This is a genomic window from Halomonas sp. McH1-25, assembly GCF_022348165.1.
Lineage (GTDB): Bacteria > Pseudomonadota > Gammaproteobacteria > Pseudomonadales > Halomonadaceae > Modicisalibacter.
Genome location: NZ_JAKRFI010000003.1, coordinates 1 through 228,241 on the forward strand (window position 1 = coordinate 1; position 228,241 = coordinate 228,241).

Here is a 228,241-nt window from a genome sequence, read left to right on the forward strand (position 1 = left end):
CCGAGGCGCTCAAGGAGAGCAACCCGCTGGGCCTCAAGCGGCTTTACGACGGCAAGCGCGAGGGCTGAGTCGCGTCACTGGCATTGCAATGATCGAGCCGGCATGGGGCGACCCATGCCGGTTTTTTCGTAAGGAGACAGCATGGAAAGACACAATCGCTTTCTCGATGAATTGTCCGTCCTGCTCGGCCCCGAAGGGGTGCTGCACGACCCGGCCGATCATGAGCGCTACGTTCAGGACTGGGCCGGCGACCGGCTGGGCATGCCGCTGGCCGTGGCCCGTCCCGAGTCCACCGAACAGGTCGCAGAAACCGTCAAGCTGTGCCGTGCGCACGGCGTGCGCATGGTGCCCCAGGGCGGCCACACCGGACTGGTGCGCGGCGCCATGCCCGACCCCGAACATGCCGAGCTGGTCATTAGCCTGGAGCGAATGAACCGAATCCGCCGCATCGACCCGCTCAACTTCAGCATCGCCGTCGATAGCGGCTGCATTCTCGAAAACGTCAAGCGTGCCGCCGAGGCCGAGGACTGTTACTTCCCGCTCTCGTTAGGCGCGCAGGGCAGTTGCCAGATCGGCGGCAATATCGCCACCAACGCAGGCGGTCTCAACGTGCTGCGCTACGGTATGATGCGCCAGCTGGTGATGGGCCTGGAAGTGGTACTGCCCGACGGACGAATCTGGAATGGCATGCGTGCCCTGCACAAGGACAATCGCGGCTATAGCCTGGCGCAGTTGTTCATTGGCAGCGAGGGCACGCTGGGCATCGTTACCGGCGCCGTACTCAAGCTGTCGCCGCGCCCCGAAAAGACGCAAACCGCCCTGCTCGCCGTTCCCTCGATCAAGGCCGCAATGCAACTCTACTCGCTGGCCCGGCGCCAATGCAGCGACCTGCTCTCGGCCTTCGAGCTGATTCCCCGCGAATGCATCGAGCTGGCCCTGGAAGCTGCGCCCCAGCTCAGAGATCCGCTGGATGCCGCCTACCCTCACTACGTGCTGCTCGACCTGGCCGCCACCGGGCCAGTGGACCTCGGCGAGATGATCGAGGCGTTGCTCACTCGCGGCATGGAGAACGAACTCGTCCTCGATGGTGCACTGGCATCCAGCGAGAGTCAGTCCCAGCGACTCTGGCAATTCCGCGAAAGCATGCTGGAAGGCCAGCAGCGGCGCGGCGAACACCTGCGCACCGATATCTCGGTACCGATCTCGGCGCTGGCCGACTTTGCCGAGGCGGCCACTCAGGCAGTCAGCATGCATGCGCCCGAAGCGACGATCATTGCCTACGGCCATGTCGGCGACGGCAACCTGCACTTCAACGTCCTGCCCCCGGCGACACTGGCCGACGAGGAAAAAACGGCATTGCTGCATGACATCGAGACGCTGTTGTTCGCGGTGGTCGACCGCTTCGACGGCAGCATCAGTGCCGAGCACGGCATCGGCCGCGTCAAGCAGGCAGCCTACCTGGAACGCATCAGCGACATGGAACGGGAACTGCTGTCAGGGCTCAAGCGGCTCTTCGATCCCGACCAGTTGATGGGCATGGGCCGCATTCTCCCCGACCCGCCCTCTTCCTAGCCCATGGTTCTTAGCCAATAGTGGTAATGGCGGCGTCCGGCCTCGCAACTACACTGGAAGCTAGCATCCTGTCATACAATCGACCATCAATAACAACGGTGAGCTTGTCTCACCCGACCCATTCAGAAGGAATTCGGTGTCATGAAACTGCTGCGCGTCGGCCCACCGGGCCAGGAAAAACCCGCTCTGCTGGACCAGGAAGGCAAGCTTCGCGACCTATCGGGCCATATCGACGACCTGACAGGTGCCAACCTGAACGCGAGCCAGTTGCAGTCCCTGACAGCTATAGCGACCGACGAGCTACCCGTCATCGATGCCGCCTCCCGCATCGGCCCTTGTGTCGGGCATGTCGGCAAGTTCATCTGCATCGGCCTCAATTACTCCGATCATGCGGCGGAAACCGGCGCCGAGGTGCCTAGCGAGCCGGTGATCTTCAACAAGTGGACCAGCGCCATCTGTGGTCCAAACGATGACGTGAAGATCCCCCGTGGCTCACAAAAGACCGATTGGGAAGTCGAGCTCGGCGTAGTCATCGGCAAGGCTGGTCGTTACATCGACGAAGCCGATGCGATGGCCCACGTTGCCGGTTTTTGCGTGGTCAACGATGTCTCGGAGCGTGAGTATCAGCTCGAGCGTTGCGGCAGTTGGGACAAGGGCAAGGGCTGTGACACCTTCGGCCCGCTGGGTCCGTGGCTGGTGACGCCCGACGAGATTGCCGATCCGCATGATCTGGGCATGTGGCTCGAGGTGGACGGCAAGCGCTATCAGAACGGCACCACGCGCACCATGGTCTATCAGGTGCCTTTTCTGATCAGCTACCTGAGCCGTTTCATGAGCCTGCAGCCCGGCGACGTGATCTCCACCGGTACGCCTCCGGGGGTGGGCATGGGCCAGCAGCCGCCCGTCTATCTCAAGCCGGGACAGCAAATGCGCCTGGGCATCGACGGCCTCGGCGAGCAGTGCCAGCGTGTCGTTGCCGACGACTGAACCACGGTGCCGGCCGGCCCGCCATATCGGGCCGGCCGGCAGGGAGCCTGCATGAGCCAGACCATCGCCAGCGACACTTTTCAGCGCCCCAGCCTGCGCGTGCACACCGCCGACAACGTTCACGTCGCCCTCAAGGACCTTCCCGCCGGGACCCAGATCGAGGATAACGGTTGCACCGTGCACCTGGCCGAGGCCATTCGCCACAAGCACAAGTTCGCCCTGCAGCCCTTGGCAAAGGGCGACCCGGTGATAATGTACGGTGTCACCGTCGGCCGGGTCACCCGCCCCATCGCCGAGGGTGGAGCCATCACTACCGGCAATGTCGAGCATTCCACCGACAGCGATCAGCTCCAGACCCGTCGCGAACATTGGGACGCGCCGGACGTCAGTCGCTTCCAGGGCCTCACCTTCGAGGGCTTTCATCGTCCTGACGGCCGGGTCGGCACGGCCAACGTCTGGGTCGTGGTGCCATTGGTCTTCTGCGAGAACCGCAATATCGAGGTGCTGCGCCAGTGTGTCGCCGACGCGCTCGGCGAGGATCCCTATCGCAATTACAAGCGCATGGCACGCGAGATGCTGCATGGTCGGGCAGGCGGATCACCCGCCGAGCAGGCTCCCGACGAGCGCCTGTTTCCCAACGTCGACGGCGTGCGCTTTTTGACCCACACGCTGGGCTGTGGCGGCACCGACGACGATGCCCTGGCATTGTGCCGGCTGCTGGCCGGCTACATTTGCCACCCTAACGTGGCGGGAGCGACCGTGCTCAGCCTGGGCTGCCAGAAAGCGCAGATCGACATGCTCAAGCAGGCCATGGCCGAGCGCGATCCCGAAGGCCTGCGCCCGGTACATTACTTCGAGCAGCAGACCGCAAGCAGCGAGGACTCTCTGATCCGTGAGGCGCTGACCACCATTTTCGATGGCCTGAAGGAAGCCAACCGGATCACGCGTCAGCCGGCGCCGCTGTCGGAACTCTCCATCGGGGTGGAGTGCGGGGGCTCCGACGGCTTCTCGGGGCTGTCCGCCAACCCGACGGTCGGCGCTGCCATCGACCGCCTGGTGGCCCTGGGTGGCAGTGGCATCCTCAGCGAATTCCCCGAGCTGTGCGGCGTCGAGCACGAGTTGATGGCACGCTGTGTCGACGACCAGGTCGCTGAACGTTTCCGCTCGCTGATGGATGCCTACCAGACGCATGCCGCCGCCGTCGGCGCCCATTTCTCCATGAATCCTTCGCCGGGCAACATTCGCGACGGCTTGATCACCGACGCGATGAAATCCGCCGGTGCCGCCAAGAAAGGCGGCGACAGCCCGGTCGTCGATGTACTCGACTACACCGAACCCGTCGTGCGCAAGGGTCTGAACCTGTTATGCACGCCGGGCAACGACGTGGAGTCCACCACCGCTCTGGTCGGCTCCGGCGCCAATCTTGTGATCTTCACTACCGGCCTCGGCACGCCCACCGGCAACCCCGTCGCGCCGGTGCTCAAGGTGTCCAGCAACAGCGAAATGGCCCGGCGCCTGACGGACATCATCGATTTCGATGCCGGCCCGATCATCCGCGGCGAGGCGCAGATTGCCGAGCTGGCCGATGAGCTGCTGCAGCTGTGCATCGACACCGCCTCGGGGCGCTACCGGCCCAAGGCGGTACAACTGGCCCAGTACGACTTCATTCCCTGGAAACGCGGCGTGTCGCTGTAGCTCGTATCGGACAGATGCAAAGAGAGGGAAATTACCTTTAGCTCGGCGAGTCGTCGGACAATCTCTCCTTGAGCTGGCGATACGTCCCGTAGTGGCGATCGAGATGGCGCCGCATCGCCGCCTCTGCGGCATCCGGGTCGCCAGAGGCAATGGCTTCGACGATCTCGGTATGGGCCTGCAAGGCGGCATGATCTTCGCCGTCACGCTGCAACACCTGGGCGCGCCGGTCGTCTAGCCACTCCGACAACGCCTCGTGCACGGCGTTGAAGATCGGGTTACGGGCAATGGAAGCCAGCACGCCATGAAAGTCGTTGTCGCTGCGCTTGAAGCGTGCTTCGTCGCCCAGCGCCGCGCGGTTCTCGTCGACTGCCTGGCGCAGGCTATCCACATCTTCGGGAGAAGCATGCACTGCAGCGTAGCGGGCCAGTGAAATCTCGAACATGGCGCGAGCTTCCTGAAAGTACTGCTGCCCTTCCGACTTGGAAAGCAATTGTCGGGTGACACCCGACAGGCGAGCCATTACCGCCTCGGCCGTGGGTCGAATGACGCGTGCCCGCGTACCGCTATTGATGGCGATGAGTCCCAGACGCTGCAGGTAGAACAGTGCCTCACGAACCGCCGGGCGCCCCACACCGAACTGCTCCATCAGCTCACGTTCGGCGGGCAACTGGTCGTCTTCCTTGAGACGTCCGTCGAGAATATCTCTCTCGAGTTGCTCGGCCACTTGCTCGGAAAGCGTCTTGCGCTCCACCTTGTATCTCGTCATTCGCTGCGACTCCTCGCCAAGCCCAAATGCCGACTATGGTACTGCATGCGGCCTATACCAGCATCGGCGGTGCCAATTCGAGCGTTTCCGCCAATTGGTGGTACGCGGTCAGGTTGGCCGAATCCAGGGGAATGCCTTCGGCATCGCGCTGGGCCTGGCAACGCCATTCACGGTCGCCTGGCGCCATGACCTGCTTGCCTTCCAATGCGGGCTGGGCGCGCAGATCCTCCAGATAGGCCAGCATGGCACGCTCGTACGTTGTCCGGTCGCTGAATGCGCCCGGGTGCATGACCAGGAAGAAATGCCCCACTCCACGCGGCGTCGACATGTCCTCGCCGCTCATCGGCAGCATACGAAACCCGTGGACCATTCCCGTCAAGGTAGCGCTGAGCACTTCCACCATCCCGGCCAGACCGGCACCCTTGAAGCCGAAGTCGGCACCGCCCAGCGGCAGCAGGCACGCCGCTCTGTGGGGATCGGTAGTCAGCTCACCCTGGTCATCGACCACCACGTTGGGAGGCAGTGTCCGATCGATGGCCCGGTACTGCTTGACCCGGTTCCAGGGAATCGAACTGGTCGCCATATCGAGCAGGTAAGGCTGGCTATCCGGCACCGGCGCCGCGAAGGCAATGGGATTGGTGCCATAGAACGGCGTCTGCCCCTGATGCAGGCTGACCAGCGCATCGGCGTTGCACACTGACAGGCCGATATAACCTCGTCGTGCCGCAGCCAGCGCATAACAGCCGGCAGCCCCGAAGTGCGAGGAGTTACCGACGGCCACCGCGCCGATGCCGGCCGTCTCGGCCAGTTCGATGGCGTGATCGATGGCCTTGTAGCCTGCCAGGTGGCCGAAGCCATCATCGGCATCCAGATAACCCGTGGCCGCCAGGCGCTGGGTGAAGGTGGGGTTCGGCCGTCCTTTGATTCTGCCCCCCTGCACCGCCTGCACGTAATGCGGCAGCAGTCGCAGCCCATGGCTGTCGGTTCCCATTCGCGAGGCCGTCACCAAGGCCTGAGTGACGGCCTTGGCCGAGGCTTCGTCGGTATCGCAGCGCAGCAACACGCGCTGCATGAAATCTTCGAGCTCGCTAACGGCAATACGTGCCGCAATGTCGTTCGGCATGAAAGTCCCTGTCTCCTCAACGATAGATCAGTTCGGGCAGCCACATGGACAGTGACGGAATGAAGGTCACCATCAACAAGGCGATGAAAAGTGGAATGAGAAACGGCAGTGTCCCGCGCATGCAGCGCTCGAACGGAATGTTCGAGACCCGAGACAGCACGTAGATCACCATGCCCACCGGCGGCGTCAACAGGCCGATCATCAGGTTGAGGACCATGATCACGCCGAAGTGGACCGGATCGACCCCGGCATTCACCGCCACCGGCAGCAGCACCGGTACCAGAATGGTGATCGCAGCGATGGTCTCCATGAAGCAGCCCACCACGATCAGCACCAGGTTGATCAGCAGCAGCACCATCAAGGGGTTGTCGGCGAATGGCCCGAACAGCGCCATGACGTGCTGCGTGACCTGGTTGCTGGTCAGGATCCAGGCGAAGATCGAGGCCCCGGCGACGATCAGCAGGATGATCGCGGTGGTCTCGATGGTCTCCATGCTGACCTGCAGCAGGCGACGCCAGGTCAGGGTGCGATAGACCACGGTGCCCAGGAACAGCGCATAGACCACGGCGGCGATGGCCGCTTCCGTCGGGGTGAACATGCCGGTGATGATGCCGCCCACGATGATGATGGGCGTCATCAGCGACAGGAACGCCCGCGCGAAAGTGATGCGCAGTACCTTCATAGAGAACTCGGCATCGCGCTTATAGCCACGACGGCGTGCCAGAATGGCGATCATGATCATCAGGATGACGCCCATCAACAGTCCTGGTACCAGCCCGGCAACGAACAGCTGGCCGACCGAAGCCCCGGCCATGACGCCATAGATGACCATGGGCAGACTCGGTGGAATGATCGGACCGATGGTCGACGAGGCAGCGGTAATGCCCACGGCGAACTCCTGATCGTACCCGGCATCGCGCATGGCCTTGATCTCGATGGTGCCCAACCCGCCGGCATCGGCCACCGCTGCGCCGGACATGCCGGAGAAGACGATGCTCGCGCCGACGTTGACGTGGCCGAGGCCACCGCGCATCCAACCCATCAGCGCCAGCGCGAAGTCGAAGATACGCGTGGTGATGCCGCCGTTGTTCATCAGGTTGCCGGCCAGGATGAAGAATGGAATGGCCAGCAACGGAAAGCTGTCGACGCCGTTGATCATGCGGTGCGCGACCACGATATCCGGTACCTGGCCGCTCAGATAGACATAGATCAGACAGGACCCCGCCAGGCAGATGGCGATGGGCACGCCCATCACCAGCATGGTGAACAGCGAGGCGAACAGAAACGACATGTAGTGTTCCTGAATGGCCAGGAACACGCAGAACAGAACGGCCAGGGCAGCGACGACCGGCGGAACGATCATGCGTCCGAGACTGAGGGTCATGGTGTTGGGCATGGCACACTCTCGCTAGTATTGTTATCGATCGTCATCGGTGGCCAACAGCTCGCTGGTGCCCTCTCGCCAATGCCGAATCGCCACCTGGATGGCGCGCAACAGCATCAGCAGGAACCCCGCCATGACCGCGTAATAGAGATAGCTCTTGGGAACGTCCACCGACACCATCATCGAATGGGTACGCCCGGCGAGGCCGTAGGTGATCCAGGATGCGGCAGCGAAGAACGCTATTCGGGCGATATCGACCAGTGTCGACAGCAGGCGCCCCATGATCGGCGGCATGTAGCGATAGAAGAACTCGACCATGATGTGCGAGTTCTTGCGTACCGCCATCGAACCGCCAATGAAACACACCAGGATCAGCAGGTAACGCGCCATTTCTTCCGTCCAGGCAATCGAGTCGCCCAGCACGTAACGGCTGAAGAACTGCAGGAACACATCGATGGCCAGCAGCCAGAAGATGACCAGCGCGAGGTAGTCCTCGACACCATAATCGCGTGGATCGAACTCCTTGCTGCCGATGTCGGCCAGCGCCTCGAGCGCCTCACTGTCATGAGCCAGGCGTTCTTTCGTCATGATCGTCTCTCCTCGCTACCCACCCGGAACGACGGATGGGCAGCGGAGTGGTTGGCGTGGAATCGATGGACTGACGATTACTGGCCGATCGCCTGCAAGCGGTCGTAGGTTTCCTGGTCCCAGGTCGCGGCTTCGCCGTTGTGATAGGGAACGACTGCCTCGCGGAACGGTTCGGTGTCGACCTCGTTGACGGTCACGCCCTGATCCCTGAACCAGGCCACCAGGTCCTTCTCGGACTGGACGATATCCTCGGTGATCTTCTGACCGGCCTCGGTGTAGACGTTGCGGAAGACTTGCTTGTCCTCGTCGGACAGGCGATTCCACAGCGGGCCGCCGGCGATGGTGATCAGCGAGTCGGTAATGTGCCCGGTCAGGGTGATGTAGTCCTGCACCTCGTAGAATTTCTTGGCCTGGATGGTCGGCAGCGGGTTCTCCTGGGCATCCACGACGCCCTGCTGCAGCGCCAGATAGACCTCCGAGAAGGCGATGGGCGTCGGATTGGCGCCGACCGCTTCGGGGAACATCATGTACATGGGGGCGTTGGGCACGCGGATCTTCAGCCCCTGCATGTCCTCGGGCGTCGTGATCTCCTGATTGGATGTCGTGTGCCGCTTGCCGTAATAGTTCATGGCCAGCGGAACGTTACCGGTAGCATCCTCATAACCTTGGGCGATTTCCTTGAACAGATCGCTCTCGGTATAGGCTTTCCAGTGTTCGAAGTCGCGGAACATGTAAGGCGCCCCGGCAATGCCGACCGGACCGTAGGAACGGCCGGCAAACTGGTTACCGGTGTAGATCAGATCGACGGTTCCCAATGACAGACCTTCGTTGATGTCCGCCTCCTTGCCCAGCGACGAGGCAGGATGCACCTCGACGGAATAACGGCCGTCGGTGCGTTTCTCGATTTCGTCGGCGGCCCACAGCGCCCACTTGTGGTAGGGCTCGGATGTCTCGTAGACATGCGCGAAGCGAAGCGTTTCGGCACTGGCCAGACCGGCGACGCTGACGCCGGCCAATAACAGGGTGGTCGATATCCAGCGATTGATCTTGGTGGAGCTGGCGCGCTTGTGACCCATTTGTTGTTCTCCTTCCGGATTCGGGGACAGGTATCACTCCTGTCTTGGTGGGTGTCGGATGGCCAAATGTATACGTGTCATACCATCATAAGGAAACCTAGCCACTGCCGGGCCGGCATGCAATGCCGCGCGTATTATCCTCTGGTCGTAGATGCCTGCCCAAGACGCATGAGAAGCGCATCGTCGCCGAAACCGCCTGCCTTGGTCATGACCGGGCGCTGGCGATCCCCGTCCAGCCAGCCCCAGGCTACGCCGGGCGACCACTCGCCTTCCAGTTCGACCTGCCGCACGCCCAAGGACTCCATGACGGCCATGGCCGTGTCGCCACCAGTCAGGAGCAGCAATGGCGCCCGCCCCGGCAGCTTCAGCAATTCTTCCACGCAGCGCGCCATACCCTGGGCGACCTGCTCAGCCGTGAAGCGCGAAGAGGGTCGTCGCTCGGGAATGATCAGCCGATGGCGTGACACCGCGGATAGGGCCGAATCGTTTTCCATTGCATGGACGATCGGCAAGTCGGGATAGGCCTCGCATAGACAGGCTATCTGACGACGTGCCTGATCGCAGCGCGACCCGACAACGATCAACAACTTGTCCAGCGGTGGCGCAGCAGACACAGCCGCTGATACGGCCGGGAAACACTCGCCAGCCAGTGCCTCGGTCAGCCCCGCCGCACCGACGACCAGCCAGCGCCGTGGGTGTTCGAGTAGCCTCCGGGCCAGTATCCGGAGGTCGGACTCGCTCACGGCATCCACGATGGCATCGGCCGCATCCGGCGTTTCCCCCGCGGGGATGACTGGAATATCCAGCCCTTTGCACGCGAATAGCATCGGCAATGACTCGACGGGCGGTGCCGAGCGGGCATCCAGTCCGTAATCCGATGCCGCCAATGGCTCGCCATGCACGTAAACCTGGCCGTCGCGCAGCGTACGCCCCTGAACCGGTACGGCCGGACATACCACTAATCCACGTTCGCTACAGCGCCGCGCAGCCAGGCACTCCGCGACGACGTTGCCGCGCAGGGTCGAATCGACCTTCTTGAAAAGGACACGGGGCGTGAGCGGAAGTAGCTGGCCGAAAGCTGTGGCCACCCGCCTCGCGGCCTGATCGGCAGGCAGATGGCGCGACTCGGTGTTGATCGCCAGCACGTCGGGCAGGCTGCCCTGATCGATGACCTCAGCGAGATGCTCCAGCGCGATGACGACGCTGGTCCGCGCGCCGCGACGGGCGAACGGCGCCGCGGCATCCATCGCTCCGGTCAGGTCATCGGCGACGATCGCCACGACCAGTTCACTCAAGGCGCAGCCCTCTCGCCAATTGCCGGGCATAGGCGATGGCCGCGTTCATGTTGACGGCATCCGCCTTGCCCTGCCAGGCAATGTCGAAGGCCGTACCGTGATCGACCGAAGTACGCATGATCGGCAGGCCCAGGCTGACGTTGACGGTGGTCTCGAAGGCGATCAGCTTGACCGGGATGTGGCCCTGGTCGTGGTACTGCGCCACCACCAGGTCGAACTCGCCACGGCTGGCGCGGTAGAACACCGTGTCGGCGGAGATCGGCCCCTGCACCTCGTAGCCTGCCTCGCGCAGCGTCTTCACTGCCGGGCGAATGATGCGTTCGTCCTCGTCACCGAAGATGCCACCCTCGCCGCAATGCGGATTGAGCCCCGCCACGGCGATGCGCGGCGCGTCCATGCCCAGTCGGCGAAGATGCTCGTGCCCCGCCTCGACGGTCGCCTGGATACGCTCGACCGTGACCCGCTGGATCGCTTCCTTCAACGAGACGTGAGTGGATACGTGGATCGTCGACAGCGACTCCGAGGCCAACAGCATGAACGACGCCGGTGCTCCGGTCAGCGATGCGAGCATGCCGGTGTGTCCGTCGTAATAGCGCTCGGCGGCATGCAGGGCCGCCTTGTTGAGCGGCGCAGTGACGATCACGCCGGCCTGCCCGGCCTGGACCAGCTCCACGGCACGCTCGACACAGCGAAACGCCATTTCCCCGGCGGCGGCGCTGATCTCGCCGTCGGGTATCGGGGTGCCGGGCGCATTGTCGACCTGGGAAACGACAATGGCGTCGGGCGATGCCGTTTCCGGCGCACCGAGTGGGCGGAAGGCCAGCTTGGCATCGATCATGGCCGCCGCCCTGGCAAAGGTATCGATATCCCCTACCAGCAGCGTGCCGGCGCGCTCCTCGCCAGACATGCCGACCAAGGCGCGGCAGATGATCTCCGGCCCAATCCCGGCCGGATCGCCCATGGTGATGGCAATCGCGAAGGGAGGTTGTGTGGTCATGGCATCAACTGCCCGCCGTTGACTTCGATGACCTGGCCGGTCACGTAGGCACTGAGCTCATCGCTGATCAGGAACAGGTAGGCGCCCACACAGTCTTCGGCGGTGCCCAGGCGCCCCTGGGGAATCGTGCCGCGCGCGGCCTCGAGTTGGGCATCGCTGGAATGGCGCTGGTGAAAGTCCGTGGCGATGGTGCCCGGCGCCACGGCATTGACGCGAATATTGTCCGCCGCGAGCTCCTTGGCCATGGAGCGGGTCAGCGTGCTGACGAAGCCCTTGGCCGAGGCGTACAGCCCGGCCCCGGCTCCGCCGCCGTTGCGGGCGGCAATCGAACTGGTATGAATGATGTTGCCTGCGCCCTGCTCACGAAAGTGCGGCAGCGCGGCCCGGCTGGCCATGACGACCGAGCGCACGTTGAGATTCATGACCTTGTCGTACTGATCGTCATCCATGGCGTCGAGGTTAACGCGCCCGAGCATGTCGCCGGCGTTGTTGATGAGCACATCCAGCCCACCCATGGCGGCAGCGGCCTCGCCGACGACTTCGGCCGCCTTGGCCGACTGACTGACATCGCCCTGAACCAGGAAGGCCTGACCGCCGGCATCGCGTATCGCCTCGGCCACCTCGCGTGCCGGCGACTCGCTGGAATAATAATGCACGCCGACATGCGCCCCGCATGCACCCAGCCTACGGGCCACTGCAGCACCGATACCCCGGCTCGCCCCGGTAATCAGGATCCGCTTGCCCCGGAACTCCTCGAACATGTTGTTCTCCTTTTTTTCCTGAGTGGCTGACAGGTAACCTTGGCATACCTATCATACATCACGACAATAGTAGGCCTTTGTCAGTGCGTCATTGCGACGATCGTTCCAGACGCTCAATATTGCCCTGCCTGCTTCAATCAGACCGGAGAACGTCATGTCACTGCAGTCCGCTTCCCGCTACCTGCCCGAAGATCTCGACCGCGCCTTGCTGGTCGGCCGGGTATGGCGCGCCGCTCCCCACGAGGGTCCGGCCATCGTCGCCATTCGCCAGGGCGAGGTCGTCGACTTGTCCCGTCATGTGGAAACCATCGCCGATCTGCTCGAGCATCCGGAGGCTGCCGGCCTGGTCGCCTCCGCCGAGGGCGAGTCGCTGGGCCGGGTAGAAACCTTGATCGAGAACTCCCTGGCCGAGCCGCCCAAGATGCCTTATCTGCTCGCGCCCTGCGACGTGCAGGCGATCAAGGCATGCGGTGTGACGTTTGCCGTATCGATGCTCGAACGTGTCATCGAAGAGCAGGCCGGCGGCGATGCCGCCCGAGCGGGTGAGCTGCGTCAGGAGCTGCAGGGGCTGATCGGCACCGATCTGTCATTGATCAAGCCCGGCTCCGACGAGGCCATGACGCTGAAGGCCGAGCTGCAGACACGTGGCGGCTGGTCGCAGTATATGGAGGTGGGTATCGGAATCGATGCCGAGGTATTCACTAAGTCGCAGCCCTTGTCGGCGGTTGGCTTTGGTCAGCGCGTCGGGCTGCATCCGGCCTCGAAGTGGAACAACCCCGAGCCGGAAATCGTCCTCGCCGTCGATGGCAGCGGTCAGGTGCGTGGCGCCACCCTGGGCAACGATGTCAATCTACGCGACATTGAGGGCCGCAGTGCCCTGCTGCTGGGCAAGGCAAAGGACAACAATGCCTCGTGTTCGGTGGGCCCGTTCATCCGCCTGTTCGATGAACACTTCACCATCGACACGGTGCGTCAAGCACACGTCACGCTACGCATCGATGGCGAAGACGACGGCTTTCTACTCGAGGATGGCAGCGACATGCGCCAGATCAGCCGCGATCCACTGGATCTGGTGGCCCAGACCCACGGTGCCCATCACCAGTATCCGGATGGCTTCATGCTGTTCCTGGGGACCATGTTCTCGCCGATTCTCGATCGCGACGGCGAAGGCCAGGGATTCACACATCACATCGGCGATACCGTGACCATTGCCACTCCGGCGCTTGGCGCCCTGGTCAATCGAGTCGACCGCAGCGACAAGCTCCCACCGTGGACCTTCGGCATCCGCCAGCTCTATCGCCACCTGGCGCAGCGCAAGGCCGCCGAATAAGCCCATTGGCGGGCCGTTTTGTACACGGCCCGCCTCGGCATGTCAGTGGTCGTCCTTAGCAACGCTATCGGCGGCATAGGCGCCGCGTTCGCCCATGGGCCGCTCGTCACCCGTGGTGGTGTCATGTTGCGTCTGGCGTTCCATTTCGCTATTCAACTCCGCCCCCATGAGCACGATGAAAGCTGACAGCCAGAACCACATGAGCAGGATCACCACCGCGCCCAGCGATCCGTAGGTTTCGTTGTAGCTGGCGAAGTTGCGCACATAGATGGAAAACGCGATCGACCCCACGACCCATAGCAGGACGGCAAGCGCGGAACCTACACTGACCCATTGCCAGCGCGGCTGTTCGCGATCCGGCCCATAACGATAGAGGATGGCAATCGCCAGCATGACCACGATCATCAACAGCGGCCAGCGCGCCAGGTTGATGAGCGTGCCGATGAGACTGGGCAGTCCCAGTATGTTGACGATGGCGGGAATCGCGGTAATCACGCCCAGCGTCACGATGGTCATGAGAATGGCGCCTATCGTCAGCACCAGCTTGATCGCCGTTCGCTTGAGCATCCCCCGGCTTTCTTCCTCGTCGTAAATGATGTTCAACCCTTCCATGAAGCCGTCGACCCCACGTGACGAACTGTAGATCGCGAGCAGCAGGCCGCCGATCGCGGCCAGACTCATGCCCGCCCCAGCCCCTTGGCTGGCCTGCTGCGCCTGTTGACGAATGATGTTGGCCGCCTCTTCAGGCAGCAGGTGGCTGATACTGGAAATTTGCTGGGTGATCTGCTGGGGATCGAACAAAAGGGCCCAGAGAGAGATAGTCGCCACAATAGCCGGTACGATGGCCAGCAACCCATAGAAGGCGATACCTGCCGCGACCATCGACACATGGTCACGGGACATCTCCTCCTTGCTGCGCTTGAGAACGGCCTTCCAGCCAGGCTTGGGGATCTGGGTAGGCTTATGGGCATGACGGCCGTGAGAAGCCGCCGACTTTCGATTTGCCATAGCGATCTGCTTCCATGCTAAAAGAAATTTCCCTGCTTCAAGGGTAGGTCGCCTGACCGGCCATACTGTTCTTAAATGTAAACCGGCTTTCACGCGACAGACCCAGGCTATAACAGTTAGTCTCCTAGGCAAGCCAGCCGCCTCTCTGCGTAACTGGCAGATGACATCCACGGAACGGATACAGGGAGTCAATGATGAAACACGCTACACCCACTCTACAGCAGGGAATCTCTGCGGCTGCCCGTTGGGGATATCTGGCCAAGGGCGTCGTATATGTGCTGATCGGAGGCTTGGCGCTAATGGCCGCCGCCGGATTGGGGGGGCAGCGTGCAGGGTCGAAGGAAGCCATACTGCAGCTGGCTGCGCAGCCCTTCGGCAGCATCATGCTTGCCCTGCTGGGGGTAGGGCTTTTCGCCTATATGCTTTGGCGTTTGGTGCAAGCTTGGTTCGATACCGAGGATGTCGGCAGCGGCATCAAGGGCATCGCCACACGCCTGGCTTTCGTGATCAGTGGCCTTATCTATGCCGGTCTGGGGATCTACTGCTTCGATCTGTTGCGCCATGCTGCCTCGTCAGGCAGCTCCACCCAAAGTCGCACCGCTGAGTTGATGAGTCAGCCCGGTGGCATCTATCTGGTATTCGCGGTGGGCGTAGTCTTTTTCGGGGTCGGCGTGCGCCAGATCGTTCGCGCAGTCAAATGCTCATTCCTGAAGAATTGGCACATGCGGAAAATGAACGAGAGTCAGCGCAAGCTTGCCAAGTGGGCCACACGCATGGGCCTTACCGCTCGGGGCATCGTGTTTCTGATCATCGGTCTGTTCCTGTGCATTGCCGCCTGGCAGTCCGACCCCAGCGAGGCACAGGGCTTGGGCGGTGCACTCACCAAGTTGGCAAGCCAGCCGTTCGGGCCATGGCTACTGGGTATCGTGGCGCTGGGCCTGATGGCTTATGGGATTTACTGCTTCATCAACGCCCGCTTTCGTGACGTCAGCGCCTGACAAGCAAAAACGGCGCCCGGGTATCCCTTTCCGTGCGCCGATAGTTCCGAGAGCGATCAGCTCAGCGCAAACGCACCGCCCACCGCGGCAATGGCCGCCCCAAGCGCACGCACCCAGCGTGTTTCGCAGCGCTGCAACAGTGCCCCGACACCCTTGCCGGCAAAGGCGATGGCCAGCGTGGCCAGCGAGAAGCCGATCAAATACGTAACCAGCGATGCCTCTGCCGGCAGCTCGCTACCGTGGGCATGGCCATGAAAGAGCATGAATGCGGCAACCAGGCCGCCGCCCAAGACGCTTGGCAGTCGTGCCAGTGTCGCGACCAGTACACCGGCCAGCAGCACCGAGAGTGCAATGCCGGTTTCCACGCCTGGCAGGGCCAGACCACCCCAGGCCAACGCCGCCCCACCCCACATGCCGGCCAACATCAACAACGGCATGAAGCGGCGCAGACTGCCTTGCTGACGCACGCTCCACAGGCCGATGGCCAGCATGGCCAGCAAATGGTCAATACCCAGCATCGGATGCAGCAGCCCGGCCACGAAACCGCCGTGCCCGGCACCGTCATGGCCTGGGTGAGCGAAGGTGCTCATGGCGGCCAGTGCAGCGACCGGCGCAACAGCCAGCGCCCAGATGCGTGAATAGCGGCGCGAGTAGAAACGTGAAGATAAACGATGAAACATAACATCCTCCAAGATAACGGTATAAAAAAGTAATCAGCTGGCGGCAAGCGCGTCCGGACGGCGCTCCGGCAACATGCCGCGGTCGAGAATGAAACGGATGATGGTCTCGAGCCCCACCCCGTCGTGCAGGTTGGTGAACACGAACGGCCGCTCGCCGCGCATCTTGCGCGCGTCGCGGTCCATGACGTCCAGCGAGGCATGAACGTACTCGGCGATATCGATCTTATTGATGATCAGCAGGTCGGACTTGGTGATGCCCGGCCCGCCCTTGCGCGGAATCTTGTCGCCGGCGGACACGTCGATGACGTACAGGGTCAGGTCGGAGAGTTCAGGACTGAAGGTCGCCGATAAATTGTCACCACCGGATTCCACCAGCACCAGTTCCAGGTTGGGATGGCGGCTGTGCAGATCGTCGATGGCGGCGAGGTTCATCGAGGCATCCTCACGAATCGCGGTATGCGGACAGCCGCCGGTCTCGACGCCCAGGATGCGATCCGCCGGCAACGCATCGTGCTTGAGCAGGAAGTCGGCATCCTCGCGGGTATAGATGTCATTGGTGACCACGGCGATGTCGTAATGGTCGCGCAAGGCCAGGCAAAGCTGCTTGAGCAACGCGGTCTTGCCGGATCCGACCGGGCCGCCGACACCAACACGCAAGCAATGATTCATGGCGTTTACTCCTTTTAAATAACCGTTCAACTACGAAACAGGCGGGAATACTGGGTTTCATGATGAGCACTGGCCAAGGCCAGGCCCGGCAATGCCGGGCCGAGCTCGTCGTCGCCCAGCGCCAGGGCCGTGTCGACCGCTGTCACCAATTGCGGCCGCAAGCGCTCGATCAATCGCTGTGCCGCTGTCTGTCCTAGAGGTAAAGCCTTGCAGGCCACAGCCAGCTGATTTTCCAGCCAAGCCCAGGCAAAGCCGAGCAGGCTGTCACGGACCGGGATACCGTGCTGCCAGCTGGCGAGTGCGAACATCGCAGCGTAAGTCGGCCGGGACGGTAGCACCGACGAGGTAGGCAGCCGATCCAGCGAGCGCAGCAGGCGTACCATGGCCTCGCCGAGCCGGAAATCCTCGGCAGCCAGCTCGGCGGTTTCGCGATTGGCCTGCAGCCAGTCGTTCCATTCCAGGAAAGCCGCACCGTTATCGGCCTGCCAGGCGTCGTACATGCGCGCCAGTACCGGCAGGTCACAGCGGGTCAGGCCATCCTCGAGCACGCCTTCCAGCCACTCGCCAAGGGTGGCTTCGTCGCTCACCCAGCCCAGCTCGAAGGCGCTTTCCAGCCCCTGGGACCAGGCGAACGCGCCGATCGGCAGCGCCGGGCTGACCAGTTGCAGCAGGCCCAGCAGGGCCAGGTCGTCGCTACCGGCCTGGCTGGACTCAGTGGGCATGGCCATGCTCGTGGTCATGGCGGTGGCCGTGTGAATGGTCGAGGCCATGCGAGTGCCCGTGGGCATGTCCATGAGAATGGCCTTCGCCCTGCGCGTAAGCGCCCGGCTCGGGGTCGAACGGTGCCTGGTGATGCTCGAGTGTCGCCCCCAGTCGTTCGGCCAGTTCCTCGAGTACATGGTCCGGCGGGAATCGCACCCAGCCCTGGCCCGATGAAGAGCGCTCGTCGCCGCCGATGGCCAGCGAGACATGCCGGTTGCCGAGGTGATAGCACAGCCGCGCCAGTGCCAGCGCACCTTCGATCCGCGCCGTCACCACCGGCTCGTCGGCCGCCTTGACGCGAACCACCTCGCCGCTCTCGGCACGCAGCCCTTCGCCATCGCGCAGTACTGGACCGCGATCGAGGAACAGTCCCAGTTCACGACCGGCATCGCTCAGCGCCTTGAGGCGGCCACGCATACGCAGCTCGAATGGCAGCGTTAGGCTATCGCTGGCCTGTTCCGCCGTGACCGGCCCCAGGCGTTCAATCAGCTTCAACATGTTTCACCTTTAAGAAACTTTGTCCTACGCATTTGACGAACCTAGACATGAAGCAATCGGCGAGCGCGATGTAGCGCACGAAGCACGGAGCGCAAAAACCGGAGCATAGTGAGCTATGTGAGGATTTTGAGCACCGCGCGACAAAGCGATACGCGCGCGCAGCCATTGCTTTCAGAACAGATGGTAACGTTGGGCAAGTGGCAACTCCGTCGCCGGCTCGCAGGTCAGCAGTTCGCCGTCACAGCGCACTTCGTAGGTCTGCGGGTCGACCTCCAACTGCGGACAGGCGTCGTTCAGTTTCATGTCGCGCTTGCGCACGCCGCGTACGTTCCTGCAGGCCACTAGCGGGCTGGCCAACCCAAGCCGTTCGCCAATGCCGGCATCGATGGCTGCCTGGCTGACGAAGCTCAGCCGTGTAGCACTGGCCGCCTTGCCGAAGGCGCCGAACATCGGTCGGTAGTGCACCGGCTGCGGCGTGGGAATCGAGGCGTTGGGATCGCCCATCGGCGCGGCGGCGATCATGCCGCCCTTGAGTATCAGCGCTGGCTTGACGCCGAAGAAGGCCGGGCTCCACAACGTCAGGTCGGCGAGCTTGCCGACCTCCACCGAACCGACCTCGTGAGCGATGCCGTGGGTGATCGCCGGATTGATGGTGTACTTGGCGATGTAGCGCCGGGCGCGGAGATTGTCGGCGCCGCGCTCGGTGTCTTCCGGCAACAGGCCACGCTGCACCTTCATCTTGTGGGCAGTCTGCCAGGTCCGGCAGATCACCTCGCCGACGCGCCCCATCGCCTGGGAGTCGGAGGCAATCATCGAGATCACCCCAAGGTCGTGAAGAATGTCTTCGGCGGCGATGGTCTCGCGGCGGATGCGCGAGTCGGCGAAGGCCACGTCCTCGGGGATATTGGGGTCGAGGTGGTGACAGACCATCAGCATATCGAGGTGCTCGTCGATAGTGTTCACCGTGTAGGGCCGCGTAGGGTTGGTCGAGGACGGCAGCACGTAGTCCTTGGAACAGGCGGTGATGATGTCCGGCGCATGGCCGCCGCCCGCTCCTTCGGTGTGGTAGGTGTGGATACCGCGTTCCTTGAACGCCGCCAGGGTGTCCTCGACGAACCCCGACTCGTTGAGCGTGTCGGTATGGATGGCGATCTGTACGTCGTACTTTTCGGCCACGCTCAGGCAGTTGTCGATGGAGGCCGGCGTGGTGCCCCAATCCTCGTGCAGTTTGAGCCCCATGGCGCCGGCCTCGATCTGGGCCGCCAGCGCCTCGGGCAGGCTGGCGTTGCCCTTGCCGAGCAGGCCGATGTTCATGGGTAGCTCGTCCACCGCCTGGAGCATCTTGCCGATGTGCCACGCGCCCGGGGTGCAAGTGGTGGCGTTGGAACCGGTGGCCGGGCCGGTGCCACCGCCAAGCATGGTGGTCACACCGCTCATCAGCGCCTCTTCCACCTGCTGCGGGCAGATGAAATGAATATGCGCATCGATACCGCCGGCGGTGAGGATCTTGCCTTCGCCGGCAATGACTTCAGTGCCGGGGCCGATGACGATGTCGACGTCCGGCTGGGTGTCGGGGTTACCGGCCTTGCCGATGGCGGCGATGCGCCCACGCTGAATGCCCACATCGGCCTTGACGATGCCCCACCAGTCGAGGATCAGCGCATTGGTGATCACGGTATCCATCACCGTATCGTCGTGGCGTTGACTCTGGCCCATGCCGTCGCGGATGACCTTGCCGCCGCCGAACTTCACCTCATCACCGTAATGGGTGTGATCCTTCTCGACCTCGATCCACAGTTCGGTGTCGCCCAGCCGCACGCGGTCACCTACCGTGGGACCGTACATGTCGGCATAGGCTTGGCGAGTGATCTTCATGATTTGTCTCCCTGATCCAGATGGCCCATGACCTCGCCGCGGAACCCATAGATGTGCCGCTTGCCGACGAAGGGAATCAGGGTCACCTCGCGGCTCTGGCCGGGCTCGAAGCGAATCGCCGTGCCTGCCGCCACATCGAGGCGATAGCCGCGCGCCTTGTCGCGGTCGAAGACCAGCGCCGGGTTGGCCTCGGCAAAGTGGTAGTGCGAGCCGATCTGGATCGGCCGGTCGCCGGTATTGGCAACCTCGACGGTGATGCGCTCGCGCCCCGCGCAGAGCTCGATCTCGCCGTCCTTCAATTGGTATTCACCGGGAATCATTTGCTACATCCCTCTTCGTTACCGGCTGCCATAAAACAGCTAAAACTGAGCGAACGAAGGCCAGGCAAGGCGGCAAGCGACAAAAAAGCGGAGTTTACTTTTGTAAATGAGCAGTTTCTGTCGCGATGCCAACACGGCATGGCCGAGTGCAGCCAGTTTTAGACGATTGGGCTATGAACCGTGACCAGCTTGGTACCGTCTGGAAACGTCGCCTCGACCTGAACCTCATCGACCATTTCCGGCACGCCCTCCATCACGTCGTCACGGGTCAGGATTTCGCGCCCGTAGCTCATCAGCTCGGCAACGCTTCTGCCGTCGCGGGCGCCTTCCATGATCTCGGCGCTGATCAGCGCCACGGCCTCGGGGTAATTGAGCTTGAGGCCACGCGCCTTGCGGCGTTCGGCAAGCAATGCGGCGGTGAACAGCAGCAGCTTGTCCTTGTCTCTGGGGGTCAATTCCATGGCGGTTGTCCCTTCTTCTGTGTTCCGTTGAAAACTGGCGTTGTCGGTAGTCTCAAAACCCCAAGGGCTCAGGTAAGCCAGATACGCGGCACGCATGCCTCACGCCCGCACAGCGAGGGACGCAGCGCGCTCCAGGCACGCTGACAGAGATCCCAGGCTTCGTTGCGGGAGTCGCCGAGGTAGCGCAGCAATAGCACGTCGTGGCGCAGCGTCACCGCCCAACGCGGCGAGGCCGGCAGGGCGTCTCTCAGCATTTCGACGCACGCAGAAGGCGACTCGAGCCCCACACCCCACAACGTGGCCTGTACCGTCGCCCCGCCCTGCCCCCAGCGTCCGCGAAAGCGCGGATGCTGGGGATCCAGCGGTTGACGTTCCAGCCATAGCGGCCGGTCCTCGCGGATCAGGCGGAAGCGCTGCTCGATCCGTCCGCTTTCGAACGGCAAGCGGCTGGCGGGTCGACCCAGCGCCAGGACTTCCCAGCCCAGACAACGGGCGTCGCTATCCAACGCGATCTCGGTGGTCTGCACGCCACGCGAGCCGTCGAAGCACAGGGTTTCCTGGGGCAGCCATTCGAGACAGCCGCCGCTGGCGACGTTGAGACGCACGTGCTGCCCCCAGCCCACGCCCTGGCTGTCGGCGCGGTAGAGCTTGGCCGCTGCCGGAGTGGTGAGCAGGGCATGCGCCCCGGCCTCTACCGCAGCGTCAATGCGCAACTCATCGCCACTGACCAGTCCACCGGGCGGATGCAGCAGATAAACGTGACACACCCCGCCCTCGGGATAGAACGGGCGCTGCACCCGCAGTGGCCCGCTATGCCGGGCACGCACCAGCCGGGTGCATTCGCTGTCGCCGCTCATGTCTTTGCGAAAGCCCAGATCGATCGAGGCGGCCCAGCGCCGCCCGGCGTCGAAGCGATGCCCCGAGTCGCCGGGCAGGGCTTTGCCACATAGCGAAGTCAGAGCCGTCATACCGTCAGGTGCTGTTTGATCAGGTCGTCGGAAAGTTCGTCGACACCGCCCTTGGCGACTGTACGCCCGCGGTCGAGTATCACGAAACGGTCGGCGAACTTGCGCACGAAAGGCAACTTTTGCTCGGCTAGCAGCACGGTCATGCCATCCTCGCGGTTGAGCTTGCGGATCACTTCGCCGATCTCGGCAACGATATTGGGCTGGATACCCTCGCCCGGCTCGTCGAGGATCAACAGGCGTGGCTCGAGCACCAGGGCGCGGCCGATCGCCAGTTGCTGCTGCTGGCCACCGGACAGATCGCCGCCTCGCCGATGGCGCATCTCCTTGAGCACCGGGAACAGCTCATAGATACGCTCGGGAATCGTGCGTTGCTTGTCGCGCCGCGCCGCCAGGCCGGTACACAGGTTCTCCTCCACCGTAAGCAGCGAGAAGATCTGGCGCCCTTGGGGCACGTAGCCGATGCCCAACCTTGAGCGGTCCTCGATGCGTTTCTGGGTCAGTTCTGTGTCGCCGTCGTAGCGCAGCGAGCCGCTCTTTACCGGAACTTCACCCATCACGCACTTGAGCAGCGTGGTCTTGCCTACGCCGTTACGCCCCATCACGCAGGTGCATTCACCCTGGGGCACGTCCAGCGTGAGGTCCCACAGCGTGTGGCTCTCGCCATAGAACTGGTTGAGCTTGTCGACTTGCAGCATCAGATTCCCTCCCCCAGATAGACTTCGACCACGCGGGGATCGCTGGAAACCTGATCCATGCTGCCCTCGGCGAGTACGCTGCCCTGATGCAGCACCGTGACCTTGCGGGCGATCGAACGCACGAAGCCCATATCGTGCTCGACCACCACCACCGACTGCTTGCCGGCCAGGCTGGTCAATAATTCGCCGGTACGTTCCATTTCCTGTTCGGTCATGCCGGCCACCGGCTCGTCGACCAGCAGCAGGCGCGGGCGCTGCATCAGTAGCATGCCGATCTCCAGCCATTGCTTCTGACCGTGGGAGAGGATGCCTGCGGCACGATCCCGCTCGGCTTGCAGGCCGGTCATCGCCAACACCTCGTCGATGCGATCGCGGGCCTCGCCGGACAACCTGGCGACCAGGGTGGGCATGACGCGCTTGTCGGCGCTCATCGCCAGCTCCAGGTTCTCGAACACGCTCAGTGCCTCGAACACCGTGGGTTTCTGGAACTTGCGACCGATACCCAGAGTGGCGATTTCCGGCTCGTTCATGGTCAACAGGTTGTGGCGGCTGCCGAACCACACCTGACCACGATCGGGTTTGGTCTTGCCGGTGATGATATCCATCATGGTGGTCTTGCCGGCGCCGTTAGGGCCGATGATGCAGCGTAGTTCACCATCGTCGATGGTCAGGTTGAGATCGTCGATCGCCTTGAAGCCGTCGAAACTGACGCTGACATCCTCGAGATAGAGAATCGGACCGTGACGTACGTCGACGGGCGACTCGTCGGGAACCAGGAACTCGAACACCCGATCCCGGTTCGCCAGCGATTGCAGAATGCTCATGCGGTAGCCTCCTTGGCACCCTTGGCCGATGCGGCGGGCGTGCTGCGCTTGCGCTTGGCAAACAAGCCTGCCAGTCCTTGCGGTAACATCACCGTGGCGACCACGAACAGCCCGCCAAGTGCGAACAGCCACGCGTCGGGCATCACCCCGGTGAATACGGTCTTGGCATAGTTGACCAGGATGGCGCCGATGACGGCGCCGTAGAGCGTCGCCCGGCCGCCCAGCGCGACCCACACCACGATCTCGATGGAGAACAGCGGCGAGAACACACTGGGATTGATGATGCCGACCTGAGGTACATACAGTGCGCCGGCGATCCCGGCGAGCATCGCCGAGACCACGAACACGAACAGCTGCACGCGCTCGACCCGGTAGCCCAGGAAGCGGGTACGCGCCTCGGCGTCCCGCGAGGCCACGCAGACCCGGCCCAGCTTGCTGGAGACGATGGCACGACACAGCCAATAGCCCAGCCCCAGGGCGATGCCGGAGGCCACGAACAGGCCCAGGCGAGTGCTGTCGGCGCTGAGGTCGAAGGTCAGCAGCTCCTTGAAATCGGTCAGGCCGTTGTTGCCGCCGAAGCCCATCTCGTTGCGGAAGAAGGCCAGCATCAGGGCAAAAGTCAGCGCCTGGGTGATGATCGACAGGTACACGCCGGTGACCCGCGAGCGGAAGGCCAGGAAGCCGAACACCAGCGCCAGCAGACCGGGGGCCAGAAGTACCATCAGGAAGGCAAACCACGCCATGTCGAAGCCATGCCAGTACCAGGGCAGCGACTCCCAATTGAGGAACACCATGAAGTCCGGCAGTACCGGATCGCCGTAGACGCCGCGATCGCCGATCTGACGCATCAGGTACATGCCCATGGCATAACCGCCCAGAGCGAAGAAGGCGCCATGGCCCAGGCTGAGGATGCCCAGATAGCCCCACACCAGATCCACCGCCACGGCAAGCAGGGCATAACACAGATACTTGCCGAGCAGCGTTACGGTGTAGGTGGAGACATGCAGCGGATGCCCGGCGGGCAACAGCAGGTTGAGCAGGCAGACGGCGACCAGTGCCGCGGTCAGCACGCCGATGAAGACTTGCGTATTACGTTCGGTAGCCGGTTTGGCGAGCCAGTGCATGGATCAGCCCTCCGCCGCACGGCCCTTCTGCGGAAAGAGTCCGCGAGGGCGTTTCTGAATGAACAGGATGATGAACACCAGCACGATGATCTTGGCGAGAATGGCGCCGGCCCAAGGCTCGAGGACCTGATTGATGACGCCCAGCGACATGCCGGCGACCAGCGTGCCCCACAGATTGCCGACCCCGCCGAACACCACCACCATGAACGAGTCGATAATGTAGCTCTGGCCGAGGTTGGGTCCGACATTGGTGAGCTGCGACAGCGCCACGCCGGCAAGCCCGGCCACGCCGGAGCCCAGCGCGAAGGTCATGATGTCGACGCGCGTGGCGCGGATACCCATGGCACGCGCCATGGCGCGGTTCTGCGTCACTGCACGCACTTCCAGCCCCAGACGGGTCTTGCGCATCACCAGCATGAGACCGGCGAACACCACCAGCGCAAAGCCCAGCACGTAGAGACGGTTGAGGGTCAGCGACAGTGCCTCGTTGATGACCAGCGAACCGCTCATCCACTCCGGCGTCACCACGGTACGGTTGAGCGGCGAAATCAGCGTACGCACCAGTTGCTGCAGGATCAGACTGACGCCGAAGGTGGCCAGCAGAGTCTCCAGCGGGCGGCCCTTGAGGAAGCGGATCACGCTGCGCTCGATGATGATGCCGGCGATCGCCGCGACCAGAAAGCCGGCGGGAATCGACAGGATCAGTGCCAGCCCGGGCTGGCCCGGCAGCAGTTGCTGCATCATCCAAGTGGTATAGGCGCCGAGCATGATCAGCTCGCCATGCGCCATGTTGATCACGCCCATGACGCCGAAGGTGATGGCCAGGCCGATGGCGGCCAGTACAAGCACCGAACCCAGGCTAAGCCCGAAATAGAGCGTCTGGGCGGCACGGTTGAGTTTGAGCTTTTGTTCGATGCTCGCCAGGGCCCGCTGGGCGGCTTCGGCGGCCTCACCCTCGCCGGCGGCAACGCCATTGAGCGCGGCGCGTACGGCAGGATTCAGACTTCCCGATAGCGTGTCGATGGCAGCGTTGACGGCTGCGCTATCGCCGCTTTGCAGCCGATAAATGGCCAGGGCCTGGGCAAGCTTCTCCCGCACGGCCGGGCTCTCCTCGGCGTCGAGACGTGCTGTCAGGGGCTCGGCCAGATTCGCATCGACTTTGCCGAGCAGCCGATCGGCGCTGGCCAGGCGCTCCTGCACTGTGGGGGCATCGAGATCGAGAACGGCCATGGCACTGCGCAACTGGTTGCGCAGTGCGTTGTTGATGGTGATGCGATCGATATTGCGTCGCGAAACCTCGCCCAGGGGCGCGTCGTCTACGGCGTCGATGACCGTCCAGTCACGGCCGCTATTATCGGTGACGATGACGAAACGACCGCTGTCCTCGAGACGCTGCAGCTTGCCGTCGAGCAGTGCGGTCAACCAGGTGCGCGTACGAGAATGGCCGCTGGCGATCAGGGCCTGGATGGCCTCGCCCTTGGCGGCATAGGAATCCGAGGCCAGGGCGACCAGTTCGGGGGGAGCATCCTGGTCTGCGGCGTCGATCTGCTGTGCGAGGACGGGAAAGGTCAACGCAACACAACACCAGAACAGGAGCGAGACTTGAATTGTCCGCAGGAGGTTCATGCGGGTGTCCTTTGAGTGGCGTGTGGTTGTGGCTGTTGGGTGCGATCCGGCCGCTTGCGGCCGGATCGTGATGCGTATTACTGGCTGGCTGCTTGTGCTTCGCCGCCGCCACAGCTCTTCTCGACCACGTTGTAATTGCCGCACTCCAGCGGCTTGCGCCAGTCGCTGATCAGATCGCGCGAGCCGGGCAGGTAGTCGGACCAGGCATCGCCGGCCACGGTGGATGGGGTCTGCCAGACGATCGAGAACTGGCCGTTGTCCTGGATTTCGCCGATCAGCACCGGCTTGGTGATGTGATGGTTGGGCATCATCGCCGCGTAGCCGCCGGACAGGTTGGGCACGCTCACGCCGATGATCGCGTCCTTGACCGCATCGACGTCAGTGGTGCCGGCTTTCCTGACCGCTTCCTTCCACATATTGAAGCCGATGTAGTGGGCTTCCATGGGATCGTTGGTCACGGCGCTCTCGTCGCCGGTGTATTCGATCCAGTTGTCGATGAAATCGTAGTTGGCATCGGTGTCGACGCTCATGAAGTAGTTCCAGGCGGCCAGGTGACCGACCAACGGCGCCGTGTCGATGCCCGAGAGTTCCTGTTCGCCCACCGAGAAGGCAATGACCGGGATGTCGGCGGCATCGATGCCCTGGTTGCCCAGCTCGCGATAGAACGGCACGTTGGCGTCGCCGTTGATGGTCGAGACCACGGCAGTCTTCTTGCCGGCGCTGCCGAAACGCTTGATCTCGGAGACGATGTTCTGCCAATCGGAGTGCCCGAACGGCGTGTAGTTGATCATGATGTCTTCCTGCGCCACGCCGTGATCCTTGAGATAGGCCTCGAGAATCTTGTTGGTGGTACGCGGGTAGACGTAATCGGTCCCGGCCAGCACCCAGCGCTCGACGCCGACGTTGTTCATCAGATAGTCGACGGCGGGAATCGCCTGCTGGTTGGGGGCGGCGCCGGTATAGAAGACGTTCTCGGAGGACTCCTCGCCTTCATACTGCACCGGATAGAACAACAAGCCGTTGAGTTCCTCGACGACCGGCAATACCGACTTGCGCGATACGGAGGTCCAGTTGCCGAAAATCACGTCGACCTGGTCCTGCTCCAGTAGCTGACGCGCCTTCTCGGCGAACAGCGGCCAGTCGGAGGCCGGATCGACGACTACCGGCTCGAGCTGGCGGCCCAGCAAGCCACCCTGCGCGTTCTGCTGTTCGATCAGCATCAGCATGGTGTCCTTCAGCGTCGATTCGCTGATCGCCATGGTGCCGGACAACGAATGCAGGATGCCCACCTTGATGGGGTCGTCTTCCTGAGCGAATGCCGGGAAGGACATGCCCATGGCCACCAGAGAGGTCGCCAGCCAGCGAGAGGAAACTTGCCACTTCTTCACGATGGAACTCCTTGCGCTTGTGTTGTTATCGATGCATGAGCGGCCTAACGCCGCGCCATTGTCGATCTCTATCGCAAGGGATGTGCCAACTACCCAAAAGTCCAGGAAAAACGTTTAATGACAATAGGTTGAAAGAACCACGCCATGACCGACTCAGGACAATGCGCACCTGGGCGGTGCAGCAATTGCACCATCATGGCTCAACCGTCCGGCTGTGAAAAAGGGCGTGCACACAATCGGTGCATCTGTATACGAAATGCCATTGAAAAGAAAACAATCCAACTATCAGGACAAGTAGAAAAGGTCGGTCTGTTGCGTAACGGACAATGCAATCCGGCTCGACAGGCAGCCTGCCGAGCCGGATCCGCCCGGGTCTCGGGCCGGAAGGCGGGATCGTTAGCGCTGACGGCAGCTAGCCCTGCGGCATGAAGTCCTCTTCGTCCAGCGCCATCAGCGGTTCGGCGCCGGCGCGAATCTGGCGTTCCAGGGCTTCAGTACGTGGCAACATGCGACTGATGAAGTGCCGTCCGACCACCAGTTTGCTGCGATAGAACGCCTCCCCGGCTGCCCCCTGCCCCTCGAGCCCCGCCTGTGCGGCAACCGCCATCTTCCACCACAGCCAGGCATAAACGACGTGCCCCATCAGATCGAGATAATCCACCGCGGCGGCGCCCAGCTCCTCGGGACGACCCCTGGCGCTTTCAAGAAGCTCGCTCGTTACACGCTCCAGGCGCTCGGCTTCCTGCTGGACGGCTTGCTTGAAATCGCTGACTTCTCGTTGATCCGATGTCGCCAGGTCCGTACGTATCTGGGCCAACAGGCGCGTCACATAGGCGCCACTGTTCCTGAACAGCTTGCGCCCCACCAGATCCATGGCCTGGATGCCGTTGGTGCCCTCGTAAATCATGGCGATGCGCGCATCACGCACGTACTGCTCTGCGCCCCACTCCACACAGTAGCCGTTGCCACCGTAGATCTGCTGGGCCTCGATCGTGGCGTCGAAACCGCGGTCGGTCAGAAACGCCTTGGCTACAGGAGTCAGCAACGCAACCATTTCCTGGGCCTCGTCACGCACTGCGGCCTCGGGGTGGAACTTGGCACGATCGAGCTGCTGCGCCACGCAGGCCGCAAAGGCGCGCCCACCTTCGTTCCAGGCACGCACGTTCAAGGCCATGCGACGCACGTCGGGATGCACCAGAATGGGATCTGCCGGTTTGTCGGGAGCCGCCGGCCCATTGGGCGCGCGGCTCTGCAGGCGTTCGCGGGCAAAATCCATGGCGCTCTGGTAGGCCACCTCGCCGAGCCCCAGGCCCTGAATGCCGATCGACAGGCGCTCGTAGTTCATCATCGTGAACATGGCGGCGAGTCCCTGGTGGGGCTCGCCGATCAGCACGCCCTGGGCCGCCTCGAAGTGCATGACGCAGGTGGCGCTGCCCTTGATGCCCATCTTGTGCTCCAGACCGCCGCAGACCACCCCGTTGGGCTCGCCCGCCTCACCATCGGCCCCGACCTTGCGCTTGGGCACCAGAAACAGCGAGATGCCCCGCGTGCCCTCGGGAGCATCGGGCAACTTGGCGAGCACCAGATGAACGATATTGTCGACCATGTCGTGTTCGCCACCGGTGATCCAGATCTTGCTGCCGGTGATGGCATAGGTCTCGCCATCCGGGCTGGGCACGGCACGCGTCTTTATCAGCCCCAGGTCGGTACCGCAGTGCGGCTCGGTCAGGCACATGCTGCCCAGCCATTCGCCGGCATACATGCGCGGCAGAAAGGTGCGCTTGACGGGCTCCGGCGCGTGATGATCGAGCAGCAAAGCCGCCCCGGTGTTGAGCGCGGGATAGAGCGCAAAGCTGGTATTGGTAGCGTAAAGCATCTCCTCGAAGGCCACGGTCAACAGCTTGGGCATGCCCTGTCCGCCATGCTCGGGATTGCCGCCCAGGCCGAACCAACCGCCCTCCGCCAGGGTCCGCTGGGCGTCCTTGAACCCCTTGGGCGTGGAGACCCGGCCGGCATCGAAGCGGCAGCCTTCGGCATCGCCACTCTGGTTGAGGGGAAACAGCTCGGCCCGGGTGATACGCGCGCCCTCCTCGAGGACGGCGTCGGCCAGATCGGGCGTGACTTCCGCGGTCTCGGGCATGGCAGCCCACTCCTCGCCGGCACGGAAAACGTCGTTGAGGACGAAACGCATGTCGCGTAGCGGTGCCTGATAGCTGGCCATGAGGGCTCTCCTGAACAAGATTCAAACGATCGCTTGAATATTAGGCCAGCCCTGGTATGGCTGTCACCTCGCCATTAGACCAACAGCCACTCCTATACGAAAACGCCTCCCAGAGGAGGCGCAGCGATAAATGGATCGACATCAAGGAGTGTCGGCTTTGTTTCAAGGAACCGAATACTTTCCCGTATCCCAGCCTTGGCTGGAGGCCTGGTGACTCTCGAACCAGGCCAGGCGTTCATGCAGCGATACCACGCTGCCCACGATGATCAGGGTCGGCGGCTGTATCAAGCCATGCGCCAGACTGGCCGGCAGCTCGGCTAGCGTGCCGGTATGTACCCGTTGGCGCGCAGTCGTTCCCTGCTCGATCAGTGCGAGTGGCGTGTCGCCCGGCAGCCCGTGGTTCTGCAGCTCCCGACGGATCGCTTCGAGACTGCTCAGGCCCATGTAGAACACCAGGGTCTGCTGGCTGCGCGCCAGCGTCGGCCAATCCAGATCGCTACTGCCATTCTTGAGATGCCCGGTCACGAATCGTACGGACTGGGCATGATCGCGGTGAGTCAACGGAATGCCGGCATAGGCCCCGCATCCTGCCGCCGCGGTAACGCCCGGGATCACCTCGAACGACACGCCGGCCCGCGCCAGGGCTTCGAGCTCCTCCCCGCCGCGCCCGAAGATGAAGGGATCGCCGCCCTTGAGGCGTACCACGCGTTTGCCCTGGCGGGCCCAGTCGACGAGCGCCTGGTTGATGTCTTCCTGCGGCAGGCTGTGACGCGAGCGTGCCTTGCCCACGTAGAGGGTCTGTGCGGCGGGATTGGCCAAGGCCAGGATCTCGCCACTGACCAACCGATCGTGAAGGATCACCTCGGCGGCCTGGAGGCGCTTCAACGCCTTGAGCGTCACAAGCTCGGGATCGCCCGGCCCGGCACCGACGAGACATACCTGCCCTTGCGGAAAGTCACGCATGGCGCTCAGCCGGGCGCTGTCCGAAGATGCGGCATGAGAAGACGCGTCGAGGGGCATCGCGTGGCCTATATAGCTAAAAGAATTAAAAAACCAGATTTTATGCAAAACATAAAGATATCCTGGCCTGATTGCCAGTAACGTCTGGTTGATTGCTTATAACGCTTCGACTGGAGACGAAACGCCGCTGCACGGCAGGACGTTTCGCAAGCGCGGCAACCAGGCACGTCAGCCGTCCGACAACTGGCGCTTCAGGCGTGGACTGAGCAGCTCGCCAATGACGACGAGTAGAGCTAGTACACCCAGCAGCCAGGGCCACTGGGAGCCCATATCGAGCTTCACGATGCCCAGCGCATCGATGAACACCACCACGATGGCCATTGGGCTGACGTAGCGAATCATGAATAGCCACAAGGCATGCTGGGCGTTACTCAAGCCGAGTTCGGCCTTGAAGACCTCGTTACGTAGCAGGAAACCGGCCAGCAGCGCCATGCCCAGACCACCCAGCGGCATCATCCAGCGCGACGTCAGGTAGTCGAGCCAGTCGAAGAAAGTCTTGCCGGCCAGGGTCCAGTCGGCACCGACGTTGAACGACAGCATGGCCAAGGTACTGACGATCCACAGTACGATGCCTGTGCCCCATGAGGCCTTGGTGCGTGAAAAGCCCTTGCTTTCGTTGAGCCAAGCCACGGTTGCCTCGATCATGGAAATCGCCGATGTCAGCGCCGCCATGGTCAGCATCACGAAGAAGACGATCTCGAGCAACGTGCCGAAGGGCATTTGCTGGAAGGCCAGCGGCAGACTCATGAAGATCAGCCCCGGTCCGCTGGCCGGATCCATGCCATTGGCAAAGATCACCGGGAAGATGGCCAGCCCGGCCATCAGCGCAACCAATGTGTCGCAGACCGCCACGGTGAAGGCGGTACGTGCGATCGAACTGCCATCGGGCAGATAGGAGCCATAGGTCAGAATGGCGCCGGAAGCCAGCGATAGCGTGAAGAAGGCATGCCCCATTGCCGCCAGCAGGCCGGCACCGGACAGCTTGCCCAGTTCGAAGCCGAACAGGAAGTTCAGCGCCTGACCGAAGCCGCCGGAGAACATCGCATACACGATCATGATCGCCAGCATGATCACCATGCCCGGCATCATCCAGCGCACGTTGCGCTCGATGCCATCCTGTACGCCCTTGCCGACGATCAGCATGGTCGTCACGGTCACCAGCGTGCTCCAGAAGCCGAGATTGAGCGGGCTGGCGTTGTTGGCGCCGAAGATCGCCGCCATGCCGTCGACACTGTCGGCGTTCAGCCCGCCACTGATGGCCTTCCATAGATAAGAGACCGACCAGCCGGCTACCACCACGTAGAAGGACAGGATCATGAAGCCGCACAGCATGGCCATCCAGCCGAGCAGCGACCAGCCGGAACTGCGTCCCGACTCCCTGGCTACCCGCCGAATGGCATCGATCGGGCTGCCGCGCCCGCGACGGCCATAGCCGATCTCGAGCATCATCACCGGTATACCGATGGCCAGGATGCACACCAGATAGACCAGCACGAAGGCCCCGCCTCCATACTCACCGGTCATGTAGGGAAATTTCCAGATATTGCCCAACCCAACCGCCGAGCCGGTGGCTGCCAGGATGAAACCCCAGCGGCTCGCCCACAGGTTGTTGGGTTTCTTTCTTGTCGTCATCAAAAAAAACACCTTGGTTTGTTGTTGGCCGACGCGCTACCGGCCATCGCAACGTGCAACGCGCTATTGTAGCGTTTTCTGACGCCGTTTCATCGCTGAACCTTAGCGTTTCGCTATGACTTGAAGAGACTGCGGAAAACTCCTGCTATCGTTATGCTCATTCGTCGACGAGCAGGACCGCCGCCCGACACCGACTGAGACCAGGAGATTTCGATGTCTCGACAGTTCGCCATTCTGGGACTGGGCTATTTCGGAGTAACGATCGCCCAGGAACTGCGCCGCCGAAATAACGAGGTGCTGGGTGTCGATCATGACGAGGAGCATGTCAATGCGCTCGCCGATCAGTTCAGCCAGGTTCTGGTGGCCGATATCACCGACGAGAAGGCGCTGTCGGAACTCTCGCTCGAGGAGTACGACGCCGTGGTCATCGATGTCGACGATCATATCGAAGCCAGCATGATCTGTACGTTGCTGGCCCGGGAACAGGGCGCCCGCGAAACCTGGGTCAAGGCCCACTCGGATACGCATTACCGGCTGCTCGAACGCCTGGGCGCCGACCACATCGTCTACCCCGAGCGCGATACCGGCATCCGTGTCGCGGAGAGCCTGCATTACCATGCCCTCGTGGACTTCATCGATCTCGGCGACCGGCTTTTCGTCGTCGACCTGCAAGTCACCGAGCGAATGTGCCGGGAGTGCGCCACGGTCGCCGGCCTAGAACTCGAGAAGAGCGATCTGATGCTGATCGCCATCAAGCGCGAGCATGAAGTATTCAAGGCGCCCAACGACGACACCGAACTGCAAGAGAAGGACGACCTGGTGCTGATGGGCGATCTGGACAACTTGCGGACCTTGGGCAAGAAGCTGTAATGGCACGCCGGGAGAAAAACAGCCGCTTTCGTCAGCGTCTTGCCCGGCCGGTGCGTCATGCGCCCCATGGCTGGATGCCTCGCCTGTCGCCACCGGAACTGCTGCTGCTCGGTTTCGCTCTGCTCAGTGCCCTCGGCACGCTGCTTCTACTGTTACCCATCGCCGCCCACGAGCCGCTACGCTGGCACCAGGCGCTATTCACGGCCACCTCTGCCGTTACCGTCACCGGCCTGACCGTCACCGACACCTCGACTCTCACGCTGTTCGGGCAGGCCGTGGTACTGGTTTTGATCCAGCTCGGCGGGCTCGGCTTCATGACCTTCGCCGCGCTGGTGCTGTTGCTGCTGGGCATGCGCATGCCCCTTCAACAGCAGAAGCTCATTCGCGAAAGCCTCGACTACAGCTCGTTCAAGGATCTACGGCGCCTGGTGCTTGTCGTCATTAGCGTTGCGCTGATCGCCGAGGCTGGCGGCACGCTGGTACTGGCCACGACCTGGGTGCCGGAGTTCGGCCTGCAGGCCGGACTCTGGTTCAGCCTGTTCCATGCCGTTTCGGCGTTCAATAACGCCGGCTTCGCAATGTTGCCCGGCGGCCTGTTCAATGAAGTCGCCAATCCGCAGGTCAACAGCGTAATGAGCCTGCTGTTCATCATTGGCGGGCTGGGGTTCGCCGTCATTGCCGAACTCACCCAGTGGCGTGGACGCCGGCGGCTTTCGCTGCATACGAAAGTCATGCTATCGGCCACCCTGGGCTTGACCCTCTCGACCATGGCGGCCTTGCTGCTGCTCGAGTGGAACAACCCGGCGACCCTGGGCGGTCTGGATAGCATCTCTGCGCGCCTGTGGGCGGCGTGGTTCCAGGCCGTCACGCCCCGTTCCGCCGGGTTCAGCACCGTGGATATCAGTGCGCTGACAGCCCCCTCGACACTGCTGACCATGCTGCTGATGTTCATCGGCGCCGGTCCGGGCTCGACGGCCAGCGGTATCAAGGTCACTACGTTCGTGGTGCTGTTGCTGGTTGCGCGTGCCTTTGTGCGCAGCACCGCACAGCCGGCCATCTTCGGCCGGGCGATATCCGAACAGATCGTACTCAAAGCTGTGGCCGTGGCACTCGCCGGCATGCTGCTGGTCTTTACCAGCCTGTTGGCGCTGACCATCACCGAGCCCGGCAAAGCGTTTCTCGACCTTGCCTTCGAGATCGTTTCCGCCTTTGGCACCGTGGGACTCTCGCGCGGAATTACCGACGATCTTTCCGTTCCCGGTCAGCTCGTGGTGATCGTTACCATGCTGCTGGGGCGTGCCGGCCCGATCTCGTTGGGCTATTTCATCGCCACCCGCAAGGCTGGAGGCATCAGGTATGCGGAAGGGCAAGTGCACATCGGCTAGGCCGATTGGCGTTGCGTCATGGCTATAGGTGCGGGTAGAGCGGAGCCAGCAGGCCACAGGCCACGCCGACCAGGACCAGCGCAATACCGCCATCGATGCCCCGCCACACCCAGGGACTGGCCAGGCGCGGCGCCAGCCAGCCGGCGGCGGCCACCAACCCGAAGAACCAGGCAAACGAAGCGATCGATGCACCCAGATAGAATCCCAGCGGGCTGGCCTGGGCGGCACCTATCGCACCGAGCATGATCAACGTGTCGAGATAGACCTGAGGATTGAGCAGCGTCACGGTCAGGGTTGCGACGATCACGCCCCGTCGGGACCCCGATGTTGCGGTGTCGGCATGAAGCGCCTCGCCTGTCATGGCCCGTCGTGCCGCCAGCCACGCCTGCCAGAGCAGGAAGGCCGCCCCGCCCACGCGGGCCAAGAGCATGAGCGTGTCCTGACTGGCGATCAGTTGTCCCAGTCCCAGCACTCCCAGACCGATCAACAGCCAATCGCAGACAGCACACAGGGCCGCTACCAACCAGGGGTGTTCGCGACGCAGCCCCTTGCCCAGCACGAACGCGTTCTGTGCCCCGATCGCCACGATCAGCCCCGCCCCGGTCCCCAACCCCTGCAACAAGGAAACGAACACTCTTCCACTCCTCATGAGTTCATCGAATAAGTTGCAAAGCGCAGGCAGAGTAGGCTTGACTGTAAAATAAGTGAAATTAATTAAAGAAATACGTGATTACATAAGCTGATGCTCGATTACAAACTTCTTCAGGCCTTGTCGGCAGTGGTCGACCAATCGGGATTCGAACGCGGCGCCAAGCACTTGGGGCTGACGCAGTCGGCCGTCTCTCAGCGCATCAAGCTGCTCGAAGCCCGCCTGGGCCAGCCTGTATTGGTGCGCGCCCCCAAGCTCGCTCCAACGCCGCTCGGTAGACGCCTGCTCAACCATGTACAACAGGTTCGATTGCTCGAGCACGACCTGCTCGATCAGATACCGGCACTCGGTGAACGCGAGCAGCGCCTGCGTCTGGCGATCAACGCCGACAGCCTGGCGACATGGTGGTCGCCGGCCACCGGCGAGTTCTGTCGCCGGCAGGACCTGTTGCTGGACTTGGTAGTGGAAGACCAGGACGTGGCATTGAAGCGCATGCGTGACGGCGAAGTGGCCGGTTGCATCTGTGCCACACCAAGGCCAGTTCAAGGCGCCCGCTCGCATCCGCTAGGGAGCATGCGTTATCGGGCACTGGCCAGTCCGGGCTACGTCGAGCGATATTTCGCCCGTGGCTTGACCCACGAGGCGCTGCGTCGTGCCCCAGCCATCGTTTTCGGACCCGATGACCGGCTTCAGCATCGTTACCTGGAAATGCGCGGCTATCTCGAACCCTTCCCGCATCATCTGTGCCCGTCGTCGGAGGGCTTCATTCACTTGGCCCAGTCCGGCATGGGCTATGGCTTGATTCCCGAGGGCCAGGTCAAGCGTGAACTGGAGGAAGGCACTCTGGTGGATCTGGACACCACCAGCTACATCGACGTGCCGTTGTACTGGCATTACTGGCGTCATGGCGGCAGCACGCTGGAAGCGCTAACCGATCACCTGCTATCGACCTGCCATGAATGGCTGGCGCCACTAAATGAATCGCTATCGACCCTATCTGGCGCAACGACACCATCCACTGACTAGCTGCGACAGCCAATACGCCATGGTATGACGATGCGTGCCGAATCGCTGCTCGACAATCGCGCATCCACGGACAACGCTGAGATGAAAAGAGAAGTGACGGTGTCCCATGAAAGCAATCAGCGCAGCTTTGTTCGTCACCCTTGCGGCAACCTTGGGGGGTTGTAATAACGCTCCGACACCCCCAACACCGACAGCGCATGTCGTTGTCGCCCATGGGGACACGATGCAAAAGGCGTATCAGCGTGCCGTCCGGAAGGCCCAGGCCCGTTGCGCAGGAGCCCAGCCACTCGTGATCGAGCGACAGCCTCGCCCCGAAGCGTCCACCTTCGACGCTCAGCCGGCCTTGGACGCACCGCCTCCCGATGAAGTAGCCGACATGGCCGCCACGACGCATGAAGGCGAAAGCCCAGCCATACGGCTGGGCTTTCAATGCACTCTCGAAACGTGAAACGTTACTCCTTCAGCAAGCCTTCGACCTTGCTGATCCGATCGGCCATCGTCTGTTCGCGATCGGTGCGGGTGCCCAGTTTCAACGATGTATTGACCCGCGGCGCCCCCATCTCGTGTAGCACTTCATGGCAGCGCTTGACCACGCTCATGACAGCGTCCCACTCGCCCTCGATATTGGTACCATAGGCATGCAACTGATGATTGAGACCCGCTTCGCGGATGACTCGCCCGCAAGCGACTACGTAGGAAGACACCGAAGCGCCTACCCCCAAGGGAATCACGTTTAGATCGGCAATGACGTGCATCGAGTCCTCTCCCGGCAGCCTGCAAAGGCTGTCCCAGCCGAAGCATGAGTTTATATACTAGTCTAAGCTATCGAACATATAGCTTGAAACTGTTGAGCTTGGCTTAGAGGTAGCAGCATGCTTATTGGCATGTAATCAAATGGCAAGGCTTGCCTTGCACGAGACCCGTATCGCCACCAGACGCAAATGGATACCGGAGTTCGGCATGACGAGTGACCAGCGCATAGGCCCAATTTCCCTGCCCGATACCCGGGCCCGACGTATCGTTGAGGACTTGCTCGAGGGTTCCGGTGTCACCCTCAACGGCAATCAGCCCTGGGACATTCAGGTCCTCCACCCCGACTTCTTCTCCCGCGTGCTGCATCAGGGAACGCTAGGTCTTGGCGAAGCCTACATGGACGGCTGGTGGGAATGCGATCGCATCGATCAATTGGCGCACAAGCTGCTGCTTCATGGCTTGGGCGAGCGCGCCCATACGACGTCCGAACGCTTGATGTATCGGCTCCAGGCCGGCTTCTTCAACCTGCAGAGCAAGACTCGCGCGTACATCGTAGGTGAGGCGCATTACGATCTCGGCAACGACCTCTTCGAGCGCATGCTCGACCCGACCATGTGCTATTCCTGCGGCTACTGGAAGGAGGCCAGCAACCTGCATGAAGCCCAGGTCGCCAAGCTGGATCTCGCCGCCCGCAAGCTGCAGATAGAGCCCGGCATGAAAGTGCTGGATATCGGCTGTGGATGGGGCAGTTTCGCCGAGCATGCGGCCCGCCACTACGGCGCCGAAGTCACCGGCATCACCATTTCCAAGGAGCAGGCCGCCCTGGCCCGGGAGCGTTGCAAGGATTTGCCCGTAACGATCCAGCTCGAGGACTATCGCGATCTGCAGGGACGTTTCGATCGTATCGTGTCGATCGGCATGTTCGAACACGTGGGCCATCGCAACTACCGGACCTATTTCGATACGGTCACGCGGCTGCTCGATGACGATGGCCTGTTCGTGCTGCATACCATCGGTTCCAACAGCTCCGAGATCAGCGCCGATCCCTGGATCAACAAATACATCTTTCCCAACGGCATCCTGCCGTCAGTCAAGCACATCGCCCAGGCCAGCGAGGGGCGCCTGCTGATGGAAGACTGGCAGAACTTCGGCGCCGACTACGACCGCACACTGATGGCCTGGCTGAAAAACTTCGATGCCCACTGGCATGAAATCGCTGCCAACTACAATGAAAGAACCCGTCGCATGTTCCGCTATTATCTGAGCGTATGTGCCGGCGCCTTTCGGGCACGTGACATTCAGCTATGGCAGGTGGCCTATTCCAAGCGACGCCCCGGTCGCTACGATGCGCCGCGCTGAGTAATACGCTACCCAACCACTGCGCTCGTCTTTCACGACAGAGCGCAATGGCGAAAACACCTACGACTCCTGACCGATAACAACCCTATCCGTCTCCCGGTATAGTAGCCGACTTGCCATGAGCCGCCGGTCTCCGTCATGCATGCAAGGCGACTCGACATGCGTCCTTGACTGCAGGGAGTCCACGGATGCTCGACCCCACTTTCGTCCTGAGCCAGGCCTCCTCTCGGCTGGGCTTTTTGATTTGGACAGCCACTTCTTCGGGTGCCGACCGGCGATTCATCGTAGGGAACCCAACCCAGTTGCTGGGCGTGCCCGACGAAACGCCCGATACCCTGGCCTTCGATGACGACTGGCCCGTCCAGATCGCTCCTCCTCAGCATCTGCGTAAACTACTGCTGCAGAAAGCGCGAGCCCAGGGCGAAGCCCGCTGCCGATATGCGATAACGGTGGACGACGACACCACCTGCTGGCTGGAAGAGCGGGTGTGTTTTCAGGAAGGTGCCTGGAACGGCATTATTCATCGCCTGACACCGGCGGAAAGCGCATTGCCGCTGCCACCGGCACTGACGCGCATGGTTCGCCAGCTCTTCGATCCCCTGCCGGACTACGTCTTTCTGGCCCGTAGGGCTTCACCGGGTGCCGCCTTCAATTTCGTCTACGCCAATCCCGCGCTGCTCAAGACGCTCCGTCGGGAAACGGACGCCTGGCTGGGACACTCCCCCGAGACAATTTTTGCTCCGGCCGACGGCCGGCGTCTGCAACAACGCCTGGCCGAATGCGAGTCCCTGGGCCTGACGCAGACCGTCGATGACATTTTGCATGACGGCGAGCGTGAACATCATTGGCATCTGACTCTGACACTGCTCGAGAGCGACAATACCGCCACTCCGTTCGTGGTCGGACGGGCGCGTGACCATAACGAACTGGACACCGCCCGACGCAGTGCCGCCAATGCGCATCGGCGCCTACGCCACCTGTTGGATACCAGCCCGGCAGTGCTGTACGCCTGCGATTCCCAGCCGCCCTGGGAACTCAATCATATCAGCCGCAACCTGTCGCGACTGTTGGGCCTGGATACCGATGCCGACAGAATCGGCCTGCTCGACCGCGTTCACCCCGACGATGTCGAGCGGCTGCATGCCTGGCTGAAGGGGTTCTCCACGCAGCACCGCGAAAGACGTACTCTACGTTACCGGTTACGTCACAGTCGCGGTCATTATCTTACCGTCCAGAACGAGGCCCGTATCTCCCGGCCCATCCGCGAGGGTGCCACGCCGGAGCTGGTCGGCACCCTACTCGACGTCAGCCGCGAAGCCGAACTGCTGGCTCGCCTGGAAATCATGACCGAGCGTATCCCGGGACTCATTTTCCAGTTCAAGCGCGACATCAACGGTCGTTACAGTTTTCCCTACCTAGCCGGCAACGACCGTCGCCTACACACCATCGATCCGAGTCTACTGGCCGCTGACGCACGCCTTGGCCTGGAGCGTATATGTCGGGATGATCTGCCTACGGTCATGACAGCCATCGAGCGTTCGGCCCGCCACAGAGGGCCGTTGTCGATCCGGTTTCGGCTGCATGGCCTCGGTGGTGAATTACGCTGGGTGACGGCGCGCGCCCAGCCCGAACCGAACGACCATACCGGCGCGACGCTGTGGCACGGCATCCTGCTGGATATCAACGACCAGATCGCCCAGGAAACGCATTTGCGCGAACTGACCGGCACCGACGACTTGACTGGGCTGGCCAACCGACGCCGTCTGAACGAACGGCTCAAGGAAGAAATGTCACGGGCCCGGCGACATCGCCACACCCTGACGCTGATCCTGGTGGATCTCGATCACTTCAAGCGTATCAACGATACCTGGGGTCACCTGGCAGGCGACCAGGTGTTGCAGGGCATTGGCCGTCTGTGTCTCGACACATTGCGGCAGGAAGATGTGGTTGCCCGGCTGGGTGGCGAGGAATTCGCCATCCTGTTGCCATTGACGCGGCTCGACGATGGCCGGAGGCTCGCCGAACGGCTACGTCAATGTATCGAGACGCACGATTTCGGCCTGGGCGAGGCAACCATCACCGCCAGCCTCGGCGTTGCCGAATGCCGTGCCGACGATGACATCGAGACACTGCTCGACCGTGCCGACCGCAGCCTCTATACCGCCAAGCGCACGGGGCGCAACCGCGTCATCAGCGAATGAGCGCCTCGTCGAACGCCGTTAGTCTTCACTCAAGCCTCGGCCCGGGTCGGCGCCCAGGCGTTCAGGCAGCGGTGCAGCAGCGCCATGACTACCAGCGTGGCAGCCAGCGCCACGCACATCGACGAGAAGCGGTACAGCGCGCTGTAGATCAGGTCCTGATTGGGCGACAGCGACTGGCCGAACAGGATGCCCAGCGTCGTCAGTCCGCCGAAACCGATGCCAGACCCCCCGCCCTCCTTCACATGGGCGTGGGCGAACAACATCAACCCCAACCAGTAGAGCAATGCCACCAGCGTGAAATGCTGGGTTTGCGTATAGAGCAGCAATTGCATCGAAAGCGCCAGGTTGCAGCCCAGCAGGGTCCCCACCGCGCGCTTGCCCGCCGATATCCGGGCGCCGGGATAGCCCAGTGCGAACAGGATCAGGATGGTGGCCATCTGCGCCGATAGCGAATCGCGCAGATCCAGTGTCTGGAACACCAAGAACGACAATGTTGCGGTGACGGCACCGATCAACGTCTCGTGATTGACGCGCGACGCCGACTTCTCGACCCGCGGCGGCGGCTTGCGCGGCGCCACATCCGGAAACACCACATACATGAGCGCGGCAATGCCCACCGCCAATACGCTCGCCACCAGATTGCTCGCCAGCAGGTCGGCGAGATCCAGTGATGGATAGCTGGCGAAGTGAAACAGGATGCTCAGCGTCAGTACGCCATTGGCCCCGAACAGAAACATCGGGCCACGCGCCATCAGCCGGAAGCGCGTATAGAACAGCGCGAAGACCAGCCCCGTCATTATCAGCGGCATGTGCTGGGTCAGCCCGACGACCAGACTGACCTCGACGCAGTTGATCAAGGCATTGCCGAGGAACTGGCGTATCACGTGCCCATTGAGCACCGGCAACAGCCCCACCAGGAACATCGGAAAGACGGTGAAGAAGACCCCGTAGTTCCAGCCCATCAACTGGCTGATCACGAACCCCAACCAGCCGCCGAAGGCGATGCGCAGGCACTGACGCAGCCCATTGGCATCGATGCCTTTCCCCTGGCGGGCATCAGTAGACATGATGCAACCAGCTCATCAGGACGATCTGCGCCCGGGCGAACCAGGCCGCCAGCCCATGATCGGCGGGCGCCAATTGCACCGTGGCCCGCGCCCCAGTGGGCAGTAGCCCCTCAGGCACGTCATCGAAGGCCAGGTGAATCCGCATGCGCTGGGCATCGCGTACCCAGCGATCGGTGGTGGGGATATCGGCCAGATTACCGTCGGCAATCACTTGGCCACTCAGGACTCCGGCATCCTCGGAAACGACATGCGCTGCGAACACCTCGCCGGGCAGGGCATCCAGCGCCACCCAGGCCGGCTCATCGCCAGCGACATGGCGCAGACTCTTCTCGCGGAAATCGGCGACGATATCCACGGCGTCGCCGACCCGGGCCAGGACCGGCGATCCTGCGGTGACATAGTCACCTTCGGCAAGCTGCAGGTTGCTGATCCAGCCAGGCTGTTCCGCGCGCACGGTGGTGCGCTCCAGATCCAGGCGGGCGGCATCGAGGGCGTTACGCGCCTGGCGCAGGCGCAAGTTATTCTCTCCGCTTTCGCCGCGCTGCACCTCGAGCGAATGCACCTGGGCTTCGGCAGCTTCCACGGCGGCCTCGGCGGCACGCGCCTCGGCCACGACCTCATCGTAGCGCTGACGGGAAATGCTGCCGCCCTGAATCAGTCGCTCGACACGCTGACGCTCGCGGTGGAGCTCCTCGGCATCGGCCCGTGCGGAAGCCAGCCTGGCCCGAGCTTCGGCCAGGGAAGCATCCAACTCGGCATTGTCGCGGCGCGCCTGCTCCAGGGCCAGCTCGGTCTTTTCCACGGCAATGCGAAACGGTTCAGGATCGATACGAAACAGAACATCGCCCGTTTCGACATGCTGGTTGTTGCTCACGGCCACGTCGACCACTTGGCCGCTCACTTCGGGCGCGACGCGCGTCACGTCGCGCAGCACTCTGGCCTGAGGGGTGACCGGCATGTAGGCATCGGCGACCACGAAATAGGCGAACAGCACGACGAACATCACGATCGCCACGCGCACCCAGCGGGCGAAGCGTTGCTCCGGTGTCATAGCAAACTCTCTATGGTTAGCGGGAAGACAGCCAGTGACAGGCGTTGCGCTCTATCCTGTGCAGGGCGCGGTGCAGAGACTCGCGTTCCGCGTCGGGAATCCCGTCGAGAAGCAATGTCCTGGCCTCGCTGGCCCGGGCATCCAGCGCCTCGAGTACACGGTGCCCTTCGGGAGTGAACACGACCTCGCGAACCCGACGATCGACGGCGGGAATACGCCGCAGAACCAACCCTTGCTGCTCCAGCTGCGCCAGCGTACGTGTCAGCGATGGCAGCTCGATCCCCAGCGCCTCGGCAAGCTGTTTCTGGGTCGCTCCCTCTCCCAGATGGCGCAGGGTCACCAACAGCGTCCAGCGTGGCTGAGTCAGCCCCAGTGGCGCCACGGTATGATCGACCACCATGCGCCACAGACGGTGGGCATGCCCCAGACGCAAGCCCAGTTCAGAATCTTCACATGGCTGTTTATTTAGCATGCGAATAATTCTGCCACAAAATTAGCTAGCTAACAAAGTTCTTGGTACTAGGCACTGTCTGAAAAGTCGACGAGCGAAGGTTAGACAAGGCAAAAATCAGCGAAAAAGCGGAGTTTACGGGTTGTAAATGAGTATTTTGAGCTGATTTTTAACGCAGTATGGCCGAGCGCAGGCAGTTTTCAGACAGAGCCTAGCGGGTTCGGCACATCTCGGCGGGATGTCTCAACTGGGCAAGCAGGTAGGCCTTGAGTTCGGCATCGACGCCCATTTCCTCGAGTGCGGTACGCATGCACAGCAGCCAGGCGTCGCGCTCCTCGGCCCCGATAGGCAGGTGGCGGTGCGCAGCGGGAATGGCGATGGGCCCGAAGCGCTCGCGGTAACGGCTCGGCCCGCCCATCCAGCCGATCAGGAACGTCGCCAACTTGTCTCGCGACAGGACCAGATCGGCGGGATGCAATGCCAGGATACCCTGGGCCTCGGGCAGGCGCTGCATGGCAGCATAGAAGCGCTCGGCCAGCTCACGCACGGCGGCTTCGCCGCCCAGCGCCCGCAGGGTTGTATCGCCTACACCATAGACCGGCATCAGCCATCGACCTCGTTGATATTGGCCAGGTGGGCCAGCCAGGACCCGGCCAGCGACTCGTCGAGCGCCTCCCTGCCCCGCTCGATCAACGCGGCATCGTCGAGCGCCTCCTGGTCGAGGCCACGCGACCATTGGTCGGCCTGACGCTGGCCGGCCTTGCCAGTCAGACCATGCAACGGATGGCCGCCTTCCGCCTCCAGACGCTCCATCATCGGTGCATAGAGTGCCGACAGCTGGATTCCCGCTACGGCCTGGCGCAGACGCTGGAAGATACGTAGCCCTTCGGGATCGAGATCGCCCCAGAATGTGACCTGAGGCAGACAGAGCAGTTCGGACAACGTGCGTGACGAGGCACGCTCGCCGATCAGCCGGACCTGCTCGGGCGACTTCAGCGCCTCGCTCAGCGACAGCCCATAGCCGAAACTGCAAACCAGCGCCAAGTGCTCGTCGAGCCCGACCCGGCAGGCCTGCTCGAAGCTCTGCGGGTTCTCGATCAGCATTAACCCCTGGGGCTCGGTGGGCACCGACGCCAGCACCCAGGCCACCGTTCCGCGAAAGGCCGTCGTATCGATGCCGAAGGTGCGCACCAGCTCGCGGGGCAGGGCCGATAACAGTTTGCTGCTGCCCAGCAGGTACCGGGCACTGGCTTCGAAGGCACTGGCGGCATAGGCCCCGGGCAAGTCGGCAGCCAGCGCACGCAGGCCTTTGGCAAGGCGCTGCTGATCGGCCAGGGACCAATCCTGCAGCACACCATCCAGCGCATGCCGCCAGACCGCCGCCTGAGTGGCTTCCAACCCCAGCGAGTCGTCGAGTTCGGCGAATTCCGACTCGAGGCGATGACGCAACGCTTCCGACAGGGTGACCTGCACGTTGAGTGTCTGCCGGGCGGACACCGGGGAGGCGGTCTCGATCACCCCCGCTCCGGCCAGCTCGCGTAGCGCCTCCCAGCCATCGAGTTCAGTCGCGCAAGCGCGGTCGCGCTTGAGACGCCGCACCAGGCTGGCACTGCGCCAGCCCTTGTTGCCCTGCTTGCGGTAGGAGAGCGTCCAGTCGCCTTCCAGCCAGACCTGGACCGCCTCGGCACGTTCGCTCAAGTGACTCATGGCGTCGGCTCCGTGACGTGGATTCCGAACAGACTGGCTTCCCCGACGCTACGTGCCAAGTCCTGCGGATCGATGGCACGCCCATCACGCACGATGACGTGACCGCCCTGCCCCTGGGCCCCACCGATCACGCTGCCGACCAGGTAGGTGGGGAAGATGGTCGCGTCGTTCTCGTAGTTGGGGTTATGGATCAGTCCGATCATCTGGAAGCGGCCCCGGGTGTTGCGCAGCGACTCCAGCGAGTCCTGGATCAAGCGGCGATGCGAGAGTTTCGAAAACAGGCCATCGAGCAGGATCACGCTTTCGCGGCCGGCCCGGGCACGGCGTTTCTGGTGACCCGGCAGTTCGCGCAGCTCACGCTCGATGGCGAATTCGGAAAGCTTGACCAGCCACATCAGCGAGACCGCCTCGCGCTGGCCTTCCGACATGTCCTCGTTGAGCGAGAACAGTCGACCATGAGGACGAATGGCCTCGTGCTTGAGGCGAATCGACACGTCACGGAACAGGCCACGGTAGATACGCCGCCGGATCTGCCGGCCGAGTTCCTCGTCGCGACGGCGCTGATCGTTGGCCGCCATGCCGCCCTCCTGCTGCTGGCGACGCCGCAGGGCCGCCTGATGCTCGTCGATGTCGGCAAGCAGCTGCTGGATCAGTTCGCGCACGGCCTCGTCGCCGATCAGCGACGCCTTGACTTCGAAGTAGGCGCCACCCTCGCCGCTGCGACGTGCCACCCGGCGCAGGATGTCCAGATTGCCGGCCGCATCGGTGATGATCGAGCCCAGGCGTTCGACCAGTGTGCCCTCGATATGCTCACGCGAGGCATGCAGCCGGGCGACCCGTTCTCGGTGCTCGTCGAGCTGGCCGTTGAGCTGGGCATACAGCGCCTGAAGGTCGTCGAGTGCCGCGGGTTCGACGCCCTCCAGCGTGGCCAGCCGGGCCCGTTCGGTGTCGTTGAACAAACGACTGTCGCGTGCGTCGAGCAGGGCAGCGTCCAGCGCCTGGACGCGCTGCTCGATCTCGCGCGCCTGACGGTCACGATTGCGTGACCGCTCGCCCAGATTGAGATCCTCCAGCGCATCGACCAGGGTCTGCTGGCAGCTCTCCAGCGCCGCGAGGTCGACCTCGTCGCTCTCATTGTCCGTATCGCCACCCGCCAGGCGACGCCAGTCGTCGAGGGCACCGTCCAGCACCTCGGCCTGGGGATGATCGACGGGCCAGCGGCTGGCTCCCGCCGGGTCGTCGAGCGCCATGACCCGACGCGGCCAGTCCGCGGGCAGCTCGCGTACCACCGCCAGCCAGGCAATGCCCAGTTGATCGGTCAGGATCATCGCCTGCTGGTTGGCCTCGAGACGCCCTTCCACGGCCTGCTGTTCTTGGGCCTTGCGCTTGCGCGCGTCGCGGGTCTCGCCGAGTTCACGCTTGAGCCGGGCGATCTCGCGCTCGAGCTTCTGGCTGCCGCCCTTCTCGTCGCGCACTTCGAGATAGGCACGAATGCGCGCGAAATCGAAGTCTGCACGTCGGCTGGCCGTGGCCAGGGTCTGCTCCAGCTCGGCCCGCACCGTCTCGGCGGAGGCCATGAAGGCCTCGCCGCCCTCGTCCTCGAAGGCTGCGAGTCGCTTGAGCCGGTCGCGCTCGCCGTCGGCGAACAGCTCACGCAGCCGGACCGCCAAATCGTCGCGACGCAAGCGCAGCGATGCGACACGCTCGGCGGCATCGCCCTCGCGCTCGGCAACGATCTCCGCCTGCTCGCGCAACTCGTCCAGACGTGACTCCAGCGCCGCCAGGCGCTCGACGCCGCCGGCATCGGCGAACTTCTCTGCGGCCAGCCAGGTCGCGCCATGGGCTTCCAGCGCCTGCTCGGCCTCATGCACCTTGGGTGCCAGCTCGGCCATCCGGGCTTCGGCCTCGAGCAGGTCTTCCGCCGCCGTTTCCAGCGCCCGATCGCCTCCCTCGAGCAGGTAACGCTGGTAATCGTCGATCGCCGCCAGCGCCGCATCGGTCAGGCGCGGCGCCAGTCGTTCGCGCTGCTCGGCAAGGCGTGCCTGTTCGGTCCTCAGCGCCTCCAAGGCGTCATCGACCTTCTCGTCAGCGGCCGCCTGGGCCTGAAGCGCCAGGGCAAAGCGTTCGCCATGCGGATCGAGGCGTTCGATTTCCTCGCCAAGCGCGACACGCCGCTGGCGTTCGATGTCCAGCCGCTGCTGGGTCTCCTCGCGCAGTGCCGTCAGAAACTGCGGATCGAGCGCGGCCTTGACCGCCAGGGTCTCCTTGCCCTGCACCGCACCCAGTGGCGGCTGCCCTTGCGCCAGACAGTCAGCGAGCCGGCCGGCTTCGAGCACCGGCACGCCCAGGCCCCGCTCGATCAGCAAGTCAGCCGCGTCACTGGCCGCCACCTCGCCGTCGATGACCGGTGCGAAAAGTTGCCCGGCGGCCTGCGCCAGCCAGTCGCGCCGCGAGGCTTCGTCGGCCTCGAACGCCGTCAGCGCTTCATGCAAGGCCACGAAGGCGATGCCGGCCTCGTCGAGCAGACGATGCGCCTCGCTTTCGGCGACCTGGCGGGCCAGTGGATCGCCAGCCAGGCTTTCCAGGTAACGCTCGCGGGCCTGGATCTGCTCGTCCAGCCCCTCCCCTTCCCGCAACAGCCGCGGATAGCGGGACTTGGCATCCTTGAGCCACTGCGCCGGCGACAGCTCGCTGAGCTCGCCGAAGCGCAGCCAGGCCTGATGCAATTCGCGCAGGCGCTGCTCCTCCCGGGCCAGGCGATGGCTTTCATCGTCCAGCGTGCGGGATTCGCGATAGAGACGATCACGCAGGTGGACCGGCTCGTCGTCGCCGTGAATGTCCGCGTAGTGTCGGGCCGCCTCGGCCAACGGCGTCAATCGGGCGCGCAGCGCCCTGGCGTCGTCCTGGCGCTGGCGCTGCTCGCGCAGGGCCTGCTGCCATTCGGAAAGCTCGGTCTTGCGGCGCGACCAGAATTCATGGACGTCGGCTTCCGGCCAGCCCTCGGTGAAGGCCTGCCAGGCGTCACGCCCCTGACGCAGTGGCCCCTGCTCGCCTTCCAGGCGCTGGCGCTCGCCGTTCAGGCGATGGCGCTCGTCGCGTGATGCCGCCTGCCGGGACTCGGCGTCGCCAAGTTCACTCTCGATCCGCTCGCGTTCCTCGTTGAGGGTCTCCTGCTGCTCGGTCTTGAGCGCCAGCAGCTCCCCCGGCGAGGTTTGGGGGTGGGCGGCCTTGAACTCGGCATGCCACTGCGCGGGCTGGCGCAGTTCGCCGATCCGGCCAAGATGTTCGTTCAGTGCACGACGCGTCTCGTCGGCCTGGGCCACGGCCGCTTCGCGGGTCGCTTCGGGGGATTCCAGCTCGTCTTCGCTGAACAACCCCTGCCCCAGTGCCTGGGTATAAAAGCTCTGATTGTCGGTGAAGTCGCGCTGGCGCGACTCGAGTTGCTCGCGCTCGCCGTCGAGACGTTCCCACTGCTCATCCAGTCTGTCGATATCGGCCTTGAGCTCCTTGCCGTATTCGCGGTCGGCGATGACTTCCTCGCGGAAGCGGTTGCCATCGAGACCTTCGAACGCCTCCGCGGCGTCATCCAGGCGTGACAGGGCCCGGTAGCGTGCCGAATCGTCGGCAAAGACGTGGCTGTCCTCGAGCCAGTCGCGGGCTGCGGCAAACGTCACATGGTGGACATCGCGCGCCTGAGGCCATGTCGCCTCGGGCAGATGCACCAGGCGACGGTGCGTGTCGACGCGCGCGCCGCGCTCGGACAGCGCCTGGCGCACGGCGCGCTCGGTCTGGCCGGTCAGCCGGGCAAGCAGCCAGGTGGACACCCGGGGCCGCTCGGTATCGCCGACTGCCCAGGCAAAGCCGGCGACCAGCTCGGCCTCGTCCCCGTCATCGGGTCGCCGCGACAGCCCCGGCAGGGCCAGCAGCGCCTGGCCGCCCAACAACCGTTCGCTGGCCGCCAGTCCCTCGTCGAGGTCGGCGAGCTGGCGTCGCGCCTCGAGCAATGCCTCGCCCTGGGTATTCAGGTCGGCCAGCCGCGTCACCTTGCCCTCGGCGCGGCGCTGGTCATGCTCGGCCTCGCTCAGGCGCTGGCGCAGTTCGGTGACCTTGGTTCCCGAGTTGAGGATCACGTCCTCGATCAGATCCTCGCCTTCGTCGGTCTCGCCACGGGTCGCCCCGGAGAGGATCTGCGGCGCCAACACCTCGAAGAAGAACGCCTGGTCGGCCTTCTCGCCGGCACGCGGCTTGATGGCGTTGAATATCTGGCTCTTGTCGGCACCGCCCTCCTTCTGGAAGGCGGCCAGTTGGGCCAGCTCGCGCCGCGAGATGTGCGCGCCGACGGCATCCAGCCACTCCTCGCGATTGGCGCTGCGGGTCACGCCATGACGGCGCATGGCCGTCTGGACGTCGCTGTTGGCATACAGCGCCAGCTTGGCATCGCGGGTAACGTGATACACCGGTACGTCCTCGAGCCGTCCGGCATAGTGATAGAAGGACAGCCCGCTGCCGTCGCTATAGCCGTACATGCCGAACACGAACGTCTCGCCGGCCACTTCCTCGCCGGCCGCGGCGAGCATGTCGCTCTGGCTGCCGCTCTCGCCGGCGCGAAACTCGACGCGCAAATGCGACCAGCTGCGTCCATGGCCCGCCACGCTGGACGGCGAACACTTGCGCCGGGTACGTGCCAGCAGGGTGCGATCGCGCGACAGCAGGCCGATCAGCGCCTCGGCGAGGGTGGTCTTGCCGAAGCCGTTCTCCATGCTGATGGCGCTGGACTGGCCGCGCAGGTCGAGCAGCAGGTGACGCATCTTGGCGTCCCAGGGCGAGGCGATGTCGCCGTGCTTGTTGAGCAGATTGGCGACTTCGATGCGATTGATGACACTCATGCCCGCTCCTCCGCTGCACGCTCATTGACCGACCGCGTCTCGGCTTCCTCGTCCATGCCGGGCAACTCGTTTTGAGTCTCGTCCGCCTCGGGCGCGAAGTCGGCCTCCCGGCTTTCCTCATCGGCGGGCGTCGCCTCATCGTCGTCTTCCCGCGCCGCCGGCCGAGGCTCGCCCGACAGCAGGTCGACCAGATGCGACAGGTGGTGGGCACCTACCTGCTCGGCCTCCAGTGCGCCCAGCAGCGTCTGCTGCCAGATGTCGCTCTCGGCACCGTCACGCGCATCGCGCACCGTCTCGAGCTGCCCGGCACGTACCTGAAGGTCGATGAACGCCTTGACCCGCCGGGCGACGTCCTCGCCACGCTCCTCGAGCAGCACGCGGCTGGTCTCGGGCACGCCCTCGCCCTGGGCGCGCAGGGTCTCGAGCTGTTCGCGCAGCAGGCCGACCAGCTCGGACGTGGCAAACGTGGCTTCCTGATAGCGACTGACGTCGGACAAGGCGCGGTTGAGACGGGTATAAAGCAACGTCTGCATCAGCAGCCATAGCTGCAGATACCACTGGGCAAGCTCGGCGCGGCTCTCCTGGCGCAGGCGCAGGGCATCGAACACCGGTTCGCGGGTATACAGCGGCGGCTGTTCCAGTTCCGGGTCGGGCAGCAGCGCATAGAGCCGCGAGCCGGGAGCGATGCCGGGATAGTCGCCGGACTCGAACACCTTGAGGCGCAGCCCCTGCCCGGCCAGGAAGTCCCGCAGTGCCTCGCGTTCGGTGTCCAGCGCATCGTCGATCAGTGCGCAGACGTCGCGTTCGGCCAATTGGCCCTCGCGTGCCGCACGGCGCTTGCGACCGTTGCCGGGCTGGCGCTCGGCGGTGCGATAGCGCAACAGGTAGGCGACGACCTCGCCCATCTCGGTCATGTTCATAGGGTTTCGTCCTGCTCGGCGACGCGTTGCGTGGCCGTTGATGATTCGGTGCGTGAGGATGGCTCGGCGTCGGCTGTGTGGAAAAACCCCAGCGACGGGGTGACTGGCCCGTCGATACGCCGACCGTCCGCCAACGTGATTGAGAAGGGCGAGGCCTCGATACCCACCGACAGGCGGCTATCCAGCAGTTGGGTATCCACGAAGGTATTGAGCAGCTGGGCCAGGCAGTCCTGCGCCTCGAAGTGATGCCAGCCCTCTTCCAGCGCCTCGGGCAGCGACAGAGGCGCCTTGTCCAGGCGCTGACGCAGTGCCGGGCCACGCGCTTCGAGATAGCGCGCCAGCAATGGGTCCTCCGGCCGGGCATCGGCCTGCTCGTCGAAGACCAGCGCGGCATCGCTTTTCTCGGCACGCCGCGTCTCGAGCAGCGGCATCAGGGTCGAATTGCGCGGCATGGCGACCTTGAGTCCGAACGGCATCATGCGGGCAACCAGCGTATCGCGCAGTGCCTCCGGCAACGGCGCGTGCAGCACCCGCCGCGCCAGGTCGGCAAAATCGACCACCCCCATCGACTGGATGCGTCCCTCGGCAATGTCCGAGAGCAGTTCCGAGAGCCGGCGCGACAGGTTCTCGATGGCGTTGAGCACTCGCCCTATCGCTCCGGAGAGCATGCGCAGGTCCCATTCCTCATCCTGGGCCTCGCACCAGGCCTCGAAACGCTGCATGGCATCCGGTGTGGCCAGTTGCGAGCGGGCGCTGAGCAGCGTGTTCTGGATCGTCGACAAGGCATTGTGATAATGCCGCTCGTTGTCGAGAAACGCGGCCAGCTTGCCCTCGCGCGTCGGGTTCTCGCGTACCCGGCGCAACTCCTGGGTCAGCGCACGGATCGCCATCAATATCTGGTTGGTGATATCGGGAATGCGCGCGAAGTCGCCACGCGCCAGCGCGGCCAGCACCTTGGCGGCGTCATACTCGGAATACAGCAGGTCCTCGACCTGGCTGGCCAGGGTCACCGCCTGTCGGCCACTGGGCGTCAGGCGGACCTGGCCGGTCTGGCCCTGCTTCTCGATCAGCGCGGTACGCTTGGTACTGGCCATGCTTCGCGGCTCGACGGGCACCAGTGAAGCCGGCGCGCTGCGAAAGTGAATCTCGCTGGGCGTGGCCAGCAAATTGACGACGAAACTCAGGTCGTCGGCGGGCAGCTCGGGATAGTGTTCGCGCAGGTGTGCCAGGCAGCGCGTCTGCGAGACGAAGGCGCTGTTGGTGGCGAAGTCGATGTCGAGCAGGAAATCGAGCAGTAGACAACCGAGATCCAGCCAGTAGCCGTCGCGCAGGCCGCGACGCTGTTCCTGGCTGACCTGCACGAACGCCGAGCCCGGCTCATGGGCGCTGTCGTGCAGATCGATCAGCCGCGTGGTGGCGACGAGAAGCTTGCTCCAGGCGGTCATGCGTCATCCCTAGAAGGAGAAGGGCAAAAACCGCCATTATGCCAAGGGACTCGGCGAGGGTCATGAGCGATGTCAGTCAACGCTCAGGTAATGCACGAACCAGCGACTCGCCAGGGACTGGACTTCCTCGAGCGTTCCCGGTTCCTCGAACAGGTGAGTCGCGCCGGGGACGAGGGTCAGCTCGCAATGCGCCTGCATGCGCTCACGCGCCTGCGCGTTGAGGCCGATGACCGGCGCGTCATTACTGCCAACCAGCAACAGTGTCGGCGCCTCGACCTCGGGCAGGGCATCATCGGCCAGATCCGGCCTGCCGCCACGCGAGACTACGGCCCGCACCTGCGCCGGCCGGTTCGCCGCAGCGATCAAGGCCGCGGCCGCACCGGTGCTTGCGCCGAACAGACCGATGGCCAGCCCGCGGGTCGCCTCGGCCCGGGCGACCCAGTCGACGGCACCGGTCATGCGCCGCCCGATCAGGCCTATGTCGAAGCGCAGCTCCCGGGTACGCTCGTCGATGACGTTCTCTTCCGGCGTCAACAGGTCGAACAGCAACGTCGCCAGCCCCTGCTCGCTGAGAAAGCGTGCCACCTGCCGGTTGCGCGAACTGAAGCGACTGCTGCCACTGCCATGCGCAAAGACGACGATGCCCGACGCTCCTTCGGGCACGATCAGGTCGCCCTCCAGCGCGACGTCATCGACCTCGAGTGTCACGTTCTGCCGATCCATGGGGCACCCTCCTCTGCTCGACATGCTCACCGGAGTGTAGTCAGGGCCTCCCCTGCGCTCCAATGCTCATGTCCGGCCCCGGCTTTGCCCCGCGCCCATCCCGCCGGCAATCAGGTGCGCCGCACGCAGCGGCTCGGGAATCGTGCCGTTGACGGCGGTCCTGCGCAGTACTGCTTCGGCTTCGCGCAGGCTGATCCCCATGCGCTGCACGTGGACGCCAGCCAGGGGTTCCATCGGCCCGAGCCGTTCGACATGTGCCCACTTGGCGCCACCGCCGGGAATGCGTTCGAGCAAGGCACGCCGCATTGCCTCCGGGCGCGGCGCGTGGCGTGCCACCACCAGCACCGGCACGCCCAGCGCGGCATGCAACCGCGTCACGTCGACGACATTGAAGCCCGCCATTGCCACGCCCTGGAGCATGACCAGCTGCAGGTGCGCGCCGAACTTGCTGTCGCGCACCAGTTCGATGAGCACGCGGGTGGCGTTCACCCCATCGCGCTGCACCTTGCCCGAAACGACGCCTTCCAGGCGCAGCCCCGAGTAGATCGTGCCGACGATGGGCACGTCGCCGCAGTGCCCGCGCGGAAAGGGAAAATCGTCGAAACCGACGATGTGCGAGAAGGCACGACAGTGAGCGTAGGCATCCATGGCATCGATCCGCATCGCACAAACACAGCAGTGAAATGTCTTTCTTTCGACCTCATCAGGATCGAGTGTGGGCGAGACGGGCAATTCGAGCGAACGGCGAGTGGCGGCACGGCCATGCTCCGTTGAGCTCGAGCGGACCGCCAACGCTTGAACAACGGCTACACTATCCCTGACAGGAGACATTGCGATGAGCCGACTTTCCGAACAAGCCTGCGAAGCCTGCAGATGGGATGCGCCGCACGTAACGACCGAAGAGATGGAAACCTATCGCGCCGACATCCCCGATTGGCAGATCGTCGAGCGCGATGGCATCATGCAACTGGAGCGTGTCTTCATGTTCCGCAACTTCAAGCAGGCCCTCGCTTTCACCAATCGCGTGGGTGACATCGCCGAGGAAGCCGGCCACCATCCGGCGCTGCTCACCGAATGGGGCAAGGTCACCGTGACCTGGTGGTCCCATGAGATGAAGGGCCTGCACAAGAACGATTTCATTCTGGCCGCCAGAACCGACGAGGTAGCACAGTAAAATGTTCGAGCAGATAGAGCGTGTGCCCGGGGATGCCATTCTCGGGCTGATCGAGGCCTTCAACAAGGATACCAATCCGCAGAAGGTCGACCTCGGCGTCGGTGTCTACCGCGATGCCCACGGCAACACGCCGGTGATGCGCGCCGTCAAGGAGGCCGAATCGCTGCTGCTGAAGAACGAGACCACCAAGAGCTACATCGGCTCGCACGGCGATCCGCGCTACGGCCAGGCCATCCTGTCCATGGTGCTGGGCGACGAATCGCCGGTCCTGGCTGCCAAGCGCGCCAGTGCGACCCAATCACCAGGCGGCACCGGCGCCCTGCGCCTGGCGGCGGACTTCATCAAGACCCACCTGCCCGGCAAGGGCATCTGGCTATCCGACCCGACCTGGCCCAACCATCTGGGCATTTTCCATGCCGCCGGCGTCGAGATGCACAAGTACCCCTACGTCGATGCCGAGAACCGCCTCGACTTCGACGGCATGCTTGCCACCCTCGAGCAGATCCCGCAGGGCGATGTCGTGTTGCTGCACGCCTGCTGCCACAATCCCTCCGGCTTCGACCTGTCCAAGGAGCAGTGGCAGCGAGTCCTTGAGGTGGTTCGCGAGCGTGGCCTGCTTCCCCTGGTCGACTTCGCCTATCAGGGCTTCGGCGACGGTCTGGAAGAGGACGCCTACGGCGTACGCCTGATGGCCGAGAATCTCGATGAGGTGCTGATCACCAGCTCCTGCTCGAAGAATTTCGGCCTCTATCGCGAGCGCACCGGTTGCCTGATCGCCATCGCCAAGGACCAGCAGCAAATGGAGAACGTGCGCTCGCAGTTCGCCATCGTCGCCCGCGAGAACTACTCCAACCCGCCGGCCCACGGCAGCGCCATCGTCGTCGAGATTCTCGACTCCGCCGACCTGGCTGCCAACTGGCGCGAGGAGCTCACCGAGATGCGCGATCGCATCAACGGCCTGCGCCGCGATTTCGTCGACGCGCTCAAGCCTTATGGCCTCGACCAGCAGTTCGCACATATCGCCGAGCAGCGCGGCATGTTCTCCTACACCGGCCTGACGCCGGAACAGGTCGACCGCCTGCGCGATGAGTACGCCATCTATATGGTGCGTTCCGGACGCGCCAACGTGGCGGGCCTGGCGAGCGAAAACCTGCCCTACGTGGCCAAGGCCATTGCCGCCGTGGTCAAGTAAACCAAGTCAGGCATAGCGTCGCCAAGCAGGAAGATTAACGCCCGGGGCTGAACCAACCCCGGGCGTTTTGCATGGATACGTTAATGTCCCAGAGAATCACCGTCGCCGGTGCGGGCATCGCCGGGCTGACCACGGCCACACCCGACGGCAGGCCGCGCCTGGGCCCCACTGGAGTCGAGGGGCTGTGGGTCAATGCCGGCCATGGTGCGCTGGGTTGGACGCTGTCGATGGGCTCGGCACGCGCCATCCAGCAGGCGTTCGAGGGTAACGATGAGGCATTGGCGCCCTTCCGCCTGAACTCACGCTAGGCCTGATTCCAGGCTTCCTGCCGCGCCTGCCAGAACAAGGCAAAGAGTTCCGATTGCGAATTGATGCCCAGCTTGGCGTAGAGATGTTTCTTGTGGGCGCGTACCGTCTCGACGGAAATCGCCAGTCGCCGGGCAATTTCCTTGGTCGAGCATCCACCCAGCATTAACTGGCTCACCTCTCGCTCGCGATCGGTCAGGCTGCTCACTGCGGGCGGAGGCGAGTGGGTACCCTGCGGATGCCAGGGGTGTGGCCCGGCTATCTGCTCGTCCGCCGACTCGAAGTGCATACGCTGACGCATCAGCGGCAGCAGCCAAGGCTGAATCAACAGCAACGTGCCCATTGCTCTAGTGTCGAAACGCTGCGAAGAACCCAGCGACAGGCATAGCACCCGTTCATGGTCCAGGGCGACATTGAACTGGATCTCGTCGGCGACGATATTGCGTTGAAAATAACGCTGGAAATACTCGGTATTGGTGAAGCACTCGGGAGCCACATCGTCGAGACGCAGCAGGCCAGTGCGTGGGCGGGCGCACGCCTCGATATAGAAGGGATCGAGCAAGTAGAGCCCCCGCTGATAATCGCGGAACAGCTGCTCGTCGCTGCCGTCGTCCTCGTCGCTTTCGGCGAAGATCGTCGGCGGGCGGTGCGGCGAAAACAACAGCGCCACCCACGTGTCGAAGTCTACTTGATCGCCCAGCAGGCGCGTCACGCTGAGCCAGAAATTCGGCGCATCGAGCTTGTCGACCAACAAGCCGAAGCCCCGGTGCCAGACGAGTTCTTCATGCCGCATCGAGGCGTTATCCCCCACTTGCGTTACCCCTCACATGGAATAGGCAGCCGTGTCGCAGTAGGCATACTGAAAGCATGCCCAGCACCCAAGAATAACCCAACAGGAGTGGTCGAATGCAGATCGAACTCGCCCAGTTGTCAGGACGAGAGGGCGACATCGCCTATAACCTCGACCGAGCCCTGACTCAGATCGAACGCAGTCACGACGACACGCAGTTGATCGTCTTTCCCGAAACCCACCTCACCGGGTTCGCCGAACCGGGTCATGCCGAGGATCGCGCCCTGGACCTCGACGGACCGGAACTGGCGGCGCTCAAGGAGGCCAGCCGGCGACGCGACCTGGCCATCGCCATCGGTTTTCTCGAAAGCGACGTCCAACGGGTATTCAACACCACGGTACTGATCACGCCCGAGGACGGTATCGCCCTGCGCTATCGCAAGACCCACCTGTGGCCCGACGAGCGTGAACTGGTCACGCCGGGCGATCGCATGGTGTGCGGTATGTGGCGAGGACGGCGCATCGGGCTGATGGTCTGCTACGACATCGAGTTCCCCGAAACAGCCCGGGCCCTGGCAGCGATGGGCACCGAACTGATCGTGATCACCAATGGCAACATGGACCCTTACGGTCCCGTGCATCGCAGTACCGCCATTGCTCGCGCCCTCGAGAACCAGGCCTTCGTGGCCATGACCAATCGCGCTGGTCGCGGCGTAGACATGACCTTTGCCGGCGAGAGCGCCGTCATCGATCCTCTCGGCCAACTGGTGACCGCCCTGGGGCGCGACGAAGACACGGTACGCGCGACGCTCGATTTCTCGCGCCTCGCCGTGGCGCGACGCGATTATCACTACCTCGACGACCGGCGCATTCCGCTATTCGGTCGTCTTAGCGAATTGCCCGACGGCCAGCGCCATTGGCTGCTGAACTGACCTGACGGCGCCTCTCCCCTCCTTCACAACAACGACAGCAAGGAGCCGACCATGTCGGAACTCAAGAAAACCCTAACTCTCGGTCAGGTGGTCCTGTTCGGCCTGGCCTACATGACGCCCATCATCGTGCTGGGCACCTTCGGCGTGCTCGCCGTGGTTTCCGAAGGCGCCGTGTCCGGGACCTACCTCATTGCGCTACTGGCCATGCTGTTCACGGCGCACAGCTATGGGCGCATGGCTAGTGCCTATCCGGTTGCCGGTTCAGCCTACGCCTACGTGCGTCACGCCATTGACGATCGGCTGGGGTTCCTGGCCGGATGGGCGATCCTGCTGGATTACCTGTTCCTGCCCATGGTGATCTGGCTGATCGGTGCCGCCTATCTGGCCTCGGCCTTCCCGGCTGTTCCCCAGGCGGTCTGGCTGTTGGCCTTTATCGCCGTGACCACGGTCATCAACATCCTTGGCCTCAAGCTGGCCAGTGCAGTCAACAGCGTGATGATGCTGGTTCAGATGCTGGTACTGATCGCCTTCGTGGGCTTGAGCATGCACTATATTCTCGGCGACCCGACACAGCCGTTCTGGAGTCTGGCCCCCTTCCTCGGCGCCGAGTCCTCGGCTACGCTATCGACGCTGATGGCCGGCGCGGCAGTGGCCTGCTACTCCTTCCTGGGCTTCGATGCAGTGACCACCCTGACCGAGGAAACCAAGGACCCGAAGCGCACCCTGCCCCGCGCGATTCTGCTGATCACCCTGATCGGCGGCCTGATCTTCATCGTCGTGTCCTACTTCGTGCAACTCGCCGCTCCCAGTACCGACTTCGCCAACCCGGATGCCGCCGCCTATGACATCGCACGCAACATCGGTGGTGACATTTTCGTCTCGATCTTCCTGATCGGCCTGATCGTCGGCCAGTTCGCCTCGGGCATCGCCGCACAGGCCAGTGGCGCACGCCTGCTCTACGCCATGGGTCGCGACGACGTGTTGCCCAGGCGCCTGCTGGGCCGGTTGAGCAAGTTCGGCACGCCGGTCGGCGGGCTGTGTCTTAGCGCCATCGTGGCACTGCTGGCCCTGACCATGGACGTACTCTCCGCCGCCTCGTTTATCAATTTCGGCGCGTTCCTGGCCTTTGCCCTGGTCAATGCGGCAGTCATCGGTCACTACTACCTCAAGGAACGCCGTCGTGGCGGCCTCGATACGCTGTGGTTTTTGGTCTGTCCACTGATCGGCATAGGCGCAATCCTGTGGCTGATGGCCAGTCTCGACCATCTGGCCATCACGCTCGGCAGTCTTTGGCTGGCCTGTGGTCTTGCCTGGCTGATCTGGCTGACCCGTGGCTTCCGTCAACCGCCGCCTGCCCTGCACTTCGACGAAGGCTGAACGACCTGCCGCACTAAAGAACACCCACCACGAGCCGTGGTGGGTGTTTTCGTTTACCGCCGGTCGATGCTTCGTGTGACTAGTAACCACGCTCTTTGAGCCGGTTCTTCTGACGCTCGGTGCGCGGGCGTCGGCGGCCGTGACTGCCACGAGTGATCTTCCCACGCTTGCTACGATGATCGCCTTTGGCCATATGAAACCTCCTTGCGAAGGATGAACGGATAGCGAAGATTCGAGGGCTGAATGTGTCAGCGCATTTCCAGTGTTGAAGGTAAGGGGCGCTACGGTCAAGGCGCCAACGAAAAAGGCCGGAGCATATGCTCCGGACTCAGACTGCCGACATACCCCGCATTTTTGCGAGGTTTTCTGTTTCTACATTCGCTCTCGTTGCTCGCTACGGAATGGGGTGCTAAGACACGATTCATATCGAGGTGGGGAGAATTGAGGCTCTCAAGCGGAAATGGGCCTTCCTGAAGGCCTCTCCGGGCGTGAAAGATCGAGGCGCGGCCCTTCTCGGGCCGCCAAAGCCATCTTCTTGAGGTTCTGTGCTGCGGCACAGAGCAACGCCTGCTCTCGCATTCCCGCGATTCCCCGCATTCGCGCATACCGGTAGCCGTGGAGCCGCTTGGCATCCGCGAAGCTGCGCTCCACCGTCTCCTTGCGCCGCACGTAGCGTTTGCCTACCGGCTCCAGCCGGCGACTGTCCACCCGCTCCTTGGCGTCCTCCCAGACATGGCGAGTCACCGTCTTGCGATGGTGTTGATTGCGGGTGCAGGTCAATGGGTAATCCTCCGATAGTGGCTCGTAAGATAGACCATTACTCTTCGGGACCATACACCTAGCCTATGAGGCTTTAGGTCTATTCTCTACGAAGCCCAAGCGAGGTAATAGATACTGCAATATCTTTGGCATCGTATATATCGGTAACTGTGACAATGCAAACACAAAAGTAATTGTCGGCGAAATCGAAAGCCCTAGCATTGACCATAATAGCCCTACATTACGATTTCCTGCTGTAAGACCGATGGTTGCTCTTGCATTCCGATCACCTATATATAGGGCTCCACAGGTAATCATCATAAAGAAATTAACCCCATAAACGAACGCAATGACACCAATGGCAAGCAAAGGGTTTTCTACTATCATATTCTGCATCCCGCTCATTGTACCGCATGCGAAAACGAAAAGTGCGATGACAACGACTCCATCAATGGCGAGGCCGTGATCATGAACCAAATGAGGGTATATTTTGCGTATTAGAATGACTGTTAACTCTGAAGCAACAAGTAAAACTGTTAACCTTATAGCTAGCTCATACGGATCGATAGATACGCCAAGATCGTTGGCAAAAATATGCAAAATAAGAGGTCCTGTAATCGGGACCATCGCCATGGAACACAATGTTGCCACTAGTGCGGTGGTGGGATCGAGTCCAAGCATACGTGCCACAGCTGAGTTACCACTGGATGGGGGGCAAGCAGTCGCCAAGGCAATAGCGAGCGCCAACTCTCTATTTTCAGTCACAAAATTAGTAAAGATACCTATGATGTATGGGCAGGCAACTATAAAAATTAGTGGGAAAATAACTGAAACCTGAAGATTTTTAACTGATCTAAAAATGGCAGAATTATCAACTCTTAATAACGTGCCTACAACAAATATAAAGACCATTACCGGCATGGCAGGGCGAAGAAAGTCCGCCAAGCTAGGTACCATCAGGCCACTTATACAACCAAAGGCTAATACAGTAGGCCCTTTTTTTGTTATCCACATTAAAAAATCGCGCATTGTAAATTCCTTATAACTGCGCTAAAACTTCAGAGTATAGCTCGCCGCTCAACTATAGAGGGGGGAGTCTCTGGGGGAGGTGTATTTTGAGATTGGCGAATCACCAACCTACCATCAATTAATACCGATGTGACGCTTGGAAGATCACCGATTTTCAGACTTCCTAAAACGGTCTTGTCAGCGCCTCCTAATGGTGCGCTGAAGATAGATATATCGGCTTCTTTTCCAACTTCAATCAAACCACAATTCAACTTTCTTACCTTAGCGGTATTGCCGGTCGCAAAGCATACAACGAGCTCAGGGGCGATGTCGCCAAAACTACTTAGCAATGCTATCGTTCTAAGTATTCCTAGAGCCGGTACTCCACAACCTGCAGGTGCGTCTGTGCCAATTACGATTCGGTCAAGCTGATCCATTTCTTTAGCATAATTCAAAGTCAACAATGCAGCAAATTCGTTACCATTATGAACGATCTCAAGCGCTCCTAGGCATGTTTCACAAAGACACTGAATCTGGTCGCGGGGGAGAGCTGTATAACCACCATTGATATGCCCAACTATATCTGGCGCAATCTCAAGTATATCTTCAGCACTCATCCTCTTCGAAGCAGGTATTGACGGGCCGCCAGTATGTGAAATTGATATCATGCCATGTTTGCGAGCCATGGCGACTAACTCAGCTGCTTTGCTCGTCGATTTAACAGGACCGATACCGACCTCACCTAAATGCTTGATACCCTCTGCAGCTAACTCTCCAAAGTCTTCATCAGTTAGCTCTTCATTCAGCAAAGGAGATCCAGCCAGCATTTTCATCCCAGAAGGCCTAGCATTCGCAAAAGAACGCTGTGCAGCGATTGCCATAGCTTTTATACCTGCACGATCCTCAGGCAAACCGGGCACATGTACTTCCCCGGCTGAGATCGCTGTTGTAACCCCTCCCTGAAGGCAGTGCCAGATCCAGTCATGATTACCGGAACGGGGGCTATACTCACCAAAGGTCGGGTGGGTATGGTTATCTATAAAACCAGGCATAACTGTAGCTTGGTTTGCATCAACCATAAGATCCGCTTCGCTTAAGTCAAGTTCCTGAGAAAAACCGATATGGGAAATAATCCCATCGCAGCAAATGATTGTATCTGCATCGAAAACTGGGCTGTTAATGTCGCCAGTCAATAGAGTTCCGATATTATAAATAACACTCTTATAAGACACCACCTCTTCCTGTTTCATCTCATAACCTCGACTTGGTATGCCGAGGGGGAGTGAGTGCTGGGGTCATATACTCGATCCCCATATCTCGTAAATGAACGGAAATTCCAAAGATTGTTAGTTACAAATACTCGCTGCACCCACCGATATGGCCTTCCATTCTCATCTTGAGTGGCGTTAAACTTTTCTCTCGAATGAAGAGTGAAGCGATTGTTTACATACACCAGCCGGCCTGGCTCGATATCAATGCCGATAGAGACATGTTTAATGGCTTCATGAAAATTGGTATAGGCCAGGTCCGCTTCAGGCCCTACTGGCTGCACCATGTCAGGATAAAAGGCCACAGTAACATGGGGATGGTCTACAGGTCCTTTTAGCACAGGGCGAAGAAAAACGTCCTTATTATCAGACCGATCGCCAAAATATTTACCGCGCCATCTGTAGGGATCTTTAATGAAGAAGCTTTTGCTATACAAAATTTCAATATCTTTATCGTCAAGCAGCTTTAAGGCTTTCCGTGCATCTGATAGAAGCGTTTTCGGACCCACCCCAACATTGTTGGGATCTCCGCGAACCCCAGAAAGCAACAACCCAACTGGAGAAATATCACCACATTCATCATATGCCTGGGCAGCATTTTCAGTATGAAAGTCCAAGTCAACTGCAGAGCCGATACCCGTAAAATCATTCCTTGCCACAGGATGTGGGACCAAGTTATTAACTATATTTTTCCCTTCAAAATAAATTGAATATGGTTCCGCTATTACAGAGCCGAATGCTACGACAATATTTTCCGAGAGACATCCATCTTTGTAATCTTGGCTATTCGCATCGTTTAAGGGGCTACCAAATACATTATCTACGGGAAGGTTTTCAAAAATACTAAAAGATACATCACTGTGCTTTTGCAGCTCAAGATGGCTAATTAACCCAGAAGGGAAGTTTTTATATGCTGCAGTTCGGACTTTAGATATGTAATCTAGCGAGCCCTTTGGGTCATATTCGATCCCTAAAAAAGCTTTACGGACCGCCTCTTTCTCTTCATCCGTCAGTACATAAGCATCTAATTCTGAAGCTGCGACACTCATACTAACCTCCTCAATAAGTTATTTAGCCTTATTCCTTTATCCCCGGCCACTGCCCTACTTTTGTTGCACCCATACCCATTCATTGACATGAAGAGCATTTTTGATCTTTTTACTTGAGTATCGTCACACTGGAAGCAGACGGCAACCTGCTATTTTTAGTAGGCCAGTAGTATATTAGAATGTACTGGATAAGAAGAATCTTAAATCTTTATCTATTTCAGCATGTTATATATTCCTCTCAGCTCATCTTTTGTAGACAATTACAGATCACTTCCCTTCCGGATTATTGGAATCTCCCTTAACCAGCGCCTTTCGGGTCATTTTTGCCTAATTATTACGCTGACGTTAAATTTTCAATAAAAGCACAGCACAGTTAATACAACAACGCTATTCTCTAAGTCAGCAATAAAGAAACTCACCCAACCTTTATAATTTCTATGCGCCTAAAATAATCACAAAAAATAAATATAGCGTTCATAAAAAATTTACAATACAATGTTATTTTTCCTTTGGCATGAATGCATTAATAAATACATTTAAAACACGTTGTTGCTACTAGCCCAGCATCCGCTAGCATAATAAAATCGAACCACATACGTAAGTTTAATACAGATCACACTTACTCTTTGTTATAATTAAGCTATATTTTTTAATGCATGCCATTCATCTTTTAATGGCTAAAGGGAAGCGAGCCTATCATGAAAAACAATAGTAGCTTTGTTGACTGGTGGGTTAAGATGAACGAAAAAATCTCTAACTGTTCTAACTACGGAGAAATACTTAAAATTATCGATGTAGAAGCATCCTCCCTTGGGTTTAATAATTTCGCGTATGCTGTGCGTACTACTGCTCCGTTCTCAAGGCCAAGGACTTGCATTTTAGGCAATTACCCACAGGATTGGGTAGAGCGATATCAAGCCAAAAACTATGGATCTCATGATCCTTCTATTGAGAGAGGCGTAAAACTAAAACAGCTTGTTGTGTGGGATAAAAGCCTACACGCAGAAAGCCCCCAGCTATTTAGTGAAGCAAATGAATGGGGGTTAAAATACGGGGCCACTTTCACCACTAGAGGTTTTGATAACACATACCAAATACTATCTTTTGCCAGAAGTTATGATGCTATTTCTAAAAATGAAGAGCCGATACTTAACCTAACGCTTAAATGCCTGCTTGATCTTTCCTACGATAGGATGTGTGAAGTTAATAGCCATCCTTTAGGTGGGGAAAAAATTTTACTCAGTCCAAGAGAGAAAGAAATACTCCAATGGACCGCCGACGGGAAGAGCGCTTCAGAAATATCTATTATATTAGGAATTACAGTACATACTATTAATTTCCATATGAAGAACATACAACATAAGCTTGGAGCTAATAACAAAACCGCTTCTGCGGCACGTGCGATTGCTTTGGGTCTTATCTAACTTTGAGCACCTACCATTTCTAGTAGTTGCCTCGAAATCAAGCGCAGCGTTATTATTTAAGGAGGTGCAGGTAAACAGGAAATCAAAGTGCAAAAAACAAAAATTTACACTGCTTCGTATGGCGAAATCCCAAGAGATTCTTTTTTAAAGCTCTCCAAATTTAGATATTGTGTTTTTATCGAGCGCTTAAAATGGAACATCCCTACTACCGATCATTTTAATAAGCTGGAAATCGATCAGTACGACACCAAGGACGCATACTATACAATCGCTGAAGAAGCTAATGGCAACATTATTGGCTGCTCTAGGCTAATACCTTCTAGTAAGCCTTATTTGCTTTCTGAGCATTTCGATTTTCTATGCATCGAAGAGCTGCCTTTCTCATATGAGACCTGGGAATATGAGACCTGGGAAGTATCTAGATTCGCTGTAGATTCCCCCTTCGATAAAACTCTTCCTATAAAAATATTTAAACAAGCATTAGCATATGCATGGAGCCGCGGTGCAAGGTCAGTTGTGGCAGTAACGACTATGGAAATGGAAAGGTACTTTAAGAGAAATAATATTTCTACCAGAAGGATGGGGGACCCTATAACTAAAGACGGTGATAATTTGATTGCGCTTATGTTTACTAATATTTACCGTTATCACATTGCTCATGTTGATTATCAACAAAGTCATTTACATAACCGTATGTTGTGCAATGATGCCCGTTACAAGGAAAAAACCAGGATATCTGTCTAGCTTTTCCTTTTATAAAAACTTGCTACTGGACATGCTTACCTCCATAGGGCCGCAACCCCCAGACAGTGAAAGCCCCTCATCGGCGCCAGCCAAGCATCGTCCTCATGGATCTGCTCGCTGATGGACAGTTCCACCAGCTTTTCTTAGGTGGCTACTGTCGGCATTGGAGCCGATTAATTATTCGAAGATCAAGAATTGGCCCGACGATCTTTTCCTATGAAGGTTGCTTGTGTTCGTCGCTAAAATCACAGTGTCGGGTTTATGTCCGTCCGCTGGCTCATGCTCCTTGCCGAATCCTGTCCGACCAGCCCGGAACTCAAAACAGGAAATATAAGCTGGTCAGTGCAACTAGCCCTGGCCCTGTATATTCAAGGTACGGCCCGTTGAACGGGTTCGATCCGACCACGCAGCGCAAGTTATAAAGAAGGGAGAATCCCACCATTGCGGAAAGTACGGCGTGGACTACTGAAGCCAACACAACCCAGCTAGCGCTCAAGAACCCCTCGGCGGCGTACCAGTGACCACTGGCATAGATCCATAGGGAAAGCAATATCCCCATGACAATGCCCATGCCAGGGTGAGTCCAGAGGTGCCAAGGCGAGCTGATATGGTTGCGTGATTCAAATTGGCGGCTGTGCTGTTCCCAGCGCGCCCGGCTATTCTCGACCTCCTCAGGCGTGGGCTGTTCATTGAGGCTCTCCTGTTCTTCCTGAAGAGCTGACAGATCAGTTGTTTCTTCAATGCGTTCCGCGGTTTCCCGTATGTACTGGCCCTTCGCTAAGCGTTCGTCGTAGTCATTCTCTGCCAGGCAGCGTATCCACAGATTCTCGTCCCGTGCCTGTTCAAACTCTGTCTATGCGTACTCGTACGGTCGTAACATTGCAATATACTCAACAGCCCAGACTTAATTGTTGGCAGCGCGAGCAAACAAAGCGGTGCCCTAACAGAATGTTGACTTCCAGCGCCCACCACCCCATAGATTTTAAGTGAATGGCAGCAAGCAATTGCCTTCATCTGCCTTCCCACTTCTTTTTATCGGCGCTGCTAGCGTAAACCTGAGAGAGGCAGAATCGCCTCGACTGTATCTGCTAACAGAATCGATAGCAGGGTTTTGACGAGTCCGGCATCCGGATGACTTTCTAACAGGTATAGGACCAAGATGTACTTTTGCCCCGGAACGGAACTTCCAGGTTTTTGCCAACTACCTGTTCCGGCTTCACCTGGTTGATGGGAGGATTGCCAATAACCTTCCCTGATACCTGACCCAATAGCTCTAGTGTTCCTTAGTTCACAATGTTGCGAGAAACCTGACCATGGACTACCGCCTTTCCGCCGGTTCGATGATCAAACCTCCCGCAAGCTGGCCATGGGCAACCAGAGTTCCGCCAGCTTTGACATAGGTTGTCCCGGTGACCTGTCCTGAGGTGTGTTGTTGATCAGTGATAATCAAATCACCTTTATGCTGCATACCTTTTTCTTTCCTCGATAGTTCGGCTACCAGATCGTTTTGACGTGCCGGTAGGCTGTAATCTTTTCGTCCGCCGTGATCAGCTCAGCGTTGTAGTGCCTGGCCAATGCCACGATCATCCGATCTGCCGGGTCTTTGTGGAACTCTCCGGGGAGCCGGGTTGACTCAACTGCCGTGGCAGCGTCGACAGCTACAATGCGGACCCCCTCGATCTCCTCTACGGTATCCAGCCAGTCGTCGGTGGCCATCGATAGCGTGAGGCGCTCCTTCTCGACCAGCAGCGCAATTTCCCACGCGGAGATTGCCGATATCAGGATTTCGCCATCATCCGCTAGAAGCTCATGCTCAATAGTCTCAAGGGCGCTCTGCGAGAGCTGGGAGTCACCGTTGACCCACCACAGCAGGGCGTGGGTGTCCAAGACGATCAACGCAGCGCCTCCCAGTCTTCCTCGCCCACTGGCTCGAAGGGATCAGCCAGCTCGATAACGCTGCCGCGCAGTCGCTCAAGAGGTGAGCGCTGATCTGCCTTATAGCGGCGTACTTCGATAGTGGGACGCCCCTTGTCAGTCACAATGACCGCCTCGCCAGACGCTTCAACCTGGCGAAAGAACTCCAGCGCCCGCGCCTTGAACTGAGATTTTGATACCTCTTCAGAATGCATGGTCATACCCCTAGTCATCATGCCTAGTCACCAAGATAAAGCAACCATGATGACCATGGCAAGTAGTCATCATCCTAAAGCGCCATCTCAAACGCCCGCCGAATTGTCACCTGATCGACAGTCAAGTATGGCTTGGTGTGATCCAGCTCCTGGTGGCCCAGTACGGCCTGCACCGTCTCTACATCACCAGTGGCTGCCAGCACCCTTGCTGCGGGTGTGCGGCGTCCGCTATGGCTAGATCCGAGCTTGATGCCTGCTTGCCGGTACAGCCGACTCATCGTCTGCTGAAGAGCGTCACAGGCCCGGTACTCCATAAGCCCCGAATCGAGCTTACGCCGTTTCACGGCCAGCTCGAAGCTTCTCCCTTTGTGCGTCAATACCAGCTTGGTGTGAGGTAGGAAGCCACGGTATGCACTGTCGCCGGAGAGCCCCCAGCCTCGGTACTGTCGCACATCAAGCCAGGCATTAATCGCAGCGATGCATTTCTCATGGGTCAGGTGGATATTGCGCGGCCGACAGCCCTTAGTGATCTCTGCCCGTAGGTAGACCTCCTCCCGGATCGCCCCACTGGGGTAGAGAACATCATCGACACGGAGCAACGCCAGCTCGGTAACGCAGCCTACCACCAGCATCCATGCCCTGTTCACGGAAAGTGGACGTGGGTAATCTGCATGGCTATGATGCATTTATGTAGCAATATCGCTGCAAATCTGCAGGGAGATTTGGCCATGAACGCTGAGGCTATCAAAGAGCCGTCCGAATACGACGCTCCCGACACCTTCGATCAGTTCCTCGCTGACTTGAAAGCACGAGCACGGCAAACCAAAAGCCCGATCATCAGCCCCAGGATGTTCTGTCTGGCTCTGGGTATGGATGTGCAGACGCTTGCCTCCCGGGCCCATGTCCACCGTGTTACCGTAAACCGTGCCCAAGGCGCCGAAAAGCTGCAGGCCTACCTACGGGATGCGGTACGAGTCATGGGCGCCGCGGCTGGCGTTAATGGCAGCTTCCAGGATGCTGCGTTCTGGTTCCGCAACGAACCGATTAGCGTATTCGAGTTCAAGACGCCTGAGCAGCTGGTCAGTGAGGGCCGCGCCGAGGATCTATTGCGCTACGTGCAATCGCTCAGTGCGGGCGCGGCGGGATGATCCTTACTAGCCTGGCTGATCAACCGGCTTATCGTGTCCATGTCCCCCGCTGGGCGATCGCGCCAACCAGTGGGGCTGGCGCCGCCCAGCATGGCGGGCGCCTCAATCGGATCGGAGTGTCAGCACTTTACCTGGCACTAGATGAGCTGACCGCCCTCGAGGAGTACCGGCAGCTCTCGACACTGATGCCTCCCGGACTGATTGTGAGCTACACAGTGGAGTTGGCCACCGTGGTCGACTTCAGCCATGGGTACTCAGCTGAGTGGGATGCGCTCTGGCAGGAAATGAGTTGTGACTGGCGAAGGCTCTGGTTCAACGAGCGCGTTGAGCCGCCTAGCTGGTTGCTCGGCGGCCTGGCCTTGGAGGCTGGCGCCAGCGGGATCCTGTTTCCATCGGCCGCCAACCCGGGCGGCGTCAACCTTGTGGTCTTCACCGACGCGCTGGCCGATCAGGATCGGCTTAACGCCTACGACCCTGACGGCCGGCTGCCTGTCGACCAAACATCCTGGCCGTAACCGCGGCAACTTTTCCTTCCCCCAGACCCAGGCGCTGCCCGCAGAGCCCTTCTCCCTCTGTCGCGAGGACTCGCCCATCTCGCACCACCTCCTATTGAGTGTAATAGTCAGGACCAGGACGCGTATTGCTGCCCGAAGGCCAGATGCTGCGCTACGCGACCACCAACCGGGACGGCTACCGCCACTACCACTCGGACCCGGCACGGTGCCGGACCTGTCCACGCCTATCGATCTGCACCCGCAATCAACACCATCGCAAGACGGTGACTCGCCATGTCTGGGAGGACGCCAAGGAGCGGGTGGACAGTCGCCGGCTGGAGCCGGTAGGCAAACGCCTTTACGTGCGGCGCAAGGAGACGGTGGAGCGCAGCTTCGCGGATGCCAAGCAGCTCCACGGCTACCGGTATGCGCGAATGCGGGGAATCGCGGGAATGCGAGAGCAGGCGTTGCTCTGTGCCGCAGCACAGAACCTCAAGAAGATCGCTTTGGCAGCCTGAGAGGGCTGCGCCTCGATCTTTCACGCCCGGAGAGGCCTTCAGGAAGGCCCATTTCCGCTTGAGAGCCTCAATTCTCACCACCTCGATATGAATCGTGTCTTAGCACCCCATTCCGTAGCGAGCAACGAGAGCGAATGTAGAAACAGGAAACCCCGCAAAAATGCGGGGTTCGTCAGCAGTCTGAGGCCGGAGCATATGCTCCGGCCTCGACGGTCAGTTACTCGATGTAGCGATCAGGCACGCGACGTGCGGCGGATCGGCGCATCACCGTCATTGCTGCGACGACGCGGGGCACGCTCGGGCGCACCACTGTCCTCGGCAATTTCCAGCGGCCGGCCAGCGACGCGGGCACGAGCCATCTTGGCCAGGATGCTGGTCGGCAGGCTGCTGGGCAGCTCGACGACCGAGAAGGCGTTACGGATATCGATACGTCCGATGCGTGAGCCTTCGATGCCACCCTCATTGGCCAAGGCACCGACCAGTTGGCCCGGCTTGACGCCGTCCTTGTGGCCGACGGAGACGCGATAACGCGTCATGCCCTCGGACGGACCGCTGTCGCGGCGGCGCGGCGGCTTGCCGTCACGCGGTGCCGACGTACGCTCGCGCTCGTTGCGCGCTCCCGGCTTGGGCAGACGACCGATCGGTGCCTCATCGGCACGCGCCATGGCGGCAAAGGCGCAGGCCAGCTCGACCGGATCGTGACCTTCGCCAATCAGGCGCTCGACCAATGCACGCTGCTCTTCGGCACCGGCAGTCAGCGCTCCGATTACACGCTCACGGAAACGTTCGTCACGATTGGCACGAATCGCCGCTTCGTCGGGCAGTTCCGTATCGGCCATGGTCTGACCGGTTGCCTGCTCCAGCCAGCGCACCTTGCGGGTCTCGCGGAAGCCGGCAAAGGTGATTGCCACCCCGGAGCGACCGGCACGACCGGTACGTCCGATACGGTGCGTATAGGCTTCGGAGTCCTGCGGCAGATCGTAGTTGATGACGTGAGTGATACGCGGTACGTCGAGGCCGCGAGCGGCCACGTCGGTAGCGATCAGAACGTCGATCTTGCCTTTCTTGAGGCGCGCCACGGTCCGCTCGCGCAGGCTCTGGTCCAGATCCCCGGACAGTGCAGCGGCGTTGACGCCACGCGCGGTCAGTTGCTCGACCAAGGTGGTACAGGCAGCACGTGTCCGCACGAAGACGATTGCCGCATCGACCGGCTCGACCTCGAGGATACGCGACAGCGCTTCCAGCTTGGCGGCACCGTCGACACGTACCAGACGCTGATCGATGCTGGCCGCGGTATCGGCCTTGGATTCGATGGCGACCTTGACCGGGTCGACCAGGTAACGGTTGACGATGCGCTCGATCTCGGCCGGCAATGTGGCGGAGAAGAATACGCGCTGGGCGTCGGTCGGCGTATCGGAAACCACGCGCTTGACGTCATCGATGAAGCCCATGCGCAGCATTTCGTCGGCTTCGTCGAGCACCAGTGCCGACAGGCCATCGAGCTTGAGGCTGCCGCGATCGAGGTGGTCGATCACACGGCCCGGCGTGCCGACGATAACCTGGGCACCACGACGCAGGGCGCCGAGCTGCTCACGATATTCCTGGCCACCGCACAAGCTGGCCACTTCCAGCCCTTGCAGGTTCTGACCATACTTGCTGAACGACACGGCGACCTGCTGTGCCAGTTCACGGGTCGGCGCCAGCACCAGCACTTGGGGCTCGCGACGGTTCAATTCGAGTTTGCTCAGCAACGGCAGCGCAAATGCAGCGGTCTTGCCGGTACCGGTCTGGGCCTGGCCCAGCATGTCACGCCCTTCCAGCAACGCCGGAATGGTCTGCGCCTGAATCGGCGAAGGCGTTTCGTAGCCCAGGGTATCCAGAGCAGAGAGTACAGCAGGCAGCAGTGCCAGATCGCCGAAGCTCGGCGAGGCAATAGAAGTCGAGGTCATATCACACCTTGAATCACCGGTGTCGTTTCACCGGCTGATGAATGTCGTGGCGCCTTGTCGCTTCCAATTGCCGTTCGCGTGAACGAAGCAACGAGACATGGCACCGGGTCGCACCTGCGTCCTGTCCGTTTCATGACCGTCACCGCAGGATGCAGTGAAAGACGAACAGTGTGGCGACCTTTACGCCGAACCAAACGGGTTCCTGTGGCGTTCCATCTATGCACCGAGCGCTCATTTGTCGGCTCGTATGGAGCCTCTTCAATGCGCCGTGAACAGATACGTCCTCTGCCGCAAGGCATCTTTGAGGGCGAATCGATTAGGATGGTGGGGGTCAACACATGCGAGGAGCTGGCATACTACACGCTTGTGAGACTTTTTTCTACATTTTATTCACCTGCGAATCATTTTGGAGCGTTGATCGATGCCCACCCTTTGGGTCGATGCCGATGCCTGCCCGCGCGCTGCACGAGACATCCTGATACGTGCAGCCGAACGCACCCAGGTTCCGACCTGGATGGTATCCAACCACGCCTTGCCATTGCCGCCGTCACGCTGGGTCAAACCATTGTCGGTATCGAGCGGCTTCGACGCCGCCGATAACGAGATCGTTCGACGCATCGCCCCGGGAGACCTGCTGGTCACCGCCGACTTGCCGCTGGCCATGGAGGCGCTCGACAAGGGCGCCCACGTGATGACCAATCGCGGCGAAGCGCTGACACCCGACAACATCCGTGCCCGAGTGCAAATGCGCGATTTCATGGAGACACTGCGCGCCAGCGGCGAACATACCGGCGGGCCCAAGGGCTATGGAGACATCGAACGGCGCGAGTTCGCCAATGCGCTGGATCGCTGGCTGGCGAAGCAAGAGCGGTGACCAGTTGGAGTTTGGCAAGGCGATGCGGCAAATGCAGTCAGCAAGGACGCTGTTACAAGTGAAGTGGCGCGCGCCAATCGCCAGGACGGCGATTGAGGATAGGCAAAAGGGATTTTGTTCCTATCCGAAGCGCGCAAGCCACGAACGCGGTGGCAGATGAACGTCCTTGCGTTGCATGCTGTCGCATTGCCTTACGCTACCCGGCGCATCCATTCAGCCTTTCTCGCGAATCCCCCGCCCCGGCAACCGTTCGCGATCGTGCGACCGCTCCAGTTGCAGTACCGGTCCCTTCGGCACGATACGCGTCGGATTGATGGTGTCGTGACTGTAATAGTAGTGGCGCTTGATATGCTCGAAATCGACCGTCTCCTTGATACCCGGCCATTGATACAGCTCACGCAGGTAGTTCGAGAGGTTGGGATAGTCCTCGATACGCCGCAGGTTGCACTTGAAGTGCCCATGATAGACGGCATCGAAGCGCACCAGAGTGGTGAACAGCCGGATATCCGCCTCGGTCAGCCACTCGCCAGCCAGATAACGCGTTTCTTCCAGGCGCGCCTCCACACGGTCCAGCGCCTCGAACAACGCCGTGACATGCTTCTCGTAGACAGCCTGCTCGGTGGCAAACCCCGACTTGTAGACGCCGTTGTTGATGTGATCGTAGACATCCTCATTGACCGCATCGATGGTGTCGCGCAGATCCGCCGGATAGAAGTCCAGACGATTGCCGGTGATGTCGTCGAAGGCATCGTTGAAGATACGCACAAGCTCGGCGGACTCATTGTTGACGATACGCTTGCCGAGCTTGTCCCATAGCGCCGGCACGGTAACTCGACCGGTATAGTCATGCTGCGTCATGGTGTAGAGCTGATGGTGATAGTCCACGCCATTGAGCGGGTCGCCACTTGAGCCTTCGCTGACATGGTAGCTCCAGCCCTGGTCGAGCATCAGCGGGCTGGTGTGCGATACACCGATCAAGCGCTCCAGTCCCTTCAGCTTGCGCATGACCAGGGTACGATGCGCCCACGGGCAAGCCAGCGAGACATACAGATGGTAACGATCCGCCTCGGCCGGCAGTGCGTCCTGCCCTTGCGGTCCCGGCTCGCCATTGGCGGTCACCCACTTGCGTAGCTTGGCCGACTCGCGTACGAATTCGCCCCCATGCTTCTTGGTGTCGTACCACTGGTCATGCCACTTGCCGTCGATCAATAAACCCATGCTCGCTCCCGGTTTTGCTGTTACCGATCATCGTCACTGTAGACAGAGTAAACCGTAGCGCGCTGGACTTGAGTGCAACTTTTTCGGGATTTCATTCGATCCGATCGAAACGTTCGTGCACCGGACAGCAGGCGCCGACTGCCTCGACCAGCGCCCGGGCCATGGCATGCGTGGCGGGCCCGGCCCGATCCCGGTCACTGAAGATCAAGTGCATCTGCACTTCGCGGATGCCACCGGCACTCAACGGCAGCGCTGCAAGCTGCCCGCTATCGAGCTCCTCGCGAATGCGTGTCTCGGGAAACCAGGCAAAACCCAGGCCCCGCATCAACATATCCTTTGAAGTGGCCAAGTGACTCACCGTCCAGCGCTGCTCGGCCTTGAGCCATCCGGCATCCATGGCCTGACGCAGCGCCGAGTCGCGTACCACCAGTTGGCGATGCTGGATCAGGTCGCGCAGATCGAGCGTACGTCCCAGCCGATGCAGGGGGTGGTCGGGATGCGCCACAGCGATGAAACGCAGCATGGCCAATGGCTCGCCTAGGAAGCCTTGCGCCGCCAGGCCCGACACCACGAGATCCGCCCGCCTGTCATAGAGCATTTCGATGCCGCCATTGAGCACCGTCTCGTGGAGCTGGATGCGTACATGGGGATAGTCTCGGGAGAAGGTTGCCAGGGCATGGGCCAAGGCATCGGCGGGAAATAGCTGGTCGACGGCCAACACAACCTCGGTTTCGAGCCCCTCGGCCAGGCTAGCAGCAACCTCCTCCAGCGCCGAGGCATTCTCGATCAGTTGTCGTGCGCGCCGCAGTAGCATCTCACCGGCTTCGGTCAGGCGCACCTGACGCCCCACCGGCTCGAGCAGTTGAACGCCAAGCTGGGATTCCAGCTTGTGGACCGCATGGTTGAGTGTGGAGGCACTCTTGTGGATGGCCTCGGACGCTCGAGCGAAGCCGCCATGATCGACGACGGCGGCTAGCATCTGCCATTGCGCCAGAGTGACTCGTGACAATTCGTCTTCTCCGAATTTCTATGCTGATTGTGCGTTTACTCTTCGCAAAGAGTGAATTTGCATGTCTGGCTCGCACCAGGCCTCCCTGGAGCGAACCTGAGTACATAGTCAGCGATTATCCGTGGCTCGTTGACCGGATAGTCCCCGCTCGATAGTCTATTTATTGTTGGTTTGGTTTACCGAAGCCAAACATGTAAAAATGGTGTGCATCACGTAACGTCTTGTAGCCGTTGGCTATGAGTTTAATAGCTGTAGCTATGTACAGCTAGGCATGGCGTGTCTTGATAGGTTAAGGTTCCTTTGCCTATTTCTATTCACTTGACACGTTACCAGGCCATCATGTTGCGAATCCTCCATTCGCTGCCCCGCACGCACAAGTTGCTTATTTTACCTGTAGCCACCATGGTTACGGTGCTGGGTACGCATAAGATCATTTCGGCTTTCGATACTCTTGGCGAAAGTGCCCCGACCGCCGTCGCGGTCAACCTACCCAGCAATCTCCTGCCCGAGGACGTTCAGGCGCATGCCAGCACGTCGCCGCAGGTAGCGACGCCGCCCCTTGCCGGCGACGCGCATGGGCCGGTCGAAGCATCGCCGATAGCGAGCGACGATGCCACGCAACATGCCGTACCTCTGGCCAGCCTTACGCCACATGAAGTCGTGGACGTCAGTTTCCTGGCCAAGCACGATGACAACGGTGGCCACGTCGGGACACCGCTCAAGGCGGCCTCGATCGCCACCGATACCGCAGCGCCTACCGTCAAGGAAGCCGCCAAACTCGATACCCAGGCCCTGCATCTCGCCATGCAGTTGCCCTGGAATGCCCCGGACGTCGAAGACTACGAGGATATCGGCGGCACGTCGTACGAGGACCTTTCCGCCGATCCGCTGATTCTCAGCGATGGCGACATCGATCTCGAGGAAGAGCTCGCCGCCAAAGAAGTCTTCGTCCCTAGCTGGGAAACCTACACCATCCAGCCAGGAGATACCTTTGCAGTGATGGCCGAGCGGACCCTGGGGCTAGGGTACAGCGAAGTCATGAAACTGCTTGGCGAAATACCGGAAAAGAAGGCGCTCACCCGCTGGCGTGTCGGCGACACCTTCGATTTCAAGCTCAACGAAACTGGCGACCTGTTGGCTCTGCGTGTCATGAAAAACGCTCGTACCGGCTATCTGATCGAGCGCAACATCGAAGAGAAGAGCTTTGAGGTCACCAGCTTCGAGAAAGCCGCCCAAGCCACCGAGCGTCTGTTTGCCGGCACCGTCAATGGTAGCTTCGCCCAGTCCGCCAGTGCCACCGGCCTTTCCTATGCAGAAGTTGCCGAGCTTTCTTCCCTGCTTTCCAAGAAACTCAACTTCCGCCGCGACACGCGTCGCGGTGACAAGTTCGAGGTGTTGGTCGAAACCGACATGATCGAGGGCAAGGCAACCGACTCGCGCATCCTCGCCGCTCGCTACGAAGGTGCCAAGATGGACCTGACGGTCGTTCGCAACTCTGCAGACGATCGTTTTTACACACCGGATGGTCATAGTCTCGACCCGGCTTTCGACCGCCATCCATTCAGTGGCAGCTACCGGATCAGCTCCTCCTTCAACCTGCGTCGCAAACATCCGATCACCGGTCGCATCAGCCCACACCGCGGCACCGATTTTGCCATGCGTTCCGGTACGCCAGTGACGTCTCCCGCCGATGGCCGCGTCGTCAAGGCTGCCTTCCAAGCCAACGGTGCCGGTAATTATCTCGTGATCCGTCACGATAATGGTTACAAGACACGCTATATGCATCTGTCGAAGCGCCTGGTCTCCGAAGGCGACCGGGTCAGCATGGGCGAGAAGATTGCCCTATCCGGCAACACCGGCCGCAGCACCGGGCCTCACCTGCACTATGAAGTGATGGTCAACAACAGTCAGGTCGACCCGATGCGCGTCAAGCTGCCCGAAAGCAAGAGCCTGACCGGACAAGGCCTGGCTGTGTTCAAGAAAGAATCCCAGAAGCTTCTCGCCAAACTGGAAAACGACAACGACGGCACCGTCGTCGCCAGTCGCTCGGCATCATCGAGTCGGCCCGACGGAAGCTGATGCGGTTTCGCTTCGATTGTCGCTCCACTGCCCACCATCATGGTGGGCAGTGTGCTTTTGGACCGAGTGATCGACGGGCGGCAGAAGGACTCGCTACAGAAGTGTAGTCACAGCACGAGTGAGCGACCGCGACCTGCGATGCAGCCCGCGATGGACGTCGCGGACACCGGGTAGCGGGTGTTCGTGGCAAAGAGCAGCCATAAGCAGCGACAAACAGCGAGGACAGCAACGATAAGTAGACAGGAGCTTCCCTGCTCCTGAGGCATATACGCGGATAGGGCTCAAGCGGTAGGCATGCTGTCCAGTCGCGGATAATCCGGACGCTGCCGCTGCAACAGGCCTGCCACGTCTTCCCAGACACCGACCGGAATGGCACGTGCGCCACTCAACCATTGCCGCACTTGCTGCGGGTCCTTCAGGCCAAGAGCGGCGCTGAGTTGTGTTTCCCAGCCATTGCCGAACAGGCACAGGCTGGCATCCACCAGATCGGCAGGCCATAACCACTGGGCCTTCTGCATTTCGGCGGACCACTGGTAATAGCCAAGCCAGAACATCCCCTGGTCGCTGGCCGAGACTCCCTCCAAGGGATCCGTCAGGTCGGGTGGAATGCGCAATACGAGGTACTCGATATCGTCGCAGACCTGACGCGCTTCGGAAGCCTCTTTCAGCCATGCCAAGCCGGTTGCCGGCTGGGCTATCACCAATTCGGTCACACTGGGATCCGCGCCATTGGGATAGACGCAGCGGGTCAGCTTGCCCAGGGTGTACATGGTGTCGGAAAGCGGGGAAGACGTCTTGGCAGGAGGCGAGTTGATGTCTTGCATGGTGAACCCTCTCACTCCGGCAGGCCGGGATGGCGCTGCCACCATGACGAATCACAGGCCAGCCGGCCGGTCTTGTCAATTGCCAAGGCGCAGAGACTTGACCCAGGTCGCGCTTTTATCTTTCCGCTTCTTCAAGGCGCGAAGCGACTTCCATCCAGGAAGCGATCCGGCCTCATCGGTATATCGCCACGATCCCCTTCCAATAGCCAGGCCTCCTCATGCGCTCCCTCGACCTTGCTATCAACAAGAGGCGCCGAAATTCCCAGATCGGCAGCTGCCTGACGATACAGGTCGGGGCGAACACAGCGTTCGATGGCGACCTTCAGGTCGACCTCTTCGGCCAGATGCCCCCAGCGCTGCATCTGTCGGGCATACCACAGCGTCTGCGAGCGCCACGGAAAGTTCGCCGCATGCCGATGAAACAAGGTTGCACCCGCCAATCTGCCCGTTTGCCGATCGCCAGCCACTTGCTGCGGATTGCACAACCCCGCTTCGACGACCGCGGGCGACACGTCCAGGTAGCCGCCCAGGCAAAGCAGCCTGGCGGCCTGCTCACGATTGCCGGGTTCATCGAGCCAGACACAGGCCCGCAATAACGCTCGCAATACGGCACGATGGGTATTGGGGTACTGCAGGGCCCAAGCTTCGCACACGCCAAACACCTTTTCCTGGCCACCTCCCCAGATATCGAAGCTGCCGCACAGCATATGCCCTTGGCCTCGGCTGGCTGCCAGTCGATTCCAGGGTTCTCCTACACAGTATCCGTCGAGCCTACCCGACTCCAGCTGCGAAGCCATTAGCGGTGGCGGCACGACCCGCAACTCCAGGTCGTTTTCAGGATCGATGCCGCCCGCTGCCAGCCAATAGCGCAACAGATAACGATGCGAAGAGAAGGGATACACATTGGCGAAGCGCAGTTTCGGTTCGCCGGCTTGCCGCCGCGCGTCGATCACCCGCGCCAGTGCACTGGCCTGGGTCGCTGGCGCCTGCATCGCACCGGGATCCTGCGCCAGCATGCGCTCATACAACGCTTGCGAAACTGTGATGGCATTGCCACCCAGGTTCAGCGTCATTGCCGAAAGCATCGGTGTGGCGCGCCCATCCAGGCCCAGCGTCGATGCCAGGGGCATCAACGCCAGCATCTGTGCCCCATCGAGCAGCCCAAGCTGCATACCGTCACGCAAGCCGGCCCACGACGTTTCGACGCTTAACGAAACGTCCAGGCCTTCACTGCCGAAGTAACCTTTTTCCAGGGCAACCACGAGCGGCGCAGCATCGTTGAGGGGCAGCATCCCCAACGTCAGGCGACGCAGTTCCGGCGCGGGAGCGTTCCCGTTGGCCAGGGTCGAGTTCATGCACTCCTCCTACTTTCCTTTATTGCCCGTGGCGGACAGCAGTTCCTGAGCCAGTTCATGGATCGTCATGCGCCGGTTCATTGCCGTCTTGCGCATATACTGATAGGCCGCATCTTCGCCGAGGCCTCGCAGCTCCATGATCATGGCCTTGGCGCGATCGATCGCCCGGCGTTGCGCGAGGGTCTCCTGCGTGCGACTCAATTCCCCCTTGAGTGCCCGGAAGGACTCGAAACTGGAAATTGACACGTTGAGCATCGATCGCACCAGCGCCGGACTGATGCTGTCGATCACATAGGCGCTGACCCCGGCCCGGGTAGCCTGCTGGGTCAGATCGGGCGTCTCTTCCTCGGCCAGCATGATCATCGGCTTGGGATAGCGCCGACCCAGCTGGCCCAGATGCTCCAGTGTGTCGCGACTGGGCAGCGCCGCGTCGACGATTACGGCGTCCGGCTGTAACGCCTCCATAGTGCTATAGAGGTCGTCCTGCTCATCGACGGTCGACACGACCTCGAAACCGGCTTCGGCGAGTGCCCGCTCAAGTGCCTGGGAGCGCTCGTCCTTGGTGTCCACGATCAGCACCCTGATAGCCATCCGAACTCCTCATGCTGATGGATGCTTTGTTTGGCCTGCTCCATCACGAATCGCGCCCTGCCGATTCGCGGCACGTCTACGTGAACAGGTCTTGTTCTATTCCTTTCCTAGCAGTTTCCATGCCATGACAAAGGCCTGCCCCTGGCTGGCCAGTACGGCCCAACTGCGCAGGACATGCACCAGCGGCAAGCGCAATCTCATCAGCGCGCACCAAAAGGATGCGCGTTTGTTTATGACCAAGCGGACAAACTAATTTTCGTCGGCGTATGCCTGCAACCCATGAGAATGCATTGGCATTGTGCAAACCGAGGAATTCATGCGCCAAAGCTGAGCCATATTCCCTGAGCCTCAGGGCACGCTTTGGCGCTGACTGGCAATCAAGTCATTGTAAAACATGCTTTCCGAATAGTTGGCACGCGAGTTGCTGAATGCAAAGTACAGGACGTGGACCAGGCTTGCGCGAGCAAGTACGAGTGCGTCGAACCCGGACCTTCAATGATGAAGGCCCTTATATCCGTGTTCGATAGCGACTCGACGAGGAACGTCCCATGGACATTCGCAACAAAGCCAACAGAATTCGACTGTTCAACTTCAGCATGCCCCAGATGCGGGCCTTTCACTTCTCCTGGTTCGCCTTCCATATCTGCTTCTTCGGCTGGTTCGGCATCGCGCCGCTGATGGCGGTGGTGCGTGACGACCTTGGCCTGACCAAGACCCAGATCGGCAACACCATCATTGCCTCGGTGGCGATCACTGTCATCGTGCGTCTGGCCATCGGCGTGCTGTGCGACAAGATCGGGCCGCGCAAGGCCTATACCTGGCTGCTGTGCCTGGGCTCCCTGCCGGTAATGATGATCGGCTTCGCCGACAGCTTCGAGAGCTTCTTCCTGGCGCGCCTGGCCATCGGCGCGATCGGCGCCTCCTTCGTCATTACGCAATATCACACCTCGGTGATGTTCGGCCCCAACGTGGTGGGCACTGCCAACGCCACCACCGCCGGCTGGGGCAATCTCGGTGGCGGTACGACACAGATCCTCATGCCGCTGATCTTCGCCGGCATTCTGATGCTGGGTGTCGAGGAAACCCTCGGCTGGCGTCTGGCCATGGTGGTGCCCGGCATCGTGCTGTTCCTGACCGGTCTCGCCTATTACTTCTTTACCCAGGACGCGCCCAACGGCAACTTCGACGAGCTGCGCGAGCGCGGCGAGCTGCCCAGGGCGGAAAAAGAGTACAGCATGGCCAGCACCTTCGGCGCCGCCGCCAAGGACATTCGCGTGTGGGCGCTGTTCGTGGTCTACGCCGCCTGCTTCGGCGTCGAACTGACCATCAACAACATCGCCGCCATCTACTTCTTCGACACCTTCGACCTCGACCTGGCCACCGCCGGGATGATCGCCGGCCTGTTCGGCCTGATGAACCTGTTCGCCCGCACCCTGGGCGGCGTATTCTCCGACCTGTTCGCCAAGACGGGGGGGCTCAAGGGCCGCGTACGCTGGCTGTTCATCGCCATGCTGTGCGAAGGCGCGGCGCTGATATTCTTCTCGCAGATGCACGTACTGACGCTGGCCATCGGCATCATGCTGGTGTTCAGTCTGTTCACCCAGATGGCCGAAGGCGCCACCTTCGGTGTGGTGCCCTTCGTCAACCGCAAGGCGCTTGGCGCCGTGGCCGGCATCGTCGGCGCAGGCGGCAATGCCGGTGCCGTGGCTGCCGGCTTCCTGTTCCGCTCCGAATCGCTGACTTACCAGCAGGGCCTGTTCTACCTCGGCGTTGCCGTATCGATTGCCGCCTTCGCCACCATGCTGGTGCGTTTCTCACCCCAGGTACTGGCCGAGGAAGACGCCGCCTACCGCGAAGCGGCCGGCAGCAATGCCGCCCCGGCCGAACTGTCGCTGCGCTGAGATTGCCCCAGCGTCGCCCCGCCGCCCGCTGCCGCCCTTCGGGGCGGCGGTTTTCGTTTGCGGGGTCATGCTAGGCTATGGTGTTGTCACCGAATCGGATGGTCGTGTGCCGCGTCTTTCACAGCCCCCAGAACACCCCCAACACTTGCTTCCCGGATTCATCAGTGTCTTTCGCTATAGCCGTCGTGCACTGGCGCTGGTCTGGAGCACGTCGCGCGGGCTGACCGTCGGCCTGGCCGTGTGCACGTTGGTTGCGGGAATTCTACCGGCCGTGGCGGCCTACCTCGGCCAGTTGATCGTCGATGCCGTGGTGGCAGCCATGGAGCGTCATGCCCAGCAACCCGGGCTCGACTGGCAGGTCCTGCTCTGGCCGCCCTTGCGCTACGTGCTGATGGAGTTGGGGATCATCGCGCTGATCGCCCTGGCCCAGCGCGGCCTGTCGGTACAGCAATCGCTATTGCGCGCACTGCTCGGCCAGCGCGTCAATGTGATGATTCTCGAAAAGGCCGGTGCACTGTCGCTGTCGCAGTTCGAGGATTCCGAACTCTACGACAAGCTGACCCGCGCCCGTCGCGAAGCCTCGTCGCGGCCGTTGGCACTGGTCAACAAGACCTTCAGCCTGATTCAGAACGCCATCTCGCTGGGCAGCTTCGCGGTCCTGCTGTGGCAATTCTCGCCCTGGGCCCTGCTGATCCTGGTCATCGGCGCGCTACCGGTGTTCGTTGCCGAAGCCAAGTTCTCGGGCGATGCTTTCCGCCTGTTCCGCTGGCGATCCCCGCAGACGCGCATGCAAACCTACCTGGAAACCGTATTGGCCCGTGAGGACAGCATCAAGGAGGTCAAGCTGTTCGGCCTCGAATCGCTGTTCCTCGGGCGTTATCGCGACATCTTCCGCACGCTGTACGCCGAGGATCGCCGCCTGACGATCCGCCGCGATGTCTGGGGTTTTCTGCTCGGCCTGCTGGGCACCCTGTCGTTCTACGCCGCCTATGCCTGGGTGGTCGTGGAGACCATCCTCGGTCGCCTGACGCTGGGCCAGATGACCATGTACCTGAGCGTGTTCAAGCAGGGCCAGTCCGCCCTGTCGGCCAGCTTGACCGCGATCAGCGGCATGTACGAGGACAACCTCTACCTGTCGAACCTCTACGAGTACCTGGAACATCCGGTCGCCAGCGATAGCGGCCACCTGACCGCAGGTGTCCGGCCCGGCGACGGCATCCGCTTCGAGGGCGTGAGTTTCATCTATCCCGGCGGCGAGCGCCCGGTGCTGCAGAACATCGACCTGCACCTGTATCCCGGCGAGAGCCTGGCACTGGTCGGCGAGAACGGCTCCGGCAAGACCACACTGATCAAGCTGCTGACCCGGCTCTACGAACCCACCTCCGGACGCATCCTGCTCGACGGCAGCGATCTGCGCGACTGGGACCTCGGCGTGCTACGCCGGCGTATCGGCGTGATCTTTCAGGACTTCGTGCGTTACCAGTTACCGGTGGGCGAGAACCTGGGCGTCGGCGATGTCGAGGCGTTTACCGACACGGCACGTTGGGAACGTGCGGCAAGACAAGGCATGGCCGACGATTTCATCGCACGTCTGGAGAACGGCTACCTCACCCAGCTCGGCCGTTGGTTCCAGCGCGGCCAGGAGCTTTCCGGCGGGCAATGGCAGAAAATCGCCCTGTCGCGGGCCTACATGCGCGAGGACGCGGACATTCTCGTGCTCGACGAGCCCACCGCCGCCATGGACGCCGCCGCCGAAGCCCAGGTCTTCGAGCAGTTTCGTCGTCATGCCCGGGGCCGCATGACCCTGCTGATCTCGCACCGTTTCTCCACCGTGCGTGCCGCCGATCAGATCGTCGTCATCGACGAGGGCCGTATCATCGAGCGTGGCAACCATGCCAGCCTGCTGGCCCGCAACGGGCGTTACGCCCAGCTGTTCCGGCTGCAGGCGGCAGGGTATCGTTAGCGCGACGACATCGCGGCCGGCCTCGGTACCGACAGGGTCAGACGACTGTCGGAACGAGAATCAAACGGTTACCACCACCTTGCCTACCTGCTGGTTGGACTCGAGGAAACGATGCGCTTCCTGGATCTGCTCCAGCGGAAAGGTCCGGGTAATGGTCGGCTTGAGCACGCCGGCTTCCAGCCCCTCCAGGATGAAGCGCTTGGCGCCGTCGAGGCGTGCGTCGTCGGAAACGATCTCGCTGTAGAGATAGCCCTTGAGTGTCAGCGTCTTGCCCAGCACCGTGAACAGCGGGAACGGACTCGCTTCCGGACTCAGAGCGCCATACACCAGCAGGATGCCACCGGTCGCCATGGCAGCGGTCAGCGGCTCCAGCGCCGGCCCGCCCACCGGGTCGAAGACCACACGGGCACCCTGCCCCTGAGTGATCTCCATGACGCGTTCAGGCAGATCCTCCTCCTCGGTGGCAATCACGTGGTCCGCCCCGGCCGCCCGCAAGGCATCGCGCTTGGCGGAGGTACGTGTCGTAGCGATGACGCTGGCCCCCACCTGCTTGGCCACCTGGAAGGCAGCGATGCCGACACTGCTCGAGGCGGCGGTGACGATCACGAAGTCGTCGCGGGTCAATCCGGCCTGGTCGATCAGGGCGCCGTAAGCGGTCACATACGGCATCCATACTGCGGCAGCCTGCTCGAAGGACAGCGTGTCGGGATGCTTGACCAGCAGCCGTGCCGGGACGTTGGCCACCTCACCGTAAGTGCCCCACTTGGCGATATCGAGTGGTGGCACGAGGCTGACGGCATCGCCCTGACTGAACCCTTCGACGTCGGCGCCCACCCTTTGCACGACGCCGGCGGCCTCGTAACCCAGCCGGCTGGGAAATGTCGCCTCCTGCAGATAGGCATGGTTGCGGAACATCACCTCGGCGCGATTGATACCGATCGCCTTGACCGCGATCTGCACCTCGTCGGCAGCGGGCTCGGACACCTCGAGTTCTTCGAGGCGCAGCACCTCGGGACCGCCATAGTCATGAATCCGTACGATGCGAGGCATGTCATTCTCCTTTTGACGTTACGCTCTGTCTGAAAATGTCTGCGCTTGCCCATCCGACGTTAAAGAATCGACGCCAAGTACGCAGCGCTTGGTGGTGCAAAGCCACTGATTCATTGTGCCGACGGAAGCGCCATGCAATGAACGGACAGCATAGCAGGCTAATGGTCGGCGTCTAACGTGCAACACGCCGTTGCTCATTCCGAACTCGTTAGCGACCCGCCCCTTGCCTTAAGATGAGAAGGCCTTTTATTTAAAAAACCTTCTCACATGCCCAGGATACATCTCATGAGACCCTTCGCACTCCTTGCCGCCACCCTGCTGTCATTGAGCGGTACGAGCATGGCAGCAACCTCCGCCGAGCGTGTCATTTCCTTCGATTATGGCAGTCTGGATACGCTCGATGCGCTGAATCTCGGCAATCAGGTCGTCGGCGTTCCCAAGCAAGGGCTGCCGGACTATCTGTCCGACTATGCTGGCGATGACTATGCCGATGTCGGCGGACTCAAGTCTCCCGACCTGGATGCCATCCGCCAGGCCTCCCCTTCACTGATCGTGATCACCGGCCGCCAGGGGGAGCAGCGTGAAGCGCTGGAAGCGATTGCTCCGGTCATGGAGATGGGCGTATCGGGCGAGGATTACCTACAGGCCTTCGACGCCAATGTCACGACGCTGGCCGAGCGCTTTGGCGCTGCCTCACAAGCGGCATCGGCCCTGGATTCATTGCACCGGAAGATCGATGACGCACGCCAGACCATCGACGCATCCAAGAACGTCCTTACCGTCACCCACAACGACGGCCACTACATGCTCAACAGGCACCCCATCGTCTATGGCGTGCTGGGGCTGAACGAGCCGCAGATCCCTGAAAACGTGACCAGCGAAACGCGTGGCAGCCGTACATTCACTCCCCTGACGGCCGAGGCAATCGGCGAAATCGATCCCGACGTCATTCTGATCGTCGACCGTAGCGCGGCCATCGGCAGTGAGGCTGTCGACGTCGAGGCGTTGCAGCAGGCCCTGTCAGATGGCGCGGCCGCCGACGCTGACGTCGAAGTGTTGACGCCCAAGCTGTGGTACCTGTCAGGCGGCGGGTTGCAGAGCCTGAGTCTGCAGATCGATGACGTGGTCAGCGCCCTTTAGTCCGGGACCGTTTCGGCCTGTCCCAATGACAGGCCGAATACTGAGCCCTACCTTTCACCATGTCGTCATGGCATGAAGACCGCTCGCAGGCATTCCCGATCCTTGTCCCGGAACATGGCATACCCTTCGGGCGAATCCTCCAGGCTCATGGGATGCGTAAGCAAGTACGCAGGATCGAGTTCTCCTTTCTGGATATGCTCGAAGATACATTCGATGTAACGCTGACCAGGCTGCTGTCCGGAACGTACGCTGAGCGCCTTGTTGACGATCGCCCCCATGGGAAACTTGTCCATCACACCCGCATAGACGCCCAGCACCGATACCGTGCCGCCCTTGCGACAGGCCCGAATCGCCTGGCGTAGCGCAGCACCCCGCTCGGTATGCAGGCGCAGTGTCTGCTTGGTGGTGTCATAGAGCTGTTCCACACCGGTGGTATGCGCCTCGAGCCCCACACAATCGATACAGCGGTCCGGTCCGCGCCCACCGGTGAGTTCGACGAGCGCCTCGTGTACGTTGACCCGCGTGTAGTCCAGCACTTCGGCCCCGGCCTTCTCCTTCGCCAGCGCCAAGCGATCGGGGAAGCGATCGATGCCGATCACACGTTCGGCGCCCATCAGGTAAGCGCTGCGCATCGCCATCTGCCCGACACCCCCACAACCCCACACGGCGACGGTGTCGCCGGGCTCGATATCGGCGATGTCAGCGCCGAAGTAGCCGGTCGGCACGGCATCGGAAACGAACAAGGCCTGTTCGTCGCTGATCCCCTCGGGCACCTTGAAGACATTGACATCGGCGAACGGCACCCGCACATAGGTGGCATGGCTGCCGGCATAGCCGCCGAAGGCATGGCTATAGCCGAAGATGCCTCCACAGGCATAGCCGTAGAGCGTTTCCGTCGTCGCCGGGTTGGGGTTGGAATTGTCGCAGCAGGAGAACTCCTGACGTCGACAGGGCTCACAGTGGCCGCAGCCGATGATCGACACGGTGATCACCCGGTCGCCCTTCGAGAGTCCGGTCACGCCACTCCCCACGTCGACGATCTCGCCGAGAAACTCGTGACCCAGCACATCTCCCGGTTTCATGGTCGGCACATAGCCATTCAGGAGGTGCAGATCCGAGCCACACACCGATGACATCGTGACGCGAACGATGACATCGCGGGCGTTGACGATTTCCGGGTCGGGAATCGTCTCGACGCTCAGCTTGTCGGTACCTTGCCATGTCAGGGCACGCATCAGCGACCTCCTCTTTCTGCCCCGGGGCGGGCAGCATTGGTGGTGATCTCTCCGATTTCCAGCAATTGCTTCAGGCGACGCAGATCATCGCCGGCCAGGCTGCTTGGATCCTTGCCCAATAGCCTGGCCACGGTGTGCCCAACACGGCCTGCCGGGGGCTCATAGGTGAATACAGCCTGGACCACGGTACCCCGACCCTGCGGGGCATCATGGAAACTGACCCAGCCAGCCTGATGAATATCGGCGTTCTCTTCGGCCTGCCAGGCGATGTACTCATTCTCTATTTCATCGGTGATTTCGGCATTCCATTCGAGGTGTTGCCCCGATGCAGGGCTGGCCACCCAGTGGGAACGACGGGCATCGATGACATCGATCCGCTCGATGTGTTTCATGAAACGGGCAAGGTTGCTGAAGTCCTTCCAGAAACGAAAGACTTCCTCACGCGGCTTGTTGATGGTCACGCTGCGCGAGGTGACCTTGGCACGTTTCCATTGGTGTGCCGCTGCCATGTCCTGCTCATAGGAATCCGGCGCCAAGGCCTTCTTGAGACCGCAATAGCCCATCGCACCACGTGAAATCAGCATGCTGCCAAGGGCGAGATACGCCAGCCGGCCAATCCCCTGCCGACGTAGCCCGAGTCCGACACTCAAGCCACCGCCCAGGATGGAAACGGTCCGCTCCGTGCTGGTGAGCTGACCGGCTTCCTCCGACTTGCTGCGCATGGCGACGAGAGAATCATCCTGCCAGGTATCGTTCATGCTCTACCTCCTTGAGACTTACAACCTTACATACCCATGGTCTTACGGAATTCCGCCATGAACGGCTCGTCAGCCGGCTCGGGACGATCGGTCCCGTTCATGGCACGATGCCAGTAAGGGTAGATCGGTACCGGACGAGTCGCTTCTTCGATGCGAGCGAACTCTTCCTCGCTGAGCTCGAGTTCCAGACAGGCCAGGTTGTCCTTCAACTGCTCTTCGTTGCGTGCCCCCAGAATCAGCGAGGTTACGCCGGGGCGATCCTTCAACCAGGCCAGCGCCACGCGTGCGGCGGAAACTCCATGACCGTCGCCGATCTCGACCAGCAAGTCGATGATGTCGAAAAGACGCTCGCGGTCATGGATGTAAGGCTCGGGCCAGTCGGTCCCCTGACGATGATCCGACGACAATGCTTTATCGCGGCGTAGCTGGCCGGTAAGCAGCCCTTCACCCAGCGGGCTCCAGATCAGCGTGCCAAGCCCTTGATCGCGTCCCACCGGCAGAATCTCATACTCGGCCTCGCGAGCCTCCGGCGTATAGTAGATCTGTTGGCTGACCGGGCGGATCAGGCCATGCTCCCGCGCGGCGGCCATGGTCTTCATCATCTGCCAGCCGTTGTAGTTCGAAGTGCCGACATAACGCACCTTGCCAGACTGCACCAGATGGTCGAGTGCTGCCAGGCTTTCCTCGATGGGAGTCACGCCGTCCCACTGATGGAGCTGGTAGAGATCGATATGGTCAGTACCCAACCGGCGCAGGCTCTTTTCGCACTGGCGAATGATGTGATAACGCGAAGCACCGCCGTCGTTCGGTCCCTCCCCCATCGGCGTGCGCACTTTCGACGTGATCAATACATCGTCGCGCTTTTTCTGCAACGCCTTGCCGAGAACTTCCTCGGACAATCCCATCGAATACATGTTGGCCGTATCGAAGGTGTTGATCCCGGCATCGCAAGCGATGTCGATCATGCGTCGTGCCTGCTCGGCATCGATATTGCCGACCTTCTCGAAGCCGGCCTCACCGCCGAAGGTGATCGTACCCAACATCAGTTGAGACACTTTCAGGCCCGAGTGGCCCAGTTGACGATATTCCATGTCGTAAACCTGTCCGTAGATGAACGAGTGGCTCGGTGAAAAGCCCAAAGGCGGCTAGGTATGGCTCAGGGCCCCCCGCTGCCGCCTGTGGCGCTATAGACTTGGCCGGTCGCGTAACTGGAATCCTGTGAAGCGAGCAGGACATAAATGGGTGCGAGTTCCACCGGCTGCCCCGGACGGCCCATCGGCGTGGAACTCCCGAAGTGTTCGACCACGCTCTGCGGCTGGCCTCCGCTGACCTGCAACGGGGTCCAGAACGGCCCCGGAGCGACGGCATTGACTCGAATGCCCTGTTTTATGACCTGCTGGGCCAGTGATTTGGTGAAGGCAACGATGGCAGCCTTGGTTTGCGAATAGTCCAGGAGGTTGGCAGCCGGATCGTAGGCGACGACGGACGTGGTGTTGACGATCGAAGCCCCCTCCGGCATGTGCGGTATAGCGGCCTTGGTGATCCAGAACATGGCGTAGAGATTGGTTTTCAGCGTTGCATCGAACTGCTCGGTGGTAATGTCGAGAATCGATGGCTGTGCCTGCTGTCTGGCCGCGTTGTTGACGAGAATGTCGAGTCCACCGAGTTCTTGTCGTGCCGTGTCGACGAGTTGCTGACAGAAAGCCTCGTCGCGGATGTCGCCGGGGATGGCCACGGCCTTGCGACCGGCATTCCGGATCAGCTCGATCACTTCCTGCGCGTCCGGTTCCTCCACATCCAGATAGTTGATTGCCACATCCGCCCCTTCGCGTGCATAGGCAATCGCCGCGGCACGACCGATGCCAGAGTCGCCGCCGGTAATCAACGCCTTGCGACCGGTCAGTCTGCCCGCGCCTTCATAGCTGGTTTCGCCATGATCCGGGCGTGGCGTCATCTCGCTGGCTAGCCCCGGCCACTCCTGGGGTTGGCGCGGAAACGGCGGCTGGGGGTACTGATTGGTGGGGTCTTGCATCGCCGCCACGATACCCGCGCGCTCTTGTCCGGCACCACCCTGCGCTGACGATTGCTGAGCGAATGCCGGTGCAGCAGCCGCTGCTGCAAATCCCGAAGCCAGCCCGCCGACTACCCGCCGACGAACAGGGTCGAACTTTGTGTCAGATTCAGATTCCATTCACTTCACCTCCGATTTTGTAGGGGGGCAGGTTAAAGGCGAGCAGTCCATGGTCTCGCTCCTGAGAAGACAACTAGATGAGGCTTCCTTCTAGAACCTAGTCGTAAACGATTAAGAGACAAACCAATCGCAGTAACGGAACGTTGCGTCATCGTAAGGGAAGAAGATTCGCCGCCATGGCCTGGGATGGCTAGAATCGCAAGGCAGAGGATCTGTTGTCTGCTTCTGTACGAGAGGGAGCCTGTCTTGGCCGAGAGCGATATCGATCTCCTGAAGTTCTACCGCAGCGAAATCCAGTTCCAAAGCTCGTTACTGGCGGGCCGGCTGAACGCCTTCATCTCGTCTCAGTCCTTTCTGGTCATTGCCTATGCCATGACGGCAAGCAGTCTGATCGGTCAGTGGCAGGCCCCGTTCACGCTCCTGTTTCCACCCTTTTTGGCACTACTTGGGCTAACGCTGGCATTACAAGCCTGGCCTGGCATCAAGGCGGCCTACGTCGTGCTTGGCGAATGGGAGCAACGCCAGGATGAGCTGCTTGCCGTCTCCCGGGAACTCAAGAAATATGACCTGCACGCGGCAGAGCGCAGCCCGGAAAGCCAACATTCTGGAATCGCCTGGAAGCATTTTCGTCAAGGCGCCCTGTTCCCCCGTTATGCGCCTTGGCTCTTTAGTACGGCCTGGTGTTTCTTCGCCAGTCTGCCGGTAGTATTGTTTTTCACTCATTGACGCTGCAGCATCTGGATAAAGGCAGCCCGACAGCCTTTTCACATTGCAACCAGGAAGCATGCCATGACCATTGCCACCGGCGACAAGATTCCCGACGTAACGATCAAGACCAACGGCGCCAACGGCCCCGAGGACATCTCGACCGGCGAGTTGTTCGCCGGCAAGCGCGTCGTGCTGTTCGGCGTACCCGGCGCCTTCACGCCCGGCTGTTCCAACACCCATATGCCCGGCTTCGTGATCAAAGCCGACGAGATCCTTGCCAAGGGCGTCGATACCATCGCTTGCATGGCGGTCAACGACGCCTTCGTGATGGGCGCTTGGCAGGAAAACCAGAATGCCCAGGCATTCACCATGCTCGCCGACGGCAACGCCGAATTCACCCAAGCGCTCGGCCTGGAGATGGATGCCAGTGGCGCCGGTATGGGCACGCGCTGCAAGCGCTTCGCGCTGATCGCCAACGACGGCGTGGTGGAATACATCGGCGTGGATCCCAAAGGCGTTCAGGAAAGCAGTGCCGATAGCGTTCTCGACAGGCTTTGAGAATACCCCACCTCACGGATGAAGCCGGCCCCCACCGGCTTCCCCTTTCTTGTGCAGGCGCTTCCGCCAGGCATCGGCAACGCGCCACTTGACAGCATAGTCGCATCTCCTAATTTAACTGTTCAGTTAAATAGCCTAAAGGATCAGAGGCTTTCCTCTGATCCTTTGGTTGGCATGTTCGCTGCATAAGGTTAGCTACCCTCATTGGCACAAGGAGAATGGCATGCGGTCGTTACTGCATCCCATCCGTGCGGTATTAGGAAGTGTAGCGCTCCTACTGCTCGGCAATGGACTGATCAATACACTGTTGACTCTGCGGGGTACTGAAGAGAACTTTTCGACGACAATGCTGGGCATCATCATGTCCGGCTACTTTGTGGGTTTCACTTGCGGCACATGGGTCAGTAGTCGCCTGATTCGTCGCATCGGCCATATACGCACCTTTGGATTCTGCGCAGCGATTTGCGCCTCCGGCGCGCTGCTCCACGTCATTTTCGTCAATCCGTGGGCCTGGTTGGCTCTACGCTTCATCTATGGGCTTTCCTTCGTGACACTGATGACGGTCATCGAAAGCTGGCTCAACAGCAAGGCGGCCAGTCACGAACGCGGTCGCATCTTCGCCATTTACATGCTGGTCAATCTGGGCGCCATCGCCGTGGCCCAGCAGATTCTGCGCCTGGACACCCCCGATGGTTTTCTGCTGTTCTCTTTGACCGCAATCCTGATTTGCTGGGCTCTGCTACCGATCACCATGACCCGGCGCGCACCGCCGACGATACCCGATCGCCCCAAGAGCAGCCTCAAGGCCCTGATTGGCTTCGCGCCGCTGGCGGTCACGGCCTCTGCCCTGTCGGGCCTGGCCATGGGCGCGTTCTGGGCGATGACACCGATCTATGCCAAGGCGCTGGGCTATGACGTCGGCGGCATCGGCCTGGTGATGAGCGTCACCATCCTGGGGGGCGCCTTGCTGCAGATTCCCATCGGCCGGTTCTCGGATCGTCACGATCGCGGACGTGTCATGACCATCGTGGTCATCCTGGCCGCCGCTTTCGCGGCGCTGATGCCCCTGGCGCCCAGCAGGCCGGTGCTAATGGGACTGTTCTTCGTGTGGGGCGGCCTGTCCTTCTCCATCTACCCTTTGGCCGTGGCGCAGCTCATCGACCAGTTACATCCTGAAGAAGTCGTCTCCGGCTCGGCCGACATGCTGGTCATGCAGGGGGCCGGCAGCGCCATCGCTCCGATCCTTGCCGGGGCGATCATGAACGTTCTCGGCGCTGAGGTGCTGCCACTCTACATCGCCGCCGTACTGGCGCTGCTCGGTGCCTACGCTCTCTATCGGCGCCATTATGTCTCCCCGGTGGTGTATGGCGACACCGCCCACTTCGAGCCATTGGTACAGACCAGCCCCCAGGCGCTGGAGATGCTCTTCGACGATACCCAGCCCGACCTGTTCGATGATCCGGACTTTTACGAAGAGCACGAACGCCAGCGGATCATCAAGGCGGTAACTCAAACGTGACCTTAACCCAGTGAGTCCAACTGCCGGGTTAGAAACTGGCGCTCCGGCTGTTGCACGCAAAAGGCCAGGGCCTGCCGATAGGCGGCCCTGGCCTCGTTCATTCGACCCACCTGACGGTACAAGTCAGCTTGAGCGGCATAGGCCAAGTGGTAGTCCTGTAGTTCCCCTCGCGCAAGAAGGGCGTCGATCAGCGCCAGACCTGCTTCTGGGCCTTCATACATGGCCACGGCAACTGCCCGGTTGAGTTCGGCTACGGGGGAAGGCTCGATACGTAGCAGCACGTCGTAAAGGCCAATGATCTGTAGCCAGTCAGTTTCGGCCGCGCTGGCGGCCTCGGCATGCACGGCGGCGATGGCCGCTTGCAATGTATACGGCCCGAAGCGCCGGGACTTCAAGGCCAGCTCAACTAACGCTCCCCCTTCGGCGATCCCCTCCTGACACCAGTGCAAGCGATCCTGGTCACTGAGGCGTACCAATTCTCCTGTCGGCGAGACCCGCGCCTCACGCCGCGACTCATGAAGCAGCATCAACGCCAGCAGCCCCACCGCCTCGGGTTCAGGCAATAGTCCGACGAGCAGCCTGCCAATACGGATTGCCTCATCAGACAAGTCGACACGTGTCAGCGCACTGCCGGACGACGCCGAATATCCCTCATTGAAAACCAGGTAAATCACACGAAGTACGCTCTCCATACGCTCGGGCAACTCGTCGCGCGACGGTACCTGATAGGGAATACCGGCATCGCGAATCTTCGCCTTGGCGCGCACAATGCGCTGCGCCACGGTTGTTGGCGTACAGAGAAATGCGTGTGCGATTTCTTCAGTAGTGAGCCCACAGATTTCACGCAAGGTAAGCGCTATCTGAGCTGGCGGCGGCAGCGCGGGATGGCAACACGTAAAGATCAGGCGAAGCCGGTCATCCTCGAGTGCCTCGCTATCGTCTTGCAGCCGGTCTTCGGCATTGACCTCGATCTGACGGGCAAGCTCGGCTTGGGATGCATCGAAGCGCGCCCGACGGCGCAGGTTATCGATCGCCTTGAAACGCCCGGCCGAAACCAGCCAGGCGCGAGGATTGTCCGGCACCCCGTCTCGCTGCCATTGCACTATCGCCGCGGTAAAGGCGTCATGAAGCGCCTCCTCGGCCAGATCGAAGTCCCCGAGCAAACGAATCAGCGTCGCCAGGACACGTCGTGAATCGTGCCGATAGATAGCAGAGATAACCTGACCGTAAGCCATGTCAGCCGGTACTTCTTTTCATGAATCGCTGCCCAAGCTTTACCGTAGCAGCAGCAACATGGAGACGAGCCATGCTGAATGCCACGTTCTCATGGACTACTGGCCTCCTGCATATCCAAGGGCTGAGTCGGCACGCCAAGTTCACGCACCGGCCGCACTTCGACGCTACCGACCCGTGCCGCCGGAATCTTCGCCGACAGCTGCAGCGCTTCATTCAAGTCACGCGCCTCTATCAGGTAGAAGCCCGCCAGCTGTTCCTTGGTTTCCGCGAAGGGGCCGTCGGTGATCGTCATCTTGCCGTTGCGCACTCGTACCGTCGTTGCCGTGGTTACCGATTGCAGCGCCTCGGCAACGACCATGCGCCCGCTGGCCTGGACGCTTTCGGCATACGCCAGGCATTCCTCGTCACGGGGACTGTCAGGCAAGCTATGCAGGGTGGACTCGCTGCAATAGACCAGGCAAAGGTATTTCATGACGGGCACTCCTTCATGGTGGGGACATGAAGTTGTCGAACGACAGCCGCCGGAATCGACAGCCTGATCTTTTTATAGCGTTAAAGCGCTGCTAATGCCGAGACCACCAAGCGCTCTTCATCTGTCGCTACACACTGCAGCCCTGCGCTGGCCATGCTAAAACAGAGCTTTAATCGTCAACGGACACACCATGACCCGAACCCGCCATATCACGCCTCGCTTTCAGTTGCGTCTCGTCGCGGACAAGGATGTCGTACTCGGCCCCGGCAAGGCCGACCTGCTGGAAGCGATCGAACGCACCGGCTCGATCGCCTCGGCAAGCCGCGAACTCGGCATGAGCTACAAGAAAGGATGGCAGCTCATCGACACCATGAACCGGCACCTGCCAACTCCCGTCATCGAGACCCGCTCGGGAGGCAATCAACGCGGCGGCGCCTGCCTGACCCCACTGGGTCAAGAGATATTGCGTCGCTACCGCGCCCTGCAGGAGCGTCTGTCTCCTCAGCATTGCCGCGAAGCTCAAGAATTGCTGGCCCTGGTGGAAGCGACACCAGAAGCCTCATCCTGACGCAACCCGCCTGTTTTCCTCGCTTGGCATAGCGTGTATCGAGGCGCTATAGTGATCCCGTTATTTCCAATCATACATAGCGAGAAAGCCATGCCACCTTGCAATGTACTGTGCCGCCGTCTCGCCCGACTTTCCCTGGTTACGCTCGCCATACTGGCTCTACCGGTACATGCCTCGCCATCAGTTCACGTCTACGCCGCCGCCTCGCTGACCGATGCGCTGGATGCCGCCGCCGCACGCTACGAGCAAACCCATGATGTCGATATCGTGCCGGTGTACGCCTCATCGTCCACTGCCGCCCGACAGGTGGTCAACGGCGCCCCGGCGGATCTCTACTTTTCCGCCAACGAGCGCTGGATGGACTGGCTCAGTGGCCAGGGCATCGCCCTTCAGGCGCGTACCGATCTGTTGCAGAATCGCCTGGTGCTGATCGCTTCGCCCCAAAACGATGCCGACCCTTTCACCCCCGGCGAGGGCGAGCCCCTGATCACCCACCTGGAAGACGACCAACGGCTCGCGGTAGGCGATCCGGCCCACGTCCCCGCCGGAATCTACACCAAGCAGGCCTTGGAATCGCTCGGTGAATGGAGCGCTCTCGAACCGCGGCTGGCCCGCGCCGACAACGTGCGTGCCGCATTGGCCCTGGTCGAGCGCGGCGAGACGCCGTTGGGCATCGTCTATCGCACCGATGCCATGGCCAGCGACAAGGTACGCCAACTTGGCCTGTTTCCGAGCGACGGCCATCCTCCGATCACCTACCCCGTCGCGTTGATCGGCGATTCACCTGACGACGCGGCCCGGGATTTTCGGGCCTGGCTGGAGAGCGACGAGGCCTTGTCGGTCTTTACCGATTTCGGCTTCCTGCCCGCCGATCCTCACGGCCATTGATTCGGATATTCCGATGCTTTCCGACGCCGAATGGCAAGCCATTTTCATCAGCCTGCGTGTGGCTGTGACTGCCGTGGGAGGCATCTTGATACCCGGCGTGGCGTTGGCCTGGCTAATGGCGCGTCATGAGTTCCGCGGCAAGGCGCTGCTCGATGGCATACTGCACCTGCCGCTGGTGCTGCCGCCGGTGGTGGTGGGCTATCTGCTGCTGATATCACTGGGGCGCCAGGGCTGGTTGGGCCAGTGGCTGGATAGCTGGTTCGGCGTGACCCTGCCCTTCACCTGGCAGGGCGCGGCGGTCGCCGCCGGCGTGATGGCCTTTCCGCTGTTGGTGCGCGCCGTGCGGCTGTCCCTTGAAGCCGTGGATGTCAATCTGGAAGCTGCGGCCAGTACGCTGGGTGCCAACCGCTGGCGGGTATTCTTCACCATCACCCTGCCACTGGCATTGCCGGGGCTGCTCACCGGGACGGTGCTGGCCTTCGCTCGGGCCCTGTCGGAATTCGGGGCGACCATTACGTTCGCTGCCAACATCCCCGGCGAGACGCGCACCTTGCCCCTGGCCCTCTATACCCTGATACAGACTCCAGGTGCGGAAGCTGCCGCCGCCCGCCTGTGCGTGATTTCGATCATTATCGCCATGCTGTCGTTGATAGCCTCGGAATGGCTGGCGCGCCTGGCACGCCGCCGGCTGAGCGAACGCGACAGTCAGCGCTGACTACGGCTGTTGCCCAATGCATGACGCAACCTCTATCCCTTCGTTGCCACCGCATTCCGCTTCCGGTCCGGTCTTGCACCTGGACGTGGAGCGCCGCCAGGGCGATTTCCAGTTGCAAGCCCAACTGGCGTTGCCCGCCAGCGGCGTCACGGCCCTGTTCGGTGCCTCGGGCAGCGGCAAGACCAGCCTGCTGCGCCTGATCGCCGGCCTCGATCGCCCCGACCAAGGCACTATCCGTCTCGGTGAAGAAGTACTCACCGACACCCGTCGCGGCATTCTGGTGCCGCCCCATCGCCGTCGTCTCGGCGTGGTCTTTCAGGAGGCCCGGTTATTTCCCCACTATCGGGTGCGCGGCAACCTGACCTACGGCATGCGCGCCGCGATGCGTTCGCGTTTCGAGGCCATCGTCGAACTTCTCGGCATCGCGCATCTGCTGCATCGCTTTCCGACCACGCTGTCCGGTGGCGAGGCACGCCGTGTCGCCATTGGCCGGGCACTGCTCACCGCACCGCGGCTGCTGCTGATGGACGAGCCATTGACGGGTCTCGATGGTGCCCGCAAGCAGGAGCTGCTGCGTTACATCGACCGCCTGGCCCGCGAGATCGACACCCCCATCGTTTACGTTAGCCACGACCCCCACGAACTGACCGCCATTGCCGATCATCTGGTGCTGCTCGAACATGGACGAATCATCGCCGAGGATCGCCTGGATGCCCTGCTCAACCGCTTCGATCTCACCGAGCATCTGGGCGGCTTCGATGCCGCATCGGTCATCGTCGTCAGCGTGATCGACCATGAACCGGCCTACGCCTTGACCCACCTGGCCCTGGACGACGGCCAGACCTTGAGCGTGCCCGCGTTGCACGCCGAGCGCGGCGAGCGCCTGCGTCTGCGCATCCCGGTGCGCGACGTGGCGCTCGCCCTGTCCGAGCCCGACGGCATCAGCTATCGCAACCGTTTGCACGCCATCATCGAACGCATCGGTCCTCGCGACGATACCCGCACCAGTATCGAATTGAGCCTGAATATCAGCGGCCAGGCTCTGCGTACCCGGCTGACACGCAAGGCCTTCGATGAAATGGGCCTCGAGGTCGACATGCCGATCGTAGCGTTGATACGCAGCGTGGCATTCGAAGCACGTTGATGTTTATTATGTTCAAACAAGTGTTTTGCAGGCTTGCGAATCCTACGATCCAGGATAGCGAGGGCTCGCCGGTCACATGGGGTGACGGCAACACGAGATAGGCCATGCCATGGAACTCACTACGCAGGAACAGCCGGATCAGGTCGAGATTACCGATGCCGCGCATATTGCCGAGGTCGTCGACAGTCTAGGCAACGAGACGCATTCGCTCAGCGTCACACTCGAGCACCTCCCCACCGCATTCCCCGTGCGGTTATCCGCCGTCGACCCCAAACAACGCTGCCTCACCCTGTCGCTGACCGACGCCCAGAGCCTCAGCGAGACGGAAGTCCGCGCGCAGGCCCTGACCCTGCGCGCGGAATCACTGTCGGATACGTTGCACTTCGAGGCACTGGCGCCTCTCGAGGTCTGTCGCGACGGCGACTGTCTGGAGCTCCGCTGCCGTCTTCCGCGTGCGCTCTATACGACCTCGAAGCGGCGCAGCGTGCGCATCCCTTTCATCCAGGGCATGCACGCCAAGGCTTACGCCGCCGTGCTACCCAACCAGCCTCCCGTGACTGGCCAACTGCGCAACCTGTCGGCCGGCGGCTGCCTGATGGAAGTGCCTTTCAACGATAGTCCCTTCTTCCAGGTCGGCAACATACTGCCCACGGTGGGTTTCGAATTTCCCAACGGTGAGAAATTCATTGCCTCGGGTATCGTCCGGCATATCGGACCGGCCGGTAGAAGGCACAACGCGGCGGTGGGCATTGCCTTCCAGAATCTGTCGCCGGAACGCCAGAACCGGTTGGTGCATTACGTCAACGAGGCCGAGCACGACGCAGCCTATCGCAGTGGTTATAGCGGACGAATGTCCCGCCCCTCGCCGCTCTTCCAGTCGCCGGTGTCCGAGCGTCTCCAGACTCAGCGGCAACGCGACCTGGCCGAGAGCACGCCGATGGTACGGGCCATACGTGACGTCGCCCGGCAATTGCATATCGCCTTGCTTGCCTTGAAAAACGACCAGCCGGTGTCGAGCGAGGCCATTTTCGGTTGTGCCGATACGTTGCTGCATCTGCTGGAACGAGACCGCCAGCAGTTCTTCTATGCCCTTGCCTGCCTGGGCAACGAGCCGCAATGGGTCCAGCATTCCATCAACGTGGCAGGCAAGCTGGCCGATCTGATGCTGGTCGAGCCGGAGCTGGCATCCCGTGCCAGGGCCGCTGTCGTTGCCGCCCTGTTGCACGACATGGGCAAGGCGCTGCTCTTGAGCGAATCGCTGCACACGCTGGAGGGGGAACTGGACGACGAGCAGCGCGAACGCCTGCGCGACCATGTGCAGATATTGCTGGACCGCCTGGCGCCGCTGGACTGGATCGACGACACCATGCGGCACGACATCATCGGTTGCATCAACGAACGCCTGGACGGATCGGGCTACCCGCACGGCTATCGAGCCGAGTCGTTGTCCGCCGTCGCCCGCATGGCCGCCGTCGTCGACGTCATCGATGCCATGATGCGCCCGCGTGGCGACCGCCCCGCCAAGACCGCCATCGAAGCCTATCGCTACCTTTACAACCGTCCCGAGCGGTTCGACAAGGGCTGGGTGACCCGTTATGTGCAACGTCACGGCTTCTATCCCATCGGCAGTCTGGTCAGATACTCCTATGGCTACCTGGCCTGGGTGATGGAGCTCGATGAAGGCGGCCAACCCAGTCGGGTCCGCGTGGTCAGGAATACCTCGCGCAGCGAGCTTGCGATGAATCACATCCTGACCCGGGTCGACTTTGGCCAGTTGGGACAACTGGATAGGCTGGTCCGGCCAGAGGTATATCAACTGCGCCCTTTTTGATCCTTGGCCTCTCATCGCCGGCCCGACTTGCTCCGTTGCCTGGCAATACGTCTGCAAATCGCCGACTATGATGGGATGATGGCTCGCAGGCAGAAGAGGAGAAGGAATGAGCGCTAATGTCCACTGACGAAGAGGCGAGGGGCATCCCGGCTTTTACGCGAGCGACAACCGGCAAACCGACACTCATTGGCATTGGCGCCTCGGCCGGTGGCGTAACGGCATTGAAGCGCTTTTTCAGTCGAGTTCCCGAAAACTCCGGGATGACTTTTGTCGTCGTAATGCACCTGTCGCCGGAGTACAAGAGCCACCTGGCCGAGGTGCTGCAAGCCTGTACCGCCATGCCTGTCATTCAGGTCAACGAGACCCAGCCCCTGATGACCGACCATGTTTATGTCATTCCACCGGGCTGTAATCTCAATACCATAGACACGCACCTGCGCCTTTCCGAACTGGAGGACAAGCGTCGCGAACGCTCTCCTATCGATCACTTCTTCCGCAAGCTCGCCGCCACTCACGACGGCGACTCGGTCGGTATCATTCTGACCGGTGCAGGGTCGGACGGCACGCTCGGACTCAAGGACATCAAGGCGGCCGGCGGACTGACGATCGTCCAGAATCCTGACGAAGCTGAATTCGACAGCATGCCAAGGAGTGCGATCGCCACGCGCCTCGTCGATCGCATCTTGCCACTCGAGAATATCTACGAAGAAATCAGGCAATATGCCCAGACCCGCCCACAGATCGTCATTCCCAAGGAAGGCGAGGAACTGGACGAGGCCCAGCGCTACACGCTGCACCAGATCTTTGCTCTGGTGCGGACCCGCAGCGGTCGCGATTTCAGCCGCTACAAGCGTTCCACCGTCATGCGGCGCATCCAGCGGCGCATGCAGTTGCACCACGTCGAAGACCTCGGTAGATACTTCGATTTCCTGTGCCAGGTACCTGACGAAGTCCACGCGCTGGCCGATGAATTCCTGATCACAGTCACCAATTTCTTTCGCGATCCCGAGGCTTTTCAACTTCTCGAGAGCGAGGTCATTCCCCGGTTGTTCGAGGGCAAGACGCAGGATGACCATATCCGACTTTGGTCGGTGGGCTGCGCCTCGGGCGAGGAAGCCTATTCACTGGCCATCCTGCTTCTCGAAGCCGCTGCAAGGATAACTTCGCCGCCTCAGATCCAAGTGTTTGCATCGGACCTTCACGAGGCGTCTCTCGACATGGCCCGTGAGGGCGTGTACCAGGGCGATATAGAAATCGATATTCCCGCTGAACGCTTGCGCCGCTACTTTACGAAGGAAAACAACACTTTCCGGATACGTAAGGAAGTGCGCGACGTGGTCGTCTTCGCCCCGCACAACCTGCTTGGCGATCCGCCCTTCTCCCGGCTCGACCTGATTGCCTGTCGCAACGTCATGATCTACCTGCAGCGTGATATCCAGCAGGACGTCATCGACGTCTTTCATTATGCGCTCAAGGCCGGCGGTTACCTGATGCTAGGCAACTCGGAAACGGTCGACCGCAGCGACCTATTCTGTGCTCACAGCAAGCCTCACTGCCTGTATCGCAAGCGCAACATCCCTACCCGTGCCGTGCATTTGCCTGTCTTTCCACGCACTCCCAACCGGCATTCCTCGGCAGGCCAGCTTGCCCAGACCTATCCGCATCACCTGCCGACCTATGGGGAGCTGCATCAGAAGATGGTCGAGCGTTACGCGCCGCCCAGCCTGCTGGTCAATCCCGACCACAAGATCGTTCATCTTTCCGAGCACGTCGGACGCTACCTGACCCACCCCGGCGGTGAACCCACCTCGAGTGTCTTCAGGCTCGTTCACGAGGAACTGCGTCTTGACCTGCATGCGGCCCTGGTCATGGCCGAAAGGGATTACCGCCCCGTTCGCTCCAAGCCGATCCCGACACGCATCGATGGTGAAATACGCCATGTAGTGATGCATATCCGTCCCGCCGAGGATCGCGAAGACCAGGGTCTGATACTGGTCATTTTCGAGGAGCGCTCCGATGCCGTTGCCCCGGAGCCTCACCTTTCGCTGTCGGATGCCGAATCGACATCCCGCGAACTCGAAGCCGAGCTGGACCTGAACAAGCGACGCCTGCAGACGGTCATCGAAGAGTACGAAACCGGCCAGGAGGAGATGAAGGCTTCCAACGAGGAGCTGCAATCCGCCAACGAAGAGTTGCGCTCCACCATGGAAGAGCTGGAGACTTCCAAGGAAGAGCTGCAATCGATGAACGAGGAACTGGCCACGGTCAACCAGCAGAACCAGCACAAGGTCGAGGAACTCAGCTGGCTTTCCAACGACCTGCAGAATCTGCTGGCTGCCACCGATATCGCCACGCTGTTCCTGGACCGTGAGCTGCGCATTTTGCGCTTTACGCCACAGGTCAGTGAACTGTTCAACGTTCGCCAGAGCGATTGCGGACGGCTGATTTCCGATCTCACCCACCGCCTGGGCTATGCCTCGCTGACCAGCGATGCCCAGCATGTGCTGGATGAACTGGCCCCGGTCAGTTGCGAGGTTCAGGACGAGCAGGGGCACTGGTTCTTGACTCGTATCCGGCCTTATCGCAGCGTCGATGATAGGATCAATGGCGTGGTCATTACCTTCATCGACATTTCCGACCGCAAGCGTTTCGAGGAAGAACTACGCACCAGCGAGGAACGGTTCAGAGTTCTGGTCGATACCTCCGCCCAGATCATCTGGACCACCGATGCCAACGGCTCGGTCAGCGAGGACTCCCCTTCCTGGCGGGCCTACACGGGCCAGACCTACGAACAATTCAAGGACTGGGGGTGGCTTGAAGCCGTCAAGGCCGATGATCGTCAGCAAGCACAAGCAGAATGGAAACAGGTAATAAAAACAGGCAAACCACTACATACCGAGTTCCGCATTTTTCATGCCTCCAGCGGGCAATATCGCTGGACCGAGGTTCGGGCTGGCGCACTGCGCAACTCGGATAGCACGATTCGCGGCTGGGTCGGCATGAATATCGATATTAGTGAGCAGAAGCTCGCCGAGCAGGCGCTCAAGGACATCAACGAGACGCTGGAAGCGCGTGTTCATGAGCGTACCCAGGAAGTCCGCGACCTGGCCTCGAAGCTGACCATGGCCGAGCAGGAGGAGCGGCGCCGAGTGTCCCAGGTGCTGCACGACGATCTGCAGCAATTGCTCTATGGGCTACAGATGAAGGTGCGCCTGGTCCAGGAGCAACTCGTTGATTCGAATGATCAACAAGTGCAGAAGCCTCTCACCTCGACACTGTCCTGGATCGCCCAGGCCATCGAGACGACCCGCCAGCTCACGGTGGACCTAAGCCCGCCCATCCTGAAACAGGAGGGATTGGCCGAATCGCTCGAATGGCTGCAACGCCAGATGAAGCAGTTGCATGACCTCGATGTCGACTTGCAAACCCGCAACACGCCCTATACGCCGGATGAAGATCTGCGCGTATTGCTCTTTCAGGTCGTTCGGGAATTGCTGTTCAACGCCAAGAAGCATGCCGGCGTGAATCGAGTCGAAGTCGAGCTGGACCACACGGATGAACAGATCTGCATTCGCGTGAGCGATTCCGGACACGGCTTCGACCCGGTCGCCATGGAAGCGAGGCAGCACGAACAACCCGGCTTTGGCATTATCAGCATACGCGAGAGGTTACGCCTGCTGGGAGGCAGCATGAAAATCACCAGCGCTCCCGGCGCAGGGACATCTATACTCGTAACAGTGCCGGCACGCAAAGCCTAGGAACGATCAATCTCATATAAGCATATGGATGCTATCAAGGAAGATATTGCATGAGCATGGACGCACCTGCGCGTATCTTCGTCGTTGAAGATCACGCCTACATGAAAGAAATGCTGAGCGAGTTTCTCTCGTTCGAAGCGGACATGGAAGTCTGCGACACCGCCGGTTCCGGAGAAGCCGCGCTGCGGCATCTGGATGGGATATCTCCGGATTTCATGCTGGTCGACCTTTCCCTACCGGGAGTCAGCGGGCTCGAGCTCATTGCCAGCGTAAAAGCGCGACGTCCCGAGTTGCCCTGCGCCATCCTATCCGGTCATGGCGAACGCCGCTATGCCGAACAGGCCATTGCTGTCGGCGCCCAAGGCTATGTGCTCAAGGGCGACCCCGACGAATTGCCTGACGCCATTCGCCGGATGCTGCGAGGCGAACAGTACATCAGCCAAGCGTTACAGTACTGAAGGGGCGCAGCATCACACCTTCTTCACGAAGTCGGACTTCAGCTTCATCGCACCGATCCCGTCGATCTTGCAGTCGATGTCATGATCGCCCTCGACGAGTCGAATGTTCTTTACCTTGGTGCCGACCTTGACCACCAGAGAGGACCCCTTGACCTTGAGATCCTTGATCACGCTGACGGAATCGCCATCCTGCAGCGGGTTGCCATTGGCGTCGGTGACGAGACGCTCGCCCGTAGCGCCCTCTTCCGCTGCCTGCGGCCATTCATGGGCACATTCGGGGCAGACGAACAGGCTCATGTCCTGGTAGGTATAGGCGGAGTCGCACTGCGGGCAGTTCGGCAACGAGCTCATCGGGCAAGACGTCCTGACGTAGAGAGAAGGCGCGGAGTTTACCGGCTGAGGCCTAGGAAACCCAGCCGCGGCAAGAACTGGGCCCACCCGTGGGCGCATTTCCGCGCTTTGCCGAGCGACGATAGGGCTATGCTGGGTCCTCGATAATCCTGGTCTTCATCGGAAGTATCGGCAGGTGTCGCCGCTTCTTTAGAGAAACCGCAGCCATTCGGAACCCCGCATGAACCCCTCCACACTCATCGGTATCGCTGCCAGTTGCCTCATGCTGGCCTGTGTCTTGCTACTCAGCGCAGAGTCGGCCCTGAGCTTCGTCAATCTGCCCGGCCTGGCCATCGTCGTCACCGGCACGCTCGCGGCCACCTTCATCAGCTACCCCCTGCGTGAAGTGCTGCGCGTGGTGCGCCTGGTGGGCATCGTCTTCCGCCGCGAAGACAGCTACGCCAAAGATGACATCAAGGAACTGGTCGACATGTCGCGGCTGTGGTTCAAGGGCAACGTCAGGGCAGTGGAAAAAGCGCTGAAGGATACCCGCAACCCCTTCCTGCGTACCGGCGTGCAGTTGGTGATCGATCACACCAAGGAAGAGGAAATCATTGACCTGCTGCGCTGGCGCATCGCCCGCCTCAAGGCCCGCGAACTGGCCGAGGCCCAGGTATTTCGCACCATGGCCAGCTATGCGCCGGCTTTCGGCATGCTGGGAACCCTGGTGGGACTGGTCAACATGCTCGAAATCATGAATACCAGCAATCTCGCCGAGATCGGGCCGCGCATGGGCGTGGCGCTGCTGACCACCTTCTACGGCATCCTGTTGGCCAACCTGATCTTCAAGCCGATTGCGGTGAAGCTGGAGCGGCGCACCGAAGAGCGCCTGATCGCCATGAACATGGTGCTCGAAGGCGTATCGCTGATGTCCAAGCGCCGCCTGCCCTCGTTCATCGAAGAGACGCTGAACTCGTTCATGGCCAACTATCACGACGAGATTCGTGAACCGTCGCCGGACAAGACGTCTGGCAGCAATGCCTCCGACAGCAGCGGGACCGTGAAACATGCTTGACCGTCACGCTCCGGGGCATCGCCATGACGTGCTGCTGGCCATTCATCCCCAGGATCGGGACAGCGACGGCTGGATGGTCAGTTACCTGGATATCATGACCCTGCTGGTGGCCTTGTTCGTTCTCTTGCTGACCGTCTCGGGTCAGGCGAGCGGGCTGGGCGAGCTGTTACGTCCGGCGGCGCCCGAGAGCAGTGTCGAACCGGTGACCCACGCGCCCCCCGCCCTGCTGACTGACGAGGCCGTCCAGGCAGCGCTCGATATGGTACGTGTTGCGACCAATCCACCCACCGTGGTCAGTGAAACGGCCATTGCTGCGGCAGCCCGCGTTATTGAAACACCGTCACTGTCGTCACAGGCCAGGGCCGCCGCTATCGCCGTGGCCACGAAGCCGACGATCAGCGAGACGGCCATCGACGCTGCCCTGGCGGTAGCCAAGCCGCTCATCGACCCGCAAGCCATAGCGGCGGCAATCGCCATCGACAAGGCGGTACAGGAAGCCAACGCCCTACCGACCATCGAAGGCGTCGAGGTGTCGCGCATCAAGCAAGGCATCACCCTGCGCATTCAGGATCATCTGCTGTTCGACTCGGCCGATGCGACGCTGACCGACGAAGGGCGCGAGGTGATTCAACGGCTGGTGGCGATGCTCAGTGAACTCGAGGGCACGATTTCGGTAGAGGGTCATTCCGACAGCCGCTCGATCAACACGCCGCGCTTCCCGTCGAACTGGGAGCTGTCGAGCATGCGTGCCACGTCGATCCTGCGCTACCTGAGCGAAGCCGGCATCGACGCTTCGAGAATGCGCGCCATCGGCTACGCCGACACCCAGCCAATTGCCAGCAACGATACCGTGGCAGGTCGCGCCGCCAATCGCCGGGTGGAAGTGATCATTCACGAAACGCGTTGAGGCCGCACTTAGTCACGTCCGTATGCCCTTAATAAGAGCATGCGGACGTGGTTGTCTTTTTAACGCGTCACCAGCACGATACCGCACAGAATGACCCCGCCGCCGATCACGAAATTGGCGGTAAGCGGCTCGTTAAGCAGCACGACGCCAAACAACACGCCGAACACCGGCGACAGGAACGAGAACACGCCGAGCTGCGAGGCCCAGTAGCGGCGCAATAACGCGAACCACAGCAGCAATGCACCGAACGAGATCACCAGCGTCTGGAAGCTCAGGCTGAGCATCGCCAGTGGCGTCAGCTGCATGTCTGCCACGTCGCCGAGCCACACCGCTGCCGGCAACAACAGCAGCCCAGCAACGCTCAACTGATAGCACAGCGTCTGTTCCGCCGGCGCCTCGGAGAGCGACGAACTGCGCAATACCAGGGTAGTGGCTGCCCAGGCCAGCCCCGCCAGCAGCCCTAACGCATCGCCCAGCACGATGGCCTCGACATTCTTCAGGCCAGCGGCCGGTGCCATGGCGATCGCCATGCCCACGAACGCTTGCGCGATTCCCCACCACTGCCGCCGGTTCAACTGTTCTCCCGGCACCAGGAAGTGCAGGCCGAGCGCGGCGAATACCGGCGCGGTATACAGAAAGACCGACATGTGCGAGGCCAGCGTATAGTCGAGCCCCAATGCCACGAAGGCGAACTCGGCAGTGAAGCCCAGCCCCACCAACAGCCCCGGCACGAGATGGGTACGCAAGTCAGCCAATCCCACGCCCCGCCAATAAACCAACAATCCTACCAACCCCGCCGCCATCAATGAGCGCAGCGCGATCTGGGCCAGCGGCGATACCTCCGTTTCCACCGCCTTGATCGCTACCTGTTGCAGCCCCAGCGCCAGGCAGAACAGAGTCATCAGTACGCTGGCGGGCATATCGATAGTGCGTCGCGCTTGAGTAAATGGCGCCCTATTCCCGGAATCGGCCGTAGAGGATCTGGCATCGTTCATGGTATGTCTCCCGGTATGTGATGGCAGCCATTGCAGCAGCTGGCACGACCGCATCCAACCGATTACTCTGCCACCCTAGGCTCAGGAAAACTCAACCCATGAAAATCGAACGACTGCCGCTCAATGCATTGCGGGCTTTCGCCGAAGCCGCACGGGCCGGCAGCTTCAAGGTGGCGGCAAGTCGTCTGGGCGTGACTCCGGGTGCCGTTAGTCGCCAGATCAAGCAACTCGAGGACCGCCTGGGTGTGGCACTGTTCGACCGCTATCCCAACGGCGTGCGCGTCAGCGAAGCCGGTCGATTGCTGGCCGAGGATATCGATGCGGGACTGGCGCGGATTGCCAGCGGTGTGCAAACGGCCAGTGAGCGGGCTCGAGCGGCCACGACGCTGACCTTGAGCGCGCCACCTTCGCTGGCCCAATTCTGGCTATTGCCGCGCCTGGCGAATTTCGAAGCCCAGGAAACCCAAATCGATATTTCCCTGGATGCGGACCAGAACCTGACGGCACCGACCTGGCACGCAGGTGGCGCGCGGCTTGCATTGCGCTATGGCCGTGGTCCTTGGCCCGGCGTGAGAAGCCTAAGACTCTTCGACGACCAATTGTTCCCGGTTTGCGCACCCGCCCTGCTGGAACGTACCCACATCGACACCCCTGCCGACCTGCTCGCGCTTCCCCTGCTCGAGGTGGTCTGGCAATCGCGGCAGAATATCGCTTTTCCTGGCTGGCGGGACTGGTTCGATGCCGTCGGCATGCACGATGCAAAGGTGCCAATCCAGCGGCGTTTCTCTCTCTATGGCATGGCGCTCGACCAGACAATCGCCGGACGCGGCGTGATGCTTGCCAACCCCGCCGTGGCCAGCGACCGCCTAGCCAGTGGCGTATTGGTGAGGCCCTTCGGCAACCGCTTCGTCCTCGACTCGCCGTTCACCTACGACCTGCTACTTCCCACTACCGGCAACGCCCCACCGAAGGCTCAACGGTTCATCGACTGGTTGATTGCGGAGGCAAAACGCTTTCGCGAAGACACCGGCATGAGCTCGTGAACGACCAATGCCAGTCGCTATAGCGGATCACTGTCGAGCCTCCACGACAGCACGGTAGCCTGTTTTGCAGGACGCAGTCCCCTCTGCTACGCCAAAGAGAGCGTGCATCGTGTATCCGTTCTGCGCAGGGAGGTGGCCCATGGCCGATTACGTGGAAACAGGCGACATCTATTTTTTCTATCGACCCAAGGTCAATGCGGAAAACGTCCAGAGTCTCGATGATGTGCAGCGCCTGCATGTCGTGCTGATACCCGACGACGCCCAGAATGCGCGGCTCTTCGTGGTGGGCAAGAAGCGCATGCCGGAAATCGTCAAGGGCAAGTCCAAGTCCACCCAGCGCGAATGGATGATGAACGACATGACGGGCAAGCCGAAGGACATCGGCGAAGCGCTGGCGCCTATGGAGTACGAGACCAAGACCCGAGGCGAGCAGGAACAGGGCGAGGCCATTCCTGCCGGCGAAGGTCGCTATGCGATTTTCGAGCGCGACAGCAGCTCTCGCCTGGCCTATCGGCTTTCCAGTCCGGAGAAGCCCGGCAAGGCCCAGAACGAACTGGGGATACTCAGCGAGGCGAGCTATGTGATTTCGGTACGCAATCCCGCTATCGATGTGCCCGGCTTCCCGCACTCCAAGCCGAACTACCCCAAGCGCCTGCAGGAAAAATTCGCCGACAAGCGTTGGATCGACATCGATGACGGCAAGCTGCTCGACTATGAGAACGCGCAGTTCCTGATGATTGGCGCGCATGATGATCTGAGCGAGGAAGGCGTCAGGATCAGCGGCAAGGCGAACCTGTTCAAGACCCTGGGCTTGAAGAAGCGGGAATGGCCAACCGACGCATTGGAGGCCGGCAAGCTCGCGGAACCGCAGATGCAGGCCGAGATCACCGAACCCAAGGGCGATCGCAGCAAGGGTGGCGAGCGCGGCGGCAAGGCGGCCAGCGGTACGGCCTCGGCAGCCGGTGTCACCAAGGCGCTCAAGGGAGTGGATTTCCCCTGTACCAAAACCGATCTGGTCAAGCAGGCCAAGGCCAACCAGGCCGCGGAGGAGGTCATCGAGGTAGTCAATGAGCTTCCTGGCCGACGCTACGCGACGATGGCCGACGTACAAAGAGCGCTCGGGGAGATACGCTGATGGCACAGTTCGTGTGTGAAATATGCGGTGCCGAGTTCGAACAGAAATCCCGCTACGAGCGGCACATGCAGACATCCCACCCTAAACGCGCGGTGTCGGCCGCCGATCTCGAAAAAGCACTGAAAGGCGTCGATTTTCCCAAATCGCGTGACGCGCTGGCCGATGCCGTCAGCGAGGATGAGCGGGACGTGCGCAATATCATCCAACAGCTACCGGAGCGGAACTATCGCGACGCCGCCGAAGTCGCTCGCGCTTTCGGCGAGCTACGTACCCACGAGAAAGCCCCCGATAACCAACCGAGCAAAGCCGGTGGACAACATGCCATGCAGGCACCTTCGGCGGCGCGCTTTGCCAGCCTGTTTTCCGGCATGACCTTTCCGGCCAGCGGTCAGGAACTCAAGGATTACGCCCGCCCTAAGGCCAACGAGCAGGAAATGCGCACGCTGGAGAAGTTCGGTGACCATACCTACCACAGCATGGCCGATGTCACCCGCGAGTTGGATAGGGTGAGCTGAGTCGATGCTGCCTTGCATGGGGTGCACCCGACATAGCCGGGCGCTTGGCTGTTTTTAGCCAGCGCCGGCTGTTAGCGGGATCGATCAATGGCTCTGGATACGCTTGTCGCGCCGGCGCGGATCGCCATCGGCTCGCCGGTAGCGCGACGTGGTATCATTCGGCCAAGGTCGCTAGTTTGTCAGGGTCATCTAGGCAGGCCGGGTTGCGATCACGATGCAAGTGACTGGAATCGGCAAACGTTTGAAACGATAAGGTTAACCCCATGTTGAGCTTTCTGGTATTTTGCATGATTTTCGTTGGTGTCACCATATCGTTATACCAAGTGTACGATGTTCATTATAACTTGAACTTCGATGATGAAGAGCAGCGCCCTCACGCCCTGAACAAGGAGTTAAAAGAACTCTCCGACAAGGCCAACGAATATTCCGAAACGGGTTCGCCACACAACTTCATGCAAGCGGTAAACCATATTTTCGGGCATGGTTTCGATCATCGGGTCGTACTTGCTGCATTGACTGGGGAAAGAAGGCATGCCTACGCAGAGCCATTGCTGCGCAGAAAGAACAACGTTGTTTTGAATGGGCGCTTGAAGATCCTTCACCTGCCTTTCTGGAAGACCAACCCGCCTACCAAGAGCGTGAGGGGCATTCTACTCACATTCATTCTCGTCAATAGCTTACTAGCACTCTTCTGGGGCGCCATGAGCGTTTATACTGTCGCTTATGAGGTTTCCATAAGCCAGCTTTCATGGCTTAACGATGAAGCCATCCTGATGGCTCTTGTTTATTTCTCCATCTTGCTGACTTATCTCGCCTCCAAACTCGATTCATACATGCACGACATCTATCAAGTTGGAAAGTTGAACAGCATTGTTTTCACAGACCCAGAAAATAGATAACTCTTTTCCGGGATTGCAATGACACACTAAGCTCTGTCTGAAAAACCGGTGAGCGATGGCCAGACAAGGCAAAAATCGGCGAAAACGCGGAGTTTACGCGGTGTAAATGAGCATTCTGAGCCGGTTTTTAACGCCATGTGGGCGAGTGCAGGCATTTTTCAGACAAAGCATAAAGCCTAGGGCACTAACCCACCTAGATGCCGCCAAGGCTATAAGGTGCAGGGCTCACGGTTGCCTATCGGCCCAAGACCATGCCCTTACGCCCATGCTGTAGCACTAGCCAGGAAAGGAGGGCCACCCAACTCACCAGCATCAATCCAAGCATACGCTCATAGGCGCCTTCCCATGCAGTGGACACAAAGAAGAAAGGCGGGGCGAGAATCGTCCAGGAGACCCCGAACCAGACACTGTACTTTCCCCATGAACGGGTGATCTCGATCTCCTGCAATCCAGAAACCAGCAGGAACGCCGTCAAGCTGACCAGTACACCTAGCGTGTAGACGGCATAAAGATGCACCTTCATTCCAGGATGCTGAGTTCCCGCATACTGGTTGTAGAGCGCAATTATGACGATGTCCATGCTCAAGAGTCCAAGCAAGACACTCGCCGTCTTCCATTTGGCACCATCCAGGCTCCAGCGGTAAAGGCCAGTCGCACAGGCTAACAGGCCTACTGCAAACAGGCACAGACTGGAGTCGAGTATCCAGGAGTATTTGCCCACTGCGAGTGCGCTAATGGTCTCGCTGATCGGATCATGCTTCTCATAGACCATGATGCCGACTAGATTCCCTATGATCACCCCCAGGCTTCCGATCAGCCCCGCTGCACCACAGGCTAGGAAAAGCTTCCGTTCTTCTGCTGCTCGCATTCTGACTCCAGTAGCCTTCCTGGCCGCTGCATCTTTAATTAAGTATGTACACTTTGGCTGTGACTATAATTGGTTCTCACCTAATTCGTAGCACTCCATTCGTAGCACTCCCAGCCAACTGGTGTCCAATGTTGAGCCTGTGAAACATTACAATCGTGACAAGCATATACAGCCTTACACAAATACATACCAAAATGCCTATTTCTTTTCCTGCCAAGGCCAACGGCCAGTAAGCTCAACCTCCAGCGTAAAGCTGAGGAAGGTACGTATCAGCACAATAATGGCTAATATACCGACTGTCTTGAATGTCAAGTCGACTGCAACGGTATGAATTATGTCTGCAGCAACAAGAAACTCCAAGCCGAGCAGAATGCCTCGCCCGAGACGCTGACGAATCTGATAAAATATCTCTTCTGCTTTGCCCTTTTTCAGTAGGACAGCCGGCTCAACGATTAGTGCATAGAATGCGAACCCGGTGATAATAAGGATGCCAATCACCTCTATAACCGTCACGCTCCATTCTGCAAAAGGCTTTACAATTTCTAACACATAACCTCCATGTACGGTAACGACGTTGAGAATTTTCGCTCGTCTCCTCTCGTCGGGCCCAAGTACATTGCCCTCCTCCGCAAGGTAGCACGCGCTGGGCAGGGGTCTAGTACTTGACAACGCTTGCCGTGGCCCCATTATTAGCAGTTCACACCTACCTTTAGAGGCTTTATGCTCCTCTTGGCATTGTTTGCCATCCTGTCGATAAGCGTCTCGTTCCTGTGCTCCATTCTGGAAGCGTCGCTTCTGTCATTGACGCCAAGCTATATTGCGCAGCAACGCGACGATCGGCCTGACCTTCATGCAAAACTCTTCAAGTTAAAAGGCAATATCGATCAGCCCCTCGCTGCCATACTCACCTTGAATACGGTGGCACACACCGTCGGAGCGACGGGGGTAGGTGCCCAGGTTACGGTGGTCTTCGGAGAAGCCTACCTCGGCATTGCCTCGGCAATCATGACGTTGCTGATACTTGTGGCGTCAGAGATCATTCCCAAGACGCTCGGCGCCACCTACTGGCGACAACTCTCGCCACTGTTGCCTCCGTTGCTGGGCAGCATGGTCTGGCTATTAAAGCCCTTCATCTGGCTGTCCGAACGGATCACGAACCGACTGGGGAGTAACGAGGCAAATGTCGATATGCGCGGTGAGATCAAGGCACTGGCGCAGATCGGCCTGGAAGAGAAGGCGCTAGACGCAGATGAGACAAGGTCGATCACCAACATCCTGAATCTGCATACCATGCAGATCCGGGATATCATGACGCCACGTACCGTGAGCGTCACGGTCAACCCCGTGATGACGGTCGCTGAGTTCGACAAGGAACTGGGCAAGTCGCCCTTCACTCGCTTCCCGGTGATGGACGGTGCCGAGCATGCGCTCGGTTATATCCACAAGGCGGACACGTACCATGCAGCGGACGATGCGACGCTGAAGTCCCTGATGCACCCCGTTAACTCGCTGAATGGCGATGACAATGTAGAGCAGGTGTTTAGCCTGATGCTCCGCGAACGGCACCACATGTGTGTGGTATACGATGAACTCGGCACGTGGCTGGGGGTTGTGACCCTCGAGGACATTATCGAAGCCATTCTAGGCCACGACATCGTCGATGAAACGGACAATGTGTCGAACCTGCGCAAGTATGCTAAGCAGCGCTGGGTAAAGCGAATAAAGAAAACGACTTAACGCTCCCGATCCCTGCACTTTCCTCGTTGAGAGCGGTATAAATCAGAGGATACCGCTCTTTACCCTAGGCACTGTCCGAAAAGTACTGCGCTCGGCAATACTGCGTTAAAAATCGGCTCAAGATGCTCATTTACACCGCTCTTTCGCCGATTTTCGCCTTGTCTTACCGTCGCTCGTCGACTTTTCAGACAGCACCTGGTACCAGCGTTACGGCATGGCGCCCGTCAGTTTCGAATCAGGCGTGACACAAGTCACTTCACTGTGCCGCCCCTTTTGCATATCTCACGCCCTCTGCCACCTTCGCTTGTCGCTGCGCTTCTTCAGCCATTCGCACCACGCTACCCACCACGATCAGACACGGCGAAGGCAGTGGATTGTCGACAAGTGCCTGCGGCATGTCTGCCAGGGTGCTGATCAGAGTCTGTTGTTCCGGCAGGCTGGCATTGGCGATGAGCATCATCGGCCAGTCGTCGGGCAGTCCGGCATCGCGCAGCCCACGGCTGATTGCTTCGACCTTGGACAACCCCATGTAGAACACCAGCGTCTCGTCCTTTCGCGCCAGTCCCTGCCAATCGGGCGTGCCGTCGACGCGACACTGCTGAGCGGTAATGAAACGCACTTGCTGGGCGTGGGCCCGGTCGGTCAGCGCCATACCCATCGCAGCGGCCGCACCGGACGCGGCGGTAATGCCGGGCACGATCTCGGCAGGGATATTGGCGCCATACAAGGCGCTGAGTTCTTCTCCCATACGCCCGAAGATACCGGGATCGCCGCCTTTCAGGCGTACCACCGACTTACCCTCCTGCGCCAGCTTGACCAGCATTGCGCCGATTTCGGCCTGCGGCACACTGTGGTGCCCCGCAGCCTTGCCGACATAGTAGCGCTCACGACCGGCAGGAATCATCGACAGAATGTCATCACCGACCAGGCGATCGTAGACGATGGCGTCGGCCTGAGTTAAAAGCCGCGCGGCACGCAGCGTGAGCAGATCGGCACTCCCCGGCCCGGCACCCACCAGGTAGACCGTTCCCTGCCGACACTCGCCTCGGGTGGCCAGAGGGGTGTGGCCAGTATTCTGCTGCAGGCCATTCATGACCGAAAGGACCCGTGAGCCGCCTGCCAGGCGGGGCAGGAAGCCCAGGAAGTCAGGCAGTTTCGGCTTCCACTGCTTGAGTTGCGAGATCATGGGCGGTTTCCTCTTCGATCAATGATTTCAATTCGGGAATGCAGGAGCCACACTGGGTCCCGCAGGCCAGCCGGGCGCCCAGCGCCTCGACATCGGTGTCGCCGTTGCGGATGGCCTCAACAATGGATTTACGACCAACCTGATGGCAGCTGCAGATGGTCGGCCCGGCATCGGCTTCGCCGGCATCGCAGCCGGCCAACAGACGGCGGCGTAAATCGCTGGACAACGGCGTGTCGATTGCCGCCTCGGCAAAACGTTCGTCCAACCAGTTAAGCGCGGGCAGTTCACTGGGTGAGCCGACCATCAGCCACCAGCGCAGGCGGCCATTCTCGAAACCCGCCGCACGCAGGCGGCCGCTACCGGCATCCTCGGCCCACAGCGCCGGCTCGCCGGGCAGGTGCGCCTTCGCCCAGGCCAGCCAGTCTCTCGGGGACTCGTCAGCTTCACCGCCAGCAAGTTGCCAGCGTCGGCTGCTTGCCAGCGGGATGTAGGCCCAATAGGTGCTATCGTCGCGCCAGACAGGCTCGCATTCGGCATCGGACGCTAGAATCAATGAGGCTTCCCAGCCCATCTGCAGCGGTGAAAGGCTGACAGCGCCCTGCTTCGATTCAGGTTGCCCTGAGATCGGATCGAGGTGGGCCGCCAACAGCCCACCCATACGTGCCCGCCCGCTGAAGCTATCGTTCCAGTGCATGGGTACGAAGACCTCGCCGCGGCGCATGGCATTCGAGACACGAGCCCGACCGATATAGTCGCCTCCGGCCCCTTCCAGGCGGGCCAGTTGCTGGTCGTTCAGACCCAGGCTCGCAGCATCGTCGGGATGCACCTCGATGAACGGCTCGGCACGGTGATTCATCAAGCGTGGCGCGCGTGCGGTACGCGTCATGGTGTGCCACTGATCGCGGACACGACCGGTATTGAGGCGCAGCGGACGCGACTCGCTCACTTGCTGCTGCGGCCCGCGAGGGCGTACCGGAATCAGCTTGGCGAGGCCATCCGGGGTAGCGAATCGGCCATCGGTAAACAAGCGCGCCGTACCTTGGGGAGCAGCGGCATTGACCGGCCACTGGGTCGGCGCGAGCGCATCATAGCCGGCCCGATCGAGCCCGGCCAGGCCGGAGATATCGAAAGGCCGAGCCCCCTCCCCTGCATTCTCGAAGCCGGAGAGCCGCGCATGCTCGTCGAATATTTCGCAGGGGTGCGTATAGTCGAAGGCCTCAGCGAAGCCCATGCGGCATGCTACCTGGGAAATTGCCCACCAGTCATGGCGTGCCTCGCCTGGCGGTGGCAGCATGCCGCGCTGACGCGAGATACGACGTTCAGAGTTGGTGACGGTACCGTCCTTCTCGGACCAGCTCGATGCCGGCAGCACGATATCGGCATATTGCAGAATATCGGCGTTGGCCATGCAGTCGGAGACAATCACCAGCGGGCAGGCCTCGAGAATGCGACGCACACGGTTGGCATCGGGCAGGCTGACGCCAGGATTGGTGGCCATGATCCATAGCGCCCGTATCTCACCGCGCTCGATGGCATCGAATAGCTCGACCGCCTTGTAGCCCGGCCCCGCCGGCAGGTTCGGGGTCAGTGATTCGGTGGACCAGAAACGCGTGACGCGGTCGATGGCGCCGGGCGTATGGTAGTCCATATGCGCGGCGAGCTGGTTGGCCAGCCCCCCTACTTCGCGCCCGCCCATGGCGTTGGGCTGGCCGGTGATCGAAAACGGTCCGGCGCCGGGCAGACCGATCTTGCCACCCGCAAGATGGCAATTGATGATCGCGTTGCACTTGTCGGTGCCGCTGCTCGACTGGTTGATGCCCTGCGAATACATCGTCACGACGTGCAGCTGTGTGGCAAACCAGTAGTAGAGCGTCTCCAGGCGCTCGGGGTCGACGTCGCAGTCGGCGGCAATCGCCTCGATACTGCAGTCGTCCTCGCGAGCCGCCGCCAACGCGTCATCAATGCCCTGCGTGTGCCGCTCCAGATAGACTTGATCGAGTCGGTTCTTGGCGTCCATCCAGGCCAGCAGGCCATTGAACAGCCGCGCATCGCTGCCGGGCCGGATGCCCAGGTAGAGATCGGCGATCTCGCAGGTGTCGGTGACGCGTGGGTCGATGACCACCACGCGCATCAGCGGGTTGCGCTGCTTGGCGGTGCGCAGACGCTGAAACAGCACCGGGTGGTTCCAGGCCAGGTTGGAGCCCACCAGCACCACCAGTTCGGCCTCTTCCAGGTCCTCGTAGTTGCACGGTACGGCATCGGCGCCCAGCGAACGCTTGTAGGCCGCCACGGCCGAGGCCATGCACAGCCGCGAGTTGGTATCCAGGTGCGGCGTACCCAGAAATCCCTTGAACAGTTTATTGGCAGCGTAATAGTCCTCGGTCAGCAACTGACCGGACAGATACGCCGCCACGGACTGGCGGCCATGCTCGCGCTGGGTAGCGTCCAGGCGCGCGGCGACCGCATTCAGGGCCGTGTCCCAATCCACTTCGACCCCATCCACTTGGGGTCGGGTCAGGCGGCCCTGGTTGCCCAGCGTTTCATGCAACGCCGAGCCCTTGACGCACAGCCGCCCGTAGTTGGCGGGGTGGTCGCGGTCGCCTTCGACTGCCGTCACGCTGCAGCCGTCATGGGTGGCAATCACGCCACAGCCTACGCCGCAATAGGGACACGTCGTGGAAGCCTGCTTCATGTCGCCTCCTATAAGAGAAAGGGGCTCGACCCGCTTTGTGCGGATCGAGCCCCTTTGCCCGGAATCGTTGGTTCGCCCTCTGCTCTCTCGTTCCTGCGGTGTGCCGCCGTTGGCCAGCCGCCGGAGAACATGGCGCTTAAAATCTGCCATATATCCAGCAACAACCAGGCCCATAAACAGTAAAACTTTAAAAAACATTAAGTTATCCGGACGCGGCATCTGGACCACCTCTATGCGTACCGAGACTCAGATATTAATTGCGCCACACTGGTGCGAAAACCCGCAGGCTTGCACAGCCAATGAACGTCACAGCGTCACGCCAAAGTCTCCAAACTCCAGGCATTATCAATAAACAATTGAAATTAAAACATTAAACAAAACAATGGCACGCTATTCGCTTATTACCCGTCATGGACATGGATCAAAGATGATCCCGATTCGCCACTCGCTTGGCATCGCCGTCCCGCTGACCTGGTCGTGATAAATAAAGTGGTCGGCACGACAACATGAGCAACACCGAATTAGGCAAAGGCGCCTGACGGAGCGAAGACGACGCAGTCTTCTCCCGTCAGGCGCCTTTTCGTTGATGGGAGTAGCGCAGTATGCGGACCCACGAGACACAACCAAGCAATGATGAGCATCTGGTTATCGTCGGTAACGGCATGGCCGGGCATCGCCTGCTCGAAGCCCTGCTCAAGCACGAGCAGCGACCCCAGCGAATCACCATGATTGGCGGCGAGCGCGCACCGGCCTATAACCGGATTCTGCTGTCGCCCTGGCTGGCCGGTGAAGCCGAGCGCGATGCCCTGACCCTGCGCGAAACCGACTGGTACGCCGAGCAGCAGGTCGACCTGATACTTGGCGAGCGCGTCACCGATATCGATAGGGCTCAGCGCCGGATCGTCACCGACAGCGGCCGAGAGTTCATTTATGATCGCCTGGTCCTGGCCACCGGGTCGCGTCCTGCCATACCCGACGTGCCGGGCGCAGACCTGGCGGGCGTGCATGGGTTCCGCGATCTGGACGATGCCGCCGCGCTGACTCACATCGCCCAGAACGCGTCTGACACGGCCAATCGCGCTGTCGTCGTCGGCGGCGGTCTCCTCGGCCTGGAAGCGGCCGAAGGTCTGCGCAAGCGTGGCATGCAGGTCACTGTATTGCAGCGCAGTCAGCAGTTGATGAACCGTCAACTCGACGCGACCGCTGCCACCCTGCTGCAAGACGAGCTCGAGCGTCGCGGCTTGAACATCATTACCGGCGCCAACCTGGCCAGCTTCGAGGACGATGCCCAAGGCCACATCAGCGCAGTGCGCCTCGCCGATGGCCGCCGCCTGGACGCCGACTGCGCGGTGATCGCGGCCGGCATCGTACCCAACGCCGAACTGGGCCGGCACACCGGGCTGACCACGGCACGAGGCATCGTGGTCGATGCCTGGCTGACCACCAGCGACGCGAACATCCATGCCCTCGGTGAATGCTGCGAGTTCGAAGGCCAGACCTATGGCCTGGTCGAACCCATCTGGCGTCAGGTAGAAGTACTGGCCGCCCGCCTATGCCGCGACAGCATCGACGGCTACGTCGAGGCGCCGACCGCCACCAAGCTCAAGGTCAGTGGCGTTTCACTGTATGCCTTCGGCCCCATCGAGCCCGATGAAGAGCATGAAGTCCTGACCTATCACGACCCGCAGCAAGGCGATTATCGCCGCCTGCTGCTGCGCAATAACCGAATCGAAGGTGCCGTGCTCTACGGCGATACCGCCTTCGGACCCTGGTATTTCGAACAATCCCTCGCCGGGCGTGACCTCGGCGCTTGCCGTCGGGCCCTGCTATTTGGCGCTGGCGATGCCAAACCGCTTCTTGAGGAGGCCGCATAACCATGAGCAAACAACGTCTGATCATCATCGGCAACGGCATGGTCGGCCACCATCTGGTCGAGCAGCTGGTCGAGAACAACGCTACCGAGCAGTTCGACATCGTCGTTTTCGGCGAGGAGCGCCATCGCGCCTACGACCGCGTGCACCTCTCCGAGTACTTTTCCGGCAAGGACGCACAAACGCTGGCCATGTGCGATGCCGACTACTATGCCGCCAACGGGATCGAGCTGCGCCTGAACGAGGCCGTGATCAAGATCGACCGCGATGCCAACAAGGTCGTCAGCGACCAGGGCGACTACACGTATGACCGTCTGGTGCTGGCCACTGGTTCCTACCCGTTCGTACCGCCCATTCCCGGCAAGGATCGCCCCAACTGCCTGGTCTACCGCACCCTGGACGATCTGGATGCGATCCGCGAGGCGGCCCAGAGCGCGACGACCGGCGTGGTGGTCGGCGGTGGTCTGTTGGGCCTGGAAGCGGCCAACGCCCTGCGCGGCCTGAATCTCGATACGGCAGTGGTGGAGTTCGCGCCGCGCTTGATGCCCATGCAGGTCGACGCCGAGGGTGGCGAACTGCTGCGCGAGAAGATCGAGGAGCTGGGCGTCCAGGTGCTCACCGGCCGTGCGACTCAGGAAATTGTCGATGGCGAGACCAGCTTCCATCGCATGGTGTTCCAGGACGACAAGGTACTGGAAACCGACGTGATCGTATTTTCTGCCGGTATCCGCCCACGTGACGAACTGGCCCGTGACTGCAAGCTGGAACTGGGCGAGCGCGGCGGTATCGTCATCGACGACAACTGCCTGACCAGCGACCCGGCCATCCTCGCCATTGGCGAGTGCGCGCTGTGGAACAACAGCATCTTCGGCCTTGTCGCTCCCGGCTACCAGATGGCCAAGACTGCCCTCGCCACGCTGACCGGCGGCAAGGAAAACTTCAGCGGCGCCGACATGAGCACCAAGCTCAAGCTGCTGGGCGTGGACGTCGGTTCCATCGGCGATGCCCATGGCGATCGCACCCCCGGGGCGCGCATGTATCGCTATCTGGACGAGATCAAGCAGCAGTACCGCAAGATGGTGGTCTCGAGTGACGGCAAGAAGCTGGTCGGCGCCATGCTGGTGGGTGACAACAGCTACTACGACACGCTGCTGCAGTATTACAGCAACGGCCTTGAACTGCCCGCCGACCCCGCCTCATTGATTCTGCCCAGCAGCGAAGGCGTACCCACACTGGGTGCCGATGCGCTGCCCGATACCGCATCGATCTGCTCATGCCATAACGTCACCAAAGGGTCGATCTGCGCAGCTATCGATGCAGGCGCCACCGACCTCGCCGCCGTCAAGGGTGCGACCAAGGCCAGCACTGGCTGCGGGGGCTGCGCGGCACTCCTCAAGAGCGTCGTCGACAACGAGCTCGAAGCGCGTGGCGTGGAAGTCGATCAGTCGATCTGCGAGCACTTCGCACACACGCGTCAGGAGCTTTATTCCATCGTGCGCGTCGAGGGCATCAAGACCTTCAATGAACTGATCGCCAAGCATGGCACTACGCAAGGCCACGGCCTGGGCTGCGACATCTGCAAGCCGGCGGTGGCATCGATTCTTGCCTCGTGCTTCAACGAGCCGATCACTGACGCCGCCCACGTACCGTTGCAGGACACCAACGATACGTTCATGGCCAATATGCAGAAGAACGGCACCTACTCCATCGTACCGCGCATCCCCGGTGGCGAGATCACACCCGAGAAGTTGCTGGTTCTGGGTGAAGTCGGCAAGAAGTACAACCTCTATACCAAGATCACCGGCGGCCAGCGCATCGACCTGTTCGGCGCACGCCTCGAACAGCTGCCGGATATCTGGCAGGAACTGATCGAGGCCGGCTTCGAGACAGGCCACGCCTATGGCAAATCGCTGCGTACGGTAAAGTCCTGCGTCGGCAGCACCTGGTGCCGCTATGGCGTGCAGGACAGCGTGGGCACGGCGATCAACCTGGAGAATCGCTACAAGGGTCTGCGCTCGCCGCACAAGATCAAGTTCGCCGTCTCCGGTTGTACCCGCGAGTGTGCCGAGGCGCAAAGCAAGGACGTCGGCGTGATCGCCACCGAAAACGGCTGGAACCTCTACGTCTGCGGTAACGGTGGCATGCGCCCACGCCATGCCGAACTGCTAGCCACCGACCTCGACGACGAGACGCTGGTCAAATACATCGACCGCTTCCTGATGTTCTACGTGCGTACGGCCGATCGCCTGCAGCGCACCTCGGTGTGGCGCGAGAACCTCGAAGGCGGCCTCGATTACATCAAGGACGTCGTCATCAATGACAGCCTGGGGCTGGCCGAGGAACTCGAGCAGCAGATGCAGACCGTGATCGACAACTACGAATGCGAGTGGGCCAACGCGATCAAGGACCCGGAGAAACTCAAGCGCTTCCGTAGCTTCGTCAACGATCGGCGTCCCGATCCGGACATCATCATGACGAGCGAGCGCGGCCAACTCCGCCCTGCATAACGCAATGGCTGCGCGAATGAAGCGCTGGGCAACTAGCGCTTCATTTCGCTTACCGATTTCTCTGAATCAGCAAGAGGTAACGCTCATGAGCACTGCAACTGCACTCAAGCCCGAGGCCGAGACCGACATGACCTGGCAGAACCTGTGCACCAAGGCGGATCTGGTCGAGTTTTCCGGTGTGGCGGCATGGCTGGAAACGAAGGAAGGCCCCGTCCAGGTGGCGCTGTTCTACATCCCCGGTTACGAGACTGAATTGTTTGCCGTGGACAATCACGACCCGCTGGGTAACGCCAACGTGATCGCCCGCGGCATCGTCGGCGACGTGAAAGGTGAGCCGGTGGTAGCGTCACCGCTCTACAAGCAGCATTACCGCCTCAAGGATGGTCAGTGCCTGGAAGACGAAAGCGTCAAGCTGCGCACCTGGCCGGTCAGCTTCAAGGGAGATGAAGTGTGGGTTGAGGCCTGAGAGATTTGCTGAGTTTGATGATCTAAAGCCGCCGGTACCTGGGAAAGTGCCGGCGGCTTAGGAGAGTTGAGTCAAAATAACTGCTACCGGCTAGAAGCGGGCGTTCAGGATTTGTTGCTATAACACTGGAAATGATTCCTCACTAACAGACAACGCCCGCCGACAGGGGCTGTGTCGATTGACTTGATAGACGTAGCTCGACTTCTGCGCTAGGAGACGAGTGCTACTCTTGAAGCCCAGTGCTGACTGGCAACGTTGGCCAATCCACTAGCGGCTTAGTCGCAGAGCCACATGCTGTAGCAACATAATGGTCTTCCGATCGACGATTACCCCTTCCTGAATCAACTGCAAAGCCTTTGATAAAGGCAGCTCCAAGACTTCTATGTCCTCCCCATCGTCTTTCAGGCCGCCTCCTTCGCCTACCCTTGATTCCGTATCGTAATCTGCAATAAAAAAGAAGAGCTTTTCAGTGACCAATCCAGGGCTCATAAAAGCTTCAAAAACCTTTTCGACATGCTGAATACGATAGCCGGTTTCCTCTTCCACCCCGGCACGTATACGTTCCTCGGGCGAAGCATCATCAAGCAGACCTGCTGCGGCCTCGATCAACATGCCATCATGACCATTGACGAATGCGGGGAAGCGGAACTGGCACGTCAGTACGACAGTGTGTCGCTCGCGATTGAATAGCAAAATGGTAGCACCATTGCCACGATCATAGGTTTCACGGCTCTGCCGCTGCCATAGGAAAGCGCATATAACCAAGAGCCATGGCCATGAGAAGAAAAATACATCGATCAGGCAGTTCGAATAACCGAGCAGACACGCACGTCATTAAACGGTTGGATTCAGCATGCCCGGCTCCGCAGGGAGACTAAGCCACGACTATCTGGCTTCGGAGAGATGCGGATCAACCCGATTGTCGTCCTGAACATTCTCTTCATGGGCATACTTTACCCATGTCTTGCCAAGATGATTACGCAACTCGCGACCGATCCGCTCTGCGTCTCTGGCCTCCATGGCAGCCATGATGGCTTCGTGCTCTTCCATAGCAACCGACCACTTGTCGTTTTTCTGATTGGAGAGATAACGCACACGGTATAACTGGCGGCTGAGGTTGGCATGAATCTCTACGAGCGAGGCATTACCCGAAAGAGACACAATCCGATTATGGATTTCCTGGTTAAGCCGAAAGTAGTTCTGCCGATCACGACGCAGGAAAGCTGCTTTCATCTCAAAGTGCAATGCCTGAAGCTCAGCGATGTCATCATCGCTAGCCTTGACGCAGGCTAGCTCGGCTGCAGCCTGTTCCAGAACGCTAAGGACATAGGCTTTTTCCTTCATATCAGCCGGGCTGACATCTGCAACCACTGCCCCACGATGGGGAGAGATCACCACCAACCCCTCAGTCGCCAGAATTTTAAGTGCCTCTCGCATAGGGGTACGCGACACCTTCAGCTTTTCAGCCAGTGTACGCTCGGGCAAGCGCTGGCCCGGTTGAAAGTGGTCCATGACGATATGCTCACGCAGGTAATCGGCCACCTTCTCTACCAATCCCGCGCGGCTCGTAGGCTCTATCTCTTCCATTCGGATAATCACATTGATTCTGATATATGCCAAGAGAATGGCATACCAAAAGAGCGCTTTCAATTATTAATCTGCGCTTCGCACAACAAATAACATCTTATTATTCAGATAGTTAGTCTTGTCATTCTCCGTATTGAGACCAAAGTCTCACCCTCTCTGCATTGACCGCAAAAATGGTATACCACTACATTGCCTAACAACGGTCTTGCCCCAGTTTGCATTTCCACCACGCACCGTAGCCCTGGCTTTGTCGAGGTCACACCGGAGACACCTTTCGCATATGAATTATCTACAGCACTTTGATTCAGAAAGAGTTATTGAGGCATGTGTTGCTGGTGCCGGGGATTTCGGACGCGGCATCCTGCGCCAGGCCCGGCAGATGAATAGCCTATCCGTGCGGGTTGCCGTGGATGTGGATGCAGAGACCGCCGCTCGGGCCCTACAGCTTTCAGGGATACCAGATAGCCAAATAATGGTATGCCATGACAGTTCGACGGCGACAGAAGCTTGGGAACGTGGGCTCTGTATCGCCTCAGGAAGTTTGGAGTTGGTCTGTCATTTGCCTTTCGAAATCGTCGTGGAGTCAACTGGCATACCTGATGTAGGGGCCCGCCATGCCGAGATTGCCATTCAAGCCGATAAACATGTCGGTATCGCAACCAAAGAGACAGAGTCCGTTGTCGGCCCTTACCTGACTCGTCTGGCCGAGCAACATGGTCGGTTATTCACCCCGCTGGACGGCGATCAGCCCAGTCTACTGATTGGACTTATCACTTGGGCGCAGACGCTAGGATTCGAAATCGTTGCTGCAGGCAAGAGCAGCGAGTATGACTTTATCTGGGATGAGCAAGGCGAGGCAGTTTGGTGTAATGGCACGTGCTACCCGGCTCGCGACCTCAAGCGTGCCTGGGCAATGGCCGATGGCCAGGAAGTTCCCACTATCGCGGCACGCAGCGAGATGCTTTCAGCCATACCGCAGATTTCGGTACCGGATCTCTGCGAAATGACCAATGTAGCCAATGCTACCAGCCTGGTCCCGGATAGGCCTGACTTTCATGCCCTGGTGCTGCGGACCCATGAAGTTCCAACTCTGTTGGACCATCAGAGGTTCGGGGGTGTACTAGAAGGCAGTGGCCGCCTGGAAGTGTTCAACTGCCTGCGTCGTCCCGATGAAGTCAGCTTCGCAGGTGGAGTCTTCGTGATCCTGCGCTGCGAAGATCACGACGCATGGGAGCTTTTGCGCGCGAAAGGTCATGTTCTCAGCCGCAGTGGTAACAGCGCAATGGTATACCTGCCGCGACATCTGCTGGGATTGGAAGCACCCATCTCTCTGCTGGATGCCGTCTTGAAGGGGTTGCCTTCCGGGGGAGGGCCTGCCGTCAGGCCACATGTCGACCTGACCGCGCGTGCCACGCAGGGTTTCGCCAGCGGGCAACGGCTAGAGATGAAAGGGCATCATCGGCACATTGAGGGACTCAGGCCCGAAGTGCATGGCAGTGTACCACTATCACCCTCCGCTCCAGTTCCATTCTACCTGCTTCCTGGGGCTGAAATTGTTCGCCCCGTCGCAGCAGGACAGCTAATCACTCTTGCTGATGTCTCTCTTCCTGAGTCGCACTTACTGCGTCTTCGCCGGGCGCAGGATGCCATGTTCTTTGGTAACGCCAGCCCATCCACGCAACCACCCTCAAAGGAGACACTTTCTACACCACGTTCTTGATCGAACGCTCCCTAAGCACTGAGTAACGCCCTAGATAACAACATTATTTCTGGAGAAGGCCATGTTCATGAAACACTCACTCGTAGCGGCAAGCTCTCTCGGCCTAGTACTGATGTGGAATGCCTCGGCCACCCTCGCAAGCGATGCTGACGCTGAGTATCCTACCAAGCCCCTACAGTTCCTGGTGGCTGCCGGTGCAGGTGGTGGCACAGACAATTTTGCGCGTACTGTAAAACCAATGCTGGAAGAGGCATTGGATACTAACGTGACCATAATCAATCTGCCCGCGGCATCTGGTGCTCTCGCCCACCAACGTACGGCCAGCAGTAGCCCCGACGGCCATACTTTGGACTTTGCATCCTCCACTTTTGTAACGTCCCTAGCAGCTGGCCAGAACCCCATCGGGCTTGACGAGTTGACGCCGGTCGCTCGCATGCAATCCGATGTCATGACGTTAATCGTCGACCCTGAAAAATATCCAGATTTCGAATCCTTCCTCAAACATGCCAAGGAGAACCCGGGCGAAGTCATCATCGGTGGAACTCATGCAGCCAGCCCGGACCGGATGGCGTTTCTAGCCTTTCGCGATGCAACGGGGCTGGACATGAACTTCATCCCTTACGACCAGGAAGGCAGCGTGTCGGCCAACGTAATGGGCGGAAACATCGATGGCATGTTCGGCGAGATCAGCTCGACTCTAGGCTATATGGAGTCAGGAGAAATGATGCCGATCCTAGTATTCGCCGAGGAACGCCTGGGCAACTTCCCCGATATTCCTACAACCGTGGAGCATGGCTGGGACCTCACCGATGGGAATGAGCGAGGTGTCTTCGTCAACGCAGATACTCCGCCTGAAATCGTTTCTAAAATTGAGTCTTCACTGAAAAACGTTTATGACTCCGATGCCTATCAAGAATATGAAGAGCGCGTCAATCTCCATTACCGCGAAGGCTGGCTGGGAAGCGAAGCCTATCGCCAAAAGCTGGAAGATAACTACGAACTATACAAGCGCCTTCTCGAAGAGAACTGAGGTAGAGGCTGCACCTTAGCGCGCGGATCGGGCTTGGCCCGCCAGGCCAAGCCCGATCCGCCCCACCCTCTTCGTGCCGCGCACCACGACTTGCCGGCATCCACTCTCATCGGGCCCGAACATGCACGCCAAGGTTATGACTTTTGCCGCTGCGATAGTATTGCTCGCTATTGTGGCACTCATACCCACGCTTAAATTCCCCAGTGCCGAGGAGGTCTCGACCTTCATAGGGCCACGCCTTTGGCCATTATGCTTGCTGGTTGCGCTGTTGGTGCTCGGCAGTTTCTTGTTGGCTACAACATGGCGAAGCTCACGTAGTGAGGCCGTCAACAATCGAGAAGAGAGCACGTCAGACCCGACCAATAGCGAAGCGAGTACGTCAACTCGCTCCCGAACCGCCACCCATCATTGGTGGCTCATGCTTGGAACCGTTGCCTACACCCTACTGATGCAGGCCACTGGCTTTCTCCTGGCTACCGTCGTCTTCACGCTGTTCTGCACCCTATTATTGGGCGCGCGTCACTGGGGCACGATTCTTGCGACGGTAGCCGTTGCTGCCGTGCTTATCCAAGGCGTGTTCTCGTACCTGCTGGGAATCCCTCTACCCTAATATAGGAGTTAACCATGCTGGAGAGTTTCCTGAACGGGTTGGCTGTGGTTTTCCAGCCCATGAACCTGCTGATTCTGTCCTCTGCAGTCCTGATCGGTTTCATCGGCGGGGCCTTGCCCGGCATTAGTGGCGTCATACTGGTAGTTATCCTGCTTCCCGTCACTTACAGCATGGACCCTACCGCTGCCTTTATGTTTCTTACGGCCATCTACGGCTCCACCGTTTTTTCAGGTCTAATCACCGCTATTCTCTACCGGGCACCGGGGACACCGGAGGCGGTCATGACGGCATTTGACGGTTATCCCATGACCCAGCAGGGGCAGGCCGGGAAAGCGCTGGGTATTGGCATATTGAGTTCCGTCGTTGGAGGTCTCGTCGGCACCATTGCCTTGATAATCTTCACGCCAATGCTCGCGTCAGTAGCGCTCAAGTTTTCCTCTCCCGAGTACTTTGCGCTGGCTATTCTCGGCCTGACCGTGGTGGCTTCCCTAGGAGGGCGATTGATCTATGGCCTCATCGGTGCCTGCCTAGGCCTCTTCATAGCCACTGTTGGCTTCGATCCGCTGACTGGCACACCCCGCTACACATTCGGCAACCTGAACCTTGCCGAGGGGGTAGGCTTGATTCCGGTGATCGTAGGTTTATTCGCTATCTCAGAGGTCATGAAGCGTACCTTAAGCGAGGAGAGCCATAAGCCACTTACGAAGGTGAGCGTCAAGATCTTTGATATGCCGGTCCTGCGCAAGATTGCCATGACCTTATCACGCTCCTCCCTGCTCGGTGTCGTCATCGGAATCCTTCCTGGCATTGGCGCCAGCACTGCAGCCATGGTCAGCTACAGCGAAGCGGTACGTTGGTCCAAAACCCCTGAGAGGTTCGGAAAAGGCGCACCGGAGGGCATAGCTGCGCCGGAGGCGGCTAACAATGCTGCCGCGATGGGTGCCTTGGTTCCCCTGTTCGCCCTTGGGATTCCCGGCAGCGGTACTACCGCTATCATTCTGGGCGCTTTCATCATGCACGGCTTGCAGCCTGGCCCCATGTTCATGACGACCAGCAGTGGCTTGATCTATGCAGTGTTTGCCGGTCTGTTCCTCGTCAACTTTATGATCCTGCTGTTTGCAAGACCGTTCATTACGATGTTCACAAAGTTGCTAAACATTCCGTACTCAGCCCTGGGCCCTATTATCGTCATGTGCTGCATCGTGGGCACTTACTCAGTGCGCAATTCAATGTTCGACGTGTGGCTAATGCTCGGCTTTGGCGTACTTGGCTTTCTTCTAGAGAAGCTCAAGTTCCCGCTGGTCTCGATCATTCTTGGCCTGGTACTTGGCCCCATCGCCGAGAGCGAGCTACGCCGAACCCTTTCCATGTCCCAGGGCGATCTATCTATCCTTTTCACTCGCCCCATCAGCGCCACCTTGATCATCATCTCTTTACTGCTGCTTGTCGTCGCCATCCTCGTGCCGTTACGCAAACGTGCACGGTTGAAAGCTGCTAATTCCTGATGCAAACGGAGACTTCCATGACACTCGTCCTGGGTGCTATCGCCGATGACTTTACCGGCGCGACGGACCTCGCTAACAACTTGGTGCGTGCAGGTATGCGCTGCGTACAGACCATTGGCGTGCCGACCACAGATCTCGCTCTCGATGATGTCGATGCGGTGGTAATAGCGCTAAAGTCACGCTCTGTTCCTGCCACTCAGGCAGTATCGGATGCTCTGGCCGCGCTAGCATGGCTCCAGGGGCACGACGTTCGGCAGGTTTTCTTCAAGTATTGCTCAACCTTCGATTCCACCGATGCTGGCAATATTGGCCCCGTTGCCGATGCCCTTCTTGGGCAACTGGGAGCAACGCAAACAGTGATGGTACCGGCCTTTCCGATTAATGGCCGCACCGTCTACCAGGGGCACCTGTTCGTGGGTGATCGATTGCTCAACGAGAGCGGTATGCAACATCATCCCCTTAACCCTATGATGGATGCCGACTTGGTTCGGGTTCTGGGCCGGCAGACACCGCACCAGGTCAGTTTGGCGGCTCACGCAACACTGGCACGCGGCGCAGCCCACACCCGTGAACATCTAAAGCAGCTGTCTGCCGATGGGGTCCGTCATGTGATTTGCGACACAGTAGAGGAAAGCAATTTAGCCGTATTGGCCGAAGCAGTCATCGACTATCCCCTGATCACCGGCGGTTCCGGCCTTGGCCAGGCTTTACCTGAGCAATATCGTCGTAAAGGCTGGCTGTCCGAGGTAAGCGATCCGGGCCGCCTCGCGCCAGCTTCCGGCAGTGCCTTGGTACTCTCGGGAAGCTGCTCTCGGGCCACGCTGGGCCAGGTGGCACATTTCCTTGAACAATATCCCGGCATAGCCCTGGATCCGCTGAAGCTCGCCGAAGGCCCCTCTCACTTTGAAACCGCCCTGACCTTCGCTCGGGAGCATCTTGCTCATGGTGGGCCGGTCCTGGTCTACGCTTCCGCCGATCCTGAGCGCGTCAAGGCTGCCCAAGCAACATTAGGGGGTGCACATGCCGGCGAACTGGTGGAGCAGGCCCTCGGACAACTAGCCCAGATACTGGTTGCCGAGGGGGTAGGACAACTGGTAGTAGCTGGCGGCGAGACGTCCGGAGCCGTGGTCTCGGCCTTGGCTATACACCAGCTACGCATTGGCGACCAGATCGACCCTGGCGTACCGTGGACCCAAGCGCCACTAGAAGGCCGCGATGCCCCGCTTTCACTGGCCCTGAAGTCGGGTAACTTCGGGGGGGAAGACTTCTTCTCGCGTGCCTTCGAAGTACTAAAGACATTGACCAAGGAGCAGCAAACGGCATGAGCACGCATGATGAGACACGCCTGCGCGAGCAGATTGCTACCTTGGGTAAGTCGCTGTTCGATCGCGGCCTGACCATGGGCTCCAGTGGCAACATTAGTGTACGCACTGATGACGGAGGATGGCTGATGACGCCTACTAACGCCTGTCTAGGGCGCCTCGACCCAGGGCGTATCTCGCGACTCGATCGTGACGGACAGCTACTCGGCGGTGACAAGCCCACTAAAGAGAGTTTTCTGCACATGGCAATGTATGCTGAACGTCCCCAATCAGGGGCGATTGTTCACTTGCATTCGACACATTCCGTGGCAGTGTCTTGCCTGCCTGGCATCGATCCCTGCGACTGTATTCCCCCGCTCACTGCCTACCACGTAATGCGGGTCGGGAAGCTCCCGTTGGTGCCCTACCACATACCTGGCGACCCGAGCCTGGGAGATGCCGTGAAGGGGCTGGCCGGCCAGCACAGTGCTGTACTGCTGGCCAACCATGGCCCAGTGGTAGCTGGCAAAAATTTAGAGGCGGCGGTTTACGCCACCGAGGAACTGGAGGAAACAGCAAAACTGTTCTTACTATTGCAGGGTAAGGATCCGCGTGCCCTGACGCCCGAACAGGTAGCGGAACTTGAGGAGCGTTTTCCCAGAGACTAACAGAAAGAGTGCTGACCGGGCTTATCCGTTTAGACGGCTACACCTACTGTCAGCGCTCAGGAACGGTTAACTGAATAGTTCCCCTGGGGCTAAACAGGGGACTAAAAGGAACTGCTGACTGTTTTTCACTACGAAGCCAAATAGAACAGGATCAGTTTCTAATAAGCGACTTTAAAAGCATCAGACAGACTATGCGTACCAGTTCGTATAGCAAAATCTAGAAACAGGGGGACGCTTTCCAGCCAGAAGCGGACGTTCAGCTAATCTGGTGATCGATCAGCGTCTGTTGTTCAGGGCAGCAGAGCGAGAGCCTTACCATGCTTCCATCCGCATCAAAATCCTAGTATTGATTAGAACCTTTTGAACTTATCCCCGATAGAACCTGGTTAATTGGGGTAGTCAACTATCACTCGGAAAACCATGATGTGAAAGTAATATCGCGGCTGATGCATGGGCAGAAGCGTCAGCCGCGCGGGCCTCAGCTCTGGATGAAGTCCGTCAAGTCCCGATTGATAACGTCAGCATGAGTCGTGCACATGCCGTGCGAGTAGCCGCTGTACACCTTCAGGGAGCTGTTCAACAGGAGCTTGTCTGAGAGTATCGCCGAGTCCTCTATGGGCACGATCTGATCGTCGTCGCCGTGCATGACCAGCGTCGATACGTCGATTGCTTTCAGGTCTTCCGTGAAGTCGGTTTCCGAGAACGCCTTGATGCCGTCATAGTGCGCTTTGGCGCCTCCCATCATGCCCTGCCGCCACCAGTTGTGTATGATCGCGGGTGAAGACTGGACGTTGTCTCTGTTGAAACCATAGAAAGGGCCGCTGGCCACGTTGAGGTAGAACTCCGCCCGATTGGCCGCTAGCTGTTGGCGGAAATCGTCGAACACCTCGATGGGAAGACCTCCAGGATTGTTTTCTGTCTTCACCATGATGGGTGGAACCGCTCCAATCATGACAAGTTTAGCGACTCGGCCCTGCGGTTGCCCATACTTGGCGACATAATGAGCGGCTTCCCCTCCCCCCGTTGAATGCCCGATATGAACAGCGTTGTTTAAATCGAGATGTTCGACGACGGCTGCGACGTCCGCAGCGTAATGATCCATGTCATGGCCTTCGCTTACTTGAGAAGAGCGGCCGTGTCCACGGCGATCGTGCGCAATGACACGATATCCCAATCCGACGAAGTGGAGCATTTGAGCATCCCAGTCATCGGAGGTCAGTGGCCAACCATGATGGAAAACAATGGGCTGTGCCGTTTTCGGGCCCCAATCCTTGAAGAATATTTCTGTGCCGTCTGTAGTAGTGATCTTACACATTGAAGCGCTCCTAATTTGAAGTTTTAAAACACCAGGTGGTAGAACGGGTCGGGGCAACCCGACCCGTTGTTTTGGCCTATGCCGGCATTGCGGAGTCTGGGTCCAGCGCGTGGTGTGCTATCGGCCAATCTATTAGCCCCTTCTCGGACGTCCCGTAGAACGTGGCGGGGTCCGCCGGCGAGAGCGGGATACCATGGCGTAGCCGTTCGACCAGATCCGGATTCGAAATGAAGGGTCGACCGAAGGCCACCAAGTCCACTTTCCCTTCGCCCACGCGCTGCTGCGCGAGCGGCAGGCTATAGCCGTTGTTGCCAATTAGGCAGCCTTTGAAGCGTCGACCCAACTGGTCGAGATCCACACCCTCCGGCGCGGTCCTTGCGCCGCCGGTGGACCCTTCCACCAGATGCACGTACGCAAGCCCAACGTCGTTTAGCTTGTCGATGAGGGTGCCGTAGGTCTGCATGATCTGACTGTCGAGCGGGGTGTCGCCAAGCTGCTCAGAGACTGGCGACAGGCGGATGCCCACGCGACCGGCGCTCCACTCTTGCGCCACGGCCTCGACAACCTCAAGCACCAACCGCGTACGGTTTTCAATCGATCCTCCGTAACGGTCCGTGCGGTGGTTGGTCGAGTCCCGAAGGAACTGATCGAGCAGATAACCGTTGGCCGCGTGGATCTCGACACCGTCGAATCCGGCCGCGCGCGCATTGCGCGTTGCATGCCGGTATTGGTCGACGATGCCGGCGATCTCGTCGGTTTCGAGCGCGCGCGGCTGTGAGGGCTCCACCGATCCGGCAGCGGTGTAGACCGTGCCACCGGCGCGGATGGCAGACGGGGCCACCGGGGCCTCCCTACCGGGCTGAAGGTCGGTATGCGACAGGCGACCCACATGCCAGAGCTGCGGAAAGATAACGCCTCCGGCGGCATGCACGGCCTGGGTCACCTTTCGCCAGCCGGTCACCTGCTCTTGGGTCCAGAGGCCAGGCGTTCCGGCGTACCCCCGGCCTTGGGCAGAGATGTTGACGCCCTCGGTGATGATGAGGCCGGCACTCGCTCGCTGAGCGTAGTACGTGGCATGCATGTCCTTCGGGATACCGTCTTCGCCGGCGCGGGCGCGCGTCATCGGCGCCATCACGACGCGATTGGCGAGGGCTACGGAACCGATCGATGTCGGTGTGAACAGATCGATAAGGTGCTTGTCGGTGTTCATGGCAATTAGGTGTCCTGTAGTACTAGCGGAAGGGATTCTGTGTTGCGTGCAAGATCAAAGGTCTTTTACTCATCGTCTAAGATGCTGTCTGACGCTCTGATTCCGACTGGAACGTGAATTTCTGTGCTACTTCTCTTGCTGCGCGATCGATCGTGTTCGCGACGACTTTCGGTTGCGTCATGAAGACTGCATGGCTCGCCGGTACCTTGGTGATGTCTGCGCCGATGCGCGTTGCCATATGAACGAGCATCGCTTGATCGAATGCCTTGTCCTCGGTCGCGATCACGGCCCAACTCGGCTTCGTGCGCCACGCTGCCTGCGTGACTTTGGTTTCGAACACCGACATGTTGATCGGCACCTGCGAATCACGCAGGAAGGCAGCATCTTCGTCGCTGACGTCGTGGGCGAAGCCCGCCTTGAATTTCTCGAGACTCAGAAATCCGAACCCATCCTTGTGCGTATCGATAACGAAGTCAGGTGTCGCCGCGAATCCCTGATACTGTTGTGCCGTCGATTCACCCGTATCGGGAGCGAGTGCAGAGACATAGACCAGTCCAACCACGTTCGCGTGCGTGCCTGCTTCAGTGATGATGGTCCCGCCCCAGGAATGGCCAACGAGAATGGTCGGGCCCTCTTGACGATCGAGTGCTCGCGTGGTCGAAGCCACATCATCGGCAAGCGAAGTCAGAGGGTTCTGCACGATTGTGACGCGGTAGCCGCGCCGGGTCAGTTCGTCGTACACAGGCCGCCACCCAGAGCCGTCTGCGAACGCGCCATGCACAAGCACGACGTTCATTGCAGGAGTGCCGCCTGATGACGCATCCGGCGGCTCTGCGGCAGCCGAAACGCTAAGTGAAGCAGCTGTGAGGACGGTGGCGAAAATGGCTTGAATGTTCTTCATGACGACTCTCCGTGGAATGGCTATGTGTGGAAGTAAATCTTCGCCAAACGACTTGCGTGAATCCTGAACGAACGGGACGCGCATTGAACGATCGGGCCGCGCGGTTTCGACATTTCCGGAGATTTTGATTACCCACCGAGAATCCAGCCGGGACGGACGATCGTTAGATGTCCCTCCGGCTAGATCGAGATGCGCGTACGAAGCTACATTCAGGTGCTCCGGCGCGCATAACTGGAACAACGTGGCGGCGTTAACCGGCATGTCTGTATAAACAGTCCGGCGGGTAGCCGCATAACGGCCATCGACAAAACGCGAAGAGGAGAGGTAGACAGATTGGGCGATTGTCGCTGTCCGAGGCTTATCGCGAGGTAGTCGTGCAGGCGCTCACGCTGTCGGCGCTGTAAGGGGGAATGTAATGCGATTGCAACGCCGCTTAGCGTCAGAATCATCGCCACTATCTCACGGAGCCCCAAGGGCTCGCCGAGCACCAGAGCTGCGAACAAGACGCCGAGGACTGGCACCGAAAGGAGTCCTGCGGAGGCGGTCGAGGCCGACAGGCCGCGAAGCGCACTAAACCAGGTAAGGTAGCACAGGGCCATCGCGACGATAGCCATATAGACCAGTATGCCGAAGCCGAATGGAGAGAGCGCGCTGAAGTGAGGACGCTCAAACAGCAGACCCAGTATGGCTAGCGGCAGACACCCCAGCCCAACCTGCCATGTTGTCCGCGCGACAAGTGACATTTCTGTCGGTGCCCGGTTAAGAACGGTCCCTAGTGCAAATAGTATGGCCGCACCGAGTGAAAGTGCGCAGCCGAGGAGTTGAGTCCATTCAAGGCCCCCTTCTTGGCCGCCGAAAAGTAATGACACACCGACAATACCCAAGGCTATTGAGAACACGTTCCTGCCGGTTGGCCGTGTCCCATGGACGGGCCATGCCAGCAACGTGGCCCAGATTGGCATTGTGTAAACAAGCAGCAGAATCTGACCGACGGGAAGCCACAGCAGCGCCAACGTGGAAAACCCCATCCAGGCGAAGACGTTGGTGAACCCGTCCGCTAACGTGCGGCCGATCAGTCGACGGGGAAGGACGAGCGAATCCCCCAGCCGAAGCGCAATCAGAGCAAGCGTGGCAGCGCCCACGAGACCTGCCATCCCCCTCGAAAAAAGTGGCGGCCATTCGAGTATTAGTAGCTTCATAAGCGTGAAATTGAGTGCCCAGCCTACGGCGGTAATGGCGAGACAGGCGAGGCCTGCCCATTGTCGCTGATCGAGGTTCACCGGTAGTCTCCAAATTTTCCATGTGGCCACGCTGGTTGGCTTAACCAGCCTTCGGCATACACAGGGGATTCAGTCAGATGGGTCAGTCATCCCGGAAACGGCGCGCCATGAGATGGGATTCCTGAAGCGCGCCGGCGATGACGTTCCAGATTGCGCAGCCTAGTGGAGAGACCGTCCGGCACGTGCCACTACCACGAGCTTCTGGTTGACAAACTCCTTGATGCCTACCTCCGAAAGCTCGCGGCCAAAGCCCGAACGCTTCACCCCGCCGAAGGGTAGTTCCGGGCCGCCGCCGGTAATGGCGTTGATCCATACCATGCCCGTCTCGATGCGAGATGCGATTGCTCTTGCGCGGTCGATATCGGCCGAGAAGATCGAGCCGCCTAGGCCAAAGGAGGAGTCGTTCGCAAGCGCGACCAGATCCTCGTCGTCGCGCACGATATGGACTTGTGCGACTGGCCCAAAGAACTCCTCGAAATATGCTGGATTTTCACGCGTGACGTTGGTCAGGATCGTTGGCTCGAAAAAGGCTCCTTCGCCCTGCATAGGATTGCCACCATGGAGAACGTGGGCGCCCGCCTCGACTGCCCTGCGAACCTGTTCCGTGAGGTTGTCGCGCGCAGCCATTGAGGAAAGCGGTCCGAGACCGACAGTCTCATCCATCGGATCACCAACGCGTATCGCTCCGAACCTTTGCACAAGCTTGTCGATGAAGCTGCCGGCCACCTTCTCATGGACGAGAAACCGCTTCGCCGCCGTGCAGACCTGCCCAGCGACCGAAAGTCGGCCAGCCGTACCAACGTCGGCCGCGTGATCGAGATCCGCATCATCCAGTACCGCGAAAACGTCCGCACCGCCAAGCTCCAGGACCGACTTCTTGAGGTTGCGGCCGGCCTCGGCTGCAACGATGCTGCCCGCCTGTTCTGAACCGGTCAGCGTCACACCTTGGACGCGATCATCCTGCAGCAGCATGGCGATCTGATCCTTGCTCGCAAATACGGTCGTCCAGGCGCCCTTGGGCGCGCCTGCCTCAAGTATCAGCTCTTCGAACAGAATTGCGCATTGCGGCACGATACCGGCCGGCTTGACGAGTACAGAATTGCCCGCCGCGATTGCAGGTGCCGCGACACGCATGAGTTGGTAGAAAGGGAAGTTCCACGGTTCGATGGCGACGATGACGCCAATCGGATGAAACTCCATCCAGGCATCGCCTTGGTCGGTCTCGATCCTTTCGGGCGCGAGCATTCTCGCGGCATGATTCGCGAAGTAGTGAGCGATCCTGGCGGTTTCGCCAACCTCCCATTGTGCTTCGGAGATGCGCTTGCCCGTCTCTCGGACAATAACTCTTGCCAGGTCCTCTGACCTGGAGCCGATCAGTTCAGCCAGTCGTGAAAGAACTTCAAGCCGTCTCTCGATCCCCCCCTGCGACCAGTTCGATCTATAGACCGCGTCTGCCCCGGCGATGGCGTTGTTGATTTCGGCATCAGAGTGATTAGCAAACTCTGCGACAGTCTCGCCGGTCACGGGATTGGTGCTCTTGTAGGACATGGAATCTCTCCGTTGGTTGAGGTGGAGAGATTTTCATCAAACAAACACTGAGCATCCTGTATGAAAAGGACGCGCATTGAACGATCGGGCCGCGCCGGTCGCTCGCCAGCCTAACGCTGCTGGAGGCGCCGCCACGCGCCTGGACTCATGCCAACCGACCGCTGGAAAACACGCGTAAAGTGACTTTGGTCCGCGAACCCGCAATCGAGTCCAATGTCGATCAGCGTGCAGCGGGGGTTCGCAAGGAGCTGCTTCGCTTTTTCGATTCGCAGGTTGAGCAGCCACGCATGTGGCGACATGCCTGTCGTTCCGCGGAATGCGCGCGTGAAATGGCGGATAGATAGCTCGCACGCTTTCGATAATTCCGCAAGCGTGATGTTGCCCGCGAGATTCGCCGCGATCAGTTCCTTGGCGCGTCGCTCTTGCCAGCGTGCCAGCGTCCCGGCCTTCGCCTCCGATCTTGCGCGCATGCCGCCATATTTGTGCGCGACGTGAGTCGCAAGCGCAATCGCCACATGATCCACAAAGAGCTCGCTTGCCTGAGTCGGCGCAGACAACGCCGGCCGAATCGCGAGCAACAGATGCCGTGCAGCCGGATCATGCAAGGCCCGGCCTGGTTCATGGCGAAGTTCGTCGATTCGCGGTGAGTTCGCATCCTCGGCCAGCGCCTCGAGCGATTTGCGCGGTATGTAGAGATCCACCGCATGAAATGGATCGCGACGATCGATCGACAGGTTCGTTCTGAGATCGAAGATAGCGACTGCGCCGGCGTCGAACTCGCGTGGGCGAATCAAGCGGCCATCTTCGTACAGGTCGAAATCCGGACACGCCTGGAGTTGAAGCGCGATCAAGAATGCATCGTCTCGAATCGGTTCGGTAATCGCGGCATCGTCTGGACCGGCCGTGAGCTCAATGAACGTCATCCCCGATTTGCAGGCGGAGCTCGTCGGCAAGACCGGCGGGCTTTTCAGATTCATGGAGTCGGTGAGAGCGCGGAGTCCGGAAGCCCCTCGTTGTTCTATCTGAACGCTATTGTGGCCGCGCATTGACATGCCCTCAGAGGACAGTAGCAATATTGAACGGTATTAGTGGCGAGCACATTCTGGACTGTTTGCTACGATAAGGACCGGCCGGAATCTACCATCGACTAGCCATTCTTTACCCAGATAATCTCGCATATAACACAGCAGCAAATCCTCGTCCAGAAGGTCCCTATCGGCCGGCGCATGCTTTTTCTCCCAGCATGGACAACATGGTAGAGGTAACCGCCGACCTCTAACGAGGCGGGCGTCTACCGGGAACTTCGGGCGGGTGTGCTTCCAGCATCCGCCGTCCTATTGCGAGCCTTGTTTCGTGGTGCCTGTAGAGATATCTCTGTTTAACCCGCCGAGGTGGGCGCGAGCCAAATCGGTGAAGGCCTTGAGTGCGGCGGAAGGGTTGCGACGGTTCGGATAGTAGAGGCAGAGCGGATCTTTGGGCGGTGTCCATTCTTTCAGTACCTGTTCGAACTGTCCGGTCTCGATCTCTCGGAGCACGTCGCGCTCCATAAAAAAGCCGAGCCCCATTCCCTCCTGCACGGCCGCTTTTGCCAGGCTGGTCTCATCGAGCGTGAGTGGGCCGCTGACATCGACCTTGATCACCTCTCCGTTACGTTCAAATTGCCATGGATAGATAGCGCCATTGGGTAGGCGAATACGTATGCAACGACATTGGAATAGATCAGCAGGCGTGGTAGGTCGACCGTTCTCATCCAAATATGCAGGCGAGCCGACCACTGCATAGCGCTGCGGCTGCCCGAGTGAAATCGCGATCATGTCACTGGGTACAAGGTTTGCTGATCGTACGCCGAGGTCGAACCCCTCAGCGACAATGTCTACCAAGCGGCCTTCAGTAACGAGATCGATATGTACCTGCGGATGACGTTTCAGAAACTCTAAGACCAGCGGCAAAAGGGCTTCGCGGGCGGCGCTGGCAAAAGTATTGATACGCAAGACGCCCGAGGGTCCGGCGCTATGGGATCGCACCGCTTCGAGCGCGCCGCGTAACTCCTGCAAGGCCGGGCCTACCCGGTCCACGAACATCCTGCCTGCCTCGGTCAGAGATACGCTACGTGTCGTGCGATTGAAAAGCCGCGTGCCGAGACTCGTTTCCAGTTTGGCAATGGTATTGCTCAAAGCGGTGGTGGAAACGCCGAGCTCGATAGCCGCCTGTCGAAACGAAGCCCTGCGTGCCACGGCCATTGCGGCTTCGAACTCATTGAGGCCAAGGCGCTGTTCTGGCATTCGATTATCCTGCTTTTCGGGATGCGCTATGAATCTCTATCCCAATTGTCCAAATTATCGGCCGCTCTTATCTTGTCTTCAAGCTTGCATGCTTAACCCAGCCACTTCTTGGACAGGAGATTCGGTGATGAGCGTTCAGTTACCTGAAGTTGTCGAGAGGTACTTCAGGACCAGTAATGGTGGTGACATCCCGCGTGTTGTGGATTGTTTTTGTACCGATGCTACGGTGATCGACGAGAACCAGACACACCAGGGGATCGACGCCATCGAAACCTGGCAACGTGAGGCACAGCAAGCATTTACCTACCGTGTCGAGCCACTGGAAGCAGTGCATGAAGAGGGCCGATTGATCGTCAAGACTCGTGTTGTCGGTGATTTCCCCGGCAGTCCAACGGAACTGGACCACGTGTTTCTGCTGCAAGACGGTCGGATTCGCTCGTTGGAGATTGCCTGATGATGAACCTTGACTTGAAAGGCAAGCGGGTCCTGGTCACCGGTGGTACCAAAGGTGTCGGACGTGCCGTAGTCGAACTGTTCCTCGCGCAGGGAGCGAAGTTGATCACCTCGGCCCGGCAGGCGACCGCCGACATGACAGACGTCCTGTGCGTTTCGGCTGATCTCTCGACCAGAGAAGGGTGTGATGTCCTGGTGGCCGAGGCTAAACGTCTCCTGGGCACGGTGGACATAATCGTTCATGTCTTGGGTGGTTCGTCGGCCCCCGGCGGCGGGTTTGCTGCGCTGAGTGAGGAGCAATGGCAGAGCGAACTCAACTTGAACCTGTTTCCCGCCGTGCGTCTGGATCGGGCCTTGCTCCCGGATATGTTGGCGCGAAACGAAGGCGTCATCATTCATGTAACCTCGATTCAGAGCAAGCTGCCCCTGCCTGAAGCAACGACGGCTTATGCCGCTGCCAAAGCAGCGCTCTCGACCTACAGCAAAAGTCTGTCGAAAGAAGTTTCGCCAAAAGGTGTTCGAGTCGTGCGGGTTGCCCCGGGGTGGGTCGAAACCGAATCATCCGTCGCGCTGGCCGAGCGACTGGCGAAGGAGGCGGGTACCGATTACGAAGGGGGTAAACAGATAATCATGGATTCAATCGGAGGTATTCCGCTTGGACGCCCCTCCGCACCGTCCGAGGTTGCTAATCTCATTGCGTTCCTGGCTTCGCCTCGCGCCGCATCCATCACCGGGACCGAATTTGTTATCGATGGAGGAACCGTTCCGACAGCCTAGCCGTAGTAACTCTCGCTTATCAGCGCCAGTGGGTTGCCCACTGGCGCTGATCCGCAAACATTCCCTACTCGTTTGTCTTGTTAGGCGACCGCTACAGAGTCAAGGAATGGATAGTCTGTATATCCCTCTTTACCTCCACCATAGAAGGTCGCGCGCACGTGCGCATTGAGCGGCGCATTTTGGCGTAAGCGCTCAGGCAGATCGGGGTTCGCGATAAACAGCCGCCCGAACGCAATGGCGTCGGAGTTGCCCGAAGCAATCGCCTGGCGCGCCGTTTCAGGGGTAAAACCGCCGGCCGAAATGACGGGGCCTCCAAATATCGTTTTGAATAGCTTCGCCACGTCGGGGGCATCCATATCGAGCGGCATTTCATCATTGGTGAAATCTGCTCGGGGCTCGATGAGGTGAAGGTATGCAAGGCCGCGTTTACCTAACTCGGACACAACGTGTTCCCATAGCGCAATCCCATCCGTGTCAGACATGCCAAGGATGTTGCTCCAAGGCGACAGGCGGACACCGACTCGGTCGGCACCAATGGCCAGCGTCACAGCATCGACGATTTCCAACAGGAAACGCGAGCGGTTCTCGATGGATCCGCCATAGGTATCGGTACGCTGATTGCTGCCGTTGTGCAGAAACTGATCGATCAGGTAGCCGTTTGCACCATGGATTTCGACGGCATCGAAACCCGCCGCGCGGGCGTTCAGTGCAGCCTGGACAAACTCATCTTTAATCCCAGCGATCTCGGCCAGGTCCAGTGCGCGGGGCGTTTCAAACGGCACGGGATTGCCTTCGGCATCAGAATGCTCGCCCGGGGCGGCAATGGCCGAAGGGGCAACGGGAAGCGCTTGACCGGGTTGCAAGGACGAGTGAGAAACCCGACCGACATGCCAGATCTGGTTCACGATGAAGCCGCCCTTGGCATGCACTGCGTCGGTTACGAGCCTCCAACCTTCGACTTGTTCTGGCAAGTAGATGCCCGGCACCCAACGATAGCCGCGTGCCTGCGCACTGATATTCGTCGCCTCGGTGATTTGCAGGCTACCCTCGCTGGCGCGCTGCCCATAATATTCCGCGTTGAGTTCATACGGAATGTCATCCGGCTGCTTGGCACGCATACGCGTCAGTGGGGCCATGACGACTCGGTGTTTGAGAGTCAGCGCGCCAAGAGATACCGAGCTGAACAGAGGATCGTTAGACATGCCAAAATCTCCTATGGGTGATATGGACCCACTTTAAGCCATAACGAAACCTGTTAGTATTAAGATAAATGTGAAGCTTAATAACGGAAATCGTTAAAGAGGTAATGGATACACAATCGCTTGAGGTTTTCGTTCATGCCGTAAGAACGGGCAGCTTGTCTGGTGCTGCGCGGCACTTGAAACTCACGCCCATGTCAGCGACTCGCCGCCTTGCTGCACTGGAAGATGAGCTGGGCGTTCGTCTTTTTCAGCGCACATCGCGCTCGATTTCGCTCACCCCGGAAGGCGAGAATTTTTTACCGTTTGCGATAGAGATGTTGGAGACACAGGAGGCGGCGCGTGCGACTGTTTCGTCATCGCTGGGCAGCGCCACGGGCTTGCTGCGCGTGACGGCCCCGGTCACGCTGGGCCGCAAGCGCATCATGCCCGTCGTGCAAGCGCTGCTTGAAGAAAATCCTGGGCTTCGCATAGACCTTGAGCTTAACGATGCCATTGTTGATATCGTTGCCTCGGGAATCGACCTTGCCATCAGGATTGCGCCGCTCAAGGATAGTGGCCTGATAGCTCGTCGGCTGGCCGATAATGCCAAACAGATTTACGCCACCCCGTCCTACCTTGCGCAGCATGGTACGCCACGCACAATAGAAGACCTCGCGCATCATCAATGCCTGACGTTCTCCAATTTCACCCACTGGCATTTCATTGTCGATGGCGAAGAACGGTCCGTGCGCGTCGGCGGGCGGTTTTCGTCCAGCGGCGTCGATGGCTTCCTCTCCGCCTGCGTGTCAGGTCTTGGGTTGGCGCAGCTTTCCTCATGGGACGTGAAGGAAGAGCTGGAGAGCGGCCAGCTGGTCGTGGTTCCCCTTGAAGGCGCTGCACCGCGTGACTTAGCTATTTGGGCGGTCTATCCATCCCGGCGGCAGGTTCTGCCCAAGCTGCGCGTATTCCTGGATAAGCTCCAAAAGAGCTTGGTCTGATTACCAATAATGATGCAATGTGGCGGTTCGCTCGTGGAGCCATTCGACTTATTGCTTGGTGGCTTGGCGGCGCCCCTTATCCACGTTTTTTGTATAACCGGATCGGGCCAGGCGCTACCCAGTAAAAGCAGCGTTTATTGCTGGAATCACACCGCCCGCAGCCCGGTTAATAAAGCCTGCCTCATCAGAAGTCGGCGGTTACCTTCACCATATTATCAGTAATGATGGCAGTTACTATCGTGGCTGTTGTGAAGTACATCAGCGGGCTACTCAGTTGCGTACCGTCAGGATAAGTAGCCACAAACTCTATCGCTGACTCACCAGCCACTTTGAAAGTACGCTTCGCGCCCGGTGAGATCGCCGGCAGCTCTTTCCGGCTAGTGCCCCACAGAGCTGTAACCTGAACGGTGACCCCTGAATGATTCTGAATGACGATCGTAGGTGTCGCCCAATACATCAGCCCTCCCACCAGCGCAGTGCAGATCAGTAACAGGATAACGAAGGGAACGGCGATACGGTGAAGCATCGTGGAGCTACTGGTCATATGGGCTCCGTTAATGGCGTGTAGCCTCGCCTGTACAGTATGTTGCCCGCCAGCTTTAGCAAAGGAACACGCCCCCAGCCGGGTAATCTACGCATCTTGTCCCGTGCGACGCATTGCTGCTGGACCCAATCGACGCGTGGCTTGCGTCTGCGCATATAGGCGGCGAGTGCATCGTTGATGCTGGTGCAGGCCGTCAGCGTCTCAGCCAGTACCAACGCATCCTCCATCGCCATCGCAGCACCCTCCGCCATGCTGGGAGAAGAAGCGTGCGCCGCATCGCCGATGAGCACTACCCGCCCTTTTACCCAGCCATCGGTGACCACCTGTTCTATACGACTAAAGTGAACCTGAGCCTGAACAGGCCTATGGGCAATAAGGGGGAATAACGGCGCTGAAAATTCATTGAGTAATGTGTTTAGTGAGAGTTGCCTTGCTTTCTGCAGCGCCTCTCGCTCGTTTACCGCCCTATCCGCATAGACATATAGCTGATCGGCACTGATCGGTATTGCCAATAGGCTTGAGCCATTCCCGAGCATCACTGTCCAGCCGTCGACCCCTACGATGTTTTCGGTAATGAAGCGCCAGCAAACATTACCGGTATACAAAGGGCTCACTCCGGGAAAAGCTTTTTGCCGCACTTTCGAGTTGATGCCATCGGCGCCAATCACGACGTCGTATTCGCATGTGGTGTCGTCGGAAAACGTCACCAGGCTTTTCTCGCCGAGTTGCTCAATCGCAGTGAACGAAGTACCGAAGCGAAGCCGTGTATCACGCAGCGAACTACGCAGTGTTGCGTGCAGTATTGCACGGGGGAGCGCCAGACACGGCCCGCAAGTCGACCACACATCCTGTGTCCGCGTGGCACTCAACTGTCTCCCTCTGCTGTCCAGGATGCGCTGGGTATTAATCGGAACTGCTACCGCTGCAATCGACTCCAATAGCCCTAGCTGCTGCAATGCCCGGGCTGCATTGCCTGGCAGAAAGAGGCCAGTACCTCCCTGATGCGTATCGGGCTTGAGTTCGATCAGATCAGGAGTCAGCCCCCGCTGCTCCAGCGCCCTGGCCATTGCCAGGCCAGCGATACCGCCGCCAACTATCAGTATTCTCATCGCGGTACCCGCTAGTGACCCGTCGCAGCAGCCATCACACCATGTGCAGCGAGGACAAGATCTGCTGCGCGTTCACCGATGACGACACACGGAGCCATGGTGTTGCCAACCGTGATTCGAGGCATGATCGAGGCGTCCGCAATTCTGAGATTATCGGTGCCATATACCCGAAGCTGGTTATCTACGACTGAATAGGCGTCGCGGCCCATTTTAGCGGTACAGGATTGGTGCCAGAAGGTAACTGCCGAGTTGCGGATGAACTGCTCCATGGCTGGGCGTGCACGTTGTCCTGGAACGACCTCTCGCCGTACAAGCCCTTCGAAAGCTTTATGATTCCCTAGCTCCCGGCATAGTTCGATCGAGGCGAATGCTGCGGCGATATCCTCAGGTTCGCTCAGGGAGTTCGGCTCGATGAGCATGTTATCGAGCGGGCCGGAACCTGACAGGCGCAGACGTCCCCGGCTTTTGGGTCTGGCCAGGCCAGCAAACATGGTCCAGCCATGCTCCGGTGGCTGGATGTCGACTTCCGCAGGCGATGGCACAGGAAACTCCAACTGACATTGCAGCAGGTCAGGGACGTCCAGGCGGGCGTCACTTTTCCAGTACAGCGTGGCTTCACAACCGCCGCCACCGACTTGCTGAGGTTGCACATATTCCCAGGTGCAGCCGAAGGCGACATGATCCTGATGATTCTGACCTACGCCAGGTAGATGATTGCTCAGTTCGATGCCGTGCGCGCGCAGGTCCTCCTCCGGGCCGATGCCTGACTGCATGAGTATCTTCGGCGTGTTTACGGCGCCCAGCGACAAGACGACTTCATTTCCTGCGTAGAAGCGCTGTCGCTGCCCTTCGATTACTACCTCGACGCCAATGGCCTTGGATCCTCTCAGAAGCACACGGGCCACCAGTGCATCGGTCAGAATCGTCAGGTTCGGATAGTGCCGTCGCGGCTTGATGTAGGAATCGTACACGGATTCCCGCTTGCCCTGGTTGATACGCAGATCCGCGATCGCTACGCCGCCTGGGCCTTCCATCATCTCGCCATTCACGCTGTCGAACCTGGGGATGCCCAGTTGGCCGGCCGCCTCCAGGGTTGCATAAGCGAGCGGCTGGGGCATGGCTGGCTGCGCGACGTAGACAGGTCCTCTCGCCCCCCGGCGCACCGCATCGGGAGCGCCCTGCCAATTCTCGATGCGGCGGTAGTAGCCCAGCACCGACTCATAGCCCCAGGCCGGATCACCGGACTCGGCAGCGAAATGATCCCAGTCCGATTGATGGCCGCGTGCCCAAACCATCACATTGATACTCGATCCTCCGCCGAGTCCCTTGCCCATGTTCAGGGGCAGGCGTCGACCGTTCAAATGGCTATTTGATTGGCCTTCGAACGCCCAATCGCGCTCCGAGCCAAGGTTGAGCGGCCATTGTGCCGGTTCGACTACCTCGGGGCCGCTATACCCGTTGCCTGCTTCGATCAGCAACACCCGAGCCTCTTGCTGGTCGGCAAGACGGGCTGCGACCACGCAGCCCGCCGTGCCTGCTCCACACACAATGAAATCGTAATTCTGATCAGACAGATAATGGTTCATGCGTCTAGTCCATTTTAGGTCAGTGATTTGCGAGGAGATCTGTCATGCCGGTGAGCAGGTCAGGATGACCTATCGCTGTTCGTCGACGCTTCGTACCGCCTCGAGAATCACTTCAGCTACCTCGGCAGGCCGCGACTGTTGCGGGACGTGGCTGGTGGGCAGTTCTGACAGCTTGGCGCCGATACGCTTCGCCGCGGCCCGCTGCAGCTCGGGATGAATCATTCGGTCATTGGCCGCGAGCACGTACCAGGAAGGCTTGCTCTCCCACGCGGCGACCGTTGTCCTATCATCGAAAGCTGAAGCCTTGATCGGACCTTGCGTTGCAGTCATGACTGCGGTCTGCTCAGTCGGCAGGTCCTGAGCAAAATCATTGGTCATGCCTTCTGGAGTCAGGTAGATGTACCCATTGCTGTCTGTGATGAGCTGGCTAATACCCGAAGGGGTGGGAAAGCCCTCGCCCTGTTCGCCGCTGGCTTGTCCCGCATCGGGTGCGAACGCTGCAACGTATACCAGCGCACTAACTTTCCCGTGCTGGCCGGCTTCGCTTATGACGGTGCCGCCCCAGGAATGCCCGACCAGCACCACTTCGCCCTGCTGATTATTCAGAGCTCTTTCTGTAGCGGCGACATCGTCTGCAAGCGAAGTCAGAGGATTCTGTACAACCGTAACCTCAACCCCTTCAGCCTGAAGGAACGGCACTACTTTGGCCCAGTCGGAGCCGTCAGCGAATGCTCCGTGTACTATCACCACGGAAGGATGTGCATCGTCGGCCTGAATGCCGCTGGCGACGAAGGTGCTTGCCAGGGCTAAGGAGAGGGGGATGATTTGCTTAAACGCTTTCATTGGGTGAACTCCTAGGTTGGGAGTTCAGATTTTGCTGACAGGCCTGCCTGGCAGGTATCGGTCAGATATCCGACCCTGAGGCTTTTTTGGCCATGGATAACGCTCTGCGATTCGAAATCTCACTAAACGGTGCGCTTGGCGCGATTGCTCAGGTCGGTGACCTGAGCATGGGGCAACCTCTGGGGCATTCCCGGCGCGTTGCCAGGCTGGCCAGCATGCTGGCGCAAGCGGGACATGGTGAGGGAGAACATTTAGCCGTAGCGGAGCAGGTCGCCCTGCTGCGTTGGTCTGGATGCACCGCCAATGCCGAAGGGTTCTCGCATCTGCTGGGCGACGACGTGGATGGCCGCCGGGCCATGCTCGACCACACCTTGAATGCGCAGGATATGCGGGCAGTCCATCAGGCGACTTCCTTGGCAGTGGTGCACTGCGAGGTATCCGGCGAAGTCGCGAAGACGCTCGACCTCGGCGAGGCTGTCGAGGCAGGTTTGTGCCGGGTTTTCGAAACCTATGACGGGAGCGGCAGGCCGCTAGGTTTAAAGCATGCGCACATTCCTGAGGTGGCCTACCAGGTCGTGTTGGCGGGGGATTTGGAGATTCTGAGCCGGGCACATGGCTTGGACGCGGCCCTGCGTTGGATTGCCGATCAGTCGAATCGACGTTATCCAGCCTCCCTTGCGGCGCTGCTCGTACGCAATGCCAAGGACTGGTTGGCGCAGTTGGAAGCCGCACCTGCCGAGGTAAGTGATCCCAAAGTCGAAAAAAGCGTTTCCTTGACGCTGGTAGGCGATGTCATCGATCTCAAATTGCCGTGGCTATCCGGCTATTCAAGACAAGTGGCACAGATCGCTGCAGAGTCGGCGCGGCTGTGGGGCCTGCCTGAGTCAGCTGTAGATGATATCGGCAAGGCCGCTTTAGTTCACGGGCTGGGTCGCGCGGCAATACCGAATCACTTGTGGAACGCGCCAGGGCCGCTAGCTTACGGCGCGACGGAGCGGACTCAACTCGTTCCCTACTGGACACAAAAAGCGTGTCGACAAATCGGTGAGCTGGCCGCGTCAGGAGAAATTGCCGCTCACGCTTATGAGCGGCTCGACGGCAGCGGATATTTTCGGGCCCTACCCGCCGAGTCTTTGCGTCCCGAACATCGATTGCTGGCCACCAGCGTCGCATGGGTGGCATTGAGGGGAGCTCGGCCCTGGCGTTCAGCGTTTTCCGAGTCCGAGGCGGCGATGACGCTGAAACAGGAAGCGGCCCACGGATTGTTCGACGAGAAGGCATGTGACGCGGTGATCGCAGCCGCTCGTGGCGAGCAAAGACGTTTTTCTCTACCGACAAGTTCTTTGCTTACGGAGCGAGAATGCCAGATTCTTCGGCACATCAGCCAGGGGGCTAGCAACAAGGAAACGGCACGTCTGCTGGGTATCAGCCCAAGTACTGTCCGGACTCATGTGGAGAGCATCTTTCGCAAACTGCAGTGTTCGACCCGAGCGGCTGCCACCCTTAAAGGCCTGACGCTGGGGCTAATTTGACGCAGAACAGTAGGTTGTAAGTCAGGCGGAGCAGACAGCGCTGTCGGCCCTTGACCTGCTTCATCAACGGCAATAGCCCCATAGGAAGTGCACACCCGGCAGCTCTTCATGGAGATGTTCATATACGTGTCCGGGTAAGTAGCGGAAGCAGGCCTCGAACATTATCGTTTCGCAAGTAAAGCGATGCCCAGGCTGCAATGCCCAGCAGAGCGCTGATGACCTGCGGGGGCGAGCCGATCTCGCCGATACGCAGGTGTGCGCAGATGGCACCACCCAGGAAAGCGGTTATGAGTACCGCACCGAGCACGCTGGTTCTTGGGATCATGTACAGGAGGACGCAGACGAAAAGGACGCTTCCGATTATTGGCGCAAGACCCATCGGAAACCCGATTTTCGCCAGGTTCTCTGCGAGAAGGTGAGGCAGGAAAACATTTACGCCTGCGTCAGCGAGCAAGCTGAGTACCACAAGGGCCCCGAGCAGACGGCCGGTCCAGATGGCGACAATCGACTCTTCGGTTTGAGGAGAGTTCATTTGCTGTTCCTTGAGATTATTGAAGTGTCGAGCGCAGTCTCAGCGATGCCCGGCGACTCGGGTATCGGTCATTTGTCCGGGTCACGCCTATTCATGCAAGCGATGCGCATGTCGATATTTCCTTCATTCGGCTGGGCTTCAGTCACGGAGTTCGGTGGCGAGGATCCTGCTCACAGCTCTCTTTGCTTTATATGTAACTTTGTCTCGTCATTGCTCTAGCCGAGGATACGAGTCATTACTGCGCATGGCTGCGACTGCATAGTCTCTGGTATGCCACCGTTACCGACGTCGTTGACTTCGAAGGCACCAAAGGTGAGATAGAGATTGTGTAAGAGGGATTGGTTCGTTTCTTCGGGTAACCTAATCACCTGATTGATTTGGCCCTTTTCTGGTTATGCAGGTATAGCCGACTTTTGGCACCTTAGAATTTAGTCGCTATGCGTGGCTGGCTTTCCACTTCCGCGGCGATTGCCCGGATTGTGCCTTGAAGGCACGAGAGAGCGCGGCTTCACTGCCGTAGCCAACTTCGGTTGCAATCGCTTTTAAAGGACGACCGCGCCGCAAGGCCTTCTGTGCCAGCTGCACACGCCAACCTTGTAAATACTGCCCCGGCGTAATACCGATCGTCTCACGGAACGTCGTGGCGAATACGCTGCGCGACATGCCGGCAACATTCGCCAGTTCGTCCAGTGTCCACTCCTGCGCTGGCGCCTCGTGCATCGCCACCAGTGCGTTGCGCAAACGCGGATGCGACAACCCGGACAACAATCCCCCCTGCACTTCGCCGCTTTCCATCAATTGGCGCAACACCTGGATCATCACAACCTCGAACAGGCGATCGACCAGCGCGACGCGTCCGCACCGCTGTTCGAACGCCTCCTCGAATAGCAACGACAGCACCGGCTCGGCACCGACAATATCTTCCAGCGGCAGGCAGACGGCGTCCGGCAGCGCCGATGCGATCGGATTACCTGCACCGCCCTCGAACAATAGATTCGCACAGACTATATCTGCACCGCGTTCAGGGTCGGTGATGAAACGACGCGTCAGCGGCCGTGGAAACAGCAGCAGGCTCGGTCGTTCGATGTGTATCGACTTCCTGTCGTATTGCACCTCGACTGCACCAGTGCGTACCAAGTGCAACTGTCCGTTCGTGCCATCGCTCTCCAGTGTGTTGAAACCACACATCGCACCAGCATTGAACACCTGCGCATTCACTGGGAAATGTGCCATCAGTGCCGCGAGCCGGTCGGCCATATTCACACTCCAAATCAAGTTATCGGGACTTTCTATCACCAATAGTATCGAGTGCGCGCGCAAACTACATCTTACCGGGCAATACCCACCCGGCCACCAACTCAAGGAACCACCATCATGAATACCACTACCCGCACCATCGCTGCCAGCTTGCTCGCGCTCACCCTGCAGGCCGGTGTCGCCGCCGTATTCCCGGTCACTGTTCTTGCCAGCGAGGCATCCGATGAAGCCGCCAAGGCTATTCGTGAGCCGCTCTCCGCCAAAAATTACGCTACAGAGCGCACAATGGAACACACGAACCAAAATGTCGCAGCACAAGATATAATAGGGCAAAGCGATAGCATGAAACGTGCGCTAATTAACATCGCGCTCGAAACATACCATGTCACCAATTTTCCTGAGCAGAAAAGCCATATCCCAGTGGCCACAAGGCCACGAGATTGGTAATTGCAAACTTTGCCATCCATCCACACGACCGACGCCGCCTTTTTCAGGCGGCGTATTTCATTACTAATGACAATATTATTGTCGATGACAATCAATTTACTCCTTTCAGATTATTCAACGCTGACATCGCCATGAGATTGCACTGTCTGGCCTGGAATCTGAAATATTACTAACCGAGGATGAATGATTGAGAAACGCATTTTTGGATGACTTGCATAAGCCACTGGCATATCTAAAACACAACATCAAGGCTTATTAAAACAGGAAAATAGTAGGAGTGGATAAATTGCGCTTTTGTATAATTCCCCGAACAGCAATGCAGTCCAGCCCAGCGTCATTGCTGGGGTCAGGGCGATCAGAGCGGCGCTTTTTCCGACACCGAAGCGCCGTAGGCACTCGTTGAAGAAGCCATAGCCACCGAAAGTAGCCAGTACGATTAGCCAGGCCAGTGCCGTGATTGTGTCTGTCGTGAGAGGTGGCGGCGCCAGTCGCCCTTCATCCAATGCCCAGGCAGCCAGAAAGAAGACTGCCGTAGCCGCACCCAGTTGTGCAGTCAACCGGGCCTGCATAGGCAGGCTTACCGTGGCGCAAGCGCTTCTTCACGGTTAATTGCTGCGTCTAGCTCGAGTTTGGCCGTTACCTCTTACTAAGCGAAGCAAGAGTACTTAAGGTAAACGTGCATGTTCTGGCTATTGGCAGCTAGGCACTGTCCGAAAAGTGCTGCGTTCGGCAATACTGCGTTAAAAATCGGCTCAAGATGCTCATTTACACCGCGTAAACTCCGCTCTTTCGCCGATTTTCGCCTTGTCTTGCCGTCGCTCGTCGACTTTTCAGAGCACCTAGCTGAGTCGACTCGATAGACGTCTTGCTGTCTGCAGATTGGCCGGGGTAGCCAAGAAAATTATTCGCCATGCATGTCTGCTAGCCAGCCGCAACTGATACATGCTCGTAGGCAATCCATGTGCCTATACCGATCAATACCAGGCCACCAATGATCTCCGTCCGCTTGCCGACCAGCGCGCCTATCGCCCGCCCGAGCATGATGCCGGTCGTCACCATCAACGTTGTTGCCAAGCCAATTGTGGCAGCTGCAACAAGTATGTTGACTTCGGTGAAAGCCAAGGTGACCCCAATCGCCATCGCATCAATGCTCGTGGCGACAGCCGTAAGTGCGAGAAGACACGTAGAGCTCGCCCCCGCGCTTTTCTGCTCGCTCTCCGACTCGCCCTCATCCAGCGTGAGTCCCTTATAAATCATATGGAGCCCAAGCATGCTCAATAGCGCGAAGGCGACCCAATGATCCCAATCCGCAACCAGCCTATCAGCAGCTATGCCAATCCCCCAGCCAATTATGGGAGTGATCGCCTCGACCGTTCCGAAAATCACGCCAATGCGTAACGCTTCAACCAAGTGGGTTCGCCCGAGTGAAACGCCTCTGCCGATCGATGCAGCGAAGGCATCGGTCGACATGGCAAACGCCAAACCTACGAGAGAGAGAAAGTTCATAAGACCACTGCTGGTTAAGCGGTTTTACCTGTCAGCTGCAGGCTGGGCCCGACTATTGGGCAAGGAGAGAATGACTATAAGCATCATGCCGGGAAAACGCAATAAGCTATTGAAAATAAAGGATTATTCACACCAAGGTTAAGCAACAACGTCTTCGTTAAACAAATTAAACGAGGTTGATTGTTAGAGTCTTGGCTGTAATGCACCTATAGGCCATTGTTGTTTTTCGATTTTTAGGTTGGATCTGGCTTACTGCTGGAATCCTCAGCCTGTAGGCCCAGACGACCCCAAGTAGGTCTGCAACTACCAGAATTCCCCAGTACATAGCGTTTTCCAATAATCGGGGCATCCCGATGCCTAGGCTCTCCCAACGAAGAGGCCACCCTCTCCAAGCCGGACTTTAAGCGAAGGCAATGCCCCGACTGATCTCTAACGCTGCAACATTTTCGACGGTGCTTATGCCGAGTACTTTCAGATAGCCTGTAGATAGCTTGCCCAAACAGACCATCACCTCAGAGACAAACATACAAAAACACAAAAGCCCGCATAAGCGGGCTTTTGTGCTCGAAGCCTTGCGGCTCGAAAGCTCAATCCAACCAGAGGTTAGAGGGGCTTGATGTTTGCGGCCTGAAGACCTTTCTTGCCCTGGGTCACGTCAAAAGAGACTTGTTGACCATCCTGCAGGGACTTGAAGCCGTCAGCCTGAATTTCAGAGAAGTGGGCAAACAGATCATCGCCACCGTCGGCGGGTGAAATGAAGCCAAAACCTTTGGAGTCGTTGAACCACTTAACTGTGCCAGTTGCCATGTTCGAATTCCTTACGCGCTAGGCGCTTTATACGATTGCCGGGTACTACCCCGAGATGAAGTGGGTAAAACAAGGGATATAACCAGGCTACCGAATGCTTCGAGTACAACTGACGATATGCGACTTGCTAACCAACTGAAGCCATCATGCCAAAGCGCCTCGCCCAAGTCAACCAATACCTTCGAAAAAGCCCAGGATGGCGATATGGCGAACTTTATTGCTCACCTCGACCCGGTGATCGCGGTATCAGCAGAAACGCCCTCCAGACACCTTGCAAGGCCTATGGCCATGGCTTAGCTCATATTCGAGAACTTACGTTTCTCATCCGTTCAGATGACCGTTTCAGGCCGATCAGAGGCAGACCGACATCCTCCAGGTACTGACTTGAACAATATCGGCGGCGAGCCGGGATACGCGATGTGTAGCATGACTTTATAAGCGTTAACAGTGACCGAAACGCCGGATGGTCACTCTGCCGTCCCCATTCAAAGATCACCATCTCGCTCGCCACTATGGATGCCCCCGCAGCGCCAGCTCGTGCGCTTGCTACCTCGCGATCCGACGCTTTCCTGGATTGCGGGCACAAGGCATCGCCGTATGCCGCATTCAACGCTACGCTTGAATTGTGCGTCGCACCATACTGCCTGGAGATGCCATGCCACAGACCAAGGCTATCGACCTTGCACTTCAGGGCGGCGGCTCCCACGGGGCCTTTACCTGGGGGGTTCTGGACTACTTGCTGGAGTCCTCTCTGGTCGAGATCGAGGCCATTAGTGGCACCAGTGCCGGCGCAATGAACGCCGTGGCCATGGCCGATGGGCTGATGCGAGACGGCAAGGCCGGCGCGCGACGTTCCCTGCATGCTTTCTGGCAGGGCGTGAGCCGGGCAGCCATGCTCAGCCCGATTCGGCGCACCCCGCTGGATATCTGGATGGGCGATTGGAGTCTCGATCATTCGCCGGGTTATCTGGCATTCGATCTGCTCAGCCGGGTGGTCTCCCCATACCAATACAATCCGCTGGATATCAATCCTCTACGTGACATTCTCGATGCGCAGATCGATTTCGAGCGCGTCCATGCGTGCCGGCAACTCCAGCTGTATGTTTGCGCCACCAATGTACGTACAGGCAAGCAGCGGGTGTTTCGCAACGCGGAAGTGACTCGCGATGCGCTACTGGCGTCGGCCTGCCTGCCGTTGATCTATCAGAGCATCGAGATCGACGGCGAGCATTACTGGGATGGCGGGTACATGGGCAATCCGACGCTCTTCCCTCTTCTCGAAGAATGCGACGCAAGGGATATCGTCATCATCCAGACCAACCCGATCTGTCGCGATCAGGTCCCCAGCACCGCAGCGGAAATTCTCAATCGCCTCAACGAAATCACGTTCAATGCCTCGCTGATCAAGGAGATTCGAACCGTCGCCATGCTCAAGCGCTTGATCGAGGATCATGACCTGGATATCGGCCGCTACAGGGATGCGCTCTTTCATCGCATCGCTGAGCACGCCTTCGAACACCTGCCCGCCTCTAGCAAATTCAATGGCGAATGGTCGTTTCTGCGCGAGTTGCACGACCGCGGCCGCCATGCCGCCCAAGAGTGGCTGGAGGCCAACTACGACGCGCTCGGCGAACGCTCGACGCTGGATATCGACGAGGTCTACATGTGATGGCGTCTCGCAAGCGTGAAAAAGAATCTACTGGCGAAGCGGGACCAGAGATAGCATCTTGAGGGTAACGCCCATGCGAGGAGGAACACCACGACGAGAAAACCCGACGTCAGGAGACGACGCTGGCAACCCACCCTGGCCAGTCATGCGATGGTCATGTTGACCTGTCAGCGTCGATATTGCCGTTATCTCAAGGAGTGCTTGCGCCGATGGTCCGAATCGACAAGAAAGCGAACCGCCTCTACGTACTCGACACCAACGTCCTGATCCACGACCCCGCCGCCCTGTACCATTTCGAGGAGCATGATGTCGTCATCCCGATGACCGTGCTCGAGGAGCTCGACAAACACAAGAACGGCATCCGCGAAATTGCCCGCACCGCTCGCCAGATCAGCCGCACCCTTTCCGAACTCACCGCCGAGGTCTCATTCGACGAAATCCAGCGCGGCATCCCCTTACCCGGTATCGGCCAGACCGGCCGCCTGCGCTTTCTCTGCTACAACGATCTCAAGCCCCTCGACCATCTGGACGACACGCCCGACAACCGCATCCTCGCGGAGACTTGCCGCCTGCGTGACGAGCGCCCTGATGCATCGGTCATCCTCGTTTCCAAGGACATCAATCTGCGCGTCAAGGCTGCCGCCCTCAACGTGCCGGTCGAGGACTACCTGAACGATCGCGTCTTCAGCGACAGCGATGCGATGATCGAGGGCGTCAAAGTCTATACGCCGACGCGAGACGGCAAGAGCCTGTGGGAGGCGCTCAATGTCGATGTCCAGGTCGAGCGCGTCGACCATCACACCTTTTACGAACTCAGCGGCGATATGCCCGAGGACTGGCATGTCGGCATGCTGGTCTCCGATAGCGACAACGGCGCCGACTTCGAGGCCGTCGTCCGCGAGTTGACGCCGAGCCGTGCCCGCCTGCAACTGCTGACCAACTATCGACACCATGCTGGCGTGTGGGGCGTACACGCCCATGACAGCCGTCAGAATTTCACGCTAAACCTGCTGATGGACCCGGAGATCGACCTGGTGACCATCGCCGGCAACGCCGGCACCGGCAAGACGTTCATGACCCTGGCCGCGGCCTTCCAGCAGACCCTCGATACCAAGCTCTTCGAGCGCATCGTGTTCACCCGCGCGCCGATTCCCATGGGCGAGGACATCGGCTTTCTGCCCGGCACCGAAGAGGAGAAGATGTCGCCCTGGATGGGCGCCTTCCACGACAACATGGACAACCTGCTGCGCGACGAGAAGGACGGCACCTCGAGCTGGAGCGAGGGCGCCACCCGGCAGTTGATCGGCTCACGCGTGCAGATCCGTTCGCCTACGTTCATGCGCGGACGCACCCTGAACGACACCTTCCTGATCATCGACGAGGCGCAGAATTTCACGCCCAAGCAGCTCAAGGGGCTTATTTCACGGGCGGGACGCAACACCAAGATCGTCTGCCTGGGCAACGTCGGGCAGATCGACACTCCCTACCTGACGGCCAATACCTGCGGCATGGCCGCCGTGGTGGAACGCTTCCGCGACTGGCCGCATGCCGGGCATGTGACACTCAAGAGCGTCGAGCGCTCACGCCTGGCCCTGGCAGCCGAAGACCTTCTCTAACCATTTCTTCACTGCACAATGCAGACAGCCCGCCTAAGCGGGCTGTCTGCATTACGTTGCCTGCCAAGCAGGCTCAGGAGTGTTTCGGCGGCAGCTCGCGCTCGTCCTTGTTGGTGACCTTCTCGATCATATCCTCGGACTGGCTCTTAGGATCGTGGTCGAGACGATCCTCGGCCTCCCGGTACAGGCAGACGTAAGAATTGCAGGACGAGCAGTACACCTTGTCGTCCGGGTTACGTGCCTTGGAGACGCGCATGCGATGGCTGCCACAGTTGGGACAGCCCTTGGGCAAGCGAAACTCCGTAGAAAAATCGGTCATGTAAAGCCTCCTTTCATGGTCTGTCGCATCGGGCACGCTTGGCCGGACACCCTACCTTCCTTTTTACAGTCTTTGGGCCAGCGACCGATTAATCAAGCATCCTCGCCTTGACGTCGCAACACCACGCTCAGATTGTTGGCCGGCATCTCGACGATACGCTCCAGTACCAGGCCATGCATTTCGCCCTGCGCCTGCACCTCTTCCAGGTGACGAATGCCCCATTGCGGATCGCGGCGTCGGAGATCGGCATCGAAAGCAGCGTTACTCGGCACCAGTGGCCGGTCATGTCGCTGAAACGGCCCATACAGGTACAGCACGCCATTGACGGGCAGGTGCGCACCAGCTTCGTCCATCAGGGCCTGGGTCGCCTGCCAGGGCGAAATGTGAAGCATATTGATGCACACCAGGGCGTCGAAATCCCGGCATGGCCAGGGCCGTTCGGTGACGTCCAGTCTGATCGGCTCGAGGAGGTTGACGAGAGGGTCGGCGTCGCGCCAGGCGGCGATCGAGCCCAACGCCTGCTCGCTGGGGTCGCTCGGTTGCCATTGCAAGGATGACAGGTGCCGCGCGAAGTGAAGCGCGTGCTCACCGCTGCCGCTGGCGATTTCCAGTACCTTGCCGCGCGCAGGCAAGACGTCGCGCAACACGGCCAGGATGGGCTCGCGATTGCGGGCCGTGGCCGGACTGGAAAGACCCCGCTGCCCATGCAGCGAATCCATGCTGTGCATTGCTTGCTCCCGTCAGTGATTGCCTTAAGCCTACGTCATTGGCCCGCCAGACGCATGTATCGCTTCTTCCTCGGTCAGGCTCAGGGGCGGATTGCCGGCAAAAAAAGGCCCGCCATTGGCGGGCCGAACAACAGCTCAGGCTGTCGAGAGAGATGCAAGTGTCGTGAATCGGTTCAACTGAAGCGAGCGACCGCTTCCCGAGCCAACTGACGGATACCGTCCCAATCGCCGGCGTCGATCAGCTTCTTCGGGGTGACCCAGGAGCCGCCCACACAGAGGACGTTGGGCAGCTTGAGATAATCCTGTGCGTTATCCGGCGTGATGCCCCCGGTGGGACAGAACTTCGCCTCGGGAATCGGCCCGGCAAACGACTTGAGCGCGGCCGCGCCGCCGCTCGACTCGGCAGGGAAGAACTTGAAACGCCGATAGCCGTACTGCCAGCCGTTCATCAGCTCGGAAATGGTGGCCACCCCCGGCAGCATCGGCACTGCGCTGCTCACCCCATAACGGTACAGGGCATCGGTCGCCCCCGGGGTAACGACGAAATCGACCTCGGCCTGTTCGGCCAGACGATACTGTGCGGTGGTCAGGATGGTGCCGGCGCCGATGCTGGCCTTGGGCAAAGCCTCGCGCATTCGGCGAATGGCATCCAGGGCGCAATCGGTACGCAGAGTGACTTCGAGGACCGGCAGTCCGCCCTCGAGCAAAGCGCGCCCCAGCGGCACGGCGTCTTCCAGGCGTTCGATGGTCAGAACGGGAATGATGTCCGCCTTGGAACAGATGCTATCCAGTTCGGACGTACGGGTCGATGGCAATTGCTTTTCAATGGTCATGTCTGGCTCCGAAACGATTCAAGGCGCCCAGTAAACGGCAAGCGGACAGGCAAGAAAGGCGCGAATGGGCAGTTCCCGGACGTCGTCGCCGGCCATTGCCCTGGCCAACACGCTACGTTTGTCGTCACCGGCAATGTGCAGTACGTGGCGACGCGCCTGATGCAGCAGCCCGGCACTCAAGGTGATGCGTGGCTGGGGCACGCTCGGCGCACGCACCGCCACCGTGGGCTCATCGGTGCTCAAGGCCAGTGCCAACTCGCCGCTATCGGGAAACAGCGAGGCGGTATGGCCGTCGCTGCCCATGCCCAGTATGACCACGCTGGCCGGCCAGGGTAGATCGGCAATGCGCTTGGCCACTTCCGGCGCACCCACTTCAGGCGTGCTGTCCGCGGTCGTCAACGAGTGAAAGGTTGCCGAAGCCGCCGGTCCTTGGAGCAGGTTCTCACGGACCAGGCGTGCGTTGCTGTCCTTGGCGTCCTCGGCGACCCAGCGCTCGTCGGCCAGGGTCACGTCGACCCGCTCCCAAGGCAGGTTCATGGCGGCGAGACGGTGAAAGAACGGCACCGGTGTCGAGCCGCCGGACACCACCAACAGCGCGCGCTCCTGTGTCGCCAGGTCGGCGCGCAGCGCACCGGCAACGGCCTCGGCGAGCTGTGTCGCCAATTGATCGCGAGGCGCTTCGGCCGCGCCGCAAGAGACCTTGTCGCTCATATCAATAATCCTCGTACCAGGAGCGGCCGTCCTGCGTGATCATGGCGATCGAGGCCACCGGCCCCCAGGATCCGGACGGATAGCGACGCGGCGGACGGTCGAGCTGCTCCCAAGCCTCCACCAACTGATCGGCCCAGCGCCAGGCGTACTCGACCTCGTCGCGGCGCACGAACAGATACTGGTTGCCCTTCATGACTTCCAGCAGCAGGCGCTCGTAGGCGTCGGGAATCCGCGCCTTGGGAAAGGCGCTGTTGAAATCCAGATGCAGCGGACCGGGGCGCAGACGCATTCCCTTGTCGAGACCGCCGTCCTTGGTCAACACCTCCAGGGCGATGCCTTCTTCCGGCTGCAGCCGGATGATCAGCTTGTTGGACGCCAGGTTGCGCTGGTCCGGGTCGAAGATGTAGTGCGGCTGCTGGCGGAAGTGGATGACGATCTGCGACACCTTATCGGGCATGCGCTTGCCGGTACGCAGGTAGAACGGCACGCCCGCCCAACGCCAGTTGGATACCTCGGTGCGTATGGCGACGAAGGTTTCCGTGCGGCTTTCGGCGTTGGCGCCCTCCTCCTCGAGGTAACCGGGTACGCTGGTGCCCTTGATCGAGCCGGCAATGTACTGGCCACGCACCACATCGCGACTGACGTTCTCGCGATCGAACTTCTTGAGCGCCTTGAGTACCTTGACCTTCTCGTCGCGAATCGCATCGGCATCCAGGTTGGACGGCGGGTCCATCGCGATCAGGCACAACAGCTGCAACAGGTGGTTCTGCACCATGTCGCGCAACTGGCCGGCCTTGTCGAAATAGCCCCAGCGCCCTTCGATGCCCACCTGCTCGGCGACCGTGATCTCCACGTGAGAAATGTGGTTCTGGTTCCACTGGGTGCCGAACAGCGGATTGGCGAAGCGCAGGGCAATCAGGTTCTGGACGGTTTCCTTGCCCAGATAATGGTCGATGCGGTAGACCCGCGATTCAGGGAACACGACGCCAATGGCGTCATTGATTTCCTGCGAGGATTCGAGGTCGTAGCCGATCGGCTTTTCGACAACCACCCGCGATTCGTCATCGAGACTGCCACTGGCCTGCAGATTGTGACAGATAGCGCCATAAATGCTGGCTGGCACGGCCAGATAGACGGTCATCGGCCGGCCGGCGCCCTCATGCCACTCGCGAATGGCCTTGTAGCCCTCGACCTCGATGAAGTCGAGCTGGATGTAATCGAGCCGATTCAGAAAGCGCTTGAGGCAGGCCGCTTCGAGCTCGGCCGCCTTGACGTACTTCTTGAGGGTTTCCTCAACCCGCTTGCGGAATGCCTCGGCGTCGATATCCTGACGCGCCAGCCCCAGGATCCGCGTGCCGCCGGCTAGCAAGCCATCCCGGTCGAGGTGGTACAAGGCCGGATAGAGCTTGCGCAGGGCCAGATCGCCCATGGCGCCGAACAACGCCAGATCGATGTCAGGCGTGGTGTCTTGAATCATGCCGCAGACCCCTTCAATCTGGTTAAATTACCGATAAAATATGCCAACCATCGGCAAAATTGCAAATATTTAGGTAACTTTACTACCAAAGCATGTATCGCTTATCCCGACTATGGCAGCTAGCAGTGTCTCACGCTACGATTCGGCCAACATGTAGTTTAATAACTACATCACGATTTGCACGGAGTAACCTAAATGGCCAGCCATGACCTTCTCGAACGCATCCGCGAGCGCCTGGATGAGCTCAACCGCTCCGAGCGCAAGGTGGCTGACGTCATATTGCAGGACCCGGCAACCGCCACGGGTCTGAGTATAGCGACGCTGGCCCAGGCCGCCTCGGTCAGCGAGCCGACAGTCAACCGTTTCTGCCGCACGTTCAATGCCAAAGGCTATCCGGACTTCAAGATCAAGCTAGCCCAGAGCCTGGCAGGCGGCACACCCTATGTCAGCCGCAACGTCGAGCGTGACGACGATGCGGCAAGCTATGGCGACAAGATCTTCGGCGCGACCATCGCGGCACTCGACGACGCCCGGCGCGCCCTGGACTCCCGGCTGGTCGAGCGTGCCGTCGATTATCTGATCCAGGCCAAGCAGATCAGCTTCTTCGGGCTGGGAGCGTCAGGCCCGGTCGCCCAGGACGCCCAGCACAAATTCTTCCGCTTCAACCTGCCGGTCATCGCCTACGAAGACGTATTGATGCAACGCATGGTGGCTGCAGCCAGCCACACCGGCGATGTCATCGTGATCATTTCCTATACCGGCCGCACCCGCGAACTGGTCGAGATCGCCAAGCTGGCACGCGAGAATGGCGCCGTCGTGCTGGGCATCACCGCCCCCGACTCGCCGCTGGCGGCGGAGTGCACCGAAACGCTGAGCGTGGTGACGCCCGAGGATACCGACGTCTACATGCCGATGACCTCACGCATGATCCACCTGGCCCTGATCGATGTTCTCGCCACCGGCGTGACATTGCGCCGTGGCGAGGATTTTCTGCCTCATCTCAAGAAGATAAAGGACAGCCTGAAAGCGACACGCTTTCCGCCGAGTGAAACGGAGTGATACCCTGACGCGAAAAAACCGCCGATGCCATTCGGACATGGCCATACGCGTAGGGTTTCCCGTTACGCTCATGGGTCGCTGCATAGATTGCAGCGACCGGAAACGGAACGCTTGATGACGACAGTCTCGATTACCCTCCAGGATTGGCGCGCCTGGCAGCCGGGCCGCGCCCCGTGCGACGACTCCCGCCTGTCGGTGGATGCGCATCCGCGTGGCGCCTCGGTGCCCGCCATGCTGCGTCGGCGGCTCAATGCCTCGGGGCGTGCCGTCTGCGACATGCTCAGCGAGCTGGATTCCGAGGCGAGTCGTGTTCTGATCTACGCCTCGCGGCATGGCGATGGCGATCGCACACTGGACATGCTGTATGCACTGGCCGAGCAGGAGCCGCTCTCGCCCGCCCGCTTCGGCATGTCGGTGCATAACGCCACCCTAGGCGTACACTCCATTGCCCGGGGCAATCGCCGCTCACTGCAGGCGATCGCTGCCGGAGGCGCCGAGGTTGCCGCCCTGTTCAGCGAAGCGCGCGGCTATTTTGCCGAGGGCGAAAGCGACGTTATCGTCGTGTTCAGCGACGCCCCGGTCCCTGAACGCTTCGCCGCTCATGTGGACGAGCCGACCGACTTGGCCGTCGTCGCCCTGCATCTATCGGCCAGTGGCGGAAGACCGATACATGCACAGCCCAGCGATAGCACCAATGCCGGACATGCCCGCTCGCCTCAGCCCAGCGACGTCATCGCCTGGCTACTGAATGAAGCGTCGCTGGTCTGTCCCTCGCGGCGACTGACCTGGACCCTGTCACCCTAAGGCCGGACGCTGCCCATGACTCAGACCCTCGCGGCCCATATCGACCGCAGCTGGCGCTGTTTCGCCACCGCTCTCGGCTTTTCGCTGTTTGCTCTGTGCGCTCTGGCGGTCGGGCTTGTCATTGCTCCTGCGGCCCGCCTGTGCAGCGCCAATCGTGCCCTGGCCCAGCGCCGGGTGCGGCGCAGCGTCAAGGCAACATGTCGAGGCTTCATTGCCTTGCTCGGGGGCCTGCGCCTGATCGATTACCGCATCGTCCATGCCGAACGCTTGCAGCGGCCGGGCAGCCTGGTGCTGGCCAACCACCCGACGCTGCTCGATGCCCTGTTCCTGCTCGCCACCGTGCCCGACGCCGTTTGCGTGACCAAGGGCGGCCTGGCCACTCACCCCGTGACACGTAGCGCCATCCGCGCGGCAGGTTTCATTGCCGCACCCAATCCCCGCCGCGCGATTGCAGCCGCCAGCGAAGCGCTGGAAAATGGCCAGTCCGTCATCCTGTTCCCGGAGGGAACGCGATCAACGCCGGGGCAAGCGGTCCGACTGCGCCGCAACGGTGCCATGATCGCCGTCATGAGCCGTGCGCCGGTCGTTCCCGTGTGCATTCGCTGCGAGCCGCCGACCCTGCTCAAGGGCAGCCCCTGGTACCGCGTGCCACCGCGCCGTCCCTGTTTCACCTTCACGGTGGAAGTGCCCTGGCAGGATGACACCAAGGACACGTCGATGCCGGCCATCATTGAACTCAACCGCCGGCTCGAAACTCTTTTCAATCATGACCTCGCTAAGGATGAGTTTGCCCATGACGAACGCGCTGGAACTTGAGCTCAAGCAGTTGATCATCGATACCCTGGAACTCGAGGATGTCACCCCGGCGGATATCGACCCGGATGAGCCGCTATTCGTCGAGGGCCTGGGACTCGATTCCATCGATGCCCTGGAACTGGGCCTGGCGCTACAGAAGACCTATGGCATCAAGCTCGAGGCCGACAGCGAGGAAACCCACCAGCATTTCGCCAATCTGAAAAGCCTGGCAGCCCTGGTGGAAGCGCGGCGCGTCAAATAACCTCCCCAACCAGAGTGGAGTCGGTCATGCCTTCCCTGCGTCGCGTCCCATCGCTTCCCCGCGGCCCGGTGCTGCTCGGGCTGCTGGGTCTGGCGTGGCCACTGCTGGCACTTTTACTCGTGCCCAGCCTCGGCCCGTGGCCCCTGCTCGTGGCAGCGGTCGCACTGGCATGCTGGCGGCTGCCCAAGGGCCATAGACACTGGGGAATCCTGCTGACCCTGGCGGCCCTGCTGGCCGCCCTGTTCGGCCACGCCGAGTTGGGTGTCCGCGCCTGGCCGGTCATCGTCAATGCAGCGCTGCTGGCCGTCTTTGCCGGCAGCCTGCGCCAGGAACAAAGCATGATCGAGCGCTTGGCTCGGCGCCAGGAGCCCGATCTGCCGCCACGCGGCGTGACCTACACGCGCCGGGTCACTCAACTCTGGTGCGTGTTCTTTCTATGCAATGGAGCCATGGCACTATGGACCGCACTCTACGCCGATTTGGCCTTTTGGACGCTGTACAACGGCGGCATTGCCTATGGGTTGTGTGCCCTGCTGTTCGCCGGTGAGTGGTGTGTTCGACAACGAGTAAGGAAGCGGTCTTGACGCGGCAGATGCGATTGCTTGACGCCCCCTGGCGACAGGCCCACCCCCACGACATCATGGCCTGGAATGCCGATACCGGCGGACCGGCCCTCAGTCAGGCAGAGTTCCGCGAACGGATCGGAGCCTGGCAGAGCCGGCTGGACGCCCTGGCCCCTCCCGGGCAGCGCTGGCTGCTTTGCCATCGCGATCCCGTGGCATTCACCGCCGCCCTGATCGCGCTCTGGGAGCGCGGTGACAGCGCCGTATTGCCGGCCGATGACCGACCGGAAACGCTGGAGGCCATTTCACCGCTGGTCGCGGCACGATTGGGTGACATCGCCGATGGGCATCTGGCCGGCTCGCCTAAAGTGCCGCGTTGGGGATGCCTGTCAGCCGACCGGATCGCCGTTTCGCTGTTCACCTCCGGCTCGACCGGCGAGCCCAAGCAACTCGACAAGACCTTCGCCCAGCTCGACGCCGAACTGGCTACCCATCGCGCTCTATGGCCGCTGGAGGGTAGCCTGGTCATCAGCCAGGTCAGCCACCAACATATCTACGGCCTGCTGTTCGCCATCCTTCGTCCGCTTTGCGAAGGCGCGCCGATGGCCGCCCGCACGTGCCGCTATCCGGAAACCCTCTGCGCCTGGCTTCAAGGCCTGGCCCGCTGCGCCGGAGAGCAAGCGCACGTGCCGCACAGCGCCGTGCTGATCAGCGCCCCGCCGCCTCTCGAACGTCTACCCGCCGAACTCGACTGGCGGCCGGCCAACGCAAGACTGACCCGCATTCTTTCCTCCGGCGCTCCGCTGAGTGCCGCCGCCAGCGCCCACGCCCGCGGTGTGCTGGGTATCGGCATCAGCGAAATCTACGGTAGCTCGGAAACCGGCGGCATCGCCTGGCGCGACCAGCAGGTCAGCGATCATTGGACACCCCTGCCCGGCATCGAAGTGCGCGACGACGACGAAGGCCGCCTGTGGCTGCGTTCGCCCTTTCTCACCGACCCGGATAGCTGGGAAGCCCAGGCCGACCGCATCGCTCCGGTCACCGACGGCTTTCGTCTGCTCGGCCGCAGCGACCGTATTGCCAAGGTGGGCGGCAAGCGCCTGTCGCTGACCGGCATGGACCGCATGCTGGAGGCCTGCCATGGCGTGACGCGGGCTCACACCCTACCGCTGGCAACCCGCGACAACCGGCTCGGCGCTATCGTGCAGCTCACCGCCGAGCACATACCCCACGATCATGCCGCGCGCCGCAGCCTGATTCGGGCCTTGCGCACACTCTTGTTGCCTGCCTTCGAGCCGACCGTGATTCCGCGTTATTGGCGCTTCGTCGACGCTTGGCCGACCAATGCCCAGGGCAAGCTGTCTGCGGAAATCGTCGCCTTGTTGTTTGCCGACCTGCAGGAACGTAGTCTGCCACGCTGGCTGGGTATCGAGACACCAGAGTCCCACACATGCCGGGTGGCACTCGAAGTGCCCGAGCGGCTCGTCTTCTGTCAGGGGCATTTCCCCGACCGGCCGGTGGTCCCAGGTGTAGTCATGATACAGTGGGCCGTTTTCCTGGCGCACCGCCACTTGGGAGTGGCAGGCACGTTCCAATGCCTTGAAAGAGTCAAGTTTCCGCAACTGCTGCTGCCCGGCTATCGCGTCAGATTGAGTCTGACTTGGCAGCCGGAAGCCGCAGGCGGCCGCCTGACGTTCGACCTGTCGGGGCAGCGCGGCTGCCACGCCAGCGGCCGGATGCGTTTTGCCGTGACGGAGACCATCGATGCCCCATGACGCCCCGGCCCGGTCCTGTGTACTCATCCCCGTCTACAACCATGCGGCGGCCATCGAACGCACCTGCGCGGGTGCGCGTCGCCTGGGCGTGCCACTGTTGCTCGTCGATGACGGCAGCGACCGTGAGTGTGCCGCCGTGCTCGATGACCTGGCCAATGCCGAGGACGTGATACTCGTGCGTCTGCCGGTCAATCGCGGCAAGGGCGCCGCAGTCAAGGCCGGCCTGCGCGAAGCCGAGCGTCTGGGCTTTACCCATGCTCTGCAGGTCGACGCCGACGGCCAGCACGCCCCAGAGGATTTCCCCCCGTTTCTGGATGAGCTCAGCGCCACGAGCCGGGAACTGCGCATCGGCTACCCGCGTTTCGATGCCAGTGTTCCCCGGCATCGTTTCTATGCCCGATACGCCACCCATCTGCTGGTCTGGCTCAATACGTTGTCGTTCGAATTGCGCGACACCATGTGCGGCGTCAAGCTCTATCCGGTCAGCGAAGTCAACCGTCTGGTGAGCCGTCATGGTTGCGGCAACCGCATGCAGTTCGACACCGAATTGCCGGTGCGCTGGCTGTGGGACGGCCTGCCGGTTCGCAACCTGCCGGTGCGCGTTCACTATCCCCTGGATGGCGTATCGCACTTTGCGCTGTGGCGCGACAACGCCCAACTGGCCGTCATGCATGCCCGGCTCTTCGTGGGCATGCTATGGCGTCTGCCCCGTCTGCTGGCGCGGCGACACTCATCGAGGAAGCAGCAATGAGTACCTATACCGACGACCCGCCGCAGCATTGGGCTCGCATCCAGGAATCGGGCAGCGTGGCCGGCATGCGTGCCATGGTCTGGATTCGCCGTCGGCTCGGGCGCCTGCCGTTTCGCCTAATGCTGGGCCTGGTCATCGTTTACTACTATGTCGGTCGGGCCCTGCCACGCCGGGCGTCGCGGCATTATCTCGAGCGTATCTGGCCACTGCACGCCGGGCGTCCGCTACGTGGCGGCTTTCTGCTCGGCCTACGCCATTTCACGGCCTTCGGCCAGTCACTGATGGACAAGGTCGATGCCTGGAGCGGCATTCCGCTCGATGTACGCTTCACTCCCGAGGACCGCGCCTGCCTTGATCGGGCCATCCGCAGCGGCCGTGGCGGATTGATGCTGGTTTCCCATATCGGCAACCTGGAAATCTGCAGTGCGATGAGCGATACCCGCGACGATTTCCATGTCACCCAACTGATGCATACCCGCAACGCCCGCAAATTCAATCAGATGCTGGATCGCAGCACGCTGCGCCGCGGTCCCGAGATCGTCGAAGTCAGCGAGATCACCCCCGCCACGGCCATGCGCCTCGCCGAGCGCATCAATGCCGGCGGCTTCGTGGTGATTGCCGCCGATCGCGTCCCGGTCAACGACAATGGACGGGTTCGTCATCTCGACTTCCTTGGCGCCCCCGCGCCGTTTCCCGAAGGTCCGTTCTGGCTGGCGGCCTTGCTGCGCTGTCCCGTCTATACATTAAGCTGTCTGCGTGAAGGCGAAGCCCACCGCATCGAATTCCGGCCCTTCGACGATACGACCCACCTGCGCCGCGCAGAGCGTGATGCCTGGCGCGAGGATGCCATGCGCCGCTATGTGGAGTGGCTCACCGATCAGTGCCGGCGCTATCCGTTGCAATGGTTCAACTTCTTTCCGTTCTGGTTGGCCGATGACCACAACGGTGACTGACGGCGTTTCTGCACCAACTCTAGATGATGGCCTCGCGAGGCCTTTTACCGCGTCCGACATGCATCATGGCAAGAGGCACCCCGATGATTCGTCCCCTACTTCTGCTGTTGCTATGGCTACCCGGAAGCGCTCTGGCTTTCACGCTGGGCGATCTTCAGGCCCGCCTGAACCAGACCGACGCGTTGGCGGGGCGTTTCGAGCAACAGCGTCATCTGGCCGACCTGGATACGCAGTTGACCAGTCGTGGTCACTTCCGCTATCGGCGCGACGAACGCATCGTCTGGGTGCTGGAGTCGCCCATTCAGGATCGACTCGAATTTACGCCCGATTCGGCTGCGAATATTGATGATGCATTGGGCGGGGATCGGCGTGGCCGTGACCAGGTGGCGACCCTGTTGCTCGATCTGCTGGGGGGAGACTGGCAGGCACTGGAAGAGCGTTTCCATCTCGAGCTGAGCGGCGATGCGCAGGGCTGGCAGGTCAACCTGGTCCCCAAGAGCGCTGCCCTGCGTGACAGGCTGTCACGCATTCGACTGGAAGGCGGCCACTACCTGAACGAGCTGACACTGCACGCCGCCAACGGCGATCGCCTGCATGTGCGATTCTTCGATCAGCATCCCCCAGCGGAGGGCGTGGATGCCTCGCCGTGAGCGGACGTTGGCCTGGCTAGGATCCTGGCTGTGGGCAGCCGTGCTTCTGGCTTGCGCCCTGGGGCTGGCCGCGCTGCTGCGTGATGGCCTGCCCGCCGATACGCGCCTGACGGCCATGCTGCCCGAGGACCGCCAATCGCCATTGATCGAGCGTGCCGACACCCAGCTCGGCCAGACCTTCGAGGATCGCTTCGTCCTTCTGCTCAGCTCGCCGGACCTGCATGCCGATACCCAGGTGCTGGCGCAGGCCCTGACCGCGGCCCACGACAACGCAGACCCACCTTGGCTGGCACGGCTCGATTGGAGCGATACCGACCTGGCCGACCAGGATCCCCGGGAGGATCTCGGCAAGTATCGCTATCGCCTGCTCGCCCCCGCCCTGCGCCAGGCGATCGCCGACGATGGCGGTCAATCACTGGTCGAGCCGGCGCTGCGCGAGCTGTTTTCACCGGCCAGCCAACCCCAGCCGGTCATCGATCCCTTCGGCCTGCTCGACCACTGGCTGGGCCAGTTTGACGATAGCCCCATCCAGGCTGGCAATGGTCTGCTGACTCTCGCTGATGGCAATCGGACCTATGCGCTGTTGATCGGCCAGCTGGCCAGTTCGCCCTACGACCTGACCGCCCAGCAGACCCTAGCCTCCATTATCGCCGACTTCGAGCGTCAGCACCCCGAGGCCTCGCTGCTACGCTCGGGGTTGGTCTTTCACGCCGCTGCCGGGGCGCGCCAGGCGCGCCAGGAAATTACCACCATCGGCCTGGGCGCGCTGATCGGTCTGATAGCCGTGCTGTGGTTCGTGTTCCGCTCCCCCCGGGTGCTGGTCACCATGCTGTTGCCTTTGGCCGGCGGCGTGCTGTTCGCTTTGCCGATCACGCTGCTGCTGTTCGGCCGGCTGCACCTGCTCACGCTGGCCTTCGGAGCCAGCCTGATCGGCATCGCCATCGACTATGCCCTGCACGTGCAATGCCATCGCGCCGTTCAGGGCGCGTCATTCCGCTTGCGCCAGCTGTTGCCCGGCCTGGCGCTGGGCCTGGTGTCCAGCCTGCTCGCCTATCTCGCCCAGGCATTGACGCCCATGCCGGGACTGCGCCAGATGGCCGTATTCGCCGCCCTCGGCCTGCTGGGGGCATGGCTGACCGTGGTACTTTGGCTGCCGCGCCTGACCACACCCGCTCACCCGTTTACGGCCCGCCTGTCCCGACGGCTATGGCAACTCACCATGCCGCGCCGACGTCTGTCTCCTGCCCTGGCCTCGCTCATCGCTGCACTGCTGGTCGGTCTGGTCGGCTGGCAGCTCGAGACCGACGACAGCCTGCGCCTGCTCAACCCGTCGCCGGCCTCGCTGCTCGAGCAGGAGCAGCACGTGCAACGCCTGATGGGCAGCAATACCGGCAATCGCTACTATCTGGTCACGGCCCCCAGCGAAGCCGAGACACTGGCACGCCTCGCCGAACTCGGCGCGACACTGACGCGCTGGCAACGCGAGGGTGCCACGTTGCGCTACACCAACCTGGCCGACAGCGTTCCGCCACCTGACCTCCAACAGGCCAACCTGGCTCACGTACGTCAACTGTATGGCGCACCGTTGACGAGCCTGTTCGACCGCGCCGGCCTGCCTGCTCGGCTGGCCGAGCAGGCCCGCGAGCAGTTGCAGGACGTCCCCGTACTCGACGTCGCGTCCTGGCTGGCGACACCGGCCGGCCGAGGCCAGGCCCGTCTATGGCTAGGCGACGTCGGCGATGGCGAGTCGCATTTCGCCGCCATGCTGCCGCTCGCCGATGTCGAGGCCTCGCTCGTGCCGCGTCTGGAGCGACTGGCTCGGGCCCATGAAGGAGTCACCTACGTCGATCGCGTCGAGCGGCTTTCCGGTCTGCTGGGGCAGTTACGCCAGCACATCGCCTGGTGGGTGGCTGCCGCCGTGGCCGGGCTGGCCCTGCTGCTGGCCTGGCGTTATCGTCGCTGGACATGGCGTGTGCTGACACCGCCTCTCGGCGCCGTCCTCGGCGTGCTCGGCATGCTCGCCGTGGCCGGCATACCGCTTAACGTCTTCAGCCAATTGGGCCTGCTACTGGTGCTCGGGATCGGCCTCGATGCGGGGATATTCAGTGTCGAACACGCGCGGCGCGCCGAGACCTGGCTGGCCATCAGCCTGTCGACACTGACCAGCCTGCTGGCCTTCGGGCTGCTGGCCTTCAGCGCCACGCCCGCCCTGCATTACCTGGGCCTGTCGTGCCTGATCGGCCTGGCCCTGGTATGGCTGCTGGTGCCATGGGTACGGCCCCATGGCGGGACCATCGCTAAGGAGGGCCAACCGCATGACACATGATACTGATGCCGACGTCGACGTGGCGATCATCGGCGCCGGCCCAGCCGGGGCGACAGCCGCCGCTCTGCTGGTGCGTAGCGGCCTGAGCGTACATGTTCTCGAGCGCAGCCATTTCCCGCGTTTCTCGATCGGTGAGAGCCTGCTCCCCCAGTGCATGCACATTCTCGACGAGGCGGGCCTGCTATCGACCGTCGAGGCCGGCGGCTTCCAGCCCAAGAATGGCGCCGTGTTCACCCGCCGCGATCATGAGGCGGTCATCGATTTTCGCGACAAGTTCAGCGACGGCTGGGGCACCACTTACCAGGTCGAGCGGGCGGGTTTCGACCAACGCTTGGTCGAAGCCGCCACCGCCCAGGGTGCGCGGGTCGACTTCGGCGTCACGGTCACGGCGTTTCGCCCCGATACCCAGCGCCCTTGCCTGACGTACCTCGACGAAGATGGCCAAGAAACGCCGTTGACGGCGCGTTTCGTCCTCGATGCCAGCGGCTATGGCCGGGTACTGGCCCGCCTGCTCGCTCTCGGCCGCGACCCACGTCTCGAGCCTCGCATGGCCCTGTTCAGCCACGTCGAGGACCACATTCACGACCCGACCTTCGATCGCGACAAGATCCTCATCGGGGTTCATCCCGAACACGCCTCGCTGTGGTACTGGCTGATTCCCTTCAGCCATGGCCGCGCCTCGGTGGGAGTAGTCGGCGATGCCGAGACCCTGACCGCCCAGGGCAACGCTGCCGAGCAGCGCTGGCAACGGCTGGTCGACGCCGAACCCCGCTTCCGGGCGCTGCTCCGTGACGCACGGCCGATACGTCCCGTGGCCTCGCTCCAAGGCTATTCCGCCGACGTGACTCGCCTCCACGGGCCGGGCTACGCCCTGCTCGGCAACGCCGGGGAGTTTCTCGATCCGGTATTCTCGTCCGGCGTCACCATCGCTCTGCGTTCGGCACATCAGGCGGCACCGTTGGTAGAACGCCAGCTACGCGGCGATGGCGTCGATTGGCAGCATGAATTCGAACGGCCGCTGCGCCAAGGCATCGAGACATTCCGCGCCTTCGTCGACGCCTGGTACGACGGTCGCCTGCCAGCGATCATTTTTCACGATGCGCACCCCGCCAGCCTCAAGCGCATGATCAGCTCGGTGCTGGCGGGTTATGCCTGGGACACCGCCAACCCGTTCGTCAGCGCCGCCCGACGACGCCTGACCACACTGGCCGAACTATGCGGCCATGTTCCCGCAGCCTCGGGAGACAGCACATGAGCCAACGATGCATCCCGGCGCCGCTCCTGGTCGCCATCGGCCTGGCAACGCTGAGCCTGGCTGGTTGTTCGCTCACGCCTTCGGTGTCGCCGGCGCCAGCGTTTCAGAGCGTAGCGGCGACCGACACCCTCAAGCGTCGCCTGACGTTCATGCCCGACGACGAGAGCCGACCACCGCAGACGCTGATCGGGCTGATCCGCATCGCCGACCATGAATTGCGAGCCGTGTTGCTGACATCCTACGGCCAGCGTCTGGTCACCCTGGTCAACGACGCCGAAGGCAGCCGCTATCTCGCCGGCGATGTGCCCCAGGCAACGATGGAGGAGAGGCTACCCGTACCGGCCGACTGGCTCGCCTCACGCCTGCAATGGAGCCTATGGCCGGTCGCTGCGCTGCGCGATGCCTTCGCCGGCAGCGCCTGGACGATCGAGGTCGAGGATGGGTCCCGGATCATCCGTCAGCATGGTAAGGTCGTGGCGCGAATCACTCCGGCCACGGCAAGCGCCGAGCGTCGCCAGGACGTCCTGCTCGACGACCGTCAAGGCCGCTATCGTCTGCGTATCAGCCCACTCGAGGAAGCTGCGTCATGAGCGAGCGTCACCCCCACCAGCCCTGTCGCCTGTCGCCCCCCGGCGTGGTCTGCAGCCTGGGTGACACGCATGCTGCCATTGCCGAGGCCCTGTTCGAAGGCCGTCGCGGGCTGAACATCAGCGACGCCTACACACCTGGCCGCCGCCTGCCGCTGGGCAGCGTCATTGGCGAACTGCCCGACGACCGCGACTGGCCGATCCATCAACGCAGCCGCAACAATCGCCTGCTGGCGGCGGCTCTGGCGCGCCTGGGCAAGGCCCTCGATACGGCCCTGGCCAGCCACTCCCGGTCGCGCATCGGCGTGGTCATCGGTACCAGCACGTCGGGCATCGGCGAGACCGAAGTCGCCCTGGCGCAGGCCGGGCGCGACGCCCCACTGCCGGAAACGTTTCGCTACGCTCACCAGGAACTCGGCGACCCGGCGCGATTCGTGGCCGAACGGCTCGGGCTGGCGGGGCCCGTCTATGCGCTCTCCACGGCCTGCAGCTCCAGTGCCCGCGCACTGGCCAGTGCGCGTCGGCTACTGCTGTCGGGAGAATGTGACGCCGTAATCGCCGGCGGCGCCGATACACTCTGCCGGCTCACGGTCAACGGCTTCGCCAGCCTCGAGGCGGTCAGCGAGCGGCCCTGCCTGCCGTTCTCGGCCAATCGTGACGGCATCAATCTCGGCGAGGCGGCAGCCCTGTTCGTGGTCACCCGCGAGTCTGGCGGCATCCAGCTCGAAGGCGTCGGCGAAAGCTCGGACGCCTATCATATTTCCGCACCGCGCCCCGACGGCAGCGGTGCCCTGGCCGCGATGCAGGCGGCCCTGCACCAGGCCGGACGGACGCCTGACCAGGTGGATTACCTCAACCTGCACGGTACCGGCACGCCGCACAACGACAGCATGGAGGCCAAGGCCATCCATGCGCTGTTTGCGTCTCCGCCGCCCTGCAGCTCGACCAAGGCGCTCACTGGCCACACCCTGGGGGCGGCCGGTGCCTTGGAGGCCGCCTTCTGCTGGCTGGCTCTGCACCGCGGGCAACTGCCCCTGCATGTCTACGACGGGCACTACGATCGCGAATTGCCAGCGTTGCCGCTGGTCGATCGTGCCGACATCGGCGTACCTCGCCTGGCCTTGAGCAACTCGTTCGCCTTCGGCGGCAACAATGCCGCCCTACTGCTGGGACGCATGGAATGACCGCTCCTGCCCTGTCCGCGCTACCTTGCCCGATAGCGCCTTTCGTGCCGCATACGCAGGGTATGTGCCTGCTCGATCATATCGTCGAGGTCGGCGAAACGTACTTGGTCGCCGAGGTGACGCCCGGGATGCAGGACCTGTTCTGTGTCGACGGCGGCATTCCTGCCTGGGTGGGCCTGGAGTGGATGGCTCAGGCAGTGGCGGCCTGGGCCGGCTGGCAGTCTGCAGCACGTGGAGAGACGCCCAGCGTGGGTTTTCTGGTCGGGACGCGACGTTTCGAGGCCGCCGTCGGCGAGTTTTCGTTGGCGACGCTGCATCGGCTATCGGTCAGCCTCGAGTTTCGGGCCGACAACGGCCTGGGGCAGTTTCGTGGCGAGATCGAGGCCGATGGCGCGCGCCTGGCCGAAGGCAGCTTGACCGTTTACGTACCGCCCTCGTCGTCCACAGACGAACCTGAGATTTAACGAGCGAGATCATGACCGACACCATTCTGGTTACCGGATCGAGCCGTGGCATCGGGCGCGCCATCGCCCTGCGCCTGGCCCGCGACGGTTACGATATCGTGCTGCACTGCCGACAGCGCCGCGAGGCGGCGGAAGAGGTCGCGGGGGAGATTCGCGCCCTGGGCCGCCAGGTGCGTGTACTATGCTTCGACGTGGCCGACCGCAACGCGGCACGCCAGTCGCTCGAGGACGATATCGACGCCCACGGCGCCTATTACGGCGTCGTCTGCAATGCCGGCATCACTGCCGATGGCGCCTTTCCCGCCTTGTCCGACGAGGCCTGGGATAGCGTCATCCATACCAACCTCGACGGCTTCTACAACGTGGTGAAACCGCTGGTCATGCCCATGATTCGTCGCCGCGCGCCGGGGCGCATCGTGGTGATGTCCTCGGTGTCGGGCCTGATGGGCAACCGCGGCCAAGTCAACTACAGCGCCGCCAAGGCCGGCCTGATCGGCGCCGTCAAGGCACTGGCGGTGGAACTGGCCAAGCGTCGCATCACGGTCAACTGCGTGGCACCGGGCATGATCGATACCGACATGACCGACGAGCGCGTCCGCGAGGAGGCGCTCAAGGTCATTCCCATGCAGCGCACCGGTACTGGCGAGGAAGTCGCCGGTACCGTCAGCTTCTTGTGCTCGCCAGATGCGTCTTACATTACCCGCCAGGTGATCGCGGTCAACGGCGGGATGTGCTAACCGCGACCAATTGCGCCTGCGAAGTCCGTCTGCCCCCGGTAGAATGCTCCGACCCATGCAAGCTCAGGAATCCATCATGAATCGACTGACTTGCGGCCTGCTTCTCATGGTGATGCCCCTTGGCGCTCAGGCCGTGACACCGGAAGACTGGCAGACCTGGCTGGACGATACGCCAGCGTTCCACAGCCGGGTCGAACAGAGCCGCTGGCTGCCCGAGGCGGAAATACGCGTTCACGCCGATGGCGAGATCCTGTTCACGCCGATGCAATCGCTGGCTTGGCATTGGACCACACCCCAGCCACGTATCGTCACGCTCGACGTTGCAGGCCGGTTCGTGGAATTGACGCCCGACGTACCCGAACTCTCCGCTACGCCCCTGGACGAGACCGAGGACGGCCTCCCTGAAGAGCGTCAGGCTGCCCAACTGCTCTTGCACCTACTGCAGGGCGATCTCGCCCCCCTGCGTAAGCAGTATCACCTGTTGTTGGACGGCGAGCGCGAGGACTGGCAACTGATATTGCTGCCTCGCGAGCGTAGCGAAGACGCGCTCAGGAAGATTGCCGTCGAGGGAGGACGTTTCATTGAATCGCTGCGCTTCGTTGCGTCGGGCGGCAACGAACTGACGATGACACTGGGCGACATTCAAACACTGGTCGATGCTCAGGGCGCCCAACGGCTGCAGGAATCGCTGGCCGCCGAAACCGACGCCAGCGCCAAGGCTGACACCGAGAGTACCGCCACGACCGAGGCAAGCGTCTCTCCGGGAAAAACCGCTACGGATGGCGACCAGGGCTAAGTTTTCGGTGCCAAGCGCCGATAACCGTTAGAGGGCGATCTAGTTCAGCAATTCGCCGTCGTAACCAACCTGGAGAAGTCCGTGAGAATTGCGATCGTCATCGTCGTGCTGACGACTCTGGCGCTGGGCGCGTTGGGCATTGCGGTCAGCGATCTGTCCTGGCCGCTGTCGCCCGATGCCCTGGTGTCGCTGGGGTTGTTTGCCCTGGCCCTGGTGGCGGGCATGGGCGTGCTGTTGCTGCTGGTCGTCCTGGTCGGTCATCAGGGGCGTCAGCAGCGCAGCCTGCTGGAAAGCCTGGATGCCCAGCGCCGCCAGCAGCGCAGCCTGGAAACCGCCCAGTTGATGAAGCACTTCGTCCACCAGGCCGAACTGCTCCTCGAGAGGGATAGCCTCGACCCCAACAAGCGCAGCGTTCAGCGCTGCCTCGCCGTGGACGCCCTGCGCGGCAACACGGGGCGTGGCGATCCCAACTATCATCGCCTAGGTCGGCTGTTCGAGTGGCTGGCGGACGAGGCCGACGAGGCCAAGGGCGACACGGCCCGTACGCGCCTGATCGACCCCGTGCTGCGTCAGTATGCGGAAATCGCCGAGCAGTTGTGCCGCATCGGCGAAGCCGATGAAGAGCGGCTGGCGGCGTTCATGCGCTTCCAGCCACAATCGTCCAAGCCCACTGAGGACGAGGCTCAGTAACCCTCGACCACGGCCGTGACGGTGATTTCCACCTTGAGTTCGTCAGCTGGCAACGGGGCGGTAACGCAGGTCCGTGCCGGCGCATGCCCTTCAGGCACCCATGCATCCCACACCTCGTTCATGGCGGCGAAGTCGCCACCGTCTTTCAGATAGACGGTTGCCGTCAGCAGGCGGCGGCGATCGGAGCCGATTTCCGCGAGCAGCGCATCGACCCGCGCCAGCATGCTGTGCGTTTGTTCCTTGATATCGCCATGCCGGGCTTCGGGGCCGGCCACCTGGCCGCACAGGTAGGCAATGCCGTTATGAATGACGGCACGGCTCATGCGGGCCTTGGTATCGTGACGTTGGATCATATCTGGCTCCCTTGGATAAGGTGGATTAACGCAGCAGCAGCAACGGAATCTCCGCGCTGCGCAGCATGTCGGTCGTGGTGCTGCCGACCAGCAGGTGACGAATGCGCGAGTGGCCATAGGCCCCCATCACCAGCAGGTCGATGTCATGTTCCCGCTGGTAGGCGTGCAAGGTCGACTCGACCTCGCCGGCACGAATCTCGCCATGCGCCTCGACTCCGGCCTGCTCGAGGAGACGCACCGCCCAGTCCAGTTGTGCCTGAACGTCGGCCACTTCCGCGCCCACCGTCACCACATGGCAGCTCAAGCCCTTCAAAAAGGGGCTGGCCGCGAGTGTCTCGATACCCTTGCAGGTGGTCTTGCTGCCGTCGAAGGCGATCATCACCCGCTCGGGCGCCTTGAAGACATCCGGCACCATGAGGATCGGACGATGCAGGGCGCGAACCACGCGCTCCAGGTTGGACCCCAGATGCTCGCTGGCCTTGTGCGCCGCCTCGCCGCGCTTGCCCAGCACCAGTAGACGAATCTCCCCTTCCAGTTCACTGAGGGTTTCGACCAGCTCGCCGTTGCGCTGACGTGTACGCGGATCGGCAATGCCGTCCTCGACAGCACGGTCCCGAGCCGCTTCGAGCATGACCCGACCTTGCTCCTGGGCGACACGGGCACGTTTTTCGTCCAGGGTCGCCAGCTCCTCGAGAAGATGCTCGCGGCTGCCCAGGCCGATGTTGCCTGAGAGATCGCCTTCACTTTTCGGCGGATGGTTATCCAGTACATGCAAGAAAGTCAGCGGCGCCTCGAGCCGCTGACTGGCCCAAGCGGCGTAATCGCACACCGCCGTGGCATACCCGGATCCATCGATGCAAGCCGTTACATGTTCGCTCATCGTGTTCTGCCCTTCTTGTCGTCTTGCGTCGTTTCTAACGCATCGTGTCGAAGTTGAATAGCGATACAGGTCAAAGCGACACTCAATGGCCGCCCATCATCTTCTCGACTGCTTCAGGCTTGTCGTGAACGGCGAAGCGATCGACGATCGTCGCACTGGCTTCGTTCAGGCCCACGATCTCGACTTCGGTGCCTTCGCGACGGAACTTGATCACCACCTTGTCCAGCGCACCTACCGCTGTGATGTCCCAGAAATGGGCCCGCGACAGGTCGATGCGTACCCGCTCGAGGGTCTCCTTGAAATCGAAGGAATCGATGAAACGATCCGCCGAGGTGAAGAATACCTGTCCAACGACTCGGTAGTCTCGGGTGCGCCCCTCATCGCTCATTGCGCTATCGATATACAGTACCTGCCCCACCTTGTTGGCAAAGAACAGCGACGCCAGCAGCACGCCGACGAACACGCCGATAGCCAGGTTATGCGTCGCCACCACGACAATGACGGTGGCCAGCATGACGATGTTGGTACTCATGGGGTGCTTCTTCAGGTCGCGCAGCGATTCCCAACTGAACGTCCCGATGGAGACCATGATCATCACCGCCACCAGCGCGGCCATGGGGATCTGCGAGACCCAATCGCTGAGGAATACGACCATCATCAGCAATACCACACCGGCGATCAGCGTGGACAAGCGGGTACGTCCACCGGATTTCACGTTGATCACCGATTGGCCGATCATCGCGCAGCCGGCCATGCCGCCGAACAGGCCGGCGCCGATGTTGGCCAGGCCTTGTCCCTTGCACTCGCGGTTCTTGTCGCTCGGGGTATCGGTCAGTTCATCGACGATAGTCGCCGTCATCATCGACTCGAGCAGGCCCACCACGCATAGCATGATCGCGTACGGGAAGATGATCATCAGCGTCTCGAGTGTCAGCGGCACGTCCGGCCACAGGAACACCGGCAGCGTGTCGGGCAGTTCACCCATGTCGCCGACGGTACGAATGTCCATGCCGCTCATCATGTAAACGATGGTCAGCACGACGATACACACCAGCGGCGAGGGTACCGTCTTGCCGATCCTGGGCAGCAGCGGAAACAGATAGATGATGCCAAGCCCGGCGGCAGTCATGGCGTACACGTGCCATGTCACCCCGGTCAGCTCGGGCAACTGGGCCATGAAGATCAATATCGCCAGGGCATTGACGAAGCCGGTGACCACCGAACGCGACACGAAGCGCATCAGCTCGCCCAGGCGCAGGTAGCCGGCGACGATCTGAAGTACGCCGGTCAGCAGCGTGGCCGCGAGCAGGTACTCGAGGCCGTGTTCGCGCACCAGGGTCACCATGAGCAACGCCATGGCGCCGGTGGCCGCCGAGATCATCGCCGGACGGCCGCCGGCGAAGGCGGTGATCACGGCGATACAGAACGAGGCGTAGAGGCCGACCTTAGGGTCGACCCCGGCAATGATGGAAAAGGCGATGGCCTCGGGTATCAACGCCAGGGCGACGACGATACCGGCGAGGGAATCGTTCTTGATATTGGAAAACCAAGTCTGTCGTAGGGAGCGGATCATTCTCGATTCCGTGATTGTCAGCCGCTCACGCTCCCGCAATGGGCAGATAGCCCGTATGGCAGGAAAAGAAACGCAGCGGGGGTTCGTATACAGGCAGGCCGCACGACACTGCCGTCGTCAAGCAAGATACGCGCTGGCCATGAGCGGAGAATGACGAGACGAGCCCATGCCATCGCAGCATGCAGGGAGCATGCGAGGAAGGTCAGGCGCTAGGGTGGACTGCAGCCGGTACAGGATGGGGACATCGGGGTTGCGCTTCCGGTCATGAATGGCGTCAACGAATGCGACCTTGGTCGCATTCGCTCGGTTAACAAGTCGCGAATTCTAGCAGATTTGTCCGCCCCCTTCACGACCGCGCGACGGAAGGGGCATTGCTGGACGGTGAGCTTGCCTGGCGCTCCAGGCGACGTTCGATCAGGCCTTTGGCCAATAGCGTGCCCAGCACCACGGCGCCGCCAATGAACGCCAGCGGCGAGGGTTGTTCCCCAAGGATCCACCAAACCCATAGCGTACCGGCCACGGTTTCGAGCAACATCAGCAAGCTGACGTCGGCTGCCGGCAGATACAGCGGCCCGCGCTGGATCAAGGTAAAGCCCAGCGGCAGCAGAACCAGGCACAGCAATGCCAGCCAGCCCGCCTGCGGTACCGAGGGCAGCATGATCCCGCCCGTCATCGTTGCCATGGGCCAGGCCACGACGACGAGAAACAGGCCCGACACGACCAGCATGGGGCTCATGTCGACATCGGGACGGGTTCGGCACAGCGTGAAGTTCGCCGCCATCGAGACCGCGGCAAGCAGCGCAAAGGCGTTGCCCAGCCACGATCCGGGACCGGCATCGTCGAGTACGATCAGCGACGTTCCCGCCAGGCACAGCAGGATCGACAGCCAGGTCCGCCACGGCAGCCGCTCATGCAGGAAAAGCCGTGACAGCAAGGCCGCAATCAGTGGCGTACCGGCCAGGATCATCAGCACGTTGCCGCCCTTGGTGTACTGGTTGCCCAGCACGAAACCGAGGTTGGACAGGCCGAAGAATATCGCGACACCAAGCCCGGTGAGGCCGCAACGACAGAACATCGTCGCGATGCGACGTCCGCTGCGCAGTAGCAGCACGACCAGCATACCCAGTCCAAACAACGCTCCGCGCCAGAACAGCACTTGGCTGTCGGGCATGCCCACCAGCTTGATCAACAGTGCATCGGGAGAAATGATCAGCGGACCCGCCGCCGTCATCAGCAGGCCTTTCTGGCGCAAGGACAACGAAGAAAACGACAAGACAACCCCTCGATCGGCAACGTTCGGCCGCTCAGCCTGAGCGTATTTCATGCATTAGGCAAGCCGGATCGAGGCTCAGCCCAAGTCGGTGCCGTCACCGCCCTGTTCGGTACGTTGCGAGGGTGAAGTTGCCCGTTCCTTGGGCGATACACTCGCGCCCCCTTGGCCCATCGCCTTGAACGCTTCCATGATATCCATGGGCAGCGGAAACACGATCGTCGAGGAATTGCGGTTGCTCATGTCGCTCATGGTCTGCAAATAGCGCAGCTGCAACGCCGCCGGGTTGGCCGACATGACATGTGCAGCCTCGACCAGCTTTTCCGAGGCTTGCAGTTCGCCCTCGGCATGGATCACCTTGGCGCGTCGCTCCCGTTCGGCTTCGGCCTGGCGTGCAATGGCACGGATCATGCTCTCGTCGAGATCGACGTGCTTGATCTCGACGTTGGCAACCTTGATGCCCCAGTCCTCGGTCTGGGTGTCGATGATCTCCTGAATGTCGTCATTGAGCTTGTCGCGCTCGGAGAGCATCTCGTCGAGGTCATGCTTGCCGAGCACCGAACGTAGTGTGGTCTGCGCCAACTGGCTGGTGGCAGCGACGAAGTTCTCGACCTGGATGATGGCCTTCTCGGGATCGACGACGCGAAAGTAGAGTACGGCATTGACGCGCACGGTGACATTGTCGCGGGAGATCACGTCCTGCTCCGGTACGTCCATGGTGATGACTCGCAGGTCGACCACCTCCATCTTCTGGATCACCGGAATGATAAGGAACAGCCCTGGCCCCTTGACCGCCTGGTAGCGCCCCAGGAAGAACACCACGCCACGTTTGTACTCGGGAAGAATGCGGATCGAGGCCGCGATCAGCAACACGACCAGCACGACGGGGACGAGATACGAAATCACCATGGAGCATCTCCTGCAAGATTCGTTTAGGCGTTCATCATTGGCTGCCACCGGGCACGATGATGGCATCGAGCGGAATGACCTCGAGGGTCAATCCATCGATGGCGACGATCTTCAAATGCTGCCCCTTGCGCACCGGCTGGCGGCTACGCGCATTCCAGCGCTCGCCACCCAGGCGTACATGCCCGCGACCGGTGAAGTCTTCCAGCGCCACCGCCTCGGCGCCCAACAGTTCGTCCTGCCCGGTACGCGGCCGCTTGCGACGCATCCTGACGAAACCGATCACTGCCCATAGCATGAACCCGGACGCCACCAGCGCCACGCCGCCAATCAGTGGCGCCGATACCGCCATGGTGCGATCGTCCATCAGGATCACCGAACCGACCACGAAAGCGACCATCCCACCGATCCCCAGAATGCCGAAGCTGGGCATCAATGCCTCACCGACGATCAGTCCCAACCCCAGCAGCACCAGCGCCAACCCGGCGTAATTGACCGGCAACACCTGAAATGCGAACAACGCCAGCAGCAGGCTGATGGCGCCGATGACCCCCGGCACCATGGCGCCGGGATTGATCAATTCGAACAACAACCCGTAGAAGCCGGCGATCATCAACAGATAGGCGATGTTGGGGTCGGCAATGACCGACAGGAGTTCGGTGCGCCAATCGGCTTCGACATGTTCAACGCTCAGCTCGGCGGTGCGGAGTGTATGTGTCCCGTCGTGCATGACCACCTCTCGCCCGTCGATTTGCACAAGCAGATCATCGATATCGGTCGCCACCACGTCGGTCACGTTCTGCTCCAGCGCCTGGCGTGCAGTAAGGTTCACCGCCTCGCGCACGGCACGTTCGGCCCAGTCGGCGTTGCGCCCGTGGCGCTCGGCCAGGCTGCGAATATAGGCCACGGCATCCTCGAGCACCTTGCGCTCCATGGCCGTATCGCCCTGGCGTGGCTCGCTGGACTCGGCGTTTTCGTTCCCGTCCTGCTCGGACGTGGCCTGCCCCTCGGGCCGCTCTTCGTCGCCGCCAGGCGAACCACCGCCCCCGATGCGTACCGGCGTCGCCGAGCCCAGATGGGTGGCCGGCGCCATGGCCGCCACATGGCTGGCCATCAATAGGTAGGTGCCGGCACTGGCGGCTCGGGCCCCTTGTGGGGCGACATAAACCACCACCGGCACGTCGGAAACGAGCATGGCCCCGATCATGTCGCGCATGGCTGCATCCAGGCCACCCGGCGTATCCAGACGCAGGATGACGAGTTCGGCACCCTGCGTCTCGGCGCGCTGCAGTCCGCGCTGGAAATAATCGCTGGTGGCCGGGCTGATGCTGCCGTCGATGGTCATGACCATGGCGGTCTGGCGCGTTTCCTGTGCGCTGACCAACCAAGTCAGCAGCACGCCACAAGTCAACACGACCATCCAGACGACACACCTCAGGGCGCTCGAGGCGCGGAGAGAATTCATCACGGCGACCTCCCGGCCAGGAAAAGCCCGGTCCTGCTATCACTGTAGCCTACTTCAAGGCATCGCCGTTTGGACTCAGATCAAGTCACTGAAGCAGACTTTAGGAGCGCAATCACGAACAGGGCTTGAGCCGCTCCTAGTCAGCAATCACCATCAAGAAACCGACGACAAACGTAAGCAACGCCATGGACAAGACGAGCCAGCCCCTTCTGAGCATCATCATCCCCACCCTCAACGAGGCGGCGACCATCGAGTCCCAGCTGTCGTCGCTGCTGGGTCTGTGGGTGTGTGGCTGCGAAATCGTCGTGGTCGACGGGGGCAGCACCGACGCTACACCCCGGCTCGCTGCCCCTTATGCCAGCCAGGTGATCGTCAGCCGGCCCGGGCGAGCCGTGCAGATGAACGCCGGCGCCCGCGCCAGCCGGAGTGAGCGGTTGCTGTTTCTGCATGCCGATACACGCCTGCCCCGGCGTGCCGACAAGCTGGTCCTGGCGGCACTGGTCGACGGCCAGCGTTGGGGACGCTTCGACATGCGTCTGGAAGGTCGTTCGCCTTGGCTGCCGGTGGTGTCACGCGCCATGAATCTGCGTTCACGACTGACCGGCATCGCTACCGGCGATCAGGCCCTGTTCATGACGCGTGACGCTTTCGAGACGGTCGGCGGCTTTCCCGAACAGCCCCTGATGGAAGACATCGAACTCTGTCGACGCCTGAAGCGACTCTCCTCCCCGGCATGCCTGCGCGAGCGCGTCCGCAGTTCGGGGCGGCGTTGGGATACCCTGGGAGCTTGGCGCACCGTCTTGCAGATGTGGCGGTTGCGCTATCGCTACTGGCGGGGTGTCGATAGCCGCACCCTGGCGGAGGAATACCATGACGTACGCTGAGGCTGCGTTTCCCTTGGCGATTCTCGCCAAGGCCCCGATCCCCGGCCAGGCCAAGACACGTCTCACCCCGTACCTGAGCGCCGAGGACGCCGCCGAATTACACCGTCGACTGGTCTGGCAGACCCTGGAAACCGCCGTGGCGACTACGGCTCCGGCCGCGATCACCCTGTGGACTTCACTAGCCCGGCCCGGTTCGTCGGAGTACGCCTTTTTCGAGACCTGCCGTGAGCGCTTCGGCATCCGGCTGGATGAGCAGCCCGCTGGCGACCTGGGCCAGCGCATGCATGCAGCGCTCGCCGCCATGCCGGGACCCGGCCTGGTGATTGGCTGCGACTGTCCCATTCTGACTCCCGAGCTGTTGAAACGCTGCTACATCGCTCTGCAAACGGCGGAGTGTGTCTTTCTGCCTGCCGAAGACGGCGGCTACGCCCTGGTCGGCTTGCGCCGTGCCGATCTTCGAATATTCGAGGGCGTCGACTGGGGTAGCGACCGGGTCATGCGCCAGACCCGGGAACGTATCGATGCCCTCGGCTGGCGGTGCGCCTGCCCTGCCGTGGTCTGGGACATCGATCGTCCCGAGGATCTGGAACGCTGGCAGGCCTGGCAGAGCGGTGCCACCTGACCGGTTACTTGCCCGCCGCTTCGCGCGCCACCTCGCCAAGCACCTCAGCCACCTTGTCCAGCGGCAGATCGCAGTCCTGCATGCCATGACGTTCGGCCAGGTAAGCCGGTGAATTCCACTCGATGCGAGTCGCATTATCGGTCTTGCGGATCACCATCTTCTGCGGCAGATCGAGCGCTGCACTGCCTTGGCACTGCATCATTGGCGTGCCCACCTTGGGATTGCCGAAGATCACCGTCAACGTGGGCGGCAGTTCCTGGCCGGCATCGACGGCGCCCTGGGCATGATCGATGACCGTGAACAACTTCAGGTCACGCGACGCCAAGGCCTTGCGCAGGTTCGCTTCGACCTCGTTGACCGATTCCTGGCTCGTCACGTATTCGATTCCCGCCGAGGCGCCGCCCGCCGGTGCGCCATGGGCAACGCCCAGCGATAGGCTGACAAGCAAGGCGCCTAATACCGCACGGCAGCCTACTGGAATACGTGGTGTCATGGCGGGCTCCTCTTCGATCGGACGGTCGACGCCTCAGCCGGCATCGCCATTGAAGAAACGGTGGGTTCCACGTTGCGCCATGGCATCGGCAATGCGCCCCAGCCCCTGCCGGTAGGCTGCCGCGCGCAGAGAAATGCGTTGTGCTTCGCCAAGATCGAAGCAGCGCGTGGCTTCGCGGTCGAGCCGCTCGGCCAGTCGCGCTTCGACCTCGTCGGCGGACCAGTAGTCACCGGTACGGTTCTGCACCCATTCATAGTAGCTGACGACGACCCCGCCGGCATTGGCCAGCACATCGGGCAGCACGGTGACACCGCGCTCCTCGAGACGTGCATCGGCCGCCGACGTCACCGGGCCATTGGCGATCTCCAGAATACTCTCGGCACGCACCCGGTCGACGTTGTCTTCATCGATCTGATTTTCCATGGCTGCCAGCACCAGCACATCGACGTCGAGCGCCAGCAGGTCCTCGTTGCTCAAGTGCTCCACACCGGATTCCTCGCACAGCGAGGACTCGCAATACACCATGCCCTTGAGCTCGCGGGTGGCATGCTTGTGCTCATGGATAGGATCGGGATCTAACCCGTCCTGAGACAGGATGGCGCCTTTCGAGTCTGACAACGCCACGATTCGGTAGCCGTCCTGCTTGGCCAGGCGGGCGAAGTGGTAGGCGGCATTGCCGAATCCCTGGACGGCGACGGTCATGTCCTGGGGCGTCTTGCCCTGGCGCTCGGCCCATAGGTTCAGTACCTGCAATGCGCCGCGTCCGGTCGCCGCCACACGCCCTTCGGAACCGCCCAGGCCCAGCGGCTTGCCAGTGATCGCCGCCGGCTCCTGACGTCGCACGATTTGGGCGTACTCGTCGGTCATCCAGCCCATCACGGTGGGATTGGTATTGACGTCGGGTGCCGGAATATCGCGATCGGGACCAATCACGTCGTGAATGGCGCGGATATAGCCGCGAGACAAGCGCTCCAGTTCGAGCCGCGACAACTGCTTGGGATCGACGCAAACGCCACCTTTGGCCCCGCCGAACGGCAGACCGAGCACACTGCACTTGATCGCCATCCAGAAGCTCAATGCCGTGACTTCATCTTGATCGACGTGGGGATGAAAGCGGATGCCGCCCTTGGTCGGCCCCCGCGTATCGTCGTACTGCACACGCCAGCCCTGGAAGACGCGCAGCGAACCGTCGTCCATACGCACGGGGATACTGACACGAATGCTCAGCCGGGGCTGGGCCAGGCGTTGACGCACGTCTTCGGCAACATCGAGGTCGTCGTAAATCGCCTCCAGGCGCGACTGGGCATCGCCCAATGTCGTTTCCAGATCGCTCATGGACTCACTCCTTCGAGTCGAATGGTATACGTTACTGGTGTCAAGGCTAGGGCGCGCTACAGCTGGCCCCAAAACGATAGCAACTGAAGCAGCGATGGTGGCGCAGCATGACCCGTGTATCGAGGCTGTTGCGCAAGGTATCCACGGCATAGTCGGGATCGTCATCCACCAGCGTACAAGCATAGACTTTCACGCGCCCCTGCTGCTTGACCAGCATGCGACTGTAGCTGCACATGAAATGCGCCCGGCTCTCGTCGGTCGGATACTTGTCCATGCAATGCTCGGTGATCTCGGGCGAGTCATCGTCGCTGCCGGGCGTGCCGAAGTCGGGAAACGCGGTGAACGACAGATCGTCAGGCAAGCCCTCGCGCCGGAAGATCGTCCGGAATGAGGCCTCCACAGCCTCACTGTCCTCATCGGAGGTCTGTTGGCGGGCCACCGAGACATCGAAGCCATGCTCATGCAGCCAGCGGATGCCCTGCAGCGCCTTGGCAAAACTGCCTTCTCCCCGGTCACGGTCGTGACGTGACGGGTCGGGATGATCGAGACTGACCCGAAAGCGGATCGGGAACGGCTGCGATGCCAGCGGCAACAACTGATGGACACGCCGCAACAGCGGATCGGTGGCATTGGTCAGCACGAAGCAGGGACGCCGTTCGCTGGCATAACGCAGGATGTCGATGAAGCCCTTGATCACGAAGGGCTCGCCGCCGGTGAACGAGAACTGCTTCACACCCAGCTCGACGGCTTCGTCAAGGAAGGGTTGGACGTCGCCGAGGCGCATGGCATTGAGCCGGTCGTCGCCCGGGCGGGAGCCTTCCAGGCAGAAGGGACATGACAGATTGCAGGCGGTCCCGGTATGCAGCCACAACTCGTCGAGACGCTGAAAATCGATGTAGCCGCGGGGTTCGCCATCACGGGTATGCGTCCAGGCCCCACGCAGCGCTCGGGAATTCGTTGTATCGACAGTGGCTATTCTGCCTTGCTCTAACGCCGAATCTGTTAAGGTCATGAAAGACTCCCTCGGGTATCGGAAAACGACGATGGCCCGCACGCGATCGCCAGGAAACGTCGATTGCGTATAACCACTGACCCACGGCAAGGATGGCCGTTCCATTTTTCAAGGATGATGAAAGGGTGGTTGTTTCTTGAAACGTAACAAGCTTTTTCTGCTGCTTATCGTTGGGCTGGGTATCGGCGCATTCTTTGCGCTCGATGGCGACGACCTGCTCGAACTCGGGTTTCTGCGTGCGCAACTCGACAATTTTCATACCTGGTTCGACGATTCGCCCTGGCTGATGGCCGCTGGCTTCTTTCTCGTTTACGTAGCCGCTGCGGGCTTGTCGTTGCCTGGCGCCGCACTACTGACGTTGTTGTCCGGCGCGCTGTTCGGCCTGGGAAAAGGGCTACTGATCGCCTCGTTCGCCAGCGCGATCGGCGCCACCCTGGCGTTTCTGCTATCGCGCACGCTGCTGCGCGACATCATCGAAAAGCGCTTCAAGGAAATATTGGGAAGGGTCAATCGTGGCCTGGAGCGCGACGGGCCGTTCTACCTGTTCAGCCTACGCCTGGTGCCGATCCTTCCGTTCTTCATCGTCAACCTGGCCATGGGCGTGACGCGCCTGAAGACACGCACCTTCTATTGGGTCAGCCAGTTGGGCATGTTGCCGGGCACGGCGGTATACGCCAATGCCGGCATGCAGTTGAGCGACCTGGAGTCGCTCGAGGGTATTCTGTCCCCCAGACTGCTGCTTTCACTGATGCTGCTGGGCCTATTTCCGCTGGTGGGCAAGAAGATCGTCGATGGTGTGAATCTACGTCGCCAGCGCCGTCACTTTCCTCGCCCGCGCCGTTTCGATTACGACATCGTGGTGATCGGCGCCGGCTCGGCCGGCCTGGTAACCAGCTATATCGCCAGCGCGCTCAAAGCCAGGGTCGCCCTGGTCGAAAAGCATCGCATGGGCGGAGACTGCCTGAATACCGGCTGTGTCCCCTCCAAGGCATTGATCCGTGCAGCGCGCGCCGCTCACGAGATACGGACGGCATCACGCTTCGGCGTCCATGTCAGCGAGCCCCACATCGACTTCTCCGCCGTCATGGCTCATGTGCATGACGCCATTGCCAAGGTCGCCCCGCACGACAGCGCCGAACGCTACACCCAGTTGGGCGTCGACGTTATCGACGCCGAAGCCACCCTCGAATCGCCCTGGATCGTGCGCGCCGGCGAACGTCGGCTCACCGCGCGGCATGTCGTCATCGCCACCGGCGCCCGCCCGCGGATTCCCGACCTGCCCGGGATCGAGAACATCGACGTGCTGACGTCGGAAAATCTCTGGACGCTCGAGTCTCTGCCCGAACGGCTGGCGATCCTGGGGGGCGGGACCATCGGCTGCGAACTCGGCCAGAGCTTTGCGCGCCTGGGCAGCCAGGTCACGCTGATCGAAGGCGGCCCCCGGCTACTGGCCAGGGAGGACGACGACGTCGGCGATCTCGTTCAGCGGCGCCTGTCCGCGGAGGGCGTGACCGTGCACACCGACACCCATGCCGTGGAGGTGGAAACCGACGAGGCGGGACGACATGGTCTGATCGTCGAACACGACGGCGAACGCCGCAAATTGCCCTTCGACCGGCTGCTGGTTTGTGTCGGTCGCCAGCCCAACGTCGAGGGGCTCGGCCTCGAGTCGCTGGGTGTCGTCACTACCGACCGTGGAACGCTGGAAATCAACGAGTATCTGCAGACCCGTTGCCCCAATGTCTGGGCTTGCGGCGACGTTTGCGGCCCTTACCAGCTGACACATGCCGGGGCACACCAGGCCTGGTATGCAGCGGTCAATGCCCTGCTCGGCGACGTGAAACGCTTCGCGGTCGACTATCGCGTCATCCCTGCCGTGACCTATACGCAGCCCGAAGTGGCTCGCGTCGGTCTCAACGCGCGACAGGCGCGGGCTGAAGGCATCGACTATGAAGTGACCCACTACGCCATGCATGACAACGACCGGGCCATCGCCGACGATGCCAGTGACGGCTTCGTCAAGATTTTGACCGAGCCCGGCAAGGATCGCATCCTGGGCGCAACGCTGGTCGGGGAGAACGCCGGTGAATGGCTGGCCGAAATCACCTTGGCAATGAAGCAGCGCACCGGACTGAACAAGCTGCTGCGCACCGTGCATCCTTACCCTACCCTGTCCGAAGCCAACAAGGCGGCCGCCGGGCAGTGGAAAAACGCTCACAAGCCCGAACGCCTGCTGCGCTGGCTGGAGCGCTACTTCGCCTGGCGTCGCCACGCGCGGCGGCAATGATAAGCGGGGTAAGCTTCTTGTATACTGCGTAACGCAGTTGAATCATCAGCCGAATTCGCTTTCCATCGCTTATCCAAGAAGGACAATTCCGATGTTCAAGCGCACACTGCGCAAGCTCATGCTCGCCCTGATCCTAGTCGCTCCGGCGGCCGCCGCCGAGCCGCTGGTGTTTACCGCCATCCCCGACCAGGACGAGACCAAGCTGCGCGAGCGTTTCCAGAAGGTGGCGGACTATCTGGCCGAGGAACTCGATACCGAGGTCCGCTTCGTGCCAGTGAAGTCCTATGCCGCGGCCGTGACCGCCTTCCGCAACAATCAGGTCCAGTTGGCCTGGTTCGGGGGACTTTCCGGCGTTCAGGCACGCCAGCTCGTGCCCGGCTCCGAGGCGCTGGCCCAAGGCGTCGAGGATGCCCAGTTCCGCACCTATTTCATCGCCCACGAGAGCACCGGACTCGAGCCGTCGGATCAGTTGCCGGAGGCGATGGAAGGCATGACCTTCACCTTCGGCTCCAAGGGCTCCACCTCCGGCCGCCTGATGCCCGAGTACTACATTCGCCAGCAGTTCGACGCCGCCCCCGAAGACGTCTTCAGCCGGGTCGGCTTCAGCGGCAACCATTCGCGCACCATCGACCTGGTGGAATCGGGCACCTACCAGACCGGCGCGCTCAACTTCGCCGTGTGGGAGAGCGAAGTCGCCGCGGGCAACGTGGATACCGATGCCGTCAAGGTGATCTGGGAGACGCCGACCTACGCCGATTATCAATGGACCATTCGCGGCGACGTCGACGAGCGCTTCGGGGAGGGCTTCAAGGAGCGGGTTCGCGAGGCGCTGGTCGACATGAACGACCCTGCGCTGCTCGCCAGCTTCCCCCGCGAAGGGTTCATTCCGGCCAGCAACGATGACTACCAGGGCATTCGCGAGACCGCTCGGGCACTGGACCTGATCGACTGATGACGGCGCTTGCTCTCGAGCAGATCAGTGCCGCGTACGGCGAACGTCGCGTCCTCGGTCCGCTGACGCTGCACATTGCGCGTGGCGAGAAGGTGGCCCTGGTGGGTCACAGCGGCGTCGGCAAGTCCACACTGCTCAGCCTGCTGTTCGACAAGCAGCGCCGGGACCTCGCCCTGCTGCCTCAGGACCTGGGCCTGGTGCAGACCCTGAGCGTGTTCCACAACGTCTACATGGGCCGCCTGGCGGCTCATTCCACGCTCTACAATCTGGCCAACCTGATCCATCCGCTGCCGAAAGAAGCCCGTCGCGTACGTCAGGTACTCGAGACGCTGGACATGGCAGACAAGCTTTGGGCGCCGGCCGGTGAGCTGTCGGGTGGCCAGCGCCAGCGTACCGCCATCGCGCGTGTCCTCTATCAGCCGGCCAGCGTGCTGCTCGCCGACGAGCCGGTGTCCGCCCTGGATGGGCCGCGTGCCGCATCGGTCATGCAGGCCCTGACCCAACGTTTCGAAACCAGCGTGATCGCGCTTCACGATGTGGAACTCGCCCTGCGCCACAGCACGCGCATCGTCGGCATTCGCGATGGCGGCATCGCACTGGACCGGCCAAGTGAGCGCCTCAGCGCCGACGACCTGCGCTTTCTCTATGACGTTGCCGCTCCGGCCGCCTGATGTTTCGTTCGTCTTCACCTACCCGCCAGCCCGTCATGCGCCGATCCGCCACGCTGCGCACCAGCGTCGGCTTCGTGGCCGTGGCGCTGCTGTGCCTGGCCATCGCCGACATCCAGATCACTACCGTGGCACCGTGGCGCGAGCTGGGGCGGCTGCTCACCGGTATGGTCACGCCGGACTTCAGCAACCCCGCAGCGATCGGCACGGCGCTGATGCGCACGGTGGCCTTCGCCTTCGTCGGGGTCGCGCTGGGCGCATCGGCCGGGTTCCTGCTGGCACTGATCTTTCACCTTCGAGTGGTGCGTACCTTCTGCGCCTTCGTGCGTGCCATTCACGAACTCTTCTGGGCGCTGATCTTCCTGCAGTTCTTCGGCCTTCACCCGCTGACCGGCGTGCTGGCGATCGCTCTGCCCTACGCCGGCGTGTTCGCCAAGGTCTATTCGGAGATCCTCGACGAGGCCGACCCGCTGCCCATGCAGGTGCTACCGGCAGGCACGGGGCTGATTTCCGGTTTCCTGTTCGCCCGGGTGCCGGATGCCTGGCCGCATCTGGTCAGTTACACCGCCTATCGGCTGGAATGCGGTCTGCGCTCCAGTGCGGTGCTCGGTTTCGTCGGCATGCCGACGCTGGGCTTTGCACTGCAGTCGTCGTTCGCCCAAGGCTACTACTCCGAGGTCGGCGCCCTGCTGCTGGTGTTCTTCGTGCTGATCGCCACGTTGCGCCTGTGGGTACGCCCTTGGCTGGTGCCGCTGTACGTCGCCGTATCGCCGTTGCTGCTCGGCACCGGTCTGCCGATCATGTGGGGCAACGTGACGCGCTTCTTCACCGAGGACATCGTGCCGGCCCCGCTACGCCACGGCGAAGGCTGGGCGGCGCTCTGGCAGTGGTTCAGCGATCTATTGCTCAACGAGGCCCTGCCCGGCCTATGGACCACCGTGGTGCTGACCCAGATTGCCCTGGTCGGGACCGGCATCATCGCGCTGCTGGCCTTTCCACTGATCTCGCGGCATTTCACCTCGCGCTCCGGCAGAGTACTCGGCCACATCGCCCTGGTCGTGGCCCGCTCGACGCCGGAATACCTGCTGGCCTACGTACTGCTGCAACTGTGGGGCCCCTCGATGCTGCCGGCCATCGTCGCGCTGGCATTGCACAATGGCGGGATCATCGGCCACTTGATCGGGCGACGCAGCAATGAGATGACGCTGCGCCCCGACGCCGCTCACGGGCTCGACCGCTATGCCTACGAGATGGTGCCGAGACTCTACGGGCCGTTTCTCGCCTTCCTGTTCTATCGCTGGGAAATCATCATGCGCGAGACGGCGATCCTCGGCATCCTGGGCATCGCCACGCTGGGCTTCTACGTGGACAGCGCCATTCAGGAGCTGCGCTTCGACCGCGCCCTGGTGCTGATCGTGATCACCGCCCTGCTCAACATCGGCGTCGACAGCCTGGCCCGCACCCTGCGTCGCCGCTTGCGGCTCCGGCACATGGTCAACTGCGAGCCGTGAGGGAGCACTCGCTCACGGTCTGTGCCAGCCGCCAGGCGGCGCCTCTCCTCGCCAGGGGGCATCGTCCGGGTGCGCCAGCCGTTCGGCGACCAGCAGCGTCCCCGCGCCCCAGACGGCATGGGCGCAGAGCATCAGCCGACGGCGATTCCAGGGTTGACGGGTGGCCGGCTCCAGTACGTTGAATGCCGGCACCCAACCCAGATAGCTGGCGGCCCAGATCGCCACGCCGTAGCCGCTACCGTACACCGCGGGGTGCCTGACCGGCCCTCGAAACACCAGGGGATAGAGCGCACCGGTCGCTGCGCCGTAGGCAAAGTGTGCCAGCAGACTCGAGCCGATGAGCCGGTCCTCGTCCGGATGCGGGTCATGTCCCAATTTGCCAGCCATGTTCTCGGTCACTTCACGCGGCGGAAGCGGATAACGCGACTCGCTGGGCAGACGCCGATGCAAGCGCTCCATGACCAGCGTCATGGGGATGGTGGCGAGTAGTCCTCCGATCGCGCCGGCGAGATAACGGTTCATGCCTTCCTCCTTGATGGCGGCTCTGCGCTAACCATAGTCACTCCATGGCCTGGTAGAAAAGTAGCGGGCATGGAGCACGGATGCCTGGATTCAGGATAACCGCTCCAGCAACTCGTCAAGATCGCTCACCGTCAGGTCCGGCTCGTCCCCCCACGGATCGAAGGGGGCCTCTGCACTACGCCGCACCCAGGCGGCATGTAAGCCCGCGTGCTTGGCGCCGATCACGTCGAAAGGATTGCTGGACACCAGCCAGGTATCGTTGGCTGCCGCTTCCACGCGGCTTCTCAGGTGAGCGTAGACCGCCGGATCCGGTTTGAAACGCCGCACTTCCTCGACACTGACGATGTCGTCGAAATGCTGCAGAATGCCGGCGCCCTCCAGCAGCTTGGACACGGCCTGGCGGCTGCCATTGGAGAACGCCACGCAGCGCACCTGACGGCTGTCGGCAATGCGTGCCAGGGCATCGGCGGCATCGGGAAAGGCCGGCAGCGACGTGTAGGTGGCCATCAGGCGGTCCTTGGCCTGTTCCGGGAGTCGCATTCCCATGGCCCGATCGACGTACTCCAGCGCTTCGCGGGTGCACTGAGCGAAGTCGGCGTAAGCCCCCATCAGCCCACGGCGAAAGGCATACTCGAGTTGCCGGTCTCGCCAACGTTGGGAAAAGGCCATCGCCTGGTCGCCAATGCACTCGCTGAGCTCCGCGACGACGCCATGCGTATCGATCAATGTTCCGTAGACGTCGAAGGCCAACACTTTTTTCACGGCAGCGGCTCCTATCGGGTCGATTCTAAAACGCGCATGTTTCGTTCTAACCATAGTCGGCCAGGTGCAGAACGTTACATATGACAATAGCGGCAAATGCCCGCACAATGTTCGCATCGTTCATTCTGCGTATTTACGCACTCGGCTGTAATAGCGAGGCACACCGATGTCATTCAAGATCTATGTAGACGGTCAGGAAGGTACGACCGGACTACGCCTGTTCGACTACCTAAACCATCGCGACGATATCGAACTGCTGCGTATCGACAGCGACAAGCGCAAGGATGCCCGTGAACGCGCCCGGCTACTCAATGCCGCCGACGTGGCTTTTCTCTGCCTGCCCGATGACGCATCCCGCGAGGCCGTAGAACTGCTGGAAAATCCCGATACTTGCGTGATCGATGCCAGCACGGCGTTTCGTACGGCAGACGACTGGGTCTATGGCCTGCCGGAACTGGCCCCCGGTCAGCGCGAGCGCATCCAGACCAGCAAGCGCATCGCCAATCCGGGCTGCCATGCCAGCGCTTTCGTGCTGTTGACCCGCCCCTTGGTGGACGCTGGCCTGTTGCCTGTGGACTACCCGCTCTCGGCCTTCTCTCTGACCGGCTACAGCGGTGGCGGCAAGGCGCTGATCGCCGAGTACGAGAGCGATAGCGGCAACCGCCTGGCAGCGCCGAGGCCCTATGCACTCCCGCTGGGTCACAAGCATCTGCCGGAAATGCGCTTGCACGGCGGGCTGTCGTCGGCCCCGGTGTTCAATCCCGTCGTCGGGCCGTTTCTCAAGGGATTGGCCGTAACGGTACCGCTGCATGTATCCCACCTGGCCCCGGGTGCCAATGCCGAGGCGATCCGCGACGCCTACCTCAATCACTACCAGGGCGAACGTTTTGTTCGGGTCATGCCGCTGGACGATATAGCCAATCTGGACAATGGTTTCTTCGACGTACAGGGCGCCAACGACACCAATCGGGTCGACCTCTTCGTGTTCGGCGGTGCGGAGCACCTGGCGCTGGTCGCCCGACTGGACAATCTCGGCAAGGGCGCGGCCGGTGCGGCCGTGCAATCCATGAACATTCACCTCGGCGTGGACGAGGCCACCGGCCTGTAAGTTGTCCTAGGCGTGGGCCTTCGTTACCTTGAAGGTGAGGGTGTGCCAAGGAAGGCACGTTCGGTAAACAACAAGGCAAGGATTGCCCATGCCCGATTCCAGGGATAAAGGACGTCTTCAGATCGTGGACGCCATCAGGGCCTTGGCCCTGTTCGGTGTGTTGGTCATGAACCTGCGCGACATGTCGGGGCTGAATTTTCTGACTGCGGAAGCGCTGGCTGCACTGCAGGGCCCGGTCGATGAGGCCGTCGACTTTTTGTTGCACGTGGTCTTCGACGAGAAGTTCCTGTCGTCGTTCTCGTTTCTCTTCGGCCTGAGCTTCTACCTGCTGCTCGAACGCAAGTCCGACCAGCCGGGTTTCATGGCGATGTACTTTCGCCGCCTGCTGGTCCTGGCCGGCTTCGGCCTGATCAACATTGCCTTTCTGTACTGGGGCGACATTCTGCTGGTCTACGCCGTATTCGGTACCACACTGGTGCTGATGGTCCGTCTGCCGCAATGGCTGCTGTTGACCATCTCAGCGTTGTTACTGTTCGGCGCGCCAGTGGCACTGGCCTTGATCGGTGCCGTACGCGGTGACGCGACACAGACACCGTCGGAACTCGACGCCCTACGGACCTTCAGCGATCCCGCTTACTGGCCGGATATCATCCAAGGGCTGAGCTTGTACTTCGGCCTAGGGACTTCGGGCAACCTGATCGAACTGTGGGATCACACCAACGTTTACGGCATGTTGCTGCTGGGCCTGTGGACCGGACGCGCACAGATCCCGCATCGCGTCGACGAGAACCGGACACTGCTGCGTAGCGTGGCGTCGATCTGTCTGCCGGTGGGCCTACTACTGACACTGTTGTGGGTAGTCATGCCCAGCAACGACCCTGTCACTACCGTCATGCGCATCGGCGCGCCAGTGTTGGCGGTCGGCTACATGTCGCTGGGTGCGTTGCTGCTCGACCGCCCCGGTGCACGGAACATCCGCGCCTGGCTGGCGTCATCGGGTCGGCTGGCCTTGACCAACTATCTCGTTTACGGCCTTGTCGGCCAAGTGCTGCTTTATGGCTGGGGACTGGGCTGGATCGGCAATCTCGGCTCCGCCGAGATCCTGCTGCTGGCAATGTCGATCTATGCCGTGGCGCTCGTGTTGAGCCGGCTGTGGCTGATACCGTTCAGGATGGGGCCGACGGAGTGGGTTTGGAGGTGTTTGACTTATCTGCGCCTCTCTCCTTTGCGCCGTCAGTAAAAAGGGGCTGCGCTCGTTCATGCTGTGTTAAAAACCGGCTCAAGCGCTTCATTTACTTCAAGTAAACTCAACGCCTTCGCCGTTTTTTGCCTTGCCTGAACCTCGCTCGCCGCCTTTCTTGAGGGCGGCGATACTCCCTTAACTAGATAGTAGAGTTCGACAGCGGTGCCGGCGAACAAGTCTCCTCTGCAGCCTGTTCACTGCCGCCCGGCAGCACGCGTGCGAAGAAGCGGCACACATTGAGGCCGGCGATGTTGCGGATGGTGCGTTCATCGAAGGGTTGCTCGCGTTGGCGCATCACCGCGGTCAAGATAGCGAGATCGCTGACATCGAAGAACGGCGTGACCGAGCCGTCGTAGTCCGAGCCGAAGGCGACATGACGGCCCGGCTCCAGCCCCATCCTATCGGCGATCTGCATGACGTGCTGCATGGCATCGGCGATGTTCCACACGCTGGGGCCCACAGCGTAGGGCCAGTAGCCGATGCCGATGATGCCGCGATGCGCGAGGACGGACTCGACCTGCCGATCGCTGAGATTGCGTGCCGGCCGACAGGGGCTCTCGCAACTGCCCTTGACTCCGGTATGCGAGACCATGAACGGCTCGTCGAGAATCCGTGCGGCATCGTCCATGCCCTGCTGGGAAATATGCGCCACGTCCACGGCGATGCCCAGACGCTCTGCGGTCTTCAGCGCACGTTCTCCCATCGGCGTCAGTCCGTAGCGCTCACAGCCCTCTCCCGAGCCCGAGAGTGCATTGTCGAAGCGGTGGTTGGGAGCGAATTGACGCACCCCGAGATCGAACAGCTCCTGCATGTCCTCGTCGACCGCCTGCAGGTCGTTGGGGGCATTGCCGACCCAGTGCCCCCCTTCGATGCCCAGTACGGCGCCCACGACCTGCCTTCCGGCGCGGCGGTCGGCCATCAATTGACGCAGGTCATCGACATCGCGGATCAGACGCAGCTCAGGCCCTTCGCGCTGTTTGGAGCGCTCGATGGCATGCTTGAGACGCTCGATCTGATAGATGGCCCGCTCGCGGGTGCTGAAGGCCGGCCGGCCCTGCGATGCTGCCAGCAGTGCAGCCATATCGACGCTGCCCCCGCTAACGCACTTTTGGTCATTCCGGTAGCGCGCACTGCTGCCATATGGCAACGGGCTCTGGGTAACGATGGTGAATGACTGCAGCGCGACATTGCCCTCTACCAAGCGAGGCAGATCGACATGCCCCTGCTGGCTACGCTCCAGAAGGTCGCGATCCCACTTCAAGGTATCGGCATGCAAGTCGGCAATGAACAGCGACTCATGAAGCGCCTTGTCATCGGCCGTAGGGACTGGCGCGTCGGGGTCGACCGCAATCCGGTTCATCAAGCGATCGTAAGTGTCCGCACCGAAGAGACGCACGGCGCCCAGCAATACCAGCAGGAACGCCAAAATGATGCCAAAACTGACCAATACCCCTCTAAGCATGTCTCATCCTTGAGCCATATTTTTCATGGTTTACCGACACTTCCATCCAGCGAATACCGAATGCCACCGCCTGCAGCACGTAGCCAGTCTACGGGGTCAGGCGACTCAGCGCATAATTGGCGATGGCCGTGTCCTGCACCCCGGTCCCGGTCAGGTCGCAGACGGTGATGCTGGATGGCGAGACGCGAAGACGCTGCTCGTCGGCAATCACACGGCCCAGTTCGTATACCTTGAAAGGCGGTGCCTTGCCTGCGTAGGCCTTGAGTTCGCCGTTGTGCTCGCTCTGGGCCCGGGTGTCGCAGACGAAGGCATCGGCGCGGGTCATCACCGACTCGTCGAGTTCGCGCTTGTCGGGGCTGTCCGAGCCCATCGCCGTCACGTGTACCCCCTCGGGCAGATCCTGAGCCGTCAGAATCGGCTTGCGGGCCGGCGTGGTGGTGATCACGATATCCGCCTCGGCACAGGCCGCCTTGACGCTGTCGTGCACGTTGACCGTGAATCCTTGGCTCTGAAGGCGCTGCGCATAGGCTTCGGCCTGTTCATGCCTGCGCGCCCATACATCGAGGGTGTCGACATCACGGACCAGTTGCAGCGCACGCACCTGCAACTCGGCCTGCTCACCGGCCCCCAGCACGGCCACACGACGGCTGTCGTTGCGGGACAGATGCTTGGCGGCGATGGCGCCAGCCAGGGCGGTGCGCACCGCAGTCAGATAACCTTCGTCGAACAGCACGGCATCGACCAGGCCAGTCTTGGCCGAGAACACCATCATCAGACCGTTGAGACTCGGCAGTCCGAGCTTGGGGTTGTCGAAAAAGCCGGGACTGACCTTGATGGCGAAGCGCTCGAAACCGCGGATGTGCGCCGTCTTGACGTCGACCTCGCCGTTGGATTCCTCGATGGCCATCGACAGGATGGGCGGCTGCACGACCTCGCCGCGCCCCAACGCCGCGAAGCCGGCTTCAACCGTGATAAGGGCGTCGCGGTCGAGCTTGACCGCCGCCTCGATGGCATCGCGCTGGTATAACTGCATGGCACTCTCCATGTTCGGGTGTCGTTGGTGTGCGGTCACGCTTTACCGTCCTGCGATCGAGCGCGCCCTGTCAAACGTGGCCAGGTCGATCCCATTGCCCGAGAGAATCAATGCCACCTTCTGGCCGCGAATGTCGAGGCCGTGCTCATCGAGGGCCGCCAGGCCGACGGCCGCCGCGCCTTCGACCAGCATCTTCTCGTGCTCCAGCAGCTCGATCATGGCCCGTGCAATGGCGGATTCCGAGACCTGGACGTGATCGTCCATGACCTCGCGCACCAGCGCAAACGTGCAGGCATTGTCGAGTCCGATACCGCCACCCAGCGAATCGCCGAGGCTCTCGACCTCCTCGACATCCACCGGATGGCCGGCCTGGAGGCTCTCCCACATCGCGGCGCCCTGCGACAGGCTCACGCCGGTGATCTGCACCTCCGGTCGGATGGCCTTGATAGCGGCCCCGATGCCGCCGAGCAGCCCGCCACCCGATAGTCCGACGATGATCCGGTCGAGGGCCGGCTGGTCCTCGATCAGTTCAATGCCGATGGTGCCCTGTCCGCTGGCGATCAGCGGATGATCGAACGGCGGGATCAGGGTCATGCCCTGCTCGTCGACCAGTCGCGCCACCTCCTTGAAGGCCTCGTCCTGACTGCGCCCCACCCGACGTACCTCGGCGCCCAGTGCCTCGATGGCGTGCACCTTGTTGGACGGCACCAGCTCGGACAGGCAGACCACCGCCGGTACACCCAGACGCGCCGCCGCGAAAGCCACCGCACGACCATGGTTGCCGGTGGATGCCGTCGTCACGCCGCGCTGCAGCGACTCGGCGCCATGCTTCTCCATCAGCGCGGCGATCATATTGGTCGCACCTCGCAGCTTGAATGCCCCGCTGGGTTGCTGGTTCTCGAGCTTGAGATGGACCTCGGCGCCGAAGCGCTCCGACAGCGCCAACGAGCGCACCAGCGGCGTACGCGCTACCTGCCCCTGGATGCGTGCACGCGCCTCATAGATCGATGCCAGCGTCACGCCGTGGGTGGCTTGGGTCATGGAAACACCTCTTTCCTTCAGACGTAGCATCGCCGCGAAAGGCAGCTTTCACGGCGACGGTTCAGGCACCTCTTTCCTGGATTATGTCAGGTCACCCGATCTAGTAAGCTCGTCGGTCACCCTGTCCACCGCCCGCTTGGCCCGCGCCACGACGTCGTCCACCTCGTCGCGGCTGATCACCAGCGGCGGCGCAAAGCCGAGGATGTCGCCATGCGGCATGGCCCGGGCGATCAGATTCTCGTCCAGCGCCGCGGCGCTGATGCGCGGACCGACCTTGAGCGACGGATCGAAATGCTCGCGTCTTGCCTTGTCGGCCGAGAACTCCAGCGAGGCCAGCAGGCCGACACCGCGCACGTCGCCGACCAGCGGATGCTCGGCGAAGGTGGCCTGCATCCGCTGTTGCAGGTAGGCCCCGGTCTCGGCGGCGTTCCGGGTCAGGCCCTCGCGCTCGATGATCGCCAGATTGGCCAGTGCGGCGGCGGCCCCCAGCGGATGGCCGGAATAGGTCCAGCCGTGACCGATCGGGCCATATTCTCCGGTACCCTGCTCCAACACGTTCCATACCCTGTCGCCGACGATCACGCCGGACAGCGGTTGGTAGGCGCTGGTCAGCCCCTTGGCCACGGTAATCAGGTCCGGCTTCATGCCGTAGAAGTGCGAGCCGAAATCGGTGCCGATGCGTCCGAAGCCGCAAACCACTTCGTCGGCGATGAGCAATACATCGTACTTGTCCAGCACCTGCTGGATCGCCTCCCAGTAGCCTTCCGGCGGCGGTACGATGCCGCCAGTGCCGAGTACCGGTTCGCCGATGAAGGCGGCCACGGTCTCCGGCCCTTCGGCGAGAATCATCGCCTCGAGCTTGCGCGCGCAGTCCTGGGCGAACTCGCGCTCGCTCATGTTGGCCTGGGCATCGCTGCGCCGATAATAGTACGGCGCCTCGGTGTGGCGGATGGTCTCGATCGGCAGATCGAAATGATCGTGGAACGCCGCCAGACCGGTCAGCGAGCCTGAGGCGATGCCGGAGCCGTGATAGCCGCGATTGCGCGAAATGACCTTCTTTTTCTGCGGCCGGCCGAGCACGTTATTGTAGTAACGCACGATCTTGAGCTGGGTCTCGTTGGCATCGGAACCCGACATGCCGTAGTAGACCTTGGACATGCCCATGCCGGCGAGCCCGATGATCTTCTCGGACAGTTCGACCAGCGGCTCGTTGGTGGTGCCGACATAGGTATGGTAGTAGGACAGCTCGAGCGCCTGCTTGTAGATCGCCTCGGCCATCTCGGTGCGCCCATAGCCGATATTCACGCAGTACAGCCCGGCAAAGCCGTCGATGAACTCGCGGCCTTCCTTGTCGACGATACGAATGCCCTGGCCGCCGCTGATCACCCGGCCCGGCGCATCGCCATGGGCGAAGTCGCGCAGGTGAGTAGATGCATGAAACGTGACCTTGCGGTCGCGATCGATCAGATCCTGATGGGCGCTCACGGCAGCCTCCTATATTTTGATGATATTTGTATTCAACATGCACAGGAGCTCTGCGAGCGCAGCTAGCTCCAAGCGATCAACTACCAGAGACGGAGCCAAGCCCACCCAAGCAGTAATACTTCGTATCGAGAAACTCCTCGATCCCCGCCGTGCCGCCTTCACGACCCAGCCCGGACTGCTTCACGCCACCGAACGGAATGGGCGGACCGGTCATCTTCACGGTATTGATCGACACCATGCCGTTCTGCAAGGCGCGCAGCATCGTCCAGATACGCCGGATGTCGTGCGTGAAGACGTAAGCGGCCAGTCCGTACTCGGTATCGTTGGCCATCTCGATGGCCTCTTCATCGGTCGAGTACCGGGTAATCCCGGCGACCGGGGCAAAATTTTCTTCACGCCAGATCTTCATCTCGCGAGTCACGTCGGTAATCAGCGTGGGCATGAAGAAGTTGGCGCCTGGCGCCATCGACTGATCGCCGTGCACCAGGGTGGCCCCGCGCGACAGGGCATCGTCGACGATGCTCGCCGCCTTGTCCACGGCGCGACGATGGATCAGCGGGCCGATATCGATCTCGCTGACCAGGCCATTGCCGACCTTGAGCGCCTTCATGCGCTCGGCAAAGTACTCGACGAATTCATCGTGGACGTCGTCGTGCACCAGGATGCGGTTGGCCGCCAGGCAATCCTGTCCTGCGGTCTGGAACTTGGCGGCCACGGCAGCGTAAGCGGCTTCCTTGGGATTGACGTCCGGGCCGACGATGAACGGCGCATTGCCACCGAGTTCCAGCGACACGCGCTTGACGGTGCTGGCGGATTGTTCGAGCAACAGACGCCCCACCGGCGTGGAACCGGTGAACGACAATGCCTTGACGCGCTCCTCGTGGCACAGCACATCGGAAACCTGAGCGGCATCGCCCAGCACCACATTGAAGACGCCGGCAGGAATCCCGGCCCGTTCGGCCAACTCGGCCAGCGCCAGTGCGGAGAACGGCGTCTCACTGGCCGGCTTGACGACGACCGGACAGCCGGCAGCCATCGCCGCGGCGGCCTTGCGGGTGATCATCGCCAGCGGAAAGTTCCACGGCGTGATCAACGCGGCGACCCCGACCGGCTCCTTGATGGTGCCCAGTGCGGCATTGGGAATATGGCTGGGAATGGTCTGGCCGAAGGTGCGCTTGCCCTCCTCGGCGAACCAGCGCACGAAGCTGGCGCCGTACTCGACCTCACCCCTAGCGTCCGGCAGCGGCTTGCCCTGCTCCAGGGTCATGATGGTCGCCAGGTCTTCGCGATTGGCCTGCAGCAGATCGTACCAAGCCAACAGCCGCTCGCAACGCTCGTCGACCCGCAGCGAACGCCAGTGCACGAATGCCCGGTCGGCGGCTGCCACGGCATCGCGAATCTGGTTCGGCTCGAGCAGCGGGATATGTCCCAGCGTTTCTTCGGTTGCCGGATCGATCACCGCCTCTTCGCGGCCACCATCGCCATGAGTCCATTTGCCGTCGATGTAGGCATATTGACGAAATAGACGCGGATCGTTGAGCTTCATGCTGCACCTCCTGAAACGAAAAGACGCCGGTAACGGCCTGTCTTGACGTTCAGGGTACGCGTTCAATGCGATTGGGTGTTTTCGTCCCGGTGCAGCGTGAACGCGGTTTTTTTCGGAGTTTTGCGTTTCGGGCAGGTTTTTTTCTGTAGGCTGGTCAGGCCCGCCCCGGCAAGGCACCACTCAGCAGTTCGAGGCGTTTGCCACGATGGCAGCAGATCAGGTTGAGGTCGCAGGCGCGGGCGACTTCCACTGCCATGGCCGAGGGTAGCGACAGGGTCGCCAGCGTACCGATACCCGCACGCACGGTCTTCTGGACAAGCTCCAGACTACAGCGACTGGAGATCAACACGGCTTGCGGCCAATGCCCGCTGCGCAGGCTTTCGCCGATGACGCGATCGAGGGCGTTGTGGCGGCCGATATCCATCCCAACCGTCGTGACCTCGCCGTTTGCATCCAGCCCCAGGGCGCAGTGCTGGCCGCGCCGCGAGTGGCAATCGAGGGTCGCCAGCCCTCGCTGCAGAGCCTCGGCGGACAATGCCGGGGTAACCCCCAGCCGCACCAGCCCGGCCATTATCTGCGCCTCTTCCGCGGCGCCACAGGCGCCACAGCTGGATACCGACGCTTCACGCGGCGCTTTCTCGGCGGCTCTAGCCGCCAGTCGCCCGGGTACGTTCATGCGTACCGCCAAGCCATGACGCAGACGAAAGCGCTCGATGGATTCCACCTGATCGATGCGCTCGATCCAGCCCGCCGTATAGGCATGCCCGATGGCCAGCGCCTCCAGCGAATCCGGCGTGGCCAGCAGGGTGGCCATGGCAACGTCATTGAGAGACAAGGAGATCGGCAACTCACTGGGACCGTCGAACTCTCGCAGCGGGCGATGACGCTGGTCTTCGTAACCAGCGAGAGGCAAGGAGTCATCTGGTGCGCCAGGCTGAGGCGCACCTTGGTAGGCGGTCACGTTAGGCCCCGGGGAATCGGACATGCAATGGCTCGCGAAAAACGATCGTGACTACAGCTTAAGCTTCGACAGGCGGTGCCGCCACCTCGTCGCAGACTCACTCTTCGTCGAAGACGAGCGGTGGGTCCTGCCGTTTCACGGTCTTGGTGACAATGTAGGTGAAGTAGCGCTCGATGCCCAGATCGGACACCAGCCACTCGTCGATCAGGCGCTGGTAGGCGTCTATGGACTCGGCCTCGACCTTGACCAGGTAATCGACGCCTCCTCCCACCGCCACGCACTCGGTGACCTCGGGCGTATCGCGCACGAATTGCTCGAATCGCGAGAAGCTTTCGGCATTGTGCTGCTTGAGCTCGATCTGCATCCACACGGGCGTCCGCTTGAGCACCGCCCGGGGATTGATGCGCGCCGAGTAGCCTTCGATGACACCGGCCTTTTCCAGGCGCCGCAACCGCTCCCAGCACGGGCTGACCGAAAGGTTGATTGCCTCGGCCAGACGCGACTTGGTGATCCGGCCATCCCTGGCCAGAATCTCCAGTATCCTGAAATCGTAGCGATCGAGCTTCATGGGCCGTCGCCTTAATCGAGCGAATCGACGACTTCAGCGATCACCGCAATGGTATCGCCCATATTGACCAGCGACGGGAAACGCCGCGCCACCAGCACCCCGCTACGCTGGGCATGGTATTCCACGGGCATCGCCCCGGTGCGGGTCATGTCATAGATTCGTGCAATCACGTCGCCCTTGTCGACCATTTCGCCCAATGCCACGCTCAGCTCTAGCAAGCCAGTGTGTTCGCTCTGTACGTAGCAGGAGGCATCGGGCATATCGACATACACCTGCGGCTGGCCGGGCCCCTCCAGTTCGCCATCGATCAAGCCATAGTGAATCAGAAAGTTGCGCACGCCACGCTCGGCGATTTCCATGCGCTCGGGCGTGGTGGTGCCGCCGCCGCCCAGCTCGGTGGCCACGAAGATCTTGCCTTGGCTTTCCACGGCGGTATCGAACAGCCGGGCGGCATCGAGTTCGAACATCATCATCGCCGTGGGGGCGCCGAACGCCTTGGCACCTTCCAGCGCCTGGCGCTGCTGATCCTTGTCGTCGAGCAGGTGCGAGGCCGCGAACGGAATGATGTCCAGCGTCCTTCCTCCCGAATGCAGGTCGAGTACCACATCGACCAACGGCACCATGTAGCGCGTAAAGTAGTCGGCGATCTGTTCGGTGACGGTCCCGTTGGGGTCGCCCGGAAAGCTGCGGTTGAGATTACCGCCATCCATCGGCGAGGTGCGCCGCCCCACCTGGGCTGCCGGCATGTTCATCATCGGCACGATGATCACGCGACCATGCACGTCCTCGGCCCTGAGAGTATTGGCCAGCTTCAGCAGCGCAGTGATTCCTTCGTACTCGTCGCCGTGATTGCCCCCGGTGAGTAGCGCGCTGGGACCGTCACCGTTCTTGACCACGGTGACCGGAATCATCACCGCGCCCCAGGCGGACTCATCGTTGGAAATCGGCAGTTTGAGGAAGCCATGCTGTACGCCATCGGCATCGAAATCGACGGTGGCGGAAATCGGGCTGGGTCGCTTGCTCATATGCGGCTCCTATCGTTCGGCGCACAGCCGACTCATTTGACGAATAGCTGACGCGGAAAATTGGTCAGTGTCTCGACCCCGGTGTCGGTGATCAGGATGCTTTCGGTGATTTCGAGGCCCCAGTCGTCCATCCACATCCCCGGCATGAAATGAAAGGTCATGCCCGGTTCGAGAATCGTCTCGTCGGACGGACGCAGACTCATGGTACGTTCGCCCCAATCGGGCGGATAACTGATACCGATGGGGTAACCGCAACGCGCCCCTCCGCGGTCGAAGCCGTACTTGTCCATCGCCGCGCCGAGCGCCATGGCGATGTCCGCACAGCGATTGCCGGGCTTGGCCACGGCCAGACCGTTCTCGATCCCCTCGAGCAGAGCCGATTCGCCGCGCACGAACGCCTTGGGCGGCTTGCCGAGGAACACGGTGCGCGACAGCGGCGCATGGTAGCGCTTGAAGCAGCCGGCAATCTCGAAAAACGTTCCCTCGCCTTCCCGAAACGGCGTGTCGTCCCAGGTCAGGTGTGGGGCGGCAGCGTCGGAGCCGGTCGGTAGCAACGGCACGATGGCGGGATAATCGCCGCCTTGCGTAACGCCGGATGTATCGGTCCACCCCTCGATCCCCACGCGGTAGATCTCGGATACCAGCCGGCTCTTGGGCAGACCGGGCTCGATCATGTCGAGAATGCGCGAATGCATGCTCTCGACGATACGCGCGGCGACGCGCATGTAAGCGATCTCCTGGGGCGACTTGATCGCGCGGCACCAGTTGACCAGGGCATTGGCATCCTGGAAACGGGCGTGAGGCAACTCTTTGACCAAGCTTTGGTAAGCCTTGGCGGAAAAGTAGTAGTTGTCCATTTCCAGCCCCACCACACCGGTATGCCAACCGCGATCCGGCATGATCGACTGGGCCAGATACTCCATGGGGTGCATGTCGGGATTCTGGACGTAGTAGTCCGGGTAATAGGTGATGTTGTCCGGATCGATCCAGCAGGTGCGCAAGGCACCATTGCTGTCCTGTCGCCGGCCATACCACACTGGTTCCCCCTCCAACCCCAGCAGCACACACTGATGCACATAAAACGACCAGCCGTCATAGCCGGTAATCCACGCCATGTTGGACGGGTCGCTGATAACCAGCACATCGATACCGCGACTGGCCATTGCCGTGCGCACTTTCATCAGACGCTGGGCATATTCTTCACGCGTAAACGGCAGGGAAACCTTGATCATCGGCCTCGCCCCAAAACGAAATCGCAAAAACCGACCGCCCACACGCCTGCGGGAGAGGCCGGACCGCTTCATGGGATACCCGTAGGTAAGTGAACACCAACATTGTCATGATGATTAACGATTGAAACCATGACAATTGCCTGCCAATGTCCTGATCATGATACTAGCACCAACGCAGAGCCAGCCGTCAAAGGCTTTATTGGATCATGACAATTGACCTAACGCCGTACCTCTCTTCGCACGGCCCCAAGTACCTGGCCATTGCGCGCGCCCTCTCCGAGGCGATCCGTCAGGGCGAGCTCACGCCGGGAACCCGACTGCCTCCACATCGGCAACTGGCCGAAATCCTGGGGGTCAGTGTACAAACCGTATCGCGGGCCTACGCACAGGCAGAAAAGATGGGACTGGTACAGGCTCGGGTCGGTAGCGGCACATGGATCAACCCGCTCGATGATGCCCGCGAGTCCGAATACCTGCGCGGCACGGAACCCCGCTCTGAAACGCCGTTGGTCGATCTTTCCATTGCTCACCCGGTCTGCCTGCCGACGCACCACTTGCGCTTTCGCGAAGCACTGGCCGAGCTTGCCACCCACGCCTCACCGGACATTATCGCTGCCTGCCGCCCCATTGCCGGCCTGCCCTACCAACGCGAGCGCGCCAATGGCTGGTTGCAGGATCGCCTCGGCGTGCCCGGCGACATGGACAGTCGTATCCTGTGCAACGGTGCCGCCCATGGATTGATGCTGGCCATCGCCACCGTGGTTCAACATGGCGACGTGGTGCTGACCGAAGCGCTGACCGATCATGGTTTGATCGCCTTGTCGCGTACGCTGGGCTTTCAATTGCGCGGCGTGAGCATCGACGCCGAGGGCGTCGTTCCCGAAGCGCTGGATGCCGCTTGTCGACGCTTCCAGCCGCGCGCCGTGTGCCTGACGCCGACGCACCTCAACCCGACCGGGGCAACCATGAGCCAGGCCCGGCGCGATGCCGTAGCGGAGGTCATCGCCCGGCATGGCGTGTGGCTGATCGAGGATGACGTACAGGCGCTGCTCGAACCGCCCGGCCTGACGCCGCTGATCGCCCGCCTGCCCCGCCAGAGCTTTCATGTCACTAGCCTGACCAAGGTTACCGTTCCAGGATTGCGCGCCGGTTATCTGAGTGTGCCGCACAGCCAGTTACACCACACCCTGCCGCGCCTGCGCGCCACCAGTTGGATGGCGACGCCGCTGGTCTTCGAACTCGCCAACCTCTGGCTGAGCGATGGCACCGTGGACGCCATGGCCAATGAACAGCGCCAACTGCTCGCCGAGCGCCAGCGGTTGGCGGCCCATTGCCTGCACGGGCACGAGTTCAGCGCCCGCGACTCCAGCCTGCATGTCTGGCTGTCGCTGCCTCCGGCCTGGCGCGCCGAAGAGCTTCAGCAACAGGCCGAGCGCGAAGGGCTATCGATCACCACCGCCCAGCCGTTCATGGTCGAGCAGTCCCCTCCGCCACGCCGAGTCCGTCTCAGCCTGGGTGCAGAGCCCGAAATGGCGCGGCTCAAGCAGGGGCTGGAAACCCTGGCGCGCTTGCTGAACGAGGCACCACCCCCCATGCTGCAAATCGTTTATTGATTGCTCAGTCGTTAGGAGAAAAGAGATGCGCGTACTGGTCCATATCGATGAAGCCGAGACCTGGCGCGAGGCCTTGGCACGACGCCTGCCCGATGCCGAGATCGTCACCAGCGCCGATGACAGCGACACGCCGGCTGATTACCTGGCTGTCTGGAAGCCACCCGAGGCCCTGCTGAAAAACCAGTCCCGATTGAAGGGCATCGTCAACCTGGGGGCCGGCGTCGATGCACTGCTCAACAATCCCGGCCTGCCCCGCGACGTGCCGATCGTCAAGCTGCGTGACGCCGGCATGGGGCCGCTGATGGCGGATTATGTGCGCTATGGTGTACTGCATTTTCAACGTGACTTCGATCGCTACCGGGCACAGCAGACAAGCCGTGAATGGCGGGAGCGTGCGTTGACGGACAAGGCCGACTGGCCGGTGGGCATTCTGGGCCTGGGGGCGATCGGTGCCCATGTCGCGAACACGTTGGCCGAAGACGGCTTTCCCGTGCATGGCTGGAGTCGCTCGCCCAAGACCCTCGACGGGGTGACCTGCCACCACGGCGATGAAGGACTGGCGGCACTGCTTGGCGAGGTGAAGACGCTCGTCACCCTGCTGCCGGACACGTCCAGCACGCGTCATATCATCAATGCCGATACCTTGGCACAACTTCCTGCCGGCGCCAGCCTGGTCAACCCCGGGCGCGGCACGCTGATCGACGAAGCGGCCCTGCTCGCCGCGCTGGGCGACAGCGACGAAGAAGGCCGGCTGCGCGGCGCCCTGCTCGATGCCTTTCCCGAGGAACCCCTGCCGGCCGACAGTCCGCTCTGGTCGCATCCTCGCGTATTGATCACACCGCACATGGCCGCCCCGACACCGGTGCGCGACGCCGCCGATCAGGTCGCCGAGCTGATCCGCGCCATGGAGAACGGCGAGCCCGTCGAGACCATCGACCCACAGGCGGGTTACTGACCAATGCCGATATTGCACAGCATCGTTCATCTCATCGACAAGCAACCCGACGGCCAGCCGGCAACGCTACATGGCCGGGACAGCGAATTGGCCGTTACTCCGGCGCTGGAAGACCTGCTGGAATTCCTAAACGACAGCTACAACGGCAAGCCCAAGAGCTGGGGCTTTTTCAACGCCGATAGCGAAACCTACCCCTTCAGCGTGTGGCTTGCCCGTTACCTCGATGACCATGAGGACTTCGTTGCCTTCAGCCGTCAGGCCGCGGAGCATTTGAAAACCTTGATGGAAGGCAACAATCTCTCGGTGGGCGGTCACGTACTCTTCGTTCACTATCGCCTCGGCGAGAGCGACTACCTGATCATTGCCCTGCTCCATCATAGCGAAGGCGTCAGCGTCACCGACTCCCTGGATGTCGCCCCGGCGCGCCAACTGGACCTGGGTCAATTGCATCTGGCGGCGCGCATCGACCTGTCCGACTGGCGGAGTGGCGCCCCCTCCCGGCAGTACATCTCGTTCGTCAAGGGCAAGGGCGGCAAGCGCATCGCCGATTACTTTCGGGATTTCATCGGTCACGAGGAGGGCATCGACGCCTCCGGCGAGACACGTACCCTGCTCAAGGCCTTCAGTGACTATGTCGAGAGCGAGGATTTCGCCGAGGAGCAGGCTCGCGAAAAGACCGAGACGTTGATCGACTATGCCAGCAGCCAGGCACGCAGTGGCCAGCCGATCACCCTGGACGAGCTTTCCGAACTGGTCGACGAAACCCAGCCCAAGGCTTTCTACGATTACATTCGCAACAAGGATTACGGCCTGTCGCCGGAGATTCCGCCCGACAAGCGTACCCTGCATCAGTTTCGCCGCTTTGCCGGGCGCGCCGGCGGCTTGTCGGTGAGTTTCGACACGCATTTGCTCGGCTCGCAGGTCGAGTACGACGAAACCAGCGACAAGCTGATCATCCACACGGTCCCGGCGTCATTGCGCGATCAGATCAAGCGCCGCAAGGAATGACCGTGACATTAGGTCGAGCGCTCGTCCCGTCGCGGCGATGCGAACGAGCGCTTGCCTGAAACGATGGTAACGCGCCGCGTCTGATTGGCGAGTGTCGCTTTTCTTGTAGCACCCGGCGCCGAATGTCTCCAGACGCATACACAGTAAGCAATTGATTTTCATGAAATCAAAAAGAAACGACGTTATCGTGTCGCAAAACAGGAACATATCTGGCTTTAGAAAAACGCTTTTGACAGGCCTGCCACGGGCTTGGCATTTTTATATAGCCACAAGCAACTGAAATTAAAATAATTTTTAAAACATGGCATTCTATTCGCAATATACAGGACAGACAGGCAACCAACTTTCCCTTTCGTTGCCTGGGGCTTCGGCCCAGCAGTACCCTTCAGTTCCCTGCGTACCTTGGACCGCTCTGCGGTCCAATTTTTTATGCGCGCTATTCAGCCCTGCACGCCCTCTCGCTTTCCCCGCCTTGCCCTGGAAAATGACCCGAACCTGACGGCCCGGGCCATTCGCTGTCTTGGGCCTGCCGAACAGCGCCTTACGTCAGCAAGACATGGAATTGCCTGAGCCACTCGGGATGTGCCGGCCAGGCGGGAGCAGTCACCAGCTTGCCACAGGTTACCGCCTGGGTGACTTCGAGGTCGACGAAGTTGGCGCCTGCCAGTCGCACTTCGGGCGCACAGGCGGGATAGGCCGAGACCCGCCGCCCTTCGAGCGACACCGCAGCGGCAAGCAGTTGCGCGCCATGACAGATCGCTGCGACCGGCTTGTCTTCGGTCATGAAATGACGAACGACATCCAGCACCCGTTCATCGAGGCGCAGGTATTCCGGCGCCCGTCCGCCGGGCACGACCAGCGCATCGTAATTGGCAGGGTCGGTATCGGCGAAGGTGGCATTGAGCGCGAAGTTGTGTCCCGGCTTCTCGCTGTAGGTCTGGTCGCCCTCGAAATCATGAATGGCCGTCTTGACGTTGTCCCCCTCGCGCTTGTCGGGACAGACGGCATGCACTTCATGCCCCATGGCCTGGAGAGCCTGGAAGGGCACCATGATCTCGTAATCTTCGACGAAGTCGCCAGCTATCAGCAGTATCTTGGCCATGACGAGTATCTCCGGAATGCAAAGGGAAAGGACAAGCGCAACGGCTCGCTCATGCAGCGTAGAGGGTTGCCGACAAGCGCGCACGGAACGTTGTCAACGTACCGGCGTCCTAGCCAAGGTAGCGTGATTCACTTGCCAGGAGTGCCCGGCCATGGCCCTGCCACAACGTTTCTTTTCATTGCACGCTGTGCGCCGCACCGTCGTCCCGTGGCTGCTTCTGTTGGCGTGTCTGATACTCCCAGGCCTGTCCCACGCCAACCCGACGCCGTTCCAGGCAGACTATGCGCTGCGTATCGATGGCTGGCCGGATGCCAGCATCCAGCACACACTCTCTCGACACGGATCGACCTGGGAAAGCGAGATGCAGACAGCCATCGCCATTGCCCAGGGCAACGAGCGCAGCCGTTTTCGTCTTCAGGATGGAACGGTCGAGCCTCTACAGTTCGTCAGCGGCTATCGCCTGCTTGGTTTCGGCAAACGCTACAGCTTGTCGGCCGATGATCTGCGCACCCTGCCCGATCGTCAGACGGCACTATTCGAACTATCCCGTCAGGTACGCACGGCACGTTGCTCGCACCCCCAGGTGTCGCCGTGCACGATTCGCTTCCTCGATCACCAGGGCGACGAAGAGACCCTGAAATATCGAGTCGTTGCCCATCCCGACGTCACGTTGCCCATCGGCACCCTTCCCGGCATACGCATCGACGCCTGGGATCCGGAAAAGCGCGATCGCCATTTGATCTTGACGTTCCATGCCGACATTCCCGGCTTGTTGCTGGGCATGGAGTACCGTCGCGAGGGTGAAATCGCCAGCCGGCTCACCCTGACTCGACTGACCCTGACCGCAGACGATCGATCCTCGTGATGGGGCATCAGCAGAACTTTCTGACATCCGTACCCGGCAAACGCTAAAGTAGCGCTCTTTTGCGTCCAAGGAGTGCGGATGTTCTCCGGCCTGCTACTGATTCTGCTGCCCCTGATACTCGGCTACCTGGTGCCGGTACGCCAGGCACGCCTGCAGGAAGCCATCAATCGTGGCGTCAACTTGTCGGTATTCGCCATCCTCGGCCTGATGGGCATCAGCCTGACCGGTCTGGACAACCTCGGCGAGGAGTTGGCGCGCATGGGCGGCCAGGCGGCGCAGCTGTTCTTGATCATCACCCCGGTCAACCTGCTCGCCCTATGGTGGCTGTCTCGGCGAAGCCGCCTGCACACCGGCCAGTCGAAAGCCATCGCCAACGCCCCGACCAGCAAGCTGGCCGCCCTGCAGGGCTCGCTGCAACTGGCCGGTGTCGTGGTGTTGGGCGTGTTGCTCGGCATTGTCTTTTCCAAGCTCGGCTGGGGTGCTGCGCCAGCCCATGCCGAGCGGCTCGCCGAATGGGTGCTCTACGCCTTGCTCGCCCTGATCGGCTGCCAATTACGCAATTCGGGTATGCCGCTCCGGCAGATTCTGCTCAATCGCCATGGTCTGGCCATCGCCTCGACGGTGGCGATCAGTTCGTTGCTCGCCGGGCTGCTGGCCGCACCGCTACTCGACCTGCGCTGGAACGAGGGGCTGGCCATGGCGGCCGGCTTCGGCTGGTATTCGCTATCCGGCATCCTGATCGGCGATCAGCTCGGCCCGGTACTGGGCGGTGTCGCCTTCTTCAACGACTTGGCACGCGAACTGCTGGCCTTCCTGCTGATCCCCTTGGTCATCCACCATGCTACGCCACTAGCCATCGGCTACGGCGGCGCGACCTCGATGGACTTCACGTTGCCGGTCATCCAGCAGCATGGCGGCGTCGCCTGCGTGCCCATCGCCGTGGTCAGCGGCTTCATTCTCTCGCTGCTGTCACCGCCGCTGATCCTGCTATTGCTCATGCTCTAGATACTCATCCCAACGCCTGAAAGGCTTGGCTCAAGCGCTCCCGGGTAAACGGCGCGGTGCGCAGGCGCATGCCCGACGCATCGAAGATGGCGTTGGCGATAGCCGCCGGCACCACGGCCGACGTGGGTTCGCCGGCCCCGAACGGTGGCTGCTCGGGCCGGTCGATGAGAATGATCTCGACCTCGGGAATCTCGGCAAAGGTCAGCAGCGGATAGGCGCCCCACTCGAGACTGGTGATGCCGGTGTGGTCGAACAGGATCTCTTCCTTGAGAGCGCGACTGGTGGCCTGCAGCACGTTGCCCTCGATCTGGTTGCGCAGGCCGTCGGGGTTGATGATCCGTCCGCAATCGTGGGCCACGGTCACCTTGCGCACTCGCACGCCCCTACGCACGCTCAGCTCGACCTCGGCCACGGCGGCGACATAGGCGTATTGGTTCTCGTATTGGGCAAAGGCCATGCCCTGTCCGGCAACGCTCTTGTCGTCGATCTGCAAATAGCGTTGCGGCATGGGCCGCCCTTTCCAGCCGGCCCGCTGCGTGGCGGCCTTGACCACGGCGATGGCACGCGGGTCTTTCAGGTAACGCAGGCGCAACGCTACGGGATCGGCCTTGGCGGCGAAGGCGAGCTCGTCGATGAACGACTCGTTGGCGAAGGTATTCTGCATGGCGCCCAGGGTTCGCAGCGCCGAAGGACGCAAGGGCGACGTTGCCGTGGGGAGCCAGTGCGTGACCACCCGATAGTTGTCGAAAGCATACTCGACCGGTGCGTTGCGATCGCCACCGATTTGCGGACCGTCGGGCACCAGGCCCAAGGCCAGATTGCCGGCCAAGAGATTGGCAGCCCCCTGTGCAGCGCTGGGGCGCGTGGTGTGCGTCGGGGACCAGTTCGCGAACTGCCAGGCGACGATGTCATCGTCATCGTTCAAGGCCGCATCCAGACGCATCACCATGGCCGGGCCCTTCGGCCCCCAGCCATGCTCGTCCTGCCGCGACCATTGCACGCGTACCGGGCGCCTTACGGCCTGGGAGATCAGCGCGGCATCGGCGGCCGCGTCGTCGGCGCCGTTATGACCGTAACAGCCGGAGGCTTCGACATAGATCACATGCACGGCGCCTTCGTCCATGCCCAGCAGATCGGCCAGCGCGCTACGCAACGGATAGACGCCCTGCGTGCCCGACCAGACCGTGGCCTGCCGTTCGGAAACGTCGGCGACGGCACACGACGGGCCGATCGAGTCATGGGCCTGGTAGGGCCAATGATATTCGGCCTGGAAGGTCCGCGGCGCACCGGATAGCGCGCTTTGGGCGTCGCCCCGGGACGCGACGACCTCCTCGCTGGCGCCGGATGCCTTAAGCGATGAATAGAGCGCATCCGGTCGAGGCAGCCCGGCACGGGTAAGCCAGGTTACCGGCAATGCCTCGGCCGCCCGGATCGCCTGCCACTCCGTCTCGGCGACCACGGCGAGGAAGTTGCCGCGTCTGACCAGTTGCACACCCGCCGGCAACGCCGCCTCATCGATGCTCTCCAGTGTGGCAGCGATTGTCGTCGTGCCGACGGTCGGCGGCCGGATCACGCGGGCATGCCACATGCCGGGGCGGGTAACGTCCTGCATGTAGACGAAATTGCCGAACACCTTGGGCGGGATGTCCACCCGCGGCACGGACTGGCCGACCAACGTGTAGTCCTGCGGATCGACGAATGCCGGAGACTCGTCGATACGCTGCGTGAACTGGTCGTCACCGATCAGCTCGCCATAACTGACGCTGCGTGTCGGTTCGCCGACGCGATGGATGCGTCCCTGCTCGGTCACCAGCCGGTCCGGCGTAACGCCCAGAGTGTCGGCCGCCCGCTGGATCAGCAGGCGGCGTGCCGTGGCGGCCGCACGCCGCATCGGGTCGCTGCCTTGCTGAATCGTCGCACTACCCGCCGTGTAACCCTGGTCCGGCGTCAGCTCGGTATCGCCCTGAATCAGACGGGTCGCCGCGAAGGGCATGGCGAGCTCTTCGGCCACGATCTGGCGTAGCGCCGTCGCCACGCCCGTGCCCAGTTCCACCTTGCCGCTATAGATCACCAGCTCGTTGTTTGCCGTGATGACCAGCCAGGCATCCACGGCCCCCTTGGCTAGCGTCGTCTTGTCGACGCCGGCCACATCATTGTCGATGGTGGCGGCACGGAGCACCGCCGGACATAGTGCGAAGCCGACGGCCAACGCCCCGACGCCCTGCACGAACGTCCGACGGGACAGGTCGGGATTCAGGCCTTTTGTCCAGGAGCGCTCAGGTGTCATGCGTTGCCTCGCGCAGGGTGCTGGCGGCGCGTTTGACGGCACGCAGAATGCGCAAGTGCGTGCCGCAGCCGCACAGGTTGGCCGTCAGGGCCTGCTTGATGGTCTCGTCATCGGGGTCGGGATGGCGGTCGAGCAATGCCTTGGCGGTCATGATCATGCCGCTGATGCAATAGGCGCACTGGGCCGCCTGTTCGTCGATGAAGGCCTGCTGTAGGGGATGGGGTTGCTGCGGCGTGCCCAGTCCTTCCAGCGTGACGATGTCTCGCTCACGCAGAGAACTTGCCGGAACGATGCAGGAACGCAAGGGGCGTCCATCGACCAGCACCGTGCAAGCGCCGCATTCGCCCAGGCCGCAGCCGAACTTCGGCCCTCGCAGGCCAAGCTCGCTGCGCAGCACATACAGCAACGGAGTATCGGATTGTGTGTCAAGCGTATGTTCCTCACCGTTGACGCGTAACGTCATGGTCATATCGTGCTGGTCTCCCTGCGTTGCCGACGCTTGCGGCATCATGGTGTCCCGCCCTGGCGCTGCCGAATGACGTCCTCGGCACTGAAATCCGCCGCATATCCCCCGAAACGCCTGCCGACATAGGTCGCCAAGGCAGCGATCTGGGCATCCGTCATCAGATCGCGGTAGGCCGGCATGAATTTCGTTTCGTCGCTGCCGTGACGCTCGAGGCCCTGCAACAGCACGTTGATCAGGTTGGTGCCGTCGGGATCACGTACCGCGCTGTGGTAGGGAAAGAACGGATAGGCACCGCCAGGCCCGCCGCCATCGGGAGAGTGACAACTGGCACATGCCGTTTCGAACAGCAGCGCCCCCTGCTCCATGGTGGCGGCAAGCGGCGAGCCGTCGGGAACCTTGGGTGCGACGGAGCGGGCCTTTTCCACGCTCGGCACGTCGCCAGGCAACGGCGGTACGCTCCGCAGATAGGCCGCCATGGCATGAATGTCATCGTCATGCAGAAAGCGCAGGCTATCGCTGACGACCTCCGCCATGGGGCCTGCCGAGGCGATCTTGTCGGGAATGTGTCCGGTCGCGAGATACATTTCGAGTTCATCCTGCGACCAGCCACCGATACCCGTCGGATGTGGCGTGATATTGTAGGCGCGCCAACCCTGCTGGAGTGCGCCAGCGAACTTGCGTTCCTCGTCGAGCCCCTGAGTCAGGGTCCGCGGCGTATGGCACTGCCCGCAATGTCCTAACGCCTCGACCAGATAGGCGCCTCGATTCCACGCTGCGGACCGGGAATCGTCACCTGCGAACCGTCCCTCGTCGAAATTCAGCCATTTCCAGAACCAAAGCAGCTCACGGTGGCCAAAGGGAAAGGTCATGTCGTTGGCGGGCGGCTGGTAATCCACGCCAGGTTGCGCCATTAGGTAGGCCTTGATGGCCAGCACGTCGTCCCGTGAAAGCTGGGTATAGGCGGTATACGGAAAGGCGGGATAGAGATGCTCGCCGTTTCGGCCGACGCCTTCGTGCAAGGCACGCACGAACTCATCGTCGCTCCATTGGCCGATACCGTGGGTGTCGTCGGGCGTGATATTGGTGGAGTACAACGTGCCGAGCGGCGTATCGAACTCGACACCGCCGGCAAAGGGCCGGCCACGCTCGGTAGTGTGACAGCTTTTGCAGTTGGCGGCCCGCGTCAGGTAGCGGCCGCGTTCGATCCGGTCTTGGTTTCCCGCATCGTTCACCGCACCAACAGCGTCCTGAGCTTGGGCAATGTCTATCGCCAAGATGCCTGTCGCCGCGATCGCCCAGCCCAGCGCAGGCAACAGCAGGCCCTGGCACGTTTGCCGAATCCATCGCATATGTCGGGTTTCCCTTCCCTCGATGTAACGCACCGGTAGCGGCGCGTACAAGAGGTCATGACACGCATGGCGAACGCGCCGTAACGCTCCCGTTAAGCATAGAACACTGACCGGCAAGATCTGCAAGCATGCACAATTGCAATTTTCTTGCACGTTTCATGAGTAATCCCTGCAAGGCTTCGCCCGATAGTGATCCCAAAATCTCGAACCATGAGCCCACGAATGTCCGTACGTCACTCTCCTTGCTCGTCTGTCTCGTTGCGTCGGCAGGCAGGCCGCAGCCGCTGGGGTGCACTGGCCGCCCTGCTGGTCATCGCCTTGGGCATCGGCATCGGCTATTGGCTGCTCAGCCAACCGCCCCGTGTCGAGCGTCGCGCTGCGCCCTCCGCGCCTGATCCGCGCGTCGAGGTCATCCGTCCCGAAGCCGGTGCCGTTGCACCTGACATCCAGGGCTATGGCCGCGTCATTGCTGCGCGCCAGACCGACCTGGCGGCACGAGTAGGGGGACGGCTGATGGCATTCAGCGAGGCGGCCGAACCAGGCCGCGTGGTAGAAGACGGCGCAGCGCTGGCCACCCTGGATGTCAGCGACTATCAACTGGCGGTACGCAGCGCCCAGGCCGCACTCGACCAGACCGAAGCCGACCTGGCCATAGAACGCGCCGAACAGATTCGCGCCCGTAGTGAATATGAATCCTTCGGTCGTCAGCTATCCGCCGAACGCCGCGCACTGGTGCTGCGCGAGCCCCAGTTGAAAGCGGCCCAAGCCGCCGTGGATAGTGCTGAAGTGGCGCTCGAATCGGCACAACTCGACCTGGCACGTACCCAGATCAAGGCCCCATACCGGGCCATGATCCAGGAGCGCCTGGTCGGCCCGGGTAGCGAGATTTCCGCCAATACCGCCGTGCTCAGCGTGGTCGATGTAGGGCACTTCTGGGTTCGTGTATCGCTACCCAGCGAGGAGCTGGCCTGGCTGGACACCGGCGAGGGTGACACGCCCGGCGCCAGCGTACGTATCACTAGTCGTGGCTGGCCCGACGGAATGTACCGGGAGGGCACGGTATTCTCGGTGCTTCCCGATCTTGAAGAGAACGGCCTGCTGGCTCAGGTCCTGGTGCGTGTCGACGATCCGCTGGCGCTGGAGAGCGATGCCCCGGCATTGCGCCTGGGCGATGTGGTCAGCGCCAGCTTCGAAGCCACGCCTCGGGAGGGCCTGGTTGCTCTGCCTACGCTGGCCCTGCGCGACGGGAATCGGGTCTGGGTCGTCGGTGAGGACGGTCGCCTGCGGATACGCGACGTCAGCGTGGTCTATCGCGGCGAAGAACGCCTCCTTCTCGATGCCGACGATTCGGCCCTGACAACCGATCAGCGCGTTATCGTCAGCAATCTCGCCCAGGTTAGAGAAGGCATGACGCTACGTGTCGCCGAAGACGGCCCCGATACCGAGGTCGTGTCGACCGACGCCGACGCCTCGGAAACGACCAGCCCTAGCGACAATGCTCCCTCCCGTGCCGAGGAGTCTCGTTCATGATGCGCCAAGGTCCGATCGCCTGGATGACCCGCCACGGCGTGGCACCCAACTTGCTGATGCTGGCACTGCTGATCGGCGGGCTACTGGCCAGCTTGCATATCAAGAAAGAAGTGTTTCCTGATTTCACGCTGGAGTCGGTGGCAATCAGTGTGACTTATTCCGGCGCGACCCCCGAAGAAGTCGAACAGAGCCTATTGCTGGCCATCGAGGCCGAGCTGGCCGATATCGAGGGGATCGACGAAATTACCTCTACGGCCAGTGAAGGGAGTGGCAGCGTGCAGGTCGACCTGTTGGATGGCGTCGACACCATGCGCGTCTACCAGGAAATCCAGCAGGCCGTCGATTCCATCACCACGTTTCCCGACGCCGCCGATCCGCCCCGTTTCAGCCTGGCGGGGCGTTCGCGTGGCGTCCTCGAACTGCAGTTGCACGGCAACGTTGACGACATGACGCTCAGCGAACTGGGCGAACAGGTGCGTGCCGAACTGATGTCCGGGACCGACATCAGCAAGGTGGAACTGTCCGGCAACCGCGAACGCGAGATTCAGGTCCTGCTCGACGAGGAAGCCATGCGTCGCTACGGACTCAGCCATGCCGACCTGGCCTCGCTGATTGCCGACGAGGCCTTGGATCTGGCAGGCGGCAGCCTGGACACCCGCGACAGCGAATGGCTGATCCGCTACCAGGGGCGCCGCGAGGGCGCACAGGCGTTTACCGACCTGCCGATACGCAGCACGGCCAATGGCGGCGTGATTCGCCTCGGCGACATCGCCGAAGTGCGCGAAGGCTTGGCCGAGAGCGACCGCGAGGTGCTGTTCAATGGCGAGCCTGGCCTGACACTGGAGGTCTACCAGGTCGGCAACCAGACGCCGCTGGGCATCTCCGAAACCGTCCGCGGCGAACTCGACCGTTTGCGTGCCGACCTCCCCGAGGGTATTTCGCTGACCCTGGGCTGGGACAGCTCGGAAGTCTATCGCGATCGCCTCGACCTGTTGCTCAAGAACGCCTGGATGGGGCTCGCCCTGGTGCTGGTGCTGATGGCGCTGTTCCTCGAAGCCCGTCTGGCATTCTGGGTCACGCTGGGCATTCCCACCGCGTTCCTCGGGGCATTGCTGTTCCTGCCCTGGATTGGCGTGTCGCTCAATATGATGTCGATGTTCGCCTTCATCATCGCGCTGGGCATCGTGGTCGACGATGCCATCATGGTTGGCGAGAACATCTACGCCTACCGCGAGCAGGGGCATTCGGTCCGCGAGGCGGCGGTACGCGGCGCGCGTGAAATCGCCGTGCCCATCAGCTTCGCCGTGCTCTCGAACATCGTCGCCTTCCTGCCGCTGCTCTACCTGCCGGGGTTTCTGGGCATGATCATGGGCGTCGTGCCGCTGGTCGTGGTGACGGTGTTTCTGGTGTCCTGGCTGGAAGCGCTGTTCATCCTGCCCGCCCACCTGGCGCATAGCCGCAAGCGCGATAGCCTGCCGGCATGGCAGCGTCCGCTGGAGCGTGTGCGCCTGTTCATGCAAGGCGGCCTGCACCGCTTCACGCATCGCGCTTTCGAGCCGTTCCTGCAACGCACCCTGGACCAGCGTGGCCTGACCGTGGCCATTGGCGTAGCGATCCTGTGCGTGGCGCTGGCCTACGCCATGAGCGGCCGGCTGGGCTTCTCGCTGATGCCACGCGCAGAGGCCGATCGCGTACAGGCCAGCGTGACCCTGCCGGCCGGCAGCCCCATCGCAGAGGACCGCGAGGTTCGCGACGCCCTGCTGGCCAGTGCCCAGCGGCTGGCCGAGCGTGACGACGGTCCGGTCATCGAAAGCACACGCACGCGGCTGAGTGGCGACAGCTTGGAAGTGCGCCTCGATCTAGCCGCGGAAAGCCTGTACGACTGGCCGCCCTCGCGCGTGGCGCGCGAATGGCGGCAGCTCGCCGGAGAGCTCTCCGGTGTCCAGTCGGTGCGCTTCGAGGCCGATGCCGGCGGGCCGGGTAGCGGTGCTGCGCTCACCATTCGCTTGTCTCACTCCCAGAGCGCGGTACTCGAGGAGGCGGCAGCGGCACTCGCCAGCGCGCTCAACGGCTTCGACGGCGTCACCGAGATCGACAGCGGAATCGCCAACGGCAAGCCCCAGCTGTCGATCCGCCTGTCGCCCGAAGGTCGTGCCCTGGGCCTGAGTGGCGCCAGCCTGGCCGCCCAGCTACGTGGACCGCTCCAGGGCGCCACGGCATTGGAGCAGCAGCGCGGCAATACCACTGTCAGTGTCGAGGTCCGTCTGCCACCCGAGGATCGGAATAGCCTCAGCGAGCTGGAGCGTCTGCCGATCGTGACGCCGGACGGCGCCGAAGTGCCATTGTCACGGGTCGCGGAGATTCGCACCGGACGAGCCTCCGCCGAACTGACGCGCATCGACGGACGCCGGGTAATTGCCGTCACCGCCGATGTCTCCGACGGGCCGCAGGTCAACCGCATCGTCAATACCCTGCAGACGGAAGTCTATCCGGACCTGCGCCAGCGCTACCCGGGCCTGGAGATCGGTGCCGGCGGCCGCCAGGAGGAAACCGCTGACAATCTCGCGGCCCTGAAGACCGCCATGTGGCTGACTCTGGCAGCGTTGTACGCCCTGCTGGCGATTCCCTTCCGCAGCTACCTCCAGCCGCTGCTGGTGATGTCGGCGATTCCGTTCGGCATCATCGGCGCCGTGATCGGGCACATGCTGATGGGCTTCGGACTGTCGGTGATCAGTCTGTTGGGCATGCTCGCGCTGTCCGGCGTGGTGATCAACGATGCCTTGGTACTGATCGACTACGCCAACCGTCGTCGACGCGAAGGCATGGGACCGCGCGAAGCGATCGTCGCCGCCGCGACCCGTCGCCTGCGGCCGATCATGATGACCACCCTGACCACCTTCCTGGGACTGGCGCCGATGATCTTCGAAACCTCGCGACAGGCACGTTTCATCATTCCCATGGCGGTATCGTTGGGCTTCGGTATCCTCTTCGCCACGTTGATCCTGCTGATCCTGGTGCCCTGCCTGTACCTGATGCTCGAAAACCTGCGAGCCCGCCTGGGGCTGACGTCCGCGCCGGTGCCGGAGGCCTCATGAAGCGTTTTGCCAAGCCCGGCGTGTCACGTCTGGGACTCAAGCTGTTCGCGACGATTCTGGCCGTCAACGTAGCGATCTGTGCGCTAATCTTCCTGTTCGTGTCGCGCAGCCTGGACCAGGGATTCATCGACTATCTGGAACGCGTCCAGGCCCAGCGTGCCGAAACACTGGCCACCGCTCTGGGGGAAGAATGGGCGGCACGCGGCAGCTGGCAGTGGCTGCAGGACAACGAACGCGCCTGGTTCCGGCTGGTGCATCGTCAGCTCTGGCCCGACCGGGAACGTCCGCCACCGGGCCTGCAGGGCCGGCTCAGCGACCCACGCGACTTCCTGGTCCGCGACATTCAGGGCAATATAGTGATCGGCCCGCCGCCCAGGAACGACGCCGACCGGCGCGAGCGCGGACATGACGACTCGCGGCATGTGCTGTCCATCGTCAGCCAGGGCCAGCAGGTTGGCGAACTGGTCTATCGTCCTCCGCGCGAACTCATGGCACGCATGGATCATATCTTCATCGACCGGCAGCAGCGCAACCTGTCGATCATTGTCGGCTCGCTGGCACTGGCATCGCTCTTGCTGGCCGGCGTGCTGAGCTGGTGGCTGGGGCGACGCACACGGGGCATGGCGCTGGCGACTCGCCGCCTGACCGAAGGCGATTACAGCGTGCGCCTGGCCGAACGCGGGCATGACGAACTGTCGCGCCTGGCCCGCGATTTCAATGTCCTGGCGGAAACCTTGGAAGCCAACCGTCAGGCCCGCCAACGCTGGGTCGCCGATATCGCTCATGAGCTGCGCACACCACTCGCCGTGCTGCATGGCGAGATCGAGGCGATGCAGGACGGTATCCGTCCATTGAATGCCGATAGTCTGGGGTCGCTGTCCCAGGAAGTCGATCAACTGGAGCGACTGGTGCAGGATCTTCGCCTGCTCGCGCAAAGCGATGCCGGCGCGCTGGACGCCCGGCTGGAAACCCTCGATCTGGCCAAAGCGCTTCGCGAGCGACTCGAGGATGCCCGCGGGTGGCTAGAGGGTGGTGGTATCTCACTCGATCTGGACATTCGCGGCCCTGCCCCAGTCCGCGGCGACCTGCAACGCTTGCATCAGTTGTGGAATAATCTGCTTAGCAATACCCGCGCCTATACCGATGCGCCGGGACGCTTGAAAATCAAGCTGGAGGTGACGGGCGGCCAGGTGCGCATTCGCTGGGAGGACAGCGCTCCGGGGGTCGAAGACGAGGAACTTCCCCGTCTGACCGAGCGTTTGTACCGGGTCGAAGCCTCGCGCAACCGCCGCCTGGGTGGAAGCGGGCTGGGGCTGTCCATCGCCAGGGCATTGGTGCAGGCCCATGGGGGCGACATGCAGGTATCGCATTCAACACTGGGCGGCCTATGCTGGACGCTGAGATTTCCCTTGGCGGGGGAATAGGAGAATCGAAGTGAGCGAGCATATCCTGATCGTCGAGGACGAGCCCAAGATCGCCCGACTGATCGCCGACTATCTGTCCGGCAGCGGCTATACACCGCATCACCTCGCCCATGGAGATGATGTCATCCCATGGCTGCAGGACCGGCCCGAGGGCACGCAACCGGCGTTGGTACTGCTGGACCTGATGCTGCCGGGAACCGATGGGTTGAGTCTGTGTCGCCAGATTCGTCAGCAATGGCCCAATGTGTCGGTGATCATGCTGACCGCCCGCGTCGAGGAGGTGGACCGTTTGCTCGGCTTGGAACTCGGCGCCGACGACTACATCTGCAAGCCGTTCAGCCCGCGTGAGGTCGTCGCAAGGGTCAAGGCCGTGTTGCGTCGTGCTCACGGTCCCGAACAGGAAACCCAGCAAAGCGGGTCACGCAGTCGGTTGGTTCTCGATCACGATGGCTGGCGTGCCCTGGCCGACGGACGGGACATCGAGCTGACCGCCGTCGAATTCCAGTTGCTCAAGGTGATGATGGCCTCGCCGGGACGCATCTTTTCCCGCGATCAGCTGATGGATCATATGTATCGGGATCACCGGATCGTTTCCGAACGCACCGTAGATAGCCATATCAAGAAATTGCGCCGCAAGATTGCCGATGTCTGGCCCGAGCGGGAAATAATTCGCTCGGTGTATGGCGTGGGGTACAAGTACCAACCCGAAGAGTGAGACGTCGGTCAGCGTGCAAGTAATGTGCACGCCGATACGCAAAGTCTGTCGATTCGCTTCACCTTTCCTGCACGAGCTCCACCGACACTGACAGTGTCCACTTCAAGGAGACACTGTCATGAAACGACCGACCTCTTCCGCGCTGCTGCTGGCCGCGCTGCTTTCCGCCGGTGCCATCAGCCTGGCCAGCGCTGCGCCCGGTGACGCTCCGCCTGCATCAAAAGCAGAGCCCCACCTGGCCCAGCCCTTCGGACCGCATGACCGTGTGGAAGCCCTGTTCGATAGTTGGAATCTGGACGACAGCCAGCGCGACGCCATTGAACAGGCCCGGCAGGAGTACCGCAATCAGCGCCAGGCCCTGCGCGAACAGCATGAGCAGCGCCTGGCCGAGATTCTCGATGAAGAGCAATTGAAAGCCCTGCATGCCATGCAGCGCCCCGGTCCAGATCATGACCGTGGCCCAAAGTTTGGCCATGGCAAGCCGATGGAGCATCGCGATCACCGGCCTGATAAGCCTCAACAGCGCATGGGCGACCTGATCGATGCTCTCTACACCAGTTGGGAACTGAGCGACGCCCAGCGTGCCGAGCTGGACGATGCTCGCGAGCAGTTCATTACCGAAGCCAAGGCACTTCGCGATCAATCGTTCGATGATCGCCAGGCCAAGCGCGAGGCCTTCCAGGCCCTCCGCGAGAAACATCACCACGCCGTGAGTGACGTCCTGAGCGACGCGCAAATGGCGGTCCTCGAACAGTTGATGCCTGGGCCGCGCCACCAGCCTGGCCCCGGTGAAGCCTGATCCACATATTCGTTTCCGCTCACCCTTTCGCCCATCTTCGGATGGGCTTTTTTATGTTTTGCCTCTTCAAGCAGAGCAGGAGTTGAGGTTTTGCCTCGAATGACGTATTTTTATTGAACGTTCAATCAAAAACAAATTATCGTTTCGCTCAGTCGTCATCGCCAGGCTCCCTCCGAGGGTATATCGATCGCCGCTCCGGAGTTCTCTTCGGATCAGCTTTTCCTCATGGCCACCCACTTGGCACTGCCCATCGGGCGGCCGTCAGCAAAAGCTGCTAGAAGGAAAGGAACTGACAGGACGCCGTACCGTAACGCTGATGACACTGTTGTGCTCACCAACAAACGGGGACTTCTATGCCTTCGCAATCCAATGATGAGGTCCATAACGATCGCCTCAATCCCGTCGTGTTCTACGGATCCGTAATCGGGATTTTGGTGTTTGCGTTGTGGACCATGTTCTTTACCGAGTCGGCCAGCCAGGTGATCTACGCCGTGCTGGGCTGGATCTCGAACACCTTCGGCTGGTACTACTTCGTTGCCATCGTCACCTATCTGGTTTTCGTGATTGGCATCGGACTGTCCCGCTTCGGCAAGATCAAGCTGGGCCCGGACCACTCCACTCCCGACTTCAACATGGTTTCCTGGGCCGCGATGCTGTTCTCTGCCGGCATCGGCATCGACCTGCTGTTCTTTTGCATTGCCGAGCCGGTGACCCAGTTCCTGGCGCCGCCTACCGGCGAGCCGAGTACCGTGGCTGCGGCTCGCCATGCCATGGAGCTGACCTTCCTGCATTGGGGGCTGTCGGGCTGGGGGATCTATACGCTGATCGGCATGTCGCTGGCGTTCTTCAGCTATCGGCACAATCTACCCTTGACCATTCGCTCGGCGCTCTACCCGATCTTCGGCAAGCGCATCGAAGGCTCCATTGGCCATGCCGTGGATATAGCCGCCGTGCTGGGAACCGTGTTCGGTATCGCCACCAGTTTGGGCATTGGCGTCATCCAGTTGAACTTCGGTCTCAACTATATGTTCGAGATCCCCGAGAACACCATGATCCAGGCGGCACTGGTCATCATGATCGTGTTCTTCGCCACCGTGTCTGCAGTGACCGGCGTCGAGAAAGGCATCCGTCGCCTGTCCGAATTCAACATGCTGCTTGCCCTGCTGCTGCTGCTGTTCGTACTGTTCACCGGCAAGACGCTGTTCCTGCTCAATGCGCTGGTGATGAACGTCGGCGACTATTTTTCCAACTTCATCGACCTGTCGATGAACACCTATGCCTTCGATCCCCCCACCGACTGGCTCAACGGCTGGACGATCTTCTTCTGGGCCTGGTGGATTGCCTGGGGCCCCTTCGTCGGCCTGTTCCTGGCACGCATCTCGCGTGGACGCACCATTCGTGAGTTCGTTGCCGGTACATTGATATTGCCTTTGGTGTTCATGATGGCGTGGATGTCGATCATGGGTAACAGTGCCATCGACATGGTGATGCAGGGCGCTTCCGAGTTCGGCGAGATGGCCATGAACACGCCGGAATCCTCCATTTATCTGTTCCTGGAGAACTTGCCGTGGACCGGGCTGACCACACTGGTGGTGACCATTCTGGCCATAGTGTTCTTCGTGACGTCGGGCGACTCCGGCGCCCTGGTCCTGTCGAACTTCACCTCGATCCTGAAGGACGTCAACCGCGATGCACCGATCTGGATGCGCATCCTGTGGGCTTCGGTGATCGGCGTGCTGACATTGGCATTGTTGATGGCAGGCGGGCTGTCTGCGCTACAAAGTGCCGTGGTGATCACCGGTCTGCCCTTCTCCATCGTGCTGTTCTTCGTCATGGCAGGCCTGATCAAGGCGCTCAAGGTCGAGGGCATCAAGGAGGACAGTCATCGCGCCAGCCTGGCCGGTAGCCTGTCGAGCCGCTCCGTCACAGTCGAACGTGGGCATAGGAGCTGGACTCAGCGGCTGTCACGCGCCATGAGCTTCCCGAACCACCGCCAGACGCGTCGGTTCATGAACGACGTGGCCAAACCGGCGATGGAGGAAGTCTGCCAGGCCCTCTCCCAGCAGGGTGTAGAAGCCAGCATCCATGAGGAAACCGGCGATAACGAGCATCTGACGCTCAATGTTCCTCTCGCCGACGAGCAGGACTTCACCTATCAGCTCTGGACGCGCCGGTTCTCGACGCCGTCGTTCGCGATCCGTGCCCAGAAGGCGAATGCCGACTACTTCCGTCTCGAGGTATACCTGCAGGAAGGGAGCCAGGGTTACGATCTGATGGGCTATAGCAAGGAGCAGGTGATCGAAGACATTCTCGACCAGTACGAGCGTCACCTGAATTTCCTGCACATGAATCGGGAAGCCCCGGGCAACACGCAAATGCCGGACGATACCTACCAGCCCCCGGCCTGACGCCAATGCCCACCGCCTGCGGTGGGCATTCACGCATCTCTCTGACCGGCCGCCGGGAAACACCGTCGGCCGGTCAGTCTTTAGCCTGAAACTCCGAGCGCAACAGGCCATACACGGCATGCGAGTGGAGTCTCTGGCCGACCCGCTCCACGTTGCGCAGCGTGCCTTCATGCTGGAAACCAAGCCGCTCGGGAATGGCCCGGCTTCGCCAGTTTTCCGTGGCACAGCGGATTTCCACGCGCTGAAGCCGGAGATCCTGAAATCCCAGCTGGATCAAGTCCGCTACGGCGACCGTCATCAGGCCACGCCTTGTATATGCTTCGCCCAGCCAATAACCGACCTGGCCAATGCCGTTGAACGTATCGATCTCGTTGAAACCGAGTACACCGGCGATGCTGCCTTGGTAAAGCAGCACTTCGTTGAGCGCGGTGCCTTTAGCGAAGCTTTCCAGGTTCGACTCGATGAACCGCTTGGTATCGCTGGCACTCTTCGTGGCATCCAGCCAAGGCAGCCATGCCTTCAGGTAAGTCCGGTTTCGGTCGGTCAAGTCAAACAGCGCTTCGGCATGCTGTGGCAAGGTCAGAGCAACCTGTAGATCCTCACTAATGCGTCGATAGAACATGTCGCCTCCTCGCTTTTACATGCCCGTAAAAATTTCAGCTCCGCGAGTCGAATCCAGCAATCAGCTTACCCAGCAGGCGATCAAGAGTTTCCTGCTCCTCCCGGGAGAAAGTCCCGCCAGCGCCTGAAGTTGGAACCCGTACGTCTGACTCGTCTGACAGGCATACTGCTGGGCCTGTCCGGTGGCGTGTTACTCGCCTTGGGCAAGGCCAGTGAAACGGGAAATAGCTGGGAGTGGACGATCATAGTGCTGGCAATGCCGATCGTCATAGCGACAGGCAACCTTTACCGCACCCTGCGCTGGCCCACCAGTGCCGCCCCGATCTTTCTCGCCGCCTCGATGATGTTGGGCGGCGCGGTAACGTTGCTGCCGTTCGTGCTCGCCTTCGAGTCGGATCAAGCCGCCGACTTGCTCACTTCCCCTGCAATAATCTGGTTGCTCATCGTGGAAACCGGCATTTTTACGGTACTGTATGTTTTCTATTTTCTGTTGCAGAAGCTGGCCGGGCCGGTCTATTTCAGCCAGATCGGTATCGTTGCGGCCTTGATCGGCACATTCATCGCCCTCCTCGGGCTGGGCGAAGCATTGCCGAGCCATCTTGGCTGGGCTGTCGTGCTGATCGGTCTCGGCATGGTGCTCTTTCATCGCGAAGCGCAAAAGCAGGCAACCTGACGCAACGCGCTCTCGATCCATCCCAGCATTACGATGTCATTCATGGAGGTTTATCGCATGACGGTTCTCGACGCACTTCACTGGCGCTACGCCACGAAACGGATGAACGGACAGCCCGTTCCCGAAGAGAAGCTCGACGTGATTCTGGAAGCGGCCCGCCTGGCACCCTCCTCGTTCGGCCTGCAACCCTACTCGATCATGGTCGTCGCGGATCCTGCCCTGCGGGAGAAAATCCGGGAAGTGGCAGTGCCCCAACCCCAGGTGACCGAGGGTTCGCACCTACTGGTCTTTGCCACCTGGAACGCGATCCATGATGGACAAGTCGACGACTTCATCGCCCACGTCGCCGACGAGCGCGGACTGCCCTTGGCGTCTCTCGATGGGTATCGAGACGCGATCAAGGCCGCCATCGCCAAGCACCCGACGCAAGAGGCTCGCCTGCAGTGGGCGGCCAAGCAGGCCTACATCGCTCTCGGCACGGCACTGGTCGCGGCAGCGACCGAACGGGTCGACGCGACGCCGATGGAAGGGTTCGATGCGCAAGCCCTGGATGACGTGCTCGGCCTCGAGCAGAAAGGCCTGCGCAGTGTCGTTGTCATGGCACTAGGCTATCGGGATACCGAGAATGACCGCATGGCCTCGCTCAAGAAGGTGCGTTGGCCCAACGAAAAATATCGGCTTTCGCCCTGAGCGATGGGCTAGCTGGTCACGGCTGGCTCTCGCTCCGGCAACATGTACAGGAACGCACTATGTTCGATTACACACTTGCGCATTGGATCGCATTCTTCTCGGCGGCCGTGTTGCTCAATCTCTCCCCCGGTCCGGACATGGCTTACATTCTCGGCCAGGCGGCACGAGGAGGCGTGAAGAACGGTATGGCGGCCATGTTCGGCATTTGGGGCGGTGCTTTTCTGCATGTCCTGCTGGCTGCGCTCGGCCTGTCGGCGGTCTTGGCTACCTCGGCCATTGCATTTTCGATGGTCAAATGGCTAGGGGCCGCTTACTTGATCTGGCTTGGCATTCAGGCATTGCGCACTAAAGAGGGTGCCTTTCCTCTGGAAGGAGGCATCCGTGAAACTGGCTTATGGGCCACCTTTCGTCAGGGACTGCTGGTAGCTGCGCTAAACCCCAAGGTCGCCATTTTCTTCCTGGCGTTTTTGCCTCAATTTATAGTCGACGGTGCCGGCCCAATCAGCGCACAGCTATTTCTACACGGCTGCCTGATCAT

General features: G+C 61.1%; 210 protein-coding genes and 2 pseudogenes (1 of these 212 cut by a window edge). 98 read left to right on the forward strand and 114 right to left on the reverse strand.

What is annotated here, in order from left to right; all coding sequences use genetic code 11:
- Positions 1–141 precede the first annotated feature (141 nt).
- The 3 genes from MHM84_RS09480 (at position 142) to MHM84_RS09490 (ending at position 4,254) form a co-directional block, all read left to right on the forward strand.
- Positions 142–1,572, forward strand: a complete 1,431-nt coding sequence (locus MHM84_RS09480; protein ID WP_239265341.1) for an FAD-binding oxidoreductase — start codon at positions 142–144, stop codon at positions 1,570–1,572.
- 141 nt (positions 1,573–1,713) lie between these two features.
- A complete protein-coding gene (locus MHM84_RS09485) occupies positions 1,714–2,559 on the forward strand; it encodes a fumarylacetoacetate hydrolase family protein (RefSeq protein WP_239265344.1) in 846 nt (281 codons plus the stop codon).
- A gap of 51 nt (positions 2,560–2,610) precedes the next feature.
- On the forward strand, positions 2,611–4,254 hold the full coding sequence (locus MHM84_RS09490) for an altronate dehydratase family protein (RefSeq protein WP_239265347.1): 1,644 nt from the start codon (positions 2,611–2,613) through the stop codon (positions 4,252–4,254).
- A 37-nt stretch (positions 4,255–4,291) separates the two neighbouring features.
- On the opposite strand, the gene nanR is transcribed toward MHM84_RS09490, so the two are convergent.
- The 8 genes from nanR to MHM84_RS09530 all read right to left on the reverse strand — a co-directional run bounded on the left by nanR (position 4,292) and on the right by MHM84_RS09530 (position 12,244).
- A complete protein-coding gene (gene nanR, locus MHM84_RS09495) occupies positions 4,292–5,020 on the reverse strand; it encodes a transcriptional regulator NanR (protein ID WP_239265349.1) in 729 nt (242 codons plus the stop codon).
- A 52-nt stretch (positions 5,021–5,072) separates the two neighbouring features.
- On the reverse strand, positions 5,073–6,143 hold the full coding sequence (locus MHM84_RS09500; RefSeq protein WP_239265352.1) for an Ldh family oxidoreductase: 1,071 nt from the start codon (positions 6,141–6,143) through the stop codon (positions 5,073–5,075).
- 16 nt (positions 6,144–6,159) lie between these two features.
- Positions 6,160–7,539, reverse strand: a complete 1,380-nt coding sequence (locus MHM84_RS09505; RefSeq protein WP_239265355.1) for a TRAP transporter large permease — start codon at positions 7,537–7,539, stop codon at positions 6,160–6,162.
- Between the two features lie 21 nt (positions 7,540–7,560).
- A complete protein-coding gene (locus tag MHM84_RS09510; RefSeq protein ID WP_239265358.1) occupies positions 7,561–8,115 on the reverse strand; it encodes a TRAP transporter small permease in 555 nt (184 codons plus the stop codon).
- Positions 8,116–8,192: 77 nt separating this feature from the next.
- Complete coding sequence (locus MHM84_RS09515; RefSeq protein ID WP_239265361.1) at positions 8,193–9,191, reverse strand: sialic acid TRAP transporter substrate-binding protein SiaP; 999 nt, start codon at positions 9,189–9,191, stop codon at positions 8,193–8,195.
- Positions 9,192–9,325: 134 nt separating this feature from the next.
- Positions 9,326–10,486: a four-carbon acid sugar kinase family protein gene (locus MHM84_RS09520; protein WP_239265364.1), complete on the reverse strand. Its 1,161-nt coding sequence runs from the start codon at positions 10,484–10,486 to the stop codon at positions 9,326–9,328.
- A complete protein-coding gene (gene pdxA / locus MHM84_RS09525) occupies positions 10,479–11,483 on the reverse strand; it encodes a 4-hydroxythreonine-4-phosphate dehydrogenase PdxA (RefSeq protein WP_239265367.1) in 1,005 nt (334 codons plus the stop codon). The genes MHM84_RS09520 and pdxA overlap by 8 nt, the downstream gene beginning before the upstream one ends.
- Positions 11,480–12,244, reverse strand: a complete 765-nt coding sequence (locus MHM84_RS09530) for an SDR family oxidoreductase (RefSeq protein WP_239265370.1) — start codon at positions 12,242–12,244, stop codon at positions 11,480–11,482. The genes pdxA and MHM84_RS09530 overlap by 4 nt, the downstream gene beginning before the upstream one ends.
- A 154-nt stretch (positions 12,245–12,398) precedes the next feature.
- Here MHM84_RS09530 and MHM84_RS09535 point away from each other — a divergent pair, with 154 nt between their 5' ends.
- The gene (locus MHM84_RS09535) at positions 12,399–13,574 is read left to right on the forward strand and encodes a fumarylacetoacetate hydrolase family protein (protein ID WP_239265372.1); all 1,176 of its coding nucleotides are present in this window, start codon (positions 12,399–12,401) and stop codon (positions 13,572–13,574) included.
- A gap of 42 nt (positions 13,575–13,616) precedes the next feature.
- On the opposite strand, the gene MHM84_RS09540 is transcribed toward MHM84_RS09535, so the two are convergent.
- Positions 13,617–14,582, reverse strand: coding sequence for a YihY/virulence factor BrkB family protein (locus MHM84_RS09540; protein ID WP_239265374.1), 966 nt, complete (start codon positions 14,580–14,582; stop codon positions 13,617–13,619).
- A 194-nt stretch (positions 14,583–14,776) separates the two neighbouring features.
- On the opposite strand from MHM84_RS09540, the gene MHM84_RS09545 reads away from it, so the two are divergent.
- Positions 14,777–15,580 carry a DUF1206 domain-containing protein gene (locus tag MHM84_RS09545; protein WP_239265376.1) on the forward strand — a complete coding sequence of 268 codons (804 nt, stop codon included), beginning with the start codon at positions 14,777–14,779 and terminating at the stop codon, positions 15,578–15,580.
- Positions 15,581–15,636: 56 nt separating this feature from the next.
- Here MHM84_RS09545 and MHM84_RS09550 read toward each other — a convergent pair whose 3' ends face one another.
- From MHM84_RS09550 to MHM84_RS09625, 16 genes are all read right to left on the reverse strand, one after another.
- Positions 15,637–16,260, reverse strand: a complete 624-nt coding sequence (locus MHM84_RS09550) for a HupE/UreJ family protein (RefSeq protein ID WP_239265378.1) — start codon at positions 16,258–16,260, stop codon at positions 15,637–15,639.
- A 33-nt stretch (positions 16,261–16,293) separates the two neighbouring features.
- On the reverse strand, positions 16,294–16,929 hold the full coding sequence (ureG, locus tag MHM84_RS09555; RefSeq protein WP_239265380.1) for an urease accessory protein UreG: 636 nt from the start codon (positions 16,927–16,929) through the stop codon (positions 16,294–16,296).
- A 26-nt stretch (positions 16,930–16,955) separates the two neighbouring features.
- Positions 16,956–17,651 carry an urease accessory protein UreF gene (locus MHM84_RS09560; RefSeq protein WP_239265383.1) on the reverse strand — a complete coding sequence of 232 codons (696 nt, stop codon included), beginning with the start codon at positions 17,649–17,651 and terminating at the stop codon, positions 16,956–16,958.
- On the reverse strand, positions 17,641–18,189 hold the full coding sequence (gene ureE, locus MHM84_RS09565) for an urease accessory protein UreE (protein ID WP_239265386.1): 549 nt from the start codon (positions 18,187–18,189) through the stop codon (positions 17,641–17,643). Before ureE ends, MHM84_RS09560 begins: the two co-directional genes overlap by 11 nt.
- 171 nt (positions 18,190–18,360) lie before the next feature.
- Positions 18,361–20,064: an urease subunit alpha gene (gene ureC / locus MHM84_RS09570; protein WP_275445735.1), complete on the reverse strand. Its 1,704-nt coding sequence runs from the start codon at positions 20,062–20,064 to the stop codon at positions 18,361–18,363.
- A complete protein-coding gene (locus MHM84_RS09575; RefSeq protein WP_239265388.1) occupies positions 20,061–20,384 on the reverse strand; it encodes an urease subunit beta in 324 nt (107 codons plus the stop codon). Before MHM84_RS09575 ends, ureC begins: the two co-directional genes overlap by 4 nt.
- A gap of 158 nt (positions 20,385–20,542) precedes the next feature.
- Positions 20,543–20,845: an urease subunit gamma gene (gene ureA / locus MHM84_RS09580; protein ID WP_019017516.1), complete on the reverse strand. Its 303-nt coding sequence runs from the start codon at positions 20,843–20,845 to the stop codon at positions 20,543–20,545.
- A 68-nt stretch (positions 20,846–20,913) separates the two neighbouring features.
- Positions 20,914–21,813, reverse strand: a complete 900-nt coding sequence (locus tag MHM84_RS09585; protein WP_239265390.1) for an urease accessory protein UreD — start codon at positions 21,811–21,813, stop codon at positions 20,914–20,916.
- Complete coding sequence (urtE, locus tag MHM84_RS09590) at positions 21,810–22,508, reverse strand: urea ABC transporter ATP-binding subunit UrtE (RefSeq protein WP_239265392.1); 699 nt, start codon at positions 22,506–22,508, stop codon at positions 21,810–21,812. The genes MHM84_RS09585 and urtE overlap by 4 nt, the downstream gene beginning before the upstream one ends.
- Complete coding sequence (gene urtD / locus MHM84_RS09595) at positions 22,508–23,332, reverse strand: urea ABC transporter ATP-binding protein UrtD (RefSeq protein WP_239265394.1); 825 nt, start codon at positions 23,330–23,332, stop codon at positions 22,508–22,510. The genes urtE and urtD overlap by 1 nt, the downstream gene beginning before the upstream one ends.
- Complete coding sequence (gene urtC / locus MHM84_RS09600) at positions 23,329–24,456, reverse strand: urea ABC transporter permease subunit UrtC (RefSeq protein ID WP_239265424.1); 1,128 nt, start codon at positions 24,454–24,456, stop codon at positions 23,329–23,331. Before urtC ends, urtD begins: the two co-directional genes overlap by 4 nt.
- A gap of 3 nt (positions 24,457–24,459) precedes the next feature.
- Positions 24,460–26,082: an urea ABC transporter permease subunit UrtB gene (gene urtB / locus MHM84_RS09605; protein ID WP_239265426.1), complete on the reverse strand. Its 1,623-nt coding sequence runs from the start codon at positions 26,080–26,082 to the stop codon at positions 24,460–24,462.
- A gap of 77 nt (positions 26,083–26,159) precedes the next feature.
- Positions 26,160–27,419: an urea ABC transporter substrate-binding protein gene (urtA, locus tag MHM84_RS09610; RefSeq protein WP_239266254.1), complete on the reverse strand. Its 1,260-nt coding sequence runs from the start codon at positions 27,417–27,419 to the stop codon at positions 26,160–26,162.
- 463 nt (positions 27,420–27,882) lie between these two features.
- The gene (locus MHM84_RS09615; RefSeq protein ID WP_239265428.1) at positions 27,883–29,691 is read right to left on the reverse strand and encodes an acyl-CoA dehydrogenase C-terminal domain-containing protein; all 1,809 of its coding nucleotides are present in this window, start codon (positions 29,689–29,691) and stop codon (positions 27,883–27,885) included.
- A gap of 162 nt (positions 29,692–29,853) precedes the next feature.
- On the reverse strand, positions 29,854–30,654 hold the full coding sequence (gene cobA / locus MHM84_RS09620; RefSeq protein ID WP_239266256.1) for a uroporphyrinogen-III C-methyltransferase: 801 nt from the start codon (positions 30,652–30,654) through the stop codon (positions 29,854–29,856).
- Positions 30,655–30,879: 225 nt separating this feature from the next.
- A complete protein-coding gene (locus tag MHM84_RS09625; protein WP_239265430.1) occupies positions 30,880–32,343 on the reverse strand; it encodes a sodium-dependent transporter in 1,464 nt (487 codons plus the stop codon).
- Positions 32,344–32,556: 213 nt separating this feature from the next.
- Between MHM84_RS09625 and MHM84_RS09630 the strand changes: the two genes are divergently transcribed.
- Both MHM84_RS09630 and MHM84_RS09635 read left to right on the forward strand, forming a co-directional pair.
- Complete coding sequence (locus tag MHM84_RS09630; protein ID WP_239265432.1) at positions 32,557–33,213, forward strand: TrkA family potassium uptake protein; 657 nt, start codon at positions 32,557–32,559, stop codon at positions 33,211–33,213.
- A complete protein-coding gene (locus tag MHM84_RS09635) occupies positions 33,213–34,598 on the forward strand; it encodes a TrkH family potassium uptake protein (protein WP_239265434.1) in 1,386 nt (461 codons plus the stop codon). Before MHM84_RS09630 ends, MHM84_RS09635 begins: the two co-directional genes overlap by 1 nt.
- Positions 34,599–34,620: 22 nt before the next feature.
- Here the strand turns inward: MHM84_RS09635 and MHM84_RS09640 are convergent, their stop codons facing one another.
- Positions 34,621–35,232, reverse strand: a complete 612-nt coding sequence (locus MHM84_RS09640; RefSeq protein WP_239265436.1) for a LysE family transporter — start codon at positions 35,230–35,232, stop codon at positions 34,621–34,623.
- 108 nt (positions 35,233–35,340) lie between these two features.
- On the opposite strand from MHM84_RS09640, the gene MHM84_RS09645 reads away from it, so the two are divergent.
- Both MHM84_RS09645 and MHM84_RS09650 read left to right on the forward strand, forming a co-directional pair.
- Positions 35,341–36,273: a LysR family transcriptional regulator ArgP gene (locus MHM84_RS09645; protein ID WP_239265438.1), complete on the forward strand. Its 933-nt coding sequence runs from the start codon at positions 35,341–35,343 to the stop codon at positions 36,271–36,273.
- A 223-nt stretch (positions 36,274–36,496) separates the two neighbouring features.
- Positions 36,497–36,721 (forward strand): hypothetical protein, encoded by a 225-nt coding sequence (locus MHM84_RS09650; RefSeq protein WP_239265440.1) that lies wholly within the window; start codon positions 36,497–36,499, stop codon positions 36,719–36,721.
- 4 nt (positions 36,722–36,725) lie between these two features.
- Here MHM84_RS09650 and MHM84_RS09655 read toward each other — a convergent pair whose 3' ends face one another.
- A complete protein-coding gene (locus tag MHM84_RS09655; RefSeq protein WP_239265442.1) occupies positions 36,726–37,028 on the reverse strand; it encodes an MTH1187 family thiamine-binding protein in 303 nt (100 codons plus the stop codon).
- 205 nt (positions 37,029–37,233) lie between these two features.
- Between MHM84_RS09655 and cfa the strand changes: the two genes are divergently transcribed.
- Entirely contained in the window at positions 37,234–38,385 is a 1,152-nt protein-coding gene (gene cfa / locus MHM84_RS09660) for a cyclopropane fatty acyl phospholipid synthase (protein ID WP_239265444.1), read from the forward strand.
- A 188-nt stretch (positions 38,386–38,573) separates the two neighbouring features.
- Entirely contained in the window at positions 38,574–40,586 is a 2,013-nt protein-coding gene (locus MHM84_RS09665) for a diguanylate cyclase (RefSeq protein WP_239265447.1), read from the forward strand.
- Between the two features lie 29 nt (positions 40,587–40,615).
- Here the strand turns inward: MHM84_RS09665 and MHM84_RS09670 are convergent, their stop codons facing one another.
- From MHM84_RS09670 to MHM84_RS09715, 10 genes are all read right to left on the reverse strand, one after another.
- Positions 40,616–41,653, reverse strand: coding sequence for a DUF2955 domain-containing protein (locus tag MHM84_RS09670; RefSeq protein WP_239265449.1), 1,038 nt, complete (start codon positions 41,651–41,653; stop codon positions 40,616–40,618).
- On the reverse strand, positions 41,643–42,704 hold the full coding sequence (locus tag MHM84_RS09675) for an HlyD family secretion protein (protein ID WP_239265452.1): 1,062 nt from the start codon (positions 42,702–42,704) through the stop codon (positions 41,643–41,645). Before MHM84_RS09675 ends, MHM84_RS09670 begins: the two co-directional genes overlap by 11 nt.
- A 16-nt stretch (positions 42,705–42,720) precedes the next feature.
- Positions 42,721–43,176 carry a MarR family transcriptional regulator gene (locus MHM84_RS09680; RefSeq protein ID WP_239265455.1) on the reverse strand — a complete coding sequence of 152 codons (456 nt, stop codon included), beginning with the start codon at positions 43,174–43,176 and terminating at the stop codon, positions 42,721–42,723.
- Positions 43,177–43,366: 190 nt separating this feature from the next.
- A complete protein-coding gene (locus MHM84_RS09685) occupies positions 43,367–43,759 on the reverse strand; it encodes a group II truncated hemoglobin (protein WP_239265457.1) in 393 nt (130 codons plus the stop codon).
- The gene (locus tag MHM84_RS09690; RefSeq protein WP_239265459.1) at positions 43,759–44,862 is read right to left on the reverse strand and encodes a Wadjet anti-phage system protein JetD domain-containing protein; all 1,104 of its coding nucleotides are present in this window, start codon (positions 44,860–44,862) and stop codon (positions 43,759–43,761) included. The genes MHM84_RS09685 and MHM84_RS09690 overlap by 1 nt, the downstream gene beginning before the upstream one ends.
- A complete protein-coding gene (locus MHM84_RS09695) occupies positions 44,859–49,748 on the reverse strand; it encodes a hypothetical protein (protein WP_239265461.1) in 4,890 nt (1,629 codons plus the stop codon). Before MHM84_RS09695 ends, MHM84_RS09690 begins: the two co-directional genes overlap by 4 nt.
- Entirely contained in the window at positions 49,745–50,668 is a 924-nt protein-coding gene (locus MHM84_RS09700) for a hypothetical protein (protein ID WP_239265463.1), read from the reverse strand. The genes MHM84_RS09695 and MHM84_RS09700 overlap by 4 nt, the downstream gene beginning before the upstream one ends.
- Positions 50,665–52,113: a hypothetical protein gene (locus tag MHM84_RS09705; protein WP_239265465.1), complete on the reverse strand. Its 1,449-nt coding sequence runs from the start codon at positions 52,111–52,113 to the stop codon at positions 50,665–50,667. Before MHM84_RS09705 ends, MHM84_RS09700 begins: the two co-directional genes overlap by 4 nt.
- Before the next feature lie 72 nt (positions 52,114–52,185).
- Positions 52,186–52,836 carry an alpha/beta family hydrolase gene (locus MHM84_RS09710; protein ID WP_239265467.1) on the reverse strand — a complete coding sequence of 217 codons (651 nt, stop codon included), beginning with the start codon at positions 52,834–52,836 and terminating at the stop codon, positions 52,186–52,188.
- 66 nt (positions 52,837–52,902) lie between these two features.
- Positions 52,903–53,667 (reverse strand): DUF99 family protein, encoded by a 765-nt coding sequence (locus MHM84_RS09715; protein WP_239265469.1) that lies wholly within the window; start codon positions 53,665–53,667, stop codon positions 52,903–52,905.
- 4 nt (positions 53,668–53,671) lie between these two features.
- On the opposite strand from MHM84_RS09715, the gene MHM84_RS09720 reads away from it, so the two are divergent.
- From MHM84_RS09720 to MHM84_RS09730, 3 genes are all read left to right on the forward strand, one after another.
- Positions 53,672–54,010 (forward strand): 4a-hydroxytetrahydrobiopterin dehydratase, encoded by a 339-nt coding sequence (locus MHM84_RS09720; RefSeq protein WP_239265471.1) that lies wholly within the window; start codon positions 53,672–53,674, stop codon positions 54,008–54,010.
- Position 54,011: 1 nt separating this feature from the next.
- Positions 54,012–55,202 (forward strand): amino acid aminotransferase, encoded by a 1,191-nt coding sequence (locus tag MHM84_RS09725; protein ID WP_239265473.1) that lies wholly within the window; start codon positions 54,012–54,014, stop codon positions 55,200–55,202.
- An 83-nt stretch (positions 55,203–55,285) separates the two neighbouring features.
- Positions 55,286–55,510 carry an FAD-dependent oxidoreductase gene (locus MHM84_RS09730; RefSeq protein WP_239265475.1) on the forward strand — a complete coding sequence of 75 codons (225 nt, stop codon included), beginning with the start codon at positions 55,286–55,288 and terminating at the stop codon, positions 55,508–55,510.
- On the opposite strand, the gene MHM84_RS09735 is transcribed toward MHM84_RS09730, so the two are convergent.
- Positions 55,507–56,301: a helix-turn-helix transcriptional regulator gene (locus MHM84_RS09735; RefSeq protein WP_239265477.1), complete on the reverse strand. Its 795-nt coding sequence runs from the start codon at positions 56,299–56,301 to the stop codon at positions 55,507–55,509. The two genes, MHM84_RS09730 and MHM84_RS09735, sit on opposite strands and share 4 nt — an antisense overlap.
- 113 nt (positions 56,302–56,414) lie before the next feature.
- Between MHM84_RS09735 and MHM84_RS09740 the strand changes: the two genes are divergently transcribed.
- Together MHM84_RS09740 and MHM84_RS09745 are read left to right on the forward strand one after the other, a co-directional pair.
- A complete protein-coding gene (locus MHM84_RS09740; RefSeq protein ID WP_239265479.1) occupies positions 56,415–57,230 on the forward strand; it encodes a carbon-nitrogen hydrolase family protein in 816 nt (271 codons plus the stop codon).
- Positions 57,231–57,281: 51 nt separating this feature from the next.
- Positions 57,282–58,607 carry an APC family permease gene (locus tag MHM84_RS09745; protein WP_239265481.1) on the forward strand — a complete coding sequence of 442 codons (1,326 nt, stop codon included), beginning with the start codon at positions 57,282–57,284 and terminating at the stop codon, positions 58,605–58,607.
- A 450-nt stretch (positions 58,608–59,057) separates the two neighbouring features.
- Here the strand turns inward: MHM84_RS09745 and MHM84_RS09750 are convergent.
- The 4 genes and pseudogenes from MHM84_RS09750 to MHM84_RS09765 form a co-directional block, all read right to left on the reverse strand.
- Positions 59,058–59,381: pseudogene (locus tag MHM84_RS09750) on the reverse strand (transposase); the annotation flags it as partial.
- A 69-nt stretch (positions 59,382–59,450) separates the two neighbouring features.
- Positions 59,451–60,395, reverse strand: coding sequence for a hypothetical protein (locus MHM84_RS09755; protein WP_239265483.1), 945 nt, complete (start codon positions 60,393–60,395; stop codon positions 59,451–59,453).
- A gap of 29 nt (positions 60,396–60,424) precedes the next feature.
- Positions 60,425–61,624: an amidohydrolase family protein gene (locus tag MHM84_RS09760; RefSeq protein ID WP_239265485.1), complete on the reverse strand. Its 1,200-nt coding sequence runs from the start codon at positions 61,622–61,624 to the stop codon at positions 60,425–60,427.
- Positions 61,621–62,691 carry a TauD/TfdA family dioxygenase gene (locus tag MHM84_RS09765; RefSeq protein ID WP_239265487.1) on the reverse strand — a complete coding sequence of 357 codons (1,071 nt, stop codon included), beginning with the start codon at positions 62,689–62,691 and terminating at the stop codon, positions 61,621–61,623. The genes MHM84_RS09760 and MHM84_RS09765 overlap by 4 nt, the downstream gene beginning before the upstream one ends.
- 698 nt (positions 62,692–63,389) lie before the next feature.
- Between MHM84_RS09765 and MHM84_RS09770 the strand changes: the two genes are divergently transcribed.
- Complete coding sequence (locus MHM84_RS09770; RefSeq protein ID WP_239265489.1) at positions 63,390–64,115, forward strand: autoinducer binding domain-containing protein; 726 nt, start codon at positions 63,390–63,392, stop codon at positions 64,113–64,115.
- Between the two features lie 87 nt (positions 64,116–64,202).
- Entirely contained in the window at positions 64,203–64,859 is a 657-nt protein-coding gene (locus MHM84_RS09775; RefSeq protein ID WP_239265491.1) for an acyl-homoserine-lactone synthase, read from the forward strand.
- A gap of 1,318 nt (positions 64,860–66,177) precedes the next feature.
- Here MHM84_RS09775 and MHM84_RS09780 read toward each other — a convergent pair.
- The 4 genes from MHM84_RS09780 to MHM84_RS09795 all read right to left on the reverse strand — a co-directional run bounded on the left by MHM84_RS09780 (position 66,178) and on the right by MHM84_RS09795 (position 67,620).
- The gene (locus tag MHM84_RS09780; RefSeq protein WP_239265493.1) at positions 66,178–66,327 is read right to left on the reverse strand and encodes a hypothetical protein; all 150 of its coding nucleotides are present in this window, start codon (positions 66,325–66,327) and stop codon (positions 66,178–66,180) included.
- Between the two features lie 26 nt (positions 66,328–66,353).
- Positions 66,354–66,755, reverse strand: a complete 402-nt coding sequence (locus MHM84_RS09785) for a type II toxin-antitoxin system VapC family toxin (protein WP_239265496.1) — start codon at positions 66,753–66,755, stop codon at positions 66,354–66,356.
- Positions 66,752–66,988, reverse strand: coding sequence for a type II toxin-antitoxin system Phd/YefM family antitoxin (locus MHM84_RS09790; protein WP_229804353.1), 237 nt, complete (start codon positions 66,986–66,988; stop codon positions 66,752–66,754). Before MHM84_RS09790 ends, MHM84_RS09785 begins: the two co-directional genes overlap by 4 nt.
- A gap of 74 nt (positions 66,989–67,062) precedes the next feature.
- Positions 67,063–67,620 (reverse strand): tyrosine-type recombinase/integrase, encoded by a 558-nt coding sequence (locus MHM84_RS09795; RefSeq protein ID WP_239265499.1) that lies wholly within the window; start codon positions 67,618–67,620, stop codon positions 67,063–67,065.
- A 96-nt stretch (positions 67,621–67,716) separates the two neighbouring features.
- Between MHM84_RS09795 and MHM84_RS09800 the strand changes: the two genes are divergently transcribed.
- The 3 genes and pseudogenes from MHM84_RS09800 to MHM84_RS09810 all read left to right on the forward strand — a co-directional run.
- Positions 67,717–68,136 carry a DUF2384 domain-containing protein gene (locus MHM84_RS09800; RefSeq protein WP_239265501.1) on the forward strand — a complete coding sequence of 140 codons (420 nt, stop codon included), beginning with the start codon at positions 67,717–67,719 and terminating at the stop codon, positions 68,134–68,136.
- Positions 68,133–68,651, forward strand: a complete 519-nt coding sequence (locus MHM84_RS09805) for an RES domain-containing protein (protein WP_239265503.1) — start codon at positions 68,133–68,135, stop codon at positions 68,649–68,651. The genes MHM84_RS09800 and MHM84_RS09805 overlap by 4 nt, the downstream gene beginning before the upstream one ends.
- A 131-nt stretch (positions 68,652–68,782) precedes the next feature.
- Positions 68,783–69,148, forward strand: a pseudogene (locus MHM84_RS09810) (transposase); the annotation flags it as partial.
- A gap of 233 nt (positions 69,149–69,381) precedes the next feature.
- On the opposite strand, the gene MHM84_RS09815 reads toward MHM84_RS09810, so the two are convergent.
- On the reverse strand, positions 69,382–71,097 hold the full coding sequence (locus tag MHM84_RS09815; protein WP_239265505.1) for a DEAD/DEAH box helicase: 1,716 nt from the start codon (positions 71,095–71,097) through the stop codon (positions 69,382–69,384).
- Between the two features lie 421 nt (positions 71,098–71,518).
- Here MHM84_RS09815 and MHM84_RS09820 point away from each other — a divergent pair, with 421 nt between their 5' ends.
- Positions 71,519–71,971, forward strand: coding sequence for a YaiI/YqxD family protein (locus tag MHM84_RS09820; protein WP_239265507.1), 453 nt, complete (start codon positions 71,519–71,521; stop codon positions 71,969–71,971).
- 213 nt (positions 71,972–72,184) lie between these two features.
- On the opposite strand, the gene MHM84_RS09825 is transcribed toward MHM84_RS09820, so the two are convergent.
- Together MHM84_RS09825 and MHM84_RS09830 are read right to left on the reverse strand one after the other, a co-directional pair.
- Positions 72,185–73,189 (reverse strand): glutathione S-transferase family protein, encoded by a 1,005-nt coding sequence (locus MHM84_RS09825; RefSeq protein WP_239265509.1) that lies wholly within the window; start codon positions 73,187–73,189, stop codon positions 72,185–72,187.
- A 91-nt stretch (positions 73,190–73,280) separates the two neighbouring features.
- Positions 73,281–74,198: a LysR family transcriptional regulator gene (locus MHM84_RS09830; RefSeq protein WP_239265511.1), complete on the reverse strand. Its 918-nt coding sequence runs from the start codon at positions 74,196–74,198 to the stop codon at positions 73,281–73,283.
- 339 nt (positions 74,199–74,537) lie between these two features.
- Here MHM84_RS09830 and MHM84_RS09835 point away from each other — a divergent pair, with 339 nt between their 5' ends.
- Positions 74,538–76,277, forward strand: a complete 1,740-nt coding sequence (locus MHM84_RS09835) for a peptidoglycan DD-metalloendopeptidase family protein (RefSeq protein ID WP_239265513.1) — start codon at positions 74,538–74,540, stop codon at positions 76,275–76,277.
- Between the two features lie 281 nt (positions 76,278–76,558).
- Here the strand turns inward: MHM84_RS09835 and MHM84_RS09840 are convergent, their stop codons facing one another.
- The 3 genes from MHM84_RS09840 to MHM84_RS09850 all read right to left on the reverse strand — a co-directional run bounded on the left by MHM84_RS09840 (position 76,559) and on the right by MHM84_RS09850 (position 79,047).
- A complete protein-coding gene (locus tag MHM84_RS09840) occupies positions 76,559–77,101 on the reverse strand; it encodes a hypothetical protein (protein ID WP_239265515.1) in 543 nt (180 codons plus the stop codon).
- Between the two features lie 131 nt (positions 77,102–77,232).
- Positions 77,233–78,456, reverse strand: coding sequence for a CmpA/NrtA family ABC transporter substrate-binding protein (locus tag MHM84_RS09845; RefSeq protein ID WP_239265517.1), 1,224 nt, complete (start codon positions 78,454–78,456; stop codon positions 77,233–77,235).
- A gap of 9 nt (positions 78,457–78,465) precedes the next feature.
- Positions 78,466–79,047, reverse strand: coding sequence for an ANTAR domain-containing protein (locus tag MHM84_RS09850; RefSeq protein WP_239265519.1), 582 nt, complete (start codon positions 79,045–79,047; stop codon positions 78,466–78,468).
- Positions 79,048–79,595: 548 nt separating this feature from the next.
- On the opposite strand from MHM84_RS09850, the gene MHM84_RS09855 reads away from it, so the two are divergent.
- The gene (locus MHM84_RS09855) at positions 79,596–80,948 is read left to right on the forward strand and encodes a NarK family nitrate/nitrite MFS transporter (protein ID WP_239265521.1); all 1,353 of its coding nucleotides are present in this window, start codon (positions 79,596–79,598) and stop codon (positions 80,946–80,948) included.
- Positions 80,949–81,015: 67 nt separating this feature from the next.
- Positions 81,016–82,911 carry an ABC transporter ATP-binding protein gene (locus MHM84_RS09860; RefSeq protein WP_239265523.1) on the forward strand — a complete coding sequence of 632 codons (1,896 nt, stop codon included), beginning with the start codon at positions 81,016–81,018 and terminating at the stop codon, positions 82,909–82,911.
- Between the two features lie 60 nt (positions 82,912–82,971).
- Here MHM84_RS09860 and MHM84_RS09865 read toward each other — a convergent pair whose 3' ends face one another.
- Positions 82,972–83,961: a zinc-dependent alcohol dehydrogenase family protein gene (locus MHM84_RS09865; protein ID WP_239265525.1), complete on the reverse strand. Its 990-nt coding sequence runs from the start codon at positions 83,959–83,961 to the stop codon at positions 82,972–82,974.
- 285 nt (positions 83,962–84,246) lie between these two features.
- Here MHM84_RS09865 and MHM84_RS09870 point away from each other — a divergent pair, with 285 nt between their 5' ends.
- Positions 84,247–85,101, forward strand: a complete 855-nt coding sequence (locus tag MHM84_RS09870) for an ABC transporter substrate-binding protein (protein ID WP_239265527.1) — start codon at positions 84,247–84,249, stop codon at positions 85,099–85,101.
- A gap of 65 nt (positions 85,102–85,166) precedes the next feature.
- Here the strand turns inward: MHM84_RS09870 and MHM84_RS09875 are convergent, their stop codons facing one another.
- The 4 genes from MHM84_RS09875 to MHM84_RS09890 form a co-directional block, all read right to left on the reverse strand.
- The gene (locus tag MHM84_RS09875) at positions 85,167–86,336 is read right to left on the reverse strand and encodes a zinc-dependent alcohol dehydrogenase (protein WP_239265529.1); all 1,170 of its coding nucleotides are present in this window, start codon (positions 86,334–86,336) and stop codon (positions 85,167–85,169) included.
- Entirely contained in the window at positions 86,336–87,094 is a 759-nt protein-coding gene (locus MHM84_RS09880; RefSeq protein WP_239265531.1) for an SRPBCC family protein, read from the reverse strand. The genes MHM84_RS09875 and MHM84_RS09880 overlap by 1 nt, the downstream gene beginning before the upstream one ends.
- Before the next feature lie 26 nt (positions 87,095–87,120).
- Positions 87,121–88,185 carry an aldo/keto reductase gene (locus tag MHM84_RS09885; RefSeq protein WP_239265533.1) on the reverse strand — a complete coding sequence of 355 codons (1,065 nt, stop codon included), beginning with the start codon at positions 88,183–88,185 and terminating at the stop codon, positions 87,121–87,123.
- 65 nt (positions 88,186–88,250) lie between these two features.
- On the reverse strand, positions 88,251–89,285 hold the full coding sequence (locus tag MHM84_RS09890) for an SDR family oxidoreductase (protein ID WP_275445736.1): 1,035 nt from the start codon (positions 89,283–89,285) through the stop codon (positions 88,251–88,253).
- Between the two features lie 246 nt (positions 89,286–89,531).
- Here MHM84_RS09890 and MHM84_RS09895 point away from each other — a divergent pair, with 246 nt between their 5' ends.
- The 3 genes from MHM84_RS09895 (at position 89,532) to MHM84_RS09905 (ending at position 92,070) form a co-directional block, all read left to right on the forward strand.
- Complete coding sequence (locus MHM84_RS09895) at positions 89,532–90,011, forward strand: hypothetical protein (protein ID WP_239265535.1); 480 nt, start codon at positions 89,532–89,534, stop codon at positions 90,009–90,011.
- Between the two features lie 63 nt (positions 90,012–90,074).
- Positions 90,075–90,551 carry a peroxiredoxin gene (locus tag MHM84_RS09900; RefSeq protein WP_239265537.1) on the forward strand — a complete coding sequence of 159 codons (477 nt, stop codon included), beginning with the start codon at positions 90,075–90,077 and terminating at the stop codon, positions 90,549–90,551.
- A gap of 223 nt (positions 90,552–90,774) precedes the next feature.
- Positions 90,775–92,070: an MFS transporter gene (locus MHM84_RS09905; RefSeq protein ID WP_239265539.1), complete on the forward strand. Its 1,296-nt coding sequence runs from the start codon at positions 90,775–90,777 to the stop codon at positions 92,068–92,070.
- Positions 92,071–92,072: 2 nt separating this feature from the next.
- Here the strand turns inward: MHM84_RS09905 and MHM84_RS09910 are convergent, their stop codons facing one another.
- Positions 92,073–93,305, reverse strand: a complete 1,233-nt coding sequence (locus tag MHM84_RS09910; protein ID WP_239265541.1) for an RNA polymerase sigma factor — start codon at positions 93,303–93,305, stop codon at positions 92,073–92,075.
- Between the two features lie 89 nt (positions 93,306–93,394).
- Positions 93,395–93,778: a YciI family protein gene (locus tag MHM84_RS09915; protein ID WP_239265543.1), complete on the reverse strand. Its 384-nt coding sequence runs from the start codon at positions 93,776–93,778 to the stop codon at positions 93,395–93,397.
- Positions 93,779–93,968: 190 nt separating this feature from the next.
- Between MHM84_RS09915 and MHM84_RS09920 the strand changes: the two genes are divergently transcribed.
- The 7 genes from MHM84_RS09920 (at position 93,969) to MHM84_RS09950 (ending at position 103,140) form a co-directional block, all read left to right on the forward strand.
- Complete coding sequence (locus tag MHM84_RS09920; protein WP_239265545.1) at positions 93,969–94,346, forward strand: winged helix-turn-helix domain-containing protein; 378 nt, start codon at positions 93,969–93,971, stop codon at positions 94,344–94,346.
- 90 nt (positions 94,347–94,436) lie between these two features.
- Positions 94,437–95,234, forward strand: a complete 798-nt coding sequence (modA, locus tag MHM84_RS09925) for a molybdate ABC transporter substrate-binding protein (protein WP_239265547.1) — start codon at positions 94,437–94,439, stop codon at positions 95,232–95,234.
- Positions 95,235–95,247: 13 nt separating this feature from the next.
- Positions 95,248–95,949, forward strand: a complete 702-nt coding sequence (modB, locus tag MHM84_RS09930; RefSeq protein ID WP_239265549.1) for a molybdate ABC transporter permease subunit — start codon at positions 95,248–95,250, stop codon at positions 95,947–95,949.
- Between the two features lie 16 nt (positions 95,950–95,965).
- A complete protein-coding gene (gene modC / locus MHM84_RS09935) occupies positions 95,966–97,093 on the forward strand; it encodes a molybdenum ABC transporter ATP-binding protein (RefSeq protein ID WP_239265551.1) in 1,128 nt (375 codons plus the stop codon).
- A 109-nt stretch (positions 97,094–97,202) separates the two neighbouring features.
- Positions 97,203–98,924 (forward strand): HD domain-containing phosphohydrolase, encoded by a 1,722-nt coding sequence (locus MHM84_RS09940; protein ID WP_239265553.1) that lies wholly within the window; start codon positions 97,203–97,205, stop codon positions 98,922–98,924.
- Positions 98,925–99,040: 116 nt separating this feature from the next.
- Positions 99,041–102,682 (forward strand): chemotaxis protein CheB, encoded by a 3,642-nt coding sequence (locus MHM84_RS09945; RefSeq protein ID WP_239265555.1) that lies wholly within the window; start codon positions 99,041–99,043, stop codon positions 102,680–102,682.
- A gap of 50 nt (positions 102,683–102,732) precedes the next feature.
- Complete coding sequence (locus MHM84_RS09950; RefSeq protein WP_239265557.1) at positions 102,733–103,140, forward strand: response regulator transcription factor; 408 nt, start codon at positions 102,733–102,735, stop codon at positions 103,138–103,140.
- Positions 103,141–103,152: 12 nt separating this feature from the next.
- Here MHM84_RS09950 and MHM84_RS09955 read toward each other — a convergent pair whose 3' ends face one another.
- Entirely contained in the window at positions 103,153–103,491 is a 339-nt protein-coding gene (locus MHM84_RS09955) for a zinc ribbon domain-containing protein YjdM (protein WP_239265559.1), read from the reverse strand.
- Between the two features lie 220 nt (positions 103,492–103,711).
- Between MHM84_RS09955 and MHM84_RS09960 the strand changes: the two genes are divergently transcribed.
- Together MHM84_RS09960 and MHM84_RS09965 are read left to right on the forward strand one after the other, a co-directional pair.
- Entirely contained in the window at positions 103,712–104,545 is an 834-nt protein-coding gene (locus MHM84_RS09960) for a MotA/TolQ/ExbB proton channel family protein (RefSeq protein WP_239265561.1), read from the forward strand.
- Entirely contained in the window at positions 104,538–105,452 is a 915-nt protein-coding gene (locus MHM84_RS09965) for an OmpA family protein (protein WP_239265563.1), read from the forward strand. Before MHM84_RS09960 ends, MHM84_RS09965 begins: the two co-directional genes overlap by 8 nt.
- A 59-nt stretch (positions 105,453–105,511) precedes the next feature.
- Here MHM84_RS09965 and MHM84_RS09970 read toward each other — a convergent pair whose 3' ends face one another.
- Positions 105,512–106,447: a DMT family transporter gene (locus MHM84_RS09970; RefSeq protein ID WP_343218284.1), complete on the reverse strand. Its 936-nt coding sequence runs from the start codon at positions 106,445–106,447 to the stop codon at positions 105,512–105,514.
- Between the two features lie 98 nt (positions 106,448–106,545).
- Between MHM84_RS09970 and MHM84_RS09975 the strand changes: the two genes are divergently transcribed.
- The 4 genes from MHM84_RS09975 to MHM84_RS09990 all read left to right on the forward strand — a co-directional run bounded on the left by MHM84_RS09975 (position 106,546) and on the right by MHM84_RS09990 (position 110,039).
- Positions 106,546–107,490: a LysR substrate-binding domain-containing protein gene (locus MHM84_RS09975; protein WP_239265565.1), complete on the forward strand. Its 945-nt coding sequence runs from the start codon at positions 106,546–106,548 to the stop codon at positions 107,488–107,490.
- 139 nt (positions 107,491–107,629) lie between these two features.
- Complete coding sequence (locus tag MHM84_RS09980) at positions 107,630–108,625, forward strand: DUF2795 domain-containing protein (protein WP_239265567.1); 996 nt, start codon at positions 107,630–107,632, stop codon at positions 108,623–108,625.
- On the forward strand, positions 108,625–109,140 hold the full coding sequence (locus MHM84_RS09985; protein WP_239265569.1) for a DUF2795 domain-containing protein: 516 nt from the start codon (positions 108,625–108,627) through the stop codon (positions 109,138–109,140). The genes MHM84_RS09980 and MHM84_RS09985 overlap by 1 nt, the downstream gene beginning before the upstream one ends.
- A gap of 263 nt (positions 109,141–109,403) precedes the next feature.
- Entirely contained in the window at positions 109,404–110,039 is a 636-nt protein-coding gene (locus tag MHM84_RS09990) for a hypothetical protein (protein ID WP_239265571.1), read from the forward strand.
- 235 nt (positions 110,040–110,274) lie between these two features.
- Here MHM84_RS09990 and MHM84_RS09995 read toward each other — a convergent pair whose 3' ends face one another.
- Both MHM84_RS09995 and MHM84_RS10000 read right to left on the reverse strand, forming a co-directional pair.
- On the reverse strand, positions 110,275–110,907 hold the full coding sequence (locus MHM84_RS09995) for a DUF998 domain-containing protein (protein ID WP_239265573.1): 633 nt from the start codon (positions 110,905–110,907) through the stop codon (positions 110,275–110,277).
- Positions 110,908–111,105: 198 nt separating this feature from the next.
- A complete protein-coding gene (locus MHM84_RS10000) occupies positions 111,106–111,456 on the reverse strand; it encodes a DUF1622 domain-containing protein (RefSeq protein WP_239265575.1) in 351 nt (116 codons plus the stop codon).
- A 171-nt stretch (positions 111,457–111,627) separates the two neighbouring features.
- On the opposite strand from MHM84_RS10000, the gene MHM84_RS10005 reads away from it, so the two are divergent.
- Positions 111,628–112,644, forward strand: a complete 1,017-nt coding sequence (locus MHM84_RS10005; protein ID WP_239265577.1) for a CNNM domain-containing protein — start codon at positions 111,628–111,630, stop codon at positions 112,642–112,644.
- A 256-nt stretch (positions 112,645–112,900) separates the two neighbouring features.
- Here the strand turns inward: MHM84_RS10005 and cobA (MHM84_RS10010) are convergent, their stop codons facing one another.
- Both cobA (MHM84_RS10010) and MHM84_RS10015 read right to left on the reverse strand, forming a co-directional pair.
- On the reverse strand, positions 112,901–113,737 hold the full coding sequence (gene cobA / locus MHM84_RS10010; RefSeq protein ID WP_239266262.1) for a uroporphyrinogen-III C-methyltransferase: 837 nt from the start codon (positions 113,735–113,737) through the stop codon (positions 112,901–112,903).
- A 52-nt stretch (positions 113,738–113,789) separates the two neighbouring features.
- Positions 113,790–116,522 carry a nitrate reductase gene (locus MHM84_RS10015; RefSeq protein ID WP_239265579.1) on the reverse strand — a complete coding sequence of 911 codons (2,733 nt, stop codon included), beginning with the start codon at positions 116,520–116,522 and terminating at the stop codon, positions 113,790–113,792.
- A 602-nt stretch (positions 116,523–117,124) separates the two neighbouring features.
- Here MHM84_RS10015 and MHM84_RS10020 point away from each other — a divergent pair.
- The 3 genes from MHM84_RS10020 to nirD all read left to right on the forward strand — a co-directional run bounded on the left by MHM84_RS10020 (position 117,125) and on the right by nirD (position 121,366).
- Positions 117,125–118,396, forward strand: a complete 1,272-nt coding sequence (locus MHM84_RS10020; RefSeq protein WP_239265581.1) for an FAD-dependent oxidoreductase — start codon at positions 117,125–117,127, stop codon at positions 118,394–118,396.
- 2 nt (positions 118,397–118,398) lie between these two features.
- Positions 118,399–120,900 carry a nitrite reductase large subunit NirB gene (nirB, locus tag MHM84_RS10025; RefSeq protein ID WP_239265583.1) on the forward strand — a complete coding sequence of 834 codons (2,502 nt, stop codon included), beginning with the start codon at positions 118,399–118,401 and terminating at the stop codon, positions 120,898–120,900.
- 85 nt (positions 120,901–120,985) lie between these two features.
- Complete coding sequence (gene nirD, locus MHM84_RS10030) at positions 120,986–121,366, forward strand: nitrite reductase small subunit NirD (protein WP_239265585.1); 381 nt, start codon at positions 120,986–120,988, stop codon at positions 121,364–121,366.
- 267 nt (positions 121,367–121,633) lie between these two features.
- Here nirD and MHM84_RS10035 read toward each other — a convergent pair whose 3' ends face one another.
- Positions 121,634–122,131 carry a GDP-mannose pyrophosphatase gene (locus tag MHM84_RS10035; RefSeq protein WP_275445738.1) on the reverse strand — a complete coding sequence of 166 codons (498 nt, stop codon included), beginning with the start codon at positions 122,129–122,131 and terminating at the stop codon, positions 121,634–121,636.
- Positions 122,132–122,251: 120 nt separating this feature from the next.
- The gene (locus MHM84_RS10040) at positions 122,252–123,016 is read right to left on the reverse strand and encodes a GntR family transcriptional regulator (RefSeq protein WP_239265589.1); all 765 of its coding nucleotides are present in this window, start codon (positions 123,014–123,016) and stop codon (positions 122,252–122,254) included.
- Between the two features lie 217 nt (positions 123,017–123,233).
- On the opposite strand from MHM84_RS10040, the gene MHM84_RS10045 reads away from it, so the two are divergent.
- The 6 genes from MHM84_RS10045 (at position 123,234) to otnC (ending at position 129,787) form a co-directional block, all read left to right on the forward strand.
- Positions 123,234–124,673, forward strand: coding sequence for a flagellar biosynthesis protein FlgA (locus MHM84_RS10045; protein WP_239265591.1), 1,440 nt, complete (start codon positions 123,234–123,236; stop codon positions 124,671–124,673).
- A 61-nt stretch (positions 124,674–124,734) separates the two neighbouring features.
- Entirely contained in the window at positions 124,735–125,703 is a 969-nt protein-coding gene (locus MHM84_RS10050) for a tripartite tricarboxylate transporter substrate binding protein (protein WP_239265593.1), read from the forward strand.
- A gap of 136 nt (positions 125,704–125,839) precedes the next feature.
- Positions 125,840–126,313, forward strand: coding sequence for a tripartite tricarboxylate transporter TctB family protein (locus tag MHM84_RS10055; RefSeq protein WP_239266264.1), 474 nt, complete (start codon positions 125,840–125,842; stop codon positions 126,311–126,313).
- 14 nt (positions 126,314–126,327) lie between these two features.
- Positions 126,328–127,818, forward strand: coding sequence for a tripartite tricarboxylate transporter permease (locus tag MHM84_RS10060; protein WP_239265595.1), 1,491 nt, complete (start codon positions 126,328–126,330; stop codon positions 127,816–127,818).
- A gap of 17 nt (positions 127,819–127,835) precedes the next feature.
- A complete protein-coding gene (gene otnK, locus MHM84_RS10065) occupies positions 127,836–129,143 on the forward strand; it encodes a 3-oxo-tetronate kinase (protein WP_239265598.1) in 1,308 nt (435 codons plus the stop codon).
- The gene (otnC, locus tag MHM84_RS10070) at positions 129,140–129,787 is read left to right on the forward strand and encodes a 3-oxo-tetronate 4-phosphate decarboxylase (protein ID WP_239265601.1); all 648 of its coding nucleotides are present in this window, start codon (positions 129,140–129,142) and stop codon (positions 129,785–129,787) included. Before otnK ends, otnC begins: the two co-directional genes overlap by 4 nt.
- A gap of 478 nt (positions 129,788–130,265) precedes the next feature.
- Here the strand turns inward: otnC and MHM84_RS10075 are convergent, their stop codons facing one another.
- The 7 genes from MHM84_RS10075 to MHM84_RS10105 all read right to left on the reverse strand — a co-directional run bounded on the left by MHM84_RS10075 (position 130,266) and on the right by MHM84_RS10105 (position 138,323).
- The gene (locus MHM84_RS10075; protein WP_239265604.1) at positions 130,266–131,102 is read right to left on the reverse strand and encodes an alpha/beta hydrolase; all 837 of its coding nucleotides are present in this window, start codon (positions 131,100–131,102) and stop codon (positions 130,266–130,268) included.
- Positions 131,103–131,178: 76 nt separating this feature from the next.
- Positions 131,179–132,312, reverse strand: coding sequence for an alkene reductase (locus MHM84_RS10080; protein WP_239265607.1), 1,134 nt, complete (start codon positions 132,310–132,312; stop codon positions 131,179–131,181).
- A gap of 76 nt (positions 132,313–132,388) precedes the next feature.
- Entirely contained in the window at positions 132,389–133,213 is an 825-nt protein-coding gene (locus tag MHM84_RS10085; protein ID WP_239265609.1) for an alpha/beta hydrolase, read from the reverse strand.
- 209 nt (positions 133,214–133,422) lie between these two features.
- Positions 133,423–134,493 carry a DMT family transporter gene (locus MHM84_RS10090; protein ID WP_239265611.1) on the reverse strand — a complete coding sequence of 357 codons (1,071 nt, stop codon included), beginning with the start codon at positions 134,491–134,493 and terminating at the stop codon, positions 133,423–133,425.
- A gap of 159 nt (positions 134,494–134,652) precedes the next feature.
- The gene (locus tag MHM84_RS10095; RefSeq protein ID WP_239265613.1) at positions 134,653–136,041 is read right to left on the reverse strand and encodes an NAD-dependent succinate-semialdehyde dehydrogenase; all 1,389 of its coding nucleotides are present in this window, start codon (positions 136,039–136,041) and stop codon (positions 134,653–134,655) included.
- Between the two features lie 110 nt (positions 136,042–136,151).
- The gene (locus MHM84_RS10100; protein ID WP_239265615.1) at positions 136,152–136,964 is read right to left on the reverse strand and encodes an AraC family transcriptional regulator; all 813 of its coding nucleotides are present in this window, start codon (positions 136,962–136,964) and stop codon (positions 136,152–136,154) included.
- Positions 136,965–137,375: 411 nt separating this feature from the next.
- Positions 137,376–138,323: a LysR family transcriptional regulator gene (locus tag MHM84_RS10105; protein ID WP_239265617.1), complete on the reverse strand. Its 948-nt coding sequence runs from the start codon at positions 138,321–138,323 to the stop codon at positions 137,376–137,378.
- Between the two features lie 127 nt (positions 138,324–138,450).
- Here MHM84_RS10105 and MHM84_RS10110 point away from each other — a divergent pair, with 127 nt between their 5' ends.
- Entirely contained in the window at positions 138,451–138,777 is a 327-nt protein-coding gene (locus MHM84_RS10110; protein WP_239265619.1) for a nuclear transport factor 2 family protein, read from the forward strand.
- Positions 138,777–139,553, forward strand: a complete 777-nt coding sequence (locus tag MHM84_RS10115; RefSeq protein WP_239265621.1) for an SDR family oxidoreductase — start codon at positions 138,777–138,779, stop codon at positions 139,551–139,553. The genes MHM84_RS10110 and MHM84_RS10115 overlap by 1 nt, the downstream gene beginning before the upstream one ends.
- An 80-nt stretch (positions 139,554–139,633) precedes the next feature.
- On the opposite strand, the gene MHM84_RS10120 is transcribed toward MHM84_RS10115, so the two are convergent.
- Positions 139,634–140,755 (reverse strand): alkene reductase, encoded by a 1,122-nt coding sequence (locus MHM84_RS10120; protein WP_239265623.1) that lies wholly within the window; start codon positions 140,753–140,755, stop codon positions 139,634–139,636.
- Positions 140,756–140,859: 104 nt separating this feature from the next.
- Here MHM84_RS10120 and MHM84_RS10125 point away from each other — a divergent pair, with 104 nt between their 5' ends.
- On the forward strand, positions 140,860–141,732 hold the full coding sequence (locus tag MHM84_RS10125) for a LysR family transcriptional regulator (protein ID WP_239265626.1): 873 nt from the start codon (positions 140,860–140,862) through the stop codon (positions 141,730–141,732).
- A gap of 184 nt (positions 141,733–141,916) precedes the next feature.
- Here MHM84_RS10125 and MHM84_RS10130 read toward each other — a convergent pair whose 3' ends face one another.
- The 4 genes from MHM84_RS10130 to MHM84_RS10145 all read right to left on the reverse strand — a co-directional run bounded on the left by MHM84_RS10130 (position 141,917) and on the right by MHM84_RS10145 (position 145,814).
- On the reverse strand, positions 141,917–142,276 hold the full coding sequence (locus MHM84_RS10130; RefSeq protein WP_239265629.1) for a hypothetical protein: 360 nt from the start codon (positions 142,274–142,276) through the stop codon (positions 141,917–141,919).
- Complete coding sequence (locus MHM84_RS10135; protein ID WP_239265632.1) at positions 142,273–143,385, reverse strand: FAD-dependent monooxygenase; 1,113 nt, start codon at positions 143,383–143,385, stop codon at positions 142,273–142,275. Before MHM84_RS10135 ends, MHM84_RS10130 begins: the two co-directional genes overlap by 4 nt.
- 11 nt (positions 143,386–143,396) lie before the next feature.
- Positions 143,397–144,971: a GMC family oxidoreductase N-terminal domain-containing protein gene (locus tag MHM84_RS10140; RefSeq protein ID WP_239265634.1), complete on the reverse strand. Its 1,575-nt coding sequence runs from the start codon at positions 144,969–144,971 to the stop codon at positions 143,397–143,399.
- Positions 144,972–145,040: 69 nt separating this feature from the next.
- Positions 145,041–145,814 carry an alpha/beta hydrolase gene (locus tag MHM84_RS10145; RefSeq protein ID WP_239265636.1) on the reverse strand — a complete coding sequence of 258 codons (774 nt, stop codon included), beginning with the start codon at positions 145,812–145,814 and terminating at the stop codon, positions 145,041–145,043.
- A gap of 92 nt (positions 145,815–145,906) precedes the next feature.
- Between MHM84_RS10145 and MHM84_RS10150 the strand changes: the two genes are divergently transcribed.
- Positions 145,907–147,346: an HD domain-containing phosphohydrolase gene (locus tag MHM84_RS10150; protein ID WP_239265638.1), complete on the forward strand. Its 1,440-nt coding sequence runs from the start codon at positions 145,907–145,909 to the stop codon at positions 147,344–147,346.
- Between the two features lie 118 nt (positions 147,347–147,464).
- Here the strand turns inward: MHM84_RS10150 and MHM84_RS10155 are convergent, their stop codons facing one another.
- Both MHM84_RS10155 and MHM84_RS10160 read right to left on the reverse strand, forming a co-directional pair.
- Entirely contained in the window at positions 147,465–147,878 is a 414-nt protein-coding gene (locus MHM84_RS10155) for a DoxX family protein (protein ID WP_239265640.1), read from the reverse strand.
- Between the two features lie 435 nt (positions 147,879–148,313).
- Positions 148,314–149,135: an AraC family transcriptional regulator gene (locus tag MHM84_RS10160; protein ID WP_239265642.1), complete on the reverse strand. Its 822-nt coding sequence runs from the start codon at positions 149,133–149,135 to the stop codon at positions 148,314–148,316.
- A 117-nt stretch (positions 149,136–149,252) separates the two neighbouring features.
- Here MHM84_RS10160 and MHM84_RS10165 point away from each other — a divergent pair, with 117 nt between their 5' ends.
- Positions 149,253–149,582 carry a hypothetical protein gene (locus MHM84_RS10165; protein WP_239265644.1) on the forward strand — a complete coding sequence of 110 codons (330 nt, stop codon included), beginning with the start codon at positions 149,253–149,255 and terminating at the stop codon, positions 149,580–149,582.
- A gap of 245 nt (positions 149,583–149,827) precedes the next feature.
- Here MHM84_RS10165 and MHM84_RS10170 read toward each other — a convergent pair whose 3' ends face one another.
- The 3 genes from MHM84_RS10170 to MHM84_RS10180 all read right to left on the reverse strand — a co-directional run bounded on the left by MHM84_RS10170 (position 149,828) and on the right by MHM84_RS10180 (position 151,895).
- Positions 149,828–150,139, reverse strand: a complete 312-nt coding sequence (locus MHM84_RS10170; RefSeq protein ID WP_239265646.1) for an EamA family transporter — start codon at positions 150,137–150,139, stop codon at positions 149,828–149,830.
- 364 nt (positions 150,140–150,503) lie between these two features.
- Complete coding sequence (locus MHM84_RS10175) at positions 150,504–151,088, reverse strand: manganese efflux pump MntP family protein (RefSeq protein WP_239265648.1); 585 nt, start codon at positions 151,086–151,088, stop codon at positions 150,504–150,506.
- 603 nt (positions 151,089–151,691) lie between these two features.
- Entirely contained in the window at positions 151,692–151,895 is a 204-nt protein-coding gene (locus MHM84_RS10180) for a cold-shock protein (protein WP_163647714.1), read from the reverse strand.
- Positions 151,896–152,550: 655 nt separating this feature from the next.
- Here MHM84_RS10180 and MHM84_RS10185 point away from each other — a divergent pair.
- Both MHM84_RS10185 and MHM84_RS10190 read left to right on the forward strand, forming a co-directional pair.
- Positions 152,551–153,564, forward strand: a complete 1,014-nt coding sequence (locus tag MHM84_RS10185; RefSeq protein ID WP_239265650.1) for a patatin-like phospholipase family protein — start codon at positions 152,551–152,553, stop codon at positions 153,562–153,564.
- A 209-nt stretch (positions 153,565–153,773) separates the two neighbouring features.
- On the forward strand, positions 153,774–155,180 hold the full coding sequence (locus MHM84_RS10190) for a PhoH family protein (RefSeq protein ID WP_239265652.1): 1,407 nt from the start codon (positions 153,774–153,776) through the stop codon (positions 155,178–155,180).
- A 73-nt stretch (positions 155,181–155,253) separates the two neighbouring features.
- Here MHM84_RS10190 and MHM84_RS10195 read toward each other — a convergent pair whose 3' ends face one another.
- The 5 genes from MHM84_RS10195 to zwf form a co-directional block, all read right to left on the reverse strand.
- The gene (locus MHM84_RS10195) at positions 155,254–155,499 is read right to left on the reverse strand and encodes a hypothetical protein (RefSeq protein ID WP_239265654.1); all 246 of its coding nucleotides are present in this window, start codon (positions 155,497–155,499) and stop codon (positions 155,254–155,256) included.
- A gap of 92 nt (positions 155,500–155,591) precedes the next feature.
- A complete protein-coding gene (locus MHM84_RS10200) occupies positions 155,592–156,227 on the reverse strand; it encodes a DUF938 domain-containing protein (RefSeq protein ID WP_239265656.1) in 636 nt (211 codons plus the stop codon).
- 173 nt (positions 156,228–156,400) lie between these two features.
- The gene (locus tag MHM84_RS10205) at positions 156,401–157,060 is read right to left on the reverse strand and encodes a bifunctional 4-hydroxy-2-oxoglutarate aldolase/2-dehydro-3-deoxy-phosphogluconate aldolase (protein WP_239265658.1); all 660 of its coding nucleotides are present in this window, start codon (positions 157,058–157,060) and stop codon (positions 156,401–156,403) included.
- A gap of 18 nt (positions 157,061–157,078) precedes the next feature.
- Positions 157,079–157,771, reverse strand: coding sequence for a 6-phosphogluconolactonase (gene pgl, locus MHM84_RS10210; protein WP_239265660.1), 693 nt, complete (start codon positions 157,769–157,771; stop codon positions 157,079–157,081).
- Between the two features lies 1 nt (position 157,772).
- Positions 157,773–159,248, reverse strand: a complete 1,476-nt coding sequence (zwf, locus tag MHM84_RS10215) for a glucose-6-phosphate dehydrogenase (RefSeq protein WP_239265662.1) — start codon at positions 159,246–159,248, stop codon at positions 157,773–157,775.
- Positions 159,249–159,443: 195 nt separating this feature from the next.
- On the opposite strand from zwf, the gene MHM84_RS10220 reads away from it, so the two are divergent.
- From MHM84_RS10220 to MHM84_RS10300, 17 genes are all read left to right on the forward strand, one after another.
- A complete protein-coding gene (locus tag MHM84_RS10220) occupies positions 159,444–160,307 on the forward strand; it encodes a MurR/RpiR family transcriptional regulator (protein WP_239265664.1) in 864 nt (287 codons plus the stop codon).
- A 114-nt stretch (positions 160,308–160,421) separates the two neighbouring features.
- A complete protein-coding gene (locus MHM84_RS10225) occupies positions 160,422–161,111 on the forward strand; it encodes a beta-ketoacyl synthase chain length factor (protein ID WP_239265667.1) in 690 nt (229 codons plus the stop codon).
- Between the two features lie 15 nt (positions 161,112–161,126).
- On the forward strand, positions 161,127–161,927 hold the full coding sequence (locus MHM84_RS10230) for a lysophospholipid acyltransferase family protein (RefSeq protein ID WP_239265669.1): 801 nt from the start codon (positions 161,127–161,129) through the stop codon (positions 161,925–161,927).
- Entirely contained in the window at positions 161,905–162,168 is a 264-nt protein-coding gene (locus MHM84_RS10235) for a phosphopantetheine-binding protein (RefSeq protein ID WP_239265671.1), read from the forward strand. The genes MHM84_RS10230 and MHM84_RS10235 overlap by 23 nt, the downstream gene beginning before the upstream one ends.
- 26 nt (positions 162,169–162,194) lie before the next feature.
- On the forward strand, positions 162,195–162,752 hold the full coding sequence (locus MHM84_RS10240) for a hypothetical protein (RefSeq protein WP_239265673.1): 558 nt from the start codon (positions 162,195–162,197) through the stop codon (positions 162,750–162,752).
- A complete protein-coding gene (locus MHM84_RS10245; RefSeq protein WP_239265675.1) occupies positions 162,749–164,506 on the forward strand; it encodes an AMP-binding protein in 1,758 nt (585 codons plus the stop codon). The genes MHM84_RS10240 and MHM84_RS10245 overlap by 4 nt, the downstream gene beginning before the upstream one ends.
- Entirely contained in the window at positions 164,496–165,257 is a 762-nt protein-coding gene (locus MHM84_RS10250; RefSeq protein ID WP_239265677.1) for a glycosyltransferase family 2 protein, read from the forward strand. The genes MHM84_RS10245 and MHM84_RS10250 overlap by 11 nt, the downstream gene beginning before the upstream one ends.
- Positions 165,254–166,210 carry a glycosyl transferase gene (locus tag MHM84_RS10255; RefSeq protein WP_239265679.1) on the forward strand — a complete coding sequence of 319 codons (957 nt, stop codon included), beginning with the start codon at positions 165,254–165,256 and terminating at the stop codon, positions 166,208–166,210. Before MHM84_RS10250 ends, MHM84_RS10255 begins: the two co-directional genes overlap by 4 nt.
- Before the next feature lie 83 nt (positions 166,211–166,293).
- Positions 166,294–166,860: an outer membrane lipoprotein carrier protein LolA gene (locus tag MHM84_RS10260; RefSeq protein ID WP_239265681.1), complete on the forward strand. Its 567-nt coding sequence runs from the start codon at positions 166,294–166,296 to the stop codon at positions 166,858–166,860.
- The gene (locus tag MHM84_RS10265; protein WP_239265684.1) at positions 166,847–169,186 is read left to right on the forward strand and encodes a hypothetical protein; all 2,340 of its coding nucleotides are present in this window, start codon (positions 166,847–166,849) and stop codon (positions 169,184–169,186) included. Before MHM84_RS10260 ends, MHM84_RS10265 begins: the two co-directional genes overlap by 14 nt.
- Positions 169,176–170,441, forward strand: coding sequence for an NAD(P)/FAD-dependent oxidoreductase (locus MHM84_RS10270; protein WP_239265687.1), 1,266 nt, complete (start codon positions 169,176–169,178; stop codon positions 170,439–170,441). The genes MHM84_RS10265 and MHM84_RS10270 overlap by 11 nt, the downstream gene beginning before the upstream one ends.
- Entirely contained in the window at positions 170,438–171,031 is a 594-nt protein-coding gene (locus MHM84_RS10275) for a DUF3261 domain-containing protein (RefSeq protein ID WP_239265690.1), read from the forward strand. Before MHM84_RS10270 ends, MHM84_RS10275 begins: the two co-directional genes overlap by 4 nt.
- Complete coding sequence (locus MHM84_RS10280; protein ID WP_239265693.1) at positions 171,028–172,212, forward strand: beta-ketoacyl-ACP synthase; 1,185 nt, start codon at positions 171,028–171,030, stop codon at positions 172,210–172,212. The genes MHM84_RS10275 and MHM84_RS10280 overlap by 4 nt, the downstream gene beginning before the upstream one ends.
- A complete protein-coding gene (locus MHM84_RS10285; RefSeq protein ID WP_239265695.1) occupies positions 172,209–172,676 on the forward strand; it encodes a hypothetical protein in 468 nt (155 codons plus the stop codon). Before MHM84_RS10280 ends, MHM84_RS10285 begins: the two co-directional genes overlap by 4 nt.
- Before the next feature lie 11 nt (positions 172,677–172,687).
- Positions 172,688–173,413, forward strand: coding sequence for a 3-oxoacyl-ACP reductase FabG (gene fabG, locus MHM84_RS10290; RefSeq protein ID WP_239265697.1), 726 nt, complete (start codon positions 172,688–172,690; stop codon positions 173,411–173,413).
- A 76-nt stretch (positions 173,414–173,489) separates the two neighbouring features.
- Entirely contained in the window at positions 173,490–174,209 is a 720-nt protein-coding gene (locus tag MHM84_RS10295; protein ID WP_239265699.1) for a hypothetical protein, read from the forward strand.
- 81 nt (positions 174,210–174,290) lie between these two features.
- Entirely contained in the window at positions 174,291–174,899 is a 609-nt protein-coding gene (locus MHM84_RS10300) for a hypothetical protein (RefSeq protein WP_239265701.1), read from the forward strand.
- Here MHM84_RS10300 and MHM84_RS10305 read toward each other — a convergent pair.
- The 6 genes from MHM84_RS10305 to MHM84_RS10330 all read right to left on the reverse strand — a co-directional run bounded on the left by MHM84_RS10305 (position 174,893) and on the right by MHM84_RS10330 (position 181,346).
- A complete protein-coding gene (locus tag MHM84_RS10305) occupies positions 174,893–175,252 on the reverse strand; it encodes a RidA family protein (protein WP_239265703.1) in 360 nt (119 codons plus the stop codon). The genes MHM84_RS10300 and MHM84_RS10305 overlap by 7 nt on opposite strands.
- 25 nt (positions 175,253–175,277) lie before the next feature.
- Positions 175,278–176,132, reverse strand: a complete 855-nt coding sequence (locus tag MHM84_RS10310; RefSeq protein ID WP_239265705.1) for a universal stress protein — start codon at positions 176,130–176,132, stop codon at positions 175,278–175,280.
- A gap of 82 nt (positions 176,133–176,214) precedes the next feature.
- Entirely contained in the window at positions 176,215–177,705 is a 1,491-nt protein-coding gene (locus MHM84_RS10315) for a SulP family inorganic anion transporter (protein ID WP_239265707.1), read from the reverse strand.
- A 346-nt stretch (positions 177,706–178,051) separates the two neighbouring features.
- A complete protein-coding gene (locus MHM84_RS10320; RefSeq protein ID WP_239265709.1) occupies positions 178,052–178,978 on the reverse strand; it encodes a DMT family transporter in 927 nt (308 codons plus the stop codon).
- 75 nt (positions 178,979–179,053) lie between these two features.
- Positions 179,054–179,884, reverse strand: coding sequence for a slipin family protein (locus MHM84_RS10325; protein WP_239265711.1), 831 nt, complete (start codon positions 179,882–179,884; stop codon positions 179,054–179,056).
- 34 nt (positions 179,885–179,918) lie between these two features.
- Positions 179,919–181,346, reverse strand: a complete 1,428-nt coding sequence (locus MHM84_RS10330; RefSeq protein WP_239266266.1) for a nodulation protein NfeD — start codon at positions 181,344–181,346, stop codon at positions 179,919–179,921.
- A gap of 185 nt (positions 181,347–181,531) precedes the next feature.
- Between MHM84_RS10330 and MHM84_RS10335 the strand changes: the two genes are divergently transcribed.
- Positions 181,532–182,230 carry a TIGR04283 family arsenosugar biosynthesis glycosyltransferase gene (locus MHM84_RS10335; protein ID WP_239265714.1) on the forward strand — a complete coding sequence of 233 codons (699 nt, stop codon included), beginning with the start codon at positions 181,532–181,534 and terminating at the stop codon, positions 182,228–182,230.
- Positions 182,217–182,852, forward strand: a complete 636-nt coding sequence (locus MHM84_RS10340) for a TIGR04282 family arsenosugar biosynthesis glycosyltransferase (RefSeq protein ID WP_239265717.1) — start codon at positions 182,217–182,219, stop codon at positions 182,850–182,852. Before MHM84_RS10335 ends, MHM84_RS10340 begins: the two co-directional genes overlap by 14 nt.
- A gap of 4 nt (positions 182,853–182,856) precedes the next feature.
- On the opposite strand, the gene MHM84_RS10345 is transcribed toward MHM84_RS10340, so the two are convergent.
- The 3 genes from MHM84_RS10345 to MHM84_RS10355 are packed head-to-tail and all read right to left on the reverse strand — an operon-like array spanning position 182,857 to position 185,692.
- Complete coding sequence (locus MHM84_RS10345; RefSeq protein ID WP_239265719.1) at positions 182,857–183,345, reverse strand: DUF302 domain-containing protein; 489 nt, start codon at positions 183,343–183,345, stop codon at positions 182,857–182,859.
- Positions 183,346–183,378: 33 nt separating this feature from the next.
- Complete coding sequence (locus MHM84_RS10350) at positions 183,379–184,680, reverse strand: Glu/Leu/Phe/Val dehydrogenase (protein ID WP_239265721.1); 1,302 nt, start codon at positions 184,678–184,680, stop codon at positions 183,379–183,381.
- Between the two features lie 46 nt (positions 184,681–184,726).
- Positions 184,727–185,692, reverse strand: a complete 966-nt coding sequence (locus tag MHM84_RS10355; protein WP_239265723.1) for a radical SAM protein — start codon at positions 185,690–185,692, stop codon at positions 184,727–184,729.
- A gap of 136 nt (positions 185,693–185,828) precedes the next feature.
- Here MHM84_RS10355 and lpdA point away from each other — a divergent pair, with 136 nt between their 5' ends.
- The 4 genes from lpdA to MHM84_RS10375 all read left to right on the forward strand — a co-directional run bounded on the left by lpdA (position 185,829) and on the right by MHM84_RS10375 (position 191,110).
- The gene (gene lpdA, locus MHM84_RS10360; protein ID WP_239265725.1) at positions 185,829–187,979 is read left to right on the forward strand and encodes a dihydrolipoyl dehydrogenase; all 2,151 of its coding nucleotides are present in this window, start codon (positions 185,829–185,831) and stop codon (positions 187,977–187,979) included.
- A gap of 91 nt (positions 187,980–188,070) precedes the next feature.
- Positions 188,071–188,931 (forward strand): putative selenate ABC transporter substrate-binding protein, encoded by an 861-nt coding sequence (locus tag MHM84_RS10365; protein ID WP_239265727.1) that lies wholly within the window; start codon positions 188,071–188,073, stop codon positions 188,929–188,931.
- Positions 188,931–189,602 carry an ATP-binding cassette domain-containing protein gene (locus tag MHM84_RS10370; protein WP_239265729.1) on the forward strand — a complete coding sequence of 224 codons (672 nt, stop codon included), beginning with the start codon at positions 188,931–188,933 and terminating at the stop codon, positions 189,600–189,602. Before MHM84_RS10365 ends, MHM84_RS10370 begins: the two co-directional genes overlap by 1 nt.
- 35 nt (positions 189,603–189,637) lie before the next feature.
- Positions 189,638–191,110, forward strand: a complete 1,473-nt coding sequence (locus MHM84_RS10375) for an ABC transporter permease (RefSeq protein ID WP_239265731.1) — start codon at positions 189,638–189,640, stop codon at positions 191,108–191,110.
- A 12-nt stretch (positions 191,111–191,122) separates the two neighbouring features.
- Here MHM84_RS10375 and MHM84_RS10380 read toward each other — a convergent pair whose 3' ends face one another.
- Both MHM84_RS10380 and MHM84_RS10385 read right to left on the reverse strand, forming a co-directional pair.
- Entirely contained in the window at positions 191,123–191,632 is a 510-nt protein-coding gene (locus MHM84_RS10380; RefSeq protein WP_239265733.1) for a DUF1440 domain-containing protein, read from the reverse strand.
- 90 nt (positions 191,633–191,722) lie between these two features.
- Positions 191,723–192,394, reverse strand: coding sequence for a haloacid dehalogenase type II (locus tag MHM84_RS10385; protein WP_239265736.1), 672 nt, complete (start codon positions 192,392–192,394; stop codon positions 191,723–191,725).
- 166 nt (positions 192,395–192,560) lie between these two features.
- Here MHM84_RS10385 and argC point away from each other — a divergent pair, with 166 nt between their 5' ends.
- Positions 192,561–193,502: an N-acetyl-gamma-glutamyl-phosphate reductase gene (argC, locus tag MHM84_RS10390; protein WP_239265740.1), complete on the forward strand. Its 942-nt coding sequence runs from the start codon at positions 192,561–192,563 to the stop codon at positions 193,500–193,502.
- Between the two features lie 88 nt (positions 193,503–193,590).
- Positions 193,591–194,742: a DUF418 domain-containing protein gene (locus MHM84_RS10395; protein WP_239265742.1), complete on the forward strand. Its 1,152-nt coding sequence runs from the start codon at positions 193,591–193,593 to the stop codon at positions 194,740–194,742.
- Between the two features lie 142 nt (positions 194,743–194,884).
- Here MHM84_RS10395 and MHM84_RS10400 read toward each other — a convergent pair whose 3' ends face one another.
- From MHM84_RS10400 to doeA, 9 genes are all read right to left on the reverse strand, one after another.
- On the reverse strand, positions 194,885–196,207 hold the full coding sequence (locus MHM84_RS10400) for a membrane dipeptidase (RefSeq protein ID WP_239265744.1): 1,323 nt from the start codon (positions 196,205–196,207) through the stop codon (positions 194,885–194,887).
- Positions 196,208–196,295: 88 nt separating this feature from the next.
- On the reverse strand, positions 196,296–197,240 hold the full coding sequence (locus MHM84_RS10405) for a cyclodeaminase (RefSeq protein ID WP_239265746.1): 945 nt from the start codon (positions 197,238–197,240) through the stop codon (positions 196,296–196,298).
- Positions 197,241–197,282: 42 nt separating this feature from the next.
- Positions 197,283–198,281 (reverse strand): hydroxyectoine utilization dehydratase EutB, encoded by a 999-nt coding sequence (gene eutB, locus MHM84_RS10410; protein ID WP_239265748.1) that lies wholly within the window; start codon positions 198,279–198,281, stop codon positions 197,283–197,285.
- An 81-nt stretch (positions 198,282–198,362) separates the two neighbouring features.
- Positions 198,363–199,766, reverse strand: a complete 1,404-nt coding sequence (locus MHM84_RS10415; protein ID WP_239265750.1) for an aminotransferase — start codon at positions 199,764–199,766, stop codon at positions 198,363–198,365.
- 76 nt (positions 199,767–199,842) lie between these two features.
- Positions 199,843–201,312, reverse strand: coding sequence for an NAD-dependent succinate-semialdehyde dehydrogenase (locus MHM84_RS10420; RefSeq protein WP_239265752.1), 1,470 nt, complete (start codon positions 201,310–201,312; stop codon positions 199,843–199,845).
- 154 nt (positions 201,313–201,466) lie between these two features.
- Positions 201,467–202,297, reverse strand: coding sequence for a formate dehydrogenase accessory sulfurtransferase FdhD (locus MHM84_RS10425; protein ID WP_239265754.1), 831 nt, complete (start codon positions 202,295–202,297; stop codon positions 201,467–201,469).
- Between the two features lie 73 nt (positions 202,298–202,370).
- Entirely contained in the window at positions 202,371–202,841 is a 471-nt protein-coding gene (locus MHM84_RS10430) for an Lrp/AsnC family transcriptional regulator (RefSeq protein WP_239265756.1), read from the reverse strand.
- 11 nt (positions 202,842–202,852) lie between these two features.
- Positions 202,853–203,866 (reverse strand): N(2)-acetyl-L-2,4-diaminobutanoate deacetylase DoeB, encoded by a 1,014-nt coding sequence (gene doeB, locus MHM84_RS10435; protein ID WP_239265759.1) that lies wholly within the window; start codon positions 203,864–203,866, stop codon positions 202,853–202,855.
- A gap of 32 nt (positions 203,867–203,898) precedes the next feature.
- On the reverse strand, positions 203,899–205,098 hold the full coding sequence (gene doeA, locus MHM84_RS10440; protein WP_239265761.1) for an ectoine hydrolase DoeA: 1,200 nt from the start codon (positions 205,096–205,098) through the stop codon (positions 203,899–203,901).
- Between the two features lie 206 nt (positions 205,099–205,304).
- On the opposite strand from doeA, the gene MHM84_RS10445 reads away from it, so the two are divergent.
- From MHM84_RS10445 to yejK, 3 genes are read left to right on the forward strand one after another with little or no spacing between them, the layout of a single operon-like run.
- Positions 205,305–206,711 (forward strand): PLP-dependent aminotransferase family protein, encoded by a 1,407-nt coding sequence (locus tag MHM84_RS10445; protein ID WP_239265763.1) that lies wholly within the window; start codon positions 205,305–205,307, stop codon positions 206,709–206,711.
- Between the two features lie 25 nt (positions 206,712–206,736).
- A complete protein-coding gene (locus tag MHM84_RS10450; RefSeq protein WP_239265765.1) occupies positions 206,737–207,666 on the forward strand; it encodes a glyoxylate/hydroxypyruvate reductase A in 930 nt (309 codons plus the stop codon).
- Between the two features lie 3 nt (positions 207,667–207,669).
- Complete coding sequence (yejK, locus tag MHM84_RS10455; protein ID WP_239265767.1) at positions 207,670–208,674, forward strand: nucleoid-associated protein YejK; 1,005 nt, start codon at positions 207,670–207,672, stop codon at positions 208,672–208,674.
- Between the two features lie 541 nt (positions 208,675–209,215).
- On the opposite strand, the gene MHM84_RS10460 is transcribed toward yejK, so the two are convergent.
- A complete protein-coding gene (locus MHM84_RS10460) occupies positions 209,216–209,776 on the reverse strand; it encodes a DJ-1/PfpI family protein (protein ID WP_239265769.1) in 561 nt (186 codons plus the stop codon).
- 151 nt (positions 209,777–209,927) lie between these two features.
- Here MHM84_RS10460 and MHM84_RS10465 point away from each other — a divergent pair, with 151 nt between their 5' ends.
- Together MHM84_RS10465 and MHM84_RS10470 are read left to right on the forward strand one after the other, a co-directional pair.
- A complete protein-coding gene (locus MHM84_RS10465; RefSeq protein WP_239265771.1) occupies positions 209,928–210,641 on the forward strand; it encodes a hypothetical protein in 714 nt (237 codons plus the stop codon).
- A 78-nt stretch (positions 210,642–210,719) separates the two neighbouring features.
- Positions 210,720–211,646 (forward strand): lysine exporter LysO family protein, encoded by a 927-nt coding sequence (locus MHM84_RS10470; protein WP_239265773.1) that lies wholly within the window; start codon positions 210,720–210,722, stop codon positions 211,644–211,646.
- Between the two features lie 4 nt (positions 211,647–211,650).
- On the opposite strand, the gene MHM84_RS10475 is transcribed toward MHM84_RS10470, so the two are convergent.
- The 3 genes from MHM84_RS10475 to MHM84_RS10485 are packed head-to-tail and all read right to left on the reverse strand — an operon-like array spanning position 211,651 to position 215,748.
- Positions 211,651–213,933, reverse strand: coding sequence for a molybdopterin cofactor-binding domain-containing protein (locus MHM84_RS10475; protein ID WP_239265775.1), 2,283 nt, complete (start codon positions 213,931–213,933; stop codon positions 211,651–211,653).
- Positions 213,923–214,402, reverse strand: a complete 480-nt coding sequence (locus tag MHM84_RS10480; protein ID WP_239265777.1) for a (2Fe-2S)-binding protein — start codon at positions 214,400–214,402, stop codon at positions 213,923–213,925. The genes MHM84_RS10475 and MHM84_RS10480 overlap by 11 nt, the downstream gene beginning before the upstream one ends.
- A 38-nt stretch (positions 214,403–214,440) precedes the next feature.
- Positions 214,441–215,748, reverse strand: coding sequence for a cytochrome c (locus tag MHM84_RS10485; protein WP_239265780.1), 1,308 nt, complete (start codon positions 215,746–215,748; stop codon positions 214,441–214,443).
- Between the two features lie 222 nt (positions 215,749–215,970).
- Between MHM84_RS10485 and MHM84_RS10490 the strand changes: the two genes are divergently transcribed.
- The 6 genes from MHM84_RS10490 (at position 215,971) to MHM84_RS10515 (ending at position 225,719) form a co-directional block, all read left to right on the forward strand.
- Positions 215,971–217,278 carry an efflux RND transporter periplasmic adaptor subunit gene (locus MHM84_RS10490; RefSeq protein ID WP_239265783.1) on the forward strand — a complete coding sequence of 436 codons (1,308 nt, stop codon included), beginning with the start codon at positions 215,971–215,973 and terminating at the stop codon, positions 217,276–217,278.
- Positions 217,275–220,373, forward strand: coding sequence for an efflux RND transporter permease subunit (locus MHM84_RS10495; RefSeq protein ID WP_239265785.1), 3,099 nt, complete (start codon positions 217,275–217,277; stop codon positions 220,371–220,373). Before MHM84_RS10490 ends, MHM84_RS10495 begins: the two co-directional genes overlap by 4 nt.
- Positions 220,370–221,797: an ATP-binding protein gene (locus tag MHM84_RS10500; RefSeq protein WP_239265787.1), complete on the forward strand. Its 1,428-nt coding sequence runs from the start codon at positions 220,370–220,372 to the stop codon at positions 221,795–221,797. Before MHM84_RS10495 ends, MHM84_RS10500 begins: the two co-directional genes overlap by 4 nt.
- Positions 221,798–221,807: 10 nt before the next feature.
- Positions 221,808–222,512 (forward strand): response regulator, encoded by a 705-nt coding sequence (locus MHM84_RS10505; RefSeq protein ID WP_239265789.1) that lies wholly within the window; start codon positions 221,808–221,810, stop codon positions 222,510–222,512.
- A 118-nt stretch (positions 222,513–222,630) separates the two neighbouring features.
- Positions 222,631–223,311 (forward strand): hypothetical protein, encoded by a 681-nt coding sequence (locus MHM84_RS10510; RefSeq protein WP_239265791.1) that lies wholly within the window; start codon positions 222,631–222,633, stop codon positions 223,309–223,311.
- Between the two features lie 353 nt (positions 223,312–223,664).
- On the forward strand, positions 223,665–225,719 hold the full coding sequence (locus tag MHM84_RS10515; protein WP_239265793.1) for a choline transporter: 2,055 nt from the start codon (positions 223,665–223,667) through the stop codon (positions 225,717–225,719).
- Between the two features lie 73 nt (positions 225,720–225,792).
- Here MHM84_RS10515 and MHM84_RS10520 read toward each other — a convergent pair whose 3' ends face one another.
- Positions 225,793–226,341 (reverse strand): GNAT family protein, encoded by a 549-nt coding sequence (locus MHM84_RS10520; protein ID WP_239265795.1) that lies wholly within the window; start codon positions 226,339–226,341, stop codon positions 225,793–225,795.
- 129 nt (positions 226,342–226,470) lie between these two features.
- Between MHM84_RS10520 and MHM84_RS10525 the strand changes: the two genes are divergently transcribed.
- The 3 genes in view from MHM84_RS10525 to MHM84_RS10535 are tightly spaced (at most 59 nt apart) and all read left to right on the forward strand, a layout consistent with a single transcriptional unit that may run on beyond the window.
- Positions 226,471–227,013: a hypothetical protein gene (locus MHM84_RS10525; RefSeq protein WP_239265797.1), complete on the forward strand. Its 543-nt coding sequence runs from the start codon at positions 226,471–226,473 to the stop codon at positions 227,011–227,013.
- Between the two features lie 57 nt (positions 227,014–227,070).
- Entirely contained in the window at positions 227,071–227,703 is a 633-nt protein-coding gene (locus tag MHM84_RS10530) for an NAD(P)H-dependent oxidoreductase (protein ID WP_239265799.1), read from the forward strand.
- A 59-nt stretch (positions 227,704–227,762) separates the two neighbouring features.
- Positions 227,763–228,241, forward strand: the 5' portion of a protein-coding gene (locus MHM84_RS10535; RefSeq protein ID WP_239265801.1) for a LysE family translocator. The gene runs 157 nt beyond the window's last position; 479 of the gene's 636 nt are visible here — the first part of the coding sequence; the start codon lies at positions 227,763–227,765; its stop codon lies off the right edge, out of view.

What these genes read in the sequence shown, in the direction of transcription:
- MHM84_RS09730 (WP_239265475.1), top strand. Translation starts at nt 55,286, where the DNA reads ATGTCCCAGAGAATCACCGTCGCCGGTGCGGGCATCGCCGGGCTGACC.
- urtB (WP_239265426.1), bottom strand. Translation starts at nt 26,082, where the DNA reads ATGAACCTCCTGCGGACAATTCAAGTCTCGCTCCTGTTCTGGTGTTGT.
- otnC (WP_239265601.1), top strand. Translation starts at nt 129,140, where the DNA reads ATGAGCACGCATGATGAGACACGCCTGCGCGAGCAGATTGCTACCTTG.
- MHM84_RS10280 (WP_239265693.1), top strand. Translation starts at nt 171,028, where the DNA reads ATGAGCGAGCGTCACCCCCACCAGCCCTGTCGCCTGTCGCCCCCCGGC.
- MHM84_RS10140 (WP_239265634.1), bottom strand. Translation starts at nt 144,971, where the DNA reads ATGAACCATTATCTGTCTGATCAGAATTACGATTTCATTGTGTGTGGA.
- MHM84_RS09630 (WP_239265432.1), top strand. Translation starts at nt 32,557, where the DNA reads ATGTCTCGACAGTTCGCCATTCTGGGACTGGGCTATTTCGGAGTAACG.
- MHM84_RS09725 (WP_239265473.1), top strand. Translation starts at nt 54,012, where the DNA reads ATGTTCGAGCAGATAGAGCGTGTGCCCGGGGATGCCATTCTCGGGCTG.
- MHM84_RS10510 (WP_239265791.1), top strand. Translation starts at nt 222,631, where the DNA reads ATGAAACGACCGACCTCTTCCGCGCTGCTGCTGGCCGCGCTGCTTTCC.
- MHM84_RS09975 (WP_239265565.1), top strand. Translation starts at nt 106,546, where the DNA reads ATGAAAATCGAACGACTGCCGCTCAATGCATTGCGGGCTTTCGCCGAA.
- nanR (WP_239265349.1), bottom strand. Translation starts at nt 5,020, where the DNA reads ATGACGAGATACAAGGTGGAGCGCAAGACGCTTTCCGAGCAAGTGGCC.
- MHM84_RS10180 (WP_163647714.1), bottom strand. Translation starts at nt 151,895, where the DNA reads ATGGCAACTGGCACAGTTAAGTGGTTCAACGACTCCAAAGGTTTTGGC.
- MHM84_RS09820 (WP_239265507.1), top strand. Translation starts at nt 71,519, where the DNA reads ATGCCCACCCTTTGGGTCGATGCCGATGCCTGCCCGCGCGCTGCACGA.
- MHM84_RS09955 (WP_239265559.1), bottom strand. Translation starts at nt 103,491, where the DNA reads ATGAGCTCGTTGCCGAACTGCCCGCAGTGCGACTCCGCCTATACCTAC.
- MHM84_RS10195 (WP_239265654.1), bottom strand. Translation starts at nt 155,499, where the DNA reads ATGACCGATTTTTCTACGGAGTTTCGCTTGCCCAAGGGCTGTCCCAAC.
- MHM84_RS09560 (WP_239265383.1), bottom strand. Translation starts at nt 17,651, where the DNA reads ATGCCCACTGAGTCCAGCCAGGCCGGTAGCGACGACCTGGCCCTGCTG.
- ureC (WP_275445735.1), bottom strand. Translation starts at nt 20,064, where the DNA reads ATGAAGATCACTCGCCAAGCCTATGCCGACATGTACGGTCCCACGGTA.
- MHM84_RS10055 (WP_239266264.1), top strand. Translation starts at nt 125,840, where the DNA reads ATGACTTTTGCCGCTGCGATAGTATTGCTCGCTATTGTGGCACTCATA.
- MHM84_RS10485 (WP_239265780.1), bottom strand. Translation starts at nt 215,748, where the DNA reads ATGCGATGGATTCGGCAAACGTGCCAGGGCCTGCTGTTGCCTGCGCTG.
- urtC (WP_239265424.1), bottom strand. Translation starts at nt 24,456, where the DNA reads ATGCACTGGCTCGCCAAACCGGCTACCGAACGTAATACGCAAGTCTTC.
- MHM84_RS09535 (WP_239265372.1), top strand. Translation starts at nt 12,399, where the DNA reads ATGTCACTGCAGTCCGCTTCCCGCTACCTGCCCGAAGATCTCGACCGC.
- MHM84_RS10480 (WP_239265777.1), bottom strand. Translation starts at nt 214,402, where the DNA reads ATGACCATGACGTTACGCGTCAACGGTGAGGAACATACGCTTGACACA.
- MHM84_RS10365 (WP_239265727.1), top strand. Translation starts at nt 188,071, where the DNA reads ATGTTCAAGCGCACACTGCGCAAGCTCATGCTCGCCCTGATCCTAGTC.
- MHM84_RS10015 (WP_239265579.1), bottom strand. Translation starts at nt 116,522, where the DNA reads ATGAAGCAGGCTTCCACGACGTGTCCCTATTGCGGCGTAGGCTGTGGC.
- MHM84_RS09980 (WP_239265567.1), top strand. Translation starts at nt 107,630, where the DNA reads ATGGCCGATTACGTGGAAACAGGCGACATCTATTTTTTCTATCGACCC.
- MHM84_RS09550 (WP_239265378.1), bottom strand. Translation starts at nt 16,260, where the DNA reads ATGTTTCATCGTTTATCTTCACGTTTCTACTCGCGCCGCTATTCACGC.
- urtE (WP_239265392.1), bottom strand. Translation starts at nt 22,508, where the DNA reads ATGCTGCAAGTCGACAAGCTCAACCAGTTCTATGGCGAGAGCCACACG.
- MHM84_RS10395 (WP_239265742.1), top strand. Translation starts at nt 193,591, where the DNA reads ATGCCCGATTCCAGGGATAAAGGACGTCTTCAGATCGTGGACGCCATC.
- MHM84_RS10305 (WP_239265703.1), bottom strand. Translation starts at nt 175,252, where the DNA reads ATGATCCAACGTCACGATACCAAGGCCCGCATGAGCCGTGCCGTCATT.
- MHM84_RS10145 (WP_239265636.1), bottom strand. Translation starts at nt 145,814, where the DNA reads ATGAAAGCGTTTAAGCAAATCATCCCCCTCTCCTTAGCCCTGGCAAGC.
- MHM84_RS09755 (WP_239265483.1), bottom strand. Translation starts at nt 60,395, where the DNA reads ATGCGCGATTTTTTAATGTGGATAACAAAAAAAGGGCCTACTGTATTA.
- MHM84_RS09635 (WP_239265434.1), top strand. Translation starts at nt 33,213, where the DNA reads ATGGCACGCCGGGAGAAAAACAGCCGCTTTCGTCAGCGTCTTGCCCGG.
- doeA (WP_239265761.1), bottom strand. Translation starts at nt 205,098, where the DNA reads ATGATCAAGGTTTCCCTGCCGTTTACGCGTGAAGAATATGCCCAGCGT.
- ureG (WP_239265380.1), bottom strand. Translation starts at nt 16,929, where the DNA reads ATGAATCATTGCTTGCGTGTTGGTGTCGGCGGCCCGGTCGGATCCGGC.
- MHM84_RS10515 (WP_239265793.1), top strand. Translation starts at nt 223,665, where the DNA reads ATGCCTTCGCAATCCAATGATGAGGTCCATAACGATCGCCTCAATCCC.
- MHM84_RS09850 (WP_239265519.1), bottom strand. Translation starts at nt 79,047, where the DNA reads ATGGCTATCAGGGTGCTGATCGTGGACACCAAGGACGAGCGCTCCCAG.
- MHM84_RS09845 (WP_239265517.1), bottom strand. Translation starts at nt 78,456, where the DNA reads ATGAACTCGACCCTGGCCAACGGGAACGCTCCCGCGCCGGAACTGCGT.
- MHM84_RS09970 (WP_343218284.1), bottom strand. Translation starts at nt 106,447, where the DNA reads ATGAACGATGCCAGATCCTCTACGGCCGATTCCGGGAATAGGGCGCCA.
- MHM84_RS10430 (WP_239265756.1), bottom strand. Translation starts at nt 202,841, where the DNA reads ATGAAGCTCGATCGCTACGATTTCAGGATACTGGAGATTCTGGCCAGG.
- MHM84_RS10465 (WP_239265771.1), top strand. Translation starts at nt 209,928, where the DNA reads ATGGCCCTGCCACAACGTTTCTTTTCATTGCACGCTGTGCGCCGCACC.
- MHM84_RS09900 (WP_239265537.1), top strand. Translation starts at nt 90,075, where the DNA reads ATGACCATTGCCACCGGCGACAAGATTCCCGACGTAACGATCAAGACC.
- MHM84_RS09870 (WP_239265527.1), top strand. Translation starts at nt 84,247, where the DNA reads ATGAGACCCTTCGCACTCCTTGCCGCCACCCTGCTGTCATTGAGCGGT.
- MHM84_RS10335 (WP_239265714.1), top strand. Translation starts at nt 181,532, where the DNA reads ATGGACAAGACGAGCCAGCCCCTTCTGAGCATCATCATCCCCACCCTC.
- MHM84_RS09835 (WP_239265513.1), top strand. Translation starts at nt 74,538, where the DNA reads ATGTTGCGAATCCTCCATTCGCTGCCCCGCACGCACAAGTTGCTTATT.
- MHM84_RS10045 (WP_239265591.1), top strand. Translation starts at nt 123,234, where the DNA reads ATGAATTATCTACAGCACTTTGATTCAGAAAGAGTTATTGAGGCATGT.
- cobA (WP_239266262.1), bottom strand. Translation starts at nt 113,737, where the DNA reads ATGAATGGCCTGCAGCAGAATACTGGCCACACCCCTCTGGCCACCCGA.
- ureE (WP_239265386.1), bottom strand. Translation starts at nt 18,189, where the DNA reads ATGTTGAAGCTGATTGAACGCCTGGGGCCGGTCACGGCGGAACAGGCC.
- MHM84_RS10060 (WP_239265595.1), top strand. Translation starts at nt 126,328, where the DNA reads ATGCTGGAGAGTTTCCTGAACGGGTTGGCTGTGGTTTTCCAGCCCATG.
- MHM84_RS09665 (WP_239265447.1), top strand. Translation starts at nt 38,574, where the DNA reads ATGCTCGACCCCACTTTCGTCCTGAGCCAGGCCTCCTCTCGGCTGGGC.
- MHM84_RS10450 (WP_239265765.1), top strand. Translation starts at nt 206,737, where the DNA reads ATGCGCGTACTGGTCCATATCGATGAAGCCGAGACCTGGCGCGAGGCC.
- MHM84_RS10085 (WP_239265609.1), bottom strand. Translation starts at nt 133,213, where the DNA reads ATGAAGAACATTCAAGCCATTTTCGCCACCGTCCTCACAGCTGCTTCA.
- MHM84_RS10260 (WP_239265681.1), top strand. Translation starts at nt 166,294, where the DNA reads ATGATTCGTCCCCTACTTCTGCTGTTGCTATGGCTACCCGGAAGCGCT.
- ureA (WP_019017516.1), bottom strand. Translation starts at nt 20,845, where the DNA reads ATGGAATTGACCCCCAGAGACAAGGACAAGCTGCTGCTGTTCACCGCC.
- MHM84_RS09940 (WP_239265553.1), top strand. Translation starts at nt 97,203, where the DNA reads ATGGAACTCACTACGCAGGAACAGCCGGATCAGGTCGAGATTACCGAT.
- MHM84_RS09545 (WP_239265376.1), top strand. Translation starts at nt 14,777, where the DNA reads ATGAAACACGCTACACCCACTCTACAGCAGGGAATCTCTGCGGCTGCC.
- MHM84_RS09920 (WP_239265545.1), top strand. Translation starts at nt 93,969, where the DNA reads ATGACCCGAACCCGCCATATCACGCCTCGCTTTCAGTTGCGTCTCGTC.
- MHM84_RS09675 (WP_239265452.1), bottom strand. Translation starts at nt 42,704, where the DNA reads ATGACACCGGAGCAACGCTTCGCCCGCTGGGTGCGCGTGGCGATCGTG.
- MHM84_RS10095 (WP_239265613.1), bottom strand. Translation starts at nt 136,041, where the DNA reads ATGTCCTACAAGAGCACCAATCCCGTGACCGGCGAGACTGTCGCAGAG.
- MHM84_RS10285 (WP_239265695.1), top strand. Translation starts at nt 172,209, where the DNA reads ATGACCGCTCCTGCCCTGTCCGCGCTACCTTGCCCGATAGCGCCTTTC.
- MHM84_RS10375 (WP_239265731.1), top strand. Translation starts at nt 189,638, where the DNA reads ATGCGCCGATCCGCCACGCTGCGCACCAGCGTCGGCTTCGTGGCCGTG.
- MHM84_RS09715 (WP_239265469.1), bottom strand. Translation starts at nt 53,667, where the DNA reads ATGTCTCCTGTCAGGGATAGTGTAGCCGTTGTTCAAGCGTTGGCGGTC.
- modC (WP_239265551.1), top strand. Translation starts at nt 95,966, where the DNA reads ATGCATGACGCAACCTCTATCCCTTCGTTGCCACCGCATTCCGCTTCC.
- MHM84_RS10445 (WP_239265763.1), top strand. Translation starts at nt 205,305, where the DNA reads ATGACAATTGACCTAACGCCGTACCTCTCTTCGCACGGCCCCAAGTAC.
- MHM84_RS10460 (WP_239265769.1), bottom strand. Translation starts at nt 209,776, where the DNA reads ATGGCCAAGATACTGCTGATAGCTGGCGACTTCGTCGAAGATTACGAG.
- MHM84_RS09990 (WP_239265571.1), top strand. Translation starts at nt 109,404, where the DNA reads ATGTTGAGCTTTCTGGTATTTTGCATGATTTTCGTTGGTGTCACCATA.
- MHM84_RS10325 (WP_239265711.1), bottom strand. Translation starts at nt 179,884, where the DNA reads ATGGTGATTTCGTATCTCGTCCCCGTCGTGCTGGTCGTGTTGCTGATC.
- MHM84_RS09505 (WP_239265355.1), bottom strand. Translation starts at nt 7,539, where the DNA reads ATGCCCAACACCATGACCCTCAGTCTCGGACGCATGATCGTTCCGCCG.
- MHM84_RS10490 (WP_239265783.1), top strand. Translation starts at nt 215,971, where the DNA reads ATGTCCGTACGTCACTCTCCTTGCTCGTCTGTCTCGTTGCGTCGGCAG.
- MHM84_RS10050 (WP_239265593.1), top strand. Translation starts at nt 124,735, where the DNA reads ATGTTCATGAAACACTCACTCGTAGCGGCAAGCTCTCTCGGCCTAGTA.
- MHM84_RS09650 (WP_239265440.1), top strand. Translation starts at nt 36,497, where the DNA reads ATGCAAAAGGCGTATCAGCGTGCCGTCCGGAAGGCCCAGGCCCGTTGC.
- MHM84_RS10315 (WP_239265707.1), bottom strand. Translation starts at nt 177,705, where the DNA reads ATGATCCGCTCCCTACGACAGACTTGGTTTTCCAATATCAAGAACGAT.
- MHM84_RS10110 (WP_239265619.1), top strand. Translation starts at nt 138,451, where the DNA reads ATGAGCGTTCAGTTACCTGAAGTTGTCGAGAGGTACTTCAGGACCAGT.
- MHM84_RS10500 (WP_239265787.1), top strand. Translation starts at nt 220,370, where the DNA reads ATGAAGCGTTTTGCCAAGCCCGGCGTGTCACGTCTGGGACTCAAGCTG.
- MHM84_RS09705 (WP_239265465.1), bottom strand. Translation starts at nt 52,113, where the DNA reads ATGACCGCCTGGAGCAAGCTTCTCGTCGCCACCACGCGGCTGATCGAT.
- otnK (WP_239265598.1), top strand. Translation starts at nt 127,836, where the DNA reads ATGACACTCGTCCTGGGTGCTATCGCCGATGACTTTACCGGCGCGACG.
- MHM84_RS10240 (WP_239265673.1), top strand. Translation starts at nt 162,195, where the DNA reads ATGCCTTCCCTGCGTCGCGTCCCATCGCTTCCCCGCGGCCCGGTGCTG.
- MHM84_RS10200 (WP_239265656.1), bottom strand. Translation starts at nt 156,227, where the DNA reads ATGCACAGCATGGATTCGCTGCATGGGCAGCGGGGTCTTTCCAGTCCG.
- MHM84_RS09575 (WP_239265388.1), bottom strand. Translation starts at nt 20,384, where the DNA reads ATGATTCCCGGTGAATACCAATTGAAGGACGGCGAGATCGAGCTCTGC.
- MHM84_RS10405 (WP_239265746.1), bottom strand. Translation starts at nt 197,240, where the DNA reads ATGCAGTTATACCAGCGCGATGCCATCGAGGCGGCGGTCAAGCTCGAC.
- MHM84_RS10520 (WP_239265795.1), bottom strand. Translation starts at nt 226,341, where the DNA reads ATGTTCTATCGACGCATTAGTGAGGATCTACAGGTTGCTCTGACCTTG.
- MHM84_RS09615 (WP_239265428.1), bottom strand. Translation starts at nt 29,691, where the DNA reads ATGGCCAGCTATCAGGCACCGCTACGCGACATGCGTTTCGTCCTCAAC.
- MHM84_RS09910 (WP_239265541.1), bottom strand. Translation starts at nt 93,305, where the DNA reads ATGGCTTACGGTCAGGTTATCTCTGCTATCTATCGGCACGATTCACGA.
- MHM84_RS10340 (WP_239265717.1), top strand. Translation starts at nt 182,217, where the DNA reads ATGACGTACGCTGAGGCTGCGTTTCCCTTGGCGATTCTCGCCAAGGCC.
- MHM84_RS10250 (WP_239265677.1), top strand. Translation starts at nt 164,496, where the DNA reads ATGCCCCATGACGCCCCGGCCCGGTCCTGTGTACTCATCCCCGTCTAC.
- doeB (WP_239265759.1), bottom strand. Translation starts at nt 203,866, where the DNA reads ATGAGCAAGCGACCCAGCCCGATTTCCGCCACCGTCGATTTCGATGCC.
- MHM84_RS09985 (WP_239265569.1), top strand. Translation starts at nt 108,625, where the DNA reads ATGGCACAGTTCGTGTGTGAAATATGCGGTGCCGAGTTCGAACAGAAA.
- MHM84_RS10120 (WP_239265623.1), bottom strand. Translation starts at nt 140,755, where the DNA reads ATGTCTAACGATCCTCTGTTCAGCTCGGTATCTCTTGGCGCGCTGACT.
- MHM84_RS10100 (WP_239265615.1), bottom strand. Translation starts at nt 136,964, where the DNA reads ATGACGTTCATTGAGCTCACGGCCGGTCCAGACGATGCCGCGATTACC.
- MHM84_RS09700 (WP_239265463.1), bottom strand. Translation starts at nt 50,668, where the DNA reads ATGAACATGACCGAGATGGGCGAGGTCGTCGCCTACCTGTTGCGCTAT.
- MHM84_RS10425 (WP_239265754.1), bottom strand. Translation starts at nt 202,297, where the DNA reads ATGTCCGATTCCCCGGGGCCTAACGTGACCGCCTACCAAGGTGCGCCT.
- MHM84_RS09965 (WP_239265563.1), top strand. Translation starts at nt 104,538, where the DNA reads ATGCTTGACCGTCACGCTCCGGGGCATCGCCATGACGTGCTGCTGGCC.
- urtA (WP_239266254.1), bottom strand. Translation starts at nt 27,419, where the DNA reads ATGGGCATGTCCTTCCCGGCATTCGCTCAGGAAGACGACCCCATCAAG.
- MHM84_RS09790 (WP_229804353.1), bottom strand. Translation starts at nt 66,988, where the DNA reads ATGCATTCTGAAGAGGTATCAAAATCTCAGTTCAAGGCGCGGGCGCTG.
- MHM84_RS10130 (WP_239265629.1), bottom strand. Translation starts at nt 142,276, where the DNA reads ATGACCAGTAGCTCCACGATGCTTCACCGTATCGCCGTTCCCTTCGTT.
- MHM84_RS10420 (WP_239265752.1), bottom strand. Translation starts at nt 201,312, where the DNA reads ATGAAGCTCAACGATCCGCGTCTATTTCGTCAATATGCCTACATCGAC.
- MHM84_RS09885 (WP_239265533.1), bottom strand. Translation starts at nt 88,185, where the DNA reads ATGGAATATCGTCAACTGGGCCACTCGGGCCTGAAAGTGTCTCAACTG.
- MHM84_RS09760 (WP_239265485.1), bottom strand. Translation starts at nt 61,624, where the DNA reads ATGAAACAGGAAGAGGTGGTGTCTTATAAGAGTGTTATTTATAATATC.
- MHM84_RS10075 (WP_239265604.1), bottom strand. Translation starts at nt 131,102, where the DNA reads ATGTGTAAGATCACTACTACAGACGGCACAGAAATATTCTTCAAGGAT.
- MHM84_RS09765 (WP_239265487.1), bottom strand. Translation starts at nt 62,691, where the DNA reads ATGAGTGTCGCAGCTTCAGAATTAGATGCTTATGTACTGACGGATGAA.
- MHM84_RS09800 (WP_239265501.1), top strand. Translation starts at nt 67,717, where the DNA reads ATGAACGCTGAGGCTATCAAAGAGCCGTCCGAATACGACGCTCCCGAC.
- MHM84_RS09480 (WP_239265341.1), top strand. Translation starts at nt 142, where the DNA reads ATGGAAAGACACAATCGCTTTCTCGATGAATTGTCCGTCCTGCTCGGC.
- MHM84_RS10475 (WP_239265775.1), bottom strand. Translation starts at nt 213,933, where the DNA reads ATGACACCTGAGCGCTCCTGGACAAAAGGCCTGAATCCCGACCTGTCC.
- pdxA (WP_239265367.1), bottom strand. Translation starts at nt 11,483, where the DNA reads ATGACCACACAACCTCCCTTCGCGATTGCCATCACCATGGGCGATCCG.
- MHM84_RS10080 (WP_239265607.1), bottom strand. Translation starts at nt 132,312, where the DNA reads ATGAACACCGACAAGCACCTTATCGATCTGTTCACACCGACATCGATC.
- MHM84_RS10160 (WP_239265642.1), bottom strand. Translation starts at nt 149,135, where the DNA reads ATGGCCGACCGGCTCGCGGCACTGATGGCACATTTCCCAGTGAATGCG.
- MHM84_RS10470 (WP_239265773.1), top strand. Translation starts at nt 210,720, where the DNA reads ATGTTCTCCGGCCTGCTACTGATTCTGCTGCCCCTGATACTCGGCTAC.
- MHM84_RS09815 (WP_239265505.1), bottom strand. Translation starts at nt 71,097, where the DNA reads ATGACCTCGACTTCTATTGCCTCGCCGAGCTTCGGCGATCTGGCACTG.
- MHM84_RS09695 (WP_239265461.1), bottom strand. Translation starts at nt 49,748, where the DNA reads ATGAGTGTCATCAATCGCATCGAAGTCGCCAATCTGCTCAACAAGCAC.
- MHM84_RS09860 (WP_239265523.1), top strand. Translation starts at nt 81,016, where the DNA reads ATGCTAGGCTATGGTGTTGTCACCGAATCGGATGGTCGTGTGCCGCGT.
- MHM84_RS09875 (WP_239265529.1), bottom strand. Translation starts at nt 86,336, where the DNA reads ATGCGTGCCCTGACATGGCAAGGTACCGACAAGCTGAGCGTCGAGACG.
- MHM84_RS09905 (WP_239265539.1), top strand. Translation starts at nt 90,775, where the DNA reads ATGCGGTCGTTACTGCATCCCATCCGTGCGGTATTAGGAAGTGTAGCG.
- MHM84_RS09680 (WP_239265455.1), bottom strand. Translation starts at nt 43,176, where the DNA reads ATGCTAAATAAACAGCCATGTGAAGATTCTGAACTGGGCTTGCGTCTG.
- zwf (WP_239265662.1), bottom strand. Translation starts at nt 159,248, where the DNA reads ATGATTCAAGACACCACGCCTGACATCGATCTGGCGTTGTTCGGCGCC.
- MHM84_RS10225 (WP_239265667.1), top strand. Translation starts at nt 160,422, where the DNA reads ATGACGACAGTCTCGATTACCCTCCAGGATTGGCGCGCCTGGCAGCCG.
- MHM84_RS09995 (WP_239265573.1), bottom strand. Translation starts at nt 110,907, where the DNA reads ATGCGAGCAGCAGAAGAACGGAAGCTTTTCCTAGCCTGTGGTGCAGCG.
- MHM84_RS10165 (WP_239265644.1), top strand. Translation starts at nt 149,253, where the DNA reads ATGAATACCACTACCCGCACCATCGCTGCCAGCTTGCTCGCGCTCACC.
- MHM84_RS09915 (WP_239265543.1), bottom strand. Translation starts at nt 93,778, where the DNA reads ATGAAATACCTTTGCCTGGTCTATTGCAGCGAGTCCACCCTGCATAGC.
- MHM84_RS09515 (WP_239265361.1), bottom strand. Translation starts at nt 9,191, where the DNA reads ATGGGTCACAAGCGCGCCAGCTCCACCAAGATCAATCGCTGGATATCG.
- MHM84_RS09530 (WP_239265370.1), bottom strand. Translation starts at nt 12,244, where the DNA reads ATGTTCGAGGAGTTCCGGGGCAAGCGGATCCTGATTACCGGGGCGAGC.
- MHM84_RS09585 (WP_239265390.1), bottom strand. Translation starts at nt 21,813, where the DNA reads ATGACGGCTCTGACTTCGCTATGTGGCAAAGCCCTGCCCGGCGACTCG.
- MHM84_RS09880 (WP_239265531.1), bottom strand. Translation starts at nt 87,094, where the DNA reads ATGAACGATACCTGGCAGGATGATTCTCTCGTCGCCATGCGCAGCAAG.
- MHM84_RS10330 (WP_239266266.1), bottom strand. Translation starts at nt 181,346, where the DNA reads ATGAATTCTCTCCGCGCCTCGAGCGCCCTGAGGTGTGTCGTCTGGATG.
- MHM84_RS09655 (WP_239265442.1), bottom strand. Translation starts at nt 37,028, where the DNA reads ATGCACGTCATTGCCGATCTAAACGTGATTCCCTTGGGGGTAGGCGCT.
- MHM84_RS09720 (WP_239265471.1), top strand. Translation starts at nt 53,672, where the DNA reads ATGAGCCGACTTTCCGAACAAGCCTGCGAAGCCTGCAGATGGGATGCG.
- cobA (WP_239266256.1), bottom strand. Translation starts at nt 30,654, where the DNA reads ATGCGTGACTTTCCGCAAGGGCAGGTATGTCTCGTCGGTGCCGGGCCG.
- MHM84_RS10105 (WP_239265617.1), bottom strand. Translation starts at nt 138,323, where the DNA reads ATGCCAGAACAGCGCCTTGGCCTCAATGAGTTCGAAGCCGCAATGGCC.
- MHM84_RS09685 (WP_239265457.1), bottom strand. Translation starts at nt 43,759, where the DNA reads ATGCCGGTCTATGGTGTAGGCGATACAACCCTGCGGGCGCTGGGCGGC.
- MHM84_RS09770 (WP_239265489.1), top strand. Translation starts at nt 63,390, where the DNA reads ATGAAAAACAATAGTAGCTTTGTTGACTGGTGGGTTAAGATGAACGAA.
- MHM84_RS09805 (WP_239265503.1), top strand. Translation starts at nt 68,133, where the DNA reads ATGATCCTTACTAGCCTGGCTGATCAACCGGCTTATCGTGTCCATGTC.
- MHM84_RS09945 (WP_239265555.1), top strand. Translation starts at nt 99,041, where the DNA reads ATGTCCACTGACGAAGAGGCGAGGGGCATCCCGGCTTTTACGCGAGCG.
- yejK (WP_239265767.1), top strand. Translation starts at nt 207,670, where the DNA reads ATGCCGATATTGCACAGCATCGTTCATCTCATCGACAAGCAACCCGAC.
- urtD (WP_239265394.1), bottom strand. Translation starts at nt 23,332, where the DNA reads ATGAGCATTCTGCAATCGCTGGCGAACCGGGATCGGGTGTTCGAGTTC.
- MHM84_RS10310 (WP_239265705.1), bottom strand. Translation starts at nt 176,132, where the DNA reads ATGAGCGAACATGTAACGGCTTGCATCGATGGATCCGGGTATGCCACG.
- MHM84_RS10380 (WP_239265733.1), bottom strand. Translation starts at nt 191,632, where the DNA reads ATGAACCGTTATCTCGCCGGCGCGATCGGAGGACTACTCGCCACCATC.
- eutB (WP_239265748.1), bottom strand. Translation starts at nt 198,281, where the DNA reads ATGACCCAAGCCACCCACGGCGTGACGCTGGCATCGATCTATGAGGCG.
- MHM84_RS09735 (WP_239265477.1), bottom strand. Translation starts at nt 56,301, where the DNA reads ATGCGGCATGAAGAACTCGTCTGGCACCGGGGCTTCGGCTTGTTGGTC.
- MHM84_RS10155 (WP_239265640.1), bottom strand. Translation starts at nt 147,878, where the DNA reads ATGAACTCTCCTCAAACCGAAGAGTCGATTGTCGCCATCTGGACCGGC.
- MHM84_RS10190 (WP_239265652.1), top strand. Translation starts at nt 153,774, where the DNA reads ATGGTCCGAATCGACAAGAAAGCGAACCGCCTCTACGTACTCGACACC.
- pgl (WP_239265660.1), bottom strand. Translation starts at nt 157,771, where the DNA reads ATGAGCGACAAGGTCTCTTGCGGCGCGGCCGAAGCGCCTCGCGATCAA.
- MHM84_RS09745 (WP_239265481.1), top strand. Translation starts at nt 57,282, where the DNA reads ATGTCGGAACTCAAGAAAACCCTAACTCTCGGTCAGGTGGTCCTGTTC.
- modA (WP_239265547.1), top strand. Translation starts at nt 94,437, where the DNA reads ATGCCACCTTGCAATGTACTGTGCCGCCGTCTCGCCCGACTTTCCCTG.
- MHM84_RS09500 (WP_239265352.1), bottom strand. Translation starts at nt 6,143, where the DNA reads ATGCCGAACGACATTGCGGCACGTATTGCCGTTAGCGAGCTCGAAGAT.
- MHM84_RS10150 (WP_239265638.1), top strand. Translation starts at nt 145,907, where the DNA reads ATGGATAACGCTCTGCGATTCGAAATCTCACTAAACGGTGCGCTTGGC.
- MHM84_RS09825 (WP_239265509.1), bottom strand. Translation starts at nt 73,189, where the DNA reads ATGGGTTTATTGATCGACGGCAAGTGGCATGACCAGTGGTACGACACC.
- MHM84_RS09780 (WP_239265493.1), bottom strand. Translation starts at nt 66,327, where the DNA reads ATGCAGCATAAAGGTGATTTGATTATCACTGATCAACAACACACCTCA.
- MHM84_RS10220 (WP_239265664.1), top strand. Translation starts at nt 159,444, where the DNA reads ATGGCCAGCCATGACCTTCTCGAACGCATCCGCGAGCGCCTGGATGAG.
- MHM84_RS09795 (WP_239265499.1), bottom strand. Translation starts at nt 67,620, where the DNA reads ATGCTGGTGGTAGGCTGCGTTACCGAGCTGGCGTTGCTCCGTGTCGAT.
- MHM84_RS10275 (WP_239265690.1), top strand. Translation starts at nt 170,438, where the DNA reads ATGAGCCAACGATGCATCCCGGCGCCGCTCCTGGTCGCCATCGGCCTG.
- MHM84_RS10230 (WP_239265669.1), top strand. Translation starts at nt 161,127, where the DNA reads ATGACTCAGACCCTCGCGGCCCATATCGACCGCAGCTGGCGCTGTTTC.
- MHM84_RS10125 (WP_239265626.1), top strand. Translation starts at nt 140,860, where the DNA reads ATGGATACACAATCGCTTGAGGTTTTCGTTCATGCCGTAAGAACGGGC.
- nirD (WP_239265585.1), top strand. Translation starts at nt 120,986, where the DNA reads ATGAGCACTGCAACTGCACTCAAGCCCGAGGCCGAGACCGACATGACC.
- MHM84_RS10370 (WP_239265729.1), top strand. Translation starts at nt 188,931, where the DNA reads ATGACGGCGCTTGCTCTCGAGCAGATCAGTGCCGCGTACGGCGAACGT.
- MHM84_RS10270 (WP_239265687.1), top strand. Translation starts at nt 169,176, where the DNA reads ATGACACATGATACTGATGCCGACGTCGACGTGGCGATCATCGGCGCC.
- MHM84_RS10255 (WP_239265679.1), top strand. Translation starts at nt 165,254, where the DNA reads ATGAGTACCTATACCGACGACCCGCCGCAGCATTGGGCTCGCATCCAG.
- MHM84_RS09840 (WP_239265515.1), bottom strand. Translation starts at nt 77,101, where the DNA reads ATGCAAGACATCAACTCGCCTCCTGCCAAGACGTCTTCCCCGCTTTCC.
- MHM84_RS09485 (WP_239265344.1), top strand. Translation starts at nt 1,714, where the DNA reads ATGAAACTGCTGCGCGTCGGCCCACCGGGCCAGGAAAAACCCGCTCTG.
- MHM84_RS10345 (WP_239265719.1), bottom strand. Translation starts at nt 183,345, where the DNA reads ATGACACCACGTATTCCAGTAGGCTGCCGTGCGGTATTAGGCGCCTTG.
- MHM84_RS10400 (WP_239265744.1), bottom strand. Translation starts at nt 196,207, where the DNA reads ATGCTTAGAGGGGTATTGGTCAGTTTTGGCATCATTTTGGCGTTCCTG.
- MHM84_RS10185 (WP_239265650.1), top strand. Translation starts at nt 152,551, where the DNA reads ATGCCACAGACCAAGGCTATCGACCTTGCACTTCAGGGCGGCGGCTCC.
- MHM84_RS09890 (WP_275445736.1), bottom strand. Translation starts at nt 89,285, where the DNA reads ATGGAATCTGAATCTGACACAAAGTTCGACCCTGTTCGTCGGCGGGTA.
- modB (WP_239265549.1), top strand. Translation starts at nt 95,248, where the DNA reads ATGCTTTCCGACGCCGAATGGCAAGCCATTTTCATCAGCCTGCGTGTG.
- MHM84_RS09855 (WP_239265521.1), top strand. Translation starts at nt 79,596, where the DNA reads ATGGACATTCGCAACAAAGCCAACAGAATTCGACTGTTCAACTTCAGC.
- MHM84_RS09645 (WP_239265438.1), top strand. Translation starts at nt 35,341, where the DNA reads ATGCTCGATTACAAACTTCTTCAGGCCTTGTCGGCAGTGGTCGACCAA.
- MHM84_RS09540 (WP_239265374.1), bottom strand. Translation starts at nt 14,582, where the DNA reads ATGGCAAATCGAAAGTCGGCGGCTTCTCACGGCCGTCATGCCCATAAG.
- MHM84_RS09710 (WP_239265467.1), bottom strand. Translation starts at nt 52,836, where the DNA reads ATGGATCGGCAGAACGTGACACTCGAGGTCGATGACGTCGCGCTGGAG.
- MHM84_RS10355 (WP_239265723.1), bottom strand. Translation starts at nt 185,692, where the DNA reads ATGACCTTAACAGATTCGGCGTTAGAGCAAGGCAGAATAGCCACTGTC.
- MHM84_RS09625 (WP_239265430.1), bottom strand. Translation starts at nt 32,343, where the DNA reads ATGACGACAAGAAAGAAACCCAACAACCTGTGGGCGAGCCGCTGGGGT.
- MHM84_RS10205 (WP_239265658.1), bottom strand. Translation starts at nt 157,060, where the DNA reads ATGACCATTGAAAAGCAATTGCCATCGACCCGTACGTCCGAACTGGAT.
- MHM84_RS09670 (WP_239265449.1), bottom strand. Translation starts at nt 41,653, where the DNA reads ATGTCTACTGATGCCCGCCAGGGGAAAGGCATCGATGCCAATGGGCTG.
- MHM84_RS10350 (WP_239265721.1), bottom strand. Translation starts at nt 184,680, where the DNA reads ATGAGCGATCTGGAAACGACATTGGGCGATGCCCAGTCGCGCCTGGAG.
- MHM84_RS10265 (WP_239265684.1), top strand. Translation starts at nt 166,847, where the DNA reads ATGCCTCGCCGTGAGCGGACGTTGGCCTGGCTAGGATCCTGGCTGTGG.
- MHM84_RS10135 (WP_239265632.1), bottom strand. Translation starts at nt 143,385, where the DNA reads ATGAGAATACTGATAGTTGGCGGCGGTATCGCTGGCCTGGCAATGGCC.
- argC (WP_239265740.1), top strand. Translation starts at nt 192,561, where the DNA reads ATGTCATTCAAGATCTATGTAGACGGTCAGGAAGGTACGACCGGACTA.
- MHM84_RS09690 (WP_239265459.1), bottom strand. Translation starts at nt 44,862, where the DNA reads ATGAGTCACTTGAGCGAACGTGCCGAGGCGGTCCAGGTCTGGCTGGAA.
- MHM84_RS10530 (WP_239265799.1), top strand. Translation starts at nt 227,071, where the DNA reads ATGACGGTTCTCGACGCACTTCACTGGCGCTACGCCACGAAACGGATG.
- MHM84_RS09865 (WP_239265525.1), bottom strand. Translation starts at nt 83,961, where the DNA reads ATGCCTCGCATCGTACGGATTCATGACTATGGCGGTCCCGAGGTGCTG.
- fabG (WP_239265697.1), top strand. Translation starts at nt 172,688, where the DNA reads ATGACCGACACCATTCTGGTTACCGGATCGAGCCGTGGCATCGGGCGC.
- MHM84_RS10115 (WP_239265621.1), top strand. Translation starts at nt 138,777, where the DNA reads ATGATGAACCTTGACTTGAAAGGCAAGCGGGTCCTGGTCACCGGTGGT.
- MHM84_RS10175 (WP_239265648.1), bottom strand. Translation starts at nt 151,088, where the DNA reads ATGAACTTTCTCTCTCTCGTAGGTTTGGCGTTTGCCATGTCGACCGAT.
- MHM84_RS10005 (WP_239265577.1), top strand. Translation starts at nt 111,628, where the DNA reads ATGCTCCTCTTGGCATTGTTTGCCATCCTGTCGATAAGCGTCTCGTTC.
- cfa (WP_239265444.1), top strand. Translation starts at nt 37,234, where the DNA reads ATGACGAGTGACCAGCGCATAGGCCCAATTTCCCTGCCCGATACCCGG.
- nirB (WP_239265583.1), top strand. Translation starts at nt 118,399, where the DNA reads ATGAGCAAACAACGTCTGATCATCATCGGCAACGGCATGGTCGGCCAC.
- MHM84_RS09490 (WP_239265347.1), top strand. Translation starts at nt 2,611, where the DNA reads ATGAGCCAGACCATCGCCAGCGACACTTTTCAGCGCCCCAGCCTGCGC.
- MHM84_RS10235 (WP_239265671.1), top strand. Translation starts at nt 161,905, where the DNA reads ATGACGAACGCGCTGGAACTTGAGCTCAAGCAGTTGATCATCGATACC.
- MHM84_RS09950 (WP_239265557.1), top strand. Translation starts at nt 102,733, where the DNA reads ATGAGCATGGACGCACCTGCGCGTATCTTCGTCGTTGAAGATCACGCC.
- MHM84_RS10020 (WP_239265581.1), top strand. Translation starts at nt 117,125, where the DNA reads ATGCGGACCCACGAGACACAACCAAGCAATGATGAGCATCTGGTTATC.
- MHM84_RS10495 (WP_239265785.1), top strand. Translation starts at nt 217,275, where the DNA reads ATGATGCGCCAAGGTCCGATCGCCTGGATGACCCGCCACGGCGTGGCA.
- MHM84_RS10295 (WP_239265699.1), top strand. Translation starts at nt 173,490, where the DNA reads ATGAATCGACTGACTTGCGGCCTGCTTCTCATGGTGATGCCCCTTGGC.
- MHM84_RS09960 (WP_239265561.1), top strand. Translation starts at nt 103,712, where the DNA reads ATGAACCCCTCCACACTCATCGGTATCGCTGCCAGTTGCCTCATGCTG.
- MHM84_RS09510 (WP_239265358.1), bottom strand. Translation starts at nt 8,115, where the DNA reads ATGACGAAAGAACGCCTGGCTCATGACAGTGAGGCGCTCGAGGCGCTG.
- MHM84_RS09740 (WP_239265479.1), top strand. Translation starts at nt 56,415, where the DNA reads ATGCAGATCGAACTCGCCCAGTTGTCAGGACGAGAGGGCGACATCGCC.